209 protein-coding genes, 1 tRNA gene, 2 pseudogenes and 1 riboswitch are annotated in these 217,282 nt (G+C 71.9%); of the genes and pseudogenes, 93 read left to right on the top strand and 119 right to left on the bottom strand.

Going from position 1 to position 217,282, the window contains the following annotated elements; all coding sequences use genetic code 11:
* Positions 1 to 2,277, top strand: a 2,277-nt coding sequence (locus AB0N90_RS26895; RefSeq protein WP_365200873.1) for a tetratricopeptide repeat protein, incomplete at its 5' end; no start/stop codon positions are given.
* A gap of 231 nt (positions 2,278 to 2,508) precedes the next feature.
* Positions 2,509 to 2,784, top strand: coding sequence for a hypothetical protein (locus tag AB0N90_RS26900; RefSeq protein WP_365200874.1), 276 nt, complete (start codon positions 2,509 to 2,511; stop codon positions 2,782 to 2,784).
* Between the two features lie 120 nt (positions 2,785 to 2,904).
* Here the strand turns inward: AB0N90_RS26900 and AB0N90_RS26905 are convergent, their stop codons facing one another.
* Positions 2,905 to 3,120: a hypothetical protein gene (locus AB0N90_RS26905; protein WP_365200876.1), complete on the bottom strand. Its 216-nt coding sequence runs from the start codon at positions 3,118 to 3,120 to the stop codon at positions 2,905 to 2,907.
* Between the two features lie 76 nt (positions 3,121 to 3,196).
* Entirely contained in the window at positions 3,197 to 4,807 is a 1,611-nt protein-coding gene (locus AB0N90_RS26910; protein ID WP_365200879.1) for a FadD3 family acyl-CoA ligase, read from the bottom strand.
* A gap of 128 nt (positions 4,808 to 4,935) precedes the next feature.
* Between AB0N90_RS26910 and AB0N90_RS26915 the strand changes: the two genes are divergently transcribed.
* The 3 genes from AB0N90_RS26915 to AB0N90_RS26925 are packed head-to-tail and all read left to right on the top strand — an operon-like array spanning position 4,936 to position 7,274.
* Positions 4,936 to 6,090: a lipid-transfer protein gene (locus AB0N90_RS26915; RefSeq protein WP_365200881.1), complete on the top strand. Its 1,155-nt coding sequence runs from the start codon at positions 4,936 to 4,938 to the stop codon at positions 6,088 to 6,090.
* A gap of 6 nt (positions 6,091 to 6,096) precedes the next feature.
* Positions 6,097 to 6,504: an OB-fold domain-containing protein gene (locus AB0N90_RS26920; protein WP_365201229.1), complete on the top strand. Its 408-nt coding sequence runs from the start codon at positions 6,097 to 6,099 to the stop codon at positions 6,502 to 6,504.
* On the top strand, positions 6,501 to 7,274 hold the full coding sequence (locus AB0N90_RS26925) for an enoyl-CoA hydratase/isomerase family protein (RefSeq protein ID WP_365200884.1): 774 nt from the start codon (positions 6,501 to 6,503) through the stop codon (positions 7,272 to 7,274). The genes AB0N90_RS26920 and AB0N90_RS26925 overlap by 4 nt, the downstream gene beginning before the upstream one ends.
* A gap of 194 nt (positions 7,275 to 7,468) precedes the next feature.
* Here the strand turns inward: AB0N90_RS26925 and AB0N90_RS26930 are convergent, their stop codons facing one another.
* Together AB0N90_RS26930 and AB0N90_RS26935 are read right to left on the bottom strand one after the other, a co-directional pair.
* Positions 7,469 to 9,844 carry a serine/threonine-protein kinase gene (locus AB0N90_RS26930; protein ID WP_365200886.1) on the bottom strand — a complete coding sequence of 792 codons (2,376 nt, stop codon included), beginning with the start codon at positions 9,842 to 9,844 and terminating at the stop codon, positions 7,469 to 7,471.
* A gap of 148 nt (positions 9,845 to 9,992) precedes the next feature.
* Complete coding sequence (locus AB0N90_RS26935; RefSeq protein ID WP_365200888.1) at positions 9,993 to 10,787, bottom strand: VOC family protein; 795 nt, start codon at positions 10,785 to 10,787, stop codon at positions 9,993 to 9,995.
* Positions 10,788 to 10,921: 134 nt separating this feature from the next.
* Here AB0N90_RS26935 and AB0N90_RS26940 point away from each other — a divergent pair, with 134 nt between their 5' ends.
* A complete protein-coding gene (locus AB0N90_RS26940; protein ID WP_346164827.1) occupies positions 10,922 to 11,557 on the top strand; it encodes a TetR family transcriptional regulator in 636 nt (211 codons plus the stop codon).
* Between the two features lie 126 nt (positions 11,558 to 11,683).
* Here the strand turns inward: AB0N90_RS26940 and AB0N90_RS26945 are convergent, their stop codons facing one another.
* Entirely contained in the window at positions 11,684 to 12,136 is a 453-nt protein-coding gene (locus tag AB0N90_RS26945) for an Lrp/AsnC family transcriptional regulator (protein ID WP_037657809.1), read from the bottom strand.
* A gap of 82 nt (positions 12,137 to 12,218) precedes the next feature.
* Here AB0N90_RS26945 and AB0N90_RS26950 point away from each other — a divergent pair, with 82 nt between their 5' ends.
* Positions 12,219 to 12,836, top strand: coding sequence for a LysE family translocator (locus AB0N90_RS26950; protein ID WP_365200891.1), 618 nt, complete (start codon positions 12,219 to 12,221; stop codon positions 12,834 to 12,836).
* Between the two features lie 23 nt (positions 12,837 to 12,859).
* Here AB0N90_RS26950 and AB0N90_RS26955 read toward each other — a convergent pair whose 3' ends face one another.
* Both AB0N90_RS26955 and AB0N90_RS26960 read right to left on the bottom strand, forming a co-directional pair.
* The gene (locus AB0N90_RS26955; RefSeq protein ID WP_365201231.1) at positions 12,860 to 13,423 is read right to left on the bottom strand and encodes a nitroreductase/quinone reductase family protein; all 564 of its coding nucleotides are present in this window, start codon (positions 13,421 to 13,423) and stop codon (positions 12,860 to 12,862) included.
* 65 nt (positions 13,424 to 13,488) lie between these two features.
* The gene (locus tag AB0N90_RS26960; protein WP_365200894.1) at positions 13,489 to 14,691 is read right to left on the bottom strand and encodes an acyl-CoA dehydrogenase family protein; all 1,203 of its coding nucleotides are present in this window, start codon (positions 14,689 to 14,691) and stop codon (positions 13,489 to 13,491) included.
* Between the two features lie 95 nt (positions 14,692 to 14,786).
* Between AB0N90_RS26960 and AB0N90_RS26965 the strand changes: the two genes are divergently transcribed.
* Positions 14,787 to 15,956 carry an acetyl-CoA acetyltransferase gene (locus AB0N90_RS26965; RefSeq protein ID WP_365200897.1) on the top strand — a complete coding sequence of 390 codons (1,170 nt, stop codon included), beginning with the start codon at positions 14,787 to 14,789 and terminating at the stop codon, positions 15,954 to 15,956.
* 15 nt (positions 15,957 to 15,971) lie between these two features.
* On the opposite strand, the gene AB0N90_RS26970 is transcribed toward AB0N90_RS26965, so the two are convergent.
* Positions 15,972 to 16,961, bottom strand: coding sequence for a CorA family divalent cation transporter (locus AB0N90_RS26970; RefSeq protein ID WP_365200900.1), 990 nt, complete (start codon positions 16,959 to 16,961; stop codon positions 15,972 to 15,974).
* Between the two features lie 161 nt (positions 16,962 to 17,122).
* Here AB0N90_RS26970 and AB0N90_RS26975 point away from each other — a divergent pair, with 161 nt between their 5' ends.
* A complete protein-coding gene (locus AB0N90_RS26975; protein WP_365200903.1) occupies positions 17,123 to 17,791 on the top strand; it encodes a pyridoxal 5'-phosphate synthase in 669 nt (222 codons plus the stop codon).
* A gap of 6 nt (positions 17,792 to 17,797) precedes the next feature.
* Here the strand turns inward: AB0N90_RS26975 and AB0N90_RS26980 are convergent, their stop codons facing one another.
* Positions 17,798 to 18,661, bottom strand: coding sequence for a GNAT family N-acetyltransferase (locus AB0N90_RS26980; RefSeq protein ID WP_365200904.1), 864 nt, complete (start codon positions 18,659 to 18,661; stop codon positions 17,798 to 17,800).
* A gap of 15 nt (positions 18,662 to 18,676) precedes the next feature.
* On the bottom strand, positions 18,677 to 19,084 hold the full coding sequence (locus AB0N90_RS26985; RefSeq protein WP_365200907.1) for a Zn-ribbon domain-containing OB-fold protein: 408 nt from the start codon (positions 19,082 to 19,084) through the stop codon (positions 18,677 to 18,679).
* 146 nt (positions 19,085 to 19,230) lie between these two features.
* Here AB0N90_RS26985 and AB0N90_RS26990 point away from each other — a divergent pair, with 146 nt between their 5' ends.
* The 5 genes from AB0N90_RS26990 (at position 19,231) to AB0N90_RS27010 (ending at position 24,984) form a co-directional block, all read left to right on the top strand.
* Positions 19,231 to 20,430 (top strand): NAD(P)/FAD-dependent oxidoreductase, encoded by a 1,200-nt coding sequence (locus AB0N90_RS26990; RefSeq protein ID WP_365200910.1) that lies wholly within the window; start codon positions 19,231 to 19,233, stop codon positions 20,428 to 20,430.
* 106 nt (positions 20,431 to 20,536) lie between these two features.
* Positions 20,537 to 22,756 carry an acetate--CoA ligase family protein gene (locus AB0N90_RS26995; RefSeq protein ID WP_365200913.1) on the top strand — a complete coding sequence of 740 codons (2,220 nt, stop codon included), beginning with the start codon at positions 20,537 to 20,539 and terminating at the stop codon, positions 22,754 to 22,756.
* On the top strand, positions 22,753 to 23,559 hold the full coding sequence (locus tag AB0N90_RS27000; RefSeq protein WP_365200915.1) for an enoyl-CoA hydratase-related protein: 807 nt from the start codon (positions 22,753 to 22,755) through the stop codon (positions 23,557 to 23,559). Before AB0N90_RS26995 ends, AB0N90_RS27000 begins: the two co-directional genes overlap by 4 nt.
* A gap of 45 nt (positions 23,560 to 23,604) precedes the next feature.
* Positions 23,605 to 24,336, top strand: coding sequence for a DUF6348 family protein (locus AB0N90_RS27005; protein ID WP_365200918.1), 732 nt, complete (start codon positions 23,605 to 23,607; stop codon positions 24,334 to 24,336).
* Positions 24,337 to 24,387: 51 nt separating this feature from the next.
* Positions 24,388 to 24,984, top strand: coding sequence for a flavin reductase family protein (locus AB0N90_RS27010; protein ID WP_365200920.1), 597 nt, complete (start codon positions 24,388 to 24,390; stop codon positions 24,982 to 24,984).
* 2 nt (positions 24,985 to 24,986) lie between these two features.
* Here the strand turns inward: AB0N90_RS27010 and AB0N90_RS27015 are convergent, their stop codons facing one another.
* On the bottom strand, positions 24,987 to 26,306 hold the full coding sequence (locus AB0N90_RS27015) for an MFS transporter (protein ID WP_365200923.1): 1,320 nt from the start codon (positions 26,304 to 26,306) through the stop codon (positions 24,987 to 24,989).
* A 71-nt stretch (positions 26,307 to 26,377) separates the two neighbouring features.
* Here AB0N90_RS27015 and AB0N90_RS27020 point away from each other — a divergent pair, with 71 nt between their 5' ends.
* Positions 26,378 to 27,427 carry a helix-turn-helix domain-containing protein gene (locus tag AB0N90_RS27020; RefSeq protein WP_365200926.1) on the top strand — a complete coding sequence of 350 codons (1,050 nt, stop codon included), beginning with the start codon at positions 26,378 to 26,380 and terminating at the stop codon, positions 27,425 to 27,427.
* Between the two features lie 10 nt (positions 27,428 to 27,437).
* Here AB0N90_RS27020 and AB0N90_RS27025 read toward each other — a convergent pair whose 3' ends face one another.
* The 6 genes from AB0N90_RS27025 to AB0N90_RS27050 form a co-directional block, all read right to left on the bottom strand.
* A complete protein-coding gene (locus tag AB0N90_RS27025; protein ID WP_365200929.1) occupies positions 27,438 to 29,648 on the bottom strand; it encodes a glycosyltransferase family 39 protein in 2,211 nt (736 codons plus the stop codon).
* Positions 29,649 to 29,862: 214 nt separating this feature from the next.
* Positions 29,863 to 31,707 (bottom strand): ABC transporter ATP-binding protein, encoded by a 1,845-nt coding sequence (locus AB0N90_RS27030; RefSeq protein ID WP_365200931.1) that lies wholly within the window; start codon positions 31,705 to 31,707, stop codon positions 29,863 to 29,865.
* 103 nt (positions 31,708 to 31,810) lie between these two features.
* The gene (locus AB0N90_RS27035; protein WP_365200933.1) at positions 31,811 to 31,942 is read right to left on the bottom strand and encodes a hypothetical protein; all 132 of its coding nucleotides are present in this window, start codon (positions 31,940 to 31,942) and stop codon (positions 31,811 to 31,813) included.
* A gap of 244 nt (positions 31,943 to 32,186) precedes the next feature.
* Positions 32,187 to 33,239 (bottom strand): Zn-dependent alcohol dehydrogenase, encoded by a 1,053-nt coding sequence (locus AB0N90_RS27040; protein ID WP_365200935.1) that lies wholly within the window; start codon positions 33,237 to 33,239, stop codon positions 32,187 to 32,189.
* Positions 33,239 to 34,381, bottom strand: a complete 1,143-nt coding sequence (locus tag AB0N90_RS27045) for an acyl-CoA dehydrogenase family protein (RefSeq protein ID WP_365200937.1) — start codon at positions 34,379 to 34,381, stop codon at positions 33,239 to 33,241. Before AB0N90_RS27045 ends, AB0N90_RS27040 begins: the two co-directional genes overlap by 1 nt.
* 113 nt (positions 34,382 to 34,494) lie before the next feature.
* Complete coding sequence (locus tag AB0N90_RS27050; protein WP_365200939.1) at positions 34,495 to 35,409, bottom strand: SDR family NAD(P)-dependent oxidoreductase; 915 nt, start codon at positions 35,407 to 35,409, stop codon at positions 34,495 to 34,497.
* Between the two features lie 86 nt (positions 35,410 to 35,495).
* Between AB0N90_RS27050 and AB0N90_RS27055 the strand changes: the two genes are divergently transcribed.
* Positions 35,496 to 36,422 (top strand): cyclase family protein, encoded by a 927-nt coding sequence (locus tag AB0N90_RS27055; protein ID WP_365200941.1) that lies wholly within the window; start codon positions 35,496 to 35,498, stop codon positions 36,420 to 36,422.
* 282 nt (positions 36,423 to 36,704) lie between these two features.
* Here the strand turns inward: AB0N90_RS27055 and AB0N90_RS27060 are convergent, their stop codons facing one another.
* From AB0N90_RS27060 to AB0N90_RS27080, 5 genes are all read right to left on the bottom strand, one after another.
* Positions 36,705 to 37,178, bottom strand: coding sequence for an ATP-binding protein (locus AB0N90_RS27060; RefSeq protein ID WP_361674489.1), 474 nt, complete (start codon positions 37,176 to 37,178; stop codon positions 36,705 to 36,707).
* An 18-nt stretch (positions 37,179 to 37,196) separates the two neighbouring features.
* Complete coding sequence (locus tag AB0N90_RS27065) at positions 37,197 to 37,331, bottom strand: hypothetical protein (RefSeq protein WP_256640481.1); 135 nt, start codon at positions 37,329 to 37,331, stop codon at positions 37,197 to 37,199.
* A 388-nt stretch (positions 37,332 to 37,719) separates the two neighbouring features.
* Entirely contained in the window at positions 37,720 to 38,616 is an 897-nt protein-coding gene (locus tag AB0N90_RS27070) for an acyl-CoA dehydrogenase family protein (RefSeq protein WP_365200943.1), read from the bottom strand.
* A 2-nt stretch (positions 38,617 to 38,618) separates the two neighbouring features.
* On the bottom strand, positions 38,619 to 39,752 hold the full coding sequence (locus AB0N90_RS27075; RefSeq protein ID WP_365200946.1) for an acyl-CoA dehydrogenase family protein: 1,134 nt from the start codon (positions 39,750 to 39,752) through the stop codon (positions 38,619 to 38,621).
* Positions 39,752 to 40,948 (bottom strand): amidohydrolase family protein, encoded by a 1,197-nt coding sequence (locus AB0N90_RS27080; protein ID WP_365200949.1) that lies wholly within the window; start codon positions 40,946 to 40,948, stop codon positions 39,752 to 39,754. Before AB0N90_RS27080 ends, AB0N90_RS27075 begins: the two co-directional genes overlap by 1 nt.
* Positions 40,949 to 41,060: 112 nt before the next feature.
* On the opposite strand from AB0N90_RS27080, the gene AB0N90_RS27085 reads away from it, so the two are divergent.
* On the top strand, positions 41,061 to 42,581 hold the full coding sequence (locus AB0N90_RS27085; RefSeq protein WP_365200951.1) for an AMP-binding protein: 1,521 nt from the start codon (positions 41,061 to 41,063) through the stop codon (positions 42,579 to 42,581).
* A gap of 72 nt (positions 42,582 to 42,653) precedes the next feature.
* Here the strand turns inward: AB0N90_RS27085 and AB0N90_RS27090 are convergent, their stop codons facing one another.
* Positions 42,654 to 43,019, bottom strand: a complete 366-nt coding sequence (locus AB0N90_RS27090; RefSeq protein ID WP_365200953.1) for a hypothetical protein — start codon at positions 43,017 to 43,019, stop codon at positions 42,654 to 42,656.
* Positions 43,020 to 43,033: 14 nt separating this feature from the next.
* The gene (locus tag AB0N90_RS27095; protein WP_365200954.1) at positions 43,034 to 44,284 is read right to left on the bottom strand and encodes a helix-turn-helix transcriptional regulator; all 1,251 of its coding nucleotides are present in this window, start codon (positions 44,282 to 44,284) and stop codon (positions 43,034 to 43,036) included.
* Between the two features lie 798 nt (positions 44,285 to 45,082).
* Between AB0N90_RS27095 and AB0N90_RS27100 the strand changes: the two genes are divergently transcribed.
* Positions 45,083 to 45,616, top strand: coding sequence for a DUF6879 family protein (locus tag AB0N90_RS27100; RefSeq protein WP_365200956.1), 534 nt, complete (start codon positions 45,083 to 45,085; stop codon positions 45,614 to 45,616).
* Between the two features lie 29 nt (positions 45,617 to 45,645).
* Here the strand turns inward: AB0N90_RS27100 and AB0N90_RS27105 are convergent, their stop codons facing one another.
* Positions 45,646 to 46,896, bottom strand: a complete 1,251-nt coding sequence (locus AB0N90_RS27105) for an MDMPI N domain containing protein (protein ID WP_365200958.1) — start codon at positions 46,894 to 46,896, stop codon at positions 45,646 to 45,648.
* The gene (locus AB0N90_RS27110) at positions 46,893 to 47,492 is read right to left on the bottom strand and encodes a sigma-70 family RNA polymerase sigma factor (protein ID WP_365200959.1); all 600 of its coding nucleotides are present in this window, start codon (positions 47,490 to 47,492) and stop codon (positions 46,893 to 46,895) included. Before AB0N90_RS27110 ends, AB0N90_RS27105 begins: the two co-directional genes overlap by 4 nt.
* A 350-nt stretch (positions 47,493 to 47,842) precedes the next feature.
* On the opposite strand from AB0N90_RS27110, the gene AB0N90_RS27115 reads away from it, so the two are divergent.
* Positions 47,843 to 48,217 carry an STAS domain-containing protein gene (locus AB0N90_RS27115; RefSeq protein WP_085565274.1) on the top strand — a complete coding sequence of 125 codons (375 nt, stop codon included), beginning with the start codon at positions 47,843 to 47,845 and terminating at the stop codon, positions 48,215 to 48,217.
* A 177-nt stretch (positions 48,218 to 48,394) separates the two neighbouring features.
* Entirely contained in the window at positions 48,395 to 48,910 is a 516-nt protein-coding gene (locus tag AB0N90_RS27120; RefSeq protein ID WP_365200962.1) for an EF-hand domain-containing protein, read from the top strand.
* 72 nt (positions 48,911 to 48,982) lie between these two features.
* On the opposite strand, the gene purU is transcribed toward AB0N90_RS27120, so the two are convergent.
* Both purU and AB0N90_RS27130 read right to left on the bottom strand, forming a co-directional pair.
* Positions 48,983 to 49,864: a formyltetrahydrofolate deformylase gene (gene purU, locus AB0N90_RS27125; protein ID WP_361674260.1), complete on the bottom strand. Its 882-nt coding sequence runs from the start codon at positions 49,862 to 49,864 to the stop codon at positions 48,983 to 48,985.
* A gap of 145 nt (positions 49,865 to 50,009) precedes the next feature.
* Positions 50,010 to 50,510, bottom strand: coding sequence for a hypothetical protein (locus tag AB0N90_RS27130; RefSeq protein WP_078967678.1), 501 nt, complete (start codon positions 50,508 to 50,510; stop codon positions 50,010 to 50,012).
* Between the two features lie 117 nt (positions 50,511 to 50,627).
* Between AB0N90_RS27130 and AB0N90_RS27135 the strand changes: the two genes are divergently transcribed.
* Positions 50,628 to 51,992, top strand: a complete 1,365-nt coding sequence (locus tag AB0N90_RS27135) for an ABC transporter substrate-binding protein (protein ID WP_365200965.1) — start codon at positions 50,628 to 50,630, stop codon at positions 51,990 to 51,992.
* 60 nt (positions 51,993 to 52,052) lie between these two features.
* On the opposite strand, the gene AB0N90_RS27140 is transcribed toward AB0N90_RS27135, so the two are convergent.
* Together AB0N90_RS27140 and AB0N90_RS27145 are read right to left on the bottom strand one after the other, a co-directional pair.
* Positions 52,053 to 53,594 (bottom strand): hypothetical protein, encoded by a 1,542-nt coding sequence (locus AB0N90_RS27140; RefSeq protein ID WP_365200967.1) that lies wholly within the window; start codon positions 53,592 to 53,594, stop codon positions 52,053 to 52,055.
* 201 nt (positions 53,595 to 53,795) lie between these two features.
* Positions 53,796 to 55,181 carry a transcriptional regulator gene (locus tag AB0N90_RS27145; RefSeq protein WP_365200970.1) on the bottom strand — a complete coding sequence of 462 codons (1,386 nt, stop codon included), beginning with the start codon at positions 55,179 to 55,181 and terminating at the stop codon, positions 53,796 to 53,798.
* Positions 55,182 to 55,438: 257 nt separating this feature from the next.
* On the opposite strand from AB0N90_RS27145, the gene AB0N90_RS27150 reads away from it, so the two are divergent.
* From AB0N90_RS27150 to AB0N90_RS27160, 3 genes are read left to right on the top strand one after another with little or no spacing between them, the layout of a single operon-like run.
* A complete protein-coding gene (locus AB0N90_RS27150) occupies positions 55,439 to 56,104 on the top strand; it encodes a bifunctional DNA primase/polymerase (RefSeq protein ID WP_361674269.1) in 666 nt (221 codons plus the stop codon).
* A 56-nt stretch (positions 56,105 to 56,160) separates the two neighbouring features.
* Positions 56,161 to 56,937: an ABC transporter ATP-binding protein gene (locus AB0N90_RS27155; RefSeq protein ID WP_365200973.1), complete on the top strand. Its 777-nt coding sequence runs from the start codon at positions 56,161 to 56,163 to the stop codon at positions 56,935 to 56,937.
* Positions 56,934 to 58,523 (top strand): transporter, encoded by a 1,590-nt coding sequence (locus AB0N90_RS27160; protein ID WP_365200976.1) that lies wholly within the window; start codon positions 56,934 to 56,936, stop codon positions 58,521 to 58,523. The genes AB0N90_RS27155 and AB0N90_RS27160 overlap by 4 nt, the downstream gene beginning before the upstream one ends.
* Before the next feature lie 89 nt (positions 58,524 to 58,612).
* Here the strand turns inward: AB0N90_RS27160 and sigJ are convergent, their stop codons facing one another.
* Entirely contained in the window at positions 58,613 to 59,518 is a 906-nt protein-coding gene (sigJ, locus tag AB0N90_RS27165; RefSeq protein WP_365200979.1) for an RNA polymerase sigma factor SigJ, read from the bottom strand.
* Positions 59,519 to 59,626: 108 nt separating this feature from the next.
* Between sigJ and AB0N90_RS27170 the strand changes: the two genes are divergently transcribed.
* Complete coding sequence (locus AB0N90_RS27170; protein WP_365200981.1) at positions 59,627 to 60,034, top strand: hypothetical protein; 408 nt, start codon at positions 59,627 to 59,629, stop codon at positions 60,032 to 60,034.
* 62 nt (positions 60,035 to 60,096) lie between these two features.
* Positions 60,097 to 61,650 (top strand): glycosyltransferase family 39 protein, encoded by a 1,554-nt coding sequence (locus AB0N90_RS27175; protein ID WP_365200984.1) that lies wholly within the window; start codon positions 60,097 to 60,099, stop codon positions 61,648 to 61,650.
* 281 nt (positions 61,651 to 61,931) lie between these two features.
* Here AB0N90_RS27175 and AB0N90_RS27180 read toward each other — a convergent pair whose 3' ends face one another.
* Positions 61,932 to 62,624 carry a metal-dependent transcriptional regulator gene (locus tag AB0N90_RS27180; protein ID WP_037662230.1) on the bottom strand — a complete coding sequence of 231 codons (693 nt, stop codon included), beginning with the start codon at positions 62,622 to 62,624 and terminating at the stop codon, positions 61,932 to 61,934.
* Between the two features lie 217 nt (positions 62,625 to 62,841).
* Here AB0N90_RS27180 and AB0N90_RS27185 point away from each other — a divergent pair, with 217 nt between their 5' ends.
* On the top strand, positions 62,842 to 63,597 hold the full coding sequence (locus AB0N90_RS27185) for an SIS domain-containing protein (protein ID WP_365200987.1): 756 nt from the start codon (positions 62,842 to 62,844) through the stop codon (positions 63,595 to 63,597).
* 27 nt (positions 63,598 to 63,624) lie between these two features.
* Here AB0N90_RS27185 and AB0N90_RS27190 read toward each other — a convergent pair whose 3' ends face one another.
* From AB0N90_RS27190 to pdxH, 3 genes are all read right to left on the bottom strand, one after another.
* Entirely contained in the window at positions 63,625 to 65,031 is a 1,407-nt protein-coding gene (locus AB0N90_RS27190) for a PAS domain-containing protein (RefSeq protein ID WP_361674281.1), read from the bottom strand.
* A gap of 112 nt (positions 65,032 to 65,143) precedes the next feature.
* Entirely contained in the window at positions 65,144 to 65,611 is a 468-nt protein-coding gene (locus AB0N90_RS27195) for a GNAT family N-acetyltransferase (protein ID WP_365200991.1), read from the bottom strand.
* A 338-nt stretch (positions 65,612 to 65,949) separates the two neighbouring features.
* On the bottom strand, positions 65,950 to 66,636 hold the full coding sequence (pdxH, locus tag AB0N90_RS27200) for a pyridoxamine 5'-phosphate oxidase (protein ID WP_365200993.1): 687 nt from the start codon (positions 66,634 to 66,636) through the stop codon (positions 65,950 to 65,952).
* Positions 66,637 to 66,773: 137 nt separating this feature from the next.
* On the opposite strand from pdxH, the gene AB0N90_RS27205 reads away from it, so the two are divergent.
* Positions 66,774 to 67,874: a citrate synthase 2 gene (locus tag AB0N90_RS27205; protein WP_361674287.1), complete on the top strand. Its 1,101-nt coding sequence runs from the start codon at positions 66,774 to 66,776 to the stop codon at positions 67,872 to 67,874.
* A gap of 59 nt (positions 67,875 to 67,933) precedes the next feature.
* On the opposite strand, the gene AB0N90_RS27210 is transcribed toward AB0N90_RS27205, so the two are convergent.
* From AB0N90_RS27210 to AB0N90_RS27255, 10 genes are all read right to left on the bottom strand, one after another.
* A complete protein-coding gene (locus AB0N90_RS27210) occupies positions 67,934 to 68,965 on the bottom strand; it encodes a 2-oxoglutarate and iron-dependent oxygenase domain-containing protein (RefSeq protein ID WP_365200996.1) in 1,032 nt (343 codons plus the stop codon).
* Positions 68,966 to 69,240: 275 nt separating this feature from the next.
* The gene (locus AB0N90_RS27215) at positions 69,241 to 69,867 is read right to left on the bottom strand and encodes a TetR/AcrR family transcriptional regulator (RefSeq protein WP_365200999.1); all 627 of its coding nucleotides are present in this window, start codon (positions 69,865 to 69,867) and stop codon (positions 69,241 to 69,243) included.
* A gap of 4 nt (positions 69,868 to 69,871) precedes the next feature.
* Entirely contained in the window at positions 69,872 to 70,609 is a 738-nt protein-coding gene (locus AB0N90_RS27220) for an enoyl-CoA hydratase family protein (RefSeq protein ID WP_365201001.1), read from the bottom strand.
* Positions 70,606 to 72,174 carry a 4-coumarate--CoA ligase family protein gene (locus tag AB0N90_RS27225; RefSeq protein ID WP_365201004.1) on the bottom strand — a complete coding sequence of 523 codons (1,569 nt, stop codon included), beginning with the start codon at positions 72,172 to 72,174 and terminating at the stop codon, positions 70,606 to 70,608. The genes AB0N90_RS27220 and AB0N90_RS27225 overlap by 4 nt, the downstream gene beginning before the upstream one ends.
* Before the next feature lie 22 nt (positions 72,175 to 72,196).
* Entirely contained in the window at positions 72,197 to 73,357 is a 1,161-nt protein-coding gene (locus tag AB0N90_RS27230) for an acyl-CoA dehydrogenase family protein (RefSeq protein ID WP_365201006.1), read from the bottom strand.
* A gap of 30 nt (positions 73,358 to 73,387) precedes the next feature.
* On the bottom strand, positions 73,388 to 75,259 hold the full coding sequence (locus AB0N90_RS27235; RefSeq protein ID WP_365201009.1) for a biotin carboxylase N-terminal domain-containing protein: 1,872 nt from the start codon (positions 75,257 to 75,259) through the stop codon (positions 73,388 to 73,390).
* Between the two features lie 5 nt (positions 75,260 to 75,264).
* Positions 75,265 to 76,863 (bottom strand): carboxyl transferase domain-containing protein, encoded by a 1,599-nt coding sequence (locus tag AB0N90_RS27240; RefSeq protein WP_365201012.1) that lies wholly within the window; start codon positions 76,861 to 76,863, stop codon positions 75,265 to 75,267.
* Positions 76,860 to 78,536, bottom strand: a complete 1,677-nt coding sequence (locus AB0N90_RS27245) for an acyclic terpene utilization AtuA family protein (protein WP_365201014.1) — start codon at positions 78,534 to 78,536, stop codon at positions 76,860 to 76,862. The genes AB0N90_RS27240 and AB0N90_RS27245 overlap by 4 nt, the downstream gene beginning before the upstream one ends.
* Complete coding sequence (locus tag AB0N90_RS27250) at positions 78,533 to 79,417, bottom strand: TIGR03084 family metal-binding protein (RefSeq protein WP_365201016.1); 885 nt, start codon at positions 79,415 to 79,417, stop codon at positions 78,533 to 78,535. The genes AB0N90_RS27245 and AB0N90_RS27250 overlap by 4 nt, the downstream gene beginning before the upstream one ends.
* A 129-nt stretch (positions 79,418 to 79,546) precedes the next feature.
* Positions 79,547 to 80,758, bottom strand: a complete 1,212-nt coding sequence (locus AB0N90_RS27255; RefSeq protein WP_365201019.1) for a polysaccharide pyruvyl transferase family protein — start codon at positions 80,756 to 80,758, stop codon at positions 79,547 to 79,549.
* A 171-nt stretch (positions 80,759 to 80,929) separates the two neighbouring features.
* Here AB0N90_RS27255 and AB0N90_RS27260 point away from each other — a divergent pair, with 171 nt between their 5' ends.
* Positions 80,930 to 81,064, top strand: a complete 135-nt coding sequence (locus AB0N90_RS27260) for a class I SAM-dependent methyltransferase (protein ID WP_365201022.1) — start codon at positions 80,930 to 80,932, stop codon at positions 81,062 to 81,064.
* A 391-nt stretch (positions 81,065 to 81,455) separates the two neighbouring features.
* On the opposite strand, the gene AB0N90_RS27265 is transcribed toward AB0N90_RS27260, so the two are convergent.
* The 3 genes from AB0N90_RS27265 to AB0N90_RS27275 all read right to left on the bottom strand — a co-directional run bounded on the left by AB0N90_RS27265 (position 81,456) and on the right by AB0N90_RS27275 (position 86,719).
* Positions 81,456 to 82,394 carry an EamA family transporter gene (locus AB0N90_RS27265; RefSeq protein ID WP_365201024.1) on the bottom strand — a complete coding sequence of 313 codons (939 nt, stop codon included), beginning with the start codon at positions 82,392 to 82,394 and terminating at the stop codon, positions 81,456 to 81,458.
* Between the two features lie 154 nt (positions 82,395 to 82,548).
* On the bottom strand, positions 82,549 to 83,670 hold the full coding sequence (locus AB0N90_RS27270) for a peptidoglycan bridge formation glycyltransferase FemA/FemB family protein (protein WP_365201027.1): 1,122 nt from the start codon (positions 83,668 to 83,670) through the stop codon (positions 82,549 to 82,551).
* Positions 83,671 to 83,737: 67 nt separating this feature from the next.
* Positions 83,738 to 86,719, bottom strand: coding sequence for an FAD-binding and (Fe-S)-binding domain-containing protein (locus AB0N90_RS27275; protein WP_365201029.1), 2,982 nt, complete (start codon positions 86,717 to 86,719; stop codon positions 83,738 to 83,740).
* Between the two features lie 179 nt (positions 86,720 to 86,898).
* Between AB0N90_RS27275 and serC the strand changes: the two genes are divergently transcribed.
* Entirely contained in the window at positions 86,899 to 88,017 is a 1,119-nt protein-coding gene (gene serC / locus AB0N90_RS27280) for a phosphoserine transaminase (RefSeq protein ID WP_361674317.1), read from the top strand.
* A 150-nt stretch (positions 88,018 to 88,167) separates the two neighbouring features.
* On the opposite strand, the gene AB0N90_RS27285 is transcribed toward serC, so the two are convergent.
* The 5 genes from AB0N90_RS27285 to AB0N90_RS27305 all read right to left on the bottom strand — a co-directional run bounded on the left by AB0N90_RS27285 (position 88,168) and on the right by AB0N90_RS27305 (position 92,654).
* On the bottom strand, positions 88,168 to 88,662 hold the full coding sequence (locus AB0N90_RS27285) for an anthrone oxygenase family protein (protein WP_361674319.1): 495 nt from the start codon (positions 88,660 to 88,662) through the stop codon (positions 88,168 to 88,170).
* A gap of 207 nt (positions 88,663 to 88,869) precedes the next feature.
* Positions 88,870 to 90,342, bottom strand: a complete 1,473-nt coding sequence (locus AB0N90_RS27290) for a caspase family protein (RefSeq protein ID WP_365201032.1) — start codon at positions 90,340 to 90,342, stop codon at positions 88,870 to 88,872.
* 2 nt (positions 90,343 to 90,344) lie between these two features.
* Complete coding sequence (locus AB0N90_RS27295) at positions 90,345 to 90,740, bottom strand: hypothetical protein (RefSeq protein WP_361674323.1); 396 nt, start codon at positions 90,738 to 90,740, stop codon at positions 90,345 to 90,347.
* A 279-nt stretch (positions 90,741 to 91,019) separates the two neighbouring features.
* A complete protein-coding gene (locus AB0N90_RS27300) occupies positions 91,020 to 91,868 on the bottom strand; it encodes a helix-turn-helix transcriptional regulator (protein WP_365201035.1) in 849 nt (282 codons plus the stop codon).
* A gap of 18 nt (positions 91,869 to 91,886) precedes the next feature.
* A complete protein-coding gene (locus AB0N90_RS27305) occupies positions 91,887 to 92,654 on the bottom strand; it encodes a DUF6879 family protein (RefSeq protein ID WP_365201038.1) in 768 nt (255 codons plus the stop codon).
* A gap of 193 nt (positions 92,655 to 92,847) precedes the next feature.
* On the opposite strand from AB0N90_RS27305, the gene AB0N90_RS27310 reads away from it, so the two are divergent.
* Both AB0N90_RS27310 and AB0N90_RS27315 read left to right on the top strand, forming a co-directional pair.
* The gene (locus AB0N90_RS27310) at positions 92,848 to 93,072 is read left to right on the top strand and encodes a DUF397 domain-containing protein (RefSeq protein ID WP_365201040.1); all 225 of its coding nucleotides are present in this window, start codon (positions 92,848 to 92,850) and stop codon (positions 93,070 to 93,072) included.
* Positions 93,073 to 93,151: 79 nt separating this feature from the next.
* Positions 93,152 to 93,616, top strand: a pseudogene (locus AB0N90_RS27315) (hypothetical protein); the annotation flags it as partial.
* Between the two features lie 9 nt (positions 93,617 to 93,625).
* Here the strand turns inward: AB0N90_RS27315 and AB0N90_RS27320 are convergent.
* Positions 93,626 to 94,612, bottom strand: coding sequence for a WD40 repeat domain-containing protein (locus AB0N90_RS27320; RefSeq protein ID WP_365201042.1), 987 nt, complete (start codon positions 94,610 to 94,612; stop codon positions 93,626 to 93,628).
* A gap of 112 nt (positions 94,613 to 94,724) precedes the next feature.
* On the opposite strand from AB0N90_RS27320, the gene AB0N90_RS27325 reads away from it, so the two are divergent.
* The 3 genes from AB0N90_RS27325 to AB0N90_RS27335 all read left to right on the top strand — a co-directional run bounded on the left by AB0N90_RS27325 (position 94,725) and on the right by AB0N90_RS27335 (position 97,138).
* The gene (locus AB0N90_RS27325) at positions 94,725 to 95,414 is read left to right on the top strand and encodes a GDSL-type esterase/lipase family protein (protein WP_365201045.1); all 690 of its coding nucleotides are present in this window, start codon (positions 94,725 to 94,727) and stop codon (positions 95,412 to 95,414) included.
* Between the two features lie 96 nt (positions 95,415 to 95,510).
* Positions 95,511 to 96,101 (top strand): Uma2 family endonuclease, encoded by a 591-nt coding sequence (locus tag AB0N90_RS27330; protein ID WP_365201047.1) that lies wholly within the window; start codon positions 95,511 to 95,513, stop codon positions 96,099 to 96,101.
* A 44-nt stretch (positions 96,102 to 96,145) separates the two neighbouring features.
* Positions 96,146 to 97,138: an aldo/keto reductase gene (locus AB0N90_RS27335; RefSeq protein WP_085565308.1), complete on the top strand. Its 993-nt coding sequence runs from the start codon at positions 96,146 to 96,148 to the stop codon at positions 97,136 to 97,138.
* Between the two features lie 153 nt (positions 97,139 to 97,291).
* Here the strand turns inward: AB0N90_RS27335 and thpR are convergent, their stop codons facing one another.
* Entirely contained in the window at positions 97,292 to 97,864 is a 573-nt protein-coding gene (gene thpR, locus AB0N90_RS27340) for an RNA 2',3'-cyclic phosphodiesterase (RefSeq protein ID WP_365201049.1), read from the bottom strand.
* Positions 97,865 to 97,903: 39 nt separating this feature from the next.
* Between thpR and AB0N90_RS27345 the strand changes: the two genes are divergently transcribed.
* The gene (locus AB0N90_RS27345) at positions 97,904 to 98,419 is read left to right on the top strand and encodes a GNAT family N-acetyltransferase (RefSeq protein ID WP_365201052.1); all 516 of its coding nucleotides are present in this window, start codon (positions 97,904 to 97,906) and stop codon (positions 98,417 to 98,419) included.
* 49 nt (positions 98,420 to 98,468) lie between these two features.
* Here AB0N90_RS27345 and AB0N90_RS27350 read toward each other — a convergent pair whose 3' ends face one another.
* A complete protein-coding gene (locus AB0N90_RS27350; protein ID WP_361674342.1) occupies positions 98,469 to 99,812 on the bottom strand; it encodes an MFS transporter in 1,344 nt (447 codons plus the stop codon).
* Between the two features lie 27 nt (positions 99,813 to 99,839).
* A complete protein-coding gene (locus AB0N90_RS27355) occupies positions 99,840 to 100,277 on the bottom strand; it encodes a MarR family transcriptional regulator (RefSeq protein ID WP_037653316.1) in 438 nt (145 codons plus the stop codon).
* Between the two features lie 162 nt (positions 100,278 to 100,439).
* Between AB0N90_RS27355 and AB0N90_RS27360 the strand changes: the two genes are divergently transcribed.
* Positions 100,440 to 100,622 carry a ribbon-helix-helix protein, CopG family gene (locus AB0N90_RS27360; RefSeq protein WP_037653317.1) on the top strand — a complete coding sequence of 61 codons (183 nt, stop codon included), beginning with the start codon at positions 100,440 to 100,442 and terminating at the stop codon, positions 100,620 to 100,622.
* Between the two features lie 22 nt (positions 100,623 to 100,644).
* Here AB0N90_RS27360 and AB0N90_RS27365 read toward each other — a convergent pair whose 3' ends face one another.
* Entirely contained in the window at positions 100,645 to 102,096 is a 1,452-nt protein-coding gene (locus tag AB0N90_RS27365; protein ID WP_361674345.1) for an NCS2 family permease, read from the bottom strand.
* A 204-nt stretch (positions 102,097 to 102,300) separates the two neighbouring features.
* Between AB0N90_RS27365 and AB0N90_RS27370 the strand changes: the two genes are divergently transcribed.
* Together AB0N90_RS27370 and AB0N90_RS27375 are read left to right on the top strand one after the other, a co-directional pair.
* Positions 102,301 to 102,573 carry a DUF2530 domain-containing protein gene (locus AB0N90_RS27370; protein ID WP_086807699.1) on the top strand — a complete coding sequence of 91 codons (273 nt, stop codon included), beginning with the start codon at positions 102,301 to 102,303 and terminating at the stop codon, positions 102,571 to 102,573.
* A 78-nt stretch (positions 102,574 to 102,651) separates the two neighbouring features.
* On the top strand, positions 102,652 to 105,048 hold the full coding sequence (locus AB0N90_RS27375) for an HAD-IC family P-type ATPase (protein ID WP_365201055.1): 2,397 nt from the start codon (positions 102,652 to 102,654) through the stop codon (positions 105,046 to 105,048).
* Between the two features lie 25 nt (positions 105,049 to 105,073).
* On the opposite strand, the gene AB0N90_RS27380 is transcribed toward AB0N90_RS27375, so the two are convergent.
* The 4 genes from AB0N90_RS27380 to AB0N90_RS27395 form a co-directional block, all read right to left on the bottom strand.
* Positions 105,074 to 105,991: a hypothetical protein gene (locus AB0N90_RS27380; RefSeq protein ID WP_365201056.1), complete on the bottom strand. Its 918-nt coding sequence runs from the start codon at positions 105,989 to 105,991 to the stop codon at positions 105,074 to 105,076.
* A 160-nt stretch (positions 105,992 to 106,151) separates the two neighbouring features.
* Positions 106,152 to 109,337: a molecular chaperone Hsp90 gene (locus AB0N90_RS27385; RefSeq protein WP_365201058.1), complete on the bottom strand. Its 3,186-nt coding sequence runs from the start codon at positions 109,335 to 109,337 to the stop codon at positions 106,152 to 106,154.
* 104 nt (positions 109,338 to 109,441) lie between these two features.
* On the bottom strand, positions 109,442 to 109,909 hold the full coding sequence (locus tag AB0N90_RS27390; RefSeq protein ID WP_365201060.1) for a GNAT family N-acetyltransferase: 468 nt from the start codon (positions 109,907 to 109,909) through the stop codon (positions 109,442 to 109,444).
* On the bottom strand, positions 109,906 to 110,832 hold the full coding sequence (locus AB0N90_RS27395) for a DUF3027 domain-containing protein (protein WP_361674354.1): 927 nt from the start codon (positions 110,830 to 110,832) through the stop codon (positions 109,906 to 109,908). The genes AB0N90_RS27390 and AB0N90_RS27395 overlap by 4 nt, the downstream gene beginning before the upstream one ends.
* A 288-nt stretch (positions 110,833 to 111,120) precedes the next feature.
* Between AB0N90_RS27395 and AB0N90_RS27400 the strand changes: the two genes are divergently transcribed.
* The 4 genes from AB0N90_RS27400 (at position 111,121) to AB0N90_RS27415 (ending at position 114,780) form a co-directional block, all read left to right on the top strand.
* Positions 111,121 to 112,512 (top strand): MFS transporter, encoded by a 1,392-nt coding sequence (locus tag AB0N90_RS27400; protein WP_365201063.1) that lies wholly within the window; start codon positions 111,121 to 111,123, stop codon positions 112,510 to 112,512.
* A gap of 158 nt (positions 112,513 to 112,670) precedes the next feature.
* Positions 112,671 to 113,168: a DUF2771 domain-containing protein gene (locus AB0N90_RS27405; RefSeq protein WP_361674358.1), complete on the top strand. Its 498-nt coding sequence runs from the start codon at positions 112,671 to 112,673 to the stop codon at positions 113,166 to 113,168.
* On the top strand, positions 113,141 to 113,935 hold the full coding sequence (locus AB0N90_RS27410) for a futalosine hydrolase (RefSeq protein ID WP_365201064.1): 795 nt from the start codon (positions 113,141 to 113,143) through the stop codon (positions 113,933 to 113,935). Before AB0N90_RS27405 ends, AB0N90_RS27410 begins: the two co-directional genes overlap by 28 nt.
* A complete protein-coding gene (locus AB0N90_RS27415; protein WP_365201067.1) occupies positions 113,932 to 114,780 on the top strand; it encodes a 1,4-dihydroxy-6-naphthoate synthase in 849 nt (282 codons plus the stop codon). The genes AB0N90_RS27410 and AB0N90_RS27415 overlap by 4 nt, the downstream gene beginning before the upstream one ends.
* Before the next feature lie 22 nt (positions 114,781 to 114,802).
* Here AB0N90_RS27415 and AB0N90_RS27420 read toward each other — a convergent pair whose 3' ends face one another.
* Positions 114,803 to 115,186 (bottom strand): cold-shock protein, encoded by a 384-nt coding sequence (locus tag AB0N90_RS27420; protein WP_037653330.1) that lies wholly within the window; start codon positions 115,184 to 115,186, stop codon positions 114,803 to 114,805.
* 162 nt (positions 115,187 to 115,348) lie between these two features.
* On the opposite strand from AB0N90_RS27420, the gene AB0N90_RS27425 reads away from it, so the two are divergent.
* Positions 115,349 to 115,606, top strand: coding sequence for a hypothetical protein (locus AB0N90_RS27425; RefSeq protein ID WP_361674362.1), 258 nt, complete (start codon positions 115,349 to 115,351; stop codon positions 115,604 to 115,606).
* 46 nt (positions 115,607 to 115,652) lie between these two features.
* Here the strand turns inward: AB0N90_RS27425 and AB0N90_RS27430 are convergent, their stop codons facing one another.
* On the bottom strand, positions 115,653 to 116,270 hold the full coding sequence (locus tag AB0N90_RS27430; RefSeq protein ID WP_128790599.1) for an HAD family hydrolase: 618 nt from the start codon (positions 116,268 to 116,270) through the stop codon (positions 115,653 to 115,655).
* Between the two features lie 363 nt (positions 116,271 to 116,633).
* On the bottom strand, positions 116,634 to 117,758 hold the full coding sequence (locus tag AB0N90_RS27435) for a hypothetical protein (protein WP_365201069.1): 1,125 nt from the start codon (positions 117,756 to 117,758) through the stop codon (positions 116,634 to 116,636).
* 110 nt (positions 117,759 to 117,868) lie between these two features.
* Here AB0N90_RS27435 and AB0N90_RS27440 point away from each other — a divergent pair, with 110 nt between their 5' ends.
* Together AB0N90_RS27440 and AB0N90_RS27445 are read left to right on the top strand one after the other, a co-directional pair.
* Positions 117,869 to 120,604, top strand: coding sequence for a helicase C-terminal domain-containing protein (locus AB0N90_RS27440; protein WP_365201072.1), 2,736 nt, complete (start codon positions 117,869 to 117,871; stop codon positions 120,602 to 120,604).
* 105 nt (positions 120,605 to 120,709) lie between these two features.
* Entirely contained in the window at positions 120,710 to 122,377 is a 1,668-nt protein-coding gene (locus tag AB0N90_RS27445; RefSeq protein WP_361674368.1) for a DNA repair helicase XPB, read from the top strand.
* 57 nt (positions 122,378 to 122,434) lie between these two features.
* Here the strand turns inward: AB0N90_RS27445 and AB0N90_RS27450 are convergent, their stop codons facing one another.
* Positions 122,435 to 122,617 (bottom strand): hypothetical protein, encoded by a 183-nt coding sequence (locus tag AB0N90_RS27450; protein ID WP_361674370.1) that lies wholly within the window; start codon positions 122,615 to 122,617, stop codon positions 122,435 to 122,437.
* A gap of 266 nt (positions 122,618 to 122,883) precedes the next feature.
* Here AB0N90_RS27450 and AB0N90_RS27455 point away from each other — a divergent pair, with 266 nt between their 5' ends.
* The 4 genes from AB0N90_RS27455 (at position 122,884) to AB0N90_RS27470 (ending at position 128,568) form a co-directional block, all read left to right on the top strand.
* Positions 122,884 to 124,728, top strand: coding sequence for a choice-of-anchor A family protein (locus AB0N90_RS27455; protein WP_365201075.1), 1,845 nt, complete (start codon positions 122,884 to 122,886; stop codon positions 124,726 to 124,728).
* Positions 124,729 to 125,055: 327 nt separating this feature from the next.
* Positions 125,056 to 127,038, top strand: coding sequence for a UvrD-helicase domain-containing protein (locus tag AB0N90_RS27460; RefSeq protein WP_365201234.1), 1,983 nt, complete (start codon positions 125,056 to 125,058; stop codon positions 127,036 to 127,038).
* Between the two features lie 77 nt (positions 127,039 to 127,115).
* Positions 127,116 to 127,367 (top strand): hypothetical protein, encoded by a 252-nt coding sequence (locus AB0N90_RS27465; RefSeq protein ID WP_085565325.1) that lies wholly within the window; start codon positions 127,116 to 127,118, stop codon positions 127,365 to 127,367.
* A 13-nt stretch (positions 127,368 to 127,380) separates the two neighbouring features.
* Positions 127,381 to 128,568, top strand: coding sequence for a flotillin family protein (locus tag AB0N90_RS27470; RefSeq protein ID WP_136100727.1), 1,188 nt, complete (start codon positions 127,381 to 127,383; stop codon positions 128,566 to 128,568).
* 123 nt (positions 128,569 to 128,691) lie between these two features.
* On the opposite strand, the gene AB0N90_RS27475 is transcribed toward AB0N90_RS27470, so the two are convergent.
* Complete coding sequence (locus AB0N90_RS27475) at positions 128,692 to 129,321, bottom strand: TetR/AcrR family transcriptional regulator (RefSeq protein WP_365201078.1); 630 nt, start codon at positions 129,319 to 129,321, stop codon at positions 128,692 to 128,694.
* 129 nt (positions 129,322 to 129,450) lie between these two features.
* Between AB0N90_RS27475 and AB0N90_RS27480 the strand changes: the two genes are divergently transcribed.
* Entirely contained in the window at positions 129,451 to 130,647 is a 1,197-nt protein-coding gene (locus tag AB0N90_RS27480) for an FAD-dependent monooxygenase (protein WP_365201081.1), read from the top strand.
* Positions 130,648 to 130,688: 41 nt separating this feature from the next.
* Here the strand turns inward: AB0N90_RS27480 and AB0N90_RS27485 are convergent, their stop codons facing one another.
* Positions 130,689 to 131,393, bottom strand: a complete 705-nt coding sequence (locus AB0N90_RS27485; protein WP_365201083.1) for a copper homeostasis protein CutC — start codon at positions 131,391 to 131,393, stop codon at positions 130,689 to 130,691.
* A 116-nt stretch (positions 131,394 to 131,509) separates the two neighbouring features.
* On the opposite strand from AB0N90_RS27485, the gene AB0N90_RS27490 reads away from it, so the two are divergent.
* Both AB0N90_RS27490 and AB0N90_RS27495 read left to right on the top strand, forming a co-directional pair.
* The gene (locus tag AB0N90_RS27490) at positions 131,510 to 132,154 is read left to right on the top strand and encodes a hypothetical protein (RefSeq protein ID WP_365201086.1); all 645 of its coding nucleotides are present in this window, start codon (positions 131,510 to 131,512) and stop codon (positions 132,152 to 132,154) included.
* Positions 132,155 to 132,181: 27 nt separating this feature from the next.
* Positions 132,182 to 133,252, top strand: a complete 1,071-nt coding sequence (locus AB0N90_RS27495; RefSeq protein WP_365201087.1) for a GNAT family N-acetyltransferase — start codon at positions 132,182 to 132,184, stop codon at positions 133,250 to 133,252.
* A gap of 25 nt (positions 133,253 to 133,277) precedes the next feature.
* Here AB0N90_RS27495 and AB0N90_RS27500 read toward each other — a convergent pair whose 3' ends face one another.
* Together AB0N90_RS27500 and AB0N90_RS27505 are read right to left on the bottom strand one after the other, a co-directional pair.
* Positions 133,278 to 133,556, bottom strand: coding sequence for a DUF4031 domain-containing protein (locus tag AB0N90_RS27500; protein ID WP_365201089.1), 279 nt, complete (start codon positions 133,554 to 133,556; stop codon positions 133,278 to 133,280).
* Positions 133,557 to 133,563: 7 nt separating this feature from the next.
* Entirely contained in the window at positions 133,564 to 133,947 is a 384-nt protein-coding gene (locus AB0N90_RS27505) for a hypothetical protein (protein WP_365201091.1), read from the bottom strand.
* A gap of 56 nt (positions 133,948 to 134,003) precedes the next feature.
* Here AB0N90_RS27505 and AB0N90_RS27510 point away from each other — a divergent pair, with 56 nt between their 5' ends.
* The 3 genes from AB0N90_RS27510 to AB0N90_RS27520 all read left to right on the top strand — a co-directional run bounded on the left by AB0N90_RS27510 (position 134,004) and on the right by AB0N90_RS27520 (position 137,377).
* The gene (locus AB0N90_RS27510; RefSeq protein WP_365201094.1) at positions 134,004 to 134,909 is read left to right on the top strand and encodes a MurR/RpiR family transcriptional regulator; all 906 of its coding nucleotides are present in this window, start codon (positions 134,004 to 134,006) and stop codon (positions 134,907 to 134,909) included.
* 77 nt (positions 134,910 to 134,986) lie between these two features.
* Positions 134,987 to 135,910, top strand: coding sequence for an N-acetylmuramic acid 6-phosphate etherase (murQ, locus tag AB0N90_RS27515; protein ID WP_365201096.1), 924 nt, complete (start codon positions 134,987 to 134,989; stop codon positions 135,908 to 135,910).
* A 15-nt stretch (positions 135,911 to 135,925) separates the two neighbouring features.
* On the top strand, positions 135,926 to 137,377 hold the full coding sequence (locus AB0N90_RS27520; protein ID WP_365201099.1) for a PTS transporter subunit EIIC: 1,452 nt from the start codon (positions 135,926 to 135,928) through the stop codon (positions 137,375 to 137,377).
* 147 nt (positions 137,378 to 137,524) lie between these two features.
* Here the strand turns inward: AB0N90_RS27520 and AB0N90_RS27525 are convergent.
* Positions 137,525 to 137,929: pseudogene (locus tag AB0N90_RS27525) on the bottom strand (class I SAM-dependent methyltransferase); the annotation flags it as partial.
* A gap of 122 nt (positions 137,930 to 138,051) precedes the next feature.
* Here AB0N90_RS27525 and AB0N90_RS27530 point away from each other — a divergent pair.
* Positions 138,052 to 138,633, top strand: a complete 582-nt coding sequence (locus AB0N90_RS27530) for a hypothetical protein (protein WP_159702558.1) — start codon at positions 138,052 to 138,054, stop codon at positions 138,631 to 138,633.
* A 17-nt stretch (positions 138,634 to 138,650) separates the two neighbouring features.
* Here the strand turns inward: AB0N90_RS27530 and AB0N90_RS27535 are convergent, their stop codons facing one another.
* The 5 genes from AB0N90_RS27535 to thrC all read right to left on the bottom strand — a co-directional run bounded on the left by AB0N90_RS27535 (position 138,651) and on the right by thrC (position 144,169).
* Positions 138,651 to 139,778 carry an NADH:flavin oxidoreductase gene (locus tag AB0N90_RS27535; protein ID WP_365201102.1) on the bottom strand — a complete coding sequence of 376 codons (1,128 nt, stop codon included), beginning with the start codon at positions 139,776 to 139,778 and terminating at the stop codon, positions 138,651 to 138,653.
* A gap of 242 nt (positions 139,779 to 140,020) precedes the next feature.
* On the bottom strand, positions 140,021 to 141,643 hold the full coding sequence (gene groL / locus AB0N90_RS27540; protein ID WP_037653355.1) for a chaperonin GroEL: 1,623 nt from the start codon (positions 141,641 to 141,643) through the stop codon (positions 140,021 to 140,023).
* Between the two features lie 319 nt (positions 141,644 to 141,962).
* A complete protein-coding gene (locus AB0N90_RS27545) occupies positions 141,963 to 142,166 on the bottom strand; it encodes a cold-shock protein (protein ID WP_037653356.1) in 204 nt (67 codons plus the stop codon).
* A 444-nt stretch (positions 142,167 to 142,610) separates the two neighbouring features.
* A complete protein-coding gene (locus tag AB0N90_RS27550; RefSeq protein ID WP_085565339.1) occupies positions 142,611 to 142,889 on the bottom strand; it encodes a MoaD/ThiS family protein in 279 nt (92 codons plus the stop codon).
* Positions 142,886 to 144,169: a threonine synthase gene (gene thrC / locus AB0N90_RS27555; protein ID WP_365201104.1), complete on the bottom strand. Its 1,284-nt coding sequence runs from the start codon at positions 144,167 to 144,169 to the stop codon at positions 142,886 to 142,888. The genes AB0N90_RS27550 and thrC overlap by 4 nt, the downstream gene beginning before the upstream one ends.
* An 18-nt stretch (positions 144,170 to 144,187) precedes the next feature.
* Positions 144,188 to 144,333: riboswitch (SAM riboswitch) on the bottom strand.
* 161 nt (positions 144,334 to 144,494) lie between these two features.
* On the opposite strand from thrC, the gene AB0N90_RS27560 reads away from it, so the two are divergent.
* Entirely contained in the window at positions 144,495 to 145,439 is a 945-nt protein-coding gene (locus AB0N90_RS27560) for a glucosyl-3-phosphoglycerate synthase (protein WP_037653360.1), read from the top strand.
* An 83-nt stretch (positions 145,440 to 145,522) separates the two neighbouring features.
* The gene (locus AB0N90_RS27565; RefSeq protein WP_365201107.1) at positions 145,523 to 146,950 is read left to right on the top strand and encodes a trehalose-6-phosphate synthase; all 1,428 of its coding nucleotides are present in this window, start codon (positions 145,523 to 145,525) and stop codon (positions 146,948 to 146,950) included.
* Here the strand turns inward: AB0N90_RS27565 and otsB are convergent.
* Genes otsB through AB0N90_RS27580 form a run of 3 tightly spaced genes read right to left on the bottom strand, consistent with a single transcriptional unit; the run spans position 146,938 to position 149,317 of the window.
* Complete coding sequence (otsB, locus tag AB0N90_RS27570) at positions 146,938 to 147,771, bottom strand: trehalose-phosphatase (protein WP_361674403.1); 834 nt, start codon at positions 147,769 to 147,771, stop codon at positions 146,938 to 146,940. The genes AB0N90_RS27565 and otsB overlap by 13 nt on opposite strands.
* A gap of 48 nt (positions 147,772 to 147,819) precedes the next feature.
* Entirely contained in the window at positions 147,820 to 148,044 is a 225-nt protein-coding gene (locus tag AB0N90_RS27575) for a DUF3263 domain-containing protein (RefSeq protein WP_361674405.1), read from the bottom strand.
* 16 nt (positions 148,045 to 148,060) lie between these two features.
* Positions 148,061 to 149,317 (bottom strand): extracellular solute-binding protein, encoded by a 1,257-nt coding sequence (locus AB0N90_RS27580; protein ID WP_365201110.1) that lies wholly within the window; start codon positions 149,315 to 149,317, stop codon positions 148,061 to 148,063.
* A gap of 152 nt (positions 149,318 to 149,469) precedes the next feature.
* Here AB0N90_RS27580 and AB0N90_RS27585 point away from each other — a divergent pair, with 152 nt between their 5' ends.
* The 4 genes from AB0N90_RS27585 (at position 149,470) to AB0N90_RS27600 (ending at position 153,073) form a co-directional block, all read left to right on the top strand.
* Positions 149,470 to 150,408: an ROK family protein gene (locus AB0N90_RS27585; protein WP_365201111.1), complete on the top strand. Its 939-nt coding sequence runs from the start codon at positions 149,470 to 149,472 to the stop codon at positions 150,406 to 150,408.
* Positions 150,408 to 151,562 carry an N-acetylglucosamine-6-phosphate deacetylase gene (gene nagA / locus AB0N90_RS27590; protein ID WP_365201113.1) on the top strand — a complete coding sequence of 385 codons (1,155 nt, stop codon included), beginning with the start codon at positions 150,408 to 150,410 and terminating at the stop codon, positions 151,560 to 151,562. The genes AB0N90_RS27585 and nagA overlap by 1 nt, the downstream gene beginning before the upstream one ends.
* A gap of 117 nt (positions 151,563 to 151,679) precedes the next feature.
* The gene (locus tag AB0N90_RS27595) at positions 151,680 to 152,597 is read left to right on the top strand and encodes a 1-phosphofructokinase family hexose kinase (protein ID WP_365201116.1); all 918 of its coding nucleotides are present in this window, start codon (positions 151,680 to 151,682) and stop codon (positions 152,595 to 152,597) included.
* 119 nt (positions 152,598 to 152,716) lie between these two features.
* The gene (locus AB0N90_RS27600; protein ID WP_365201118.1) at positions 152,717 to 153,073 is read left to right on the top strand and encodes a peptidase inhibitor family I36 protein; all 357 of its coding nucleotides are present in this window, start codon (positions 152,717 to 152,719) and stop codon (positions 153,071 to 153,073) included.
* A gap of 57 nt (positions 153,074 to 153,130) precedes the next feature.
* On the opposite strand, the gene AB0N90_RS27605 is transcribed toward AB0N90_RS27600, so the two are convergent.
* Together AB0N90_RS27605 and cdgB are read right to left on the bottom strand one after the other, a co-directional pair.
* Positions 153,131 to 154,027 carry a carbohydrate-binding protein gene (locus AB0N90_RS27605; RefSeq protein ID WP_365201121.1) on the bottom strand — a complete coding sequence of 299 codons (897 nt, stop codon included), beginning with the start codon at positions 154,025 to 154,027 and terminating at the stop codon, positions 153,131 to 153,133.
* A gap of 117 nt (positions 154,028 to 154,144) precedes the next feature.
* Positions 154,145 to 155,797 carry a diguanylate cyclase CdgB gene (gene cdgB / locus AB0N90_RS27610; RefSeq protein ID WP_365201123.1) on the bottom strand — a complete coding sequence of 551 codons (1,653 nt, stop codon included), beginning with the start codon at positions 155,795 to 155,797 and terminating at the stop codon, positions 154,145 to 154,147.
* A gap of 304 nt (positions 155,798 to 156,101) precedes the next feature.
* On the opposite strand from cdgB, the gene AB0N90_RS27615 reads away from it, so the two are divergent.
* Together AB0N90_RS27615 and AB0N90_RS27620 are read left to right on the top strand one after the other, a co-directional pair.
* A complete protein-coding gene (locus AB0N90_RS27615; protein ID WP_361674419.1) occupies positions 156,102 to 156,674 on the top strand; it encodes a flavin reductase family protein in 573 nt (190 codons plus the stop codon).
* 54 nt (positions 156,675 to 156,728) lie between these two features.
* The gene (locus AB0N90_RS27620; RefSeq protein WP_365201125.1) at positions 156,729 to 157,196 is read left to right on the top strand and encodes a GNAT family N-acetyltransferase; all 468 of its coding nucleotides are present in this window, start codon (positions 156,729 to 156,731) and stop codon (positions 157,194 to 157,196) included.
* 35 nt (positions 157,197 to 157,231) lie between these two features.
* On the opposite strand, the gene arfB is transcribed toward AB0N90_RS27620, so the two are convergent.
* Positions 157,232 to 157,660, bottom strand: coding sequence for an alternative ribosome rescue aminoacyl-tRNA hydrolase ArfB (gene arfB / locus AB0N90_RS27625; RefSeq protein ID WP_085568601.1), 429 nt, complete (start codon positions 157,658 to 157,660; stop codon positions 157,232 to 157,234).
* A gap of 175 nt (positions 157,661 to 157,835) precedes the next feature.
* Here arfB and AB0N90_RS27630 point away from each other — a divergent pair, with 175 nt between their 5' ends.
* Positions 157,836 to 158,411, top strand: a complete 576-nt coding sequence (locus AB0N90_RS27630; protein WP_085565353.1) for a TerD family protein — start codon at positions 157,836 to 157,838, stop codon at positions 158,409 to 158,411.
* Between the two features lie 70 nt (positions 158,412 to 158,481).
* Here AB0N90_RS27630 and AB0N90_RS27635 read toward each other — a convergent pair whose 3' ends face one another.
* Positions 158,482 to 159,873: a M1 family metallopeptidase gene (locus tag AB0N90_RS27635; RefSeq protein WP_365201129.1), complete on the bottom strand. Its 1,392-nt coding sequence runs from the start codon at positions 159,871 to 159,873 to the stop codon at positions 158,482 to 158,484.
* Positions 159,874 to 160,056: 183 nt separating this feature from the next.
* Here AB0N90_RS27635 and AB0N90_RS27640 point away from each other — a divergent pair, with 183 nt between their 5' ends.
* Entirely contained in the window at positions 160,057 to 160,557 is a 501-nt protein-coding gene (locus tag AB0N90_RS27640; protein ID WP_256640413.1) for a hypothetical protein, read from the top strand.
* Between the two features lie 9 nt (positions 160,558 to 160,566).
* On the opposite strand, the gene AB0N90_RS27645 is transcribed toward AB0N90_RS27640, so the two are convergent.
* Positions 160,567 to 161,244, bottom strand: coding sequence for a pentapeptide repeat-containing protein (locus AB0N90_RS27645; RefSeq protein WP_365201131.1), 678 nt, complete (start codon positions 161,242 to 161,244; stop codon positions 160,567 to 160,569).
* A 210-nt stretch (positions 161,245 to 161,454) separates the two neighbouring features.
* Between AB0N90_RS27645 and AB0N90_RS27650 the strand changes: the two genes are divergently transcribed.
* Positions 161,455 to 162,948 carry an MFS transporter gene (locus AB0N90_RS27650; RefSeq protein ID WP_365201133.1) on the top strand — a complete coding sequence of 498 codons (1,494 nt, stop codon included), beginning with the start codon at positions 161,455 to 161,457 and terminating at the stop codon, positions 162,946 to 162,948.
* A gap of 67 nt (positions 162,949 to 163,015) precedes the next feature.
* Here AB0N90_RS27650 and AB0N90_RS27655 read toward each other — a convergent pair whose 3' ends face one another.
* The 3 genes from AB0N90_RS27655 to AB0N90_RS27665 all read right to left on the bottom strand — a co-directional run bounded on the left by AB0N90_RS27655 (position 163,016) and on the right by AB0N90_RS27665 (position 165,923).
* On the bottom strand, positions 163,016 to 163,666 hold the full coding sequence (locus AB0N90_RS27655) for a hypothetical protein (RefSeq protein WP_365201136.1): 651 nt from the start codon (positions 163,664 to 163,666) through the stop codon (positions 163,016 to 163,018).
* A 174-nt stretch (positions 163,667 to 163,840) separates the two neighbouring features.
* Positions 163,841 to 165,247, bottom strand: a complete 1,407-nt coding sequence (locus AB0N90_RS27660) for an FAD-dependent oxidoreductase (RefSeq protein WP_365201138.1) — start codon at positions 165,245 to 165,247, stop codon at positions 163,841 to 163,843.
* A gap of 10 nt (positions 165,248 to 165,257) precedes the next feature.
* On the bottom strand, positions 165,258 to 165,923 hold the full coding sequence (locus AB0N90_RS27665) for a rhomboid-like protein (RefSeq protein WP_365201140.1): 666 nt from the start codon (positions 165,921 to 165,923) through the stop codon (positions 165,258 to 165,260).
* A gap of 87 nt (positions 165,924 to 166,010) precedes the next feature.
* Here AB0N90_RS27665 and AB0N90_RS27670 point away from each other — a divergent pair, with 87 nt between their 5' ends.
* Both AB0N90_RS27670 and AB0N90_RS27675 read left to right on the top strand, forming a co-directional pair.
* The gene (locus tag AB0N90_RS27670) at positions 166,011 to 167,111 is read left to right on the top strand and encodes a right-handed parallel beta-helix repeat-containing protein (protein ID WP_365201143.1); all 1,101 of its coding nucleotides are present in this window, start codon (positions 166,011 to 166,013) and stop codon (positions 167,109 to 167,111) included.
* A gap of 142 nt (positions 167,112 to 167,253) precedes the next feature.
* Positions 167,254 to 168,249 carry a methyltransferase gene (locus AB0N90_RS27675; protein ID WP_365201237.1) on the top strand — a complete coding sequence of 332 codons (996 nt, stop codon included), beginning with the start codon at positions 167,254 to 167,256 and terminating at the stop codon, positions 168,247 to 168,249.
* Between the two features lie 87 nt (positions 168,250 to 168,336).
* Here the strand turns inward: AB0N90_RS27675 and AB0N90_RS27680 are convergent, their stop codons facing one another.
* The 7 genes from AB0N90_RS27680 to AB0N90_RS27710 all read right to left on the bottom strand — a co-directional run bounded on the left by AB0N90_RS27680 (position 168,337) and on the right by AB0N90_RS27710 (position 173,563).
* Positions 168,337 to 168,660 (bottom strand): TcmI family type II polyketide cyclase, encoded by a 324-nt coding sequence (locus AB0N90_RS27680; RefSeq protein ID WP_086805941.1) that lies wholly within the window; start codon positions 168,658 to 168,660, stop codon positions 168,337 to 168,339.
* Between the two features lie 30 nt (positions 168,661 to 168,690).
* Positions 168,691 to 169,170 carry an SRPBCC family protein gene (locus AB0N90_RS27685; protein WP_086805942.1) on the bottom strand — a complete coding sequence of 160 codons (480 nt, stop codon included), beginning with the start codon at positions 169,168 to 169,170 and terminating at the stop codon, positions 168,691 to 168,693.
* 1 nt (position 169,171) lies between these two features.
* On the bottom strand, positions 169,172 to 169,426 hold the full coding sequence (locus tag AB0N90_RS27690; RefSeq protein WP_046422178.1) for an acyl carrier protein: 255 nt from the start codon (positions 169,424 to 169,426) through the stop codon (positions 169,172 to 169,174).
* Between the two features lie 19 nt (positions 169,427 to 169,445).
* Positions 169,446 to 170,690 carry a ketosynthase chain-length factor gene (locus tag AB0N90_RS27695; RefSeq protein ID WP_361674438.1) on the bottom strand — a complete coding sequence of 415 codons (1,245 nt, stop codon included), beginning with the start codon at positions 170,688 to 170,690 and terminating at the stop codon, positions 169,446 to 169,448.
* A 7-nt stretch (positions 170,691 to 170,697) separates the two neighbouring features.
* Positions 170,698 to 171,957 (bottom strand): beta-ketoacyl-[acyl-carrier-protein] synthase family protein, encoded by a 1,260-nt coding sequence (locus AB0N90_RS27700; protein WP_128790635.1) that lies wholly within the window; start codon positions 171,955 to 171,957, stop codon positions 170,698 to 170,700.
* Positions 171,954 to 172,412 carry a cupin domain-containing protein gene (locus AB0N90_RS27705; RefSeq protein ID WP_037653388.1) on the bottom strand — a complete coding sequence of 153 codons (459 nt, stop codon included), beginning with the start codon at positions 172,410 to 172,412 and terminating at the stop codon, positions 171,954 to 171,956. The genes AB0N90_RS27700 and AB0N90_RS27705 overlap by 4 nt, the downstream gene beginning before the upstream one ends.
* 62 nt (positions 172,413 to 172,474) lie before the next feature.
* On the bottom strand, positions 172,475 to 173,563 hold the full coding sequence (locus AB0N90_RS27710; protein WP_361674441.1) for a SchA/CurD-like domain-containing protein: 1,089 nt from the start codon (positions 173,561 to 173,563) through the stop codon (positions 172,475 to 172,477).
* Positions 173,564 to 173,773: 210 nt separating this feature from the next.
* On the opposite strand from AB0N90_RS27710, the gene AB0N90_RS27715 reads away from it, so the two are divergent.
* Complete coding sequence (locus AB0N90_RS27715; protein ID WP_365201149.1) at positions 173,774 to 175,414, top strand: FAD-dependent monooxygenase; 1,641 nt, start codon at positions 173,774 to 173,776, stop codon at positions 175,412 to 175,414.
* 87 nt (positions 175,415 to 175,501) lie between these two features.
* On the opposite strand, the gene AB0N90_RS27720 is transcribed toward AB0N90_RS27715, so the two are convergent.
* On the bottom strand, positions 175,502 to 176,749 hold the full coding sequence (locus AB0N90_RS27720; protein WP_365201152.1) for an FAD-dependent monooxygenase: 1,248 nt from the start codon (positions 176,747 to 176,749) through the stop codon (positions 175,502 to 175,504).
* A 68-nt stretch (positions 176,750 to 176,817) separates the two neighbouring features.
* Here AB0N90_RS27720 and AB0N90_RS27725 point away from each other — a divergent pair, with 68 nt between their 5' ends.
* Complete coding sequence (locus AB0N90_RS27725) at positions 176,818 to 177,750, top strand: LysR family transcriptional regulator (protein WP_365201154.1); 933 nt, start codon at positions 176,818 to 176,820, stop codon at positions 177,748 to 177,750.
* 32 nt (positions 177,751 to 177,782) lie between these two features.
* Here the strand turns inward: AB0N90_RS27725 and AB0N90_RS27730 are convergent.
* Positions 177,783 to 177,859: transfer RNA gene (locus tag AB0N90_RS27730), tRNA-Thr, on the bottom strand.
* A 219-nt stretch (positions 177,860 to 178,078) separates the two neighbouring features.
* Between AB0N90_RS27730 and ugpC the strand changes: the two genes are divergently transcribed.
* The 3 genes from ugpC to AB0N90_RS27745 all read left to right on the top strand — a co-directional run bounded on the left by ugpC (position 178,079) and on the right by AB0N90_RS27745 (position 180,611).
* Positions 178,079 to 179,215, top strand: coding sequence for a sn-glycerol-3-phosphate ABC transporter ATP-binding protein UgpC (ugpC, locus tag AB0N90_RS27735; protein WP_037653392.1), 1,137 nt, complete (start codon positions 178,079 to 178,081; stop codon positions 179,213 to 179,215).
* A 172-nt stretch (positions 179,216 to 179,387) separates the two neighbouring features.
* Positions 179,388 to 179,846, top strand: coding sequence for a hypothetical protein (locus AB0N90_RS27740; protein ID WP_361682482.1), 459 nt, complete (start codon positions 179,388 to 179,390; stop codon positions 179,844 to 179,846).
* A gap of 33 nt (positions 179,847 to 179,879) precedes the next feature.
* On the top strand, positions 179,880 to 180,611 hold the full coding sequence (locus AB0N90_RS27745; protein WP_365201161.1) for a nucleotidyltransferase family protein: 732 nt from the start codon (positions 179,880 to 179,882) through the stop codon (positions 180,609 to 180,611).
* Positions 180,612 to 180,673: 62 nt separating this feature from the next.
* On the opposite strand, the gene AB0N90_RS27750 is transcribed toward AB0N90_RS27745, so the two are convergent.
* The 7 genes from AB0N90_RS27750 to AB0N90_RS27780 all read right to left on the bottom strand — a co-directional run bounded on the left by AB0N90_RS27750 (position 180,674) and on the right by AB0N90_RS27780 (position 187,727).
* Positions 180,674 to 182,380, bottom strand: coding sequence for a DoxX family membrane protein (locus tag AB0N90_RS27750; RefSeq protein ID WP_365201163.1), 1,707 nt, complete (start codon positions 182,378 to 182,380; stop codon positions 180,674 to 180,676).
* 158 nt (positions 182,381 to 182,538) lie between these two features.
* Entirely contained in the window at positions 182,539 to 183,483 is a 945-nt protein-coding gene (gene rlmB / locus AB0N90_RS27755; RefSeq protein WP_361682488.1) for a 23S rRNA (guanosine(2251)-2'-O)-methyltransferase RlmB, read from the bottom strand.
* A 100-nt stretch (positions 183,484 to 183,583) separates the two neighbouring features.
* The gene (gene cysS, locus AB0N90_RS27760) at positions 183,584 to 184,984 is read right to left on the bottom strand and encodes a cysteine--tRNA ligase (protein WP_365201167.1); all 1,401 of its coding nucleotides are present in this window, start codon (positions 184,982 to 184,984) and stop codon (positions 183,584 to 183,586) included.
* A gap of 112 nt (positions 184,985 to 185,096) precedes the next feature.
* A complete protein-coding gene (locus AB0N90_RS27765; RefSeq protein ID WP_365201169.1) occupies positions 185,097 to 185,501 on the bottom strand; it encodes a PPOX class F420-dependent oxidoreductase in 405 nt (134 codons plus the stop codon).
* Positions 185,502 to 185,585: 84 nt separating this feature from the next.
* On the bottom strand, positions 185,586 to 186,086 hold the full coding sequence (ispF, locus tag AB0N90_RS27770; protein WP_361682502.1) for a 2-C-methyl-D-erythritol 2,4-cyclodiphosphate synthase: 501 nt from the start codon (positions 186,084 to 186,086) through the stop codon (positions 185,586 to 185,588).
* Positions 186,076 to 186,849, bottom strand: coding sequence for a 2-C-methyl-D-erythritol 4-phosphate cytidylyltransferase (gene ispD / locus AB0N90_RS27775; RefSeq protein WP_361682504.1), 774 nt, complete (start codon positions 186,847 to 186,849; stop codon positions 186,076 to 186,078). The genes ispF and ispD overlap by 11 nt, the downstream gene beginning before the upstream one ends.
* Positions 186,850 to 187,244: 395 nt before the next feature.
* Complete coding sequence (locus AB0N90_RS27780; RefSeq protein WP_003953493.1) at positions 187,245 to 187,727, bottom strand: CarD family transcriptional regulator; 483 nt, start codon at positions 187,725 to 187,727, stop codon at positions 187,245 to 187,247.
* A 614-nt stretch (positions 187,728 to 188,341) separates the two neighbouring features.
* Between AB0N90_RS27780 and AB0N90_RS27785 the strand changes: the two genes are divergently transcribed.
* On the top strand, positions 188,342 to 189,058 hold the full coding sequence (locus AB0N90_RS27785; RefSeq protein ID WP_361682506.1) for a DUF461 domain-containing protein: 717 nt from the start codon (positions 188,342 to 188,344) through the stop codon (positions 189,056 to 189,058).
* A gap of 127 nt (positions 189,059 to 189,185) precedes the next feature.
* Here the strand turns inward: AB0N90_RS27785 and AB0N90_RS27790 are convergent, their stop codons facing one another.
* Entirely contained in the window at positions 189,186 to 189,866 is a 681-nt protein-coding gene (locus tag AB0N90_RS27790) for a response regulator transcription factor (protein ID WP_037653407.1), read from the bottom strand.
* The gene (locus AB0N90_RS27795; protein ID WP_365201173.1) at positions 189,863 to 191,119 is read right to left on the bottom strand and encodes an ATP-binding protein; all 1,257 of its coding nucleotides are present in this window, start codon (positions 191,117 to 191,119) and stop codon (positions 189,863 to 189,865) included. The genes AB0N90_RS27790 and AB0N90_RS27795 overlap by 4 nt, the downstream gene beginning before the upstream one ends.
* Positions 191,120 to 191,343: 224 nt before the next feature.
* On the opposite strand from AB0N90_RS27795, the gene phoU reads away from it, so the two are divergent.
* Together phoU and AB0N90_RS27805 are read left to right on the top strand one after the other, a co-directional pair.
* Positions 191,344 to 192,033, top strand: coding sequence for a phosphate signaling complex protein PhoU (phoU, locus tag AB0N90_RS27800; RefSeq protein WP_145485837.1), 690 nt, complete (start codon positions 191,344 to 191,346; stop codon positions 192,031 to 192,033).
* A 307-nt stretch (positions 192,034 to 192,340) separates the two neighbouring features.
* Positions 192,341 to 192,496 carry a hypothetical protein gene (locus AB0N90_RS27805; protein WP_361682511.1) on the top strand — a complete coding sequence of 52 codons (156 nt, stop codon included), beginning with the start codon at positions 192,341 to 192,343 and terminating at the stop codon, positions 192,494 to 192,496.
* An 80-nt stretch (positions 192,497 to 192,576) separates the two neighbouring features.
* Here the strand turns inward: AB0N90_RS27805 and AB0N90_RS27810 are convergent, their stop codons facing one another.
* Positions 192,577 to 193,071, bottom strand: a complete 495-nt coding sequence (locus AB0N90_RS27810) for an ArsI/CadI family heavy metal resistance metalloenzyme (RefSeq protein ID WP_365201177.1) — start codon at positions 193,069 to 193,071, stop codon at positions 192,577 to 192,579.
* A gap of 145 nt (positions 193,072 to 193,216) precedes the next feature.
* Between AB0N90_RS27810 and AB0N90_RS27815 the strand changes: the two genes are divergently transcribed.
* The 3 genes from AB0N90_RS27815 to AB0N90_RS27825 are packed head-to-tail and all read left to right on the top strand — an operon-like array spanning position 193,217 to position 195,145.
* Positions 193,217 to 193,636 carry a metalloregulator ArsR/SmtB family transcription factor gene (locus AB0N90_RS27815; protein WP_365201179.1) on the top strand — a complete coding sequence of 140 codons (420 nt, stop codon included), beginning with the start codon at positions 193,217 to 193,219 and terminating at the stop codon, positions 193,634 to 193,636.
* Positions 193,637 to 193,644: 8 nt separating this feature from the next.
* Positions 193,645 to 194,727, top strand: a complete 1,083-nt coding sequence (gene arsB / locus AB0N90_RS27820) for an ACR3 family arsenite efflux transporter (RefSeq protein ID WP_365201239.1) — start codon at positions 193,645 to 193,647, stop codon at positions 194,725 to 194,727.
* Positions 194,720 to 195,145 carry an arsenate reductase ArsC gene (locus AB0N90_RS27825; RefSeq protein WP_365201182.1) on the top strand — a complete coding sequence of 142 codons (426 nt, stop codon included), beginning with the start codon at positions 194,720 to 194,722 and terminating at the stop codon, positions 195,143 to 195,145. The genes arsB and AB0N90_RS27825 overlap by 8 nt, the downstream gene beginning before the upstream one ends.
* Here the strand turns inward: AB0N90_RS27825 and AB0N90_RS27830 are convergent.
* The 4 genes from AB0N90_RS27830 to AB0N90_RS27845 form a co-directional block, all read right to left on the bottom strand.
* A complete protein-coding gene (locus AB0N90_RS27830; RefSeq protein ID WP_365201185.1) occupies positions 195,129 to 195,518 on the bottom strand; it encodes an antibiotic biosynthesis monooxygenase in 390 nt (129 codons plus the stop codon). The two genes, AB0N90_RS27825 and AB0N90_RS27830, sit on opposite strands and share 17 nt — an antisense overlap.
* Before the next feature lie 189 nt (positions 195,519 to 195,707).
* Positions 195,708 to 196,193 (bottom strand): DUF4265 domain-containing protein, encoded by a 486-nt coding sequence (locus tag AB0N90_RS27835; protein WP_365201187.1) that lies wholly within the window; start codon positions 196,191 to 196,193, stop codon positions 195,708 to 195,710.
* A 45-nt stretch (positions 196,194 to 196,238) separates the two neighbouring features.
* Positions 196,239 to 196,580, bottom strand: a complete 342-nt coding sequence (locus tag AB0N90_RS27840; protein WP_365201189.1) for a hypothetical protein — start codon at positions 196,578 to 196,580, stop codon at positions 196,239 to 196,241.
* Positions 196,577 to 197,014: an ATP-binding protein gene (locus tag AB0N90_RS27845; RefSeq protein ID WP_365201192.1), complete on the bottom strand. Its 438-nt coding sequence runs from the start codon at positions 197,012 to 197,014 to the stop codon at positions 196,577 to 196,579. Before AB0N90_RS27845 ends, AB0N90_RS27840 begins: the two co-directional genes overlap by 4 nt.
* A gap of 213 nt (positions 197,015 to 197,227) precedes the next feature.
* Between AB0N90_RS27845 and AB0N90_RS27850 the strand changes: the two genes are divergently transcribed.
* A complete protein-coding gene (locus AB0N90_RS27850) occupies positions 197,228 to 197,539 on the top strand; it encodes an antibiotic biosynthesis monooxygenase (RefSeq protein ID WP_365201194.1) in 312 nt (103 codons plus the stop codon).
* The gene (locus AB0N90_RS27855) at positions 197,532 to 198,773 is read left to right on the top strand and encodes a helix-turn-helix transcriptional regulator (protein ID WP_365201196.1); all 1,242 of its coding nucleotides are present in this window, start codon (positions 197,532 to 197,534) and stop codon (positions 198,771 to 198,773) included. The genes AB0N90_RS27850 and AB0N90_RS27855 overlap by 8 nt, the downstream gene beginning before the upstream one ends.
* Before the next feature lie 84 nt (positions 198,774 to 198,857).
* Here the strand turns inward: AB0N90_RS27855 and AB0N90_RS27860 are convergent, their stop codons facing one another.
* Positions 198,858 to 199,619: a phosphoglyceromutase gene (locus AB0N90_RS27860; protein ID WP_365201198.1), complete on the bottom strand. Its 762-nt coding sequence runs from the start codon at positions 199,617 to 199,619 to the stop codon at positions 198,858 to 198,860.
* Between the two features lie 190 nt (positions 199,620 to 199,809).
* Here AB0N90_RS27860 and AB0N90_RS27865 point away from each other — a divergent pair, with 190 nt between their 5' ends.
* A complete protein-coding gene (locus AB0N90_RS27865) occupies positions 199,810 to 201,096 on the top strand; it encodes an MFS transporter (protein WP_365201201.1) in 1,287 nt (428 codons plus the stop codon).
* Between the two features lie 98 nt (positions 201,097 to 201,194).
* Positions 201,195 to 201,668: a carboxymuconolactone decarboxylase family protein gene (locus tag AB0N90_RS27870; protein ID WP_037653417.1), complete on the top strand. Its 474-nt coding sequence runs from the start codon at positions 201,195 to 201,197 to the stop codon at positions 201,666 to 201,668.
* Positions 201,669 to 201,755: 87 nt separating this feature from the next.
* Here AB0N90_RS27870 and AB0N90_RS27875 read toward each other — a convergent pair whose 3' ends face one another.
* Positions 201,756 to 202,274, bottom strand: coding sequence for a DUF2000 domain-containing protein (locus tag AB0N90_RS27875; RefSeq protein WP_365201204.1), 519 nt, complete (start codon positions 202,272 to 202,274; stop codon positions 201,756 to 201,758).
* On the opposite strand from AB0N90_RS27875, the gene AB0N90_RS27880 reads away from it, so the two are divergent.
* Positions 202,273 to 203,139, top strand: a complete 867-nt coding sequence (locus tag AB0N90_RS27880; protein ID WP_365201206.1) for an AraC family transcriptional regulator — start codon at positions 202,273 to 202,275, stop codon at positions 203,137 to 203,139. The genes AB0N90_RS27875 and AB0N90_RS27880 overlap by 2 nt on opposite strands.
* A 10-nt stretch (positions 203,140 to 203,149) precedes the next feature.
* Here the strand turns inward: AB0N90_RS27880 and AB0N90_RS27885 are convergent, their stop codons facing one another.
* Positions 203,150 to 203,650, bottom strand: coding sequence for a YbjN domain-containing protein (locus AB0N90_RS27885; protein WP_086808632.1), 501 nt, complete (start codon positions 203,648 to 203,650; stop codon positions 203,150 to 203,152).
* Entirely contained in the window at positions 203,643 to 204,980 is a 1,338-nt protein-coding gene (gene mshA, locus AB0N90_RS27890) for a D-inositol-3-phosphate glycosyltransferase (RefSeq protein WP_365201208.1), read from the bottom strand. Before mshA ends, AB0N90_RS27885 begins: the two co-directional genes overlap by 8 nt.
* A 223-nt stretch (positions 204,981 to 205,203) precedes the next feature.
* On the opposite strand from mshA, the gene AB0N90_RS27895 reads away from it, so the two are divergent.
* The 3 genes from AB0N90_RS27895 to AB0N90_RS27905 all read left to right on the top strand — a co-directional run bounded on the left by AB0N90_RS27895 (position 205,204) and on the right by AB0N90_RS27905 (position 209,146).
* Positions 205,204 to 206,019, top strand: coding sequence for a class I SAM-dependent methyltransferase (locus tag AB0N90_RS27895; RefSeq protein ID WP_365201209.1), 816 nt, complete (start codon positions 205,204 to 205,206; stop codon positions 206,017 to 206,019).
* A gap of 215 nt (positions 206,020 to 206,234) precedes the next feature.
* A complete protein-coding gene (locus AB0N90_RS27900; RefSeq protein WP_365201212.1) occupies positions 206,235 to 207,320 on the top strand; it encodes an NlpC/P60 family protein in 1,086 nt (361 codons plus the stop codon).
* A gap of 530 nt (positions 207,321 to 207,850) precedes the next feature.
* Positions 207,851 to 209,146, top strand: coding sequence for a SpoIIE family protein phosphatase (locus AB0N90_RS27905; protein WP_365201214.1), 1,296 nt, complete (start codon positions 207,851 to 207,853; stop codon positions 209,144 to 209,146).
* 39 nt (positions 209,147 to 209,185) lie between these two features.
* On the opposite strand, the gene AB0N90_RS27910 is transcribed toward AB0N90_RS27905, so the two are convergent.
* The 3 genes from AB0N90_RS27910 to AB0N90_RS27920 form a co-directional block, all read right to left on the bottom strand.
* Positions 209,186 to 209,530, bottom strand: coding sequence for a DUF2516 family protein (locus AB0N90_RS27910; protein ID WP_232988628.1), 345 nt, complete (start codon positions 209,528 to 209,530; stop codon positions 209,186 to 209,188).
* Positions 209,531 to 209,640: 110 nt separating this feature from the next.
* Positions 209,641 to 210,243 (bottom strand): hypothetical protein, encoded by a 603-nt coding sequence (locus AB0N90_RS27915; protein WP_361682541.1) that lies wholly within the window; start codon positions 210,241 to 210,243, stop codon positions 209,641 to 209,643.
* A gap of 79 nt (positions 210,244 to 210,322) precedes the next feature.
* Positions 210,323 to 210,754, bottom strand: a complete 432-nt coding sequence (locus tag AB0N90_RS27920) for a helix-turn-helix domain-containing protein (protein WP_365201216.1) — start codon at positions 210,752 to 210,754, stop codon at positions 210,323 to 210,325.
* 220 nt (positions 210,755 to 210,974) lie between these two features.
* On the opposite strand from AB0N90_RS27920, the gene AB0N90_RS27925 reads away from it, so the two are divergent.
* Entirely contained in the window at positions 210,975 to 211,115 is a 141-nt protein-coding gene (locus tag AB0N90_RS27925) for a hypothetical protein (protein ID WP_365201219.1), read from the top strand.
* Positions 211,116 to 211,300: 185 nt separating this feature from the next.
* On the top strand, positions 211,301 to 213,808 hold the full coding sequence (locus AB0N90_RS27930) for an NB-ARC domain-containing protein (protein ID WP_365201221.1): 2,508 nt from the start codon (positions 211,301 to 211,303) through the stop codon (positions 213,806 to 213,808).
* A gap of 344 nt (positions 213,809 to 214,152) precedes the next feature.
* Here AB0N90_RS27930 and AB0N90_RS27935 read toward each other — a convergent pair whose 3' ends face one another.
* Positions 214,153 to 214,881, bottom strand: a complete 729-nt coding sequence (locus AB0N90_RS27935) for a hypothetical protein (RefSeq protein WP_365201223.1) — start codon at positions 214,879 to 214,881, stop codon at positions 214,153 to 214,155.
* A 275-nt stretch (positions 214,882 to 215,156) separates the two neighbouring features.
* Between AB0N90_RS27935 and AB0N90_RS27940 the strand changes: the two genes are divergently transcribed.
* Complete coding sequence (locus AB0N90_RS27940; RefSeq protein ID WP_365201242.1) at positions 215,157 to 215,726, top strand: NUDIX domain-containing protein; 570 nt, start codon at positions 215,157 to 215,159, stop codon at positions 215,724 to 215,726.
* A gap of 26 nt (positions 215,727 to 215,752) precedes the next feature.
* Entirely contained in the window at positions 215,753 to 215,917 is a 165-nt protein-coding gene (locus tag AB0N90_RS27945) for a CGNR zinc finger domain-containing protein (RefSeq protein ID WP_365201225.1), read from the top strand.
* Between the two features lie 6 nt (positions 215,918 to 215,923).
* Here the strand turns inward: AB0N90_RS27945 and AB0N90_RS27950 are convergent, their stop codons facing one another.
* Positions 215,924 to 217,177 (bottom strand): MFS transporter, encoded by a 1,254-nt coding sequence (locus tag AB0N90_RS27950; RefSeq protein ID WP_365201228.1) that lies wholly within the window; start codon positions 217,175 to 217,177, stop codon positions 215,924 to 215,926.
* Positions 217,178 to 217,282: the final 105 nt, after the last annotated feature.

Raw genomic sequence — 217,282 nt, forward strand, 5'->3', positions numbered from 1 at the left:
GCGCTGGCCGTGTACGCCGACACCCGCCGGCTGCTCGCCGAGGAGCTGGGCGTCGACCCGCGCTCCGGGCTGCGCGAGCTCCAGCAGCGCATCCTCCAGGCCGACCCGGCCCTCGCGGAGCCCTCCGCGCCGGTCGCGGAGCCGCCTGCGGCGCCGGTGCGTCCGGCCCAGCTGCCCGCGTCCGTACCGGACTTCACGGGCCGTTCCGCCTTCGTGGACGAGCTCAGCGCGGTGCTGGCGTCGGCCGTGGAGACGGAGGGCAGCGTGATGGCGGTCTCCGCGATGGCGGGGATCGGGGGCGTCGGCAAGACGACGCTCGCGGTGCATGTGGCGCACCGGGCCCGGGCCTCCTTCCCGGACGGCCAGCTCTACGTCGACCTCCAGGGCGCGGGGCCCCGCCCCGCCGAACCGGAGACGGTCCTCGGCTCCTTCCTGCGCGCCCTCGGCACCGCGGACTCGGCGATCCCGGACTCCCTGGAGGAGCGGGCGGCGCTGTACCGCTCCGTCCTCGACGGCCGCCGGGTCCTGGTGCTGCTGGACAACGCGAAGGACGCGGCGCAGGTACGGCCGCTGCTGCCGGGCACGGAGGGATGTGCGGCGCTGGTCACGTCCCGGGTGCGGATGGTGGGGCTGGCCGGGGCGCATCTGGTGGACCTCGATGTCATGTCCCCCGACGAGGCGCTGGCGCTGTTCACCCGGATCGTCGGCGCGGAGCGGGTGACCCCGGAGCGGGACGCCGCGCTCGATGTCGTCGCCGCGTGCGGATTCCTGCCCCTGGCCATCCGCATCGCCGCGTCCCGGCTCGCGGCGCGGCGCACCTGGACGGTCTCGGTGCTCGCCGCGAAGCTGGCCGACGAGCGGCGCCGCCTGGACGAACTCCAGGCCGGGGACCTCGCGGTGAAGGCGACCTTCGAGCTCGGCTACGGCCAGCTCGACCGCGTCCAGGCCCGCGCCTTCCGCCTCCTGGGCCTCGCCGACGGCCCGGACATCTCCCTGGCCGCCGCGGCCGCGGTCCTCGACCTGCCCCTGGAGTCCACGGAAGACCTCCTCGAATCCCTCGTCGACACCTCCCTCCTGGAGTCCGCCGCCCCCGGCCGCTACCGCTTCCACGACCTGGTCCGCCTCTACGCCCGCGCCTGCGCGGAACGCGACGAACAGCCGCCGAGCGAGCGGGGGGCGGCGATGTCGCGGTTGCTGGACTTCTATCTGGCGACGGCGGCACAGGTGTACGCGATGGAGCGGCCCGGGGACCGGGTGGTCGACCATCTGCGGCCGACCGTCTACCCGGGGCTGCGTTTCGAGGACCGGCACCAGGCGCAGGACTGGCTGTACGCCGAGGCGGTCTCCCTGCTGGCCTGCGTGCGCCAGTTCGCGGGTGCGGGCACGCTGCCGCGCGCCATCGACCTGCTGTGGACCGCCGTCGACCTGACCGAGTCCGGCGCCAACTCCCGGGAGTACGACGCCGCGGCACTCGCCCTGCTCGACGCGGCGCGGTCCAGCGGGGACGGCCCGGCGCAGGTGCGGGCGTCGGTCGTGCTGGCCAACGCCCATCAGCTGTCGGGCCGGTTCGCGGAGGCCGACGAGTCCGCGCAGGAGTCGCTGCGGCTCGGGGCCTCGTGCAGCGATCCGCTGGCCCGCTGCTGGGCGGCCAACATCCGGGGCGCCATGGCCTTCTACCAGCGCCGGTACGACGATGCCGAGCAGCATCTCAAGCAGGCGCTCTCGGACTTCCGGGACTGCGCGGACCGCGCCGGCGAGGCGAGCGTGCTCTGCAACCTCTCCCGCATCCATGTGGTGACCGGCCGGCCTCACAGTGCGGTGGAACTGGCCCAGCAGGGTGTCGACATGTACGAGACCCTGGGGCACGCGGTGAAGAACGCCAACGGCCGCTACGCGCTCGGTATGGCCCTGACCCAGAACGGCCGCCATCTGGAGGCCGCCGAGCGGCTGCGGGAGGCGCTACGGGTCTTCCAGGAGAGCCGGCAGCGGCTGTGGGAGGGCATGACGCTGTTCCGGCTCGCCGAGCTCGATCTCACGGCCGAGCGGCCCGCCCAGGCATCGGCGAACGCCGAGGCCGCGCTCACGGTGCTGCGCGGGATCGGCGGCGAGTGGCGGCGCGGCAATGTGCTCACCGTGCTCGGCCGGGCGCTCGACGGCATAGGGCAGTCGGGGCGTGCGCGGGTGTGCTGGCAGGAGGCGCTGTCCATCTACGAGTCGCTCGGTTCGCCGGAGGCCGACTCGGTCCGCACGCTGCTGGAGGGGACGACGGTGGCCTGAGGCGGGGCACCAGCGGGCCGCGCGGCTCGGGGCGTTCATCGTTCGTTTATCGCGGCACGGCACTCTTTTGTTTGTCGATCCGTCGCGTCGGGGGGCAGACGGACCGCCGGTGAGGTCGCCCGGACCACCGATCTAAGGTGGGGCGATCAGTGAGCTCGTCCGGCCGTTCATCGGGGGAATGGCCGGGCGGGCCTCACAAATCGAGTCCAGCACCACTGGGGAGGAAGCACCATGAGCGACGCCAAGAAGGACGCGAAGACGGTCGACCCGGCCAACGTCCACGCGGAGGTGGCCCCGGCCAACAGCCACGCGGAAGTGGCTCCGGCCAACGTCCACATCACGGACGCCAAGGACACCGGGACGATGACGCCGGCCGGCAACGTCCACATCACGGACACGAAGGACGCCGCCAAGATGACCCCGGCGGGCAACGTCCACATCACCGACGCCGAGGACAACGGCACCTTCAGCCCGGACAACACGCACATCACTTCCGAGACCGCCTGACCGCCTTACGACGGGGACCGGCCAGGACGGCGACACACGGGGGATCGGCCGCGGCGGCGCGGAGGGGGAGCCGTCGCGGCCGACGTGTGTCCGGGGGCGGGGCGCCGCGCGGGGCGGGGTTCAGGCCACCGTGTACTGCATGTCCATCGAGTCGGCGATCTCCCGCTGGGTGAGCTCCTGCTCCCGCCGGATCTCGGCAAGCCGATGGGCCCGCACCTCGGCGAGGAGGCGTTCCTTGGCCGCCTGCCTCTCCTCGGGACTCCGCACGGGAAGCCCCGCAGCCCTGCGCTGCTCGTCCGCTTGACGCTTCACTTCGTCCCAGCTGACGGTGCTCATTCGTACTCCCTCGTGTCCAGCTCGGCGATGTGGTCAACGAGCGCTCGGCCGGGCGCGGAGGGCGATGGCTGGTGTGTCACCCGAACGAGTCGGCCCTCCCCCGCCCCCGCAGCGCCCCCTTCACCACCTTCCCGCTCGCGTTCCTCGGTAGTTCCGGGAGGAACTCGATCTCTCTGGGGACCTTGTAGTTCGCCATGGTGTGGCGGGACCAGGTGATCAGGGCGGTGGCGGTGAGGCGGGAGGTGGGGTGGCGGACGATGTAGGCCTTGGGGACCTCGCCGAGGCGGGGGTGGGGGATGCCGATCACGGCGGCGTCGGCGACCTCGGGGTGGGTGGAGAGCAGGCGTTCTATCTCGGCGGGGTAGGCGTTGAAGCCGCCGACGGTGAACATGTCCTTCAGGCGGTCCGTCACCCGCAGATTGCCCGCCGCGTCCAGCACCCCGATGTCGCCCGTGCGCAGCCAGCCCTCCGGCGTGATCGCCGCCGCCGTGGCCGGTGCGTCCGCGTCGTAGCCGCGCATCACGTTGAAGCCCCGCACCCAGATCTCGCCCGGCGATCCGGCGGGGACCGGCGTACCGGCCGGTGACACCACCCGCACCTCCACCCCGGGGATCGCCCGCCCCGATGTCGCCGCGATCAGCGAGGGCTCGTCGCCGCGCCGGCACATCGTGACCATCCCGGTCGCCTCCGAGAGGCCGTACGCGGTGAGGACCGTGCCGACGCCCAGTTCCGTGCGCAGGCGTTCCACCAGGCGCGGCGGGATCATCGCCGCGCCGGTCACCACCAGCCGCAGCGCGGACAGGTCGTGCGCGGCGCGGGCGGGGTGGTCGAGGAGGGACTGGTGCAGGGTCGGAGGGCCGGGGAGGACGGAGACGCGTTCCGCCGTCATATGGGCCAGCGTCGTGTCCACGTCGAACACCGGCTGCGGGATCATCGCCGCCCCGCGCATCAGACACGCGAGCACCCCGGCCTTGTAACCGAACGTGTGGAAGAAGGGGTTGATGATCAGGTAGCGGTCCGCCGACCGCAGCCCCGCCAGATCCGCCCAGGTCCCGTACGCCCGCAGCGTCTGGCCGTGCGTGATCACCGCGCCCTTGGGACGGCCCGTCGTACCCGAGGTGAAGACGATGTCCGACACCGAGTCGCCGGACAACGAGGCGGAACGAGAAGCGACTTCGGCCGAGCCGATGGCCTCCCCCGCCGTCAGGAACTGCCGCCAGGTGCGGAACTCCGGCGGCGCCTCCCCCGACAGCACCACCACCTCCCGCAGCGACGGCACCCCCGGCAACGGTCCTGGTCCGGTGCCGGAACCCGCCGCGCGGCGCAGCGCCGCCACGTACGACGTGCCGAGGAACGGCCCCGTCACGAACAGCAGCCGCGCCCCGCTCCCGCGCAGCACCTCCACCGCCTCGCCGCCCTTGAAGCGGGTGTTCAGCGGCACCAGGATCCCGCCCGCCGACACCGCGCCCAGCGCCGCGACGATCCAGTCGAGGGAGTTGGGGGCCCACACGGCCACCCGGTCGCCCGGCGCCACCCCGCTCGCCAGACAGGCGGCCGCCGCGCGTTCGATCCGGGCGCCCAGCTCGGCGTAGGTGATCCGGGTACGGCCCTCCACCACCGCCTCCCGGTCCGCGTACCGCGCGGCCGACCACCGCACCAGGGCCGGGATGGTGTGCCACTCGCCCATGATCGGCCTCCCCGACCGCGCGATCCCGTAGCTGCCGAGTCCCCGTAGCTGCCGAACCCCACAGCTGACTCGTCGTCAGATTAGCGGTAATCTGACGGGCTGTCAGCTACGGGAAGGGGGCCCACGCCATGGCGGGGACGGGACTCAAGGACGCCACGGCCATCGTCGGGATCGGGCAGACCGCGTTCGCCAAGAACCTTCCGGAGGACGAGAGAACGCTCGCCTGCCGGGCCGTGCTCGCCGCGCTGGACGACGCCGGGATCGCGCCCGGCGAGGTCGACGCCCTGGCCTCGTACACGATGGAGGAGACGGACGAGGTGGAGCTGGCGAAGGCGGTGGGGTTCGGGGATCTCGCCTACTTCGGCAAGGTGGGCTACGGAGGCGGCGGCTCCTGCGCCACCGTCGCCCATCTCGCCACCGCCATCGCCGCCGGCCAGGCCACCGTGGGCGTCGCCTGGCGCGCCCGCAAGCGCGGCAGCGGACCCCGGCCGTGGACCGGCACCACCGGCCAACTGCCCACCCCCGCCCAGTGGACCCGGCCCTTCGGGCTGCTGCGGCCCGCGGACGAGACGGCCATGCTGGCACGCCGCTACATGCACGAGTACGGCGCCACCCGCGACCACCTCTTCAATGTCGCCCTCGCCTGCCGCAACCGGGCCAACCAGAACCCGGCCGCCGTGATGTACGACCGCCCGCTCACCCGCGAGATGTACATGACCTCCCGCTGGATCAGCGAGCCCCTCTGCCTCTTCGACAACTGCCTGGAGACGGACGGGGCGTTGGCGTGTGTCGTCGTCGGGCGGGAGCGCGCCCGGGACTGCCGCCGCAGGCCCGTGTACGTCCACGCCGCTGCCCAGGGCCTGCCCGCCCAGCACCACGGCATGGTCAACTACTGGAACGACGACCCGCTCACCGGCCCCTCCTGGACCACCGCCCGCCAGCTGTGGAAGCACGCCGATCTCACCCCGGACGACGTGGACGTGGCCCAGATCTACGACGGGTTCAGCATCCTCGTCCCGCTCTCCCTGGAGGGCTACGGCTTCTGCGGACGAGGAGAGGGCGGCCCCTTCACCGAGCAGGGCGCCCTGGAGATCGGCGGACGGCTGCCCCTCAACACCGGGGGCGGCGGGCTCTCCGAGGGCTATGTGCATGGCTTCAACCTCATCACCGAAGGGGTGAAGCAACTGCGCGGCACCAGCACCGCGCAGGTCCCCGGCGCCGCCACCTGCCTGGTCACCGCGGGCGAGAGCGTCCCCACCTCCGCGCTGCTGCTGAGGAGTTGAGCCATGATGCTGAAGCCGGTCACCGACGCCGACGGCGCGCCCTTCTGGGCGTACGCGGCCCGCGGCGAACTGCGCGTACAGAGCTGCGGGGAGTGCGGCGAGCCCCGCTTCCCGCCCCGCCCCTGCTGCCCTCACTGCCGGTCGTTCGCGAGCGAGTGGCGGCTCATGTCGGGGCGCGGGCGCGTGTGGTCGTACGTCGTCCCGCACCCGCCGCTGCTGCCCGCGTACGCGGAACAGGCGCCGTACAACGTGGTCGTGGTGGAGCTGGCGGAGGTTCCGCGGATCCGGCTGGTCGGCAATCTGGTCACCGGGGCCGGTGCGCCGCTCAACTCCCTTGATCCGGGGCGCATCCGGATCGGTGCCCGGGTGCGGGCGGTCTTTCACGAGGGGCTGCCGCAGTGGGTGCTCGTGTGAACGCCGTGCGCCTGGCGGCCGACGAGGACACCAAGGTCGCCGTCGTCACCCTGGACCGGCCCGAGCGGCTCAACGCCATCGATCTGGAGATGGTCCGGCAACTCCGCGAGACATGGGGGCGGTTGAGGTTCGACGACTCCGTGCGGGCCGTCGTGCTCACCGGGGCCGGGGAGCGGGCGTTCTGTACGGGGATCGACCGGGACACCGTCGTACCGCAGCCGTCGTCGCCGTACGCGCAGGACGATCCGCTGCTGGGCGTCGGGCCGAAGGCGAACGGGCTGTGGAAGCCGGTCGTCGCGGCGGTGCGCGGGATGGTGTGCGGCGGGGCCTTCTATCTGCTGGGCGAGTGCGAGTTCGTGGTCGCGGACCGCACGGCGGAGTTCTTCGATCCGCACACGACGTACGGCATGGTCAGCGCGTACGAGTCCATGCTCATGGCCGAGCGGATGCCGTACGGGGAAGCGGCCCGGATGATGCTCATGGGGACGGCCGAGCGGATCTCCGCCGAGCGGGCCCATGCGATCGGGCTGGTGTCCGAACTCGCGCCGGATGGCGACCCGTTGGCGGCCGCCGTGCGCTGTGCCGAGGTGCTCGCCGGGTATCCGCCTGCGGGGGTGCAGGGGACCGTGCGGGCCCTGTGGGCGGCGCGCGAGGCCGCCCGCGCGCAGGCGTTCGCGCAGGCCCCGCACCTCATCGCCCTCGGCAATCTCCCGTCCGACCGGCAGGCGGAGCTGTTCGCGGCGCGGCGGCGGGGGTTCCGGGTGCGGTGAGGGGATCAGCGTGGCGTACCGCGGCGGCCCGGCGCTCGGGAGGCACCCGGGAGGCATGGGCATGACGGCCACCCCGTCCAGCGGCGTCCACCATCTGGCGGGGTTCCGGCACGCCGGGTAGCGTCGGGCCCGGGACGGCCGCCGTCCGGAGCCCTTTCCGTGAACCGGTACGACGGCCGTCACGCACGCGCGCGTCAGGCCGTACGCGCCGTCCCCGTGCCCTTCTCCGCGTCCAGCGCGTACACACAGCGGTCCTTGCTGCACGCGTACACTACACCGTCCCTGACCACCGGGGAGCCGGTGATCTCGCCGCCGGTGGCCAGCTTCCAGCGGAGCCGGCCGTCGTCGGCCTTGAGGGTGTAGAGCAGATGGTCGGTGGAGCCGAAGTGGATCCGGCCCTCCGCGACCGCCGGGGCGCCCACCACGTCCCCGCCCGCCTGGAAGCGCCACTTGGGGGTGCCGGTGACCGCGTCCAGGGTGTACAGGCCCTTGCCGCTGCCGACATGGACGTGTCCGGCGGCCACCAGGACCGGCTCGACGGAGGTACGGGCCTCGGTGGCGATGCGCCAGCGGTCGCGGCCGTCGGTGGCGTCGAGGGCGTAGACCGTGCCGAGGTAGTCGGCGAGGTAGACACCGCCGCCGGTGACCGCGGGGCCGGGCGCGAAGGCGGGCGGGCTCAGGAAGACCGCGGGCGCCTCGAAGTGCCAGCGCACCATGCCGCTGACCGCCTCGACGGCGAGCACCCGGCTGCCTGCGGAGATGTACACATAGCCGTCGGGCGCCGGGGTGATCCGGACCGGGACGCCGCCGCAGGAGGCCGCGTCGCCGATCGGGTACGCCCAGCGCTCCTCGCCGGTGCGGGCGTCCAGCGCGCGCAGCCGGGCGTCCTGCCAGACATAGACCGTGCCGTCATGGACGTGCGGGCCCGCCTCGGGGGTCTCGAAGTCGGTCTGGCAGCCGCTGATCTCCCACAGCCGCTGCCCGTTCGACGCCTCCCAGGCCTGGACGCCGCCGCCCCGGGTGCCGGTGACGACGGTGCCGTGGTCGGCCTTGAGGGAGTACACCCAGGCGTCCGTGGACAGCCGCCACAGATCGGTGCCCTCGCGGGCGTCCAGGGCGAACAGGGTGGGGCCGTCGGAGGCGTGCACCCGGCCGTCGGCGACCGCCATGGACCAGGCCACGTCCCGCGTCTTGAAGCGGCGCCGGCCGGTGCCCACATCGAGGGCGTGCACCTCGAAGGAGGTGACGTAGACGAGGTCGCCGTCGACGGAGGGGGTGCCCCAGACGTCGTTCGACATGCGGAAACGCCAGGGGCGCCAGCCGCTCGTCTGCTCCGGGGGGCCGGGCGGGGCGGCGGGTACGGCGGGGTCGGCGCCGGCCACTCCGGGGCGCGGGCGGGACCAGTTGGCGACCAGTCCGGCCTCCGGCGGGGGCGCCTTGACGGCGGCGGCGCGGGCGTCGGCCACCCGCGGTCCCGGGCCGATCGGGACCGGGGCACCGGCGAGCCGTACCGGGCCGGTGTCGGGGGCGGCGGCCGGGGCCGCGAAGGAGGCCGACGGGACCGGCGGGTCGTACGCGGGCGGCGGCGGGACGACCGGACCCGCGGTGGGGCGCGGCCCGGGTCCGGTGGGACGCGGTCCGTGGGCGGTCGTCGCCGGGGCGGGCTTGGGGGCCGGGCGGCCGCCGCGGCGGGACTCGATCAGGGCCACCGCGTGATCGGGCAGCCAGGCGGAGGCGGTGCCGCTGTCGTCCGAGCCGGAGCCGAAGAGATGCGGCGCGAGCTGGGCCTGGAGATCGGCGGGCGACGGACGGCCGGGGGCCTCCATCTGCATGCAGACCTCGATGAGCGGGCGCAGTTCGTCCGGCAGACCGGTGAGGTCGGGGCCCTCGCGCAGCAGCATGAACACGGTCTCAACCGGGTTCGCGCCGTGGAAGGGCGGATGCCCGGTGGCCGCGAAGACCAGCATGGAGCCGAGCGAGAAGACATCGCTGGCGCCGGTGACGCTGCGGGAGTCCTTGGCCTGCTCCGGGGACATGTAGGCGGGGGTGCCGACGGCGACGTTCGTCATCGTCAGACGGGTGTTCGAGACGCCGGACGCGATGCCGAAGTCGATCACCCGGGGGCCGTCCTCGACCACGAGCACGTTGGACGGCTTGAGGTCGCGGTGGACCAGGCCGGCGCCGTGGATGGACTGGAGGGCCTCGGCGACGCCCGCGGCGAGCCAGCGCACGGCCTGCGCCGGCAGCGGCCCGCACTCGTTCACTATCTCCTCAAGGGAGGGCGCGGGCACATAGGCGGTGGCCAGCCACGGCACGGCGGCGCGCGGGTCGGCGTCGACCACGGCGGCCGTGTAGAAGCCCGAGACCGCGCGGGCCGCCTCCACCTCGCGGGTGAAGCGGACGCGGAAGAGCTGGTCCTCGGCGAGTTCCGTGCGCACCGTCTTGATCGCGACACGTCGGCCGGACGCCGAGCGCGCGAGATAGACCAGCCCCATGCCGCCGGCGCCCAGCCGGCCCAGCACCTCGAACGGCCCGATCCGCCGCGGATCGTGCTGCGTCAGCTGATCCACTTGCCTGCCACCTCCCCGTACCGGCCGCGCCGGCCCTTTTTACGCGACCAAAGTGCAGCGTCTCACCACCGCACCGCCATGGCGGCACGGACCCCGATTCTTCCTGGCCGGGCGGCCGGTTGCGAACCCGGGGACAAATCGGGATGTCCTACCGCTCCAGTAGGGCGAACGACGCCCCTTGATTGTCGGTGACGACGGCCACCCGTCCGTACGACGCCTCGAACGGGGGCACCTGCACCCGCCCGCCGAGCCGCCGGACGGTGCCGAGCGCCTCGTCCAGGCCGGTGACGCGGAAGTGGGTGAGGATGTGCGGGGGCATCTCGGCGGGGAAGACATCGGTCACGTCGGCGCGGCCGAAGTCGGGGTCGGCGCCGGGGGCGAACAGGGCGTGGTGGAACAGACCGCCGTAGAAGGTGTTCGCGCCGGTGGTGTCGCGGGTGTACAGCTCGGCCCAGACGAAGGTGCCGGGTGCGTGGCGCAGCCCGAATCCGGGGTGGCTGCGCGCCTGCCACAGCCCGAAGACCGCGCCCTCGGGGTCGGCGGCGAGGGCGGCCCGGCCGAGTTCGGCGACCGGGTACGGGGCCACGACCAGCTGTCCGCCGGCCGCGGTGATCCGCCGGCTGAGCGTCTGGATGTCAGGCGTCGCGAAGTACACCGTCCAGACGGTGGGCATCCGCCCGTCCGCCTTCCGCCCCAGCTGTGCCACCGGCCGCCCGTCCTGCCTGGCCCACACGGAGCCGCCCTCCCCCTCCTGGAAGGTCCAGCCGAAGAGGTCCCCGTAGAACCGCTTGCCGCCCTCGACGTCGGACAGCTGCGCGTCGAGCCAGCAGGGGGTGCCTTCGGGGTAGGGGCCCGGGTCCTCGGAGGGGGCCGGGGGCGGGGCCGAGGCCGGTTTGCCACCCTCGTGTGGCTCTTCGTTCGTGGATGCCCTGTTTTCGGCCATGTCGTCAAAGTAACCGGGTGTCGCGCAGCGCGCAGACCAGGCACACCAGGCTCGATGGGCCCGCGCACCCCATTTGCAGTCGGCCGAATCGCGCTCCCATCACCCCTCGGTAAGCTGACGGCATGACAGGACAAGTGCGTACCGTCGACGGCCGCGTGGCCGGTAGGCGTGGGCAGGCGACCCGGCAGAAGCTGCTCGACTGCCTCAGCGAGATGCTCAGCTCCTCCCCGTACCGGGACGTCAAGGTCATCGATGTCGCCCGGAAGGCGGGCACTTCGCCCGCGACCTTCTACCAGTACTTCCCGGACGTCGAAGGTGCCGTCCTGGAGATCGCCGACCAAATGGCCGCCGAGGGCGCCGGTTTGACCGAGTTGCTGGAGGGGCGCTCCTGGGCCGGCAAGTCCGGCTGGGTGACCTCCCAGGAACTCGTGGACGGCTTCCTGGACTTCTGGAAGAAGCACGACGCGATCCTGCGCGTGGTCGATCTCGGTGCCGCCGAAGGGGACAAACGGTTCTACAAGATCCGTATGAAGATCCTTAACTCGGTGAACAACTCGCTCGCCGACGCGATCGCGGAACTCCAGTCCAAGGGCCGCGTGGACAAGGACGTGAACCCCGCCGCGGTGGCCGGTTCCCTGGTCGCCATGCTCGCCGCGGTCGCCGCCCACCAGAAGGGCTTCTCCTCCTGGGGCGTCAAGCAGGCCGAACTCAAGCCCAATCTGGCCCTGTTGATCCATCTGGGCGTCACGGGGCGCAAGCCGTCGAAATAGCACCGATAGGGATCAGTACGTCCCGTTAACAGCCAAGTCCTGTCTTGCAGGCGGTGGTTCACCGACGTGAGCCGCCGCCTGCCGTGCTGTCGGGGGCGGTAGGGGACGGCAGGGGCGGCCATCGGCTCACGCCGGGAGCGGCCGGTCCCGTACGACGTGCTTCATCACCAGCGTCGAGGTCAGCCGCTGCACCCCCGGCAGCGTGGCGAGCCGCTCGTCGTACAGCCGCTGGAACGCCGCGAGGTCGGCCGTGGCCACCCGCAGCAGATAGTCCGGCTCCCCGAACAGCCGTTGCGCGTCCAGCACATGATCGAGCTCGCCGACCGCCCGCTCGAACTCGGCGACCGTGTCCCGGTCCTCCTGCCGCATGGACACGAAGACCAGCGCCTCGAAGTTCAGCCCGAGCGCCGTCGCGTCCACCACCGCGCGGTAGCCCTGGATCGCGCCGGAACGCTCCAGCTCACGCAGTCGGCGGTGGCACGGCGAGACGCTGAGCCGCACCCGCGCGGCCAGCTCGGTCACGGTCAGCCGCCCGTCCTGCTGGAGCTCGGCAAGGATTTTCCGGTCCACGTCGTCCATGGAGTAGATATTTGCGCAGAAGCACGGATCATGGGCAAACTTCGGGAACACTTTCGGGGCGATCGCGCCTAATGTCCCCTTCATGGACTCGGGACTGCTCTTCTCCTTCCTCGTCGTGGACCTGCTGCTGGTGTGCGTGCCGGGCGCCGACTGGGCGTACGTCATCGCGACCGCCCTGCGCGGCGCCCGGGTCCCGCACGCGGTGGCGGGCCTGGTCTGCGGATACGCCCTGCACACGGCCCTGGCGACGGCCGGTCTCGCGGTCCTGGTCGCGGGCTCGCCCCGGCTGCTGACGGCGCTGACCGTGGTGGGCGCCGGGTATCTGCTGTGGCTGGGCTGGGGCGTCCTGCGCCGCCCGGCCACCCCGGCGGCGGGCACGACCGAGGCCGCGGAGGGGCGTCCCTTCCTGCGCGGGGCCACGATCAGCGGTCTGAATCCCAAGGGCCTGCTGCTCTACCTCTCCGTGCTCCCCCAGTTCCTCACCCTGCGCGGCGCGCATCTGCCGGTCCCCGCGCAGACCGCGGCCCTCGGCCTGCTCCACATGGCGTGCTGCGCGGCCGTCTACCTCACGGTCGGCGTCCTCGCCCGCGCCCTGCTCTGCGCCCGCCCCGCCGCCGCCCGCGCGGTCACCCGCACCTCGGGCGCGGCCATGCTCGGCATCGGCGCGTTCCTGCTGGTGGAGCGGCTGGCGACGCTCTAGCACCCAGGGGCGCCGAGGGACGCTCAGGGGCGCTCAGAGGCGCCAGCGGCCGGACAGTCGCTCGGTCGCTCGGTCAGCCGGAAGAGCCTGATCTCCCGGCTGATCCGCTTCTGATAGGCGGCGTACGGCGGCCAGAACGCCAGGGCCGCCGCCCACACCGCCGCCCGTTCCTCCCCCTCCAGGAGTACGGCGGTGACGGTCACGTCGGTGCCCCGCCAGCTGATCGACACCCGTGGCTGGGCGAGCAGATTGTGGGTCCAGGCGGGATGTCCGGGCCGCCCGAAGTTGGACCCGACGAGGATCCAGCTGCGCCCGGCACCGGCCCCTCCCCCGGCCCCGCCCTCCGGCATGCACGCCAGCGGTGTCCTGCGCGGCAGCCCGCTCCGGGCGCCCGTGGAGGTGAGGACCACCCCGGGCAGCATCGCCGTGCTGAGCAGCCTGCGCCCCCGGGTGAGCCGGTGCACGCCCCGGTCGAGCGCCGGGATCACGTAGGGGGCGACCCGGGCGAACCCCCGGCTGGCCGACACCCTCCGCACCACCCGCACCCCGACCCCGGCCCGCGCCCCTGCCTCGGCCCCCGCCGCCACCCCGGAACCGGCGCCGCGCCCCACACCCCGCGCGCCCCTCCCACCCCGCGCGCCCCTCTCGCTCTTCACGCCCCCACCTTCCCGGCCGCGCCGAACAACCCCGCCCGCTCCGCCGCCCGCCCCCGCAGCCGGTGTCCCGGTCCGAACAGCAGCTCGTCCCCGGCCGCCCGCTTGAAGTACAGGTGCGCGTCGTGCTCCCAGGTGAACCCGATCCCGCCGTGCAGCTGGATCCCCTCGGCCGCCGCCGTCCGCAGCGCCTCCAGCGCCTGCGCGAGCGCCGGTCCCCCGAACCCCTCGCCCGCTCCCCCCGCCGTCACCCAGGCGGCGTAGTACGCGGCCGACCGTGCCGCCTGCACCCCCACATAGACCTCCGCCAGCCGGTGCTTGACCGCCTGGAAGGACCCCACGGGCCGGCCGAACTGCTCGCGCTGCCCGACGTACTCCACCGTCCGCTCCAGCACCCGGTCCGCCGCCCCCACGGCCTCGGCGGCGAGGACAGCGGCGACCTGATCCCCGAGCCCCGCGAACGCCACCCGTACGTCTACGGCCTCCTCCTCTTCCGGCCCCAGCAACTCCGCCCGCACCTGGCGCAGTTGCACCCGCCCCTGCGGCCGTGTCGCGTCCAGTGCCGTCCGCCGGGCCCGTACGACCCCCGCGGCCTCCCCCTCGACCAGGAACAGCCGGGTCCGCGCGCGGGCGTACCCCCCGGTGTGCGCGGCGACCAGCAGCAGCCCGGCGCTGTGCCCGTCGAGGACCTGGTCCGCCTGCCCGTACAGCCGCCAGCCGTCGGGGCCGCGCCCGGCCTGCACCCCGCCCGCCCGGCCGCCCCCCGCGCTGTACCCGCCGTTCTCGCCGGTCAGGGCCAGCGCGCGGGCGAGATCGGGGCCCGGTACGGCGAGCGCCGCGGTGAGGGTGCCCGCGGCGATCCGGGGCAGCAGCCGCGCGCACTGGGCCTCGGTGCCGAGGGCGAGGATCAGCGGGGCGGCGAGGACGCAGGTGGCGAACAGCGGGGAGGGCGCGAGGGCGCGGCCCGTCTCCTCGCAGGCGAGGGCCAGTTCGGTGACCGAGCAGCCGACCCCGCCGTACCGCTCGGGCAGCGCGAGGCCCGGCAGCCCGAGCCGTTCGGCCAGCTCGGTCCACAGCAGCGGGTCGTACCCGGCCGGGGTGCCGACGGCGGCCCGCACCTCGGGCGACCCGCACCGGACGTGCAGCAGTTCGCGCAGGGACCGGCGGATCTCGTCCTGCTCGGCGGTGAGACGGGTGTCCATGGGCAACCCTTCCGGGTCCGGCTCTTCCCTCGGGATCTGACGGACCGTCATATTAGGAGGGCCGAAGCGATATGCCCAGGGGCAGGAGGCCTCCCATGACCCGTGTGCGCCGGAACGTCGCCGTGGCCGGTGTGGCGCTCTCCGACTGCGGCCGGGTCCCGGACGCGACGCCGTACACCCTGCACGCCCAGGCGGCCCGGCGGGCGCTCGCGGACGCCGGCCTGGACCGGTCCCTGGTGGACGGCTTCGCCTCCGCGGGCCTCGGCACCCTGGCCCCGGTGGAGGTCGCCGAGTACCTGGGGCTGCGCCCCACCTGGGTGGACTCCACCTCGGTGGGCGGCTCCACCTGGGAGGTGATGGCGGCGCACGCGGCGGACGCGATCGCCGCGGGACATGCGAGGGCGGTGCTGCTGGTCTACGGCTCGACCGCGCGGTCGGACATCAAGGCGGGCCGCCGCACCGGGGAGTTGTCCTTCGGCACACGCGGCCCGCTCCAGTTCGAGGCGCCGTACGGGCACACGCTGATCGCCAAGTACGCGATGGCGGCCCGCCGGCACATGATCGAGTACGGCACGACGATCGAGCAGCTGGCCGAGGTCGCGGTGCAGGCGCGGGCGAACGCGGCCCTGAACCCGGAGGCGATGTTCCGGGCGCCGGTCACCGTCGACGAGGTGCTGGCGGGCCCGCTGATCGCCGACCCCTTCACCAAGCTGCACTGCTGTCTGCGCTCGGACGGCGGCGCGGCGGTGCTGCTGGCCGCCGAGGAGCTCGTACGGGACTGCCGTACGACACCCGTCTGGGTGCTCGGCACCGGTGAGCACGTCTCGCACGCGGCGATGTCCGAGTGGCCCGACTTCACCGTTTCCCCGGCGGCGGTCAGCGGCCGGCTCGCCTTCGAGCGGGCCGGGGTGCGGCCCGCCGAGATCGAACTCGCGGAGATCTACGACGCCTTCACCTATATGACCCTGGTGACGCTGGAGGACCTGGGCTTCTGCGCCAAGGGCGAGGGCGGGGCGTTCGTGGAGAAGGGCCGGCTGCTGGTGCGTGGCGGCGAGCTGCCGGTGAACACGGACGGCGGCGGCCTGTCCGCCCAACACCCCGGCATGCGCGGCCTGTTCCTGCTGGTGGAGGCGGTACGGCAGCTGCGTGGCGAGGCCGGGGCGCGCCAAGTGCGCCGCGCCGACGGACAGTTGCCCGCCCTCGCGGTGGCGTCCGGCACCGGCGGCTGGTTCTGCTCCTCCGGCACGGTGGTGCTCGGCCGGTGAGCCCGCCGCGCCCGCTCAGTCCTCGTCCCGCAGCCGCCGCCAGATACGGGTGCGGTGCAGGACGTAGAACGCGCCGCCGAGCACGCAGATCTGGAGGCCGATCGCGAGCAGCCAGAAGACCGCGCGGCTCTCCAGCTCGTCCGTCAGGAAGGCGAAGTTCATGCCGAAGAAGCCGGTCAGGAAGGACAGCGGCAGGAAGATCACGGACACGATGGCCAGCCGGTTGATCACGTTGTTCTGCTCGCCCGCGACGAGCGAGGAGTAGCTGCCGAAGGCCCGGCGGGTCGCCTCCTGGAGGGTCTCGATGTCGGTGAGGACCATGCGGGCCACATGCTGGAACTCGCGGGCGAGCCGCTGCCGTTCGAGCGGGAAGTCGGGGCTCATCATCCGGCGGGTGATGACCTCGTCCACCACCTGGAGGTAGGGCAGCAGCGAGTGGTGCAGCAGGGCGGAGCGTCGGCGCAGCCGGGACAGCCGGTAGACCTGTTCGGGGCGCCGCTGCTGGAACATGTCGTCCTCCAGCTCCTCCACCTCCAGCAGCGCGGCCACCGCGGCCCGCCGGAAGGTGGCAAGCGCGGACTGGAGCACCAGGAAGAGCAGGGCCACGGCGTCCCGGGGCCGTTCCCGCCGTACGTGCGCGGTGATCTCCGGGGCGAGGAAGGCGGGGCCCCGGTGCGCGGTGACCAGATAGCGGTCCCCGGCCACGGCGTGGGCGTAGATCACGCGCTCGTCCTGGACGACGGGGACCACCAGGCCGACGGTGTCGCCGAGGAAGTCGGCGCGGGCGGGTTCGCCGGGGCGCCCGAACCAGTCCAGGTCCGTGTCGCCGAGCCCGAGCCGCCGGGCCAGCTGCTCGCCCTCCTCCCCCGCGTCCGCCCCCGTCCCCGTCCCCGGCAGCTCCACGTCCACCAGGAGATAGCGGGTGGCGGCGAGCCTGCGCCGGGCCTCCGCCAGGTCGGTGCGCACGATGGTGCCCTGCGGCATCGCCACCACCGTTACGATCATCGCCCTCACTCTCGGTCCCGTCGGCCCCGCTCCCAGCCTGGGCGGACCCCGGCGCCCGCGCACCCGGATGCCCTCCTGTGCGCCGCCAGCCGGACCGAACGGGTGAGCGCGGGCGGCGGCCGGGGGCGGGCATGTTCCGGCGGGCTTGGATACTCGGCCCCATGGCACAGAACGATCTCCACGCCCTGCTCCTGACCCAGCGCGTCTGGTCGCCCGAGGTGACCCGGCTGCCGCCGTTCGATCCGGAGACGGCCCCGCCGACCCCGCTGCCGCTGTTCACGAGCTGGTTCGCCGAGGTGGTGGACGCCGGGCAGCCGGAGCCGCACACGATGACGCTGGCCACGGTGGACGAGGAGGGGCGGCCGGACGCCCGGATCGTGATGCTGCACGGCGCCGACCCCGACGGCTGGTCCTTCGCCACCCACACCACGAGCCGCAAGGGCCGCGCCCTCGACGCCCGCCCGTACGCCGCCCTGACCTTCTACTGGCCGGTGCTGGGCCGCCAGGTGCGGGTGCGCGGGCCGGTCGCGGCGGCGCCGCAGGAGGAGAGCCAGGCGGATCTGCACGCCCGCTCCACGGGCGCCCTCGCGGCGGCGCTGACCGGGCACCAGAGCGAGGAGCTGGCCTGTGCGGACGAGCTGCGCCGGGCCTCGGCGGCCGCCTGGGACCGGGCCCGGGAGAACCCCGCGCTGACCGCCCCCACCTGGACGCTCTACCGGCTGCGCCCGGACACGGTCGAGTTCTTCCAGGGCGCGGCGGACCGGGCGCATGTCCGACTGGAGTACCGCAGCACGGAGTTCGGGTGGAGCAGGGGGCTGCTGTGGCCCTGAGGGGGCTCAGTCCCCGAACTCCCAGACCGTGAAGTCCGCGACCTCCCGGTAGCCGAGCCGCCGGTAGAGGGCGTTGCTGGTGGGGTTGGCCAGGTCGGTGAAGAGGAGGACCTCGGCGGCTCCGGCGGCGCGCGCGGCCCGGCTCACCTCGGCGGTGACCGCGCCCGCGTATCCCCGGCCGCGCAGCGCGGCCGGGGTGTACACGGGGGCGACGCGCACCTGTCCCGCGATCTCCCTGGTCGCCCCGGCCATGGCCAGCGGGGTGCCGTCGGCGGCCTCCCACAGGGTGATGCCGCCGTAGGAGAGACGGGCGTCCGCCCATGGTCCCGCGTCCCGTCCGGGGCCTTCGCCCATGGCCTGCGCGAACTCCCCGAACCAGCGCAGCAGCAGCTCCCGGTCGGCCGGTCCCGCGACTCTCGGACGGCCTTCGGGGGCCGGCTCCGGCGGGGTCAACTCGCCGAGGCGGTAGAGGCGCTGGCGGCGGTGCACGGTCGCCGCCCGGCCGGTCCGCCGCCGCCAGGCCGCCGCGAAGGCCGCCGCCGCGTCCCGCTCGGCGCTCACCTCAGGAAGCCGGTGGCCGAGTCCGGCCAGCCGCTCGGCCAGTGCCTCGGCCTGCTCCGGGGTGACGGGGGTGAGGCAGAGGCCGTGCGGAGGCGTACGGGTCAGCGCCGCGAGCACCGTGCCGTCCGCCGCCGCGAGGGTGCCGAACAGGGGCGTACCACTGCCGTAGTAGTGGAGTCCGTGCCTGCGGAGCGTGTCGGTCACCGTCAGCGGCACGGTGTGCGGTGCCGGGCGGGAGCGCAGGAAGCCGCCCGCGCGGGCGAGGAAGTCGTCGAGGTCGTCGGTCAGCTGCCAGGACTCGGGATGCATGGGCTCATGATCGGGTCAACTCCCCGGCCGGAAAACCGGTTTACCGTCCGCGAACGCCACCCGCAGCCCCATCCCCACCGACAGCTCCGCCTCCTCGGCGTCCACCACCTGCGTCATCATCCTGGGCCCCTCGGCGAGGTCGACCACGGCGGCGATGTACGGGGTGCGGGCGGAGAAGGGGGGCAGGTCATTGCGGTGGACCGTGGACCAGGTGTAGAGGGTGGCGCGGCCGGTGGCCTGCTCCCAGGCGACGTCCTCGCTCCAGCAGTGCGGGCAGAACTCGCGCGGATAGTGGTGGGCCCGGCCGCAGGCGGCACAACGGCGGATCAGGAGGCGGCCGTCGGCGGCGGCCGCCCAGTAGGGACGGGTGAAGGCGTCGGCCTCGGGGAGGTCGTGGCGCGGACCATCGCTGCTCGGATCCATATATCTGACGCTACGTCAGAAAGCCCGTGCTGCCGACCCCTTGGCCCACCATCCGTGTACACACTCCGCACATCCGTGATCAATCCGGAACCAATTCCGGTCTTGACCGAGACCCATCAAGCTGGTGGATGATTACGCTCCCGCTCATGGCCGTCTCCCGCCCCACCCCCACGCACCCCTCATCGACCCCCACCGAACACCCGGTGTACGTCATCGGCGCAGGTCCAGGCGGTCTCGCCGCCGCGTACGCGCTGCGGGCGCGCGGCATACGGGCGGTGGTGCTGGAGAAGTCCGACGCGGTCGGCGCGTCCTGGCGGCGCCACTACGACCGGCTCCATCTGCACACCACCCGCCGGCTGTCCGCGCTGCCGGGCCTGAAGATCCCGCGCCGCTTCGGCCGCTGGGTGTCGCGCGACGACCTGGTGCGCTACCTGGAGAAGTACGCCGAGCACCATGAGCTGGAGATCGTCACCGGCGTCGAGGTGCATCGCGTCGAGCGGGCCGAGGACGGCACCGGCTGGCTGCTGCACGCCTCCGGCGGCCGGGAGCTGACCGGCAGCGCGGTGGTCGTCGCCACCGGCTACAACCACACCCCGCGCATCCCCGACTGGCCGGGCCGGGAGTCGTACGACGGAGAGCTGCTGCACGCCGGCGCCTACCGCAACGCGGAACCGTACGCCGGGCGGGACGTGCTGGTGGTCGGGGTCGGCAACACCGGCGCCGAGATAGCCGTGGACCTGGTGGAGGGCGGGGCCGCGCGGGTGCGGCTCGCGGTGCGCACGGTCCCGCACATCGTGCGCCGCTCCACCCTCGGCTGGCCCGCGCAGTACACGGGCGTGCTGGTACGGCGGCTGCCGGTGCGCCTGGTGGACCGGCTGTCCCGGCAGCAGGCCAGGCTGGCCCTGCCCGACCTGTCCGCACAGGGGCTGCCCCGTCCGGACACCGGCCTGTACAGCAGGGTGAGGCAGGGCGCGATACCGGTGCAGGACGTGGGCCTGCTGGACGCGGTGCGGCGCGGCAAGGTGGAGGTCGTCGCGGCCGTGGAGTCCTTCGAGGCCGGGAAGGTGGTCCTGGCGGACGGCTCCCGGATAGAGCCGGAGGCGGTGATCGCGGCGACGGGGTACGCGCGCGGCCTCGACGGCCTGGTCGGCCACCTGGAGGTGCTCGGCGCGGACGGGAAACCGGTGGCGCGGGGCGGCAGGACACCGAAGTCGGCGCCCGGTCTGTACTTCACCGGATACACCAACCCGATCAGCGGGATGCTGCGGGAACTGGCGCGGGACGCGGGCCGGATCGCGAAGGGGGTCGCGCGTCTCGGCGCGCGCCCTCGCCCCACCCGCCGGTAACTTTCCCTCCCCGCCCCATTCCTGACATCCGCCCGGTTCGTTAATCTGACACAGCGTCAGTTCACACGTGCTGTCTCATGCTGTCTCACAGGAGCGGGGCGGACCGATGCTTGGATCAACCCACGGGACACTCACCACCGACTCCCGCCGCGCCCGGGTCATCGCCTGCGGGGAGCGGCGCCCCGGGCCCGCCGTGCACGGCCGGGTGGACGACCTGGACGTCGGCGGGCGCCCGCTGCACGCGGACGTACCGGACCTGAGCCGCTTCTTCCGCCCGCAGTCCGTCGCCGTGATCGGCGCCTCCGACGCGGCGGGCCGCCCCAGCACCGGCATGACCCGGCAACTGCTGGACTGGGCCGAGCGCGTCGGCGCCCGGGTGCACCCCGTGCACCCGACCCGCCCGGCCGTCTTCGGCATCCCCTGCGCCCCGTCCGTCGCCGCGCTGCCCGAACAGGTCGACCTGGCCGTCCTGCTGATCGCCGACCCGCTCCCGGTGATCGGCGAACTCGCCGAGGCCAAGGTGAAGTTCGCCGTCGCCTTCGCGTCCGGCTTCGCGGAGACCGGCGAGGCAGGCGCCGCGGCCCAGCGGCGGCTCACGGAGGCCGTACGCCGCTCCGGGCTGCGGCTGCTCGGCCCGAACACCAATCTGAACGCCTTCGAGCGCTTCCGGGACGACCTCACCGGACCGGCGATCGCGCTGATCACCCAGTCCGGCCACCAGGGCCGCCCCCTCTTCGCCCTCCAGGAACTGGGCATCCGCCTGACCCACTGGGCCCCGACCGGCAATGAGGCCGATCTGGAGAGCGCCGACTTCATCTCCTGGTTCGCCGAGCAGCCCGAGGTCGGCGCCATCGCCGCGTACCTGGAGGGCCTCAAGGACGGCCGCGCCTTCCTGCTGGCCGCCGACCGCGCCGCCCGCCGGGGCGTGCCGGTGGTCGCCGTGAAGGTGGGCCGCACCGAGACCGGCGCCCGTACGGCCGCCTCGCACACCGGCAAGCTCACCGGTGCCGATGACGTCGTGGACGCGGCCATGCGCCAGTTCGGCGTGATCCGCGTCGACGCCCTGGACGAACTCCAGGACACCGCCGCCCTGTTGGCGCGGGCCAGGCCCCCGGTCGCCGAGGGCGTCGCCGTCTACTCCATCTCCGGCGGCACCGGCGCCCATGTGGCCGACCTCGCCACGGCGGCCGGGCTGCCCCTGCCGGCCCTCAGTGCGGCGAAGCAGGCCGAGCTGCACCAGTGGATACCGGAGTACCTCGGCGTCGCCAACCCCGTGGACAACGGCGGCCATCCGGTGGGCGACGCGCGCGGCCGGAAGATCATCGACGCGCTGCTCGCCGACCCCTCGATCGGCACCCTGATCTGCCCGGTGACCGGCCCCTTCCCACCGCTCAGCGACAGGCTGGTGCGCGATCTGGTGGACGCGGCGGAGCAGACGGACAAGCTGGTCTGCGTGGTCTGGGGGTCGCCGGTCGGCACCGAGCCGGCGTACCGGGACGTCCTGCTTGGCTCCTCCCGGGTCGCCACCTTCCGCACCGTCGGCAACTGTCTGCGGGCGGTGCGCGCCTGGCTCGACCACCACCGCTTCACCGCCTCCTACCGCTCCCCCTTCGACGAGGCCCCGCGCACCCCCTCCCCCTCCTTCCGCAAGGCGGCCGCCCTGATGAGCCCCGGGCGGCAGCTCAGCGAGCACGCGGCCAAGCAGCTGCTGCGCGCCTACGGCATCCGGGTGCCCCGCGAACAGCTGGTGACCAGCGCCGCGGCGGCCGTCCGCGCGGCGGCCCAGATCGGCTACCCGGTGGTGATGAAGGCCTCCGGCGACCGGCTCGCCCACAAGACCGAGCTGGGCCTGGTGCGGATCGGCCTCACCTCCGCCAGCCAAGTGCGCGACGCCTACCGCGAGTTCAACGACATCGCGCGCTACGAGGGGGTCCCGCTGGACGGCATCCTGGTGTGCCAGATGGTCGAGCCGGGCGTGGAGATGGTCGTCGGGGTCACCCATGACGAGCTGTTCGGGCCGACCGTGACCGCCGGGCTCGGGGGCGTCCTGGTCGAGGTGCTGCGCGACACCGCCGTACGCGTGCCCCCGTTCGGCGAGGACCAGGCCCATGCCCTGCTCGGGGATCTGCGCGGCCGGGCCCTCCTGGACGGAGTGCGGGGGCGGCCGCCCGCCGATGTGGACGCTCTGGTGGAGGTGATCCTGCGCGTCCAGCGCATGGCCCTCGAACTGGGCGATCACATCGCCGAGTTGGACATCAACCCGCTGATGGTGCTGCCCCGGGGCCAGGGCGCGGTGGCGCTGGACGCGCTGGTGGTGTGCCGATGACCGGGGTCGAGCACGAGATGCGCGACCACGTCTCGTACCTCACCCTGAACCGCCCGGAGACCCTGAACGCCCTGACCCCCGCGCTGCGCGACCGCCTCGTCGACCTGCTGGGCCAGGCGTCCGCCGACCCGTCCGTGCGCGCGGTGCTCCTCACCGGCACCGGCCGGGGCTTCTGCGCGGGCGCCGACCTGCGCTCGGGGACGGACTCCCGCTCGGGGGCGGACTCCCCCTCCCCCCGGATCCCCGGCGACGTCGCCCGCACCCTGCGCACCGGCGCCCAGCGCCTGATCGCCGCCGTCCTCGACTGCGAGAAGCCGGTGATCGCGGCGGTGAACGGCACGGCGGCGGGCCTCGGCGCGCATCTCGCGCTCGCCTGCGATCTGGTCCTGGCCGCCGAGTCGGCCCGTTTCATCGAGGTGTTCGTACGACGGGGACTCGTACCGGACGCGGGCGGGGCCTACCTTCTGCCCCGGCTGACCGGTCTCCAGCGGGCGAAGGAGCTGATGTTCTTCGGCGACGCGCTGTCCGCACCGGAGGCGGAGCGGCTCGGCCTCGTCAACCGAGTTCTCCCGGAAGGGGAGTTGGCGAAGACGGCCCGCGACTGGGCCACCCGTCTCGCCACCGGCCCGACCCGGGCCCTCGCCCTCACCAAGCACCTCCTCAACTCCTCCCTCGACAGCGACCGCCCGACCGCCTTCGCGGCGGAGGCGTGGGCGCAGGAGATCAACCTGACGACACAGGACGCCGGGGAGGGGCTGCGCGCGTTCGCGGAGCGAAGAGGGCCCGAGTTCCTGGGGCGTTGAGGCCGCCCGACGACCGCACAGTCCCCTGCCCTATGGTGTCGCGCCATGGGATGGGGACCTTGGCGCAAGAAGGACGGGCCGGTCGCGAACGAGCCGATCGGCCCGAAGGAGTCGCCTGCGCTGAGGCTGGTGGCGGAGCGGCTCGGCGCGCTCGGCGGGGCGGACTGGGAGGTCGCCGGGGACCAGGTGCGGGGGCCGGGCCGGGTGGCCGTCGTACTCGGGCACGACCACGAGGGATCCGAGGGGCATGTGGACCTCACCTTCGTGCTGGACACCGACCGCCCGGAGCGGACCTCGCTGCCGGACTGCGTCTCCGGATTCGGGCCCACGCCCGAGGCGAAACTCGAACGGGCCGTGCAGATGTGGGCGGCGACCACCGGCGCGGCCGTACTGGAGACGCTGGAGCAACGCGGGCGGCACGGCGCGCACTTCCCGGCGCGGGATCCGGACGGCTTTCCCGGCCGGCACGCGATCCAGGGCGGCATCACCGGCTGGGGAGCCGGGCCCGAGCACAGCTCGGTCCAGCGGTGGGCCGCCGACCGGGCACTCCTGCCGCTGATCGCCCCGGCCCTGACCGCGGCCGGCCTGCCCCGCCAGGAGCTGGTCGGTATCAAGCTCTTCTTCGGCACCTTCCACGGCAAGGACACGGCCGAGGTCCGGGTCAACGGCCTGACCAGCGAAGCGGCTTCGGCGGCCCTGCTGACCGCGGACTGGCCGCGCCCGCCTTCCGGCGGCTCGTACGCGCGCACCTACGCGATCCTCGTCCACCCGTCCTGACCCTTCGCGCCCCTTCCCGCCTGACGCCTCGTCAGCTTCAATGGAGGGGTGATGGGACACGCAGGAGCCGCAGCCGCAGCCGTCCGCTATCTGGGCCTGAACCCGGTGGATCCGCTGCCGCGCCCGGAGCTGCGCTGTGTGCGGGCGGACGAGCGGGCGCCGGTGGACCAGGGCGAGTTCCGCCGCGTCCTCGGCACCTTCGCGAGCGGGGTCACGGTCATCACGGCACCGGCCGCCGAGGGCGAGAGCGGCCCGGCCGGTTTCGCCTGCCAGTCCTTCTCCTCGCTCTCCCTCGACCCGCCCCTGGTCTGCTTCATGGTGGCCCGTACGTCCACCACCTGGCCCCGCATCGCCCGCGCCGGCGTCTTCTGCGTCAACATCCTCGGCGCCGGCCAGGCCGAGCTGTGCCGGGCCTTCGCGGTGCGCGGCGCCGACAAGTTCGCGGGCGTCCCGCACACCCCCGCGCCCCGCACGGGCTCCCCCAGGCTCCTGGGCGCCACCGCCTGGATCGACTGCGCCGTCCACGCGGTCCACCCCGGCGGCGACCATCTGATCGTGACCGGCCGGGTCCACGCCCTCGGCACCACCGAGGACCCCCCGGCCCCGCTCCTCTTCCACCGGGGCCGGTTCGGGCGTCTCGCCCCCTAGGCTCAGCCGGCGGCGAGGGCCGGCTCGGGCGGGCGGACCCTGCGGATCACCAGGGACATCAGCGCCGCCGCCGCGCACAGCGTGCCCGAGGCGTACCAGACGAGGTCGTAGGAGCCGAAGACATCACGGGCGAGGCCGCCGAGGTAGGCCACGAGCGCGGCGCCGATCTGGTGGGAGGCCAGCACCCAGCCGAAGACGATCGCGCTGTCCTCGCCGAACTGCTCACGGCACAGGGCGAGGGTGGGCGGGACGGTGGCCACCCAGTCGAGGCCGTAGAAGACGATGAAGAACAGCATCGGCGGATGGACCGAGGGGGCCAGCAGCATCGGCAGGAAGACCAGGGACAGGCCGCGCAGGGCGTAGTAGACGGCCAGCAGGCGGCGCGGTTCGAAGCGGTCGGTGAACCAGCCGGAGGCGATGGTGCCGACGACGTCGAACACCCCGATCACCGCGAGCAGCGAGGCCGCGGTCGTCACCGGCATGCCGTGGTCGTGCTCGGCGGGCACGAAGTGGGTCTGGATCAGGCCGTTGGTGGAGGCGCCGCAGATCGCGAAGGTACCGGCGAGGAGCCAGAAGGTGCCGGTGCGCACGGAGGCCGACAGGACCTTGAGGGTGCGCCGGGCCGCGCCCGTCGCCGGGGGCGGCTTCGGCAGGAACTCCGCGGACCCGTAGGGGTTCTGCCCGACATCCGCCGGGTGGTCGTGCAGCAGCAGCCAGACGAAGGGCACCACGGCAAGCGCGGCGAGGGCGACGGTCACGGCGGCGGGCCGCCAGCCGTGGTGCTCGACCATCCAGGACAGCAGCGGCAGGAAGACCAGCTGGCCGGAGGCGGACGCGGCGGTCAGGATGCCGGTGACCAGGCCCCGGCGCGCGGTGAACCAGCGGTTGGTGACCGTCGCCGCGAAGGCCAGCGCCATCGAGCCGGTGCCGAGCCCGACGAGCAGCCCCCAGCACAGCCACAGCTGCCAGGCCGCCGTCATCCACACGGTCAGCCCGGAGCCGATCGCGATCACGGTCAGCGCCACCGCGACCACCCGCCGGATGCCGAAGCGGTCCATCAGCGCGGCGGCGAACGGCGCGGTCACGCCGTAGAGCGCGAGATTGAGGGAGACGGCCGCGCCGATCGTGCCGTGCGACCAGCCGAACTCCTGGTGCAGCGGGTCGATCAGCAGACTGGGCAGGGAGCGGAAGGCGGCCGCGCCGGTGATCGTGACGAAGGTGACGGCCGCGACGAACCAGGCGCGGTGCAGGCGGGTGCGCGCCGGGCGCGGATCGGGGGGTGCGGCCTGGGCGGGGACGGCGGCGGGGTTTGTCTGAATCACGTCATACAGCGTCCGCATTTCCTTCCCGCGCATCGAGTGGCCCGAAGGACAGCATTCGCTAGGATCGGGCCATGAGCGTCGATCGCGCCGTGCCTGCCGATCCGGCCACGCACACCACCGAGGGCTTCCGGCCGCACCGGGTCGCCGTCCTCGCCCTGGACGGGCTGCTCCCCTTCGAACTGGGCATCCCGCACCGCATCTTCGGGCGCCCCCGGGACGCCCTGGGGCGGTCGCTGTACGAGGTGTTCACCTGCTCGGTACGGCCCCCGGGCCCGGTGGAGACGGACGCCGACTTCGCCGTCCAGGTGCCGCACGGCCCCGAGGCGCTGGCCCGCGCCGACACGGTGATCGTCCCGGCGTCGTACGAGCTGGGCCCGGTCTTCGAGGAGGGCCGGCTGACCGAGGAGCTGGCCGCCGCGCTCGCCCGGATCCGGCCCGGCACCCGGCTCGCCTCCATCTGCACCGGGGTGTACGTCCTCGCCGCCGCCGGATATCTCGACGGCCGCCCGGCGACCACCCACTGGGCCGAGGCGGACCACTTCCAGCAGCTGTTCCCGAGGATCGAGGTGGACGCGGACGTGCTGTTCATCGACGACGGGGACGTGCTGACCTCGGCCGGGGTGGCCGCCGGGATCGATCTGTGCCTGCACATGGTCCGCCGCGACTTCGGCACGGCCGTCGCCAACGACGTGGCCCGGCGGATGGTCGTCCCGCCGCATCGCGACGGCGGCCAGGCCCAGTACATAGAGCGCCCGGTGCCCGACCCCCAGCTCGCCACCACCACCGGCGCCCGCGCCTGGGCACTGGCCCGGCTGCACGAACCGATCCAGCTGCGCGACCTGGCCGAGCAGGAGGCCATGTCGGTACGCACCTTCACCCGCCGCTTCCGCGAGGAGGTCGGCGTCAGCCCCGGCCAGTGGCTCAGCCGCCAACGGGTCGAGCGGGCCCGCCAGTTGCTGGAGTCCACCGACCTCTCCATGGACCAGGTGGCCCGGACGTCAGGCTTCGGCACGGCACAGTCGATGCGCCAGCACATGCAGCAGGCACTGGGCGTGACCCCGACGGCGTATCGGCGGACGTTCAGGGCGCTCGCCGACGTGCATTGCGATGTCGTGCCATGAGGCGGCCGGCTCAGCCGACGTCCGAGGGGTCCAGCCGGTAGACGGTGGACTGGTTCTGCTGTGACGTGGACGTGGACCCGGACTTGGCCGCGGACGAGGACTTCTTGCTGTACTCGTCGGCGTTCACCTTCGTACCGTGCTTCTGCACCCACGTGGTGATCTGCCCGCTGAGGCCGCTGCCGCCGCCCATCGCGCCCATGCCGCCCATGCCGCCGACCTGGACGTAGTGCAGCTCGCCCTTCCGCACCAGCTCCTTGAGCCTGCTCAGCGTCATCGCCTTGTCGGTGCCCATGAAGCCGAACATCGAGATGACCGGCTTGTGGGAGCTGAGGATCATCTGCCCGGCGCTCTGCGAGTTGGAGACGGCGATCAGCCACCGGGCGCCGTCCTGGTGCTTCTCCAGGTACGAGACCAGTCCGCTGTCGGCTCCACCGCCGAAGCCACCGCCCATCCCACCGGCCGGCAGCTCGCCGCCCTTCGGCAGGCCCTCGCCGGGCGCCTTCCCGGTGCCGGGCATCCCTCCACCGGGCATCCCTCCACCGCCAGGCATACCTCCGCCGCTCGGCATCCCACCACTCGGCATCCCGCCGGGCGCCTCACCGCCGCCCGGGAAGTTGCCGTCCGCCTTGCCGGACCCGGCGCCGCCCTGGGCCGCGCCGCCGCCCGGGCCACCGCGCATGCCGCCCCGGCCGCCGAAGCCGAAGCCACCCGAGGACGGGCCGGCCGTCGGGTTGACACCGTCCATGGCGCCGCCCGAGGAACTGAGCGCGGGCGAGACCGCGTAGGCGGTGGGACCCACCAGACCGGCCACGAGCGCCGCCGCCACCGACGCGCCCAGCAACCGCGCCCGGCCGCCGGATCGGAAGACGTACAGGCCGGCGATCGCGAGCACCGCCACCACGCCGATGACCGGCCACAGCCAGCTGTTCCAGCCGTCGGCCCGGCGCAGCAGCACGATCGCCCAGGCCGCGGTGACCGCGATCCCGGCGGGCAGCACCCACGACCAGCGGGCGCCACCACTGCGGTGCGCCCGCCACAGCAGCACACCACCGGCGCCGGTCAGCGCGGCGAGCCCCGGTGCGAGCGCCGTCGTGTAGTACGGGTGCATCGTGCCCTTGGCGGTGGCGAACGTGACGTAGTGCAGCACCGACCAGCCGCCCCACAGGATCAGACCGGCCCGGGTGAGATCGGTACGCGGCGCCCGGCCGCGGAGGACCAGCGCGGCGACGAGGGAGATCGCGGCGAACGGGATCAGCCAGGAGATCTGGCCGCCGAGCACGTCGTTGAACAGCCGGCCCAGCCCCGGGGTACCGGCGAAGCCACCGCCCATGCCGCCGCCCGCACCGCCGCCGCCACCGTTGCCGTCGCCGCCGAAGATCCGGCCGAGGCCGTTGTAGCCCATGATCAGGTTCCAGGCGCTGCCGTCGGTCGAGCCGCCGATATAGGGACGCTCGTCGGCGGGAACCAGGGATACGGCGACGGCCCACCAGAAGCTGGAGACGGCCAGCACCACAGCGGCCAGGGCCAGGTGCCCGGCCTTCGTCCACCGGCTGCGCCGGGACGCGATCAAGTAGACGGCGAAGACGGCGGGCAGGGCGATCCAGCCCTGGAGCATCTTGGTGTTGAAGGCGAGCCCGAAGCACACCGCCGAGCCGAGCAGCGGCAGCAGCCTGCCGTCCCGGGTGGCGCGCAGCCCGAGGGCCGCGCCGCCGACCATCAGCAGCGCCAGGAGCGTGTCGGGGTTGTTGTCCCGGTTGATGGCGACCGTGATCGGGGTGAGGGCCAGGACGAGCGCGGCGATGGTGGCCGCCGCGTGACCGAAGGTGCGCTTCACCGATGTGTGCAGGATCCAGATGGTGCCGAGCGCGGCGAGGACCTGCGGCACCATCATCTGCCACGTGCCGAATCCGAGGACCCGGCAGAACAGGCCCATGACCATCAGGGCGAAGGGCGGCTTGTCGACGGTGATGAAGTTGCCCGCGTCCAGGGAGCCGAAGAACCAGGCCTTCCAGCTCTGCGTGCCGGAGTAGACGGCGGCGCTGTAGAAGCTGTTCAGGCTGGAGCCGGAGAGGTTCCAGGTGTACAGGGCCGCCGCTACGACGAGGATCGCGACCAGCGCGGGAAGCGCCCACCGCGGAGCCGCCTCCTGGGGCGCGTCGTGCGGGGGAGCAGGAGTCCGGCCGGGCGACAGGGGTGTGGGGGAATCGGTGGCAGATGTCACCACCGCATCCTGTGCCACAGAGGTGGGCGGAGGCTGTGCCCGATCTGGGCACAGCCTGTGGAGTCGGGAATCGGGAGCCGGGGCCGGGAGCCTGGGTGTACGGCTGACCGCCCGATCACACGGATTGCCGTACGACCGCTCGCGGAGCCGATCACACGCCGAAGGGGGCACCCACGGAGGGCGCGTGGAAACCGCGGCCGGGCGGCGCCGGGGCCTACACCTGCACCTGGGTCTGGACCTGGACCTGGGCCTGCGGGGGTGTCCACGGCCCGCCGGTGTCCGTCCCCGCGTTGTTCTGCGAGCGGTGCAGCCGTGCGTAGGCCCCGTCCCGGGCGAGCAGTTCCTCATGGCGGCCGGTCTCCGCGATCCGGCCTTGGTCGACGACGAGGATACGGTCCGCGTCGGGCGCGAGGTTGAGGTCGTGGGTGATCATGATGGTGGTGCGACCGGCCATCAGGCGCCGCAGGGGTTCGACGAATCTGCGGGCGGCCAGCGCGTCCAGGCCGGTGGTCGGCTCGTCCAGGACGAGGACGGGAGCGTCGCGCAGGATGGCACGGGCGAGGGCCAGACGCTGGAGCTGACCGCCGGACAGATGGGCCGAGTTCGGGTCGATCCTCGTGTCGTAGCCCTCGGGGAGCCGCAGGACGAAGTCATGGGCGTCTGCCGCCCGCGCGGCCTCTTCGAGCGCCTGATCGCTGGCGCCGGGGCGGCCGCAGGCGATGTTGGCTCGGACCGTGTCGTGCAGGACGAAGGTCTCCTGCGGGAGCAGGGTGATGTACTCGCGCAGCCGGGCGAGCGGGAAGTCACGCAACGGCACGCCGTCCAGGAGCAGTTGCCCGGCGTCGGGGTCGTAGAAGCGGAGCAGGAGCTTGGTGAGCGTGGACTTGCCCGCGCCGCTCGCACCGGTGATGATCACCAGCTCGCCGGGGGTGACGGTGAAGGAGACCTTCTCAAGGGCGGTCACGCCGGTGCCCGGGTAGCGGAAGGTGATGTCGCGGGCCTCGATCGTGCCGTCCGGGCGGCCGGTGCGGATGTCCTGGGGCGGGTCGGACACGGCGGGACGGGCGTCGAGGATCTCGATGAGCCGCTCGGCGCCCGCGGTGGCGGAGGTGACCGTGAGCCCGAGCTGGGCCAGGCCGCGCACCGGCGGGTACAGATAGCCGAGGAACGCGGCGAAGGCGAGGAGCTGGCCGAGGGTCATCCGGCCGGTGGAGATCTCCCAGGCGCCGATGCCGATCACCGCGAGCACGCACACCGTCTCGATGACCTGCACGAGCTGCTCGTACGCCTCGTTCAGGCGGGTGGAACGCAGGGAGGCACGGAACCAGGCGGTCGCCTCACGGTGCAGCTGGCGGCGCTCGGCGTCGCGCCGGTCGTACGCCTGGGTGAGCACGATGGTACCGAGGGACTCCTCGACCACGGAGGTGATCGCGCCGTCGGCGACCCGGCCGGCGCGGGAGACGTCCTTGATGGAACCGGCGAAGCGGCGGGCGGCCAGCCAGAACAGGGGCGCGAGAAGGAAGGTGGCGGCGGCCAGGTCCCAGCGCAGCCAGAACGCGGCGGCGGCGTAGAAGAGTGCGGAGAACGCGGCCGACGCGGCGCCCACCAGGCCGGAGATCACCATCGTCTCGATGGCCTCGACATCGCTGGTCAGCCGGGAGAGCAGATCCCCTTGGCGGTGGCGGGCGAAGAAATGCGGGGGCAGCTGCTGGACATGGTCGAAGACGTGGGCACGCAGCCGCATCACGAACCGCTCGGTGACCCAGGCGGCCAGCGAGTTGCCCGCGTACGCCACGAGCGCACCGGCGACCGCGATCGCCAGCCACTTACCGGCCGGGCTCCAGAACGCGGCGAGCGAGCCCTTCTGGAGGGCATGGTCGGTCAGGTCGCCGAACAACAGGATGGCCTCGGTCTCGGCGAGCGCGGCGAGCACCGCGCACCCCCAGACGATGAGCAGCCATTTCCTGAGCCCTTTTGTCAGCGGCCAGAAACGCCGGAAAGCCGTCCGGGCGGAAATGGCAGGCGTCTCGTACTCGAATTCATCGCCGTCGTCAGACACCAAAATCACCGGCCATCACCAGAATCACCTTCCGATCGCCGCGGAAAGACAGAAAGAGGGGTCCGGCGGTGCACCGCCGAACCCCTCTCGGATCAGCTTCTGATCACCGGTTGTGGCCGGGCAGCGGCTTGGGAAGCGGCTTCGGCGCGTGCTTCCTGGGCTTCGGCTGCGGCAGCGGCGGGAAGTGCTTCGCCTTGTGCTTGCTGGGCAGCGGGGCAATCTTCTTGAAGCTCATTTCCGGCTCCTTGCGTTGCGCTTTTGCTGTGCTGTCGTATTCCGCGTCCGGACCCGACACCAAAGAAACTACACGCTCCCCGGAGCTCGGAACGGCAAAAACGGCAAAGACGGACTGTGGACTCCCTGAGAGAAACTGTGCGCTTGTCTGTGACCCTGAGAATAACCTCAGCGACGACCCTTAATGGCGATAGTGCGTTCGATCAGGGAATTCTGGTTCGCTCAAGTAGCGGTCCTCAGAGGGTTCAGAACGTGAGCACCGCCCGCGCCACCCGTCCCGCCTCCGCGTCCGCGCGGGCCTTCTCGAAGTCCTCCACCGGATAGACCGCCGAGACCAACTCGTCGAGCAGCAGGCGGCCTTGGCGGTAGAGGCCGGCGTACAGGGCGATGTCGTGCTGGGGGCGGGCGGAGCCGTAGCGGCAGCCCAGGATCGACTTGTCCAGGTAGAGGGTGGAGACGCGGAAGGACGCCTCGGCGGCGGCCGGGGGCACTCCGAGGAGGATCGCCTGGCCGTGCCGGTCGAGCAGTTCGACGGCCTGCCGGATCAGCTCCACCCGGCCGACGCACTCGAAGACATGGTCGGCCCCCGTCGGCAGCAGTTCCCGTACCGCGTCCGTCGAGGTCAGGAAGTCGGTGGCGCCGAACTCCCGGGCGATCGCCGCCTTCGCCGGGTTGGCGTCCACGGCCACGATCCGGGAGGCGCCCGCGAGCCGCGCCCCCTGGAGCACGTTCAGGCCGATGCCGCCGGTGCCGATGACGACGACGCGCTCCCCGCATCGCACCCGGGCCCGGTTCAGTACGGCGCCCACCCCGGTGAGCACCCCGCAGCCGATCAGCGCGGCGGACTCCAGGGGGATGTCGCGGGGTATGCGGACCGCCTGGACGGCCCGGACGACGGTGCGTTCCGCGAAGGCGGAGCTGGCGGCGAACTGGTGGACGGGCTCCGCCCCCGCCAGGGTGAAGGGCCGCTCAGGACGCCCGATCGCCTGCCGGCACATCGTCGGGCGGCCCCGGTCGCACTCCGGGCAGGTGCCGCAGCTGGCGAGCGTGGACAGGGCCACATGGTCGCCGGGCGCGACATGGGTGACCCCGGCGCCGACCGCCTCCACCACCCCGGCGCCCTCGTGCCCGAGCACCACCGGGACCGGGAACGGGATGGTGCCGTCCACCACCGACAGATCGCTGTGGCACAGCCCCGCCGCCGCGATCGCGACCAGTACCTCGCCAGGACCCGGCGCCCGTACCGCCAGATCGTCCACGACCCGCACCTGCCGGCCGTCGAACACCACACCCCGCATCACCGGACCCCCTTCGGCTCCCTGGGCAGGCCGAGCACGCGCTCGGCGATGATCGTGCGCTGGATCTGGTCCGAGCCGCCGTAGATGGTGTCGGCCCGGGAGAAGAGGAACAGATGCTGGTCCGCGTCGATCCGGTACGGCTCCTCCGCCGACCACTCCCCCGGCCCCGCCGCCGCCCGCGCGCCCCGCACCTGTACGGCCAACTCGCCCAGCCTCTGGTGCCAGTTGGCCCACAGCAGCTTGGCGACGCTGGGCGCGGCGGGCTCGTCCGCCCCGCCCAGGGTGCGCAGGGCGTGCCAGCGCATGGTGCGCAGCTCGGCCCACTGCCGCACGAGCCGGTCCCGGATCAGGGGGTCGCGCACGGCACCTTCGCGTACGGCCGTCGCCACGACCCTTCGCAACTCCTCCGCGAACCCGATCTGTTGGGCCAGCGTGGACACCCCCCGCTCGAAGCCGAGCAGGCTCATCGCCACGCGCCACCCGTCGCCCTCCGCGCCGACGACGTGCTCCGCCCTGGCGCCGTCGAAGAACACCTCGTTGAAGTCACTGGTCCCGGTCAGCTGCCGGATCGGCCGCACCTCGATGCGGCCCGGCTGGTCCATCGGCACGAGCAGGAAGCTCAGCCCGTGATGCCGCCGCGACCCCTCCTCGGTGCGCGCCAGCACGAAGCACCAGTCGGCCTCCCGGGCGAGGGAGGTCCAGATCTTCTGCCCGGTGACCCGGTGGTGGTCCCCTTCGCGTACGGCCTTCGTCCGCACCGCCGCGAGATCGGACCCGGCACCGGGCTCGCTGTACCCCTGACACCAGAGCTCTTCCCCGGCCGCGACGGGCGGCAGGAAGCGCCGCTTCTGCTCCTCGGTCCCGTATCCGATCAGCGTGGGCGCGAACAGGTTCTCCCCGATGTGCCCCGCCCTGGCCGGCGCACCGGAACGGGCGTACTCCTCGGCCCAGACGACCTGTTCGGTGAGCGACCCGGTCCGGTTCCCGTACCCGCCTTCCGCCCAACCGAGCCCGATCCAGCCGTCTTTACCGAGGGTCCGCTCCCAATCCCTTCGGTCGACATCCTGATTGACGTGAGTCGCAAGCCACGCCCTCACCTCACCTCGAAAGGCCTCATCCTCGTCACTGAACCCGAAATCCATACTCCCCGCCTCCATCCAGCCCGTGGTATCGGCAGCGCCCCTCCAGGGGCGCGGGGAACCGCGCGACAAGCCACAACGCACCCGCACTCGCCGGCGCTCCGCCACTCCCCGAGCTACTGGGCGTTCGGCCGAGTCCCACTCCGCGCCGCCTCCTCCATCGCCGAGAGCTGGGACAGCATCGGCATCGGATCCACCCCCACCGCCCCCGGCAAGAACTCCGCGATCGTCTCCGGCGTCCAGCCGCCGGAGGCATAAGCCGAGCGCAGCTCGCACGGCTGGGCCCACACCGCGATCTTCGCCCCCGCCACCGAGTACACCTGCCCGGTGATCCCCTCCTCCGCCGCCCGGTCCGAGAGCAGGTACACCACCAGCGCCGCCACATCCTCCGCCGACCCCATCCCGGCCAGCTCCATGGGCACGTTGGCCGACATCCGCGTCCGCGCCACCGGTGCCACCGCGTTCGCCGTCACCCCGTACTTGTGCAGCCCCAGCGCCGCGCTGCGGACCAGCGAGATGATCCCGCCCTTGGCCGCGCTGTAGTTGGCCTGGGACACGGAGCCCTGGTGGTTCCCGCTGGTGAATCCGATCAGCGTCCCGGACCGCTGGCGCCGCATCACCGCGGCGGCCGCCCGGAAGACGGTGAACGTGCCCTTGAGATGGGTCGCGATGACCGGGTCCCACTCCTCCTCGGTCATGTTGAACAGCATCCGCTCGCGCAGGATCCCGGCGACGCACACCACCCCGTCGAGCCGTCCGAACGCGCCCACCGCCGTGTCCACGACCCGTTGTCCGCCCGCCATCGTGGAGATGTCGTCGGCGACCGCGACCGCCTCCCCGCCCGCCGCCTCGATCTCCTTCACGACGGCCTCGGCGACCTCGCTGCCGGGCGCGGTGCCGTCCGTGGCGACGCCGTAGTCGTTGACGACGACCCGCGCCCCCTCTCTCGCCGCCGCGAGTGCGACCGCCCGTCCGATCCCCCGCCCCGCGCCCGTGACGGCGATGACCTTGCCTGCCAAGAAGTTCCCCACGCCCGGCCCCTTCCCGCGGTTTCTGACGGTCCGTTAGATTCTATGGCGCGGCTCACGCGCGGACACAAGCCCCGGGGAGGCACCGGATGACACTGCCGCAGGAGTTCCACGAGATCGCCGAGCGCGTGAACAACTGGGGTCGCTGGGGCGCCGCGGACGAGATCGGCACGCTCAACCTGATCACCGACGAGGTGGTGCGCGCCGCCGTCGCCGAGGTGCGCACGGGCCGTCGTATCCCGCTCGCACTGCCCCTCACCCACGACGGCGTGCAGACGGGCGTGATCCCGGGCCGGGTGGACCCGCTGCACGCGATGACGCAGCTCAACCAGGAGCTGTTCGGGCCCGGCACGGTGGCGTGCAGCGACGATGTGGTGACCCTGGGCCTCCAGGCGGGCACGCACTGGGACGCGCTGCCCCATGTCTCGCACGGCGGGCGGCTCTACAACGGCCGCCCCGCGGCCACCGTGACCGCGCACGGCGGCGCCGAGTTCTCGGGGATCGACAAGGTGCGGCCGGTCGTCTCGCGCGGGGTGCTGCTGGATGTGGCGGGCGCGCTGGGCATGCCGCGGCTGGCCGGGGGGCACGCGGTCACGCCCGAGGAGCTGGCTCGGGCAGAGGAGTTCGGCGGGGTGCGGGTGCGCGCCGGCGACATCGTGCTGGTGCGCACCGGCCAGCTGCGGGTGTATCTCGGCGGCGACCGGCACGGGTACGGCTATCCGTCCCCCGGTCTTTCGATCCGTACGCCGGAGTGGTTCCACGCCCGCGATGTCGCCGCCGTCGCCAACGACACGCTCACATTTGAGATCTTTCCGCCCGAGATCGACAATCTATGGCTGCCGGTGCACGCGCTGCACCTGGTGGAGATGGGGATGCTCCAGGGCCAGAACTGGAACCTGGAAGAGTTGTCCACAGCCTGTGGAGAAAGCGGGCGGTACGCGTTCCTGCTGTCGGCGACGCCGGAACCGTTCGTCGGCGCGACGGGATCGCCGGTGGCACCGGTGGCGCTCCTCTGAGGATCGGCGCGTGCCGAGCAACGCGCGGTGCCGGTGGGTCGGTTGGCGGCGCGGTCGCCCCCCCTGCGCCGCACGCCCGCGCCGCCCTCCGGTGCGACCCGCTCTCGGCGAGGACCCCTGGCCGCCGCCCGGCCCTCGCCGTCCCCTCACGGCGAATCGACGCACACCAGCGTGTTCAGCCGAGCACGGATCGTCAATGCCGGGGCGGCAATTCAGGACATGCGGCCGGTTCACGACGCCCGCGCACGGAGGCATCCCCCGGCGCACCGCGACGCCCCGGGGCTACACCGCCTCGAAGGCGAAATCCTCGTACGCGGACGGGCCGCCGCCGTACGCCACCGCCGCGCTCCCCTCGTGGCGCGCGCCGCCGTCCACCTCGCACCAGATGCTCTTGCCGCCGCCCTCGCGGCTCCAGCCCCAGCGGTCGGCGAGGCAGTCCACGAGCGCGAGGCCCCGGCCGCCGGTGGCGTCACCGCCGACGCAGCGCGGCACCGGGGCCCGGGAGCAGGTGTCGGTGACCTCCACGCGCACCGTGGGTGAGGGCGCGGTGGGGGCCTGGGTGCCCGGCAGGGAGAGTCTCAGGACCGCCGGACGGCCGGTGTGCACCACGGCATTGGTCACCAGCTCGGAGACGAGCAGGACCAGCGTCTCGGCCACCGGCTCGTCGGCCGCTATGCCCAGCCCGTCGAGCCGCGAGCGGGCCCACTTCCTGGCACGCCCCACCTCCGCGGGGTCGGGCCGGATCTCCAGCTGCACTTGAAGCACCTGCACCGCTCACACCATCCGAACCGGCGAGACCGCGACCCCGCGCCACCGAACCGCCCCGGCGCGAGCCGTGACGACGATCACGAGGGCCACGATCGTAGCCATTTCCTGCATGGCCTGGACAACAGCCAGAGCAAGGGTCACGGAACGTGATCTCCTTGCCTCACAGCATGGTTGACGTACAGTCACCCCAACAAGCGCTTCGGGCATATTCCCTCGCGAAGGAGTACGCGTAGGGCATACTGTGCGACGCTTGCGCCGGGGAGTCGAACAGCCGGGGGCCTCGCCCCGGTCCGCCCGGCGAGCAGCGGCGCGCACCGCGTGTCCCGGCGCCGCCCCAGGGGCACCGCCGGCATCGCCCGCGTTCGCAGCCACTCGCATCCCACACAAGGTACCGGAGCACCCCTCGACTCCGGGCCGTGACGAGCCCCCGCGAAGGACACAACCAGGTATCAACGCTCTGTGATTCCAGTACGCCACGATCAGCGACATCTTGGGCCATGGCTTTGCCCCCGGCGCAGGGCAGCAGCGCTCAGTCGACCAACCCCGCGGCGAGCAATTCCTCACTCTCCGTAATTCCACCCTTGCGCTGCGCACGCACCCACGCCCGTTTCAGATGCAGATGCACGTCCGCCTCCCAGGTGAAGCCCATGCCGCCGTGCACCTGGAGGCAGTCGCGGGCACCGCGCACGGCGGCCTCGTCGGCGAGCAGCCGGGCGGCCGCGATGTCGCCCGGATCGCCGGTGACGGCGGCCGCGTAGACGGCGGCCCGCGCGGTCTCGGCGCGCACCAGGAGGTCCGCGCACAGATGCTGGACGGCCTGGAACGCCCCGATCGGCCGCCCGAACTGCTCCCGGGTCCGGGCGTGTTGCGCCGCCAGTTCGCTCAGCCGTACGGCACTGCCCAGTTGTTCGGCCGCGGTGAGGAGAACGGCGAGGGGATCGGCGACGAGGGGACCGGCGGCGAACGGATCGGCGGCGGCCGCGCGCGGGACCCGGTGCAGGGGGGTCAGCGGATCGACCGACCGCAGCGGTACGGCTCCGGTGGCGTCCCCCTGTACGACATCGGCCGCGTCCAGCCACTCCACCAGTTCCCCGTCGACGGCGGCCACGACCGTCCGCCCGTCCGCCGCGCCCGCCACGGCACCGGCCGCGAGGTGCGTGGCCACCAGCGGGCCCGGCAGCAGCGCCCGCCCGGCCTCCTCGAAGGCGAGCACGGCCTCGGGGCGCCCGAGCCCCACCCCGCCCGCCGCCTCCGGCAGCGTGAGCGCGAAGAACCCGGCCGCCCCGAGCGCCCGCCACAGCTCCCGGTCGAGCCGCCCGGGGGCGTCGACGGCCGCGCGCAGCGCCTCCCGGGGAAACCGCCGCTCCAGCAGCCCCCGTACCCCCTTCTTCAACTCCCCCTGATCCTCGCTCAGTTGGAACCGCACCCTCATCTCCCCCTCGGCAGCCCCAGCATCCGCTCGGCCACGATGTTGCGCTGGATCTGCGAGGTGCCGGCCGCGATCGTGTACGACAGCGAGGACAGCCGGTCGAGCACCCACGGCCGGTCCAGGTCGAGGGCGTCCGGGCCGAGGACGTCGGCGGCGGTGTCGTACAGCTCCTGACGAGCCCCCGAGTACCGCAGCTTGAAGACGGACCCGCCGACCCCCGGCACTCCCCCACCGGCCGCCGCCTCGCTGACGTTCCACTGGGTCAGCCGCCACAGCGCGCGGAACTCGGCGTCGAGGCGGCCGAGTCGGCGACGCAGCGCGGGGTCGTCCCAACGCCCGTTCTCCTTTGCCGTACCGGCCAGTTGGCGCAGGACCCGGCGGCAGGCGACGACCTCCCCCACGAAGGCGGTGCCGCGCTCGAAGGAGAGGGTGACCATGGTGACGCGCCAGCCGTCGTTCTCGGCGCCGACCCGGTTGGCGGCCGGTACCCGTACCTCGTCCAGGAACACCTCGGCGAACTCGGTGGACCCGGCGAGTGTGCGCAGCGGCCGTACGGTGACCCCCTCGGCGTCCATCGGCAGCGCGAGCCAGGTGATGCCCCGGTGGCGGGGCGCGTCCGGGTCGGTGCGGACGAGGAGTTCGCACCAGTCGGCGACCTCCGCGTGCGAGGTCCAGATCTTGCTGCCGGTGACCACGTAGTCGTCGCCGTCCCGGTGGGCGCGGGTGCGCAGCGCCGCGAGGTCGGAGCCGGCGTCCGGCTCGCTGAACCCCTGGCACCACACCTCCTCGCCGCGCAGGATCGGCGGCAGCCAGCGGGCCCGCTGGGCGTCGGTGCCCTCGGCGGCGATGGTCGGACCGGCGTGCAGCAGCCCGACGAAGTTCGCCCCGACATAGGGCGCGCCCGCCTTCTCGGACTCCTCCAGATAGATCATCCGCAGCGCCGGGGAGGCGTCCCAGTGGACATCGGCGTACCCGGCGTCGTACAGCCTCCGCTGCCAGCCGAGGTCGTAGGCCCGTCGCCCCGGCCAGTCGGCGGGGTCCGGCTTGGGTGGCAGCCCGGGCAGTACCGCGTGGAGCCACTCCCGCAGCCGCGCCCGGAACTCCGCCTCCTTTGGGGTGTCGCAGAGGTCCATCACCGGTCCAGGTCGAGGCCGAGCATGCGGATGGCGTTGCCGCGCATCAGCTTGTACACGGTCTCCTCGTCCAGGCCCCGCACATGGTCGAGGGCGACCTCCTCGGTGTGCGGGAAGGTCGAGTCGACGTGCGGATAGTCGGTCTCGAAGGTGGCGTTGTCACGGCCGACGACATCGAGCGAGGCGACGCCGTGCTTGTCGCGGAAGAAGCAGCAGTAGATCTGGCGGTAGTAGTACGTCGACGGGGGCTCGGGCACCAGATCGCGCACCCCGCCCCAGGCCCGGTGCTCGGCCCACACGTCGTCCGCACGCTCCAGGGCGTACGGCACCCACCCCATCTGCCCTTCAGAGTAGGCGAGTTTGAGCTTCGGGAAGCGCACCAGGACCCCGCTGAAGAGGTAGTCCATCATCGAGGCCATCGCGTTGTTGAAGCTGAGGGAGGCCTGCACGGCGGGCGGGGCGTCCGGGGAGGCGGCGGGCATCTGGGAGCTGCTGCCGATGTGCATGTTGACGACCGTGCCGGTGTCCTGGCAGACGGCGAAGAACGGGTCCCAGTAGCCGGTGTGGATGGACGGCAGCCCGAGGTACGTCGGGATCTCGGAGAAGGTGACGGCCCGCACCCCGCGCGCGGCATTCCGCCGTACCTCCGCCACCGCCAACTCCACATCCCACAAGGGGATCAGGCACAGCGGGATGAGCCGCCCCCCGCTGTCCCCGCACCACTCCTCCACCATCCAGTCGTTGTAGGCGCGCACACAGGCGAGGGCGACCTCCTTGTCGTGCGCCTCGGCGAAGGTCTGCCCGCAGAAGCGGGGGAAGGTGGGGAAGCACAGGCTCCCCTCCACATGGTTGAGATCCATGTCCTCAAGGCGTGCCTTGGGATCCCAGCATCCCCGCCGCATCTGCTCCCGGGTGATCCCCTCCAGGGTCATCTCGTCGCGGTCGAAGCCGACGGCGGCGATGTTGCGCTTGTACGGGAACTTCAGATCCTCATAGATCCACCAGTCCGTCGCGGGCCCCTCGGGATCCATGGAGATCTGGTACTTCCCGCCCACATAGGCGAGTTCACCGATCCCGGCGGTGAGCGGCTGCGGCCCCCGCTCCCGGTACCTCGCCGGCAGCCAGGTCTCGAAGAGATGGGCGGGCTCGATCACGTGGTCGTCGACGCTGATGATGCGGGGCAGTTCGCTCGCCATGGTTCCCCTCCGCCGGACCGGGTCATATCTGATGGCGCGTCAGTTAGCATGCCACAGACCTGACGATCCGTCAGTAATGTCTCTACGAGGCGGCAAAAGGCAGGTGGCGAACATGAACCCGTCCCCCTTGGCACCCGCGAACGAGACCGCACAGTCGCTGGGTTGTGCCCGCACCCTGTGGGAACTGGCCGCCCGCCGAGCCGCCCTCACCCCCGACCGCCCGGTCTTCCTCCAGTCGTCCCGCTCGCTGACCTTCGGCGAACTGTGCGCGCGGGCGGAGCGGGTGGCGGCGGGCCTGTACGACATGGGGGTGCGCCCCGGCACGGTGGTGGCCTGGCAGCTGCCGACCCGCATCGAAACAGCCGTACTGTCCCTGGCACTGGCCCGCCTCGGCGCCGTCCAGTCCCCCCTGATCCCCTTCTACCGGGACCGTGAAGTGGCCTTCGCACTCCGCGAGTCGGCGGCTTCTTTCTTCGCGATCCCGGGGGTGTGGCGCGGCCACGACCACCCGGCGCTGGCCCGACGCGTCGGCGCCCGGGGCGTCTTCGAGGCCTACGACACCCTCCCCACCGGCGACCCTTCCACCCTCCCCTCCCCACCCCCCTCCGGCACTCCGGTCCGCTGGATCTACTGGACCTCGGGCACCACCTCCACCCCCAAGGGCGTCCTGCACTCCGACCGCTCCCTGATCGCCGCGGGCTCCTGCCTGGCCCACGCGCTGCGGCTGCGCCCGGACGACGTCGGCTCGATCGCCTTCCCCTACGCACACGTGGGCGGCGCGGACTACCTGGTGATGCTGCTGCTGTACGGCGTCCCGGCGCTGCTCCTGGAACACTTCGCGCTCCCGGACTCCCTGCCGGAGTACCGCCGCCACGGCGTGACGGTGGCCGGCGGCTCAACGGCCTTCTACTCCCTCTTCCTCACGGAACAACGCAAGCGGCCCGGCACCCGGCTGATCCCCACCCTGCGCCTCCTGGCGGGCGGCGGCGCCCCCAAGCCTCCCGAGCTGTACCACCAGGTGGTCCGCGAACTGAGCGTCCAGCTCACCCACGGCTACGGCATGACCGAGGCCCCGATGATCACCATGGGCGACCCGACGGACACCCCCGCCAACCTCGCCATGACGGAGGGCCGCCCACCCGCGGGCATGGACATCCGCATCGTGAACGGCGAGATCCACCTGCGCGGCGAGGCCGTCTGCCACGGCTACCTCGGCGCCTCCGCCCCACCCTTCACCCCCGACGGCTACCTCCCCACCGGCGACCTCGGCCACCTCACCCCCACCGGCCACCTCATCCTCACCGGCCGCGCCAAGGACGTGATCATCCGCAAGGGCGAGAACATCTCCGCGCAGGAGATCGAGGACCTGCTGCACGGGCATCCGGGAGTGGGGGATGTGGCGGTGATAGGTCTGCCGGACGCGGAGCGGGGGGAGTTGGTGTGCGCGGTGGTGGAGCGGCGTTCGGGCTCGGCGGAGTTGACCTTGCCGGAGGTCGTGTCGTTCCTCCGCACGCGCGGCTTGGCCACGCACAAGCTTCCCGAACGGCTGGAGGTGGTGGCGGAGTTGCCACGTAACGAGACGTTGCGGAAGGTACTCAAGTACAAGCTGCGCGAACGGTTCGGACCGTCGTAAGTCAGGGTGCCGATCTGCGGCAGCTCCGGGTCAAGGCCACCAGGGGGTCTTCGACCGAAGAGCGCTCGGCGGTCACATCACCGACTTCTCGATGGCTTCAAACACATCCGCGTCGGTCTCCTGCTGCCAGCCGGGCAGCTCGGGCCAGTCGGCGACATACCCCGGCTTCGGGTCCTCGAAGTGCTTGAACATCTGGGCCGTCCAGCACGTCGCCACGAACCGGCTCTTCTGCTCGCGCGACAGCCGGCCCGTGCTCCCACCGCTGACCTCGACAAAGTGCCGGACCTGCGCGTAGACCGCCCCCGCGGCCTCCCGCTCCCACTGCGGGGTGTCCTCCCACGGCGTGACGTACCCGGCCTTCGGCTCCCCGGGAAAGTGCCGTCGAACTCCAGCGATCCAGGCTTCCCGGAACAGTCGTGCACCCTCGCTATTCGACATGCCTACCCCTTTCGTCACGGCGCGCACAGAGCGGCGATCTCGGCTTCCAGCTCTGCCACGCGGTGGTCGCGGCTCAAGGTACCGAACTCGTCGCACAGGGCTTGGAGTCTACGGGCGGTGTACCCGGACCCGGAGGATCGGGCCAGTTCGATGGCCTCTCTCGCGTGCTCCACGACCTGGTCGATGTCACGCCGCCGAACTCCGACGACAGCCAGGTCGGTGAGCACCGCTCCACGTCGCCGGTACGACTGTCCGGACGCCAGCGCTGTCTGCCCCAACGCATCCTTCAGGGCCTTCTCCGCCAGGTCGAGGCGGCCGAGCCGTACATAGCGTGACCCCCTCTCCTCGGCCAGCCGCGCGCCGTCGAACCGGAGCCATCCGCAGTCGACGCTGTCCGAGGTGAGATCGCGAACGGCTTCCGCCCGGTCCATGGCGCGCTCGCACGCCTCCAGGTCACCGAGGCCGGCGTATGCCTCGGCCTGGACGGAAGCGACCCAGTACCGAGTCGAGAGGCAGCTGTCTCCTCGGCCGGCCAACCGCTCGGCCGCACCGAGCATCTGCGCGGCGTGACGATAGCGCTGCTCGGACATATCTACGTAGGCGTGCCGGACGAGCGCGCAGGCCCAGAGGTCGTATGCCCCGGCGTCCTTGCTGACCGACGCGGCGAGCGAGTACGAGGCAGCCGCAGCGGCATACCGATTGCCGTCGAACGCCACCTCGCCGGCCAGCTGAAAGAGATCGGCCGCCGCGCTCAGGAGAGGCCGTGGGCTGCCACGGTTGCTCGCCAGTGCGTCGTTCAGAGTGGTCAGCTGGTCCCGGACGACGGGATAGACAGCACTCTTGGAACGTGCCAGTCGGTAGACCTGCCAGAGGTGCCCGTTCATGCGCGCGAAATCGGCGGGCACGCCCGGGCTCATGCCCTCTGCGAGCCCTTCGGCGTCCTCGGCCGACAGGGCGGTGAAGGCCCCGCTGACCGTCAGTATGCGGAGAAATTCACGGCGGATCATCTCGTCGTCTCCCGCGCTGAGGGGGTCACTGGACTGATGCCCGGCGGTCTCCTCGACCACTGCTCGTGGCGGCGTCAGAAGGAGGTCCAGCTCTTGAAGGCTGATTTCGAGGGCGGTTGCCAGACCGCGTCGCTGGGGCGGTTGGGGAGCGACTTTGCCGCATTCCCAGCGTCCGACCGTTGTACGGTCCACACCAAGTAACTGGGCCAATTTCTCCTGACTGTAGCCCAGGACTCTGCGTCGCTCTGCCAGTCCCATGGCGCCTACCTTCCCGCGGATCCGGCCCCCAGGGCACCCGTGCACGGTTCTGCGTCCAGACTGCCGCAACGATGCCGTGGTGACCGCCGACTCTCGGCGATTTCCTTGAGTTGCCCCGGACGGGCAATGGGATCCACGAGGGAGTTCAGTCATGTCCACGAGAGGCAAGGCTTCGGCGCACGAGCGGAACGGCGAGGCGCGGACGGAGGACCCGGATGCCGAGCAGCGCGTCCGCATGACGCTCAGGGTCTCTCGTGACTCGGGGCGGACCTGGGGCCGGTTGATGGAGGTCCGGGAGGACGAGAACCTGGTGATCCTCGACAACCCCGGCGGCTTCCCACCGTGCAGGTGCCCGCGCTGCACGGTCCGCTCTAGGCGCATCGGCTCCTCTCCTCAAGTGGAGTCGTAGTGCGCTGCGGGCACTGGCGTCGGCTCCCCCTGGGTCTGTTGCGAGCGGCGCGGGAGCTGGCGCCCTCAGGATGCGTCGACGGCGCGGTGCAGTGTCAGCTCTCCGCACACGGCGACGACGAACACTTCGGTCTCCTGGACGACTTGACGCGCCTCACCGCACTCTGGGTCCGCTGGCGTGGAAGTACCGACGTAGAACTGGTGGAGTTGACTGACTGCCCGGTAGCCGGTCCGGCGCCCGATGCGGAGGCATGCTGCCTGTTCATCGGCCATTGCGCGTGGCACACCTGGGAAGGTTTCACCGCGCACAGATCGGCACTGCCTGAGGGCCCCTCTGCTCCGACAAGAAGCTTGTCCAGCCCACTTGGTGACGACACCGAAAGGCCCACGATGCCGCAGAACATGCCTAGCTTCGACGAACTGATGACGGCCGCCCAGCACTCCGCCGTCCACCTCGAAATGCGCGACCAGTACGCGGTCGGAGACGAGGCCGACGACTTCAACGCGTGGCTCGACACGGGCCACAGGGACCTTGACCCCGCCTCGGAGTACTGGGCGCCCTGGGTGGATCTGATCTCCGGTGCGATCGCCCGAGGGGTCGTCGTACGGCGTGCCCGTGTCGTCTCCGAGCCGGTCACCGACTACATCCGCTACGAGCACGCGGCTACGGCCGTCAACATCGCGGCCGGCGAGCAGGTGCGGTGGCTGCCCCGGAGCCGGGCCGTCGACCTGATGCTGCCGGGTGCGGATCTGTGGATCTTCGACGGGGTGAAGGTCCTCTTCAATCACTTCACCGGCATCGGCGAATGGGCGGACCCGGCCACGGAGTTGCGTACCGAGCCGGGCATCGTCAAGCAGTGTTCGGACGCCTTCGAGGCAGTCTGGGAACGCGCCGTCCCCCACGAGATCTATGAGATCCGCTGACCGACACCCGTATACGCCCTCGGCTCCGGTCACATCCTGCTCAACGACGCCGTCGCATACAGCACATCCCTGATCGCCTCCTTGTCCCCGAGTTGGCCCGCCGCCGCTTCCTCCGGGAGGAGGTGGCCCGCGGCCAGGTGGCAGAACTCGACGGAGTCCAGGGCGACGTGGGCGACCTCCCAGTCGGTGGAGGGGGTCGCGGACGGGGAGTCGAGGGGGATCAGCCAGTTGCCGCCGGCGGGGCCCTCGATCTCCAGGCGGAGGGTGCGGCCGGGGTGGCCGGCGGGGGCCAGGTGGCGGATGGTGCGGGGCGGGGTGGAGCGGCCGGAGCGGCGGCGGGCGGCCAGGGCGGTCGGGAGGAGGCGGACGGCCAGCTCGATCATCTTGTTCAGGTGGCGCGGGGCCGGCGGACGGTAGGGGTAGTCGACCGCGTCCGCGATGTCCTCCGCGTGCACCCAGCAGCCGAACGCGCGGTCCAGCATCGCGTCGTGCAGGGGGAGTTCGAAGCCGCCGTAGGGGACGGTGAAGCCGCCCGCGCTGCTTCCGGTGAAGGACACCGTCCGGACCAGGGCGTGGGTCTGCTCGCGCCAGGGGGCGTGCACCGCGCGGGTCGGCGGGAGGGACGTGGACCGCCAGTACGCCTCCGTGCGGGGCGACGGGCCCGACGCCCCGGGCGCGTGGCCGAGCGGGCCGTCCAGGCCGAGTGCCGTCGCGATCACCCCGTCGACCGCCAAGAGGTGCGCGATCACGCCCGCGACGGTCGTACGACGGGTCGTCTGGGCGTCGTCCTCGAACCACCGCAGCCGCACCGGCGCGTGCCATTCCGCGTCGCCGAAGTCCTGGAGCAGCGCGTCCAGGCGGGCGGTCTCCGCGTCGTACGGCGCGGCCCAGTCCGGTACCGGGATGCGCGGCGGCCGGCGGTCGAGGCAGGCGTCCAGGACGCGGGTGCGCAGCGCCGGGTCCAGGTCGAGGGTCTCGGGCTGGTGCAGCAGGCCGACCGCCTCGCGCAGCCGGCGGGCCTCGTCGGCGCAGCCGCCGCAGTCGCCCAGGTGGTGCTCGACCGCGTCCGTCTCCGCCGCCGAGCACGCGGCCAGCGCCCACGCGCCGAGCAGCGATTTGAGCACGTCGTGCGGCAGGACGAGCGGCACGGACGCGTCCTCGCCCCGGCCGACGGGATCGGGCAGCGGGCGGCCGCCGTCCTCCACGGAGGCGCGGGGCGTCGGTATCCGGCGCTCACGGGGCTCCCCGAACTCCACCCGGAACTCCTCCGCGCCGCTCATGCCGCACCGCCGTAACCCGGGGGTGCCCCCACGTCATGGGCGGTGGACAGCAGTTGCAGGCCGAGGCGGAGCCGGCGGCGCGCCTCGTCCTCGGTGACGCCCAGGTCGGCGGCCGTCTGGCGGTAGTCGCGGCGCTGGAAGTACGCCAGTTCGAGGGCGCGGCGCAGCGGGACCGGCATGGAGTGCACGATGTAGTCGGCGCGGGCGGCCACGGAGGCGCGGCGCACCTTGCTCTCCAGATCCTCCTCGCCGCTCTCCGGATCCTCCTCGCCGCACACCGGGTCCTCGATGCCGTCCCGCTCCTGCTCCTCCCGGTCCCGCAGGCGCTGCACGGCCACCCGGTGCGTCACCGCCGCGATCCAGGTGCGCAGCGGGCCCTGCTTCGGGTCGTACGTCTCGGGGTGTTCCCAGATATGGGCGAAGACCTCGCGGGTGACGGCGTCGGCGGCCTTCTCGTCGCCGAGGACACGGTGGGCCAGGCTGTGCACCAGGGAGGCGAACCGGTCGTACGCCTCGCCCAGGGCGGCCGCCTCACCGCGGGCGAGCCGCTGCTGCATCTTGCGGTCCCAGCGCGGTGGCGCGTCCTTCTTGGCCATGGGGTCCCCTCCCCTCGCCCGTCGTCCGGCCCGCCGGTGTCCATGCGTCCGTGTGTCCGTTGTCCCGAATGTAGTCGGCACCACCGACAAGGCACGTCTCTTTGTGTCAAAGCGCACCGCGGAAGCGCCGCAGGTGATAGTGCCCTCTTCACACTTTCCCCACAGACACTCCGTGTATATCTGATCGAAGCGGATCGCTAGTGACTGAAACAAGCCCCTAATCGATCGTGTGCTGTTTGCCGCATTGAGTTTCAGGGAAACGCGGCTGGGCAGCCGCGCGGAATGAAACGTAGGAACGGCTTCCGGTTCCGGGCGGTTCCGGGAGAACCCGCGAGCGGAGGGGCTGGGCCGTGGCATTCAATGTGACCGGCGTCGAAAGAGGCGAATGGGCCGTGCTCCAGGTGCGCGGCGAACTGGACCTCATGACCTCGCCGGTGCTGCGCCAACGCGTGCACGACGTCGTGGCCGAGGGCCACCACAGCCTGGTCGTGGACCTCTCCGACGTCTTCTTCTGCGACTCCAGCGGCGTCGGCGTGCTCATCGCCGCCCGCCGGCTGATCCGCTCCTGCCAGGGGCAGCTGCGGCTGATCCTGCCCGACCGGGGCGCGGACGAGGGCTCACACGTCAACCGGGTGCTCGGCGCGCTGGGCGTGCGCCGCCTCTTCGACTGCCACCCGGACCTCGACGCCGCCACGACCGACGAAGCGGGCCCCCTGTCGGCCTGAGCCGCCGTGCCCGGCGCGCCCGAACACGTCCTCGTCGTCCGTGTCGCGGAATTCCCCCAGTCTTGGCACAACCCTCTGTTTTCCGTCACTTTGCCGTCACCCACGCCGTACGCTCCGTGCGAGTAACGCGAGTAACGCGAGATCACCCCCCACGCACGTAAGGCGGCACGAACAGACATGGTCAGCACCGAGTACGAGCGCAGGATCGCCGCCCGGTTCGCCACCTTCGACCAGGACGGCAATGGATTCATCGCCCGCGAGGACTTCAACTCGGTGGCCAAGGCGCTGCTCACCGAGTTCGCCGTGACCGCGCGCTCCGACCGCGGGCAGGCGCTGTACGCCGGTGCCGAGGCGTTCTGGCAGGGCATGGCCGGGATCGCGGACCGCGACGGCGATCAGCGCATCACCCGCCAGGAGTTCGTCGGCGGCGCGGTCAAGCGGCTGCGCGACAACCCCGACCGGTTCGCCGAGATCGCCCGCCCCTTCCTGCACGCGGCGCTGGCCGTCGCGGACGCCGACGGCGACGGCCGGGTCAACGTCGAGGACACCGCGCGGCTGCTGCGGGTGTGCCAGGTGCCCCAGGAGATCGCCGGGCCGATCGCCGCGGCCCTGGACGCCGACGGCGATGGCGAGATCGACGAGCGGGACGTCGTACCGGCGTTCGCGCGCTACTTCACCATCGCCGAGCAGTGAGCCGCGCAGTGAGCCGAGCAGTGAGACGACGGACAGCGGCCCGGTAACCGGTCAAGGGCTCAGACAGACGGCTCAGGCGAAGACGACCGTACGGCGCCCGTTCAGCAGGATCCGGCGCTCCGCGTGCCACTTCACGGCGCGCGCGAGCGCCTGGCACTCCACGTCCCGGCCGATCGCCACCAGCTGGTCCGGGGTCACACCGTGCCCGACCCGCTCGACCTCCTGCTCGATGATCGGCCCCTCGTCGAGGTCGGCCGTCACATAGTGCGCGGTGGCGCCGATCAGCTTGACGCCCCGGGCGTGCGCCTGGTGATACGGCTTGGCGCCCTTGAAGCTCGGCAGGAAGGAGTGGTGGATGTTGATGATCCGGCCGCTGAGCTGCTTGCACAGGTCGTCCGAGAGCACCTGCATGTAGCGCGCGAGCACCACCAGCTCGACCCGCTCCTCGCGGACGAGGTCGAGCAGCCGGCCCTCGCCCTCCGCCTTGGTGTCCTTGGTGACCGCGATGTGGTGGAACGGAATGCCGTAGGAGCCGACCAGCTCCTCGAACTCCGTGTGGTTGGAGACCACGCCGACGATCTCCACCGGCAGCGCGCCGATCCGGGCCCGGAACAGCAGGTCGTTCAGGCAGTGCCCGAACTTGCTGACCATCAGCAGGATGCGCATCTTCTGGTCGGCCCGGTGGATCTGCCAGTCCATGCGGAAGGAGTCGCCGATCGCGGCGAAGCTCGCGCGCAGCTTGTCCACGGTGACCGGCTCCTCGGCCGTGAAGTGGACGCGCATGAAGAACAGGCCCGTGTCGTGGTCGCCGAACTGCTGGCTGTCCTCGATGTTGCAGCCGGTCATGAACAGATAGCTGGACACGGCGTGCACGATCCCCTTCTTGTCCGGGCAGGACAGGGTGAGGACGTACTGGTCGGCCGGGGCGGCGGCGGGCGCGGACTGCTCGTTCATGCGACTCAGGGTCCCACATACGGCCCCGGCGACGGGTCGGCGTCCGCTGAACGGACCGGGCCACGACCACGGGACCGAGCCACGACCACGCGGACCCGGCCACGATCACCGGGACCCGGCCGCGATCACGCGGACCGGGTCACGATCACGCGGACCGCGTCACGATCCGCAGCACTTCCAGGCTCTTCGGCGGGGTGTCCGGCTCCTCGCCGTCGCTCGCCGCCATCCGCACATGCGCGTCCCGGGCCGCGCGCACGGCCTCCGGCCAGCCCGGATGGTCGACGTAGGCGGAGACCGGCGCGTCCGGGCCGACCTGGTGCATGATCCGCAGCACCCGCAGCACGGCGGTGTCGACGAGCGCCGCCTCCTGCGAGTCGCGGAAGATCGTGCCCACGTATTTCTCCGCCGACCAGTTGTCCAGCCAGGTGTCCTCCACCAGCCGGTACACGGCGTCGGTGACGTCGCCGTAACCGTCGACACCGGCCAGCCAGACGTCCCGCTGGAAGACGGGGTCGGAGAGCATGTGCAGCGCCGATCGCACATGTGTGCGCCAGCGCCACCACGGCATGTCGTTCAGAGGCATGCCGCCCATGGTGGAGGAGCGACGGCCGCGACGGGAAGAGTTCTCCGAACCTTGCACGGTCACCGATCGTACGTTCATCGGCCCGCGCGCCGCATCGACCCCCGCAATTCACCCGGGAGTCACCTTCCGTTGACCGTGGATCACTCGCGGGTTAGCGGTGTGAGGGAATCGTGCGGGTTCATGACCGGCAGGCCCCGCACCACCCGCACGTCCCCCCTTCCCTCCGCCTCCCCCATGGCTCCCTCCGCCTCCCCCACGGCCCCTTCCGGACGCCCCGGCAGGGCGGCGTCCGCCCTGTCCCTGGGCGCGCTGGCCGTGTGCGCCGCGCTCACCGCGGGCTGCGGGGTCCTCCCGTCCGTCACCGGCGCAGCGGACACCGTCAAGGTCATGACCTGGGCGCCGCAGGACACCGACGCCACCAACAAACCGGGCATGCCGGCGATGGCCCTCGCCTACGCCAAGTGGATCAACTCCCAGGGCGGTATCGGCGGCCGCAAGATCCAGGTCCTGACCTGCAACGACCACAACAACAGCGTGGACGCCGCCAAGTGCGCCCGGCGCGCGGCCGACGAGGACGTGGTCGCCGTCGTCGGCTCCTACAGCCAGTTCGGCGACTCCTTCCTCGCCCCGCTGGAGAGCGCCGGCATCCCCTACATCGGGGGCTACGGCGTCACCACCGACGAGTTCACCGGGATGATGTCGTACCCGGTCAACGGCGGTCAGCCCGCGCTGCTCGCCGGGCTCGGCCGGGCGCTGTCGGGCAGCTGCGGCCCGGTCTCGCTGGTCCGCCCGGACAGCATCGCGGGCGACGAGCTGCCCGCCCTGCTCGACTCCGGCCTGAAGGCGGGCGGGCACCCCCAGGCGCAGGACCAGCTCGTGGCGGAGGACCTCACCGCGTACGGCGCCCCGTCCGACAAGGCGCTGCGGTACGCGGCCGGCGACACGCTGAAGAAGGGCTGTGTGGTGCCCGCGCTCGGCGACCGCACGGACACCTTCATGGACTCCTTCCGGCGCGAGCGCGCGGACTACCCGGCGGTGCGGCTCGGCACGGTGCTGGGCAGCGTCGACCAGACGATGATCAACGCGACCGGCGGTTCCTCGGGGCCGTACGAGGGGGCGTACGTCACCGGCTGGTACCCGCCCGCGAACGACGCCCGCTGGAAGCAGATGAAGCAGGTGATCAACAAGGAGGCGTTCGGCGACAACCGCATCGACCCCGCGGACGCCGGGGTGCAGACCACCTGGATCGCCTACTCCGTGCTGAAGGCCGTACTGGAGAAGATCGGCGACGGCGAGGTGAGCGCCGACTCGGTGCGCAAGACGCTGGACGGCGGTCTGGCGGTCTCCACCGGGGGCCTCACGCCCACCCTGCGCTGGCCCTACGAGGGCAAGCTGGCCTCGGTCGGCTTCCCGCGGATGGTGAACGCCGACGTCACCCTCCAGGTGGTGCGGGACGGCGAGCTGGTCGCGGCCCGCAAGGGCGTCGGCGGGATCGACGGCACCACCGACATGACCGGCACGCTGGAGAACGCGGACGTGGAGTAGGCCCCACGTCCGCCTTCCCCTGAGCCCGGCCCGCGTCCGCGTTCCCCGGAGCCGGGGCGGTCAGAGCTGGGTGGGCTGGCGCTGGGTCAGTCCGTACTTCACGGCGATGGCGTTCCACAGCGCCGCCGCCTTCGTCTTCTGCTGGCTCGCGGTGCCGCTCTCGCGGTTGCCGGCCTGCGCCTGGTCGGTGGTCTTCGCGTGGCCCTTGTGGCAGGTCTTCTTGCCGCCGCCCTTGACCTGGTCGGCCCAGGCCGCGTAGTGGTTGTCGGCCGCGGCCGAGGCCTGCCACGCCTTGGTCAGGGCGGCCGTCAGGGCGGCGTTGTCCGGCAGCTTGTCCACGCTGAGCTTGCCGAGCCGGGTGACCAGCTGGCTGCGCTGACCGGCCGCGCTGCGCAGATTGGTGGCGGCGCCGTCCAGGCTCGCGCACTGCTTGACGTCGGCCACCGACTTGATCACCGTGGCCCGGCTGCTGCCGCTGTCGGCGAGCAGCTTGTCCAGCTCGACCGCCTGGGCGCGGGCCGGATCGGCGGCGGGCGCGGAGCTCTGCGGGGCCGCGGAGGTGGCGGCCACCGTCTTGTTGTCGTCGGTGTCGGCCGAGGAGCCGCCGCCCTTGCTGAGCAGCGCGCCCGCGCCCACACCGACCACGACGATGCCGACACCGACGGCCGCGATCATGGGCACCTTCGACGGGCGGCGCCGGGGCCGCTCGTCCTGCCCGTCGTCATGGCGGGTGTACGGCGACGGGGGGCCGTCGTACGAGGGCTGGTAGGCGTCCGGCTGATAGGCGTCCGGCTGGTCGACGCGCGGGAGCTGCTGGGTGGAGCCGGCCGGGGCGTCACCGGCCGGGCCGCCGCGGAAGAGGTTGTCGAACTCGGCGGGCGGCTGGCGGTCCCCGCCCTGCCCCTGCGCCGGGCCCTGCCCCTGGGCCTGGGCCTGGTACGGCGGGATGTACTGGGTGGCATCGGCGTCGGAGGACGCGGGCGGGGTCTGCTGGTTGCCCCCGAGGTAGCGGGTCTGCTCACCGGGCGACTCGGGCGGCAGCGCCCCGGCGGTCACCGGCGGTATGTACTGCGTGGCGCCCTCGTCGGCGGGGGCCCCGGAGACCGGCGGCAGATAGTGGGTGGCGTTGTCCGCGGCCGGGGGCAGCGGGGCCGCGTGGCCGGGGGCCGGGTACGGCGGCTGCTGGTGCTGCGGCTGGTGCGCCTGGTGCTGAGGCTGCTGGTGGCCCTGCTGCTGGTACGGGTCCTGCGCCCCGTAGCCCGGCTGCTGACCGCCGTGACCGCCGTACGACGCCTGCTGCTGTCCGCCGTACGACGGCGCCGGTGCGCCCTCCGGGGGCAGCGGGCCCGCGCCGGACGGGGGCTGAGCGCCCTGGCCGCCGTGGTCGCCCCACTGCTGGGCGGGCGCCGGGGGCCAGCCCTGGCCCTGCGCTCCGGGCGGGGGCGTCTGCTGCTCGGGCCCCCAGGATCCGCCCCAGGCCTGCCCGCCGGCGGGCGTGGCGTTCATGCCCGGCAGCAGGGGCTCTCCTCCGTCGGAGGGCAGCACGATGCCTTCGTGCGCGGGCTGCGCCGAGAGCTCCTCGCCCTGTCCACTCTGCGTCACCGGGACTCCTACCAATGGGGGACCTTGTGAATCGTCGGGCCACGCTACCGGGTCCCCGGAGCCCCTTGCCACGCACCTCGGTCCGCGATCCGCCCACCCGCGACGGCAGTAACGGAACGGCCCCGCGCGACGCTGTATATGGCACCCGGTGTGCGCCGGGGTGGTGTTCGCCACATGTTCACGTCTGCGCGGGGCCGGTGTTCACGCGGCCTGCTGGAGATCCAGCCGGGCCCCGAATTCCCTTACGACCGCCTCGTCCCGGAAGGGTTCGAGGCGCTGCTGGAGGTCGTCCAGATACTCCGCGCCCCGGTTCGAGCGCAGTGTCTCCAGCAGTTCCACCGCCTTCATGCCGGTGGCGCAGGCCTGTTCGACCTCGCGCTGCTGTGCCTGGGCGGTGGCGAGCAGCACATAGCCGATCGCACGCCTGCGGGCCCGGGACTCGGGGTGTCCGGCCAGGGACTGCTCGGCGTAGCGCGCGGACTGCTCGGGCTGGCCGAGATCCCGGTGGCAGTGCGCCAACTCGTCGGCCAGATAGGCCCCGTCGAAGTGCCGGATCCACACCGGGTCGTCCCCGGAGTCCTCGTCGCACTGCTCCATCGCGGAGACCGCCCGCGCGGTCGCGGCGCCCGCCGCGCGCCCGTCCCCGAGCAGCGCGTGGCCGCGCGCCTCGGCCGCGTGGAACATCGCCTCCACCCGGGGGGTCGCATGCCCGCGTGCGCCCTCCTGCGCGGCGCGCGCCAACTGGGCGATCTCGCGCGGGTTTCCGAGCTGGGCGGCGAGATGGCTCATGGACGCGGCCAGCACATATCCGCCGTAGCCGCGGTCCCCGGCGGCCTGGGCGAGGCGCAGCGACTGGATGTAGTACCGCTGGGCCAGGCCGGGTTGGCCGGTGTCCACGGCCATGTAACCGGCGAGTTCGGTCAACCGAGCGACGGCGGCGAAGAGTTCGCGCCCGGTCGACTCGCGGTACGAGCCGGCGAGCAGTCCGGAGACGACGCTGTTCAGGTAGTGCACCAGGACCGGGCGCACATGTCCGCTGCCGAACTGGTGGTCCAGGTCGGTGAGGGCCTGGGTCATGGACCGGACGGCCGCCACGTCGGACTGGCCCACGCGCGGGCCCGCCTGCCGGGCCACCTGGGCGTCCGGCGCGGAGATCAGCCAGTCGCGGCTGGGCTCGACCAGCGCGGACGCGGCGACCGAGGAGCCGGAGAGGAAGTCCCGGCGCCCCACATCGCTGCGCCACAGCTCGCAGACCTGCTCGATGGCGCCCAGCACCGTCGGCGAGAACTGGAGGCCGACCCCGGAGGCGAGGTTCTTGCCGTTGGCCATGCCGATCTCGTCGATCGTGACCGCGCGCCCCAGCTTGCGGCCGAGGGCCTCCGCGATGATCGCGGGCGCCCGGCCCCGGGGCTGCTGGCCGCGCAGCCAGCGGGCCACGGACGTCTTGTCGTAGCGCAGATCGAGGCCGTGCTCGGCGCCGCACATGTTGACCCGCCGGGCAAGTCCGGCGTTGGAGCACCCCGCTTCCTGGATGAGTGCCTGCAGCCTTTCGTTCGGCTGCCTCGCGACGAGAGGCCTTGCGGCCATGTGCTACCCCCTGCGAACCCCTGGAGCGTGACCTTTCGGAAAGATCACTGCCCAGCTGACATACCGTCAATGCGTGACATGTGCGGTTTGCCGGGTACCGGCTGATGCCAACCCCACTCCTGGCTACCCAACTCACGCCCCGCCTCCTACCGCGCGCCCCCACCGGTGCACCCATGCGCCCCGGACGGGGAGGCGATGCTCCTCCCCCGGCGGGGCAAGGGCCGTAACTCCAGGTGGGTGCGGGAGTTGAGTGGGGCGTGGAAGAGACGATCGCGGCCGCCGAAGACAGTCAGATTGCCGGGCAGATTCCGCAGCAGCGCGGGGATTCGCCGCAGGAAACCGCCGTGCGCTACGCCGAGGAACGGCACTGGGACGTGTTCCCGGGGACCTGGCTGGAAGCCGTCCGCGGTGTGCCGCGCTGCTCCTGCGGCGAGGCGTCCTGCTCTGCGCCGGGTGCGCACCCCGCGCGCCCCGACTGGGCGACCCAGGCGACGGGGAGCGCCACGGTGGTACGGCGGCTGTGGCAGAAGCAGCCGACGGCGGCGGTGCTGTTGCCGACGGGGCGCACGTTCGACGCGCTGTCCGTCCCGGAGACCGCGGGGTTCCTGGCGCTGGCCCGCCTGGAGCGGATGGCGCTGACGCTCGGTCCGGTCGCGCTCTCTCCCGACCGGCGGATGCAGTTCTTCGTGCTGCCGGGCGGTTCGGCGAAGGTGCCGGAGCTGGTGCGGAAGTTGGGGTGGGTGCCCGACTCGCTCGATCTGGTGGCGCTCGGCGAGGGCGCGTATGTGGCGGCGCCGCCGACGCGGTTCGGGGGGCGGGGGGCGGTGCAGTGGGCGCGGCGGCCGACACCGGCGAACCGGTGGCTGCCGGATGTGGAGGAGCTGATCTCGGCGTTGGCGTACGCCTGCGGCCGGGACCGCTGACGACGCGGCTCTCCGTGCCCCTTTCCGCTCGTCACACCCCCCGTAACCTTCATGGCATGACCAACACCGCAGTGTGCATACGGGGGCTCTGGAAGCGGTTCGGGGAGCAGGTGGCCGTCGGGGGGATCGATCTGGAGCTGCCTGCGGGGAAGTTCATCGGGCTGGTGGGGCCGAACGGAGCCGGGAAGACGACCACGTTGTCCATGGTGACCGGGTTGCTCAGGCCGGACGAGGGCACCGTGGAGGTCGTCGGGCACGACGTCTGGCGGGACCCGGTGGCCGTGAAGGCGCGGATCGGGGTGCTGCCCGAGGGGCTGCGGCTGTTCGAGCGGCTGTCGGGGCGCGAACTCCTCGGCTACACAGGGCGGTTGCGCGGGCTGCCGGGGGCCGAGGTGGACAAGCGGGCCACCCAGCTGCTGGACGTGCTCGATCTGGCCGGCTCCCAGCACAAGCTGGTCGTCGACTACTCGACCGGCATGCGCAAGAAGATCGGCCTCGCCGCGGCGCTGCTGCACAACCCGGAAGTGCTGTTCCTGGACGAGCCGTTCGAGGGCGTGGACCCGGTGTCCGCGCAGACCATCCGGGGCGTCCTGGAGCGGTACACGGCCTCCGGTGCCACGGTCGTCTTCTCCTCCCATGTCATGGAGCTGGTCGAGTCGCTGTGCGACTGGGTCGCGGTGCTGGCGGTCGGCCGGATCCGCGCCGCCGGGCCGCTCGCCGAGGTGCGCGGCGCACACCCCACGCTCCAGGACGCGTTCCTGGAACTGGTCGGGGCGAACGGCAGGCAGGCCGGGTCCGATCTGGACTGGCTGGGCGGCGGGGCGCCCCGATGACGAACCTCACCGGCACCGTCGTACGTCTGAAGCTGTCGCTGCTGCGGGGCGGGCTGCGGCAGTCGCGGGGGCGGCGGGACGCGTTCATCGTCTCCAGCTCCTTCGCGCTGCTGTTCGCGCTCGCGCAGCTGCCGGGCATGATCCTGCTCAGCCGGGAGCCGGACGGCGAGGTGGTCTCGGTGACCGCCACGGCCGTACTGGCCCTGGGCTGGGCCTTCCTGCCGCTGTTCTTCCCGACCGGTGACGAGACGCTGGACCCGACCCGGCTGGTGATGCTGCCGCTGCGGCCGCTGCCGCTGATGCGCGCGCTGCTGGTGTCCTCCCTGGTCGGTGTCGGCCCGCTGGTCACCCTGCTGTTGCTGCTCGGCTGTGTGCTGGTGCCTGCGCGGGGCGCGGTGGGCTGGGTCACCGCGGTCGTCGCGCTGGTGCTCGCGCTGCTGGTGTGCGTGGCGCTGGCGCGGGCCGTGGCCGCCGCCAACGTACGGCTGCTCACCAGCCGCAGGGGCCGCGATCTGGCCGTGCTCAGCGGGCTGGTGATCGCCATCGGCAGCCAGCTGGTCAACTTCGCGGCGAGGCGCCTGGGTTCGGGTGGTCTCGGGCAGCTGCGCCCGGTCGCGGACGTGCTGTCCTGGGTGCCGCCCGCGTCGGCGGTGGCCGCGGTGCGTTCGGCGAGCGAGGGGTCGTACGGCATCGCGCTCGCCCAACTGGTCATCACCGCAGCCGCCTTGGCGGCCCTGGTCGTTGGCTGGGCGCGGAGCATGACCAAGCTGATGACCACGCCCGACGGGTCCACGCTCCAGGCCGCCGACGGCGGGCGCGCGGAGAGCAGGCGCACGGGCGGGCTCACGCGGCTGCTGCCCGCCGGGCGCACCGGCGCGGTCATGGAGCGCACCCTGCGCTATGTGTGGCGGGATCCGAAGACCAAGGCCGCCTGGGTGACCTCGCTGGCGATCGGGCTGCTCATCCCGGTGTTCTACGCGCTCCAGCACACCGGTTCGGTCTACTTCGCGTGCTTCGCCGCCGGGATGCTCGGCCTCCAGATGTACAACCAGTTCGGGCAGGACACCTCCGCCTTCTGGATGGTGGCTCTGACCATCTCCTCGCCCCGGGAGGCGTACGAGGAGCTGCGCGGCCGGGCCCTCGCGCTGCTGCTGGTCACGCTCCCCTACGCCGCGCTCGTCACGGTGCTGAACGTCGCCCTGCTGGACGCCTGGCCCATGCTGCCGCGGGTGCTGGGGATGTCCCTGGCGCTGCTCGGGGCGATGCTGGCGGCCGGGGCGTGGGCGTCGGCGCGGTATCCGTACTCCATCCCGCAGGAGGGCCTCAAGAGCGTCGTCCCCGGGCAGGCGGGCCTCGCCTGGATCAGCATCTTCGGCGGGATGCTCACCGCCGCCGTGCTGTGCGCCCCCTACATCGCCCTCACCGTCTGGCTGGCCCACGGCGCGGACGGCGTCGGACGCACCTGGCTGCTGCTGCCCGTCGGGGCGGTCTACGGCGCCGGGATCGCGCTGCTGGGGCTGCGTCTTGCGGCCCCGCGGGCGGCGGGGCGGCTGCCGGAGATCCTGGCGGCGGTCAGCAAGGGGTAGGTGCCCGGGGCTTCTCGCGGCGGCCGGTCAGGGGTGAGCGACCCGGAGATCCTGGCGGGGCCGGTCAGGGGCGAGCGCCACCGCTTGAGCTACGGCCGCTCGTCCCGCGCCCACGGCCCCAGCTTCTCCGGGTTGCGGACGACCCAGATCCGGGACACCCGGCCGCCGTCGAGCTCGAACGAGGCGACGGTCAGCACCACCCCGGCGCGCCGTGCCACCAGGCCCGGGGTGCCGTTGACCGAACACTCCAGGAGTTCGAGGCCGGGGGCCCGGTCGGCGATCGCGACCATGTACCGGGCGATGTGCGCGCCGCCCTCGACGGGGCGCAGCGCGGCTCCGGCCAGGCCGCCGCCGTCGGCGGTCAGCACGGCGGCCGGGTCGAGGAGGCCGACGAGGGCCGAGACGTTCTTGGCCTCCCACGCCTCCTTGACGTGCCGTACCGCCTCGGCGAGCCCGGCCGTCGGCTCCGGGGGCCGGGCGGCGTCCACCCGGCGCCGGGCGGAGGCCGCCAGCTGCTTGCAGGCGCCGGGGGTGCGGCCGAGGACCTCGGCGATCCGGGCGAAGGGGTACCGGAAGACGTCGTGCAGGACGAACGCGACGCGCTCGGCGGGCGTCATCGACTCCAGGATGACGAGGAAGGCCATCGTCACCGACTCGTCCAGGACGATCTGGTCGGCGGGGTCGGCGCCGCCCGGCGGGCCGCTCCCCTCCCGGCCCGGCAGGGGGTCGGGCAGCCACGCGCCGACATAGCGTTCGCGGCGGGCCCGCGCCGAGCCGAGCACGTCCAGGCAGACGCGGCCGGTCACCGTCGTCAGCCAGGCGCCCGGGTTCACGATCTCGGCGCGCCGGCCGCCCGGCAGCGCGTACCAGCGCGCGTACGCCTCCTGTACGGCGTCCTCGGCCTCGGCCAGTGAGCCGAGCAACCGGTAGGCCACATTGAGCAGTTGGCGCCGCTCACCGGCCACCTCGTCGGTGTCCGCCCCCGTCGCACTCATCCCCCGACCGCCTCCTCGCCTTACCTTTCGCGGGCCCGCGTCGTCGGGCTGATCGGACCTTACCGATCCACCGATCCACTGCCCACGGGCGGACAAGGGGAGCGTGACATGGCCAACCAGCCGACGGCACAGCGGACTTACTCGTTTCTGAGGTTCGCGATCGCCCTGCAGACCCTGACCATCTTCTGCCAGGCGGTCTCCGCCGGGCTGCTGCTGACGGTGTCGTACGGGCATGCGGTGCACGGCATCGGCGCCCGGGTGATGTACGGCGCGGCGATGCTGTACGTGCTCGCGGCGGTGCTGGCGTGGAAGCCGGGTGGCGGCTCGCCCCGGCCCATCTGGCACGCGACCGGCTTCCTCGTCCTCGCCTCGGTCCAGGTCGTGCTCGGCATCGCGCATGTCCCGTCGGTCCATGTCCCGCTGGGTGTCCTGATGTTCGGGCTGAGCGTGCTGGCGCTGGCCCGGCAGTGGGGCCCGGCGCGCTCCGGCCTCGCCCCGCACGGCCGGGGTGCGTAAGGTACGTGCGGCCCGGAGCCGCGCGGACGGCATGGCCGGGATCCGAGACGGGGGTGTCGGGGATGACGGACGCGACGGTCACCAGATCCGCGGACGACGAGAGCGACGAGGGCGAGACCGGCGACGGGCGGCCCGCGCCGCTGGACCGGCGGGTGTACGCCGTCGCGGCGGCGGTGTTCGCGCTGCTGATGGCGTTCTCCGCGCGCTACGGCTTCCACCGCGACGAGCTGTACTTCCTCGACTGCGCCCGGCACCTCCAGGCGAGCTATGTGGACCAGCCGGTGCTGGCACCCCTGCTGGCCCGGGTCTCGCTGGAGCTGTTCGGGGTCTCGGCGACGGGCCTGCGGCTGTTCCCCGCGCTGGCCGCGGCGGGCACGGTGGTGGTGGGCGCCCTGACCGCGCGGGAGTTCGGCGGCGCCCGGCGCCCGCAGCTGCTCGCGGCGGTCGCGACGGCCACCATGCCGGTGCTGCTGGGCAGCGCGCACATCGCCAACACCACGTCGTACGAGACGCTGGCGTGGGCGGCGATCGCGCTGGTGGTGGTGCGGATCGGCCGCACCGGCGACACCCGGTGGTGGCTCGCCGCGGGGGCGCTGGTCGGGGTCGGCGCGGAGTTCAACCACCTCGCGGCGATCTTCGGGGCCGTGCTGCTGGCGGCGGTGCTGCTCGGGCCGGCCCGGCGGACCGCGGCCGACCGGCGGCTGCTCGCGGGCGCGCTGATCGCCGCTCTGCCGGTGCTGCCCGATCTGTGGTGGCAGTCGCGGCACGGCTGGGCCATGTTCGCGATGACGCGGGCGCTGAACGCGGAGCACGGCGGGCCGGGGAACATCGTCACCTGGATCGTGGGCCAGCTGGGCATGTCCTGTCTGGCGATGATCATGGTGTGGGTGGCCGGGCTGCGGTTCCTGTGGCGGTCCCGGCGGCCGCTGTGGCGGAGCCTGGCGCTCGCGTACGGCGTGCTGTTCGTGCTGTTCGCGGTGACGACCGGGGCGCAGGTGTACTACCTGGCCGGGCTGTATGTGTGCCTGCTCGCGGCGGGCGCGGTGGTGCTCGACGGGACGCTGTACACGGGCCGGGAGCGGCTGCGCGGCCTGGTGCTCGGCACCGCCGTCGCGACCGCGGTGTCCGCCGTGATCGTGCTGCCGGTGCTGCCGCCGTCCGACGTGGCCTGGACGTACGGCATCAGCCCGATCTCCGGGGAGACACAGGGCTGGCCCCGGCTGGTGGGGACCGTGCGGCAGGTGTGGACCGGGCTGCCTGCCGGGCGGCGCGCGCATGCGGTGATCTTCGCGGCGGACTACGGCGAGGCGGGCGCCGTCAATGAACTGGGGCGCGGCACCGGGCTGCCGACGGCCGTGGGCGCGCAGAACACCGACTGGTGGTGGGGCCCCGGCGACGCGGGCGCCACGACGGTGGTGGCGATCGCGCCCAACCCCCGGTATCTGCCGGGGTACGAGGCCAGGCTGCGCCGGTACTTCCGGGACGTACGGGAGGCGGCGACGCTGTCCGACCCCGGAGGCGCGCCGAACATCGAGCGGGGCGGGCATGTGTATGTGTGCGAGGGGCCGCGGCGGGCGTGGGGGGAGATCTGGCCGGAGCTGCGGCTGTACGCGTGAGCACACACCGCGTCCCGACGCACCGTTTTTGCGAATGGGTGTTCGAAAATACTGCCCCTGCGGACAACACCGCTCATTCGAGTGACACCGCGTCAGGAATGATCGCCGTCGCGGAGGGGATCTTTCTGGCGGGAGGCGGACCGCTCGGGGAAATCGGTCCGAGGGGGACTGACCCTGGGAGCTCGGGGCTCCGGGTCAGCGCAGGGGAGGACAGGCCCCGGCGCCGAAAGGCGCCGGGGCACTCTGTCGTCCGGGGGACCCGGTGCGGCTCGGTGCTCGGCTCAGCGCTTGGCGACGAACACATGGGAGGCGATGTCGGCCTCCAGCTCGGCCGCCTCGCCGCCGCTGCCGACCAGCACCCCGCCCGCCGACTCGGTCACGCTCACCACGGAACCGGGCTGCACTCCGGCCCGGCGCAGGGTGTACATCAGCTGCGCGTCCATCTGGATGGGCTCGCCGATCCGGCGGACGACGACGGTCTTGCCGTCCGTGCCCGCGTCCAGGTCGGCGAGCGAGACCATGCCCTCGTCCAGGAACGGATCGGCGCCGTCCTTCTCGCCCAGTTCCTCAAGGCCCGGGATCGGGTTGCCGTACGGCGACTCGGTCGGATGGCGCAGCAGCTCCATGACGCGGCGCTCGACGGCCTCGCTCATCACGTGCTCCCAGCGGCAGGCCTCCGCGTGCACCTGCTCCCACTCCAGGCCGATCACATCGACCAGCAGGCACTCGGCGAGGCGGTGCTTGCGCATCACCCGGGTGGCGAGCCTGCGGCCCTCGCCGGTCAGCTCCAGATGGCGGTCGCTGGCGACGGCGACCAGGCCGTCCCGCTCCATCCGCGCCACCGTCTGGCTCACCGTCGGCCCGCTCTGGTCGAGCCGCTCCGCGATCCGGGCGCGCATGGGGACGACGCCTTCCTCCTCCAGTTCGAGGATGGTGCGGAGATACATCTCCGTGGTGTCGATCAGTCCGGACATACGTGCCCCTCGATTACCTCTGCCGGCACCTGGCGCGTGCGCTGGCCTCAACCCAATTCTGCCGGATCCCACTGACAAGCGGGTGGCACCGGGGGAACGGGGCGGATTCGGGGCGCGGGAGCGGGTCCCGGCACCGGAATGGGCAACGCCGTATTGACACCGTACTGGTCCAGACCGCACCGTGATCCGCGACACAGACGCTGCGAAGGGGCACCGCATGAGCGACGGCACGCCTGCCGACCTGTTCTTCGACGCCGCCATCAACCTCCTGCGACGGCTCAGGGAGGAAGAGGCGGAGGCGATCGAGTCCGCCGGGACCCTGCTCGCCGACACCGTCGAAAGCGGCGGCCGCCTGTTCGCCTTCGGTGCCGGGCACTCCTCGCTCGCCGCGCAGGACGTCGTCTACCGCGCGGGCGGACTCGCCCTGATGAACCTGCTCACCGTCCCCGGTGTGGTGGGCGTGGACGTCACCCCGGCCACCCTCGGCTCCGCGCTCGAACGCGTCGACGGGCTCGCGAGCGCCGTGCTCGACACCTCGCCGCTGCGCTCCGGCGACGCCCTCATGATCATCTCCCTGTCGGGGCGCAACGCGCTGCCCGTCGAGATGGCCCAGCGGGCCCGTGCCCTCGGCATCAAGGTGATCGGCGTGACCTCCGTGGCGTACGCGGCGCAGACGACGTCCCGGCACTCCTCCGGCACGTTCCTGAAGGACCACTGCGATCTCGTCCTCGACTCGAAGATCGCGGTCGGCGACGCGGAGCTGACCCTGGACACCATCCCGGCCCCCTTCGCGCCCGCCTCCACCGTGGTCACCACGGCGCTGATGCAGGCCGTCCTCGCCACCACCGCCGCCACCCTCGCCGACCGCGGCATCGAACCCCCGCTGCTGCGCTCGGGGAACGTGGACGGCGGCCACGACTGGAACAACCGGGTGATGGACGAGTACGGCGACCGGATCTTCTACCGCCGCTGACCGCCCGGCCACGAGGGGCGCGGGACGCTAGCGCTCCCGCGTCGCCCCCGCGAGGTCCAGTGCCGCCGCTATCCGCAGCGCCACGTCCTCGGCGTACGACGCGTCCGAGCGCTCGAAGGGGGTGCGCGCGGCGCCGCGCAGGAAGGTCACGACGCCGAGCGTGCGGCCCCGGCTGCGCAGCACCGCGCACAGGGCGTGCACCGCGTCGCCGGGCCACTGCCGGCGCAGCGCCCACTCCCGGGCCAGTTCGGGCGGCACCGAGCCGGCCTCCGCGCGCACGCACCCGGTGCGCTCCACGCAGCTCAGCGCCGGATGCCCCGGCTCGTAGCGCACGGGCAGCCCGGCGGCCCCGGTGAGCACGCTCGGGCCCGGCGCCCCGGCGGGCGTGGCGGCCAGCCGTACGAGTCGTACCGTGCCCGCGCCACCCGCGTCCGGTGCCCGCGGCGCGTCGGCGAGCCGGTCGATCAGGGCGTGGTCGGCGAACCCGGCGAGGGCGTAGTCGAGGTGGACGGTGGCCGCCTCCAGCGGGTCCTCGCACTCGGCGGCGGCGCGGGCCGCGCGGTGCAGCTGCTTGGTGCGGAAGCGCAGCAGCGCGGCCTCCTGCTCGCCCCGCTTGGCCTCGGTGACGTCCGTGAAGAGCCAGCCGACCCCGAGCGGCACGGGCTCCTCGGCGAGCGGGGAGGCGAGCGGCAGGAAGGCGTTGCGCCAGCACCGGCGCTGTTCGCCCTCGGCGGGGCTGCGCAGGGTGACCCACACCTCGGCGGGCGCGGGCGGCGCGCCCTCGGCGAGGACATGGGTCAGCGCGGCCTCCAGTTCCTCCACGCCCTGCGCGAGCAGTTCGCCGAGCGGCCGGCCCAGCGCGGAGGCGCGCCCGATGCCGAGGGCGCGGGAGGCGTGCGCGTTGACGACGGCGGGGCGCAGATCGGCGTCGACCAGGACGACACCCCATTCGGCGTCCTCGAACAGGGCCTCGCTCAGGGCGATGGACCGCTCCAGGTCGATCTGCGCGTGCACCTCGCTGAAGGCGCAGTAGACGCCCGCGGGCTCGCCGTCGGCGTCCCGTACGGCGGCGGACTGGGTGCGCACGAGGACCCGGCCGCCGTCCTTGGTCAGCAGCGCGAACTCGTGCACCTGCCGTCCGGGCGCCCGCATCGCGGCGAGCAGCCGGGCCTGGACCTCCTCGGCGTCGGCGGTGCGCACCGCCCAGCCGGCGAAGCCGTGCCGCCCGACCGCGTCCTTGGCGCTCCAGCCGAGGATCCGCTCGGCCTCGCGGTTCCAGTGGGTGACGACGCCCTCCGCGTCGAAGGCGCACAGGGCCGCGTCCATGCCGTCGAGCAGCGCGGCCAGCAGATCGGACCCGCCGGGTTCCCCCGACGCGCCGGGCTCGTCGGGCCCCAGCTCATCGGTGGCCCCACTTCGCCGGGAAGCACTCACCTGGACCCCCTGCACGCTGCGTCGGCGCACGTAAGGCGCCCGTTCCGCTCACTGCCCTCATTCAACTCGAACGTGACGCAGCCCACATCCTGTTCCCTCAAGATGGAGGGAATCAATCCCCGGCTCCCGGCACCAGAAGTCGCAGGTCGACCCATTCGTCCCGCTCGCCGTCCAGCACGTAGCGCTCGACCTCCTCGAATCCCCGCCGCAGGGCGAACCGCAGTCCGTCGCCGTTCGCCGCCAGCACGCATGTCTCCACGACGCCCGCGCCCAGCGCGCGGGCCCGGTCCAGCGCGTTCCCGTAGATCACCGTCCCGAACCCCCGGCACCGGAATTCGGGCAGCACCCGGGCGATCACGGTCGCCACCCGCTCCTCCCCCAGCGGGGGCCGCACGGTGGAGCAGCCGACGAGGACGTCACCGGCGTACGCGTTCGCCAGCAGGTACCGCTCCCTGCGCACCCGGGCCTGCGCCGGTGACATCGCGGCGGGCGGCACCACCGCGTTGTGCACGAGCCGCCACTGCTCCAGCATGCCGTCGCCCTCGACCGGGGCCGTCCGAAGATCGGGAAGATCAGTCACAGTCGGCAGTCCTACCACCGATGACGCTCCGCCGTTCGGGCGATCCGGGGGCGTCGGCGGGTGTCCTGGAAAAAACAGTTGAGCCCGCCGCGGTCGGTTCCTAGGCTGGGGGCACACAGAAGGGAGGTGGTTCGGCAGATGTATGCATACCGGACGCGTGAGGTGGCTGCGGGCTAGCGGCTCGTCACCACGCTCAGTGCGGTGCCGGACCGGCACGTGAGGGATACGTGCAGCCGGCCCAATCCCAAGCAGTCACCCGACCCGCGAGCTGCCGGTACGTCCGGCCGGCTCCTCCCCGGAGGAACCCAGCTCGCGGGTCGTCTGCGTTCCCTGGCCCCTCAGGGGCTGAGGCGCTCGACCTTCCAGGTGCCGTCCGGGCGGGCGGTGTAGCGCAGCCGGTCGTGCAGCCGGTTCTCACGGCCCTGCCAGAACTCGACGGTCTCCGGTACGACGCGGAAGCCGCCCCAGTGCGGGGGCACCGGCACCCGCTCGTCCTCGGGGTAGCGGTCCGCCAACTCGGCGTACGCGGCGTCCAGTTCGGCACGCGAGCCGATCACCGTGGACTGCGCGCTGGCCCAGGCGCCCAGCTGGGAGCCGTGCGGCCGGGTGCGGAAGTAGGCGGCCGTCTCGTCCCGCCCGGTACGGCGGACCCCGCCCGTGACGATGACCTGCCGGGCCAGCGGATGCCAGGGGAAGAGCAGCGAGACGTACGGGTTCGCCGTGAGGTCCCGGCCCTTGCGGGAGTCGTAGTTCGTGTAGAAGACGAAGCCCTCGGTGTCGAACTGCTTCATCAGCACGGTGCGTGAGCTGGGCCGCCCCTCGGCATCCGCCGTGGCGACGACCATGGCGTTCGGCTCGTAGAGCGTGCCGTGGAGGGCCGCCCGGGCCGCATCCTCGAACCAGCGTGCGAACTGGTCCATGGGGTGCGTGGCGAGGTCCTGTTCGGCGAGTCCGTCGGCCCGGTACTGCTTGCGCATCGCGGCGGGGTCGAGGACGGGATCCAGGAGTGGTTCGCGGTCGGTCACGCGGTCATCTTGCCGTATCTAATGGGCCTGCTGGCACCCAGTGTCGTCAAGTCTCTCCAAGTGAGACATACGGGGTTATCGTGCTGATTCCAGGCCCGTTCAGAGCCGCGCCGCCCGCCCAGACGAGGAGCCGCCTGATGTCCGACTTCGTACCCGGGCTCGAAGGAGTCGTAGCGTTCGAGACGGAGATCGCCGAACCGGACAAGGAGGGCGGTGCCCTGCGCTACCGGGGCGTCGACATCGAGGACCTGGTCGGCCATGTCTCCTTCGGCAATGTGTGGGGCCTGCTGGTCGACGGCTCCTTCAACCCGGGGCTGCCGCCCGCCGAGCCCTTCCCCATCCCGGTCCACTCCGGTGACATCCGCGTGGACGTCCAGTCCGCGCTCGCCATGCTGGCCCCGGTCTGGGGCCTCAAGCCCCTCCTCGACATCGACGAGCGCCAGGCCCGCGCCGACCTGGCGCGGGCCGCCGTCATGGCCCTGTCGTACGTCGCCCAGTCCGCGCGCGGGCAGGGCCTGGCGATGGTGCCGCAGCGGGAGATCGACAAGGCCAGGTCGGTGGTGGAGCGGTTCATGATCCGCTGGCGCGGGGAGCCGGACCCCCGGCATGTCGCGGCGGTCGACGCGTACTGGACGTCGGCCGCGGAGCACGGCATGAACGCGTCCACGTTCACCGCGCGGGTCATCGCCTCCACCGGCGCGGACGTCGCCGCCGCGCTCTCGGGCGCGGTCGGCGCGATGTCCGGCCCGCTGCACGGCGGCGCGCCCTCCCGGGTGCTCGGGATGATCGAGGAGATCGAGCGCACCGGGGACGCGCAGGGCTATGTGAAACGGGCCCTGGACCGGGGCGAGCGGCTCATGGGCTTCGGGCACCGGGTGTACCGGGCCGAGGACCCGCGGGCGCGGGTGCTGCGGCGCACGGCGCGGGAGTTGGGGGCGCCGCGGTTCGAGGTCGCGGAGGCGCTGGAGAAGGCGGCGCTGGAGGAGCTGCACAGCCGCAGGCCGGACCGGGTGCTGGCCACGAACGTGGAGTTCTGGGCGGCGATCATGCTGGACTTCGCGGAGGTCCCGGCGCACATGTTCACGTCGATGTTCACGTGTGCGCGCACGGCGGGGTGGTCGGCGCACATCCTCGAACAGCGGCGGACGGGCCGGCTGGTGCGGCCGACGGCCAGATATGTGGGGCCGGGGCCGCGGCGGCCGCAGGACATCGAGGGGTATGCGGACATCGCCCGGTAGAGCGCCCACGCGGCGGAGCCGCAGATCGACTCCGCCCCGTGCCCCTCAAGGGGCGTCGCTCACGCCGGTGTCAGCAGGTTTCCGTGATGCCGCTCCGCCACCAGCGGATGCGCCCGCAGCTTGCCCTTGAGTTCGTTGTAGCCGTACTCGGCGAACAGGGGGTTCGTCGGGTCGGTGGTGACGCCCGGGGCCTGGGTGGCGCCCGGGAAGGGAAGCGGGGCGACCTTGCCGTCCAGGCGGGGGTTGTAGAAGAACGGGATCGAGAAGCGTTCCGTCGCGCCGGCCGGGCTGACCACGCGGTGGTTGGTGGCGAGGAGGTAGCCGTCGGTGGCGACCTCCAGGAGTTCGCCGAGGTTGACGACGAAGGCGTCCTCCAGCGGCGGCACATCGTGGAAGCGGCCGTCCTCGCGCTGGACCTGGAGACCGCCGACGGTGTCCTGGAGGAGCAGGGTGAGGAAGCCGTAGTCCTTGTGCGCGCCGACGCCCTGGTCCGCGCCGTCGCCCGCGCTGCCGGGGTAGCGGACCAGCTTGAGGTGCGGGTGGGCCCGGTCGCCGAAGAGCGGGTCGTAGAAGTCGGCGGGGGCGCCGATGGCGGTCAGCAGCTCGTGCAGCAGGCGCTGGGCGACCGCGCTGAGCCGCTCGATCCAGGCGAGGGCGGCGGTGCGCAGCTCGGGCAGGGCGGCCGGCCACTGGTTGGGGCCCTGGAGCCACCAGTACGGCGGCTCACCGGGGCCGGGCACCCGGGCGGGCCGCTCGGCGCCGATGTCGAGCTGGTCGCGCCAGTCGCGGGCGCCGCCGGTGCGCTCGTCGCCGGTGCGCGTATAGCCGCGGAAATGCGGGGAGTTGACGTTGTCCAGCGCCAGCCGGTCGGCCTCCGGGAGCTCGAAGAAGGCACGCATGGCGGTGATCAGCGCGTCCGTCTCGGCCCTGGTCACGCCGTGCCCGACCAGCTGGAAGAAGCCGACGTCGTGCGCGGCGCCGTGCAGCTGGGCGTGCAGCAGCTCCCGGCTCCGGGAGCCGCGGTCGGCGGCGGAGAGATCGATGACGGGCAGCTGGTCGTACGACGCGGTCGTCGCGATGTGCGAGGTCATGGTGTGTCCGCAGGGTGTACGGGGCACGGGCGGCCGCAGGGGTACGCGGCCCCCGGGTGCCGGAAAAGGAAGAGTGCAGAACGCAGAGCGAAGCTGGGGGCTGGATCAGGCGGCGTGGCGCCGACAGCCCATGCTCGTGACGCGCACGTAGTCCACGTGGCGGCGTCGGACGAGCATCGGAAGCATGCGCCCAGAGTACTGCGCGCACCGCGATAGGGATGTGGCCCGGCTCACTCCGCCGGAACCCAGCGGCGACCCGGCGCCGACCCGGCGGCTCAGCCGAGCGACGCCTCCACCAGGGCCGCCCACTGGGCGACGACCCGCTCGCGGCGGGCCGTGTCGTCGGTGAGGACGTTGGCGAGGCCGAGGCCGCGGGCCATGTCGAGGAGGCCCTGGACGGTCTCGCGGACGCCGGGACGGGACTCGTCGGCGCGCAGCAGGTCGACGGCGATGCGATGGGTCTCGCGGCCGACACGGGCCTCCAGTTCGGTGACCCGGCCGCGCAGTTGCTCCTCGTTGGAGGCGGCCACCCACAGCTGCAGGGCGGCCCGGAACAGGGGGCCGGTGTAGAGGTCGACCAGGGCGCTGACGACGGCCCGGCGATCGCCCCGCACGCCGTCCGGGAACAGATCGCGCAGCGCGCTGGAGCGCTCCTCGGCGACATACTCGACGGCCGCGGTGAACAGGTCCTCGCGGGTCGGGAAGTGGTGCTGGGCCGCGCCCCGGGAGACCCCGGCGCGCTCGGCGACGACGGCGACCGTGGAGCCCGCCCAGCCGTGTTCGGCGAGACAGGCGACGGCGGCCTCCAGGAGCCGCTGCCGGGTGGCCCGGCTGCGGTCCTGTTTGGGCTGCCGGTCACGGTCCGCCCGTGGTCCGCGGGCGCGGTCCGCCGTCGTACTCATCCGCTCACACCACCCATGCCGGATCCCGCTTCTCCAGGAAGGCCGTCATCCCCTCCCGGGCCTGGTCGGAGGCGAACAGGCGGGCCGAGAGCGCGGTCAGGGCGGCCGCGTCCCGGTCGAATGTTTCCAGCACCCTAGCCGTGAGCAGCCGTTTCGTCTCCGCCAGGGCCTCGGGCGCGGAGCGGCGCAGCCCGTCCAGGGCGGGTGCGAGGGCCTCGTCCACGTCCGCGGCGGCGGCCGTGAGCAGCCCGGTGCGCACGGCCTCCTCGGGTCCGAAGCGCTCCCCGGTGAGGTAATAGCGGGCCAGGGCGCGCGGATCGGTGCGCGGCAGCAGCGGCAGCGAGATCACCGCGGGGGCCACCCCGATGCGCACCTCGGTGAAGGCGAAGGTGGCCGCAGAACCGGCGAAGGCCAGGTCGCAGGCGGCGAGCAGGCCGAGGCCGCCCGCGCGGACATGCCCGGTGACCCGGGCGAGGACCGGCTTGGGCAGCTCGACGAGCCGGCGCAGCAGGGCGACCAGCGCGTCGGGATGCGGCGGTTCACGCAGGTCCGCGCCGGCGGAGAAGGTGGTGCCGGTGTGGGTGAGGACGACGGCCCGTACGTCCGGGTCCTCGCCGCACTCGGCCAGCGCGTCCGCGAGGGCGGCGACGAGGCGCGCGGACAGCGCGTTGCGGGTGCCGGTGGCGTCCAGGCTGAGGGTCTCGACGCCACGGGTGCGCGAGCGTCCGATGATCGTGGTCATATCCGCTCCCTGAGCTCGCGCCGCAGGATCTTCCCGGAGGCGGCGCGCGGCACGCTGTCGGTGAAGGTGACCTTGCGGACGCGCTTGTACGGTGCGACGCGCTCCGCGACATGGAGCAGCACGTCGTTCTCGGTGGGTTCGCCGCCCCCAAAGCGGCGGACGACGAAGGCGTGCGGCACCTCGTTGCCGTCCTCGTCGTACTCGCCGACGACGGCCGCGTCGGCGATGCCGGGGTGGGTGAGCAGCAGGGCCTCCAGTTCGGCGGGTGCCACCTGGAAGCCCTTGTACTTGATGAGTTCCTTCACCCGGTCCACCACGAACAGCCAGCCGTCGCCGTCCACTTGGCCGACGTCCCCGGTGTGCAGCCAGCCGTCCGCGTCGATCAGCGCGGCGGTGGCCTCGGCCCGGCCGAGGTAGCCCTTCATCACCTGGGGCCCCCGGATCAGGATCTCCCCCCGCTCCCCCGGACCGAGGTCACGAGCGGGGTCGGCCAGGTCCACGATCCGCATCTCGGTGCCCGCGATCAGCTTGCCGACGGTCCCGGCGGGCGCTTCGTGCAGCCGGTCGAGCGGGACGACATGGCTGCCCGGGGACAGTTCGGTCATGCCGTAGGCCTGGCCGATCGGGGGCAGCCCGAGGCGGTCTGCGCAGGCGCGGGCCAGAGCGGCGTCCAGCGGGGCGGCGGCGCACAGGACGTACTGGAGGCTGGAGAGGTCGTAGCGGGTGACCGCGGGGTGCTTGGCGAGGGCGAGGACGATCGGCGGGGCGACGTAGAGGCCGGTGATGCGGTGCTTCTCGATCGCGGCGAGGAAGGTCTCCAGGTCGAAGCGGGGCAGCACGACGACCGTGCTGCCGAGGCGCAGGGGCGCGTTCATGAGCGCGGTCAGGCCGTAGATGTGGAAGAACGGCAGGACGGCGAGGATGCGCTCACCGGGCCCGGTGGGTGCGGCCGACTGCAACTGGGCGAGGTTCGTGCCGATCTGGCGGTGGGTGAGCATCACCCCCTTGGGCACGCCGGTGGTGCCGGAGGAGTACGGCAGCACCGCGACGTCCTCCGCCACGTCGAACGCCGGCTCCGGTTCGGGGGCCGCCGTGCCGAGCAGGTCGATCAGCGAGCGGTGCCCGGGTGCGCTGTCGCACACGAAGATCTCCCGTACGCCGCCCGCGAGTTCGGCGGCGCGGCGGGCGGTGGCCAGCAGCGGGGAGACGGTGACGAGCCAGCGGGCCCCGCTGTCCCGCAGCTGCTTGGCCAACTCCTCGGCCGTGGCGAGCGGATGGGCGGTGGTGACGGTGGCGCCCGCGCGGGTGGCGGCGTAGAAGGCGGTCGGGAAGGCGATGGTGTTGGGGCTGTGCAGGGCGAGGACATCGCCCTTGCGCACGCCCGCCTCGGCGAAGGCGGCGGCGAGCCGCCGGTGGAACCGGTCCACCTGCTCGTACGTGAGCGTGGTCCCGTCCGTGCCGTCGACCAGCGCGGGCCGCTCGCCGAATTCGGCCGCGTGGCCCAGCACGGCGTCATGGACGGGGAGTTCGACGGGCGGGACACTTGCGTACTCGCTGCGGAACACGGTTCCTCCAAGCGGCTGCGGCTCAGTACGACTTGGGCAGGCCCAGGCTCTGGTGGGAGACGTAGTTGAGAATCATCTCCCGGCTCACCGGCGCGATACGAGCCACCCGCGCAGCCGTGATGAGCGAGGCGAGCCCGTACTCGCGGGTGAGGCCGTTGCCGCCGAGGGTGTGCACGGCCTGGTCGACGGCCTTCACGCATGCTTCTCCGGCCGCGTACTTGGCCATGTTGGCGGCCTCGCCCGCGCCGATGTCGTCGCCCGCGTCGTAGAGACGGGCCGCCTTCTGCATCATCAGCCGGGCCAGTTCCAGGTCGATGTGCGCCTGCGCCAGGGGGTGCGCGATCGCCTGGTGGGCGCCGATGGGCGTCTTCCAGACGGTGCGGTCGCGGGCGTACTCGATGGCCCGGCCGAGCGCGTACCGGCCCATCCCGATGGCGAACGCGGCGGTCATGACGCGCTCCGGGTTGAGCCCCGCGAACAGCTGGAGCAGCCCCGCGTCCTCGTCGCCGACGAGCGCGTCCGCGGGCAGCCGTACATCGTCCAGGACCAGCTCGAACTGCTTCTCCGCGGCCTTGAGTTCCATGTCGATCGGGCGCTTCTGGAAGCCGGGCGCGTCGGTCGGCACGATGAACAGGCAGGGCTTGAGGCGGCCGGTGCGGGCGTCCTCGGTGCGGCCGACGATCAGTACCGCGTCGGCCATGTCCACCCCGGAGATGAACACCTTGCGGCCGGTGAGCAGCCAGTCGGCGCCGTCGCGGCGGGCGGTGGTGGTGATGCGGTGGCTGTTGGAACCGGCGTCGGGTTCGGTGATGCCGAACGCCATCAGCCTGGTGCCGTCGGCGAGACCGGGGAGCCAGTCGCGTTTCTGCGCTTCGGTGCCGAAGCGGGCGATCACGGTGCCGCAGATGGCGGGGGACACGACGAGCATGAGGAGGGGGGACCCGGCGGTGCCCAACTCTTCGAGGACGATGGACAGTTCGGTGATCCCGCCGCCGCCACCGCCGTATGCCTCCGGCAGGTTGACGCCGAGATAGCCCAGCTTCCCGGCCTCCGACCAGAGTTCGGTGAGGGGTTTGCCCTCGGCGAGGGTGCGGGTGAGGTAGTCGCGGCCGTAGCGGTTGCCGAGGGCGGACACGGCGGAGCGGAGTGCCTTGTGCTCTTCGGATTCGATGAGGGTGGTCATGCGATTCCTCCGGGTGCGGGTTGTATGTGGTTACTCGCGCGGTTCCCCGCGCCCCTGGGGTCGGTCGGTCTCGACCACCGCCAGGAGCGCGCCCATCTCCACTTGCTGTCCCGGGGCCACCGGGAGGGCGGTCAGCGTGCCGGCGGCCGGGGCGGTGATGCGGTGCTGCATCTTCATCGCTTCCAGCCACACGATCGGATCCCCGGCCTGTACGACGTCCCCGGCCCGTAGCCCGTCGGCGACCTTGACGACCGTGCCCGGCATGGGCGCGACCAAGGAGCCCGGCGCCAACTGGGCGTCCGGAGCCGGGAATCGCGGCAGCGCGACCAGCCGCCCGGCGTTCACGTACACCTCGTCGCCGTACCGCGTCACCTCGAACGTCCGCCGTACGCCGTCCACTTCGAGTACGACCGTGCCCGGATCCGCGCGTACGACCCGTACCCCGTCCGCCGCCAGGCCCGCGCGGGTGTGCCGGTAGCGGACCTCGGTCTCCTCCCCCGCCGCCTCGTACCGCTTGACCTGGTCCTGGGACGGCACATTGCGCCAGCCGCCGAAGCGGGAGCGGCCGTGGGCGTCGGCGAGGGCCGCGGCGAGAGGCGCGAGGGGGTCGGGGGCGGGGGCCGTGAGGGCGGCCAGGTGGCGGTCGTAGAAGCCGGTGTCCATCCGGCCGGAGGTGAACTCCGCGTGGCGCAGGGAGCGGACGAGCAGCTCGCGGTTGGTGGCGGGGCCGTGGATCACCGCCGCTTCCAGGGCGCCCGCGAGCCGCCGGACCGCCTCCGCGCGGGTCGGGGCATGGGCGACGGCCTTGGCGAGCATCGGGTCGTAGTGGACGCCGATGGGGTCGCCGTCGCCGTAGCCGGTGTCCAGGCGGACGCCGGGCGGGACGGCGAGCCGGTGCAGGGTGCCGGTCTGCGGGGCCCAGTCGCGGGCGGGGTCCTCGGCGTACAGGCGGGCCTCGATCGCGTGGCCGCGCGGCCGCGGCGGGTCCTTCTCCAGGGCGTGGCCCTCGGCGACCCGGATCTGCTCGGCGACGAGGTCCAGCCCGAACACCGCCTCGGTCACCGGGTGTTCGACCTGGAGGCGGGTGTTCATCTCCAGGAAGTGCGCGCGGCCCTCGGCGACCAGGAACTCGACGGTGCCCGCGCCGACGTAGGAGACGGCGCGCGCGGCCCGTTCCGCCAGCGTCCGCAGCTCCCGCACGAGCCGCTCGGGCAGGCCGGGTGCCGGGGCCTCCTCGATCACCTTCTGGTGGCGGCGCTGGAGGGAGCAGTCGCGGGTGCCGAGCGGCCAGACGGTGCCGTGGGTGTCGGCGAGGATCTGCACCTCGATATGGCGGCCGTTCTCGATGTACGGCTCCATGAACACCTCGCCGTCCCCGAAGGCGCTCGCGGCCTCGGCGCGCGCCCCTTCCAGGGCGTCCCGGAGCTCGTCCAGACGGCGCACGATCCGCATCCCGCGCCCCCCGCCGCCCGCCGCCGCCTTCACCAGCACCGGCAGGTCCCCCTGGGTGACCTCCCCCAGGGGCTCCAGGCCCATCAGCCGCTTGGCGCGCGTCTTGGAGGCCATGGCCTCGATGGCCTCGGGGGGCGGCCCGATCCAGGTCAGACCGGCGTCCAGGACCGCGCGGGCGAAGTCCGGGTTCTCGGAGAGGAAGCCGTAACCGGGGTGCACGGCATCCGCGCCGGCCGCGAGGGCGGCCTTCACGATCAGGTCGCCGCGCAGATAGGTGTCGGCGGGCGCCGCGCCCGGCAGCCGTACCGCCGCATCCGCCCGGCGGGTGTGCAGGGCGTGCTCATCGGCGTCCGAGTACACGGCGACCGTGCGGATGCCCAGGTCGGAGCAGGTGCGGAAGATACGGCAGGCGATCTCACCGCGATTGGCGACCAGCAGTGTCTGGATCATGGACCTCACATCCGGAAGACGCCGAAGCCGCCGCGCGCGCCCTCGTAGGGGGCGGTGTGGATCGCGGAGAGGCACAGGCCGAGGACGGTACGGGTGTCGCGCGGGTCGATGACGCCGTCGTCGTAGAGCCGCCCGGACAGGAACATCGGCAGCGACTCGGACTCGATCTGCTGCTCCACCATGGCGCGCAGGGCGGCGTCCGCGTCCTCGTCGTACGGCTGCCCCTTCGCCGCCGCCGACTGCCGCGCGACGATCGACAGCACACCGGCGAGCTGCTGCGGGCCCATGACGGCGGACTTGGCGCTGGGCCAGGCGAACAGGAAGCGGGGGTCGTAGGCGCGGCCGCACATCCCGTAGTGGCCGGCCCCGTAGGAGGCGCCCATGAGGACGGAGAGGTGCGGTACCCGGGAGTTGGACACCGCGTTGATCATCATCGCGCCGTGCTTGATGATCCCGCCCTGCTCGTACTCCCGACCGACCATGTAGCCGGTGGTGTTGTGCAGGAAGAGCAGCGGGATGTCGCGCTGGTTGGCGAGCTGGATGAACTGGGCCGCCTTCTGCGACTCCGCGCTGAACAGCACCCCCTGGGCGTTGGCGAGGATGCCGACGGGGTAGCCGTGCAGCGCGGCCCAGCCGGTCACCAGGCTGGTGCCGTACAGCGGCTTGAACTCGTCGAAGTCGGAGCCGTCCACGATCCGGGCGACGACCTCGCGCGGATCGAAGGGGATCTTGAGGTCGCCGGGGACGATGCCCAGCAGTTCCTCCGGGTCGTACTTGGGGGGCTCGGCCGGGCCCGGATCGGCATGCGCCTTGCGGTGGTTGAGGCGCGCGACGACCCGGCGTGCCTGCCGCAGGGCGTCCCGCTCGTCCACGGCGAAGTAGTCGGCGAGCCCGGAGACGCGGGCGTGCATCTCGGCGCCGCCCAGGGACTCGTCGTCGCTCTCCTCACCGGTGGCCATCTTCACCAGCGGCGGCCCGCCGAGGAACACCTTGGCCCGATCCTTGACCATGATCACGTGGTCGGACATGCCGGGGATGTAGGCGCCGCCCGCCGTGGAGTTGCCGAAGACGACGGCCACGGTCGGTATCCCGGCGGCCGAAAGCCGGGTGAGGTCACGGAAGATGGCGCCGCCGGGGATGAAGATCTCTTTCTGCGAGGGCAGATCGGCGCCGCCCGACTCCACCAGGCTGACGCAGGGCAGCCGGTTGGCAAGCGCGATGTCATTGGCGCGCAGGGCCTTCTTCAGGCTCCAGGGGTTGCTGGCGCCGCCGCGCACGGTCGGGTCGTTGGCGGTGATCAGGCACTCCACGCCCTCGATCACGCCGATCCCGGTGACGAGGGAGGCGCCGACGGTGTACTCGCTGCCCCAGGCGGCGAGCGGGGACAGCTCCAGGAACGGGGTGTCCGCATCGAGCAGCAGCTCGATGCGTTCCCGGGCGAGCAACTTGCCGCGCTCGCGGTGCCGTTGGACGTATTTCTCGCCGCCGCCCGCGAGCGCCTTGGCGTGTTCGTCCGCCAGCTCGGCGAGTTTGCCGAGCATGGCCTCGCGATGGGCCGTGTGGTCGGGGTGGTGGGTGTCAAGGGCCGTGTCGAGGACGGTCACAGCAGGGCCTCCGGGATGTCCAGGTGGCGGGAGCGCAGCCATTCGCCGAGGGCCTTGGCCTGCGGGTCGAAGCGGTGCCGGGAGGCGACACCGGCGCCGAGGATGCCGGTGACGACGAAGTTCAGGGCGCGCAGCCCGGGGAGGAGGTGGCGGGTGACGGGCAGGTCGCGGCTCTCGGGGATCAGCTCCCGGAACCGGTCCACCGTCAGCTCGTGCGCGAGCCACCGCCATGCCTCGTCGGTGCGGGCCCACACCCCCACATTGGCGTTCCCGCCCTTGTCCCCGCTGCGGGCACCGGCGACGAGGCCGAGGGGGGCACGGCGGGTGGCGGCGTGCTCCAGGGGCGCGGGGAGTCCGACGGGGGGCGCCGCCGCGAGGGGGCGGGTCTCGGGGGGCGGGGGGACCCTTACGGGCCGCCCGTCGGGGAGGACGGCCGTGTGGGGCACCTCCCCCTGGGGCACGTACGTGTCCTCGAAGATCCCGTAGGGGTCGCCCCTTCCGGGTGGGGCGAGCACATGGAATCCGGGGTAGCTGGCGAGCGCCAGCTCGATGGCGGCCCCGCTGAGCGCCCGCCCGACGACCTTCTGGTCCGGATCCCGTACGACGAGACGCAGCAGGGCGCTCGCGGTCTCCTCGGTGCCGGCGTCGGGCCGGTCGGTGCGCACGAGTTCCCAACGGACCTCGGCGGGCGGGGACTTGGTCATCTCCGCCGTCAGCTGGTCCTTGACGAGGTCCGCCTTGGCCTCGATGCCGAGCCCGGTGAGCACGAAGACGACCTCGTTGCGAAAGCCCCCGAGCCGGTTGCGCCCGACCTTGAGGGTCGGCGGCGGCGCTTCCCCCCGCACCCCGTCGATCCGCACCCGGTCCGGGCCGTCCTGACGCAGCCGGACACTGTCCAGGCGGGCGGTGACATCGGGTCCGGCGTACCGGGCGCCCCCCGTCTCGTACAGCAGCTGAGCGGTGACCGTGCCGACGTCCACGAAGCCGCCGGTGCCGGGGTGCTTGGTGATGACGCTGCTGCCGTCGGCGTGGATCTCGGCGAGCGGAAAGCCGGGCCGTCGTACGTCGCCCTCCTGGAAGAACGCGTAGTTCCCGCCGGTGGCCTGGGTCCCGCACTCCAGCACGTGCCCGGCGACGACGGCCCCGGCCAGCTTGTCGAACTCCCCGGGCTCCCAGCCGAAATGGGCGGCGGCGGGTCCGGTGACGAGGGCCGCGTCGGTCACCCGCCCGGTGACGACGATGTCCGCGCCCGCCCGCAGGCACGCGGCGATGCCGAAGCCGCCGAGGTAGGCGTGGGCGGCGAGGGCGCCGGGGTGGGCGGAAGTCAGGTCGTCGCCCTCGACATGGGCGACACACAGGGGGATGCCGAGCCGGTCCGCCAACTCGCGTATGTGCGTGGCGAGTCCGGCGGGGTTGAGACCGCCCGCGTTGGTGACGATCCGCACCCCGCGCTCCCGGACCAGCCCGAGGGCGTCCTCCAGTTGGCGCAGGAAGGTGCGGGCGTATCCGGCGCCGGGGTCCTTCAGCCGGTCGCGGGCGAGGATCAGCATGGTGAGTTCGGCGAGGTAGTCGCCGGTCAGGACGTCGAGTTCACCGCCGGTGAGCATCTCGCGCAGGGCGTCGAAGCGGTCGCCGTAGAAGCCGGAGAAGTTGCCTATCCGCAGGGGGTTCACCGGCCGGACCCCGCCGCCGGTCCGGCCGTCTCCGTCGCCGCCTCGGCCGCCGCCTCCTCCGCCGTCGACTCCGCCGCCTTCTCCGCCGTCTCCTCCGCCGTCTTCGGCTGCCGGCCGCTTCCCGGGGGGCCCGCGAAGACCTGGGCGATGTCCAGCCAGTGGTCCGCGTCCGGACCCACGGCGGTCAGGGCGAGGTCGTCGCGGTGGGCGCGCTGGGTGACGAGGAGGCAGAAGTCCAGCGCCGGGCCGGTGACGCGCTGCGGGGCGTCGTCGGGGCCGTAGCCCCATACGGCACCGCTCGGCGCCGTGAGCCGGACACGGAACTCCTCGGCGGGCGGGGTGAGTCCGTGCACCGAGTACGCGAAGTCCCTTGTCCGCACGCCGAGTCGGACGATGTGCGCGAGACGGTCGGTGGAGGCGCGGGTGGCGCCGAGCGCGTCGGCGATGTCCAGGCTGTGCGCCCAGGTCTCCATGAGGCGGGCGGTGGCCATCGAGGCGACGGCCATGGGCGGCCCGAACCAGGGGAAACGGGCGCCGGGTCCGGCCGCGCGCAGGGCCAGGTCGAGGGCGTCGCGCCCGGACCGCCACTGCGCGAGGAGTTCCGCGGGCGGCAGCCCGGCGCTCTCCTCCGCGCCCTCGTCCACGAAGGAGTCGTAGCGGGCGAGGGCCTTCTCGACCAGCGCGCCGAACGCGTCCGCGTCGGTGACGGCGGCCAGCGCCGCGCGGTCGGTCCAGGCGAGGTGGGCGATCTGGTGGGCGACGGACCAGCCGGGCGCGGGAGTGGCGAGCGCCCACTGCTCGGACGTCAACCGGGCGACGAGCCGGTCCAGTTCTTCGCTCTCGGCACGCAGGTCGTCGATGACGGGCGTCGGGTCGGCCATGAGGGGAGCATGGCAGCGGGCATGGAAACAATCAAGCGTGCTTGCATGATTTATTCAGCCGAACTCGGCCGCCGTCGCCCGGGTCGGCGGCGGGCCTTTTCGGGGGCGAAACCTGGGGCGAACCCGGGTTCACCCCAGGAGTGCGGCGAGCGTCTTGGTGAAGGAGTTCGCCGAGTACTCGGCGTGCGCGCGGATCCGCTCGGCCACGGCGGCCGCTCCCCCGCCCTCCACCAGCCGGACGATCCGCTCGGCCCGCCGCTCGTGCCCCTCGGGGCTGTCGGCGACGGTGGGGAGGTAGAAGTCGGCCGCGTCGTACGCCATGTGCAGGACGTGCTTCTTCACATCGCTGAGCGTCAGATAGTCGCGGTCGGTCGTCGGCACCGGCTCGGGCGCGCCGACGCAGACCACCGGGGTACCTGCGCCCCAGGCGTTGACGCACAGGTGGTAGGTATCGGTGATGACGAGACGGTAGCGGGGCAGGACACCGAGCAGGTCGCCGACCGTGGGGTCGCCGGGGCGGGTGGGGAGGTTCCCGACCTTTGGCGGGACGGCACCGTCGAACCAGGGGATCCACTCCAGGGGCGCGTCCAGCCGCTCCGCGAGCCCCTGACAGAACCCGGGGAGCCAGTCGGGGATCTTCGTGCGGGCGCCCAGGAACACCCCGATCGCACCGCCGTCCGGGAAGTCCTGGGACCAGGGCGTGACCGGGAGGCCCTCCAGGTCGCCGGGGCGGTTCAGCAGGGCCGCGTCGGAGCCGAAGTGGTCGGTCGGGCGGTCCCCGCGCAGATGCCCGAGCTTGGCCGCCGACAGCGGATCACGCACCCAGACCCGGTGGCTCCGCGTCATCAGCCGCGTGAACAGGGGGCCGTACTCCTTGTCCTCGTAGTCCGACTGCGTGTTGTGCAGGATCGTGCCGCCGTAGCTGAGGGTGCGGTCGAGCAGTTCGTCCGGCTGGTCGGCGAGCAGCAGCGTCCGGTTGAGCAGGGAGCGGGCGGCGCCCCGGTTCTTCACCAGCCCGTAGTCGAGGAGCCGGTTGGCGGCGTCCTGGGCGAGGTAGTGCCGGGCGTGCAGGAAGTCGCCCCAGAAGACGACCGCGTCATGCTCGCGCAGGGTGTCGACCTCGTCGATCAACGACCGGAACCGGAAGGGCAGTTCCGCGCCTCGCACGCCCTCCCGCAGCCCCCGCAACGGCACGGTCTGCGGCAGATGCAGCGTGTACCAGCTCGCCTCGACCCCGTCCCCCATCCGCCGCCGCATCGCCTCGAAGGCCAGGTCGACGGTCAGCATCCCGGTATTGCGGTAGCCGATGTTGGGCGCGGTGATGACGGCGACACGTGCCATGCGTTCCTGTTCCCCTGCCTGTTGCCGACGCCCCCGAGGACGCCGTGGACCCCTCCCCGCCAACGTACACATCACCACCGCCACCGGACCGGTCCACCCCCGCCCATCCGGCCAACCCGCCACCGGGAAATCCGGGCGCAGGACGGGGGGGGCCGCGCGCTGGAGCTGGGGGTGGGGGTGGGGGCCGGGCGGATCGCGCTGCCCCTGGCCGGGCGCGGGGTGCGGGTGCACGGGGTCGATCTGTCGCGGGCCATGGTGCGGCGGCCGCCCGCCAAGCCGGGCGGGGCGGGGCGGCGGTCCCGGTGACCATCGGGGACTTCGCCGCGACCAGGGTGCCGGGCGCCTTCGACCTCGCCTGTCCGGTCTTCGACACGATCATGAACCTCACCTCGCAGCACGCCCAGGTCGACTGCTTCCGCACCGCCGCCGCCCATCTGGAACCGGGCGGCTGCTTCGTCGTGGAGGTCGGTCAGCTCGCACCGTGTGGAGGTCGCGGACGGGCACCTGTCGCGCGATCCCCTTCCGCTGCGCCTGGCCGGCCGAACCGGACCTCATGGCCCGGCTCGCCGGAATGCGGCTGCGGAAGCGGTGGAGCGACGGGGAACGGTCGGCGGTCACCGGCGAGAGCCGACAGCATGCGCCGGTGGGGGAGAAGACCGGCGCGTGGTGAGCACCGGGCGCATGGCCCTCGGTGGCCCTACGCGTCCAGGACCGGTGCCTTGGACCGGCCCACCTGGGTGCGCACCGCGCCGATGCTCGCGGCGATGACCAGGGCGATCGCGGCGATCTCCGGGGCGGAGAGGGCCTGGCCGAGGATGAGGAAGCCGGCGGTGGCGGCGAGGGCCGGGTCCAGGCTCATCAGGATGGCGAAGGTGGCGGCGGGCAGATTGCGCAGGGCCAGCAGTTCGAGGGTGTAGGGCAGCACCGAGGAGAGCACGGCCACCGCCGCGCCGAGGCCGAGCGTGGTCGGGTTGAGCAGGCGGTCGCCGGAGGAGGCGATGCCGAGTGGCAGGACCAGCAGCGCCGCGACCGTCATGGCCAGCGCCAGCCCGTCCGCCTGCGGGAAGCGCCGCCCGGTGCGCGCGCTGAAGACTATGTACGCCGCCCACATCACGCCCGCGCCCAGCGCGAAGCCCACCCCCACGGGGTCCACCCCGCTGAAGCCCCCGCCGCCGAGCAGGAACACACCGCCCAGGGCGAGCGCCGCCCACACGACATTGACCAGGCGGCGGGAGGACACGACCGAGAGCGCGAGCGGGCCGAGCACTTCGAGGGTGACGGCGGGGCCGAGCGGGATACGGGCCACGGCCTCGTAGAACAGGCTGTTCATACCGCCCAGCGCGATGCCGAAGGCGATCACCGTGCCCCAGTCGGCGCGCGAGTGGCCGCGCAGCCGGGGCCGGCAGAACAGCAGCAGGACCACGGCCGCCGCGACGAGCCTGAGCGTCACCACGCCCAGCGCGCCCGCCCTCGGCATCAGCGTCACCGCGAGCGCCCCGCCGAACTGCACCGACACCCCGCCGGCCAGCACCAGCCCCACCGGCCCGAACGAGCCGAGACGGCCCGGAGTGCCCGGGGAACCGGGTGTCGTCGCGGACGTCCCGGAAGTGGCGCTGGGGGTGTTGACGGTGCTCACGGCGGTCCCGGTGCTCGACTCAGATCATGTACAGCTCCCTGTACTACCCGGTCCAGGGTAGTAGACCTCGTCAGGAGTGTGAACCTCTTATGACACTGTCCTGGATGCTGAGATCCCCCCTCCCGCATAACGGCCGCCCGGCCGCCGCCGCCCCTCAGCGGCGCGCCATATAGACGTCGAACGCCTTGTGCAGCAGGCGGTTCAGCGGGAAGTCCCACTCGCCCACGTACTCCACCGCCCCGCCGCCCGCGCCCACCTTGAAGCGGAGCAGGCCGAGGAGGTGGTTGGACTCCTCCAGGGTGTCGGTGATGCCCCGGAAGTCGTAGACATGGGCGCCCAGCTCATGGGCGTCGCACATCATCCGCCACTGCATCGCGTTGTTGGGCTGCACCTCCCGCCTGCGGCTGGTGGAGGCGCCGTACGAGTACCAGACATGGCCGCCGACGATCAGCATGGTGGCCGCGGCGAGCACCTCGCCGTCGTGCTGCGCGAGGTAGAGCCGCATCCGGTCGGGGTGCTCGGCGGTGAGCGCCGTCCACATCCGCTGGAAGTACGACAGCGGGCGCGGGATGAAACGGTCCCGCTCCGCCGTCTCCGCGTACAGCTCGTAGAAGGCCGGCAGATCCTCATGGTCCCCCCGTACGACCTTCACCCCCGCCTTGTCGGCCTTCTTGATGTTGCGCCGCCACTGCTGGTTGAGCCCGCGCTGGATGTCCTCCAGGGACCGCCCGGCATACGGCACCTGGCAGACGTACCGGGGCTGCCCTGCGGCGAAGCCGTCCTCGCCGCCGGGCTCGGTCTGCCGCCAGCCCATCCGGCGCAGCCGGTCGACGAGGGCGAGCGCCCCCGGCTCCTCGGAGGTGGGCGGCGCGTCCCGCAGCCGGTGCGCGTCCGGGTCGGCGATGGCGGCCTTGACCGCGTCCGGGCTCCACCGCCGCACCACCACGGGCGGGCCCATCTTCACCGAGAAGGCGCCCAGCCCCTTGAGGTGGGCGAGCATCGGGTCCAGCCAGCGCTCCAGGTCGGGCGCCGCCCAGTCGATGACCGGGCCCTCCGGCAGATACGCCAGATACCGCTTCACCTTGGGCAGCGGCCGCAGCAGCACCAGCCCCACTCCGACGAGCCGTCCGTCCGCCTCGAACCACCCCAGGCTCTCCGCCCGCCAGTCCGGCTTCACATCCCCCCAGGACGGCAACTGGAGATGGCTGGCCGAGGAGCGGTCCGCCACGAAGGCGAGGTGTTCGGCCCGGGTGACCGGACGGACGGTGAGGCTCATACGCGTTTCTCCTTCATGACTCGCTGATCACCTCACCCTAGGGAAGCCGCCGTCCACCGGCGGGCCGTCATCTCCCCTCCCCCGCGGTCGTGTCCCGCTCCACCGCGGTCGCGTCCCGCTCCGGCGCGCCAGTGTCCCGCTCCAGCGCCTCGGCCAGCACCTCCGCCAGATGCCGGCCCTTCACCCCGGCCAGTTGCTCCAGCTGGGTGCGGCAGGAGTAGCCGTCGGCCAGGACCACGCTGTCCGGGGCCGCCTCCCGTATCGAGGGCAGCAGCTGGTCCTCCGCGCAGGCCCGGGAGACCTCGAAGTGGCCCTTCTCGAAGCCGAAGTCACCGGCCAGGCCGCAGCAGCCGCCGGAGAGTTCCCCGGTGAGGCCGGCCGACTCGCGCAGCCGGCGGTCCGGGGCGTCGCCGAGCACCGCGTGCTGATGGCAGTGGGTCTGACCGGCGACCGGGCGGTCCACGACGGGCGGGACCCACTGCGGGGCGTGCCGCTCCAGGGCCTCGGCGAAGGTCAGGACGGCGGCGGCGAGCCGGGCCGCGCGCGGGTCGTCGTGCAAAAGCTCCGGCAGGTCGGTGCGCAGGGCGGCCGCGCAGCTCGGTTCCAGCACGACGACCGGGGCGCCCGCGCGCAGCACCGGCTCCAGCAGATCGAGGGTGCGGCGCAGCACCGCCCGGGCGCGGTCCAGCTGGCCGGTGGAGACGTAGGTCAGCCCGCAGCAGACACGGGCGTGGCGGGACGGGAGGAGGGCGGGGGCCGGGCTCTTTGCGCCGGACCGCGCGAGGAGGCTCCGGCGGGGCAGCCGGGTCGGTGGGAGGGTCACGCGCAGCCCGGCGGCCTCCAGGACGCGGACCGCCGCGCGGCCGGCCGACGGGGACAGATGCTCGGTGAAGGTGTCCGGCCAGAGGACGACCAGGTCCCCGGCGCCCACTCCCGGGGTCGGCGCGGGCTTTCGGCGCCGCCACCAGCCGGTGAAGGTTCGCGGGGCGAGCCGGGGAAGCCGCCGCTCGGGCGCGATCCCGGCGAGGCGCTTCGCGGCGGCTGCCAGGGGCGGGACGGCGGCGAGCGCGTTGAGGAGAGGAGCCGTACGGGTGCGGGCGATCAGGCGCAGCCATTCGGGGAGGCGGCCCATGCTGTGGTGGGCGGCGGGGCGGCACCGGTCCTTGTAGTGGTGGTGCAGGAACTCGGCCTTGTAGGTGGCCATGTCGACGCCGACCGGGCAGTCCGTGCGACAGCCCTTGCAGGCGAGGCAGAGATCGAGGGCGTCGCGGACCTCGGTGGAGCGCCAGCCGTCGGTGATCAGCTCCCCCGCCAGCATCTCGTGCAGCAGCCGGGCCCGGCCCCGGGTGGAGTGCTCCTCCTCGCCGGTCGCCCGGAACGACGGGCACATCACGGCGGGCCCCGCGCCCGTGGTCGTACGGCACTTGGCGACGCCGACGCAGCGGCGGACGGCCGCGCGGAAGTCGCCGCCGTCGGCCGGGTAGCCGAAGGCCACGTCCACGGGCTTCGCCGGGAGCACGGAGAAGCGGAGGTTGCCGTCCAGCGGGGCGGGGCGGACCAGCATGCCGGGGTTGAGCAGGTCGTCCGGGTCCCAGAGGGACTTGGCGCGCTCGAACAGCCGGACCGTCTCGGCGCCGTACATCCGTGGCAGCAGTTCGGCGCGGGCCTGGCCGTCGCCGTGTTCGCCGGACAGCGAGCCGCCGTGGGCCACCACCAGGTCGGCCAGTTCCTCCGAGAAGCTCCGGAAGCGGCCGATACCGGGCTCGGTGAGCAGGTCGAAGTCGATGCGGACATGGATGCAGCCGTCGCCGAAATGGCCGTACGGAGTGCCGCGCAGGGCGTGCGAGGAGAGCAGGGCGCGGAAGTCGCGCAGGTAGGCGCCGAGCCGGGCGGGGGGCACCGCGCAGTCCTCCCAGCCGGGCCAGGCCTCGGAGCCGTCCGGCATCCGGGTCGCCGTGCCGCTCGCGTCCTCGCGGATGCGCCACAGGGTCCGCTGGGCGGCGGGCTCGGTCACCACGAGGGCGTCCACGACATCGGCGGCCCGGACGATCTCCTCCGCACGGGCGCGGGCCGCCGCCTCCGACGCCCCGCCCGTCTCCACGAACAGCCAGGCGCCGCCCCTGGGCAGCCCGGCCCCCGGGGGCACCAGGTCGGCGGCCATGCCCTCCACCGTCAGCGGGCGGTGCGGCAGAAGGCCGGCGGCGGCCTCGGCGGCGGCGCTCTCATCGCCGTACCCCAGCACCGCGAGGGCGCGGGCGGGCGGGGCCTCGACCAGGCGCACGACCGCCTCGGTGAGGATGCCGAGGGTGCCCTCGGAGCCGCAGAAGGAGCGGGCCACGTCGGCGCCCTTCTCCGGCAGCAGCGCGTCCAGCGCGTACCCGGAGATGCGGCGGGGCAGGTCAGGGAAGCCGGTGCGCAGCCGGGCCGACTCGCCCTCCGCCAGCTCCCGCAGCCCCTCGGGTGCGCCGGCCCACCCCGGCCCGAGCCGCAGCCGCCGGCCGCGCGCGGTGAGCACCTCCAGCTCCGCGATGTTGTCGGCGGTCGTGCCCCAGGCCACCGAGTGGGAGCCGCAGGAGTTGTTGCCGATCATTCCGCCGAGGGTGCAGCGGCTGTGCGTGGACGGATCGGGGCCGAAGCGCAGGCCGTGCGGGGCGGCGGCGCGCTGGAGGCCGTCGAGGACCAGGCCGGGCTGTACGACGGCCGTGCGGGTGCCGGGGTCCAGCTCCACCAGGCGGTCCATGTGGCGGGTGAAGTCCAGTACGACCCCTGTGCCGGTGGCCTGCCCGGCGATCGACGTACCCCCGCCGCGGGCGACCACCGGCACCCCGCGCGTCCGGCACACCTCCAGGGCCGCCGCCACGTCCTCGGCGTCCCGTGGGGCGACCACCGCCGCGGGGACGCGCCGGTAGTTGGAGGCGTCCATGGTCATGAGCGCACGGGCGGTGGCGTCGAAGCGGACCTCGCCGCGGAGGCGGGCGCGCAGCTCCGCTTCGAGAACCGAGAGGCCCGAGAGGGTCGACAGAGCCGACAGAGCCGAGGAATCCGTCATGCGTTCAGGATGCATCCGATCACCGACCGTCATCGAAAGTTATCCACAGCCCCGCCTCGATCGTCGTACAAACCCACTCGTGATCGTCGTACGACATGACAAGTCTGGGTCCTGACGTTCTTGTCTCATCCGACGGACACGGTTCCGTCCCGTTTCGCCCACCCGATACCCTCCGAGTCGTGGCCGACATCCAGATTCCCACTGACATCAAGCCCGCCGACGGACGTTTCGGCGCGGGCCCCTCCAAGGTGCGGACCGAGGCGCTCGACGCGCTCGCCGCCACCGGAAGCTCCCTGCTCGGTACCTCCCACCGCCAGGCGCCCGTCAAGAACCTGGTCGGTAAGGTCCGCGAGGGGATCTCCGAGCTGTTCTCCCTCCCCGAGGGCTACGAGGTCGTTCTCGGCAACGGCGGCTCCACCGCGTTCTGGGACATCGCCACCCACGGTTTGATCGAGAACAAGTCCCAGCACCTCAACTTCGGTGAGTTCTCCTCCAAGTTCGCCAAGGCCGCCAAGCTCGCGCCGTGGCTGGCCGAGCCGACGGTGATCGCGACCGACCCGGGCACCCATCCCCAGGCGCGGGCCGAGGCGGGCGTCGACGTGTACGCCTTCACCCACAACGAGACGTCCACGGGTGTCGCCATGCCCATCCAGCGGGTGGCCGGCGCCGACGAGGGTTCCCTCGTCGTGGTGGACGCGACCTCCGGCGCGGGCGGCCTGCCGGTCGACATCGCCGAGACCGACGTCTACTACTTCGCCCCGCAGAAGTCCTTCGCCTCCGACGGCGGCCTGTGGATCGGCGTCTTCTCCCCCGCCGCGATCGAGCGCGCGGAGCGGATCCACGCGTCCGGCCGGCACATCCCGGAGTTCTTCTCGCTGCCCACGGCGATCGACAACTCCCGCAAGAACCAGACGTACAACACCCCCGCGCTCGCCACGCTCTTCCTGCTCAACCAGCAGCTGGAGTGGCTCAACGGCCAGGGCGGCCTGGACTTCGCGGTCCGCCGCACCGCCACCTCGGCGCGCACGCTGTACAACTGGGCCGAGGACGTCAAGTTCGCCAGCCCCTTCGTCACCGACCCGGCGAAGCGCTCCGCGGTCATCGGCACCATCGACTTCTCCGACGACATCGACGCCGCCGCCATCGCCAAGGTCCTGCGCGCCAACGGCATCGTCGACACCGAGCCCTACCGCAAGCTCGGCCGCAACCAGCTGCGTGTCGCCATGTTCCCGGCGATCGACCCGGCCGATGTCGAGGCGCTGACCAAGTGCATCGACTACGTCATCGAGAAGCTCTGACGTCTCGGTACGACAGTGAGGGGCGCCCGGCGACCGTGCCGGGCGCCCTTCGTCGTCGTACGTTCCGGTGAGGTGTCGCAGGTTCCGGTGAGGTGTCGTACGTTCCGGTGAGGTGGGTGAAGACCCGCGGAGCCTCCCGCAGGGCCGGGCTCAGGCGGCGGCCGTGCGTTCGAACGGCCGGTCGATGATCGCGGCGCCGAGGCAGCCGAGCGCGATCACGCAGAAGGCGGTACGGACGGCGTGGGCGATCTGCCAGCGGTCCCGGACACCCGCCCAGTCGGCCGGGGGCGCCTGCGCGTTCCAGTCGAACTGGTCCAGGTTGATGGGCGCGTTGACCACGAACGTGACCACCAGGGACAGCACCAGAAGTACGAGCGCCGCGGCGGCGGGCCGCAGCGCCGGGCTGTCGGCCCTGCGCGCGAGGAACACCAGCACCACCACGGCGATGAACGTGGGCACGAAGACGACGCCGATGAACCACGGGAAGTAGTCGTGCTCCGCCTGCCGCACCTGGATGTAGGCCGACGCGCCCAGCCGGCGCAGGGCCAGTTCGAGCACGAACGTGGTCAGCGCGCCCCCGGTGAGCACACCGCCGCCCAGCATGCAGACATAGCGCGTGATCTTGACAAGTAAGGCGTTCGTCACCGCGCACGCTCCCGTCGGGCTCCGGACATCACGTCCCCGGGATACCCCGCCGCGGGCCGAGCCGGGCAAGGTGGTGATCGTTTCGCCTCGTTCTTAGCCTCATTGGCGGTGCGCACCCTGCCGACCGGTTCCGGTTCCGGTTCCGGTTCCGGTTCCGGTGCCGGTGCCGGTGCCGGCCGGTTCCGGTGCCGCCCTCGTCGTCGTACGTCAATCGCACTGGATCCCCGTGGTGTCCAACAGCAGGCCCCTGCGCGAGTCCTGGGCCTGGGCGAGGATCGCCTCGCCGCGCCGTTCCACGGCCAGATACCAGACCCCCGGCGCCAGCTCCGCGACGATCCGCCCGCTGCCGTCCTCGCTCCACAGCGGACGCGGCACCGGGACGGCGAACCAGAACGGCTGGGACGGCCGCTCGGGTCCGGGCGCGACCCCCAGCTCGTCCAGAGCGCTCCAGGTCCCCGACGCGCCCTCCCGACCGGCGCCCACCGCCCCCATCGGGGTTTCGCCCAAGGCCCTCGGCGGACCCGGCGCGCCCTCCGTCGGATGCACGCCGATCTCCAGGTCACCCGTGTCGAGCAGCAGTCCCTGGGAACCGTCGCCGCACACCACCAGCAGGGCATCGCCACGCCACGCGACCCCCAAGTACCAGACCCCCGGCATCAGATGGGAAAACGGATCCGGCCGGCCGTCCTCGCCGAACAGCGGCCGCCGCACCGGGACGGCGAACCAGAACGGCGGGGAGCCGCTGTCGGGAACTGCCGCTATCGCCCTGGTGAGGCGCCCCAGGGTTTCGAGCCGCTCGAACCGTTCCTCGACCGCACGGCGCAGTTCCTCCGACTCCTGACGCAGCCGCGCCTCCCGCACCTCCATCGCCGCGAGCCGCTCGGTGGCCTCCTGAAGCCGACGGGCCGCCGCGTCCGAGCCCTCCGCGCCTTCCGGGCTCCGGGCGAACCGGTTCCGGGCGATCGCGATCAGACCCCCGGTGTTGCGGCTGCGCTGCTGGGGCAGCGGGCGGGACCTGGCCGCGAGGCGTTGATACACATGGCGATACAACGTGCCCATGTCGACCGGGTCGGGCCCCTCCGCGATGCCCTCCCGCAACACCCCGATCAGCTCGCCCGTGAACGCGGTGTACGTCTCCCCCGGCGGCGAGAGCGCGGGGCGGGTCTCGGCCGAGGCGGTGAGCAGACAGGTGCCCTCGACCACCGCCTGATCGGCGATGTGCGTGCTGGCACTCATCCGGCCGAGCAGGGCACGCCCGCTGTAGCAGCAGTCGAGGATCACGACCGTGCGCCGGGCACGCGCGCCGAGATCCACGACCGCACGGCGCAGATATTCGTACCGCAGCGCGGTGTACTCGCGCTCGGGATCGGAACCCGTCAGCGCGAGGTACAGCTCATCGGTGTGCGGGTCGGTCAGCCCGTGCCCGGCGTAGTACACGAGCAGGGTGTCCTCGGCGAGCCGGCCCTTCTCCCGTACGACATCGAGGACCTGGTCGGCTCTCGACGGCTGCTCGATCACCGTGCAGGAGTCCCCGGCCAGCCCCCAGATGGTGGGCTCGGTCAGCGCCTCGCGCAGCCCGCGCAGATTGGCGGCGACCGCCGGCAGGCCCTCCAGTACGGCGTATTCGTGCACGCCGACCAGCACGGCTTGCGAACGGGCCGGATCGGACAGGGCGACCACGGCTAGACGTCGTCCGCGTCCGTGCCGGGCTCCAGGGGGTCGGGGGTGTCGTTGTCGTGGAAGAGGGCGAGAACCCGCGCGACCTCCTCCGGCGACGCGTCCTGGACCGTGACGACGACGCCGTTCCGTTCCAGGGTGAGCCGCGGCGGCCGCGGCCGGGAGGAGCGCCAGCCCGCCAGGGCGACGAGCAGCGAGCCGAGGGCGATGGAGTTGCTCACCACCACATTGACGATGTCCAGGCCCCCGCTCCCCATGCCGCCGGGTGTGGCTGCCCCGGAGGGCGGGGCGATGAGGACCTCGCCCCGTAGCTCCGGATCGGACGCGAGCCAGCGCCGGAGGGACGCCTCCAGCATGGCGGAGGACGCCGACTCCTCCCCTATGGCGATGCCGAACTCCATGCGCGCCCCAGCCCCCTCTGCCCTTGGCCGCCCGGTGCGGGTCCACCGTCGGTTCATCCTAGAAGCCGAAGCTGACAGTGCCGCCACCGTTCCGGACGACATCAGCAGAACGGAAGGACGCCCGGCGCAGTACCTGCCGTGGGAGCGCGTCGGCGGGGAGGTGCCGATGTCAATGGGGCCCGGTCGCGCCCCGCGGTCTTGAGCAGCGCCGGGACGAGGGCGGGAAAGCAGATACGCAGCAACTCTTCCGTGGCGTCATCCGGCTCCTTCGGCAGATCCTCAGTCGCGGATGCTCCGGCGGACGCGGGCGATCACCTGCTGGGCCTCGGCACCGTAGACGGCCGATTCCGCGAAGGTGTCCCAGACGCGGCGATAGAGGGCAATCGTTTCGGCGTCGTCCAGCCAGAGTTCGGCGTGCCAGTCCTCGACCACGACGAGGCGTTCGTCCAGCATCGTGAAGGAATTGCCCAGGGACAGGCGCAGCGGAGCGTCCAACGGCAGGATGCCCATGCACACCGTGTCCATACCGACCACACCGAGCAAACGATCCAGTTGGGCCACCAGTACCTCCGGTGGGCAGATCCGGGCCGACAGCACGCTCTCGTGCATGAGCAGGTTCAACTTCTTGCCCGGCCGGTAAAGCCACTCCTGCCGCTTCATGCGGGCTCGCACCGCGTCTTCGGTATCCCGGGGGGCGTTCTGGAGTGCGGCGTGCCGCTCGAAGACGTACCGGGCATAGTCGGCAGTCTGGAGCATGCCGCTGATGGCGGCGTTACTGATGGCGTGCATGGTGCGGGAGTTGGAGACGAGAATGTTCCAAGTGTCCTGGACCGGACCATGGCCAGCCGCGAGCTGGCGCCGCCAGGAACGGATGTGGCTCTCGAACCCCTTGAGACGAGCGCGTAGTTCGGCAAAGGCAGCCGGCTGACCGGTCGCACGCGCCCAGGCCGACAGGTCCTCGTCCGTGGGTGTCTGGCGGCCGTTCTCCAGCTTGCTGACCTTCGATTGCTGCCAACCGAGCCGTTGTGCGAGCTGGACACCGGTGAGCCGACCGTCAGGGCACTCGACGCGTAGCTCGCGGAGCCTGCGGCCGAGCTCCTCGCGTGCCCTCTGATAATCCGTGCCCACCGGTACCCGTTCGTGTCCTTACGCGTCTTCGCGCATCTCCGTCGTGAACTTCTGCCACGGTACGGCGTGATGCCACGCGGCGTCGCGCACCATGCAGCAGCGCACCACTTCGGCGGGCTCGGTGATCAGGTCCACGTGTGTGAGCTGGTCGGCGTCATCGAACCGCAGGAGCGCAATGAGGCGGCTGTCGAACAGCCAGAAGTCCTCGGCGGGAAGGCGGAGTCGGTCGGCGTCGATGCGCCAGAGGTTGCGGATGTCCTCACCTGTGGCGATGTTCCAGCGCGCACCGTCGAGGAGGTAGCGCTGCCCGACGGTCGGAGGCTGGTCCACGATGCGCACCCGCTCGACACGCTTCCCCTGCTCGGTCTGGGCGCGGACCATGTCGCGGAACCCCTTGGCCGGCGAACCGTCTGGCCAGTCCTCGACGACACTCCCGGTCTCGATGAAGTCGTCCCAGCGGTCGCTGGCCTCGTCGCTCGCGTACCGCCGACGCGTCTCCAACCGCCAAGCGGTGTGCTCGAACTTCGCGAACAGACCATTGAACTCGCCCAGTCCGATGGTCCGCACCTGCCGCGTGCGTTCCTTGGGCGCCCAGTCCATCAGCAGCTCACGCGGGACCGCCACTGCGACCTCACCCTCGGAAAGGTGCTGAAGCTGCGCGATGTCTTCGGAGTCGGTGAGCGGAGGGCCGTGCACGATCACCTCCCCGCTGTCCAAGTCCTCGTGCACGGACGGACATCCGGTTACGTCACTTCCGGTCCCGTTGAACCGCAACCTGCGTGCCATATACGACCCGCCCCTTGCCCGTTGACGATGTTGGCGACCACAGCATCTCGACTCCGCTACGTGAATGTCCATGCATCCAGAGTCACCACACGGGAATAATCGAGAATATTCACCCCGCGCCCCGCTCCCCCTTCCCTACGGTCGTCCCGGACCAACCACCAGCCCCGACCGGGCCGAACGGGAAGGCACATTCATGCTGAACGGAAGCGACCTCTACGCGCTCGACATCACCTCCGCCTCCTTCGTCCAGGCCTGCGGCGGCCCCTGCAGCGAGGGGTGCGTCGCCCTTGCCCGCATCGGCGCGGACGCCTGGGCGCTCGGGGACAGCAAGCGGCCCGATCTGACCCCGCTGCGGTTCACCACGGAGGAGCTGAGCATCGCCGGGATCGACCCGGCGCGGTTCGGGCTCGCCAACTGACCGTCCCGGCAGTCACCTTCGGCCCTGGCGGCATGTCGCACCCCGCCAGGGCCACCGAGCCCCACGAACAGGACCCTCCGTGCACCACCACGGCTACCTGTGGACCGGCCCCAAAGCACGCTTCGATCAGGAGGCGTTACGGCGTCCTCCGCATCCCGAGCCGCCCCCGCCCGGCAGTCGGCCCGAGCTGATCGCGCGGTACCGCGAGGTGACCGCCGAGTTCCCGGCCTCGGATCTGCCCCCGCTGGAGACCGCATACTGGCTGCTCAAGCCGGGCTCACTGGTACGCGGCACCTGGCACTCCGCGCAGGAGGCGGCAGCCTGGACGCGGCAACGACTGGACGAGTTCGCGGGGCGGTTCGCCGGTGAAACGTGGAGCGGCCGGAGGGCGCCGGACGCGCTCGTCGCCTCCGCGGCCGAGCGGCTCGGCACAGGTGGCGATGTGTCGCTCGGCTTCTATCTCGAACGACCCGCCTTCCTGTCCGTCGCCCTCGTCACCTGCTCACCGAACCGAGCGCGACCCGAACTCCCCTGTCCGCTCAGCGAGTCGGCGTCAGCCCTTGCGGCGCCGCAGTCGCCCCAACCCGAACAACCCCACCACCACAGCCACCAGCGCCACCGCCCCCCAGGTGACGTGCGACCCGCCGGTCATCGAGTTGTCCGATGAGCCGTTTCCGGGGGTCGGGGAGGGTTTCGGGCTGTCGGGGGCGTCCTTGGCGACGACCTCGCTGCCGGCGCCCTCGCTGCTGTAGAGGAGTTTCGTGCCGTCGGCCGAGTAGGTGATGCCCTCGCCCTGGCCTTGGAGGGGGACGTCGAGCATCTCGGTGCGTTTGGGGTGGCCGTCGTTCCAGGAGTAGTAGATGCCGCCGAGGTAGCCGCGGACGGCGAGGTGCTCGCCGTCGGGGGAGAAGGTGGCGTCCGTGGCCCAGAGGTCGATGGGGGCGATCGGCTTGAAGATGTTGGCGCCGCTGGTGGAGAGGGTCGCGGGGCCCTCGTAGAGGTGGCCGCCGTCTTCCTTCTTGTCGATGATGTACACCCGGCCGGTCTTGGGATGGACCAGCAGCGACTCCGCGTTGCGGGGGCCGTTCGTGTACTTCACCACGTACTGGGTGGCCGTGATCGTCTGGTCCTTCAGGACCTTCGGCTCCGGGAGGCGGTAGATCCACACATAGGGCCAGCGGCCGTCGTAGTTGTCGCCGATGTCGCCGACATAGATCTCGTTGTGCGGCCCGATCGAGATCGCCTCGACGTCGCGCGGGGCGCCGATGCCCCGCAGCGTCACCCGGGCCACCGTCTTCCCGGTCGCGCCGTCCACGGCGTAGATGTACGGGCCGTCGCCGCTGTCGTTGTGCGTCCAGTAGATGCCGGGGTGGAGATGGGACGCGGCCAGGCCACTGGACTCGGTGATCCGGGGATCACTGATCGTGAAGCCCTTGTCCCCGGCGCTCACGGTGCTTCCAGTGCCCTCCGCGGCGGAGGCGGGCAGGGTGCAGGCGCCGGCGAGCAGGACGGCGGCAAGGACGGCGAACGGTCGGCGCATCCCCCAAGCCTGCCATTCCCGCCGGGGGTTCACCCCCCTGGCCACCGCGCCGGCACCTCCACGTGGCGGGCCTCACACCCCACCCGCCGCGGTGATCGTCCATGATGATCGGATGCTCAGGTTCATGCCCGTGGGCGACTCCATGACGATCGGGAGCGCGGGCGAACACACATGGCGTCACCGGCTGTGGCAGCTCCTTCGCGGTACGTACGACCCCGCCGTCACCCTCGTCGGCCCGCGCGAGGCGCTGTACGACCAGCAGGCCGGCGCCCCGACATCCCTGGCCTACGCCGACCCCGACCCCGACTTCCCCCGCGCGCATCTCGCGGGCTGGGGCGAGGGCTGGCTGCACATGGCCCCGCTGATCGGTGACGCGATACGCGACTGCCGGCCGGACGTCCTGCTCGTCTCCCTCGGCCTGATCGACCTGGGCTTCTACACCAACGCCGAGCAGACCGCCGAGAACGTCCGCGCCTTCATCGCCGCGGCGCGCGCCGCCGACCCGTGCGTCCGCATGGTGCTGCTGCCGGTGATCCCGAACGTCCGCGCCGAGTCCGACGCCCCCTTCGCCGACCAGGTCGCACTCTTCAACGTCCTCCTCGCCAAGGCGGTCGCCGACCTGGACGAGCCCCGGTCGCCGATCCTGCTGGCATCGCCGCCGCAGCCGTACGACATCCACGTCGACACGTACGACGGCACCCACCCCAACGCGAGCGGCGAGCACCGGATCGCGGAGGCGTTCGCGGGGGCGATGCGGGAGGCATGGGGAATCGGACGGGCGTGCGCGGCTAGAACAGTCTGAGCAGGTTGGCTGGATTCCGACGTCACTTCGTCACCGTACGTATCGTTGTACCGCGCGGCTGCATCTTTTACTTGGCAGCCGGGGAGGAGCGCCACGATGACCGTCCTTGAAGACAGGATCGAGATGGCCGACGCCGACGCAAAAGCCATGAACCTGGACGAGTGGTTCGAGCGCCTCGAGCGGATGCCCGTCCCCGAAGGATTCAGGGTCGAGATCGTCGGGGGCAACGTCTACATGACGCCGCAGCGGGACACTCACTGGGGAATCATCCGCCGTATCGTGCGGGCACTGGAGGACAGGTTCGGGATGGACGTGCCGGTGTTCTCGGACGTCCGTATCGACTTCCCCGGCGAAGCCAACGGCTTCTGCCCGGACGTCGCCATGCTCGACGAGGCGGCGAAGAAGGACGCCACGGGCCATTGGCGCCACCAGGACGTCCGGTTCGTCGCCGAGGTCATTTTGAAGGGCACGGCGACGAACGACTACGGCCCGAAAAAGACGGCGTACGCCACCGCCGGAGTGCCGGTCTACCTCGTCGCCGACCCCTACCAGGGCAAGTGCCATCTCTACTCCGAGCCCAAAGACGGTGAGTACCTCAGCGAGCTGACGGTCGCCTTCGGAACGGACATCGATCTGACCACCCCCCTCGGCCTCACCCTCAAGACCGACACGTTCCCGCGCGACTGACCCGCCCTTGCCTTGAGCCCACTCCAAGTCGTTGGCTTACGACCATGAAGTACACGCAGCTTGGACGCACGGGACTCAAGGTCAGCCGGCTGGTTCTCGGGACGATGAACTTCGGGCCGCAGACGGACGAAGCCGACAGCCACGCGATCATGGACGCGGCGCTGGACGCGGGCATCAACTTCTTCGACACCGCCAATGTGTACGGGTGGGGGGAGAACAAGGGCCGGACCGAGAGCATCATCGGGAACTGGTTCGCCAAGGGCGGTGACCGCCGGGACAAGGTCGTGCTCGCCACCAAGGTCTACGCCAACATGGCCGCCGAGGGCGACGCCTGGCCGAACCACGACAAGCTCTCCGCGCTGAACATCCGGCGCGCTGTGGACGCCAGCCTGAAGCGGCTCCAGACCGATCACATCGACCTCTACCAGTTCCACCACATCGACCGGAGCACCCCCTTCGAGGAGATCTGGCAGGCGATCGACACCCTCGTCCAGCAGGGCAAGATCCTCTACGTCGGCTCCTCCAACTTCCCCGGCTACAAGATCGCCCAGGCCAACGAGGCCGCCGCCCGCCGCGGGGGCACCATCGGCCTCGTCAGCGAGCAGTGCCTGTACAACCTCGCCGAGCGCCGCGCCGAGATGGAGGTCATCCCGGCCGCGCGGGAGTACGGCCTCGGGGTCATCCCCTGGTCCCCGCTGCACGGCGGGCTGCTCGGCGGTGTGCTCAAGAAGGAGGTGCAGGGCGGACGCCGTGCCTCCGGGCGCGCCGCGGACACCCTCGCCGACCCGGCCGCCCGCGCGCGGATCCAGTCGTACGAGGATCTGCTCGACAAGCACGGCCTGGAGCCCGGCGAGACCGCCCTGGCCTGGCTGCTCACCCGTCCCGGCGTCACCGGTCCGATCGTCGGCCCGCGTACGGCGGAGCAGCTCCGGTCGGCGCTGCGGGCCGTGGAGCTGGAGCTGAGCGAGGAGCTGCTGACCGGCCTGGACGAGATCTTCCCCGGTCCGGGGCCGTCCCCGGAGGCCTTCGCCTGGTAGGAGACGTGCGGGGGGCGGGGGCTCTTGGTCCCGCCCCCTCGGGCGCACAGCCAACCGCTACCTGACGGCCGCCGCCACCGCGACGACCACCAACATGAGAACAAGCGCACCGGCCATGATCCGGTTCCGGGTTTTCGGGTCCACGCATCGAGCCTAACCGGACGCCCCGCACACCCAGCGCCCGACCGCCTCGTACCGCGGCTGCTCCCCCCGCACCCCCGACCTCGGCAGGTTGCTCCGCACCAGCGCCAGATCGGTCACCCGCCAGCTCCGGCCGGCGAACTCGCGCAGCAGCTCCACGTACGGCCCCACGTCCACCGCCTCCCGGCCGCGCGCCAGCGTGAGGTGGGCCTGGTAGCGGCGGTGCTCCTCCATCCGCAGCCCCGCCTTGCGGCCCGCCGCCTCCGCACGGCCCGCCAGCAGGCGCAGCGCGTCCACGTCGCCCGCCGCACCGGCCCACAGCGCGCGGCCGTGCCCGAACTGGCCGCCGCCGCTGAGGGCCAGTTCGAAGGGGTCGGTGTGCCGGGCCGCGCGGGCCAGGCGGGCCGACAGATCGGGTACGACGTCCTCGGCGACCTCGCCGTAGAAGGCGAGGGTGAAGTGCCAGCCGGGGCGGCCCGTCCAGCGCAGCCCGTCGGCGCCCGGCAGCCTCCTCAACCGGTCGACCTCCAGGGCCAGTTCGGCGGTGATGTCCTGCGGCGGCAGCACGGCGGCGAAGAGTCTCATGCCTTCACGATCCCAGAGACGCCCGGCATGATGGCCGCCATGACGATCACGATCCGCGCGGGCGGCCCCGACGACACCCCCCTGATCCTGGCCATGCTGGACAGCTGCGTGGAGTGGCTGGTGGCCCAGGGACGCCCCCGCCAGTGGGGCACCGAGCCGTGGTCGGCGAATCCCAGGGCGGTGGAGACGGTGCGGCGGTACGCCACCACGGGCACGCCGTACTTCGCCGAGATAGACGGTGTACCGGCCGCCACCCTCACCCTCACCGACGCCCCCGGCGCCTATCTGGAGGCCGCCGACGAGCCCGAGCGGTACATCCATCTGCTGGCCTCGGACCGCCGGTTCAAGGGGCTGGGCGCCGGTGCCGCGCTGCTCGCGCACGCGGCCGAGGTGACCCGGCGGGCCGGGGTCTCGCTGCTGCGGGTGGACTGCTACGCGGGCGACGACGGCAAGCTGGTCGCCTTCTACGAAGGGAACGGCTTCGTCCGGACCGAGACCTTCAGCCACGGTCCGGACGAGTGGCCGGGACAGGTGCTGGCCCGAAGGGTGCGATAGTCACACCGGCCGGCGTCCCCAAGCACCGGCACCCTCCGAAGCGGCAGCGTCACGCCGCCGCGGCCAGCTCCTCCCGCTGCCGCGGCACGAACCGCAGCCGCGGTGTGCCCCGCTCCCAGCCCACCGACAGGCGCAGACCGCCGACGCGGGCGAGGACCAGGCCGATGACGGCGGCCGCGACCGCGGAGACGACGCCGCCGAGGGCGAAGCCGACGCGGGCGCCGTAGGTGTCGGTGATCCAGCCGATGACCGGGGCGCCGAGCGGGGTGCCGCCCATGAAGACCATCATGAACAGGGACATCACCCGGCCGCGCATGGCCGGGTCGGTGGCCATCTGCACGGTGGTGTTCGCGGTCACGTTGACCGTGAGGCCGCAGATCCCGATCGGCACCATCAGCACCGCGAACAGCCAGTACGAGGGCGCCAGCGAGGCCACGATCTCCAGCGCGCCGAAGGTGAGCGCGGCGAGGATCAGCAGCCGCATCCGGGCCGAGCCGCGGCGGGCGGCCAGCAGGGCGCCGCCGAGGGAGCCCGCGGCCATCAGGGTGTTGAGGAGGCTGTAGCCACCGGCGCCGACATGGAAGACGTTGTCGGCGAAGGCGGACAGCCACACCGGGAAGTTGAAGCCGAAGGTCCCGATGAAGCCGACGAGGACGACGGACCAGATCAGTTCCGGGCGCCCGGCGACGTACTGGAGGCCCTCCCGCAGCTGGCCCTTGCCGCGCGGGGTCCGCTTGACCGGGTACAGCTCACGGGCGCGCATCAGCAGCAGGCTGGCAATCGGCGCGGCGAAGGACAGGCCGTTGGCGAGGAACGCCCAGCCGGTGCCCACTCCGGTGATCATGAGGCCGGCGACGGCGGGGCCGACGAGGCGCGCGGACTGGAAGTTCGCGGAGTTCAGGCTGACCGCGTTGTGCAGCTGGTCGGGGCCGACCATCTCGGAGACGAAGGACTGCCGGGCGGGGTTGTCGACCACCGTGGCGAGTCCGACGAAGAACGCGGCGAGATAGACGTGCCAGACCTGGACCTGGCCGGTGAGGGTCAGCGCGGCGAGCGCGAGACCGCTGAGGGCCATCGCGGACTGGGTGACCAGGAGCGCGGGGCGCTTGGGCAGCCGGTCGACGAGGACACCGCCGTAGAGACCGAACAGGAGCATCGGCAGGAACTGCAGGGCCGTCGTGATGCCGACGGCCGCGGAGGATCCGGTGAGGCTCAGGACGAGCCAGTCCTGGGCGATGCGCTGCATCCAGGTGCCCGTGTTGGAGACGACCTGGCCCATGAAGAAGAGGCGGTAGTTCCTGATCTTCAGCGAGCTGAACATCGAGGACTTGCGGGCGGGGGTAGTAGGGGCGGTCGGTGCGGGGGCGGAAGGTGTTCCGGATCCCGTACTCAAACGGATTCGCCTCCTCAGGCTGCTGCTTTACAGGTGTGCGAGTTTTTCCAGCACGGGGGCGGCGGCGCGCAGCTTCGCCCACTCGTCCTCGTCGAGGCCGTCGGCGAGGTTCGCCAGGAACGCGTTGCGCTTGCGGCGGCTCTCTTCGAGCATCGCCTCGGCCTGCTCGGTCTGGGTGACGACCTTCTGGCGCCGGTCCTCCGGGTGCGGTTCGAGACGGACCAGTCCCTTGGCTTCGAGCAGCGCGACGATGCGGGTCATCGAGGGCGGCTGGACATGCTCCTTGCGGGCCAGCTCGCCCGGCGTGGCCGAGCCGCAGCGGGACAGGGTGCCGAGCACCGACATCTCGGTGGGGCTCAGCGACTCGTCCACCCGCTGGTGCTTGAGCCGACGGGAGAGCCGCATCACGGCGGAGCGAAGAGAGTTCACGGCGGCAGCATCGTCGCCATGGTTGAGGTCCGGCATGTCCTTAGCATAACTCATTACTCTAACTAAAGACCAACGCGGCGCGCGTCCGTGCCCGTGATGCCCGCCACTGAGGCTCCCCAAAGCTTCCATCACCCGTATGAGTGAGTCGCTGCCGGAAAGTGACGCATCCGGTGGGCGGCAGTGGCGACCCTCTTACCCATGGGGACCACTGTGCTCAGCCTGCGGATAGACGGGGAGCTGCTCGAACGGCTCCGGCAGCACGCGGCGAAAAGAGGAATGAGCGTGCAGGACTATGTGGTCCGCACGCTCATTCGTGACGACTTCGACCAGCGGTTCCAGACCGCCGTCGAGGAGACGGAGAGGTTCTACGGCGTCAGGTGAGGACGCCGTGGAACGGATCGGCTCAGGTCAGGCCCAGGGCCGGCATCAGGTAGTAGAAGGCGAAGACCGCCGAGACGACGTACATCGCCACCGGGATCTCGCGGTACCGGCCCGCGGCCAGGCGCAGCACGGTGAAGGTGATGAAGCCCATGCCGATGCCGTTGGTGATCGAGTAGGTGAACGGCATCATCAGCATGGTCACGAACGCCGGGATCGCGATCGTGTAGTCGGCCCAGTCGATCTCCTTGATGGAGTGCGACAGGATCAGGAAGCCGACCGCGATCAGCGCCGGGGTGGCCGCCTGGGACGGCACCATCGTGGCGATCGGGGTGAGGAGCAGCGAGAGGGCGAACAGACCGCCCGTGACGATGTTGGCGAAACCGGTGCGGGCGCCCTCGCCGACACCGGCGGTGGACTCCACGAAGGCGGTGGTGGCCGAGGCGGAGCCGGCGCCGCCGGCCGCGACCGAGAGGCCGTCCACGAACAGCACCCGGTTGATGCCGGGCATATAGCCCTCGGCGTCGGTCAGCTTGGCCTCGTCGCTGATGCCCATGATCGTGCCCATCGCGTCGAAGAAGCACGACAGCAGGACCGTGAAGACGAAGAGGATGCCGGTCAGCACGCCGACCTTGGAGAAGCCGCCGAACAGGCTGACCTGGCCGACCAGGCCGAAGTCCGGGGTGGAGACCGGGTTGCCGGGCCACTTCGGGACCGTCAGGCCCCAGGAGGGGATCGTGGCGACGGCGTTGATGATCATCGCCAGGACGGTCATGCCCACGATGGAGATCAGGATGGCGCCCGGCACCTTGCGCACGATCAGGGCGAAGGTGAGCAGCGCGCCCAGGATGAAGATCAGCACCGGCCAGCCGGTGAGGTGACCGCCGGTGCCCAGCTGGAGCGGGACGGTGGTGTCGGCCTTGTCCGGGATACGGCTGACGAAGCCGGAGTCCACCAGGCCGATCAGCATGATGAACAGGCCGATACCGATCGCGATCGCCTTGCGCAGTCCGAACGGCACCGCGTTCATCACGCGCTCCCGCAGACCCGTGGCGACCAGCAGCATGACCACGAAACCGGCGAGGACGACCATGCCCATCGCGTCCGGCCAGGTCATCCGGGGCGCCAGCTGGAGGGCGACGACCGAGTTCACGCCGAGGCCCGCGGCCATGGCGATCGGCACATTGCCGATGACACCCATCAGCAGGGTGCTGAAGGCGGCCGTCAGCGCGGTCGCCGTCACCAGCTGGGCGTTGTCCAGATGGTGCCCGTACATGTCCTTCGCGCTGCCCAGAATGATCGGGTTCAGCACGATGATGTACGCCATCGCGAAGAAGGTGGCGAGACCGCCCCGGACCTCCCGCCCGACGGTGCTGCCGCGCTCGGAGATCTTGAAGTAGCGGTCGAGGGGGCCGCCGGCGAACGCGCCGCCCGGCTTCTCGGGGGTGGGGACCTTGGCAGGCGCCGAGGTGGACATGCGGGACCTCATCACCAAAGGGTTCCCCCGAGCCCTCTTGGAGTTTTCTACGATTAGAAGCGGTCAAAGACAAACGGTTTCAGTATGAACGTATGACTACTAGATCGCTATCTCCGCGCGTAGAACGTATGCAGTCCTGGTGCGGATCCGGTCGCCCTGCGGTCGGCCTCCGATCGTCTTCGATCGCCTCGTAAGCTGTCCGGCATGGCCAAGTGGATCCCCCAGCACGAGGCGCCCGAGCCCCTTGAGGGGCCCGTGGTCGCCACCATCACCGGCGGCACGATCGTCTGGTTCGTCCTGTTCCTCGTCCAGCTCCCCTTCTACGGCTGGTTCCACGAGCACGGCCATCTGTGGTGGCTGTGGACCTGCCTGGCCGGGGGCGGGCTCGGGCTGATCGGCATCTGGTACGTGCGGGGGCGGGACGCGGCGCTCAAGCGGGCGGCGCGGGAGCGGCCGGAATCCACCCCCGTGGAGTAGCCCCGGGTCCGAACGGCCCCTCGTCGCCGACGGAAGGCCGGGTGGGCGACGGCGCAAAGGCCACGTACCGTCGGATACATGAGCCATATAGACGCCGGCGCCGAACTCGATCCGGTGCACCCGGTGGCCCTGCCCACGACCCGGGCGACGGGGCTGACCGGCGCGGAGGTCGCGGAGCGCCGGGCGCGTGGCCAGGTCAACGACGTCCCCGTGCGCAGCAGCCGTTCGCTCGGGGAGATCGTCCGGGCGAATGTGTTCACCCGGTTCAACGCGATCATCGGCGTGCTCTGGGTGATCACCCTGTTCGTCGCGCCGATCCAGGACAGCCTGTTCGGGTTCGTGATCCTCGCCAACACCGGCATCGGCATCGTGCAGGAGTGGCGGGCCAAGCAGACCCTGGACTCGCTCGCGGTGATCGGGGAGGCCCGGCCGACCGTGCGCCGGGACGGCGAGGCCGTGGAGATCGGCACCGCCGAGATCGTCCTGGACGACCTGATCGAGATCGGGCCCGGCGACAAGGTCGTCGTGGACGGGGTGTGCGCGGAGGCCGACGGGCTGGAGATCGACGAGTCGCTGCTCACCGGTGAGGCCGACCCGGTGGTCAAGCGGCCGGGCGATCCGGTGATGTCCGGCAGCTTCGTGGTCGCGGGCGGCGGCGCCTTCGCCGCGACCAAGGTGGGCCGGGAGGCCTATGCCGTCAAGCTCGCCGAGGAGGCGTCGCGCTTCACGCTCGTCCACTCCGAGCTGCGCACCGGCATCTCCACGATCCTCAAGTACGTCACCTGGATGATGGTCCCGGCCGCGATCGGCCTGGTGGTCACCCAGCTCGTGGTCAAGAACGACGATCTCAAGGGCGCGGTCGCCCGCACCATCGGCGGCATCGTGCCGATGGTCCCGGAGGGCCTGGTGCTGCTCACCTCGGTGGCCTTCGCGATCGGTGTCATCCGGCTCGGCCGCAAGCAGTGCCTGGTGCAGGAGCTGCCCGCGATCGAGGGCCTCGCCCGCGTGGACACCGTCTGCCTGGACAAGACCGGCACGCTCACCGAGGGCGGCATGGACGTCACCGAGCTGCGCACACTGAACGGCGCGGAGGAGCCGTACGTGCGCAAGGTGCTCGGCGCGCTCGGCGAGTCCGATCCCCGGCCCAATGCCTCGCTTCAGGCGATCATCGACGCCTACCCCGACAACGACGACTGGCGCTGCGTCGAGTCGCTCCCCTTCTCCTCGGCCCGCAAGTACAGCGGGGCCGCGTTCAGCGAGGGCGACGGGGAGACCAGCACCTGGCTGCTGGGCGCCCCGGACGTGCTGCTCGGCGCCGACGACCCGGCGCTCGCCGAGACCGAGCGGCTCAACGAGCAGGGGCTGCGGGTGCTGCTGCTGGCGCGGGCCCGCCGGGATCTGGACGACGCGGCGCCGGCCAAGGGCGCCCGCCCCACCGCCCTGGTCGTCCTCGAACAGCGGCTGCGCCCGGACGCGGCCGACACCCTGCGCTACTTCGCCGAGCAGCGGGTGGCGGCCAAGGTCATCTCCGGGGACAACGCGGTCTCGGTCGGCGCGGTCGCGGCCAAGCTGGGCCTCGACGGGACCGCGACGGACGCGCGGCGGCTGCCCGAGGACAAGGCGGAGATGGCCCGGGTGCTGGACGCGGGCACCGTCTTCGGGCGGGTCTCCCCGCAGCAGAAGCGGGACATGGTGGGCGCGCTCCAGTCGCGCGGGCACACGGTGGCGATGACCGGCGACGGCGTGAACGACGTGCTCGCCCTCAAGGACGCCGACATCGGTGTGGCCATGGGCTCGGGCTCGGAGGCGACCCGGGCGGTGGCCCAGATCGTGCTGCTGGACAACAGCTTCTCCAGCCTGCCGTCGGTGGTCGGCGAGGGCCGCCGGGTGATCGGCAACATCACGCGGGTGGCGACGCTGTTCCTGGTGAAGACGGTCTACTCGGTGCTGCTCGCGGTGCTGGTGGTCTGCTGGCAGGTGGAGTACCCGTTCCTGCCCCGCCATCTGACCCTGCTGTCCACGCTCACCATCGGCGTCCCGGCCTTCTTCCTGGCGCTGGCGCCCAACAACGAGCGGGCCAGACCGCACTTCGTGCACCAGGTGATGCGGTACTCGATCCCGGGCGGCGTGGTGGCGGGGGTGGCGACCTTCGTGACGTACCTGATCGCCCGGCACTACTACACGGGTCCCGGCCAGCTGGCGGCGGAGACCAGTGCGGCCACGCTGACCCTGTTCCTGATCTCCATGTGGGTGCTGGCGATCATCGCCCGCCCCTACACCTGGTGGCGGGTGATCCTGGTGGCCTCGATGGCGGTGGCGTTCCTGCTGGTGCTCGTCGTCCCCGCGCTCCAGGACTTCTTCGCGGTACGACTGGTGGGGCTCGCCATGCCGTGGACGGCGGTGGCGGTCTCGGTGGTGGCGGCGGCCGCCCTGGAGTTCCTGTGGAAGTGGGTCGACCGCCGCTTCCCCGGCTAGCGGGGCTCACATCACCTGGTCACTTCTACTTCACGTCGACGTAGTCACCCGTGGCGGTGGTCGCCGGGGTGGTCGTGGTGCCCGCGAAGGCGTAGCGGAAGTAGCCGTCGACCGTGGCGGTGGTCGTGGTCTTCAGGTTGCCCGTGGAGTTCGTCTTCACGGTCTTCAGCGTGGTGTAGGTGCTGGAGCCGCTCTTGCGGAACTGGAGCTTGACCGGCTGGTTGGCGTAGCCGTGGTACTTGCCGTCCTCCCAGTCGGCGCGGGCCAGCTTGCCGGAGACCGTGACGGTCTTGCCCTTCTTCACCGGCTCCGGGGCGGCGTCGGTGTTCAGCGTCGCCCAGCGCTGGAGGTTGTAGGAGTTGGTCGGGTCCTTGACGGCCACGCCCACCTTGGTCATGTCGGCCGGCTTGGTGGGGTTCTGGCCGTTGAAGGCGACGGCGTAGGCGGCGGCCTTCCAGGCGCCCGCGTCCTCGCTGAGCAGCTCGGCCGGGTCGATGGCCACGGTGGACTTGCAGGAGGCCACCGTCTTGGAGGTGTCCGTGCAGGTCGAGACCGCGCTGTCGAAGTAGAAGATCGAGTCGTCGAAGGAGGCGCCGCGGTACAGCTCGACGGCCGCGACGAAGTCCTTGGCGTGGATGTTGACCTCGGTGCCGTGCGTCAGCGTGAAGGAGACGGGCACCTTGACGAGGTTGGTGGTACCGGCGGCGATGTTCTTGCCGTTGTTCACCTTCACCGCGGAGAAGGTGGCGTTCAGCTTGTAGGGCGTGCCCGAGGCGGCGACGGCGAAGGTCGCGCGGCCCGGGTGCTGGGCGGCGTGGGCGACCTTGCTCGCGGAGTTCCCCGCGGGCACCCGCTCCTGCCCGGCGGCGTGCGCCGCGGGCAGGGCGAGGGCGGAGAGGGCCAGGGCGCCGGAGACGGCGGCCACGGTGGCACGAATACGCATGTGCGGTTCCCCTGCGTACGAAGTGGACGGGAGCCGGACGACTCCGGAAGATCAGACGACGCCCGCAGGGGAACGGTTGTACGGAACTTGTGGGTTTCGTGAGAGATGCCTGGAGATCAGGAACGTCTGGTGGGCAGGGAGGCCAGGGGGCGCCGGGAGGTCAGTCGAACCAGCGGTCGCGGGCCAGTTCCGCCGTCCGGGACGGGTCCTCCAGCAGGGCGGCGACCTCGAAGCGGCGCGGCCACTGCCGGGCCGCCCAGGCGAGTCCGGCGGCGACGCCCTCCAGGGTGGCCGCGTGCAGCACCCCGTCGTCGGTGAGCCGCCAGTCGATCTCCACGCCGTCCACGACCAGTTCGTCGTGCTCGACGTACGTCTCGGGCGTGCGCGGACCGAGCAGCACCCGCACCGAGTCCGGTACATCGTGCTCGGCACCCTCGGAGTGCACCTCGCCGGTGACGGACTCACTGAGCCGCCGCACCTGGAGCAGTTCGGCCAACTCGGCGGCGCGGGAGGGCCGTACGGGCAGCAGGGGCACTCCGGAGGTGAAGGGCAGCAGGTCCGGGGAGTCGACGACCACGGCGTCGGCGGCGTCCACCACCGTCACCCTGCCGTCGGTCACGGCCCGCAACTCGTCCGGCAGGGTGACCTGTTCCGGGTCGATGTCGGCCAACGCGCCGTACAGGCCGTGCAGTTGGGCGCCGGTGACCGGGCGGTCCGGGTCGGCGAGCCGGTCCAGGAGCTCGGCGGCGCCGCCGGGTTCGTCCAGCAGGGCGCCGACCGAGGTCCGCACGCCGAGGGCGCGCAGCACCTGTTCGTCTTCAAAGCCGGTGGCGTCGGCCTCGTCGTACAGGCCGCGCAGCAGCGGGTCGCCGCCGGCGGCGAGGAGGCCCGCGGGGCGCCGGCCGTCCAGCACCGGGTGCCCGCGCAGCCACCAGGCGGTGTACGGCCGTACCACCTCGTGGGTGCCGTCGGGCAGCAGGACGCGCACCGGCTGGGTGAGGGCGTCGCGCAGCGGCGGGGCGGCGAGCAGGGTGAGGGCCTCGGGCCAGTGCTCGTCGTCCACCAGGTCGAGGTCGCGGACGGCGACGAGTTCGGTGGCCACCGGAGGAACCGGGCTGTCCGGGAAGCGGTCGAGGATGTCCTCGCACCACACATCCACGGCGTCCAGCAGTCCGGCGTCGTCCGGCTCGGCGAAGTCGCTCTCGCGGGGCTCCAGTTCGTCCGGGTCGAGGACGACATCGGTGGCGCGGACCAGGGCGAAGGTGGCGAGCACCCCGCAGGCGGTCAGCGGCTGTTCGCCCCACTTGTCCGCCAACTCCTGCTCGACGGCCGCCAGTTCGTCCTCGCGGATCACCCGGGCGAAGGGGCTCCCGGGGAACACCAGCTCGCCCGCGGGGGCGAGTTCGCCGTCCTCGTCGGGCAGCGCGAGGGCGCCGAGCCAGGGCTCGTCACCGGGCTCCAGACCCGCGTCCCGCACCAGGGCGAGGACGGTGTCGGCGAGTTCCTCCGCGTCGGGTGCGTCCTCCTCCCAGCCGAGGGCGCCCCCGTCGTCCAGGGAGGCGGCGACGGCGGCCCGCACCTGGGGGGTGGTGAGCACCGCGCGCGGGGTGGCGGGCAGCGCGCCCAGCTTCTCCAGCAGCGGGTGGGCGGCGTCCTCGTGGGCGACCTTCAGGCCGAGCCGGGCGAGCACGTCCGCGTCGATCCGGGCGCCGTCGGGGGTGGGCAGCAGCACCTGGCGGGGGCCGATGGTGGTACGCCTGTCCGCGAGCGGTACCGGAAGTCCGGAGAGCCGCTCGACGTCCACGCCCGCGAGGCTGTCGTAGAGCCGCCACCACCAGCCGGGGTCCTTCTCCAGACCCGCGAGCCGGTCCACGGCGTCGGCGAGCGGGAGCCGGGCGACCCCCAGGGTGCGCAGCTCGGCGCGGCGCTCCAGACCGGCGGGCAGCAGGGTGGGCAGCACCTCGGCGAGCACCCGCACGGTCTCGGCACCGGCGCCCTCCACGATCTCCGCGTCCCGGGGCCGCAGCGCCTCCGGCAGCTCGTCCTCGCCGCCGTCGCCGGGCAGCGCGGGCGGCAGGAACGCGGTGCGCGGCAGCCGCTCAAGGAGGGCCTGGCGCAGCGCGCCGTCCAGCTCGCCCTTGCCCAGCGGCCCGGGTACGAGGTCGACGGCGGCCTCGGTCACCGGGCGCCAGCCGGCGAGGAGTTCGGTGTACACGTCGGCCGCGCGCCGCACCAGGAAGTCGGTGAGCGGGCCGGGCGCGGTGTGCCGGCGGGTGGTGTCGAGCGGGAAGGAGGCGATGAGGAGGGCGGGCACGCCGAGGGGTTCGTCGCTGGGGGTGGGGGCGTGCACGACGGGGGACGTGCGGGGCCGCACCGGGCGCCCCTGCTCATCGGTCGGCACGGCCCAGGTCACCGACCAGTGGGGCCGCAGCCGCTCCTCCACCGGGCGGTCGGCGAGCAGTTCGGGGTCCAGCGGCCCGTGCGCGGAGGCGGTACGCCAGCGGGTGGTGCCCTCCCGTGAGTCCTCTACGACGGTGACGGCGCCCTCGGTCCGCCGGCGCAGGGTGCGGGGCGCGGCGTCGCCGGCCTCGATGACGACCTCGTCGAGACCCGGGAGGGTGAGGAGGAGCGCGTCGTCCACGGCGTCCAGCAGGCGCTCGGCGAGGTCGGCGGCGGCCGCGTCGCGCAGCGGCAGGATGACGGCGGTGTCGTACGGGTCGGGGGCGGTGCCCTCGGCGGCGAAGGGCAGCCGGAGCAGCGGGACATGGCCCGCGCGGCGCCGGACCTCGTCGCCGAGTCCGGGGCTGTGCCGGGCGGTGTCGGCGGCCAGCTCGCGCGCCTCGGCGAGGGACCAGCGGACGCCGCCGTGCCGGCCGACGAGGGCGGGCTCGTCGGTGACCGAGAGGACGGCGGCGAAACCGACGCCGAAGCGGCCGACGGAGCCGTGCGTGGAGTCGGCGTCGCGCTTGGCGGAGGCGCGCAGCGTGGACAGCGACTCGACGCCGGTCGCGTCCAGGGGGGCACCGGTGTTGGCCGCGATCAGCACGCCGTCGCGGAGGGTGAGGCGCAGGCGGCCCGGCACCCGGGCGCGGGCGGCGGCGTCGGCGGCGTTCTGCGCCAGCTCGATCACCAGGCGGTCCCGGTAGCCGCCCAGGACGAGGTCCTCCTCGGCGTTGGCGTCCTCGCGGAAGCGGGCGGGGCTGGTGGCCCAGGCGTCGATGACACCGCGACGCAGCCGGGCCGTCCCGAAGGGATCCGCACCCTCGGCCGCCGGCCGCACGTACTTGCTGCTCACGTTCACACTCCTCGTCGACGTGAGGAAGAAGGTACAGCGCGTCGCCGACATCCCGATTTCCCGCCCGCCCACCCGACCCGGCGGCCCACCCGACACGGCGGCACAGCGGCCCGGCGGCACCGCAGCCCAGCGGCCGGACACGGTACGAGGGACCGTCAGGCCAGCACCCGGCGGTACACCTGGCGCGAACCGCCCTCCGGCCCGGGGTCCGTCGGTTCGGCCGGGGTGAAGTCCAGTCGCTCGTAGAAGGCGCGGGCGCCGCTCGTCGCCGCGCCGGGGTGGTCCGGGCCGAAGGTGACGACCTCGATGGTGGCCGGGGGGCGGACGAAGCGAGCGAGCGCGTCGGCCAGCAGCGCGCGGCCCACGCCCCCGCCCCGGGCCCGCTCGGTGACGACCAGCCAGTGCACCTTGTGCACCGGGGGGTTGCCGCCGAAGAGGAGGGCGCCCAGAAGATCCCCGGACGCGCCCTGCGCCACCAGCGCCGTACCGCTGCCGATGCTCCGCCGCACGGCCTCGGTGAAACCGGGGTCGTCCACCATCGGGCCGAACCAGTGCTCCACCTCGGCCGCCAGGGCGAGGAACCCGGGGAGATCCGCGTCTCGCGCGAGGCGGACCGGGGTCACGAGTGGCCCAGTTCCGCCGTCTCCTCGTCCGTCGTCTCCGGGACCGAGCCGGAGTCGCGGGCGGGATGCAGCGGGAAGGGCTCGACCCGGGTCTCGTCGATGACCGGCGCGGCCGGCTGCGGGGGCTTGGGCATGACCGCCGCCTCGGAGTGGCCGCCGCAGCCGTAGGCGAGGGAGACCACCCGGCCGTCCGCCGGGGCGAACTCATTGGCGCACACACCGAACGCCTGGCCCAGCGAGCCACCGATGGGCGCGAGGAAGCCACAGGTCAGACAGGTGGCCGGGGCCGCCTGGGCCATCGGCGTCTGCGGGCCGAAGGACTCCTCCCAGCGGTCGGCCGCGCTGTGCAGGCCGTAACGGGACAGAACACGCGCCCTGCGCATGCCCAGTTCCTCGGCCACCGAGGCGATGGAGCCGCGCGTGGGCACCGTCGGCTGGACGGCCGGCGCACCCGGGCTCACGTCCGCGTCCTCGGCCTCCGCCAGCTCCGCCATCTCCTCGGACACCGCGGAGTCGGCCGGCGGCTGGTCCTCACCGGTGTAGCCCGGCTCGAGACGCAGGTCGTCCTGGTCGGTGGGGAGCAGATCGCCGGGCCCGAGGTCGCCCGGACGCAGCCGCTCGCTCCACGGCACCCACTCCGGCGCGAGCAGCGCGTCGGGGCCGGGGAGCAGCACCACCTCGTCCAGCGTGACGACCTTGGCGCGGGAGGCGCGGGCCACGGTCACGGCCCAGCGCCAGCCCCGGTAGCCCAGTTCCTTGCACTCGAAGAAGTGCGTGACAACACGGTCGCCCTCGGAGACGAGGCCGGAGTGCTCGCCGACCACACCGGGCGCGGCTGCCTCCTCGGCTGCGGCACGGGCGAGGTCGACCGCCTCGGCGCACAGGCGGTCGGGGGTGCGGCTTCGCGTTGTCGCTGCGCTCACAGGTATCGCTTCTCTCCTACGCCGTCTCGTCAAGGCGGCTGCCTTAGGCGGGTTGGCCGACGGAGCGGACCTCAGGACCGCATCGACGTCTGCATCATCCGCGCGCTCGGGCGCACCTCTGCCATCCATTCTGCGTTATGGCTGAGATACGCACGCTACACCGAACAGGATTCATTGCCGCTCGGCGGCATTCTCCCCCACTTCACCCGCTCCTCCAGCCCCCTCGGCGGGCGCGGTTCGCCGCCATACGTGCCGTATCCGCACTATCCGGCGGCATCTCGGGGCACTATGAACCTCGTGGCAACCGCGGACAGGCGTGGGGTTCGGGGTGGCGGTGCGCGCCGGGTGGGCGGTGCCGCCCGGTCCGTCGGGCGTGCCCTGCACTTCCCCGTCACCGGCGCCGCGCGCGGCATCCGCCGGGCGACACACGCGCACGGCGCGGGCGAGTCGGGCCTCGGCAAGCTGATCGAGCTGCACGCGGTGAACGGCGCCGGGGACGTCATGATCACCGTGGCCCTCGCCTCCACCGTGTTCTTCTCCGTGCCGACCGACGAGGCGCGCGGGCGGGTCGCACTGTATCTGGCGATCACCATGGCGCCGTTCACCGTCCTCGCCCCGGTCATCGGCCCGCTCCTCGACCGGCTCCCGCACGGCCGCCGGGCCGCGATGGCGGCGGCCATGCTGGCACGGGCGCTGCTCGCCCTGCTGATCTCGGGCGCGGTGGCGACCGGGAGCCTTGAGCTGTATCCCGCCGCGCTGGGCGTGCTGGTGGCGTCCAAGGCGTACGGCGTGGTGCGCAGCGCCGTCGTACCGCGGCTGCTGCCGCCGCTGTTCTCGCTGGTGAAGGCCAACTCCCGGGTGACCCTGGCCGGGCTGCTGGCCACCGGGGTGGCCGCGCCGATCGCGGCGGGGCTGCACCGGCTCGGCGATCCCTGGCCGCTCTACGGCGCCTTCGTGATCTTCGTGGGTGGCACGGCGCTGTCCTTCTCGCTGCCGCCCAAGGTGGACTCGGCCCGCGGCGAGGCGGTGGCACTGCTCGCCGCCGACGAGAGGCGGCTGCCGAGGACCAAGGTGAAGCGGCCCGGCCTGCGCACGGTCGGGCCCGCCGTGACCCACGCCCTCGGCGCCAACGCGGCCCTGCGCTGCCTGTCCGGCTTCCTGATCTTCTTCCTCGCCTTCCTGCTGCGCGAGCATCCGCTCAGCGGCCAGAGCGCGGTGGTCTCGCTGGGCCTGGTGGGCGTCACGGCCGGCACCGGCAACGCGCTGGGCACGGCGGTGGGGGCGTGGCTGAGATCACGGGCGCCGGAGATCATCATCGTGGCCGTCGTCGCGGCGGCGCTGGGCATGGCGCTCGTGGCCGCAGTGTTCTTCGGGGCCGTCCTGGTGACCTGTCTGGCGGCGGTCGCCGGGTTCGCGCAGGCGCTGGCCAAGCTGGCGCTGGACGCGCTGATCCAGCGGGACGTGCCGGAGCTGGTGCGCAGCTCGGCCTTCGCCCGCTCCGAGACGCTGCTCCAGATGGCGTGGGTGTTCGGCGGCGCGGTCGGCATCGTGATGCCGCTCAACGGCACGGTGGGGCTGCTGGCGGGCGCCGCGTTCGTGGCGGTGGGCTGGCTGAGCACCCTGCGCGGTCTGATCGCCTCCGCGCGGTACGGCGGCCGGCCCCGCGCCCGGGTGGCGTGACCGGTCGCCCCGATGTGACGGGGCGATGTCGTAAAGGGGCAGGTGGCGTGACGAAACCGGACACGCTTCGGTTGTCGCGGACACGACTGGCGTAACGAACCGGGCACGCCGCACCCCGCGTGGGCGGACGGCTCCGGGCGACCGATAATCTTTCGACCATGACCACGCTGCCCCGCGGCGAAGCCGCTGAAGTACACCGCGCCGCGCGGCGCCGCCGCGCCGTCGCCGCCGCCGGCGCCGTTGCCGCCGGACTGCTCGTCCTGTCCGCCTGCGACAAGCCGACGCCCACCGCGACGATCACCGTCGGCAAGGACTCGGTGCACTCCGAGGCGGTCTGCTACAACGACGGCAAGGCGCTCGACGCCAAGGCCCTGACCGAGTGCGCCAAGAAGACCGGCGACGCGAAGTCGATCTCGGTCGGCGAGGACTCGACGGTCCGGATCGGCGTCGACCCGAAGATCGCGGACGCTGGCTGGGCGGTGCTGGTCAACGGCCGTCCCTTCACCAGCCTGAGCAAGGAGACGTACCGCACCCTGCCGGGCAACGCGTTCTTCAACGAGCAGTACGGCACCGGCGGCAACTCCAACACGCTGGTGATCCAGATGGGCTCCAACCCGACCAAGGGCGTGTGGTCCTTCAAGCTGAAGAAGGCCTGATCACGACCTCCGCACGTGTCCTTGTGGCCACCGCGGTCCCGGCCGAACGGGACGCGGTGGCACGGGCGTTCCCCGAGCCCGGGGAAGAGGTACGGCTGCCGGGCGCGGTGCTGTTCCGTACGACGGCCGGTGCCGGCCCGTCCGGTACGACCGCGGGTGCCGGTCCCCGTCGTAGCGCCGCCGTGATCGATCTGCTGGCCGCCGGGGTCGGGCCCGCGCGGGCCGCGGCCGCCACCGGTGCCGCGCTCACCGCGGCCGCGCTCGCCGGGACCCCCTACGACCTGGTCGTCTCGGCCGGGATCGGCGGCGGCTTCGCGCCCGGGGCGCCGCTCGGCTCGCTCGTCGTCGCCGACGCGATCACCGTGGCCGACCTGGGTGCCGAGACCGCCGACGGCTTTCTCCCGGTCACCGAACTGGGGTTCGGAACCATCACCCATCGCCCGCCGGAATCACTCGTACGGGCCGTGGCCGAGGCCACCGGAGCCCGCACCGGCACGGTCCTGACCGTGTCCACCGTGACCGGCACCGCCGCCCGCGCCGCCGCGCTGCGCGCCCGGCACCCCCGCGCGCTCGCCGAGGGCATGGAGGGCTTCGGGGTCGCCGAGGCCGCCGACGCCCAGGGTGCCCCGGTGCTGGAGGTCCGCGCGATCTCCAACCCGGTCGGCCCGCGCGACCGCGCCGCCTGGCGCATCGGCGACGCCCTCGCCGCCCTCACCGCGGCCTTCGGGAAGTTCGCGCCCGCATTGGAGAGTTGGAGATCCGTATGACCAGTGAGCCCTTGCAGATCGCGTACTCGCCCTGCCCCAACGACACCTTCGTCTTCGACGCCCTCGCCCACGGCCGGATCCCCGGCGCCCCCGCGCTGGACGTGACCTTCGCCGACATCGACATCACCAACGGCATGGCCGAGCGCGGCGAGTTCGATGTGCTGAAGGTGTCGTACGCCGTGCTGCCGTACGTCCTCGACGAGTACGCGCTGCTGCCCTGCGGCGGCGCGCTGGGCCGGGGCTGCGGGCCGCTGGTGCTCACGCGGGAGGCCGGTGTCGATCTGACGGGCCGTACGGTCGCCGTGCCCAGCGAGAAGTCGACGGCGTATCTGCTGTTCCGGCTGTGGGCCGCCGACACGGTGCCCGGCGGGGTCGGCGAGATCGTGGTCATGCCGTTCCACGAGATCATGCCGGCCGTGCGGGACGGCAAGGTGGACGCGGGTCTGGTGATCCACGAGGCCCGGTTCACCTACCAGAACTACGGGCTGCACAAGCTCGCCGACATGGGCGAGCACTGGGAGCGGACGACCGGGCTGCCGATCCCGCTGGGCGCGATCCTGGCCAAGCGGTCGCTGGGCGCCGAGACGCTGAAGCAGCTCGCGGAGGCCGTGCGCGCCTCCGTGCGGGCCGCGTGGGACGCGCCCGAGGTGTCCAGGCCGTATGTCATGGCGCACGCCCAGGAGATGGACCCGGCGGTGGCCGACCAGCACATCGGGCTGTACGTCAACGAGTTCACCGCCGACCTCGGCGAGGACGGCTACGCGGCGATCCGCGGGCTGCTCACCCGGGCCGCGGCCGAGGGACTGGTGCCGCCCCTCGGCCCGGACGCGCTCGCGTTCCCCTGAGGGGGCCTGACGTCGAGGCGGCTCAGACGTCCAGCTGGTCGGCGACCGCGCGGAGCAGCCCGGCGATCTTCTTGCCGGAGGCCTTCTCGGGGTAGCGGCCCTTCTCCAGCATCGGGGTGATGTTCTCCAGGAGGGTCGTCAGGTCCTGCACGATGGAGGCCAGCTCGTCGGGCTTCTTGCGCTGGGCGGCGGCCACGGAGGGCGTCGGGTCGAGCACGACCACCGAGAGCGCCTGGTCGCCGCGCTGGCCGGCGACCACGCCGAACTCCACGCGCTGTCCCGGCTTGAGCACATCGACTCCGGCGGGGAGAACCGAGGAATGGACGAAGACGTCACCGCCGTCGTCGCGGGAGAGAAAGCCGAAGCCCTTCTCGCTGTTGAACCACTTGACCTTGCCGGTAGGCACGTCTGTCCTCGTCCTCGTACTCGTCGGGAAAACTGCTCGGAAACGGCTCTTGATAGCACTGCAGCGGGTCGCCGTGACCCGCTGTCATCAAGGCTAATGGTCTTGGACCCGGTGACAAGACGTCCCCCGGTCGTTCTCTCGCGCAGGAACTACCCTGGTCCGGTGCGTGACAAAACCCAAGCGAATTCCGCCGGGCCCGGCGACGGACTGATCCGTGCCGGCGCCATCGTGTTCTTCGTCGGAGCCCTGGCCACCCTGGTCACGATGGTCCCGTTGTTCCTCGGAACCAAACCGTTTCCGACCTACATGTACGGACTGTGCATGCTCATGGGCGTCGGCTTCCTCCTCGCCGGTGCCGGAGTGCTGCGGTCGATCGCGGCCGGCCGGCGGCAGGCGAGGAGCGCCGCGGCGTCCCGGTAGCGACCGGGTCCGCGGCCGGTCCAAAGGGCCGTCGGACCCGGCTCCGTCAGGGGCGGTAATCGGCCAGCCAGGCCGGGAAGGCGGACAGGTCGTCCAGGACGACGTCCGCCCCGGCCGCGCGCAGTTCGTCCGCGGGGCAGGGCCCGGTCGCCACCGCGACCGACAGCGCGCCCGCCGTGCGCGCCCCGCGCACATCACCGGTGTGGTCGCCGACATATACGCCCGCGCCGTACTCGCGCAGCGCCTGCGCCTTCTGCTCGGCCCACAGGTCGCCCACGACCACATCGGGCTCGATGCCCAGATGGGACAGGTGCAGCTTCGCGTTCGGCTCGTACTTGGCGGTGACCACCATGGTCCGGCCGCCGGCCGCGCGCACCGCCGCCATGGCCTCGCGGGCGCCCGCCATGGCGGGGGTCGCGGCGATGGCTATGGACGGGTACATCTCCCGGTACAGGTCGGCGATCGCGGGCACCCGCTCGGCCGGGAACCAGTTCACCAGCTCGTCCGCGAGCGGCGGGCCGAGCCGGGTGATCGCGAGGTCGGCGTCGATGTACGTCCCCGTACGCTCCGCCAGCGCCACGTAGCACGCGCGGATGCCCGGCCGGGAGTCGATGAGGGTCATGTCGAGGTCGAAGCCGACGGTGAGGGAGGCCATGGGGGACATGGTGCCAGGCGGGTACGACAGCGCACCGACCCCCGTTCGGCCTTTGTGCCACGGACGTCGGCCTCTGCGTTGCGGGGTACAGCCTCCGCGTCACGGGGGGGGGCGGCCTCCGCATCATGAGGGGCGGCCCTTGCGTCATGAGGGGCGGCCCTTTCGTCGCGGCGATCAGCGTCCGCGTCACGCAGGGGCGCCCTTGGCTGCGCGGGGTCGGCCTTTGCCGCGCCGCGGGGGGCGTCGGCCTCCGCGCCGCGGGGGAGCGGCCCTTGCGTCACGGGGGCCCTTGCGTCGCGGCGGTCGGCCTCTGCGTCACGCAGGGTCGGCCCTAGCTGCGCGGGGTCGGCCTCTGCTGTGCCGCCGCGGGCGTCAGCCTCTGCGCTGCGAGCGCCACACCACGTAGAGCGCCGAGGCGACGGCCGCGCCCCGCACCACCCAGGGCCAGGTCTGGGCGACGGCGTCGTTCATCTGCCCCTGGGCGATCGGGTCGCCCCAGCGGCCGTTCTGCCGTCCCCACAGCCACACCAGGCCCGCGGCGACCGCGGTACCGGGCAGCACCAGCACCGCCCACTTGCTCTCGGACGGGCTCAGCCGCCGGGAGGCATAGGCCATCGCCCAGCCCGCGAGCAGCGCGAACCAGTTGCCGAGCACCGCCCCGGCGATCAGCGCGGCGGCGGCCAGCAGCAGGAACGGGTTGGACCAGCCGGCCGCGGGACCGGGCAGGAGACGGCGGGTGGGGGCGGCGGCCTCGGCGTCCGGCGCGAGATCGGGAGCCTTGTCCGGGGCCCCGGCGGCCGCCGGGGTACGGCGCGGGAACAGACCGAAGCGCCGGGCGGGCGCGGGAAGCGGGGCCTGTGCCGCCTTCTCCTTCTCCTCCCGCTCCTCCCGCTCGCGCCTCTCCCGCTCGATCTCGTGCGGTGGGCGGCGCAGCAGGTCCGGGATCTCCACCCCGCCGACGAAGCCCGGCACCGGGTCGGTGTCCAGGAAGGGGCTGTTCCCTCCGCCGCCGAAGGGACCCTCCGCGGTGCGCCACCAGTCGGGGTCGGGCGCCGGCGCGGCTTCCCACAGTTCGTGCGAGGCGGCGGGCGGCGCGTCCCTGGGCACGGACGGCTCGGGCCGCGGCTCGGTGGGCCGCGGCCGCGGTACGACCCGTCGCAGACCCCGCGGCCGCTCGTCGCCCGGCGAGGCGCGCTCCGGCTCCCGCTCACGGGGCACGGGCTGTGCCGGTACGGCGGCGGACGGACGGCCCGCGCCGTCGGGGGCGCCGGTGCCGCCCGCGGCCTCGACCACCTCGTCGGGAGTGCCCAGGCGGTCCAGGATGCGGCGGACCGCGGCGGGACTGTCCACCGTCGCCCTGGCCCGGTCGCGGTCGATCTCGTTGCGCAGCTCCGAGACCAGCCGCATGCGCGCGGACGACGGCAGCTGCCGCTGCGACGCGATGTCCCCGACGCGGCTCAGGTACTCGTAGACGACCTTGTCGCTTTCGATGCCCACGGAATCCCTCCGGGGTGACGCCGACTGAAACCCCGTGAGGACGGTAGCGCAGAGCGGGGCCCCGCCCGGCACGGCTGAACCGCCCGGGGTAACCCGCTACCGTTGGCCGGATGAGCCAAGAGGCCAACCCAGCCCCTCGGTCCCTCGCGGAGGCGCTCCGCGCCAGGGACGACGCCTCCCTGGCCGCGCTGTTGCGCAGCCGCCCGGACCTCATCACGCCCGTCCCCACCGATCTGACCCAGCTGGCCACCCGGGCCGGCACCCGGGCCTCGGTGCTGCGGGCCCTGGAACGGCTGGACCGCTTCGCGCTGCAGACCGCCGAGGCGCTGGCCGTGGCCCCGGACCCGGCCGCACGCACCGCCCTGCTCGGGCTGATGGCCGGGGACGCCGGGGACGAGACGGTCGCCGCCGCGCTCCCCCGCGCCCTCGCCACCCTGCGCGAACAGGCGCTGGTGTGGGGCGACGACGAGCGGCTGCGCCTGGTGCGCACCGCCCGCGAGCTGCTCGCGCCGTCCCCGGGGCACCCCTCGCCGACCGGACTGGGACCCACCGTGCACGAGGCCACCTCGGGCATGTCCCCGGGGCGGATCCAGGAGATCGTGACCACGGCCGGGCTGGCCTCGACCCATGACTCGGTGTCGGCGGTGACCGCGCTGACCACGCTGTTCACCCACCGCAAGAAGATGGCCAAGCTGCTCGCCGGGGCGCCGGAGGGCTCCCTGGAGGTGCTGTCCCGGCTGGTGTGGGGGCCGCCGTACGGGCAGGTCACAGCGGAACCGGCCGCCCATCTGCGCTGGCTGCTGGACCGGGGCCTGCTGCTGCCGACGGCGCCCGGCACCGTCGTACTGCCCCGCGAGGTGGCCCTGCATCTGCGCGCGGGCCGCGCCCACCGGGAGCCCGAGCCGCTGCCGCCCGCGGTGGAACCGGCCGCGACCCACCGTCCACAGGGTGTGGACGCGGCGGCGGCCGGCCAGGCGCACACCGCGCTCGCCACCGTCGAGGAGCTGCTGAAGGACTGGGACGAGGGCGGGCCCGCGGTGCTGCGGGCCGGCGGGCTCAGCGTGCGCGATCTCAAGCGGACCGCCGTCGCCCTGGACGCGCCCGAGCCGGTCGCCGCGTTCTGGGTCGAACTGGCCTATGCGGCGGGCCTGTTGGCCTCCGACGGCGAGGCCGACGAGCGGTACGCGGCCACCCCCTTCTACGACGAGTGGCGGGAGCGTCCCCCGGCCGAGCGCTGGGCGCTGCTCGCCGGGGCCTGGCTGACGGCGACCCGGGCACCGGGCCTGGTCGGCGGGCGGGACGCGAAGGACCGTACCCTCTCCGCGCTCGGCCCCGGCCTGGACCGCTCGGCCGCGCCCGAGGTGCGGCACCGGGTCCTGACCCTGCTGGCCGGCCTCCCGGCGGGCGCCGCCCCCGCCCCGGAGTCGGTCCTGACCCGCCTCCACTGGGAACGCCCCCTGCGGGGCACCACGGGCACCTCCCGCCCCGGCCGGGACACCCCCGCCGAGGACCTCCGCACCCGCCTCGCCCGCTGGACCCTCATGGAGGCGGAACTCCTGGGCGTGACGGGACGCGGCGCGCTGTCCACACAGGGCAGGGCGCTGCTGGGGGTACCGGGCGAGGGGGCCGGGGGCGAACCGACTGCGGCGGCCGGGGCGGCGGGGGCAACCGGCCCGGCCGGCGTCGTCGGCGCGGGTGGCGCCCTGCCTGGTGCGGGCGGTCCGGCCGGTGCGGGCGACCCCGGCGGTCCCGGGGACAAGCTCCCCGTCCATCACCACCGCGCATCCGCCGCCCCGGCAACGGCGCCGACCGCCACCACGCCGACCATCACTCCCGCCTACCTCACCTCCACCTCCCTCACCCCCGCCTCTCTCACCCCCGCTCCCCTCTCCCCCGCCGAGCAGGCCGTCGCCACCGCCACCGCCGCGCGGCTCCTCGCGCCGCTGCTCCCCGAGCCCCTCGATCACGTCCTCCTCCAGGCCGATCTGACGGCGGTCGCGCCGGGGCCCCTGGAGCGGCCGCTCGCGGAGACGCTCGGGGTGCTCGCGGACGTGGAGTCGAAGGGCGGCGCGACGGTGTACCGGTTCACTCCGGGGTCGGTGCGCCGGGCCCTGGACGCCGGGCGGAGCGCCGCCGATCTGCACGACTTCCTCGCCCGGCACTCGCGCACCCCGATCCCGCAGCCGCTCGCCTACCTGATCGACGACGTGGCCCGTAAGCACGGCCATCTGCGGATCGGCGCCGCCTCGGCGTACGTCCGCTGCGACGACGACGCCCTGCTGACCGAGATCCTCGCCGACAGGCGCGCCGCCGCCCTGCGTCTGCGCCGCCTCGCCCCGACCGTGCTGGCCGCCCAGTCCGACCCGGCCGCCCTGCTGGAGGGTCTGCGCGCGATGGGCTTCGCGCCCGCCGCCGAGTCCGCCGAGGGCGATGTGCTGATCACCCGCGCGCACGCCCACCGCACCCCGCCCCGGACCGCGCCCGAGCCGGTGCCCGACGGTCCGCCGCCGCCCGACGGCACGCTCCTGTCCGCCGCGATCCGCGCGATCCGGGCCGGTGACCTGGCCGCCACGGCACCCCGCAAGCCCACCGGCGCCGACCCGGCGGCCGGTGAGCTGCCCCGCACCTCCGCCGCCGAGACCCTGGCGACCGTGCAGGCGGCCGTGCTCACCGGCGACTCCCTGTGGATCGGCTACGTCAACGCCGAGGGCGCCGCCAGCCAGCGCGTCATCGCCCCGATCCGCGTGGAGGGCGGCTTCGTGACGGCCTACGACCACACGGCGGACGAGGTCCGCACCTATCCGCTGCACCGCATCACCGGGGTCGCCGAGCTGGCCGAGGAGTGAGCGGGCACGGTCACGGTCGCCCACGACCCGCCGCGACCGTCCCCGGATGGGGCACACTGGACGTTTGGTCCCGGTGAAGGCCGTAGTGGAAAGGGTGTGCCGCGCGTGAACGGTCCACTGATCGTCCAGTCCGACAAGACCCTGCTCCTGGAGGTCGACCACGAGCGGGCCGACGACTGCCGGCGGGCCATCGCGCCGTTCGCCGAGCTGGAGCGGGCGCCCGAGCACATCCACACCTACCGGGTCACGCCGCTCGGGCTGTGGAACGCGCGGGCCGCGGGACACGACGCGGAGCAGGTCGTGGACGCGCTGGTGGAGTACAGCCGGTACCCGGTGCCGCACGCGCTGCTCGTGGACATCGCCGAGACGATGGACCGCTACGGCCGCCTCACCCTCTCCAAGCACCCCGCGCACGGACTGGTCCTGACGACCACCGACCGGCCGGTTCTTGAGGAGGTCCTGAAGTCCAAGCGGATCAGCCCGCTGGTCGGCGCGCGGATCGACCCGGACACCGTGGTGGTGCACCCCTCCGAGCGCGGGCAGATCAAGCAGACGCTGCTCAAGCTCGGCTGGCCGGCCGAGGACCTCGCGGGCTACGTGGACGGCGAGGCGCACCCCATCGACCTGCGCGAGGACGGCTGGACCCTGCGGCCGTACCAGAAGCAGGCCGTGGAGAACTTCTGGCACGGCGGCAGCGGTGTCGTGGTGCTGCCCTGCGGTGCGGGCAAGACGCTGGTGGGCGCCGCGTCCATGGCGGAGGCGAAGTCGACCACGCTGATCCTGGTGACCAACACCGTCTCCGCCCGGCAGTGGAAGCACGAGCTGGTGAAGCGGACCTCGCTGACCGAGGACGAGATCGGCGAGTACAGCGGGACCCGCAAGGAGATCCGCCCGGTCACCATCGCCACCTACCAGGTGCTGACGACCAGGCGGAAGGGCGTCTATCCGCACCTGGAGCTGTTCGACTCCCGGGACTGGGGACTGATCGTCTACGACGAGGTGCATCTGCTGCCGGCTCCCGTCTTCAAGTTCACCGCCGATCTCCAGGCACGGCGGCGGCTGGGGCTGACCGCCACGCTGGTGCGCGAGGACGGCCGTGAGTCGGATGTGTTCTCCCTGATCGGGCCCAAGCGGTTCGACGCGCCGTGGAAGGAGATCGAGGCGCAGGGCTATATCGCGCCCGCCGACTGCGTCGAGGTCCGGGTGAATCTGACGGAGTCCGAGCGGCTGGCGTACGCGACGGCCGAGACGGAGGAGAAGTACCGCTTCTGTGCCACCACGGACACCAAGCGGAAGGTCACGGAGGCGATCGTCCGCAGGTTCGCGGGCCAGCAGATCCTGGTGATCGGGCAGTACATCGACCAGCTCGACGAGCTGGGCGAGCACTTGAACGCCCCGGTGATCAAGGGCGAGACCTCCAACGCCCAGCGCGAGAAGCTCTTCGACGCCTTCCGTGAGGGCGAGATCAATGTGCTGGTGGTGTCCAAGGTCGCGAACTTCTCCATCGACCTGCCCGAGGCCACGGTCGCCATCCAGGTGTCCGGCACCTTCGGCTCCCGCCAGGAGGAGGCCCAGCGGCTCGGCCGGGTGCTGCGGCCCAAGGCCGACGGCCACCAGGCGCACTTCTACTCGGTCGTGGCCCGCGACACCATCGACCAGGACTTCGCCGCCCACCGCCAGCGCTTCCTGGCCGAGCAGGGCTACGCCTACCGGATCATGGACGCGGACGAGATCCTCGCGGAGGCGGAGGGCCGGTCCGAGTCGGAGGGCTGACAGGGCGGGCCGAGTCGGAGGGCTGACGGGGCGGGCCGGGGGTGGCGGGCGGTGCCGTCACACCCGGCGTATGCCCGCTTCCTCGCCGTACTCGCCGAGGACGACGACGCCGAACGCCGCCTCCGCGAACACCTTCAGCGCGCGCAGGGCGCTGCCCAGGAGGTGGCGCGGGGCGCCGTCCACGGCCGTGGCACCGGTCGGGGGGCGGGGAGTGGAGGGGGAGACGGTTGCTGCGCTCATGACTCCATGGTGGAACTCCGAGGCCCTTCGCGGTATCGGTCCACGGGTCCAATTCCGGCGGCCCCCTTCTGCACCCGTGGGTGGACCCGACCCCGGCCCGCCCCCTACACCCGGCCCGCCCTCATCCCCTAGGGGCCGTGCGGAGTACAGGCACGGGGGCCGAGCGGAGTAGAGGGTCACCCCGTTCGTATGACCTTGCCGCGATGATCGCCGCAGCCATGTGTCATCGCCGCCGCTGAGGGCCCGCCCCGGCGAACATGCCGGGCATGAGCATCCTCACCAAGCGCCTGCGGACGCTGTGTTCACGTGTGGGCGGCACCGGTGCCTCCTGGGCCGTCGTGGCCACGACCGTGCCCGCGCTCGCCCTCGGCCTCGGTGCCGTACCCGCCGCCGCGGCGACCCTGCCCGGCGGCCTCGGCCCGTGTGTCCCCGGCAGCTGCCCCGACCCGTTCCCCGGCATCAACAACGGCCCGATCGCCGGCCGGGACGCCGCGATCAACATCTTCGTCGGCCATGACTTCCTGGTGCGCGGCCGGGCCGCCGAGGCCGAGGGCCGGGTGGTCGTCCTGAACGACTTCGACCAGCAGAAACAGGCAGGTGTCAGCGGCCAGTACAACCTCGGCATCGTCGGCGTCGGCTCGCGCGTGCCCCCGCCGAACGGCTCGGACTTCCTGACCACCGGCGGCGATGTGACCATCGCGAGCGGCCAGCGCCTGGACACCACCGGCGGGATCATCGGCGAGCAGGGCACCGTGCGCTACGCGGGCACCGAGAGCGGCCAGGTCACCGGGCGGCTGGTGCACGACCCGGCGGCGGCGCAGCCGTACACCGGCCTGCGGGACGAGCTGACCGCGGCCAGCCAGTGCTACGCCCGCGTCGACGGGGCGCACCGGCAGCCCACCGGCACGGCGGTCAACCAGGGCTCGCAGACGGTGTTCACCGGCGACGGCACCTCCGCGCTCCAGGTCTTCGACGTGGACTTCGACCTGGCGGGCCCGAACGGCGCCCAGCAGGGCATCGTCTTCCGCAACGTCCCGGCCGGGGCCACCGTCCTGGTCAACGTCTACGGCGCGCACCGCACCATCAACACCTACAGCGGCGGCATCGACGACAGCACCGACCCGCTCAACGCCTACCGCGAGCGCCTGCTGTGGAACTTCCCCGACGCCACGACCGTCGGTCTCGCCGGCACCGGGCAGATGCAGGGCAGCTTCCTGATGGGCGACCAGGCGTCCATGACCACGGTCACCCTGCCCGGCATCAACGGCCGGTTCTTCACGACCGGTTCGCTCACCCACACCAGTGCCGCGAGCGGGGGCGGCGGCCAGGAGTTCCACGCGTACCCCTTCAACGGCGATCTGCCCGACTGCGCGCCGACCCCGCCGGTGACCGGTGAGGTCCGCGTCCACAAGATCGACGAGGAGACGGGCGCGGCCCTGGCGGGCGCCGTGTTCCAGCTGTGGCGGGAGACCAATGGCGTTCCCGGGCTCCAGACCGGCGGCGCCGCCCCGGACACGCATGTCACCGACTGCACCACCGGCGCCGACGGCCGGTGCGGCGCCACCACCGAGGCGGGCACCTACTACTGGCGCGAGACCGGGGCACCCGACGGTTACGAGCTGCCCGATCCGGACGTCTTCGGCCCGCTCACGCTGAGCGCGGAGAACGCGTCGGCGGGCGTCGAGGCCACCGTGCGCGACACCCGTACGCCGGTGCCGCCGGTGCCCGGAGCCATCGAGCTGACCAAGACGGACGCGGCGAACGGCGCTCCGCTGGCCGGGGCCGTCTTCGAGGCCTGGCGGGAGACCAACGGCGTCGACGGCCTCCAGACCACCGGCCCCAACCCGGACACCCGCACGGGCGCCGCCTGCACCACCGACGCCGCGGGCCACTGCGCCTTCGGCGATCTCCCCCTCGGCCTCTACTACCTGCGCGAGACGGCCGTCCCGGACGGCTACGTCCTGCCCGCCAACCAGGTCTTCGGTCCCGTCGAGGTGACCGAGGAGAGCGGCACCACCCCGGTGCCGATCGCCGTCGCCAACACCCGCCGCGAAGAGGGCGGCGAGTACGGCTACGACGACGGCCCGCAGGACAAGAAGTCCAAGCACTGACCCCGTAAGAGCCATCGCCACCGGTCCGGCCGCCCAGCTGTGGGCGGCCGGACCGCTGTGTGCCGGCCCCCCGTCGAATATCCCCCCGTCGAATATCCATTGGCGTTCCCTCCACCCCCTCACTAAAATCCTCTCTCTTGCCCGCCTCCCTCCCGGAGAGCTGCCGCCCGGACGGAAACCGGGTGGCGCCGTCGTACCGCCCGCAGCAGGCCCACCGGAGGCACCCCCTTGTCCACGTCCGCGCAGGAACAGGCCATCGACCCCGTAGGGGACCCGCTCTCCCGGGAGCGTTCGCACCTCGCCGACTCGCGGGCCGCGCTGCGTGCCATGCGGGAGGACGTGGAGGCGCTGGACATCCGGGACGTCACCGCGAACTGGGTCAACGCGGCGGTGCTCAGCCGCCAGATCGACGACCGCATCAAGGCGCTGGCCGACCTCAGCGACACCCCGCTGTTCTTCGGCCGGCTCGACTATCTGCACGCGCCCGGCGAGGACCGGGCCGAGGGCGCGTCCGGCGAGCAGTTCTACATCGGGCGCCGGCATGTGCACGATGCCGACGGCGACCCCATGGTCATCGACTGGCGCGCGCCGGTCTCCCAGCCGTTCTACCGGGCGTCCAAGAAGGACCCGATGGACATCGGGCTGCGCCGCCGCTTCGGCTACACCGGCGGGGAGCTGACCGCGTACGAGGACGAGCGGCTGTCCGACCCGGCCGAGGAGGCCACCACCAGCAAGCTGCTGCAGCAGGAGATCGAGCGGCCGCGCGTCGGCCCGATGCGGGACATCGTCGCCACCATCCAGCCGGAGCAGGACGAGATCGTCCGCAGCGGGCTGGGCGGCACCGTCTGCGTCCAGGGCGGCCCCGGCACCGGGAAGACCGCCGTCGGCCTGCACCGGGTGGCGTATCTGCTGTACGCGCACCGCGAGCGGCTGGCCCGCACCGGCACCCTGGTGATCGGCCCGAACAAGTCCTTCCTGCACTACATCGAGCAGGTGCTGCCCGCGCTGGGCGAGCTGTCCGTGCAGCAGGCCACCGTGGACGACCTGGTGGCACAGGTCGAGGTGCGCGGCACGGACGAGGCGCCCGCCGCGGTGATCAAGGGCGACGCCCGGATGGCCGAGGTGCTGCGCCGGGCCCTGTACTCGTATGTGACCCTGCCGACCGAGCCGGTCGTGGTCGTGCGCGGCTCCCGGCGCTGGCGGGTTCCGGCGTACGAACTGGAGGAGCTGGTACGGCAGTTGCTGGACCGGGAGATCCGGTACGGCGCCGCCCGCGAGGCCCTGCCGCAGCGGATCGCGCACGCGGTGCTGGTGCAGATGGAGCGGGCCGGGGAGGCGCCGGACGACCGGGTGCAGGACGCGGTCGCGCGCAACAGCGCGGTGAAGGCGGCCGTGAAGGCGATCTGGCCCGCCGTCGACCCGGCGAAACTGGTGCTGCGGCTGCTCACCGAGCCGGAGTTCCTGGACGCGCACGCGGCCGGGATCCTGGACGAGGACGAGCGCAGGACGATCCTGTGGGCCAAGCCGGTCCGCAGTGTGAAGTCGGCCAAGTGGTCCGCCGCGGACGCGGTGTTGATCGACGAGGCCGCCGATCTGATCCAGCGCACGCACTCGCTCGGCCATGTGGTCCTGGACGAGGCGCAGGACCTCTCCCCCATGCAGTACCGGGCGGTGGGCCGCCGCTGCACCACGGGCAGCGCGACCGTCCTCGGCGACCTGGCGCAGGGCACCACGCCCTGGGCGACGCGGAGTTGGGACGAGGCGCTGGGCCATCTGGGCAAACAGGAGGGTGTGATCGAGGAGTTGACGGCCGGTTTCCGGGTGCCGACCGATGTCATCACGTACGCCTCCCGGCTGCTGCCGCACATCGCGCCGGGCCTGACCCCGGTCGCCTCCGTCCGGGAGAACCCGGGCTTCTTCGAGGTCCGCGCGATCGAGGGCGCGGACCAGGTCGTCGCCGCCTGCGAGGAGTTGCTGGCCCACGAGGGCTCGACCGGTCTGATCGCCGCCGACGCCCGGATCCCCGCGCTGGCCGAGGCGCTGACCGCGGCCGGGATCGGATACCTCGCGCCGGGCGAGGAGACGACCCGCGAGACCCGGCTGACCCTGGTCCCGGCCTCGCTCGCCAAGGGCCTGGAGTACGACTACGTGGTGCTGGACGAGCCGCGGGCGGTGGTCGACGGCGAACCGGACGAGCGGACCGGCCTGCGGCGGCTGTACGTGGCCCTGACCCGTGCGGTCTCCGGCCTCGTGGTGGCCCACACGGCGCCCCTGCCGGAGCAGCTGACCCGGTCCGTGCACGTGCTGTGACCTCCTGCCCGTTGGTGGACGGCCCGCGGGGGGCTATCGTCGGAATCCTGAGGCCAGCGCGAGGAGGACGGCCGGTGATGACGCAGGACGAGGCCGTGATCGGCTGCACGGGGAAGGTCCTCATCGGAACACGTGGATCCGCGGGACCCGGCGAGGTACTGGTCCGGGTCCGGGGTGGCTCCGAGACGTTTCTCGCCTGGTCGGAGGATCCCCTGCCGCCGGGTTCGACGGTCCTCGTGATCGAATCACGGGGATGCCGCGAGGTCGGCGTCATCGAGTGGGCCGATCCATTGGACGCGCTCGGCGGCGACGCCGTCGACGCCTGCTGAGGAGTACAAGAAAATGTTCGGATACCGCGTACCCGCGCCGGACGAGGCGATGTTGATCTCGGGCGGACGACGGGGACTGGGGGGCGCGCCGTTCCGAGTGGTGACGGGCCACGGCAAGTTCGTGGTCCCGTTCTTCCGCAAGACCCGCTTCCTCTCGCTCGCGATGTGCGAGTCGGAGGTCACCGAGACCTGTGTGACCAAGCAGGGCATCGCCCTGCATGTGCGCGCCGTCATCGCCTTCAAGGTCGGCAATGACGCCGAGAGCATCATCAACGCCGGTCAGCGCTTCCTGTCCGACCAGGACCAGATGTCGGTGCTGACCGGCCGGATCTTCGCCGGTCATCTGCGCGCCATCATCGGCTCGATGACGGTCGAGGAGATCGTCACCGAGCGGCAGAAGCTGGCCGCCGAGGTGCTGGACACCTCCAAGACGGAGATGGCCAAGATCGGTCTGATCGTGGACTCGCTCCAGATCCAGTCGATCGACGACGGCGACACCGGTTACATCGACGCGATGTCCGCCCCGCACAAGGCGGCCATCCAGCGCCAGGCGCAGATCGCGCAGGCGCAGGCCACGCAGGCCGCGGTGGAGGCGGAGCAGGAGGCGGCACGCCGGCAGGCGGAGTTCGCCCGGCAGACCGCCGTCGTCAAGGCCGAGTACTCGGCCGAGGTGGACCGGGCGGAGGCCCAGGCGGCGCAGGCCGGTCCGCTGGCACAGGCGCACGCGCAGCAGGAAGTGCTGGACGCGCAGACGGAGTTGGCCCAGCGGCAGGCCCTGCTGCGGCAGAAGCAGCTGGTGTCCGAGGTCGTCAAGCCCGCGGAGGCGGAGGCCGAGCGGGTCAGGATCCTCGCGGCGGCCGAGGCCCAGCGGATGAAGATCCAGGCGGAGGCGGCGGCGTCGTACGACCGGGTCGCGCTGGACCGGATGCTGATCGACCAGCTGCCGCAGATCGTGAAGGAGGCGGCCGGTGGTCTCGCGGGCGCCAATGTCAACGTCCTGAACGGCGCGGACGGCCTCGGCGAGATCGCGGCCGGCCTGGTCTCCCAGGGTCTGACCATCCTGGACTCGGTCCGCCAGAACCTCGGCGGCCAGGACTCCGAGGGCAACCGCGACGAGCAGCAGCCCCGCGACAACGGCCTGCTCCAGCTCAGCGCCCGCCGCGAGAAGAAGTCGGACGACGGCCCGGTGGACGTCGACTAGCCACCACCCGGCACCCGCAGCACCTGCCCGCCCCGCCCCCGCACCGAGAGATCGGCCGGGGGCGGGGCGGTTCGCGTTGCCCGCGCGCCACGGCGGCTCGGGCGGTCCGTGGCGTACGACGGCTCAGGCGCCGCCCTCCGGGGCTCCGGTGTCGTCCCCCGCCGCTCCGGCGCGCGCCCGGCGCTGGGCGAGGACGGCGAGGAGGTTGTCGACCAGGCGTTCCGCGTCCGCGTCGGTGCGCAGCGGGTGGGCCAGCAGGGCGTGGGTGTAGGCGGGGGCGAGGATCAGTTCCAGCACGTCCTGGACGTCCAGTTCGCCGGTGCCGGCGGCGGTGAGCATCGCCTCGATCTGGCGGGCGCGGGGTTCGACGAACTGGTTCAGCCCGTCGGCGTCGAGCGTCCCCGAGCGGGTCGCGGCGGCGAACGCCCTGGCCAGCGCCAGGCTCTTGTCCTCGCGCAGGCCCGCGAGCAGCCGCTGGGTGTAGACCAGGGCGTCGGCCCGCAGATCCCCGGTGACGGGCAGCGGCGAGCGCCGGCTCAGCTCCTCGAAGAGGGTGTCGAGGACGAGCCCCTCGGGGGTGCGCCAGCGCCGGTAGATGGTCGCCGGGTGCACCCCGGAGCGCTCGGCCACCTCCGCCACCGTGACCGTGCCGTCCGGGGAGGCGTCGAGCAGCGCCCGGACCGCCGTGTGCACCGCGTCCCGCGTCTTGGCGGATCTGCCTCCTGGACGGATCGTCCCTGCTGCTTGCGTCATGCACCCATACTACCGCGACTCACTCGCGTTAGTGGCTGGATATCGACTACTAACGCGAGTGACTCGCATTAGTAGCCCTCTTTGCCGTACTCTCAAACGCAAGACATTCGCGTTAGGAAGGTGGGGCTCATGCCTCGGGTACTTGTGGTGGGTGCGGGGATCGCGGGCGACACCGTCGCGCTCATGCTGGGACGGGCCGGCTGGGAGGTCACCGTCGCGGAGATCGCCCCGGAGCTGCGCGGCGGCGGTCAGTCCGTCGATCTGCGCGGCGACTGCCGTGCGGTGCTCGACCGGCTCGGACTGCTCGACGAGGTCCTCGCCCGGCTGGTGGACCAGCGCGGCGCGGCCTGGGTGGACGGCGACGGACGGCGGCTCGCGGAGATGCCCGTCGAGGCGTTCGGCGGCAACGGCTACGTCTCCAAGGAGGAGCTGCTCCGCTCGGACCTCGCCCGCGTCCTGCACGACGCGGCCGGCGCACAGGTCACGCATCTCTTCGGAGAGACCGTGGAGGCGCTGGAGGACGCCCCGAACGGGGTGTCGGTACGGTTCCGCCACGCGCCGCCCGCCGAGTTCGACCTGGTGATCGGCGCGGACGGGGCGCACTCACGGGTGCGTCGGCTGCGCTTCGGGCCCGAGGAGGTGTTCCGCCGCCAACTGGGCCTCGCGCACGCCTGGTTCACCATGGACGAGACCCCGGCGACGCCCCCGGTCGACGGCTGGTTCGTCACTCACAACGCGCCGGGCAGCCGCTCCGTCGAGGCACGTCCGGGGCATCCGGGCCAGCAGGAGATCGGGTTCACCTTCGCGGCGACGACACTGCCGCCGCGGCGCGACCGGGAGGCCCAGTTCGCCCTGCTCGACCAGGTGTTCGCGGATGTGGGCTGGCGCACCCGGGAGCTTCTCGCCGCCGCGCGGCAGGCGCCCGACTTCGCCCTCGACACCCTCGACCAGATCCGGCTGCCGAAGTGGTCCGACGGCCGGGTGGTGCTGCTCGGGGACAGCGCCTGGTGCGCGAGCCCCCTCAGCGGACTCGGCACCGCCCTGGCGCTGCGCGGCGCGGCGGCGCTGGCCGACGCCGTCGAGGCGGCCGACGCCCTGCGACTGCCGCACCGCCTCTCGGACGCGCTCACCGCGTACGAGACCGCGATGCGACCGCGCGTCCAGGACGCCCAGCGGCTGTTCCCCGGGCGGGTGCGGCAGGCGGCGCCCCGCACCGAGTTCGGCATCCACACCGTGGCCTGGCTGATCCGCCAGATCCAGAAGCCCCCGCTGGCGAAGACCTTCACCCGTCTGGCGGCCGAGCGCGGACAGGGGCAGCCGGCCTGAGGGACCGGCCCGCCCCTCAGGAAACCCCTGGTCAGGCCCGTTCAGCCCTGGTCGGTCGCGCCGTCCAGCACCCGTCGCCACTCCTTGACGGCGCCCTCCGAGACCGGTCCGTGCCAGCCCTGCGGGCGTGCCGCGCCGCCGATGTGGAAGGCGTCGAGGCCCGCGGCGAGCAGCGGCGGGACATGGTCGAGGCGGAGGCCGCCGCCGACCAGGACGGTCTGGCCGTAGCCCGGCTCACCGCGGCGGCCGTACTCGGCCAGCAGGGTCGGCAGCCCCTCGTCGACGCCGGTGGCGGCGCCCGCGGTGAGATAGGTGTCGAGGCCGGGCAGGTCGGCGAGCTGCTTGCGCAGGGCGTCGCGGTCGGCGGCGCGGTCGATCGCGCGGTGGAAGGTCCACCGGCAGCCCTCCAGCGCACCGGCCACCCGCTCCACGGCGGCCAGGTCCACTCCCCCGTCCGCGTCGAGGAACCCCAGCACGAACTGGTCGGCGCCGGCCGCCCGCATCTCCTCCACCACCCGCAGCAGCCGGGCCATGTCACCGGCCGCGAACCCGTCCGCCAGGCGGAGCATCACGCGCAGGTCGATGTCGACGGCGGCACGGATGCCGGCGACGGTGGCGGCGGACGGGGTGAGCCCGTCGGCGGCCATCTCGGTGACCAGCTCCAGGCGATCCGCGCCTCCGGCCTGGGCGGCGACCGCGTCCTCGATGTCGAGGGCGATCACCTCCAGGACTGCACGCTTGCTCATGGCACCCCATTCGTCATGGCCAAAGATCCAGTAGAGGTCTAGTCCAATTTAAGAGTACGCGGCCGGGCGCGCCAGTACGCCACGGACGAGCCCCCCGGCCGTAAGAGAATGAGCCCATGGCCGACCTCGACGCCCTCCGTCTCCGTTTCGTTCGTGCCCTGGATGCCGCCCGTGGCGGCGAGGGCGGTCCGGATCCCGTGCCCTATGCGGACAATCTGCTCGCCCGCTGGCAGGAACCCCAGCGGCGCTACCACACACTGACCCACCTCACGGCGGTCCTGGACCATGTCGACGTGCTGGAGACGCACGCGGCCGACCCCGATCTCGTACGCCTGGCCGCCTGGTTCCATGACGCCGTCTATCTGCCGGACCGTTCCGAGAACGAGGAGCGTTCGGCGCACCTGGCCGAGCGCGCGCTGCCCGAGGCCGGGGTGGGGCCCGCGAAGGTCGCGGAGGTGGCCCGGCTCGTCCGGCTGACCGTCACGCACGACCCGGCCGCGGACGACCGCGACGGACAGGTGCTGTGCGACGCCGATCTGGCGATCCTGGCCGCGCCCCCGTCGGCGTACGCCGCCTACGCCGCCGAGGTCCGCGAGGAGTACCACTTCGTCCCCGACGACGCCTTCCGGCAGGGGCGTTCCGACGTACTGCGCCAACTCCTCGCGCTGCCAGCGCTGTTCCACACCCCCTACGGCCGGGAGCACTGGACGGCCACCGCCCGCTACAACCTCGCCGCCGAACTGGAAATGCTGTCGCCGTGACGCGGCCCCCCGCCTAGGGTGCCGCCCATGCGAGCGATGAGCGGGGAGCATGTGACCGAGGCCGTGGCCGGGTGCCTGGCCGTCCTGCGCGCGGCGGCCGACCGGGACTGGCGGACCGTCCGTGCCGGGCGGGTCGAGTGGGACTGCCACACCACCGCCGTGCATGTCGCGGACGATCTCATGGCGTACGCCGCCAATCTGGCCGGGCGCGCCCGGGACGCCTACATACCCTTCGAGCTGAAGCTGGAGGAGGGCACCGACAACGCGGGACTGATCCAGGTCCTGGAGGCCACCGGCGCGCTGCTCGCCGCCGCCGTGGTCACCGCGCCGCCGGACGTCCGCGCCTTCCACCCCTACCCGTTCCGCGACGCCGACCGCTCGGGCTTCGCCGCGATGGGCATCACCGAGGTCCTGCTGCACACCCATGACATGGCCGAGGGCCTCGGCCTCCCCTACGAGCCGTCCGCCGAGCTCGCCGAGTCCGTCCTCGCCACGATCTTCCCGCACATCCAGCCCGGCCCCCGGCCCTGGCCGACCCTGCTGTGGGCGACCGGCCGCGGCGAGCTGCCCGGCCGGGCCCCGGTCACCGAGTGGCGCTGGTACAACAACCTCGTCCTGAGGTCCGAGCGCCTCACCCTCACCGGCGTCCGCCCGGCCGCCGCCCGCGATCTCGCCCTCGGCGGCGACGGCGGCTTCGACTGGATCGGCGACGGGCCCGAGGAGGGCACCCGGGACGCCGCCAGGATGCTGCTGAAGGCGTACGAAGCGGGCGTCCACCGGCCCGAGTTCACCTCCTTCACCCTCGTGCGCACCGAGGACGGCCGCGCGGTCGGCGCCCTCGGCTTCCACGGCGCCCCGGACGAGGACGGCCGGGTGGAGATCGGCTACAACCTGGTCGAGGAGGTCCGCGGCCAGGGGTACGCCACGGAGGCGCTGCGGACGCTGGCCCGGTGGGCGCTGGCCCGCGAGGACGTACGGACGCTGTACGCACGGGCGCAGAAGACCAACACCGCCTCCCAGGGGGTCCTCGTCCGCGCCGGGTTCGAACCGGTGGGCGCGATCGACGACCGGCTCCTGGCCTACGAGCTGCACGCGTGAACGCGCACCGGTCAGGACGCGGCGGCTAGGAAAGCCCCCGCCGCACCAGCCCCTTGGGCCGCCGCAGCCCCGACTCCCGCAGCCGCCGCACCAGTTCACGGCTGCCGACCTCCACCGCACCGGCCGCCACCGCGTCCGCGTACCGATGCGCGGGAAGGTCGTAGTGATCGCGCTCGAAGCCCCGCCGGGGCACCCCCAACCCGTCGGCGAACCGCTGGAGTTCGCCGTACGACACATCGCTGACCAGGTGCGACCACAGGCGCCCGTGCCCCGGCCAGGTGGGCGGGTCGATGTACACCGTCACGGGTGCCTCACGCGGACGGGGCCGGGCCGAGGGCGGGGCCCAGCAGGCCGACGGCCGCGACCTTGACGCCCGCCTGGTGGCACACCCAGTGCGGGTCGGGGCCCAGCTCCGGCTCCACCTCCAGCGCGTGCGGGTCGCCCGAGACGCACACCGGGCACAGCGGCCAGCGGCCGTACCGGTCCAGCAGCGCGTCCTGCACGTCCTGGGCGATCAGCCCGGCCACGAAGTGCACGCCGTCCGGCCACTGCTCGACCCACCAGCGCCGCTGCGCGACCGAGTCCTCGACCAGCGAGACCACGTCCGCCTCCGCGACCCGGCCGGCCACGAGATCGGCGAGGACCAGGGCACGGGCGGCGTGCAAGGCCTGTTCAAGGGGACTGATGGGCTCCATGCAACCCATTGTGCGCACTCTTGACCCGGACACCGAACCGAAAATATCTTTCAGAGGTGACCCAGGACGTGAAGGAAAGTTTCGGCAGTCCGGTGGGCTCGCTCGCCGCCAAGGTGCGCACCCTCGCGCCGTCGATGACCCGGTCCATGCAGCGCGTCGCCGAGGCCGTCGCGGGCGACCCGGCAGGCTGCGCCGCCCTCACGGTCACCGGCCTCGCCGAACTGACCGGCACCAGCGAGGCCACCGTCGTCCGGACCGCGCGGCTGCTCGGCTACCCCGGCTACCGGGATCTGCGGCTCGCCCTCGCGGGGCTGGCCGCCCAGCAGCAGTCCGGGCGGGCGCCCGCCATCACCACCGACATCGCCGTGGACGACCCGATCGCCGACGTCGTCACCAAACTGGCGTACGAGGAGCAGCAGACCCTCGCCGACACCGCCGCCGGACTCGACACCGGCCAGCTCGGCGCGGCCGTCACCGCGCTCGCCGGGGCCCGCCGCACCGATGTGTACGGCATAGGGGCGTCCGGGCTCGTCGCCCAGGACCTCACCCAGAAGCTGCTGCGCATCGGGCTCATAGCCCACGCGCACAGCGATCCGCATCTCGCCGTGACCAACGCCGTCCAGCTCCGCTCGGGCGACGTGGCGATCGCGATCACCCACTCCGGCTCGACGGGGGACGTCATCGAGCCGCTGCGGGCCGCCTTCGAGCGCGGGGCGACCACCGTGGCCATCACCGGCCGCCCCGACTCACCGGTCACCCAGTACGCCGACCACGTGCTGACCACGTCCACCTCACGGGAGACCGAGCTGCGCCCGGCCGCGATGTCCTCGCGGACGAGCCAACTGCTCGTGGTGGACTGCCTGTTCGTGGGAGTGGCCCAGCGCACGTACGAGACGGCGGCACCCTCGCTCGCCGCGTCGTACGAGGCGCTGGCGCACCGGCATCGCAGCAACACCAGGTGAGCACCTGCGCCGACACCAGGTGAGCACCGGCACCGGGGGAACACCAACCGGCATTCGAGACCGAGAGAGCCGCTCCCATGACCGCCCATGACCTGCGCAGCCAGCTGGCCTCGCTGACCACCGAGGCCTTCCGACCCGAACTCGCCGACATCGACCGCCTGCCCACCCTCGACATCGCCCGGCTGATGAACGCCGAGGACGCGGGCGTGCCCGCCGCCGTCGCCGGTCAGCTCCCCCGTATCTCCGCCGCCATCGACGCGGTGGCCGCGCGGATGACCCGGGGCGGGCGCCTGATCTACGCCGGCGCGGGGACCGCGGGACGCCTCGGTGTCCTGGACGCCTCCGAGTGCCCGCCCACCTTCAACACCGATCCCGCCCAGGTCGTCGGATTGATCGCGGGCGGTCCGGAGGCGATGGTCTCCTCCGTGGAGGGCGCCGAGGACTCGGGCGAGCTGGCCCGCGCCGACCTCGACGCGCTCAAGCTCACCGCCGAGGACAGCGTGGTCGGGATCTCCGCCTCGGGCCGTACCCCGTACGCCGTCGGCGCGGTCGAGCACGCCCGCGCCCAGGGCGCCCTGACCATCGGACTGGCCTGCAACGAGCACAGCGCGCTGGCGGCCGCCGCCGAGCACGGCATCGAGATCGTCGTGGGACCCGAGCTGATCACCGGATCCACCCGGCTCAAGGCGGGCACCGCGCAGAAGCTCGTCCTGAACATGCTGTCGACCATCACGATGATCCGGCTCGGCAAGACGTACGGGAACCTGATGGTCGATGTGCGCGCCTCCAACGCCAAGCTGCGGGCGCGCTCACGCCGGATCGTCGCGCTGGCCACGGGCGCGGGGGACCCGGAGATCGAGCGGGCGCTGACCGAGTCCGGGGGTGAGGTGAAGACCGCGATCCTCGTGCTGCTGGCCGATGTCGACGGCCCGGCGGCCGCCCGCCTTCTGGAGGACTCCGGGGGCCATCTGCGCGCCGCGCTGGCCCGCGCGAGCGGCTGACCGCACGCTCAAGGGGTGCACACGGACCCCGCCTCCACCGCGACCGCCGTCCTCACCCGCCTCGGCGGCCCCGCCAACGTCACCTCCGTGACCCACTGCATGACCCGGCTGCGGCTCACCCTCGCGGACCCGGACGCGGCGGACGGCACCGGGCTGCGGGCGGTGCCGGGGGTGCTGGGAGTGGTGGCGGAGGGGGCCGCGTGGCAGATCGTGCTGGGGCCGGGCGTGGTGGAGACGGTGACCGAGCAGGTGCGGACGCGGGTGGAGGCAGGCATTCGGACAGGGCGGCCATCCATCGGGGCAGAGCTGAAGGAGGATCTGCGCCGCCGTAACGCCACCCCCTTCAAGACCGCCCTGCGCCGCGTCGCGAACGTCTTCGTGCCCCTCATCCCCGCCCTGATCGGCTGCGGCATCCTCGCCGGTCTGGGCGGCGTGCTCCAGAACACCGGTTGGCTGCCCGGCCTCACCCCCGCGCTCGCCACGGTGGCATCGGCCTTCATGGCGCTGCTCGCCGTGTTCGTCGGCTACAACACCGCCCAGGAGTTCGGCGGCACCCCCGTGCTGGGCGCGGCGGTGGCGGCGGTGGTCGTGTACCCGGGCGTGGCCAAGGTGACGGCGTTCGGGACACAGCTCGCCCCCGGCCAGGGCGGGGTCCTCGGCGCGCTGGCGGCGGCCTTCCTCGCCACCCGGGTGGAACGCTTCTGCCGGGGCCGCGTCCCCGAGACCCTGGACGTCCTGCTCACCCCGGCGGTGACCGTCCTCGTCCCCGGTCTGATCACGCTCTACGGCCTGATGTACGCGGCCGGTACGGTCGCCACCGCGATCGGCACCGCCGCGAACTGGCTCCTGGCCACCACGGGCGCCGCGGCCGGACTGCTGCTGGGCGGCCTCTTCCTCCCGCTGGTCATGCTGGGCCTGCACCAGGCCCTGATCCCCATCCACGCCACCCTCATCCAGCAGCAGGGCTACACCGTCCTGCTCCCCCTGCTGTCCATGGCGGGCGCGGGCCAGGTGGGCGCGGCCCTCGCGGTGTACGTCCGGCTGCGCCACGACCGCTCACTGCGGACGACGATCCGCTCGGCCCTGCCCGCCGGGCTGCTCGGCGTCGGCGAGCCGCTGATCTACGGCGTCTCCCTCCCCCTCGGCCGCCCCTTCCTGACCGCCTGCGCGGGCGGCGCGGCGGGCGGCGCGTTCATCGGCGCCTTCGCGATGCTCGGCACGAAGGTCGGCGCGACGGCGATCGGCCCCTCCGGCTGGGCCCTCTTCCCCCTGCTGTCCGGCAACCGGAGCCTCGCGGCCACCGCGGCGATCTACGCGGGCGGCCTCCTCACCGGCTACACGGTCGGCTTCCTGGCCACCTGGCTCACCCTCCCGAGGAGCGCGCCACACCAGGGTGTACCGCCAGAAGAACCCCCGCCGCAGCCGGACCCCGGGCAGCAGCCGACGGGCCTGTCCGGCAATCTCTGAGAAGTCCATCTCCGGCCCCTTGACCGGCGCGGTCATGCCCACGGGCCGTTCCGCGGTGGCCCGCCCCCGGTTCTTCACCCAGCCGAACAGCGCGTTGAGCGGCACGGAGAGCACCCCGCGCACATCCTCGTCCCGGGCGCACCCCACGACGACCAGCGTCCCGCCGGGCGCCAGCTCGGCCCGGAACCGGGTGAGGGTCTCGGCGAAGGGGAGGTGGTGCAGTACGGCGACACAGGTGATGACGTCGTAGGGGCCGGGCGGCAGCCCGTCGGGGGCGGCGGCCAGGGTGTACCGGACGTTCGCGGCGGCCCCGGCGTGCTCCCGCGCCCGCGCCAGGATCCCCGGGTCGGAGTCGACCGCCTCCACCCGTTCCACCCGCCCGGCCAGCAGCCGCGCGAGTTCCCCGGCACCGCACCCCACGTCCAGCGCCCGGCCGGACCGCCGGGGCAACTGCCGTAACAGCCAGGGGTGGTAGTGGGCGTTGTGGTCCCAGGGGTGAGCGTCGTTGAACCGCCGCAGCCCCTCGATCAACCGCTCCGTCGAAGTCCCCATGGCCCCACCCCACCCTCCCTTTGGGGAGCACCGGTGAAGCCGCACCGGCCACGCGGCGGCATCCTGGACACTGGGGGCGGGGAACGCGCCCGAAATTCGCCTACCGACCGGAATCCACCACCATGAATCACGCCCAGCTGACCGCCCTCGGCCGAGCGCTCCGGCTGCTCGGGGAGCACGGGGAGGCGTTGGCCGCCGACACTCCGGACGGGCGGCTCCAGGAGATCAGGACGGATCTGCGCAGGGCGCTGGACCTGCTGGAGGAGAGCGTCGGGGCGAACGCGCCGGCCACCCGGTGCGCCGAGCATCCGCACGGACCGGTGGACGAGAGCGCCCCCGACCTGTGTCTGCTGTGCGAGACCCGGCGCCGGGCAGCGCGCCGCTCGGAGTACGGGGGCCGGGCGAACCCGGCCGAGCCGGTGGCCACCGCGCCCTCGCGGTACGGCGTCCGGGCCGACCGCCCGCAGCCCCAGCAACGCTGGCTGCCGGAGCTGTGGAACGGCCAGGAGTGGCAGCTGTGCGGCACCCCCCGGCGGGACCGCCGGGAGGCCGAGGCGTACCTCGCCGCCCAGCGGCGCGGGGCCCGGCCCGCGATGGCGTACCGGCTGGTGCACGAGTTCACCGACTACGAGGTGCTCCGCGTGTGGGGCACCCCGGTACGCGTCGACATCGAGCCGCTGAACGGCAATATCGGCGGGATCTGAGCCCCGGCCGAGCGTCCTCAGCTGAGCGTCTTGATCGACGCCGCGTCGTACCGCGCCAGCTCCGACGTCCGGCCCGCGAGCACCTTCGCGGCCCACTCGGGGTCCTGGAGCAGCGCGCGACCGACCGCGATCATGTCGAACTCGTCGGCCTCCAGGCGGTCGAGCAGGTCGTCGATGCCCTGCACCGGGGAGCCCTCGCCGGTGAACGCGCCGGTGAAGTCGCCGTCCAGGCCGACCGAGCCGACGGTGATGGTCTGCTTGCCGGTGAGCTTCTTGGTCCAGCCGGCGAGGTTGAGGTCGGAGCCGTCGAACTCGGGCTGCCAGTAGCGGCGGGTGGAGGCGTGGAAGACATCGACGCCGGCCGCGGCGAGCGGGGCCAGGATCGCCTCCAGCTCCTGCGGGGTCTCGGCGAGCCGGGCGGTGTAGTCCTGCTGCTTCCACTGCGAGTAGCGGAAGATCACGGGGAAGGCGGCCGAGACCCGCTCGCGGACCGCGGCGACGATCTCCGCGGCGAACCTGGTGCGGGCCACCGGGTCGCCGCCGTAGGCGTCGGTACGGCGGTTGGTGCCCTCCCACAGGAACTGGTCGAGGAGGTAGCCGTGGGCGCCGTGCAGTTCCACACCGTCGAAGCCGATGCGCTCGGCGTCCGCGGCGGCCTGGGCGAACGCGGCGATCACGTCGTCCAGGTCCTGCTGGGTCATGGCCCTGCCGGTGGGCTCGGCGCCCGCGGTGACCAGACCGGAGGGGCCCATCGCGGGGGCGGCCGGGAAGGGGGCCTCGCCGTCCTTGCGGACCATGCCGATGTGCCACAGCTGCGGGACGATGGTGCCGCCCGCCGCGTGCACGTCCTCGGCGACCTTCGCCCAGCCCGCCAGCTGCTCCTCGCCGTGGAACCGCGGCACCCGGTCGCTCTGGCCGGCCGAGTCATGGCCGACGTAGGTGCCCTCGGTGACGATCAGGCCGACGCCCGCGGCGGCGCGGCGGGAGTAGTACGAGCGCACGTTCTCGCCGGGGACGCCGCCCGGGGAGAACATCCGGGTCATCGGCGCCATCGCGATCCGGTTGGGGACCGTGAGGCCGTTGAGCGTGATGGGGCGGGAGAGTACCTGGGCCGCGCGGGAGGCGGGCGTCGTGTCGACGGTCACGTGGGGGCTCCTCAGAAGGCTGCTAACCGAGCGGTATGTGAATGCGCATTGTTGTAGCTGCTTAAGTAAGCCGCTGTACAGAGGTCAGCATTCCCGGACCCGGAAGCGGTCGTCTGTGACGCCGGACACGCCCGGGTGGCGAAGAAGCCCGGGGAAAGCCCGGGAAAAGCCCGAGGGCGGCACCCCCTGTCCCTGACAGGAAGTACCGCCCTCGGTAAGGACGTTGATCAACCAGAGGTCGATCAGAAGTCCATGTCACCGCCCGGCATGCCGCCCGGAGCGGCCGCGGCGGCCTTCTCCGGCTTGTCGGCGATGACGGCCTCGGTGGTGAGGAACAGCGCGGCGATGGAGGCGGCGTTCTGCAGCGCGGAACGGGTCACCTTCGCCGGGTCGATGATGCCCTCGGCGACCAGGTCGACGTACTCGCCGGTCGCGGCGTTCAGGCCGTGGCCCGGGGTCAGGTTGCGCACCTTCTCCACCACGACACCGCCCTCAAGGCCGGCGTTGACGGCGATCTGCTTCAGCGGGGCCTCCAGGGCGATGCGCACGGCGTTGGCGCCGGTCGCCTCGTCACCCTCGAGCTCCAGCTTCTCGAAGACCTGGGAGGCCTGCAGCAGGGCCACGCCACCACCGGCGACGATGCCCTCCTCGACGGCCGCCTTGGCGTTGCGCACGGCGTCCTCGATGCGGTGCTTGCGCTCCTTGAGCTCCACCTCGGTGGCGGCACCGGCCTTGATGACCGCGACGCCGCCCGCGAGCTTGGCCAGGCGCTCCTGGAGCTTCTCGCGGTCGTAGTCCGAGTCGCTGTTCTCGATCTCGGCGCGGATCTGGTTCACCCGGCCGTTGACCTGCTCCGAGGAGCCGGCACCGTCGACGATGGTGGTCTCGTCCTTGGTGATGACGACCTTGCGGGCGCGGCCCAGGAGGTCCAGGGTCGCGTTCTCCAGCTTGAGGCCGACCTCCTCGGAGATGACCTCGCCGCCCGTGAGGATGGCGATGTCGCCGAGCATGGCCTTGCGGCGGTCGCCGAAGCCCGGGGCCTTGACGGCGACGGACTTGAAGGTGCCGCGGATCTTGTTGACGACCAGGGTCGACAGGGCCTCGCCCTCGACGTCCTCGGCGATGATCAGCAGCGGCTTGCCCGACTGCATGACCTTCTCCAGGAGCGGGAGCAGGTCCTTGACGGAGCCGATCTTGGAGTTCGCGATGAGGATGTACGGGTCCTCCAGCGACGCCTCCATGCGCTCCATGTCGGTGGCGAAGTAGGCGGAGATGTAGCCCTTGTCGAAGCGCATGCCCTCGGTGAGCTCAAGCTCCAGACCGAAGGTGTTGCTCTCCTCGACGGTGATGACGCCTTCCTTGCCGACCTTGTCCATCGCCTCGGCGATCAGCTCGCCGATCTGGGTGTCGGCGGCGGAGATGGACGCGGTGGAGGCGATCTGCTCCTTGGTCTCGACGTCCTTCGCCTGCTCCAGCAGGGCGGCGGAGACGGCCTCGACGGCCTTCTCGATACCGCGCTTCAGGGCCATCGGGTTGGCACCGGCGGCGACGTTGCGCAGGCCTTCCTTGACCAGGGCCTGGGCGAGCACGGTCGCGGTGGTCGTACCGTCACCGGCGACGTCGTCCGTCTTCTTGGCGACTTCCTTGACCAGCTCGGCGCCGATCTTCTCGTACGGGTCCTCGAGCTCGATCTCCTTGGCGATGGAGACACCATCGTTGGTGATCGTGGGGGCGCCCCACTTCTTCTCGAGGACGACGTTGCGACCCTTGGGGCCGAGCGTCACCTTGACGGCGTCCGCGAGCTGGTTCATGCCGCGCTCGAGGCCGCGCCGCGCCTCCTCGTCGAACGCGATGATCTTGGCCATGTGAAGTGGTCCCTCCAGGACTGGGGGTGATTCCTTCGGACCGCGCCCGCGCCCGCGACGGACGGTTCGCCGACCTGTGGTTCCTTGCCCCACATGGCCTGCGGACCTCACCGACCCGGTCCTTCGTTGTCACTCTCACCTTCAGAGTGCTAACGCCAATGATTAGCACTCGGCATGGTCGAGTGCAAGCGCCTTGGCCCCTCTCGGGCCTTCTGGACGGCCGGGTCAGCCGGAGGCGAACACGCGGGGGCGCCCGGCCCCGGGCACGCCGAAGGGCCCGCACCCTGTGCGAGGTGCGGGCCCTTCGGTGGAGAAACGTTCAGACGGCGACGCGAACCATGTCGGCCTGCGGACCCTTCTGGCCCTGCGAGATCTCGAACTCGACTCGCTGGCCCTCCTCCAGGGTGCGGTAGCCGTCCATCTGAATGGCGCTGTAATGGACGAAGACGTCCGCACCACCGTCGACCGCGATGAAGCCGTACCCCTTCTCCGCGTTGAACCACTTGACGGTGCCCTGAGCCATGCCTAACTCCCCTATTACTGGCCCTTGCACAGATCCACACTTCGCGGACCCGGGTCAGACCTCACCCCCCAATGCGTCGGGGGCGTGCGCCGGAACGCGTCGACCGCGGCTGAATGTATCTGTCCAACTGCCGTCTGCAACAGGTCAATTGGACGAGAATTCTGGACGCGAACGATCCGGAATGTGGGGAGAATTCACCCGAATTCAGGGCAAGTCGGGCCCCGTAAAAGACACAAAAGCCGCGGAAAGTCCGTGCATTTTGGCTACTTCTTATCGGGCCCGCGGAAGAGAATCGAGGGCTTACCCTCGATCACCGGAGGGCGCGTTCCCCAACTGTACCGCGCTCAATCACGCAGAATTGCCCCCTCCGCTTCTCTCACGGAGAGGGCAATCCGATGTACTTTCGGTGACCGTCATTACCTAAGGTAATGATCGATCATTCGGTCAGCAGCCGCCGGCCACCGCCGGGATGATGGAGACCCCCGCGCCGTCCGGGGTGGAGGTCGCAAGGCCCTGCTCGAAGCGGACGTCGTCGTCGTTGACGTAGACGTTCACGAACCGGCGCAGCTTGCCCTGGTCGTCCAGGACGCGGGCGGCGATGCCGGTGTGGTTCTTCTCCAGGTCCTCGATGACCTCGCCGAGGGTGGTGCCCTCGGCGGCGACCTCGGCCTGTCCGCCGGTGTAGGTGCGCAGGATGGTGGGGATGCGAACGGTCACGCTCATGCGAGGCCAGCCTCTCGGAAGGAGTCCAGGTTCGGGCGGATGGTGGCGGTCAGGCCAGTGCCGGCCACCGCGTCGAGGGTCTTGAGACCGTCGCCGGTGTTGAGGACGACGGTGCTCTTCGCCGGGTCGAGCGCCCCGCTCTCGATCAGCTTCCGGGTGACGCCGACGGTCACCCCGCCGGCCGTCTCGGCGAAGATGCCCTCGGTGCGGGCCAGCAGCTTGATCGCGTCCACCACCTGCTCGTCCGTCACGTCCTCCACCGCGCCGCCGGTGCGCCGGGCGATGTCCAGGACATAGGGGCCGTCGGCCGGGTTGCCGATGGCGAGGGACTTGGCGATGGTGTTGGGCTTCTGGGGCCGTACGACGTCGTGGCCCGCCTTGTAGGCCGTCGACACCGGCGAGCAGCCCTCGGCCTGGGCGCCGAAGATCTTGTACGGCCGGTCCTCGACCAGCCCCAGCTCGATCAGCTCCCGGAGACCCTTGTCGATCTTGGTGAGCTGGGAGCCGGAGGCGATCGGGACCACGATCTGGTCCGGCAGCCGCCAGCCGAGCTGCTCGCAGATCTCGTACGCCAGGGTCTTGGAGCCCTCGGCGTAGTACGGCCGCAGATTCACGTTGACGAAGCCCCAGCCCTCGCCGGCCGGGTCGCCGATCAGCTCGGAGCAGAAGCGGTTCACATCGTCGTAGTTGCCCTCGATGCCGACCAGCTCGCCGCCGTAGACCGCGGCCATGACGACCTTGCCCTGCTCCAGGTCGTGCGGGATGAACACGCAGGAGCGCAGCCCGGCGCGGGCGGCGGCGGCGCCGACGGCGCCGGCCAGGTTGCCGGTGGAGGAGCAGGACAGCGTGGTGAAGCCGAAGGCGCGGGCCGCCTCCAGGGCTTGGGCGACGACCCGGTCCTTGAAGGAGTGGGTCGGGTTGCCGGAGTCGTCCTTGACGTACAGACCGCCGGTGACGCCCAGCTCGCGGGCCAGGTTGTCGGCCTTGACCAGCTTGGTCCAGCCCGGGTTGATGTTCGGCTTGTCCGCGACATCGGCCGGGACCGGCAGCAGCGGGGCGTAGCGCCAGATGTTGGCGGGGCCGTCCTCGATCCGCTTGCGCAGCTCTTCGGTGTCGTAGGCGGAGAAGTCGTAGGCGATCTCCAGCGGGCCGAAGCATTCCTCGCAGGCGAAGACCGGGCCGAGCGGGACGCGGTGGCCGCATTCGCGACAGCTGAGGGCGGCGGCGGGGCCGAGATCGACGGTGGAGGTACCGGAGGTGGCAACTGTCTGCACAGCCATGAGAGGCGAGGCCCTTTCTCCTCATCTTCCTCACGACGCACTTCGCCGTGAGACGGATTTGGCACCTTCCCTAGCCGGGAGCCTCGCTGTGATGAGAACGAGAACCGACTGGAGGGTTGCCGGGGCTTCATCGGGCCGTGTCCCTCTGCCCCTCTGGATGAGCGGTATTCGATTGTGTCCGCAGTGCTGCGGTGTGTCCGCGCGCGACCCCCGACATGCGATGGTCATCGGCGTTGCTCAAGACTGTAACCGAAGGCCTGGAGAGTTGAGATAGTCGTCCGTACCGCGAGACGAGCCGCGAGACGAGCGTGAGGAGCCGGGGACCGTGCTGGAAGAAGTCGAGCGCTGGATGGGCAACCGCTCCTGGTCCGTGCGCGATCGGCCGGCGCACCAGGTCCTGGCGGCGAAGGGGCGCACCGGCCAGACCATCAGCGTGGTGCTGCCCGCGCTCGACGAGGAGGAGACCGTCGGCGAGATCGTCGCGGTGATCCGGCGCGATCTGATGGAGCGGGTGCCGCTCGTCGACGAGGTCCTGGTGATCGACTCCGGCTCCACCGACCGCACCTCCGAGGTCGCCGCCGCGGCGGGCGCGCGGGTGGTGCACCGGGACGCGATCCTGCCCCGGATACCCGCGGTGCGGGGCAAGGGCGAGGTGCTGTGGCGCTCGCTGCTGGTCGCCACCGGGGACATCATCTGCTTCATCGACGCGGACCTGCGGGAGTTCTCCTCCGACTTCGTCCTCGGCATCGTCGGCCCGCTGCTCACCGAGCCGGACGTCCAGCTGGTGAAGGCGATGTACGACCGTCCGCTCGCCGGTACGGCGGGGCAGGGCGGCCGGGTCACCGAGCTGATGGCGCGCCCGCTGCTGAACATGCACTGGCCGCAGCTGGCGGGCTTCGTGCAGCCGCTGGGCGGGGAGTACGCGGCCCGGCGCTCGCTGCTCGAACAGCTGCCGTTCCCGGTCGGGTACGGGGTGGAGCTGGGCATGCTGGTGGACGCGCTGCACCTGGTGGGCCTGGACGCGCTGGCCCAGGTGGACGTCGGGGTGCGCAAGCACCGGCACCAGGACGGGCAGGCGCTCGGCCGGATGGCGGCGGCCATCTACCGCACGGCCCAGCTGCGGCTGGCCCGCGGCCATCTGGTGCGCCCCGCGCTCACCCAGTTCGAGCGGGGGGTCTCCGGCTTCGAGCCGCGTACCTACGCGGTGGACACCGAGGAGCGGCCGCCGATGACCGAGATCGCGGAGTACGCCCGCCGCCGGGTGGCGTGAAAGCGCAGGTACGGCCCGCTGCGGCGGCGTTCCGGGCGGGTCCGTTGGTTTGAGGGTTTCCGGGCCGGGCTAGGTTCTGGACCATGGCTTCCACGCACGGTGCTGAGGTGCTGGTCGCGTCCAATCGCGGCCCGGTTTCGTACGAGACGGGCGAGGACGGTTCGCTGCGCGCCAAGCGGGGCGGCGGCGGGCTGGTCTCGGGCCTGTCGGCGATCGGCCCGGAGACGAACGCGGTCTGGGTGTGCGCCGCGCTGGGCGACGGCGACCGGGCGGCCGTGCGCCGCGCCGAGGGCGGGCTGCTGCCGGAGGCGGACACCGGCGGGCAGCGGGTGCGGATGCTGGACATCGACCCGGAGGTCTTCGCCGCCGCGTACAACGGGATCGCCAACTCGGTGCTCTGGTTCGTGCACCACATGCTCTACCAGACCCCGCTGGAGCCCGTCTTCGACGCGGAGTTCCGGCGGCAGTGGGCGGCGTACGAGGCGTACAACCGGGCGTTCGCGAACGCGCTGGCCGAGGAGGCGGGCGAGGGCGCGGCGGTGCTGATCCAGGACTACCACCTGGCGCTCGCCCCGCGGATGCTCCGCAGGCTCCGGCCCGATCTGCGCATCGGCCACTTCTCGCACACGCCGTGGGCACCGGCGGAGTACTTCCGGCTGCTGCCGGACGACATCGCGGCGGAGCTGCTCACCGGGATCCTCGGCGCGGACCGGGCGGCGTTCCTGACCCGGCGCTGGGCGGACGCGTTCACCGAGTGCTGCCACGCGGTGCTGGGGCCCGGGATCCCCGCCGGTACCCGGATCGGGGTGCACGGCCTGGGCGCGGACGCCGACTTCCTGCGCGAGCGGTCCCACCGGCCGGACGTGGCCGAGCGGATGGCGGCGCTGCGGGCGGAGATCGGCGAGGGCCGCCGGACGATCGTGCGGGTCGACCGCACCGAGCTGTCCAAGAACATCGTGCGCGGGCTGCTGGCGTACCGGCAGCTGCTGGACGAGCACCCCGAGTGGCGGGAGAAGGTCGTACACGTCGCGTTCGCGTACCCCTCCCGGCAGGACCTCGCCGTGTACCGGGAGTACACGGCGGAGGTGCAGCGGGTCGCGGAGGAGATCAACTCGGCCTACGGGACGCCGGGTTGGATCCCGGTGGTGCTGCATGTGAAGGACGACTTCGCCCGCTCCCTGGCCGCGTACCGGCTGGCCGACGTGGCGCTGGTCAACCCGATCCGGGACGGCATGAACCTGGTCGCCAAGGAGGTCCCGGTCGTCTCCGACGAGGGCTGTGTGCTGGTGCTCTCGCGGGAGGCGGGGGCGCACGAGGAGATGGGCGAGGACGCGCTCACGGTCAACCCGTACGACATCACGGGCACCGCCGAGACCCTGCACACGGCGCTGACCATGCCGGCCGAGGAGCGGGCCGAGCGCTCGAAGCGGCTGGCCGCGGCGGGCACGGCGCTGCCGCCGGCCCGGTGGTTCCTGGACCAGCTGCGCGCCCTGGACGATCAGTCCAGCTGAGCCGCCAGCGCGGTGAGGAGCCCGACGACGCCCTCGGGGCCGTCGACCACCAGGTCCGCCCGCTCGGCCAGTTCGGTGACCTCCGTGCTGCCGCTGCACACGAGGAGTCCCGGGGTGCCCTCGGAGCGGAGCTTGTCGACGGCGGCGTAGGCGGGGAGGTCGCCGAGATCGTCGCCGGCGTAGAGGACGGAGCCGGCACCGGTCTCGCGGAGGTACTCGCCGAGGGCGACGCCCTTGTCCATGCCGGGCGGGCGCAGTTCGAGGACCATCCGGCCGGGTTCGACGATCAGCCCGTGGCGGGTGGCGAGTTCGGCGAGGGGGGCGCGCAGGGCCTCGTACGCGGCCTGCGGGTCCTGCGCGCGGCGCGTGTGCACGGCGAGGGCGCGGCCCTTCTCCTCGATCCAGGTGCCCTGCCAGGCGCCGACCCGGTCCAGCAGGCCCGGCAGCTCGGCGCGGACGGCGGCGACGCCGGGGTGCGGGGCGGGGGCGGTGACGGTGCCGGTGGTGGCGTCCCAGCGTTCGGCGCCGTAGTGGCCGAGGACGGTGAGGTGGTCGAGGCCGGGGACACCGGCGAAGCCGCCGTAGCGGACCGCGACACCGGCGGGCCGGCCGGTGATCACGGCGACATGGGCGACCTTGGGGGCGAGGGCGGTGAGCGCGGCGACGGCGGCGGGGTGGGCGCGGGCCTGCTCGGGGTCGGCGACGATGGGGGCGAGGGTGCCGTCGAAGTCCAGGCCGATCACCGCGGCGGTGGGGTTGGCGAGCAGCGCGGCGAGTCCGTCCCGGCCGGCCTGGGTGGCGGGGCTCGGCAGAGGATCCATGTACCGACACTATCCAGCGGGGGCGGTTGTCACGCCTGGCGCTCCTCCTCAGCGCTCCGCGCGTCTCGTCTCCCTGATCCTGCGCAGGCGGTTCACCGTGACCGGGTCGTGGGAGAGGGCGCGTTCGTCGTCGAGGAGGGCGTTGAGGAGCTGGTAGTAGCGGACCGGCGAGAGGTGGAGGTCCTCGCGGATGGCGCGTTCCTTCGCGCCGGGTCCGGCGAAGGACCGGCGTTCCAGTGCGAGGATCTCCTTCTCGCGCTCACCCAGTTCCATGGGGAAACCGTAGCGCTCAGTTGGTGCTGGCCGCGCTGTCCGCCGCCGTGGCCGTGGCCTGGAGGCGGGTGAGGACGCCCGCGGGGTTGCCGCCGGGCGCGACGGCCTGGCCGATGTTCTGCTTCACGGCCGCGCTGACCGATGCCCAGGAGGTCTTGCCCACCGGGTACATCTCGCTCGTGGCCAGCTGGTCCAGGAAGGGGTGCAGGGCCTTGTCGGGCGCCGCGTCCGACGCGCTCATGGCGTTGGACGCGGAGGTGGTGACCGGCAGGAGCCCGTAGGTGCGGGAGAAGTCGAGGACGTTCTTCTCGCTGTACACGTAGTTCAGGAAGTCGCCGACCTGGTCGGCGTGGCCGTTCTGCTTGAACGCCATCATCCAGTCGGACACCCCCATCGAGGCCCGCGCCCGCCCGGTCCGGCTCGGCGTCGGCACCATGCCGAAGCGCACGCCCTTCGCCTCGGCCTGCTGGATCAGCGTGGGATGCCCGTCGACCATGGCGGCCTGCCCGTCGGCGAACGCCGCGAACGCCTGCGCCCGGTTCAGCTTGCCCGGCGCCACCGGACCGGTCAGCCCCTTGGCGACCAGGTCGTCCTTGAGCCAGGAGAAGGTCCGCACGTTCTGCTCGGAGTCGATGGTGTAGGTGCCGATGTCATCGGTGTAGCCGGTGCCGCCGGTACCGCCGTCGCCGCCGCTGAGCAGCCACTGCATCGTCTCGGCCTGCGCCTCCTCGGGCCCCAGCGGCAGCGCGAAGGGGTACTTCACGCCCTTCGCCTTGAGCGCCTTGGCGTCCGCGGCCAGCTCGTCCCAGCTGGTCGGCGGGGTGGTGATGCCGGCGCTCGCGAAGAGCGTCTTGTTGTAGAAGAGCACCCGGGTGGAGGCGGCGAAGGGGATGCCGTACTGCGTATGGCTCCACTGGCCGGCGTCGGACAGCTGGGAGAGGAAGTCCGCCTGGGTGCGGATGGAGAGCAGATCGGAGGCCGCGTAGAGCTTCCCGGCCGCCGCGTAGTCGGCGTACGCGCCGATCTGCGCCAGGTCCGGCGCGTGCCCGGCGTCGACCATCTCCTTGACCTTGCGGTCGACGTCGTTCCAGGAGTACACGCTGACCTGGACCTTCACGCCCGGGTGCGTCTTCTCGTACTCCTTGACCAGCGAGTCCCAGTATTTCTGCGAGCTGTTCCCCGCCGAGTCGCCGTAGTCCGCGGCCACGAGTCTGAGGGTCACATCGGAGGAGCCGGTGCTCCCGCAGCCGCCGAGGAAGGCGGTCATGCCCATGGCGGACACCGTCGCGATCATTCCTGCCGTACGCCGACGCACCGTCAAAACCCCAACCCCGCTGTCCGAACAAATAAATCAGATGAACGCCTAAGGTCTACACCACGCGAGTGGACTAGACCTCTCGTGGGTCAGCGGGCCACACTGTCCCCGTGAGACATGTCATCGCCCTGGACGTGGGCGGTACCGGGATGAAGGCCGCCCTCGTCGGGGACGACGGCGCCCTGCTGCACCGCGCCCGCCGCGCCACCGGCCGTGAACGCGGCCCCGACGCGGTGGTCGCGGGCATCCTCGACTTCGCCGCCGAGCTGTACGCGTACGGCACCGAGCGCCACGGCCCGCCGGCCGCCGCCGGCATAGCGGTGCCCGGCATCGTCGACGAGGAGCACGGCACCGCCGTCTACGCCGCCAACCTCGGCTGGAAGGACGTACCGCTGCGCGATCTGCTCGCAAAGCGGCTCGGGGTGCCCGTCGCGCTCGGCCACGACGTGCGCACCGGCGGGCTCGCCGAGGGCCGGATCGGCGCGGGCCGGGGCGCCGACCGCTTTCTGTTCGTACCGCTCGGCACCGGCATCGCGGGCGCGATCGGCATCGACGGCCGGGTGGAGTCCGGGGCGCACGGCTTCGCGGGCGAGATCGGCCATGTCGTCGTACGGCCCGGGGGCACGCTCTGCCCCTGCGGCCAGCGCGGCTGCCTGGAGCGGTACGCCTCCGCGGCCGCCGTCAGCGAGGCCTGGGCGGCGGCCGGCGGGAACCCGGACGCGGACGCGGCAGACTGCGCGCGGGCCGTCGCGGCGGGCGACCCCGGTGCCCGGCTGGTCTGGCAGGAGGCGGTGGACGCGCTCGCCGACGGTCTGGTCACCGCGCTCACCCTGCTGGACCCGCGCACGCTGATCATCGGTGGCGGTCTCGCCGAGGCGGGGGAAGTGTTGTTCCAGCCCCTGCGGGACGCCGTCCGGCGCCGGGTCACCTTCCAGAAACTGCCGTCCATCGTCCCCGCCGCCCTCGGCGACACCGCCGGCTGCCTCGGCGCGGGCCTGCTCGCGCGGGATCTGCTGACGACCACTTCTACTCCGGAGGTAGACACCTGATGGCCAGTCCACGAGGAGCCGCGACGGAGCCGCGGGTGCTCACCGGCGCGAACGTGGTGCTTCCCACCGGCACGGTGAAGAACGGCACCGTGGCCATCGACGGCACGCGCATCACCGGCGCGCCCCCGGCCGACGCCGCCGTGCTCGACGTGTCCGGCCACTGGCTGGTCCCCGGCTTCGTCGACCTCCACAACCACGGCGGCGGCGGCGCCTCCTTCTCCGGCACCGCCGAGCAGATCCTCACCGCGATCCGCACCCATCGCGCGCACGGCACCACCACCCTGGTCGCCTCCACCGTCACCGACGAGATGGACCTGCTGGTCCGCCAGGCCGGGCTGCTCAGCGAGCTGGCCGAGCAGGGCGACATCGCGGGCATCCACTTCGAGGGGCCGTTCATCTCGCCGTGCCGCAAGGGCGCCCACTCCGAGGCGCTGCTGCGCCACCCGGAGCCGGCCGAGGTGCGCAAGCTGATCGACGCGGCGCGCGGGCAGGCCCGGATGCTCACCCTCGCCGCCGAACTGCCGGGCGGCATCGACTCGGTACGGCTGCTCGCCGAGCACGGGGTGATCGCGGCGATCGGGCACACGGACGCGACGTACGAGCAGACGGTGGACGCCATCGAGGCGGGTGCCACGGTCGCCACGCACCTCTTCAACGCGATGCCCGCCCTCGGCCACCGCACCCCGGGTCCGGTCGCGGCCCTGCTGGAGGACGAGCGGGTGACGGTCGAGCTGATCAACGACGGCACGCATCTGCATCCGGCCGCCCTGGAGCTGGCGTTCCATCACGCGGGCGCGGACCGGGTGGCGTTCATCACCGACGCGATGGACGCGGCCGGGATCGGCGACGGCCGCTACATGCTGGGCCCGCTGGAGGTGGAGGTCAGCGAGGGGGTGGCCCGGCTGGTGGAGGGCGGTTCGATCGCCGGCTCCACACTGACGCTGGACCGGGCGTTCAAACGCGCGGTGACCGTGGACCGGCTGCCGGTCGAGGCCGCGGTGAAGGCCCTGTCCGCCAACCCGGCCCGGCTACTGGGCCTTTCGGACCGGGTCGGTTCCCTGGAGCCCGGCAAGGACGCGGACCTGGTGCTGCTGGACGCGGACTTCGACGTACGGGGCGTGATGCGGCACGGCGAGTGGGTGGTCGCTCCCTAACTGGGCTGATACGCCCGGCTTTTCCCTGCGATCGGGGCCGACCCGCATCTGGGTCGGCCGCCGTCTCTTTGGCATGATCAGGGCCCCGGAACGACGGCTTCGAGGGAGGCAGCCCGGGTGATCCTCACGGTCACGCTGAACACCGCTCTCGACCTCACCTATCGGGTGCGGTCACTGCGTCCGCACGCCTCGCACCGGGTCTCGGAGGTCATCGAGCGGCCGGGCGGCAAAGGGGTGAACGTGGGCCGGGTGCTCGCGGCGCTCGGGCACGAGGTGACGGTCACCGGGTTCGCGGGCGGCGGCACGGGCGCCGCGGTGCGGGAGGGGCTCGCCAAGGCCGCGGGGCTGGCGGACGCGCTGGTGCCGGTGGCGGGGGCGACGCGGCGCACGATCGCGGTCGTGGACGAACACTCCGGCGACACGACGCAGTTGAACGAGCCGGGACCGCAGATCGCGCCCGCGGAGTGGGCCGCGTTCCTGGACCGCTATGCGGAGCTGCTCTCCGGCGCATCGGCGGTGGCCCTGTGCGGCAGCCTGCCGCCGGGGGTTCCGGTGGGGGCGTACGCGGGCCTGATCCGCACGGCGCGTTCCCTGGGCGTACCGGTCCTGCTGGACACCAGCGGCGAGCCGCTGCGCCGCGGGGTGGCGGCCCGCCCCGACATCATCAAGCCCAACGCCGACGAACTGGCCGAACTCACCGGCTCCCACGACCCCTTGCGCGCCACCGAATCCGCCCGCCGCCGCGGCGCCCACACGGTCATCGCGTCCCTGGGCCCGAACGGCCTGCTGGCATCCACCCCGGAGGGCCGCTGGCGCGTAATCCCGCCCGCCCATGAGCACGGCAACCCCACCGGCGCCGGCGACTCAGCCGCCGCCGGCCTCCTGTCGGGTCTGCTGGACCAGCTCCCCTGGCCGGACCGCCTCACCCGCGCGGTCGCCCTGTCGGTGGCCACTGTGCGGTCCCCGACGGCGGGTGACTTCGACCGCGCGGTCTACGAGAGGCTCCTGGCGCGATTGTCGGTGACGACGGCGTGAGGGCTTTGTGTCACCGGCGGGTTGACCGAGAAACGCCCTTTCCTTCATCTCAGCCAGGTGGTCAAATAGCGATCTGTCCGCTATACGACCAATAGCGGGAGATGTAGGGGGAATCTCGCATGAGCATGTTCAAGAAGAGCCTGGCGATGATGGCTGTGACCGGTGCTTTGCTCGGCGGCGCCTTTGCCACACCGGCTTCGGCGGCCACTCCCAATACCTGCCCGAAGGGCAAGGTGTGCGGATGGTCGAAGACCAACAGGACCGGAACCAGGACCGTCCTCTCCGTGACGCCCGGCTGCTATCCCTTCACTGCGGCCCGGTCCGTCTCGAACCAGACGTCCTACCGCCTGGTGTTCTGGCACATCACCCCCGGCACCGGCTGTGATGTCGGTACCAAGCTGTTCACCCTGAAGCCGGGCACCTACTCGGACAACACCCGTTCCACCGTCACGGGCATCGAGGTCTGGGCGAAGTAGCAGCAGGAGCCTGACGACGGTCCCCGGTACGCCGGGGACCGTTCCGCTGTCCGAGAGCTACTGGACCCACAACTGGTCGATGAGGGCGTTGCACTGGTTGCCCTGTCCGCAGGCGATCGTCACCGTGTTGGAGCCCTGGTTCAACGTGACGGGAGCCCAGGTGGTCTGCCAGCCCTTTTCGAAGTCGCCCTTCGGCGAGCCGATGAAGTTCTTCATACCCAGCGGCTGCTGGTTGGACTTGCCGTTGACCGTCACCGTCGCATTGGCGTCCTCACCGGGAATCGCATAGCGCACGTACAGGCGGTACGAGCCGGCCTTCTGAACATCGGCGACGGTCCAGGTGACGGAGGCGCCCACCTGGTTGAGGCCGGCCACGTACTTGCCTCCAGCCCCCTTCGCACCCTTGACGTCCGTAGCCACCGAGGTGCCGCCCGCCAGCTGCACGGAACCGTCCGCCGCGTCGACCTTCGGCAGTGCCCCGTCCGCCGAGCTGCTGCTCGTCGGGGTCGGGTCCGTGCTCTGGGACTGGGTCGGGGTGGTGCCGGCCTGGTTGTCGGACTTGTCGTCGGAGTTGCCGTTGAGCATGGCCACGCTGATGCCGATGACCACCGCGGCAACCACCGCGATCGCGCCGATCAGCAGGCCCTTGGTGTTGGGGCCGCGGCGGCCGGGGCCGGGCGCCGGGGCGTGGCCCGCGGGCGGGGCGCCGCCGGGGAGCGTCTCCGGGGCCTGGTAGTGCGCGTTCGGCTGGCCGTAGGCACCCTGCTGCGGGACATGGGGCGGCTGCTGCTGGCCGTACTGACGCTCGCCGACCGCGCGCACCCTGCTGACCGAGTTCGGGTAGCCGTAACCACCGGACGGCGGCTGGGCTCCTCTGGCCTGGCCGTCTGCGTACAGATAGCCGAACGGGTCGTCTTCCTCGGGCGTGCTCGCGCCGTTGTCGCCGGGCGTCATCCCTTGGTACTCCTCAACAGGTGCGAACGGATACGGTCATGGCTGGAAAGGCGAGCCTACCCGTTCCGCTTAGCCCAAACAGGTGACGCAGACCGCATCAACTCGCTGACCTGGGGCTCATCCCGCGCGGCGATGTTGTTTGGGACGAGATCGTTTCTCTACGTACATCCGCTCGTCGGCGGACTTCAACACTTCGTCGGCGGTCATCCCGCAGTGTGCCCACCCGATGCCGAAGCTCGCCCCCACCCGGACCGCCCGGCCCTCGGCGCGGATCGGCTGGATGATCTCGTTGCGCAGCCGTACCGCCAGGTCCTCGGCGTCCGCGCGGCCGAGCCCGTCGGCGAGGATCACGAACTCGTCGCCGCCGAGCCGGGCCACCGTGTCGCCGTCGCGCACCCCCTGGGACAGCCGCCGCGCGACCTCGATCAGGACGGCGTCGCCCGCGTTGTGCCCGAACCGGTCGTTGATCGACTTGAAGCCGTCCAGATCGCAGAAGAGCACCGCGAGCCCCTTGGTGCCGTCGTCCTGCTCGCCCTCGGGCGCGACCGTGTGCACATGGTGGTCGTAGCCGTCGTACGACTCCGCGCCCGGCGCGAAGTCGAAGCCGTGCCCGCTGGGGCCGTCGAAGGCGGGGTGGTGGCCGTAGGCCGCGTCCAGGGACTCCAGGGCGTGCGCCGGGCGGCGGCACAGCCGGGCGGCGAGCCGCGAACGCAGCTCGGCGGAGTTCGGCAGGCCGGTCAGCGAGTCGTGCGAGGCGCGGTGGGCGAGCTGCAGCTCGCGGCGCTTGCGCTCCTCTATGTCCTCGACGTGGGTGAGCAGGAAGCGGGGCCCGTCGGCGGCGTCCGCGACCACGCTGTTGCGCAGCGACACCCACACATAGCTGCCGTCACGGCGGCCGAGCCGCAGCTCGGCGCGCCCGCCCTCCGCCGAGGTGCGCAGCAGGGTGCCGATGTCCTCGGGGTGCACCAGGTCGGAGAAGGAGTAGCGGCGCATCGCGGAGGCCGGGCGGCCGAGCAGCCGGCACAGGGCGTCGTTGGTGCGCAGGATGCGGCCGTGCTGTTCGCCGCCCATCTCGGCGATCGCCATACCGGACGGCGCGTACTCGAACGCCTGTCGGAAACTCTCCTCGCTCGCCCGCAGCGCCTGCTGCTCGCGCTCCAGGCGGACCAGGGCGCGCTGCATATTGGAGCGCAGCCGGGCGTTGCTGATCGCGATGGCGGCCTGGAAGGCGTACATCTGGAGGGCCTCGCGGCCCCAGGCGCCGGGCAGCCGGCCGTTGCGCGGGCGATCCACGGATATGACGCCGAGCAGTTCACCGCAGGCGCCGCCCTGGGCGCCCGGCGTGTACATGGGGGCGAAGAGACGGTCGGAGGGGTGCCACTCGCCCTCGAAGCGGGGCGCGGGCCCGTCCGTGAACCACTGGGGCACATCGTCGTCGTCCAGCACCCAGCCCTCGGTGTGCGGTATGAAGACGAGATCGCCCCAGCGCTCACCCATGCCCAGGCGCCGGTCCCAGGCATCGCGGGAACCGACCCGGCCGGTGATCAGGGCCTCGGCGGCGGAGTTGCCGGAGAACGCGGCGACGACGAGATCACCGTCGGGTCGTACGAGGTTCACGCCCGCCATCTCGTACCCGAGGGCGTTGACCACGCCGTCGGCAACGGTCTGCAACGTGTCCGCCAGGCTGCGCGCCGTGTTCATGTCCGCCATGACCTGGTGCAGCTGCCGCAGGGACGCAAGACGGACATACGGCTCCGACTCGGTCTCCATGCTCGCCCTCCCCCCGAGACCTCGCAGCGAATCAAGGGTCGTCGTCTTCGGCGCCTCGTGGTTGCTCCAGCAGTTTCACCGCCACTGAATCACAGCGCGCTGCTCACCCGGTACACAGGGTCAACAATTCCTGCCCCTTGTGACTCAAGTCACAGCAAAACATGAACAATTGGGCGGAGTTTCGGCGTTTTCCATGCGTTCACCGAATGCCTGCTTTCCGGTTCCACTCCGCCGCTGGTCCTAGGTCCCGGCTCGGCCGGAGGCCCGATGCGACGGGCGTAGAGCGCAGACTAGCGTTTCCGGCGTGCTGAAGACGCCTTCTCCCACCGCCCTCGCCGCTTCCGGGCATGCTGAGGGGGTGAGCAACGACGAGTTCCGGGCCGCGATGTCCCGGCTGGCCGCGGGCGTGGTCCTGGTCACCGCGCAGGAACCGCCGCTCGACCCCGACGACCCGGACGCCCCGGGCGTGGAGGACGTCGGCATGACCGCCACGGCCTTCCTCTCGGTCTCCCTGGATCCGCCGCTGGTGCTGGTCAGCCTGCGGGAGGGCTCGCGCATGGACGACCTGCTCGCCGAACAGCCGCTGTGGGCGGTGTCGGTGCTCACCGAGAGCCAGCGGCACATCGCGGGCCGCTTCGCCATGAAGGGCCGGATCAGCGACCGGCTCCTGTTCGAGGACATCGCGTACACCCGCGGCGAGGTCACGCACGCCCCGCTGGTCGGCGGCGCGCTGGCGACGCTGGAGTGCCGCACCGAGCAGCGGGTGGCGGCCGGCGATCACACCCTGGTCGTCGGCCGGGTGCTGACCGCCCGGGTGCCGAGCGCGGAGGGCGGCCCGCTGACGTATTTCCGGGGCCGTTACCGCCAGTTGGGCTGAGCCTTCCCTTTATTTCCGTGGTGGCGCGGTGAATTCGCCGCCTAGGGTGCGCGGATGGCACCGCATCTGGAAGAGATCACGCCCCGCAATTTCGAGACGGCGATCGGCATTCGCGTCCGGCCCGGCCAGGAACACGCGGTCGAGCCGGTGGAACGCTCCCTCGCCGAGGCCTGCGTCCACCCTCCGGGGGTGGCCTGGCCGCGGCTGATCCTCGACGGCACCCGGCCGGTCGGGTTCCTGATGGCCTTCCTCGACATCGACTGGTACGGCGACGGAAGCGTCCGCAGGTCGGGGCTGTGGCGGCTGAACATCGCGGCGGGCGAGCAGGGGCGGGGGTACGGCCGCTTCGCGGTCGCCTCGGTGGGCGCGGAGATCCGGCGCCGGGGCGGCTCCGAGCTGTACGTCACCTGGCATCCCGGGGCGGACGGCCCCGAGGAGTTCTATCTCCGGCTGGGCTTCGGGAAGAACGGGGAGACGAGCGGGGGGCAGACGGTGGGGGTGCTGGGTCTGGGGGACGCGTAGCCGGAGACCGGAGAGAGGGCGGCGCGGGGGCCCGCTCACCCCCAGTCGCGCCCCGAACGCCCGCGCTTGGTGTCGGCGCGCTGCTTCTTCTCCCGCAGCCGGCGCTCGTTGATGCCCCGGGGTATCCGGGTGGGCCTGCGGGGCTTGGGCGGGGGCGCGGTGGCCTCCGCGAGAAGGGCCGCGAGGCGTACGGCGGCGCTCTCGCGGTTGCGCCACTGGGAGCGGTGCTCGGACGCGCGCACGGTCACCACCCCGTCGACGAGACGGGTGGCCAGCCGCTCCAGGGCCCGCTCCTTCCACACCGGCGGCAGCGACTCGGTGGCCGCGAGGTCGAAGCGCAGCTCCACCTGGGAGTCGCTGGTGTTGACATGCTGCCCGCCCGGACCGGACGACCTGGAGAAACGCCACATCAGCTCGGCCTCGGGGAGCGAGACGGAGCCGCGGATGAGGTGAGGACCGGACATGCCCTCCATGTTCCCGGGCCGGGCCCCGCCACGTCACCTGGATTTCCGGATCCGTGGAGAAGTGCGGGTAAAAAAGGTAAAGGGGTGCGGAACCATGGGCACCCCCCTCGACGTTCTCCCGGGTGACGGTAGCTTCGTCGGCACGTACAGGGATATCTAGGAAGGGACTCCCAACATGGCTGTAAGCCTGTCCAAGGGTGGCAACGTCTCGCTCTCCAAGGAGGCTCCGGGCCTGACGGCCGTCACCGTGGGCCTCGGCTGGGACGTCCGCACCACCACGGGCACGGACTTCGACCTGGACGCCTCCGCCATCGCGGTCAACACGCAGGGCAAGGTCTACTCGGACGCCCACTTCGTCTTCTTCAACAACAAGCAGACCCCGGACAGCACCATCGTGCACACCGGTGACAACCGCACGGGCGAGGGCGCGGGCGACGACGAGGCGATCAACGTCAACCTGGCCGGTCTCCCGGCCGACATCGACAAGATCGTCTTCCCGGTCTCCATCTACGACGCGGAGAACCGCGGCCAGAACTTCGGCCAGGTGCGCAACGCGTACATCCGCATCGTCAACCAGGCCGGCGGCGCGGAGATCGCCCGCTACGACCTGTCCGAGGACGCCGCCACCGAGACCGCCATGGTCTTCGGCGAGCTGTACCGCAACGGCGCGGAGTGGAAGTTCCGCGCGGTGGGCCAGGGTTACGCCTCCGGCCTGGTCGGCATCGCCCAGGACTTCGGTGTGAACGTCTGACGGACCGCCGTCTCCGCCCTTCCCCGGCCGAGGGTCCGGGGAGGGGCGGAAACCCCGGCGCGCGCCCCGGTCACGGATGCGCCGGTTTGCCCTCCCCGTACAGCCAGTCCTTCCAGATCTCGCCGAAGTCCTGGTCCGGGAAGCGGTGTTCGACGTACGCCGTGAAGTCGGCGGTGCTCGCGTTGCCGTACCGGTGCGCGGCCGGCCAGGCGCGCAGGAAGGCGAAGAAGGCCTTGTCGCCGACCTTCTGGCGGATCTTGTGGAGCACCATCGCGCCGCGCTCGTAGACCGGCGACGCGGAGATGTGCGCCGCGCCGGAGGGGATCGCGGGCGGGAAGGCCCACAGGGCGCTGTCGTGCTCGTCGTAGTAGTAGCGGAAGGTCTTCTCGGCCGAGTCACCGCCGTGGTCCTCGTCCCACAGCCACTGCGCGTACGTGGCGAACCCCTCGTTGAGCCACATGTCCCGCCAGGACTTGGGGGTGACGCAGTCGCCGTACCACTGGTGGGCGAGTTCATGGACGAGGGTGCCCAGCTCGGGGGCGCCGGGGAAGACCGGCCGGTTCTGCGTCTCCAGCGCATATCCCGCGTCGTCCGGCCGGTCGACGATGGCGCCGACGGAGGAGAAGGGGTACGGCCCGAATGTGTCCTCCTCCCACTTGACGACCTCGGGCAGCCTCGCGAGGACCGCCGCGCTCGCCTTGGCCTGCGTGGGGTCGACCGCGGTGAGCACGGGCAGCCCGCCGGGCCCCTTGGACCGGGTGATGTCGAAGTGCCCGATCGCGACGGTCGCGAGATAGCTGGCCATGGGCTGGGCGGTGTGCCAGTGATAGGTCGTACGGCCGGCCCGGCTGGACTGGTCCGCCAACTCGCCGTTGGACACCGCCTGGAGGCCCTCCGGCACGGTGACGGTGATGTCGTACGTGGCCTTGTCGGAGGGGTGGTCGTTGCCGGGGAACCACGCCATGGACCCGACCGGCTCGCCGAGCCCGAGCGCGCCGTCGGCCGTGGGCAGCCAGCCCTCCGCGGAGCCGTCGGGATCGGTGAGGGTGCCGGGGACGCCGGAGTAGCGGACGGTCGTACGGAAGGTGCCGCCCTTGCGCAGATCGTCGTGCGGCCGGACGGTGAGTTCCTGTCCGGCCCGGTTGTAGCGGGCGTCCCGGCCGTCGACGCCGACCGAGTCCACATGCAGCCCGGCGAGATCCAGGTCGAACGCGGACAGGTCCTTGGTGGCGCGCGCCGTGATGACCGCCGTACCGGTGAGGCGGTGGGTGGCCGGGGTGTAGTCCAGGGTGAGGGCGTAGTGGTCGACGTCGTACCCGCCGTTGCCCGCCTTCGGGAAATACGGGTCCCGCAGCCCCGGACCCCCCGGTGTACCGCGCACCCCGCCCGCGCACCCGGTGCCGGCGAGAACGAGCGCCAACGCGACCGCGGCGGCCGGTACCAGGCGTACGGATCTGGACATGTCAGCGATCTTAGGCGGAAGCGGATCACCGGCGGGAGACATCTCCGGGGGTGGATCGATCACCGGCCCAAAAGCTCTCCGCCTGCGGAAACAGCGTCCGGACACAGCCGGCTCACAGGGAGGGCGGGGCCGGGGACCGGCACCGCCCCCGGGGTTCCCGGGCCGCCGTGACACCATCGAGCCGTGCTCGATATCGGCTACGCCCTCTCCAACCGGTTTCCGGATCCTCCGCAGACCGACTACCGCCGCGCGGATGTGCGCGCGCTGCGGCACGATCTGTTCTGCGGGGATGTGTATCTCGCGGACACCACGTCGGACCGGGAGCTGTCCACAGCCTGGGGATGGGTGCCGGTGCTGGACTTCGCGTGGGCGCTGTGCGACATCGTGGAGCGGCTGGACCGGGATCCGATGGGCTCCCGGGCCGCCCGGCCGCAGCGGGCGGAGCTGGACTTCACCGAGTCCAGTGACCGGCTGCTGTTCGAACGCCGCTTCGGCTGGGTCGACATCATGGCCGACTGGCAGCCGCTGGACGAGGCCCCGCTCTCCTTCGCGCACGCCGAACTGCGCCGCGAGGCACGGGACTTCCTCCAGGACCTGGTCGCCGACCTCGTCGACCTGCATGAGGACCTGGGTGAGAACCCGGCGATCTGGACCCTCCAGGCCCGCTTCCCCCGCGTCGCGTAACGGGATCGCTCACTCCACGCGTATCCCGAGCGCCGCCGCCAGCACCGGGGCCAGGTCGAGCAGCTGGCCGGTGCCGATCACCGCGCCGGACAGCCGGTCGAGGCCCCGGGCGATCTCCAGCGGGGCGGCGCCGCGCAGATCGACGTCCTTCAGCGTGGCCCCGGTGAAGTCCGCGCCCTTCAGCGCGCAGTCCACGAACTCCACCCGCTCCAGGCGCGCGCCGCCGAAGTCCGGTTCGACCAGGACGCAGGACTCGAAGACCACGTCCCGCAGCCGGGCCATGCGCAGATTCAGATAGTCGATCTTGCCGCCGCGCACCACGACCCGCTCCAGCACCGCGCCGTGCAGCTGGGTGCCGCCGAGGCGCGGATCGGTCAGTTCGACATCGCGCAGGGTGGCCTCGGACAGATCCGTGCCGACCCCGCGGGGACCGGTGAGCGCGGTGTCCAGCACCCGGGCGTGCCGCAGCTTCGTCCCGTCGATCGCGCAGCCGCGCAGCGCGCAGTCCATGAACCGGGCGCCCGCCGCGTCCTGGCCCGTGAGGTCCGCGTCCGCGAACTCAAGGCCGTCGTAGTCCCCGTCGGGCTCAAGGCCGTCGCCGGCCCATGGCTCCAGCGGCGGCAGTCGCAGCTCCGGCCGTCGTGCGCCCCGTCCCACCCGGCTCCCGCCGGTCGTTCCCCTCGCCATGGGTCCATGCTGCACCCCACCACTGACAATCGCCGCCACCCGCCCCCCACCTGCGCCGACGCCCCTTGACCTCAAGCGCGCTCCAGGTCGCGGTTACGGCACCGTCGGAAAGGTCGTACCGGAACCCTGAGAGAACCCCTGAGAAAAGCCTGAGAATCAGGGCGAAGTCACCCAGATGCGGCACCCACCGATCCATGGTGTTCTGGCCAGATGAGCATCGGCCGAACGGGTGAGTCCCGGGCCGCCGCGGAGGGTACGGATCCGCACCGCTGGTGGGGGCTGGTCGTCATCGCCCTGGCCCAGCTGATGGTGGTCCTGGACGCCACGATCGTGAACATCGCGCTCCCCTCCGCGCAGCGCGCCCTGCACATGTCCGACGGCAACCGGCAATGGGTGATCACCGCGTACACCCTTGCCTTCGGCGGGCTGCTCCTGCTGGGCGGCCGGATCGCCGATCTCGTGGGGCGAAAACGCACCTTCGTGATCGGTCTGGCCGGCTTCGCGCTGGCCTCGGCGCTCGGCGGGGCCGCGACCGGCTCCGGGATGCTCTACGGCGCCCGCGCGCTGCAAGGGGTCTTCGCCGCCGTGCTCGCGCCCTCCGCGCTGTCCCTGCTGACCACGATGTTCACCGACCCCCGCGAGCGCGGCAAGGCGTTCGGGGTCTACAGCGCGCTGGCGGGCAGCGGTTCGGCGATCGGGCTGATCGTCGGCGGGGTGCTCACCGAGTACCTGACCTGGCGCTGGTGCCTGTACGTCAATGTGCCCATCGCGGCGCTCGCGGTCTTCGGCGCGTGCACGCTGCTGCACGACCGTCCCGGGCACCGGGAGGTCCGGCTCGATGTGCCCGGAGTGCTGCTGGGCTGCGGGGGCCTGGTCGCGATCGTCTACGGCTTCGGCGAGGCCCAGCCGCGCGGCTGGTCGGACCCGCTGGTGCTCGCGCTGCTGGCGGCCGGGGTGCTGCTGCTCGTGGCGTTCGTGTGGTGGCAGGCGCGGGCGCCGAGCCCGCTGCTGCCGCTGCGCATCCTGCGCAGCCGGGACCGGGCGGGCTGCCTGCTGACGATGACGTTCGCGGTGATCGGCATGTTCGGGCTGTTCCTGTTCATGACCTACTACCTCCAGGTCGTCCTCGGCTACTCGCCGGTCCGCACGGGCCTGGCGTTCCTGCCGATGACCGCCGCGATCGTCGCCGGGTCCACCCAGATCTCGGCGCGGCTGCTGCCCCATGTGCCGCCGCGGCGGCTGCTGGTGCCGGGGATGCTGCTGGCGACGGCCGGGCTGCTGCTGCTCACCCGGCTGACCCCGCACTCCTCCTACGCCGGGGAGATCCTGCCCTCCCTGGTGCTGCTGGGGCTCGGCCTGGGGCTGACCTTCATGCCGGTGTTCGCCACGGCGACGGCGGGGGTCGCACCGAGGGACGCCGGGGTCACCTCCGCGACCGTCAACACGGCCCAGCAGGTCGGCGGTTCGATCGGTACGGCGCTGCTGAACACGATCGCCACCACCAGCGCGGCGGCCTATGTCGCCGCCCGTCCGCACCGGCCCGCCGCGGTCCCGGCCGGCGTGGTGCACGGCTATACCGTGGCCATCGCCTGGGCCGCCGTGATCATGCTCGGCGCCGCCCTGACCGCGGGCCTGATGGTGACCGCGCCGGCCCCGAAGCACGCCACCGCGGCCGGCAGTGCGGTGCGGGAGCCGGTGGGCTGAGGCAGGGACGCGCCCCGCCGACGACGGCCGGGGCCTCGCCGACGGGGCGCATCCCGTTCCGCAGGTGTCAGTCGAGCGGGACGTCGAAGTTCTTCGCGGTGATGTTCGTGCCGTCGGAGGCCTTGGCCGCCAGGCGCTTGTAGCGCAGGACGAGCTTGTCCGCGTCCTTGGTGGGCGTGAAGACGACCCAGCCGGTCGAGGTCTTGCCGGTCTCGGCGTCCTTCAGCGGCGGGTAGCCGGCGGCCTTGATCTCGTCGTCCAGGATGGTGGTGCTCGCCTGGTCGATGCCGTTGGGCATGCCGGTGAGGTAGAAGGACGTGGCGCCGAAGCTGTCGTAGTACTTCGAGCTCGCGGTGACCGTGACGTCGACCAGGACGACCTTCTCGTCCGCCAGCGCCGAGAATTTGGCCTTCGACGCCGCCGACGGCTGGAAGTCCTTGATGTACTTGATGACGGTGGCCTTCTCGCCCATCACGTCGTCGTTGATCGTCTTGTTCACCGGCACGGCGGTACCGGCGGCCGCGCCCCCGTTGCCGGCGGCCGACTGCGAGGGCGACGCCGCCGGGGAGGAGCTGTCGGCCGCGGCGGACGCGGTCGGCGCGGGCGAGGACGCGGAGTCGGCGCCCGAGCCGGAATCGTCGTTGCACCCGGTGAGCAGCAGGGCGCACGCGGCCATCGCGGCGACGGCAGGAACGCTGGTGGCGACCCGTATACGCATGAAAAGAGAACCTCTCCCCGTAGAAGAAATGCGGGCCCACCGCACGGTTGCCGTGGCAAAGCGGACTCGATCATTCATCTGGCTTGTTTGCAGCGGGGATCATACTTGCCGCCCCAGGTCGCGTTTTTGTCATGGTCCCGTTCCGCTTTGGTCAGGGGACCAACGCCCGGCGCCTCAGTGGCGTCCCGCGATCCGGTCCGCCGCCTTGGCCAGCCGGGAGGACTCCGTCGCCGGGTGGAGGCGTTCGCGCTGGTCGGCCGTGTGGTAGGTGGCGTACATGCCGTGGACGCCGAGCCAGCGGAGGGGCTCGGGCTCCCACTTGCGCACCTTGTGGCCGACCCAGGGCAGTTCGGTCAGCTCGGTGCGGCCCGCCTGTCCGGAGTCCTGCTGGACGAGGTCGCGCAGGGTGCGGGCGGCGAGGTTGGTGGTGGCGACGCCGGAGCCGACGTAACCGCCCGCCCAGCCGAGCCCGGTGGCGCGGTCGAGGGTGACGGTGGCGCACCAGTCGCGCGGCACCCCGAGGACGCCGGACCAGGCGTGGGTGACGGCGACCTGGGCCAGGGACGGGAAGAAGCGCACCAGGATGTCCCGCAGCGCCTCGACGGTCGCACGCTGGGTGCGGCCGTCGTTGTCCGTGCGGGAGCCGAAGCGGTACGGCACCCCGCGCCCGCCCAGCGCGATCCGGCCGTCGGCGGTGCGCTGCGCGTACATATAGGCGTGCGCCATGTCGCCCAGCGTCTCCCGGCCCGCCCAGCCGATCGCCGCCCACTGCGCCTCGGTCAGCGGCTCGGTGGCGATCATCGAGGAGTTCATCGGCAGCCAGGTCCGCTTCTGGCCCTTGAGGGAGGCGGTGAAGCCCTCGGTGCAGCGCAGCACATAGGGGGCGCGGACGGTGCCGTAGGGGGTGACGGCGTGCTTGGGACGGATCTCGGTCACCGGGGTCAGCTCATGGATCACCACGCCCAGCGCCTCGACCGTCGCCGCCAGGCCCTTCACCAGCTTCACCGGGTTCAGCCGGGCGCCGTGCGGGGTCCAGGCGGAGCCGACGGCGTCCGCGACCCGGATCCGCTCGGCCGTCTCCCGGGCGCCGTACAGCTCCCGGTCCTTCTCGCCGTACGACAGCTCGTGCTCGTGGAAGGCCCGCAGCCGGGCCAGCTGCGCGGGGGTCGTGGCCACCTCCAGGACGCCGCCCTTGTGCAGGTCGGCGTCGATGCCCTCCGCCCCGGCGACCGCGATCACCTCGTCCACGGTGTCGTTCATCGCCTGCTGGAGGCGTACCGCAGCCTCCTTGCCGTGCAGCTTCGCGTAGCGGTCGCGGCCCGCGATGCCGTTGTACAGCCAGCCGCCGTTGCGGCCGGAGGCGCCGTATCCGCAGAACTTCTGCTCCAGGACGGTGATCCGCAGGAAGGGCGCGGCCTTCTTCAGGTAGTACGCGGTCCACAGGCCGGTGTACCCGCCGCCGACGATCACCACGTCCGCCGTGGCGTCCCCGGGCAGCGGTTCCCGTACCGCCGGGAGGCCGTCGTCCACGTACCAGAAGGAGATGCCACCGTTCACGACACTGCTCGCCGAGCTGCTCATGGCCGGGAACCTAACCCTTGAACGCGGTCAGTGTCTCCTTCGGATTCCATGCTTTTCCGCGGCCTCTGGTCAGCGGACAGCAGGCCAGACCGATCAGCAGCGCGAGGAAATGTCCGACGTCGGTGAAGGTGGGCGCCTCGGTCAGGGGCAGCGCGAAGACGAGGGTGGCGACGGCGAGGTAGGCGTAGCGCCAGGGAGCCGCGATGCGGTAGGTGAGCACGCCGACGACCCCGGCCAGGGCGTAACTGACGCCGATGTCCAGGGTGTTGGCCGCCGAGTGCGGTGCGATGCCGTCCCGGATCGCCTTCAGCAGCAGGCCCTCGCTGACCAGGGACGCGAGCACATGGGCCGCCACGCACACCAGCAGCCAGCGGGCGGTGCCGAGCCAGCGTTCGGCCGGGGCGTGGAAGACGGTGTACAGGAACGCGTACGGCAGCCAGCGCCCGCCGTCGATCCACATCGCGCTGGTGACCAGCACCCGCAGCGGGGTGCGGGACAGCTCGTGGATGTTGGTGGACCTGCGGCGCAGGAAGTGCTGCTCGAACCCGGGCGACATGTGGTGCACCGCGACGGTGGTGACGAACAGGACCGCCAGCCAGACGTAGGTGCCCGGGGCGCTGCGGACGTAGCCCGCGACCGCCCCGAGTCCACGGCGGAGGGGGTTGACCCGGGTCACGTCGCCAGTATGCGTCCCCGCGCGCGGACACGCCGCCGATTGGCCTATCCACACATCTACGGATTATTCGGTCATAACGTACCCAGTATGAAGAGATGTCACCTCGCTTATGCCGCGAGCGCCGTCGCGGCACTCGTCGGTTCGGGAATCGGTCTGGGCGCCTCCCCCGCGGCCGCCCTCCATCAGACCCTCGTGGTCCACCAGGGTGAATCGATCCAGAAGGCCGTGAACAGCGCGCGGCCGGGCGACACCGTGCTCGTGCTCCCCGGCGTCTACAAGGAGAGCGTCACCATCGGCACGCCCCGCATCACCCTGCGCGGGACCGGCGCGAACACGGTGATCGAGCCCGCCACGAAGACGACAGGTGCGGCCCCCAGCAAGAACACCAAGGCCACCAAGAGCTGCGCCGAGGGCGGCAACGGCATCTGTGTGATCGGCACCAAGACGACGAACGTCGAGGGCGTCACCGTCGCCGATCTGAAGGTGACCGGCTTCAGCCGCGCCGGGGTGTTCGGCATGGCGACCGACACGATGACCGTACGGGGTGTCCAGGCCGTGAAGAACGCCGTGTGGGGCATCGCCCAGGAGCGTTCCGTGCACGGGCACATCATGGACAACTACGCGCAGGGCAACGGCGACGCGGGCGTCTTCCTCGCCAACACCATCACCGAGGAGGCCGGCGCCCTCGACACCCGGCGGACGGTGATCGACCACAACCGGCTGGAGGGCAACCGCATCGGCGTCACCGTGCGGCGGCTGCGCAACCTCTCGGTGGCCGAGAACTACATCGCGGGCAACTGCGCCGGTGTGTTCGTCGTCGGCGACGAGAACAAGCCCAAGGCCGGTGACCTGGAGGTCGCCTTCAACGACGTCACCGAGAACAACAAGTCCTGCCCCAAGACCGACCGGCTGCCCGCCATCCAGGGCTCCGGCATCGTGCTGACCGGCGCCGAGAAGACCGTGGTGGACGGCAACCGGGTCACCAACAACTCGGGCGACTCCCCGCTGTCCGGCGGCATCGTGCTGTTCAAGAGCTTCGTGGGCGTCACCAACGACCAGAACCGCATCAGCGGCAACGCGCTGGCCGGCAACGGGCCCGCGGACCTGGTGAACACCGAGACCAAGGGCATCGGCAACACCTTCGACCACAACGCCTGCCGGGTCTCCAAGCCCGCCGGCCTGTGCTGAGCGCCCGACCGCCGATCCGCCCCACCACCGATCCGCTGGACCGACGCACGCCGAGAACGAAGGAAGGCGGCAGATGACCACCGCTGAGACGGCACCGCCGAACCGGGCCACCGACCAGGCCCCGACCGCCCCGCCCCCGCCGATGCGGCTGCGCGAACTCGTCTTCGGGGCGGCCCTGTCCGCCGCCGTACGGGCCGCCGCCCGCCTCGGCGTGCCGGACGCCCTCGGGGACACCCCGCAGAGCGCCGAGGCCCTCGCGGCGAAGGTGCACACCGAACCGAAGCCGCTGCGCCGCATGCTGCGGGCCCTGGCCTGCTACGGCGTCTTCACCGAGCGGCCCGACGGCACCTTCGCGCACACCGACATGTCCCGGCTGCTGCGCGAGGACGACCCGAACAGCCTGCGCGCCATCGCGCTGTGGTGCACCGAGCCCTGGACCTGGGCCGCCTGGCCCAAGCTGGACGAGGCGGTGCGCAGCGGCCGCAACGTGGTGGAGGGCCTGTTCGGCAAGGAGTTCTTCACCTATCTGAACGAGGACGCGCCGGAGTCCGCGGACGTCTTCAACCGGGCGATGACCCGCTCCAGCGAGCAGTCGGCGCGGGAGGTCGCGGCCCTGCTCGACCTGTCGGGCTCCGCCTCCGTCGCCGACCTCGGCGGCGGCCAGGGCCATGTGGTGGCCTGCCTGCTGGACAAGTACCCGCAGATGCACGGCAGTCTGCTGGACCTGCCCCGGGTGGTGGAGAACGCGCTGCCGAGGCTGCGCGAGGGCGGCGACCTGGCCGGCCGCGCGCAGATCGTGCCGGGCGACGTCCGCGAGGCGATCCCGGTCAAGGCCGACGTCTACGTCATCAAGAACATCCTGGAGTGGGACGACGAGAGCACGGCCCGGCTGCTGCACAACGTCGTCCAGGCGGGCGGGCCCGGCACCCGGGTGATCGTCATCGAGAACCTGGTCGACGACACCCCGTCGATGCGCTTCAGCACCGCGATGGACCTGCTGCTGCTCCTCAACGTCGGCGGCGCCAAGCACACCACCGACAGCATGGTGAGCCGGCTCACCGCGGCGGGGCTCGCCGTGGACACCGTCCGGCCGGTGAACCCGTACCTGCACGCGTTCGAGTGCCGGGTGGGCGCCTGACCGGCGACGCCGTACCGGAACGCCGGTCGCCGGGCCCGCTGCACCGCGGGCCCGGCGACCGGCTTTCCTGTGCCGCGAACGCGCGTATCAGGAGCGCTCCCAGAGGTAGAAGCGACGCGCCATCGCGTCCTTGGGGGAGCGCCAGGTCTCCGGGTCGTACGCGCTGACGTATGCCGTCAGCCGTTCGCTGACGCCCCGGAACTCGGGGTGTTCGGTGACCTTGGCGATGGCCGGGCCCGGTTCGCGCTCGGACTCGATGAGGTGCATGTACACATCGCCGAACTGGAAGAGGCTGCGCCGGGTGACGCCCACGAGGTGGGGCAGCTCCCCCCGGTCGGACTCCTCGAAGATCTTCGCGATGTCGGGGGCCGAGCCCGGGGCCATCCGGGCGACGATCAGGGCCTGGTGCACGGTGGTGCCTCCCTTCCGGTGCGGTGGCGCTCAGTCGGCGAGCGCCGGGGCGGGCCGGTGGCCGGCGGCGGCCTTCTCGATCTTGTCGCGGATCAGGGCCATCTGGACCTTGGAGTTCTTGTTGATGTTGTCGGTCATCCAGTCGTCGTCGACCGGGGCCTCCGGCTTCATCGCGAAGTCCTGCGTCCACACCATGCGGGTGCCGGCCGGGACCTCCTCGTAGGCCCAGTGGATGTCCATGTGGGCGAACGGACCGGTCTCCACCCGGCGCGCCCTGACGGTGCGGGTGGCGCGGTCGGGCTCGCGCTCGGAGACCCAGCTCCAGACGGTGCCGTTCTCGTCCGGGTGCATGGTGAGCCGGAAGGTGGTCTTCTCGCCCTCGCGCTTGAGCACCTCGACGGCCGCGTACTCGCTGAAGAGCTGGGGCCAGCGCTCCAGGTCGTTGGTCATGTCCCAGACCAGGTCGAGCGGGGCCGCGACGGTGATCTCGTTCTGGGTGTGTCCTGCCATGTCAGGCTCCTGCCATCAGCGTGTTGTTGACGAGGTTGAGGAACTGCTGCGGGGTCTTGCAGCGCTCGGCGTCCACCGGCATCGGGGTGCCGTGCTCGTTCTCCAGCTCGCCGACGATGCCGAGCAGGCCGAGCGAGTCGACGCCGAGGACGTCGAAGCCGGTGTCCGGCTTGTCGTTGAGCTGCTGGGGGCTGACGGTGACCCCGGCCGCCTTCTTCATGAGGGCTGCGAGTTCTTCGACGGTGATCTTGGACATTGCTCTCCTCCTTTGCTGTTCACCGCGCGCTGGGGTGCCGCAGCACCAGCGCCGAGTTCGACCCCATGAGGCCCCGGCTGAGGACCAGCGCGGTGCGCGGTTCGGCGACCCGGGCGCGGCCGGTGACGAGGTCGAGGTCGTGGCAGACGTCGTGGACGTTGGGGGTCGGCGGGATCAGTCCGTGCTCCATCGCGAGCACGGCCGCCGCGGTGTCCAGCACGGGGGCCGCGCAGTAGCCGCGGCCCGTGCCGGTCTTGGGCGCGGTGACCGGCACCCGGGTGCCATGGGCACCGAGGGCGTCGGCGATGGCCAGCGCCTCGGCCCGGTCGGCCGCCGGCACCCCGAGGGCGTCGGCGAAGACGACGTCGACCTCCTCGGGCGCGCACTCGGCCTCGGCCAGCGCCTGCCGGATGGCCTGGGCGAGGCCCGCGCGGGACTCCGCCCAGCGGGAGGCGCCGGTGAAGGTGGCCGCGTGCCCGGCGACGAAGGCCCGGATGTCGGCGCCGCGCGCACGGGCGGCGCCGGCGGCCTCCACCACGAGCATCGCGCCGCCCTCGGCGGGCACGAACCCGCACGCGTCCTTCGTGAACGGCCGGTAGGCGCGCCCCGGTTCGCTCTCCCGGCTCAGCTCCTCGTAGCCGAGCTGGCAGACCACCGAGTACGGCGCGAGCGGCGCCTCGGTGGAGCCGGCCACGATCGCGTCGGTGCCGCGCCGCACCGCGCGGGCCGCGTGCGCGAGGGCGTCCAGACCGCCGGCCTCGTCGGAGGCGACGACCGAGCAGGGACCCTTGAAGCCGCGCCGGATGGAGACCTGGCCGGTGCTCGCGGCGTAGAACCAGGCGATGGACTGGTACGGCCCCACGAACCGGCTGCCCTTGCCCCACAGCCGCTGGAGCTCGCGCTGGCCGAACTCGCCGCCGCCGGAGCCCGCGGCGGTGACCACGCCGATGGAGTACGGCGACTGGTCGGTGTCGGCCTGGCCGAGCCGGGCGTCGGTGAGGGCGAAGTCGGCCGCGGCCATGGCGTAGTGGGTGAAGCGGTCGGTCTGGACGAGGAAGCGCTCCTCGATGGTGTCCGCCGCGTCGAAGGCGCGGACCTCGCCGGCCACCTTCAGCGGCAGGCGCTCACACCCCTCGCGGGTCACCCGGTCCAGGACGCTGAGTCCCTCGTGGGTGGCCTTCCAGTAGGTGTCGGTGCTGATGCCGTTGGGCGCGACCACGCCGATGCCGGTGACGGCCGCGCGCCGGTCCTGGGGTTCGCTCATCTCGTCCTCACTCCCTCGGCCGGGTCAGGATCACCGCGGACTGGAAGCCGCCGAACCCGCTGCCCACGGAGAGCACGCTGGTCAGCTTCCGCTCGCGGGCGGTACGCGGCACGTAGTCCAGGTCGCACTCGGGGTCGGGGGTCTCGTAGTTCGCGGTCGGCGGTACGGCCTGCTCGGCCAGGGCCAGCACGCAGGCGACCAGTTCGATGGCGCCGATCGCCCCGAGGGAGTGGCCCACCATGGATTTGATGGAGCTCATCGGGGTGTCGTAGGCGTGCTGCCCGAGCGCCCGCTTGACGGCCGCCGTCTCATGGCGGTCGTTCTGCCGGGTGCCTGAGCCGTGCGCGTTGACGTAGTCGATCGCCGTGGGGTCGAGCCTGGCCTGGTCGAGGGCGGTCGAGATGGCCCGCGCCATCTCCAGGCCCTCCTTGGTCAGACCGGTCATGTGGTAGGCGTTGCCGAAGGTCGCGTAGCCGCCGAACTCGCAGTAGACGTGCGCGCCGCGGGCCCGTGCGTGCTCCAGCTCCTCCAGGACGAGCACCGCGCCGCCCTCGCCCATGACGAAGCCGTCACGGTTGTTGTCGAAGGGCTTGGAGGCGTGCGCGGGGTCGTCGTTGTTCGGTGACGTGGCCTTGATCGCGTCGAAGCACGCCATGGTGATGGGGGATATGGGCGAGTCCGACGCACCGGCTATGCAGATGTCGGCCCGGCCCTCCTGGACGGTGTGGAAGGCGTATCCGACGGCGTCCAGGCCCGAGGTGCAGCCGGTGGAGACGGTCTGCACCGGACCCTGGGCGCCGAATCGTTCCGCCACGGCGGAGGCGGCGGTGCTCGGGGAGAACGCCCGGTGCAGCTGGGGCCGCGCCCGCTCGTGGTCCACGTCCCAGCGCTCGCCGCCATGGCTGACCAGCACGTAGTCGTTCTCCAGGCGGGTGGTGCCGCCGACCGCGGTGCCCACCGACACCGCGATCCGCCAGGGGTCCTCCCGCGCCAGGTCGAGGCCGGAGTCGCGGACCGCCTCGTCGCCCGCGACCAGCGCGAACTGGATGTAGCGGTCCGCCCGTTCCACCTGCTCGGCGTCCAGGCCGTGCGCCGCCGGGTCGAAGTCGCACTCGGCGGCGATCCGCGAGCGCAGCTGGGAGGGGTCGAAGAAGGTGATGCCCCGCGTCGCGGTCCGGCCGTGCGCGAGCAGATCCCAGAACGCGGGGGTGCCGATGCCGCCCGGGGCGACGATGCCTATGCCGGTGACCGCCACGCGCCGGGTCATGACCTGACCCCTCCGCCGTCGGCGCCCGCCCCGGCCGGCTCGGTCAGCACCGCGGCCGCGCCGATCACCGACGTCTCCTCGGTGTCGACGTGCCCGAGCTGCGGGCGGGGCGCCAGCGGGCCGAGGTGGAAGACCATCCGGGCCTCCACCTTGCCGACGTTGCGGAACCGGTGGCGCATGTCGATGGGGATCATCAGGCCCTGCTCCGGGCGCAGCACATGCGGCTCGCCGTCCAGGTCGACCTCCAGCTCACCGCAGACGACGTAGACGAACTCCTCGGAGTAGGGGTGGTAGTGCTCACCGATGCGGTCGCCGGGCTGCACGATGGCCACACCCATGAAGCCGCTGGTGGAACCGACCGTGGCCGGGGTGAGCATGGCGCGCAGATCGCCGCCGCGCCGCGTGTTGGGCTCGGTCTCGCTGAGATCCACGATTCTCGGACGGGGTTTGATCACGACGTTCCTCCGGTGGATGTGATCGGGCTTCTGGGTGTGGCTCCCGGGAGCGGACGGGCCGCTCAGACCTCCGGCGAGCGGCGGTCGGTGACCAGCTCCATGCGGGCGGTCTCACCGGCCAGCAGCTCACGCAGCTCGGCGGCCTGCGCGGGGTCCCGGGGCAGCGGGTCCACGTCCGCGCCCTCGGCGGCGAGGTCCACCAGCCGCACCACGACGTCCTCGCGCTCGAAGACCGTGCTGCGCAGCACCTGGCTCGACGGGTCGTCGGTGGCCGCCGAGTCCGCCTTGGCGAGCAGCTCCGCGAGCTTCATCCCGCGGCCCGCCTTGGCCGGGTAGTACAGGGCCCGCCGGGTGCCCTCGGGCCGGTCGTCCGCCATCACGTGGTGCACGGCGGGCAGCGCCGCCCGGGTGAAGAACAGCCGGGCCGACTCCTGGTCCTCCAGGTCCCGGTCCTGCTCCAGGTAGGGGTTGATGGCCTCCTCCACGGCCCGCACCTCGGGCGAGCGCGAGACATGGCGCAGGGCGGCCAGCAGATCGCCGCGCACCTCGATGGCGCGCACCACCCGGTTGCCGTGCATGAACAGCGAGGTGCGCAGAAGCCGCGTGGAGTCGTCCACCCGCGGCTCGGGCGCCGCGTAGTCGGCGAGCAGCTTGGCGACCTTGTCCTCGGTGCCCGGCTTCACGGTGAAGGTCAGCGCGTGCCGGAGCACTCCGTCACCGATGCGCACCTCCGTCTGGAGCCGGCCCCGGGCGGGCGCGTCGGTCTCATAGGCGCGGCCCGTCTCGCGGACGATGTGGAAGCGCAGCGAACGGGTGTTGCGCACGCAGGAGTGCAGCGGCTCCACCATCCGCACGTGCTCCTCGCTGTTCACCCAGGTGAGGAACGGCGGGGCGCTCTCCCACTCGCTGGTGATGAGCCATTGGGATGGATTCTCGATGGACTGGCAGAGTTGGTCGCTGACATGGCCGGGAACCGACGCAACCTGGTTGCAGAGCTGCTCGTACGCCTCCAGGAACTGCTGCTGCGCGCCGTCGAAGACGTCGACCAGCAGAACGACCCGGAGCCGCGAGCCGTCGAACACGGACTGGGAGACACGCTTCGACGCGTCGCGCGCCGGTGCTTCTGACAGACGTTCAGAGGTGGTGGTCATGGTGCGGACATCTCCTTGGCGGGGGATCTCGGGTGCGCCGGTCACCGCCGTGACGCGACGTCAGCGCTTCTTGATCCTGTGCCGCTGGCCGTAAGCCCGCGACTCGTAGGAACCACGTGGGTGATCCCGCGCGCAAATGGCCCCAACAACGGTGATACCGGGCATGAGACTCACAGGCGCCTTGTACGCACCCCTGCATCTGGAGGCTCGATGCATCACACAGCCGACCACCGGGTTCCCGTCCTCATCGTGGGCGGCTCACTGGTGGGCCTGTCCACGTCCCTGTTCCTCGGCCGCCTCGGCGTGCGCCACATGCTGGTGGAGCGGCACTCCGGGACCTCGCACCACCCGCGCGGACGCGGCAACAACGTCCGCACGATGGAACTCTTCCGGGTGGCCGGCATCGAGCCGGACATCAAGGCGGCGGCCTCCCTGCTCGCCGACAACCACGGCATCCTGCAGACCCCGACCCTGGTCGGCGAGGCCGGCGAGTGGCTGTTCAAGGAGATCGACCCCGGCGGCGGCCTGCGGAAGTTCAGCCCCACCGCCTGGAATCTGTGCAGCCAGAACGACCTCGAACCCGTCCTCGTGGACGGCGCCCGCGAACTCGGCGGCGATCTGCGCTACCACCATGAGATGGAGTCCTTCGAACAGGACGCCGACGGGGTGACCGCGATCGTCCGCGACCGCTCCACCGACGAGCGCTACACCGTCCGGGCCGACTACCTCGTCGCCGCCGACGGCCCCCGCAGCCCCGTCCGCCACGCCCTCGGCATCGGCCAGAGCGGCCCCGGCGAGCTGTTCGCCAACGTCAGCGTCACCTTCCGCTCCACCCGCCTGGCCGACGTCGTCGGCGACCGCCGCTTCATCTGCTGCTACCTCACCCACCCCGACGCCGACGGCGCCCTGCTCCCCGTCGACAACAAGGAGCGCTGGGTCTTCCACGCCCCCTGGCACCCCGAACTCGGCGAATCCCTCGACGAGTTCACCGAGGAGCGGCTCCAGCGGCACATCGCCGCCGCGGTCGGCGTGCCCGGCCTCGATGTGAAGATCACCGGAATGGCGTCCTGGCGCGCCGCCGAACGGGTCGCCGACTCCTACGCGCAGGGCCGGGTCTTCCTCGCCGGCGACTCCGCCCACGAGATGTCCCCCACCGGCGCGTTCGGCTCCAACACCGGCATCCAGGACGCCCACAACCTCGCCTGGAAGCTCGCCGCCGTCCTCGACGGCTGGGCCGGTCCCGCGCTCCTCGACAGCTACGGCGCCGAGCGCCGCCCGGTCGCCGTCGCCACCAGCGCCCGCGCCTCCGCCCGCTCCGTCGAGCACAGCCACCCCGGCTTCGCCCCGGCCCCCGGCGTCGGCGGCGCCAAGCGCGGCGGCATCCTCAACGTCGTCCTCGGCTACCACTACCCCGAGGGCGCCGCCGTCGGCACCGACCCCGAGGCGCCGATCATCCCCGACGCGCTCTCCCTCACCGGCCGCCCCGGCACCCGCGCCCCGCACCTGTGGCTGCGCCAGGCCGCCCGCCGGCTGTCCACCCTCGACCTCTACGAGCGCTCCATGGTGCTGCTCACCGACGCCCCGGACGACGCGGGCTGGTACGACGCCGCCCGGCGCGTCGCCGCCCTGGACGGGGTACGGCTCGACGCCTACCGGATCGGCCCCGGCGGCGACGCCGACCTGATGTACGACACCGAGGGCGACGACTGGGCCGAGCTGCACGGCGTCGGCGCCGACGGCGCGGTCCTGGTCCGCCCCGACGGCTTCGTCGCCTGGCGCGCCCAGGGCGCCTCCCCCGACCCCCGGTCCGCCCTGCGGGACGCGCTGAAGGCCGTACTGCGCAAGGACTGACCCGCACGGACAACGGCACAGGGCCGCCCGCCGGGCGGCCCTGTGCCGTGCGCCCCGGCCTGCCGCCGGATCCCGCATGTCCGCCCCTCACGGGATCGGCGACGGGGTCTTCTCGTCGTCGGGGAAGGTGATGCCCATGCAGATGCGCTCCTTGCCGCCGGCGGCCAGACCGCTCATGACGCGTCGGAGCAGGGGCAGGTTGGAGAGCCTGATCTGCTGCATCTGCAGCCAGAAGCGGGGGCGGGTGACGTAGAGGTTCCCGCCGCGGCGCGCGCGTTCCTGGCAGTCCGCGACGAAGGGCCGCAGCCGCCGGTCGTAGCGCGCGAACGCGAGATGGTGATCGCCGTGGGCGGCGGCCAGTTCACCGGCCAGGACGTAGGCGCCGACGATGGCCAGGGTCGTTCCCAGACCGGAGGCGGGTGAGGCGCAGTACCCGGCGTCTCCGACGAGCGCGACCCGTCCGAGGTGCCACGAGTCCATGTGGACCTGGCGCAGATCGTCGAAGTAGAAATCGGGGGTGCCCGTGACCTCGTCGAGCAGACGGCCGGTCTGCCAGCCGTCATCGGCGAAGTGAGAGCGCAGCAGCGCCCGTAAGCCCTCGTCGTCGTACTGCTCGACATCGAGGTCCGGATCGGTCTTGGTGAACATCACGCGAGTGGCACCCGCGCCGGCGAAGTAGCAGACCCGACGATCGGATCCCGCGGCGTAGAAGGTCTCCCAGCGGTCGTAGCCCAGGAAGTTCGGGACTTCCCCGATGGCGATGTAGCGCCCGAGCCGGTGCAGGCGGTAGCTGTCCGCCGGGAACGCGATCGACCGGGTGGCGGAGCGGATGCCGTCGGCACCCACCACCAGGTCGAACTCCCGGACCGAGCCGCTCGCGAACCCGACGGTGACCGCTGTGCCGGTCTGTTCGATCTCCACCGGATGATCGCCGTAGACGTACTCGGTGGTGGCACGGGTGCTGTCCAGTAACAACGCTGCCAGGTCGGTGCGCATCAACTCGATGCCGGAGCCGCCCGCGACCCCGCCTGTGAGGCTGAACGCGGTGGTCCGGGCCAGGGTCCGGCCGCGCGCGTTGACGAAGTCCATGCCCCGGACACCGGTCCGGGCGGCGCGCGCGGCGTCGACCAGCCCCATTTTCGTCAGCACGTCGACGGCCCTGCCGTGCACGTCGATCGCCTGACCGCCCCCGCGTACCTGCCGCGACCGCTCGACCACCGTCGGGGTGAAGCCGTGGCGGGCGAGCCAGAACGCCAGGGTCGGTCCCGCGATCCCGGCGCCGACGATCAGGACCCGGCTGTTGCGCACGCGGACTTTCGGTTCGATTTCTCCCATGCCACCGAGCCTCATCCGCCGAGCCGTTCGCGTCCAACGATGAATGACGCTGATTACAATCAACGATCGTGATCGGTCTGGAGCTTCGGCAGCTGGAGTACTTCGTCGCTGTGGTGGAGGAACGGAACTTCACCCGGGCAGCGGCACGGTTGCACGTGGTGCAATCCGCGGTCTCGGCCGGACTCAAGACCTTGGAGCGGCAGCTGCAGGCCGAACTCGTCCACCGCACCTCCCGCGAGGTGTCCCTGACCGAGGCCGGTCGCGCCCTGCTTCCGCGGGCCCGCGACACACTCGCGGCGGCCCGGGCCGCCGTCGATGCCGTCGACGAGGTCCGGGGCGGGATCCAGGGCGAGGTCCGTGTCGGGGTGATGGCCTCGCTGCCCGACATCGATCTTCCCGCCGCCCTGGGCCGGATGCACGCGACTCACCCACGGGTGCGCGTGCGGCTCAGCCACCGGCCGGGCGGTTCCCGCGAGCTCGCCGACGACCTGGCCGCCGGCCGTCTCGATCTGGCCCTGCTGTCCGAACCCGGTCCCGCCGGTCACCGCCTGCGGCTGACCCCCCTCGTGTCCGTCGGCATGCACCTCGTCATGGCCCCGACACATCCCCTGGCGGGCCGCGGAGCGGCGACCCTGGCCGAGCTGGCCGACGACGTCTTCGTCGACTTCCCGATCGGCTACGGCATCCGGTCGATCGTCGACCGCGCGTTCACCGCGGCCGGGCGGTCCCGGTACGTCTCCATCGAGGTGACCAACGCCGAGACGGCCATGGCGTATGTGCGCCATGGGTTGGGGGTGGCGATCCTGCCCGACGCCTACGTCCACCCGGGCCCCACGCTGCGCATCACCGGCCCGGGAAGTGACGACCTGACCTGGTCGCTGTCGCTCGCGACCGCCAAGAACCGGCATCCCGGCGCTGCGACGGACGCGCTGGTGGCGATGATCGAGGAAACCGCACGGCAGCGCGCCCGGCGCGCCGGGCGCAAAGGGGCGATGGAGTGATCCGTCCACCGGTTGTCCACCGGTGGCGATCATGGAGCCCCCTGTCGGATTCGAACCGACGACCTTCGCTTTACAAGAGCGGCGCTCTGACCAGCTGAGCTAAGGAGGCCTGCCGCGCGTGTCGCGCGGACGTGCCTGTGCAGTGTACCCATGTCACCTTGCGGGCCCGGTGAGAATTTCCGCGAAGTTCACCGTCGTCCATGTACTGACAGATCGCGTGAACGCCGGGTACCGTCTCGAAACGGTTCACTCGCGTGGACTACACCAACCACCTTCCTACAACGGATCGTCCGGCACGTTCCTGCCGGTAGAAGGGGGCCCATTCACCATGGCCACTGTCACGTTCGACAAGGCGACCCGGATCTACCCGGGTTCCACCAAGCCCGCCGTCGACGCGCTCGACATCGCGATCGAGGACGGCGAGTTCCTCGTCCTGGTCGGTCCGTCGGGCTGCGGCAAGTCCACCTCGCTGCGGATGCTCGCGGGTCTGGAGGACGTCAACGGCGGCGCCATCCGGATCGGCGACCGCGACGTCACCCACCTGCCGCCCAAGGACCGGGACATCGCCATGGTGTTCCAGAACTACGCGCTCTACCCGCACATGTCGGTCGCCGACAACATGGGCTTCGCGCTCAAGATCGCCGGCGTCAACAAGGCGGAGATCCGGCAGAAGGTCGAGGAGGCCGCGAAGATCCTCGACCTCACCGAGTACCTCGACCGCAAGCCGAAGGCCCTGTCCGGCGGTCAGCGCCAGCGTGTCGCGATGGGCCGCGCGATCGTGCGCGAGCCCCAGGTCTTCCTCATGGACGAGCCGCTGTCCAACCTGGACGCCAAGCTCCGCGTCTCCACCCGCACCCAGATCGCCTCGCTCCAGCGCCGGCTCGGCATCACCACCGTCTACGTCACCCACGACCAGGTCGAGGCCATGACGATGGGCGACCGGGTGGCGGTCCTCAAGGACGGTCTGCTCCAGCAGATCGACACCCCGCGCAACATGTACGACAAGCCCGCCAACCTCTTCGTCGCCGGCTTCATCGGCTCCCCGGCCATGAACCTGGTCGAGGTCCCGATCACCGACGGCGGCGTGAAGTTCGGCAACAGCGTGGTGCCCGTCAACCGCGAGGCCCTCAAGGCCGCCACCGACAAGGGTGACCGCACGGTGACCGTGGGCGTGCGCCCCGAGCACTTCGATGTCGTGGAGCACGGCGGCGCCGCCGCGGCCTCCCTCACCAAGGACGCCGCGGACGCCCCGGCCGGCCTCGCCGTCTCGGTGAACGTCGTCGAGGAGCTGGGCGCCGACGGCTATGTCTACGGCAGCGCCGACATCGACGGCGACCTGAAGGACCTGGTCGTGCGCGTGAACGGCCGCCAGGTGCCGGAGAAGGGCGCCACCCTGCACGTCGTGCCGCGTCCCGGCGAGACCCATGTGTTCTCCACGTCCACCGGCGAGCGCCTGTCCGACTGAGCACCGCCCGGACACCGTCCCGGCAGAGGGCCCCGCGATACACCGCGGGGCCCTCTTCGCATGATCGTTCCGGGGTGAGCGTCAACCCCCTACCCCGAAAACCGCACTTTCTCATCCCCCGTAAGAGTGACGGAATGTCCTCGCGCCATTACCGGCCGCTACCCTCACACGCGTGAAGCACTCCATCACCACTCAGACGCGACGCAGCCACCGGGGCCCTGCCCGCCGGGTCGGCCGCTCCCTCGCCCTCGTCCTGCCCGTCGTCCTGGTGCTCTCGGGAACCCTCGCGGTCACCCGGGTCAACTGGACCGGAAGCCCCGCCGGCTCGGTGCTCACCGCCTCCGACATCACCGCGGTGCAGTCCGCGCCCAAGACGGTCGCCCACGCCCCCGAGGACGTGCTGCGCGACCGCCTGATGAGCGAACTGCGCGAGAAGAACCCGGGCGTGGTCCTCACCCACCTCCAGGAGGCCGTCAACGGCCACCCCTCGCTCGCCCGGCACTGCACCTCCATCGCCCGCTCCCTCGGCCGGGCCGCCGTACGCATCTACGGCGCCTCGCGCGCCCAGTCGTACGCGCGCCCGGTGTGCGACACCTCCTTCGCTACCGGAGTGCTGGCCGCACGCGGCTGAACCCGGCCCGGGGCGCCACGTACAGTGCGGGTCATGACCCATCCGAACGCCGCGTCGCGCCCCACTCAAGCCGTGATCCTGGCCGGCGGCCAGGGCTCCCGGCTGCGTCCGTACACCGACGACCGGCCCAAGCCGATGGTCGAGATCCCCGGCACGGGCACTCCGATCATCGGCCACCAGCTCGCCTGGCTCGCCGAGGAGGGTGTGACGGACGTGGTGGTCTCCTGCGGCCACCTCGCCGAGGTCCTCCAGGACTGGCTGGACTCGGCCCAACTGCCGGTCTCCGTGCGCACCGTCGTGGAGACCGAGCCCCTCGGCCGCGGCGGCGGCCTCAAGTTCGCCGCCGCGCATCTCCCCCACCCGGAGCGGCCCTGGTACGCCACCAACGGCGACATCTGGACCCGCTTCTCGCTGCGGGACATGGCCGACTTCCACACCGAGCGGGACGCCGTGGCGACGCTGGCGCTGGCCCGGCCGCGGATCCCCTGGGGCGCGGTGCAGACCGACGGGTTCGGGCACATCACCGACTTCATCGAGGCGCCGCCGTCCACGTTCGAGATCAACGCCGGTGTGTACGTCTTCTCGCCGGAGTTCACCACCCTGCTGCCCGAGCGCGGCGACCATGAGCGCACCACGTTCCCCGGGCTCGCCCGCGAACGCAAGCTCGCGGGCTTCCCGCTGCCGCAGGGCGCGTACTGGCGGGCCATCGACACGGCGAAGGATCTGACGGAAGCTGCGAAGGAGCTGGCGGCCCTGGGCCGGTAGGAGAGCGTGAAAGAGGGGCCCGGTACCTTTCGCGGTACCGGGCCCCTTCACTGTCGCCCCGCTCAGCCCAACAGGCCGCCCAGCACGCCCGGTTGGCCCGTGGAGGCGCCGCCGCTCGATGTGGAGGTGCCGCCGCCCGGGGAGGAGCCGCCAGAGGTGGTGGAGGTACCGCCGGTGCCGGTCGGGCCCGCCGTGGTGCTGGGGGCGCCGCCCGTGGGGGCGGACTGCCGGGACGGGAGCCGACCCGTGGTGCCCTGGGTCGCGCTCGGGGCGGTGGTCGTACCGCCCGCCGTGCGGCTCGCGCCCGGGGTGGTGGCCGAGCCGGAGGGGCTCGCGCCGGCCGTGGCGCCGCCCGAGGGGGAGGTGGGCGCGGACGGGGTGCTCTTGTGCCGGGTGCCGGGCTCGCCGGGGAGCGGGGAACCGGGGACGTTGTTGCGGGGGGCCTCGCCGGGGCCGGGGACGACCACCCGGCTGGAGTCGCGGACCGCGCCGCCGAGCAGCGAGCCCACCAGCAGGGTGACGCCGACGGTCAGCGCGGTGATCAGGGCGCCGCGGCGCAGTACGTAGCGGCGCAGCTCCCAGATGTCGGAGCGGGGGCCGAGCCGCCGCCAGGCGCTGCCCGCGAGACGGCCGTCCACCGAGTAGACGGGGGCGCCGGCGATGATCAGCGGGGACCAGGCGGCCAGGTAGATGATGTCCGGGGCGTCGTACGCCGGGACCGTCTTCCAGCTGACCGTGACGATCAGCGCGGCCGACAGCAGCACGCCGACCACCGCGGCCACCCGCTGCCAGCAGCCGAGGACCGTCAGCACGCCCACCACGACCTGGAGGAAGGCGATCACCAGGCCCGAGCCGACCGGGTGGTGCAGCGCGAACTGGCGCAGCGGCTCGGCGACCTCCCACGGGTGCAGAGTGTTGAGCCACGTGACCATGGAGCCGCGCTTGCCGCCGTCGAAGTAGACGGGGTCGCACAGCTTGCCCATGCCTGCGTAGATCGAGATGAAGCCCAGGAAGATGCGCAGCGGGAGCAGCACCACGCCGAGGTTCATCCGGCGGCCGGGGTAGTAGGCGTGCCGGCCCAGGTCGTCGGTGCCGCGCCGGGCGGGGCGCGGGGCGTCGAGGTCGTCCTCGTCGTCGGCGGCGTACGGCGGGAACGACTCGGTGGGCTCGTCGCCGTACTCGTCGTACCCGTCCTGCCCGTCCTGGCGGCCGAAGTCAGGTCGTGGGTACGGCGGTTGGTCGTACGAGCCGCTGCGCATGTGCGGCAGGAGGCGGGTGCCGCCGTCGTCGGCCGAGGTGCGCTGATGGCCGACGACGGGGGTCTCGACGGTCTGGTCCAGCGCGTCGTACGTCTCGTCGTAGCCGGTGGTGCCGACGCGCGGGATGACGCGGGTGGCGCCGGTGTCGGGCTCCTCGGCATGGCGGACGATGCTGCCCCGCACGGCCTGGAGGAGCCGGTGGGCGCCGGTGTCGTCGGGCGCGGAGCGGCCGCTCCACACGACGGGCCGGCGGCGGCCGGCGCCGGCCCGGGCCGCCTGGCCCGCGACGGGCATCCGGGCGGCGTCCTGGGCGGCGCTGAGATGGCGGGCGATCCGGGCGGACCGGGTGCGCCCGGCCGTCCCGCCCAGCTGCACGCGGAAGCTGGCGTGGTTGACGATGATCTGCGCCGGGTCGCTCGGCACCTTCACCATGCTCAGCGCGGGAGCGTCGTCGAATCCCGACGAGCGGTCCCCCGTGGGTGTGCGGGGTGTTCTGGTGTCCACACTCATCTAACCGAGTGACGTGGGGATAGGACACTGCTTTGACCGGCCGGATGTGTCCGGGCCCCGTCAAAGCAGTGTCGAACGCCATATGGACGCCGGAATTCCCGCGTAAGGGTGAAGTTCCGGACGGGTGTTCAGCCCCGTCGGCGCGTCGTCGCGACGGCTCAGCTCCGCCTGCGGGCGGCCTCGTAGAGCACGATGCCCGCGGCCACACCGGCGTTGAGGGACTCGGTGCCGCCCGGCATCGGGATGCGGACGCGGTAGTCGCAGGTCTCGCCGACGAGCCGGGACAGGCCCTTGCCCTCGCTGCCGACCACGATCACGACCGGGCCCGACAGGGCCGCCAGCTCGCCGATCTCGGCCTCGCCGTCCGCGGCCAGGCCGACGACCGCGACGCCCGCCTTCTTGTACTGCTCCAGGACGCGGGTGAGGTTGGTGGCGCGGGCCACCGGGGTGCGGGCGGCCGCACCGGCGGAGGTCTTCCAGGCACCGGCGGTCATACCGGCCGAGCGGCGCTCGGGCACGACCACGCCATGGCCGCCGAACGCGGAGACCGAGCGGACGACCGCGCCGAGGTTGCGCGGGTCGGTGACCCCGTCGAGCGCCACGACCAGCGGGTCCGCGCCCTCGTCGGCGGCGGCGTCGAGCAGGTCCTCGGGGTGCGCGTACTCGTACGGCGGGACCTGGAGGACCAGACCCTGGTGGTTCAGGCCGTTGGTCATGCGGTCCAGCTCGGGGCGCGGCGCCTCCATGAGGTTGATGCCGCCGCGCTCGGCGGCGAGCTGGAGGGCCTCGCGGACGCGCTCGTCGTTGTCGATGAACTGCTGCACGTAGAGGGTCGACGCGGGGACGCCCTCACGCAGCGCCTCGACCACCGGGTTACGGCCGACGACCAGCTCGGACGTCGACTTGCCGCCGCCCCGGCGCGGCTGCGGGCGGCCGCCCTGCGCGCGGCGGACCTTCGCGGCGGCGGCGCGCTGCTTGACGTGCCCCTTGCGCATCTCGGCGGGCGGGGTCGGGCCCTTGCCCTCCAGGCCCCGGCGCCGCTGGCCGCCACTGCCGACCTGCGCGCCCTTCTTGCCGGACATGCGGCGGTTGTTCGCGGCCATGAGTCACCTGTTCCGTGAGCTTTGTTCGTACGTACGTCTTATGCAGTGTGCCGCCCGGGGGGCCGGGCGGCACAATCGATCAAGGGGCGCCCGCGGTGGGCTACCGCGCGCCCAGGGTCCAGCGCGGGCCCTGCGAGCTGTCCTCGATGGCCAGGCCGGCCTGGGCGAGCTGGTCGCGGATGGCGTCGGCGGTGGCCCAGTCCTTGCGGGCCCGGGCGGACTCGCGCTGGTCGAGGACGAGCCGTACGAGACTGTCGACGACCCCGTGCAGGTCCTCGCTCTCCTCGGACGCGCCGGCCCACTGCTCGTCCAGCGGGTCCAGGCCCAGGACGCCGAGCATGGCGCGGACCTCGGCGGAGCGGGCGACCGCGGCGTCCTTGTCGTCGGCGGCGAGCGCGCTGTTGCCCTGGCGGACGGTGGTGTGCACCACGGCGAGGGCGCCGGGGACGCCCAGGTCGTCGTCCATCGCCTCGGCGAAGGCGGGCGGGACCTCGGCGGCGGGCTCGACGGTCTTGCCGGCCAGCTCGGTCACGCGCTGCAGGAAGCCCTCGATCCGGCCGAAGGCGGCCTCGGCCTCGCGCAGGGCCTCCTCGCTGTACTCGATGGTCGAGCGGTAGTGCGGGGTGCCCAGGTAGTAGCGGAGCACGATGGGGCGCCAGTTCTTGACCATCTCGGAGACCAGCACGCTGTTGCCGAGCGACTTGGACATCTTCTCGCCGCTCATGGTGACCCAGGCGTTGTGCACCCAGTACCGGGCGAACTCGTCGCCGAAGGCCTTGGCCTGCGCGATCTCGTTCTCGTGGTGCGGGAAGATCAGGTCCAGGCCGCCGCCGTGCACGTCGAAGGCGGAGCCCAGGTACTTGTGGGCCATCGCCGAGCACTCCAGGTGCCAGCCGGGGCGGCCGCGGCCCCAGGGGGTCTCCCAGTCGGGCTCGCCCGGCTTGGTGGCCTTCCACATGGCGAAGTCGCGGGGGTCGCGCTTGCCGGTGATGCCCTCCTCGGCGGGCTGGCGCATCTCGTCCAGGTCCTGCTTGGACAGCTCCAGGTAGTCGGGCCAGGAGCGGACGTCGAAGTAGACGCTGCCGTCGGCCTCGTAGGCGTGTCCGCGCTCGATGAGGGTGCGCATCATCTCGACCATCTCGGTGACATGGCCGGTGGCGCGGGGCTCGTAGGTCGGGGGGAGGCAGCCGAGGGCGGTGTAGCCGTCGTTGAACGCCCGCTCGTTCTCGTAGCCGATGGACCACCACGGGCGGCCCTGTTCCCGGGCCTTGGTGATGATCTTGTCGTCGATGTCTGTGACATTCCGGACGAACGTCACCTCGTAGCCGCGGTACTCGAACCAGCGGCGCATGATGTCGAAGTTGAGGCCCGAGCGGATGTGCCCGATGTGCGGGGCCGCCTGCACGGTGGCACCACACAGGTAGATCGAGACACAGCCCGGCTTGACCGGGTCGAAGTCACGGATCTGCCGGGCGCTGGTGTCGTACAGGCGAATAGTCACCACTCCAGAGTAGTGGGCGCGGCCCAGTGCCTCACGCCCCTTCCCCTGTTTGTCACGCCCTCCCCCGGCGGCATACCCGGGTTCGCCCCCTCCGCCCCCGTTTCACCGCTCCTCAGAGCCGCCCGACCACCTTGCGCGGAGTGATCCGGACGACGACCCGTTCCGCGTCCCCCGAGGACTCCGGGTTGAACTCGGCGTACTTCTTGCCCGTGTACTTCAGGCTCAGTTCGTCGATGAGGGACTGGCCGCCGGTGGTGGTCAGTTCGGCGGTGCCGCGGATCTCGGCGTACTCGTAGGGCTGGTCCGGGTTCATGACGACGACGGTGACGCGGGGGTCGCGGTCGAGGTTCAGCTTCTTGCGGCGGTCGACCGTGGTGGAGAAGAGGAGGTGCTCGCCGTCGCGCTTCACCCAGACCGGGGACATCTGCGGGCTGCCGTCGGGCTGGACGGTGCCGACGACGATGAACACCTTGCCGTCGAGCAGGGACTTGAGCCGGTCGGACAGGGCGGCGGACATGGGTACCTCCGAAAGGCCGCGGACGGTGACTCTCCGGGTACCCTCGCACGCCCTCGGCTCACCCGCACCAGGAGGCCGCGGGGTTCAGGCCGCCCGCGCCACCAGCGCCGTCGCCACCGCCATCAGCCCCTCGTCGCGCCCCGGGAAGCCGAGGCCGTCCGTCGTCGCGCCGGAGACCGACACCGGCGCGCCGGCCGCCTCGGAGAGGATCTTCTGGGCCTCGTCGCGCCGCTTGCCGATCTTCGGGCGGGGGCCGATCACCTGCACGGCGACATTGCCGATCACAAAGCCCGCCGCGCGCACGATCCGCGCGGCCTCGGTGAGCAGCGTGACCCCCGACGCCCCGGACCACTCGGGCCGCCCGGTGCCGAAGTGCTGCCCGAGGTCACCGAGCCCGGCCGCGGAGAACAGCGCGTTGCAGGCGGCGTGCGCGACCACGTCCGCGTCGGAGTGCCCGGCCAGGCCCGGCCCCTCACCCTCCCACTTCAGGCCGGCGCACCACAGCTCGCGGCCCTCCTCGAACGCGTGGATGTCGGTGCCGATGCCGACCTGGGGCAGCATCGGCACAGCAGCCTCAGTAGCCATCGTTGAGCCTCCTGCGGGCCAGGACCGCCTCGGCGAGGACCAGGTCCAGCGGGCGGGTCACCTTGAACGCCTCCTCGTGGCCGGGAACCGTCACCACGGGCAGGCCGAGCTGCTCCACCATGCTCGCGTCGTCCGTGACGTCCTCGGTCACGGTCTCGTGCGCGCGCACCAGCGTCGCCCGGTCGAACCCCTGCGGTGTCTGCACGGCCCGCAGCCGGGCCCGCTCCGGCGTGGCCACGACCGGCTCGGGCGCGCCGGGCTCGGTGGCCGGCTCGACCTCCTTGACGGTGTCGGCCAGCGGCAGCGCGGGCACGACCGCAGGGGCGCCGTCGCGCACGGCCTCGATCACCGCGTCGACGGTGTCGACCGGGACCAGCGGGCGGGCCGCGTCATGGACGAGGACGACGCCGTACTCGGGCGGTACGGCCGCGAGGCCGAGCGCCACCGACTCCTGGCGGCTCTCGCCGCCGGGCACCACCACGAAGTCGGTGCGCTCGGGCAGTGCATGCGCGTCGAGCAGCGACTTCACCTCGGCGGGGCCGTCCGCCGGGGCGACCACGACGACGAGGGAGACATGGCGGGACGCGGCCAGCGAGTGGACCGCGTGGATGAGCATCGGGGTGCCGCTGAGCGCCCGCAGCGCCTTGGGCGCGCCCGGTCCGAGCCGTACGCCGCGGCCGGCGGCGGGAATGACGGCGGCGACGGGGGCCTGCGCGGGCGCGGAGGGCGGCCCGGCGGGCGAGGGACGCGATTCGTCAGACATCGGTTCCTGTCAGGTTTGTGTGCTCGACCTAGTTGGGTATGGCCTTCAGGAGTGCCGGGCGCGACGCCCTGACCGGGACCCTTTCCGTGACCCTGGTCGAGCCGTCCACCCCGGCCCGGCACATCGAGTATCGGGGGCCCGCTTCCGTTTTCAGGGGCTTTCCGGGGGGTACGCCACAGACGGCGCCGCGGGGACGAACATGCCGCAGCGCCCGGCGACAGAATCGAGTGTCATCGGGCACCGCGGCATTTTCGCTGTGCTGAGAATGCTGTGCTGAGAATGTGGCTGAGATTGTGCGAGAGCACTGTGTGAGCGTGCGGGGAGTGGGGGCGAGGGGCAGGACCGATCAGAACATCAGCCGTTGACCGGGGTTCGCCGCCCACGGCACGGGCACGTCAGGAGGCGAGCACCTCGTCGAGCAGGGCCTCGGCCTTGTCCTCGTTCGTGTTCTCCGCGAGAGCCAGCTCGCTCACCAGGATCTGGCGGGCCTTGGCGAGCATGCGCTTCTCACCGGCGGACAGTCCGCGCTCACGCTCGCGACGCCACAGGTCGCGCACGACTTCCGCGACCTTGATGACATCGCCGGAGGCGAGCTTCTCCAGGTTTGCCTTGTAGCGACGGGACCAGTTCGTGGGCTCCTCGGCGTACGGCGCGCGCAGCACCTCGAAGACCCGGTCCAGTCCGTCCTGACCGACCACGTCACGCACACCGACGAACTCCGCATTGTCCGCTGGCACACGCACCGTGAGGTCACCCTGGGCGACCTTCAACACCAAGTAGGTCTTGTCCACGCCTTTGATCTGGCGAGTTTCGATGGCCTCGATCAGCGCGGCCCCGTGATGGGGATAGACCACGGTGTCGCCAACCTTGAACGTCATGTGACAGGTACCCCTTCCGTGGCTATCCAGGGTAACACGGATACGGCGTCTTCTGAATGGCGTTTTCGCAGGTCAGAGCATATCTCGGGGCTTGACAACAACAACCGGAACGTGCTGCGAGGGCCCTCCGGAAGCGGGTATTCGCAGGTGGGAGGGGCTGTCCGGACGGGGCGAAACATGTACGTCACATACCTCGCGCGCGCACTCCAAGTGGATGAACGTCCCGATTTGTCCGGTTCCTAGCGTACGACTTCCGCTACTCCGTTCGGAGGCCGCGGGCCCATGTGGGCCGTTTCCAAAATTGATCAGTGACGGCCGGACGGGTGATCCGTTGATCAATTTCGGGGCGGCCGTACATTCCTTCACGGAAATTTTGCGCGCGGTTATGCGAATGGCGTACCGCGACCTCGGCAAAGTGGCCGAAGAGACCGTTGTGACTGCTGAGACGCGTGAGGCGTTGTCATGGGCCGCGTACCCCCACTGGCGGGAAGCCCGGCGCCAGGGGGAGGGTCGGGTGCGATCACGCCGGAACGGCTCGGTAACCTGAAGCCGCTGACAGACACTTAGGGTGGCTTTACAAGGAAGCCGCCCCTGCGTTAGGAGTTGCCGCCGCCGTGAGCAGCAGCCTTCGACGCGGCGCCCTCGCCGCTTCTGCCATTGCCTTCTCGATCGCCTCGCTCGCCGCCTGCGGCGCCGGCAACGACTCCCAGACCCTTGAGGTCAAGCCGGACAACGCGGCGACCAGCGTCGGCGACATCAAGGTCCAGAACGCCCTGGTCATCACCCAGCCGGACCCGAAGGCGACCGGCCCGGCCGTGGTCTCCGCGACGCTGTTCAACGCGGGCAACGGCGACGAGACCCTGCAGTCGATCAGCATCCCGGGCACCAGCGACACCGTGAAGCTGACCCCGGCCAAGGGCGGCAGCCTGACCGTCCCGGCGCACGGCTCCCTGATCCTCGGCGGTCCGAACAACGCCTCCGCGGAGATCCCCGGCGGCCACCAGAGCGTGCAGGACGGCAACGCCCAGCCGGTGACCTTCACCTTCAGCAAGGCCGGTGCGGTGAGCCTGCGCGCCTTCGTGGTCCCGGCCACCAGCTACTTCGACAAGTGGGGCCCCTCCAAGGTCCCGGCCGCCCCCACCGGCTCCCCGGCCGCCGGCGCCACCGCCTCCGGCAGCGCCAAGCCGGGCAAGCACGACGGGGCGAACCCCTCGTCGAGCGCGAGCGCGGACACCACCACCGGCGCGGGCACCACGGGTACCACCGGCACCACGGGCACCGACGCGACCCCGAGCGACTCGGCCTCGCAGTCGGCCGGCGCGGGTCACTGAGCGATCGTACGACCGGCCGCTGAGCCGTCGTAGAGCGCACGGACGACAGCGCGAAGGGCGGCACCCTCTCGGGGGTGCCGCCCTTCGCGCTGTCGTCCGTGGCCCTCGGTCCACGACGGCCTTCGGTCTACGGCTCGAACTTGTAGCCCAGGCCGCGCACCGTCACCAGGTAGCGCGGGGCGCCCGGGTCCGGCTCGATCTTGGCGCGCAGCCGCTTGACGTGGACGTCCAGGGTCTTGGTGTCGCCCACGTAGTCGGCGCCCCAGACCCGGTCGATCAGCTGCATCCGGGTCAGCACCCGGCCGGCGTTGCGCAGCAGCATCTCCAGCAGGTCGAACTCCTTGAGCGGGAGGTCGACCTTGGCGCCGCCGACCGTCACCACGTGCCGGTCGACGTCCATACGGACCGGACCGGCCTCCAGCGCGGCCGGGGTGACCTCCTCCGGCTCGCCGCGGCGGCGCAGCACCGCGCGGATGCGGGCGACCAGCTCGCGGGAGGAGAAGGGCTTGGTGACGTAGTCGTCGGCTCCTATCTCCAGCCCGACGACCTTGTCGATCTCGCTGTCCTTCGCGGTCACCATGATCACGGGGACGTTCGAGCGGCCGCGCAGCTGGCGGCACACCTCGGTGCCGGGCAGGCCCGGCAGCATCAGGTCGAGCAGCACGAGGTCGGCGCCGTTGCGCTCGAACTCGTCGAGGCCGTCGGGGCCGGTGGCCGCCACGGCGACCTCGAAGCCCTCCTTGCGCAGCATGTAGGACAGAGCGTCGGAGAAGGACTCCTCGTCCTCGACGACGAGCACTCGGGTCACGGAAGGACCTCCGGGGAGGGAAGCGGTTCGTACGGGGATGGCTCGGTGTGACCGACCTCGTCGTCGAGGCCGGGGTCCGGGTGCTGGAGAGCGCGGTCGCGGGCGGCGGCCGCCTCCGGCAGCCTGAGGGTGAAAGTGGAGCCCTGGCCTTCGGCACTCCAGACCGTGACCTCCCCGCCGTGCGAGGCGACCACGTGCTTGACGATGGCGAGACCCAGGCCGGTGCCGCCGGTGGCCCGGGAGCGGGCCGGGTCGACGCGGTAGAAGCGCTCGAAGATGCGCTCCTTGTCCTTGTCCGAGATGCCGATGCCCTGGTCGGTCACGGCCAGCTCGATCATGTCACCCCCGGGGGCGCTCACCCGACGGGCGGCGATGCCCACCCGGGTGCGGGCCGGGGAGTAGTTCACCGCGTTCTCGACCAGGTTGCCGAGGGCGGCGGCCAGCTGGCCCCGGTTTCCCCAGACATGCAGATCAGCGGTACCGCCGGCGGCCATGGTGATCTGCTTGGTGCCCGCCTGGTGGCGGCAGCGGTCCACGGCCTCGGCGACCAGCTCGTCCACCTGGACGGACTCGGCGTCCTCCAGGGGGTCGTCGTTCTGCACCCGGGACAGGTCGATGAGCTCCTGCACCAGGTTGGTCAGCCGGGTCGCCTCGATCTGCATACGGCCCGCGAAGCGCTCCACGGCCTCGGGGTCGTCGGAGGCGTCCATGACGGCCTCGGACAGCAGGGAGAGGGCGCCGACCGGAGTCTTCAGCTCATGGCTCACATTCGCCACGAAGTCGCGTCGTACGGCCTCGATCCTGCGGGCCTCGGTCAGATCCTCGACCAGCAGCAGGACCAGGCGGGAGCCGAGCGGCGCGACCCGCGCGGAGACGGCGAGGGCCTCGCCGCGTCCGCTGCCGCGCCGGGGCAGATCCAGCTCGACCTGGCGTATCTCACCGTCACGCCGGGTGTCGCGGGCCATCTGCAGCATGGGCTCGATGGAGAGTTTGCCTCCGCGGACCAGCCCGAGGGCGTAGGCGGCGGAGCTGGCCTTGACGACGGCGTCGGCCTCGTCGAGGACCACTGCGGAGGAGCGGAGCACCGAGAGAACGGTGTCCACGCCGGGCGGGAGTACGGGATCGGTGTGCAAGGAAGTCCTGGTCGGTCGCTTCTGGTCGCGTTCGCTCCAGCGGAACGCCAGCATGGCGATGACACCGGTGAGCACCCCGGCGATCGCTGCCGCTGCGGCGACCGCCGCGTTCACGTCCATGCCTCCAGGTTAGGCATGGTGGCCGACCTGCCCACAGCCGATCGGGTGCGACCTCGAACACTCGTCGCCCAGAGTTCACCTAGGGGCCAGTACCGGTTCATTTGGGAAGCCGGAAACGGACGCGTACGGGGCACAACGTGGGAGCGTGGGGTTCGCACCGCCGGTTCTGCCGCCGGGCCCCCGGACAACGACCCCCGGAAGCACGTATACGAGAGGGAACCCTGATGCGGGACGCGTACCACGAGGAACTGGACTCGATCGGCGACGGTCTGGTGGAGATGGCCCGGCTGGTCGGCTCGGCGATCGGACGCGCCACGACCGCCATGCTGGACGCCGATCTCAAGCTCGCCGAGAGCGTGATCGAGGCGGACCAGAAGGTCGACGAGCTCCAGCACGACCTGGAGGCCCGGGCGATAGCCCTGCTGGCGCGGCAGCAGCCGGTGGCGACCGACCTGCGCATCGTCGTCACGTCGCTGCGCATGTCGGCCGACCTGGAGCGCTCCGGCGACCTCGCCCAGCATGTGGCGAAGCTGACCCGGCTGCGCTTCCCGCAGCGTGCCGTACCGCAGGACCTGCACGCGACCATCCTGGAGATGGGCCAGCTCGCGCAGCGCCTGATGGCGAAGGCCGCCGAGGTCATCGTGACCAAGGACGTCGACCTCGCGCTCCAGCTGGAGCAGGACGACGACGAGATGGACCTGCTGCACCGCACCCTCTTCCAGCACCTCATCGACGACCGCTGGAAGCACGGCATCGAGACGGCCGTCGACGTCACCCTGCTCGGCCGCTACTACGAGCGCTACGCCGACCACGCGGTCGCCGTCGCCAAGCGGGTGGTGTACCTGGTGACCGGTGAGCACGCGGACGAGATCCAGTCGGACATCCAGCCGGTGACGGGGGTGGAGGGCGCGTAGCCCTGGCCGGGCGGGCTCGGGGACCGGGCGGGCTCGGGGACCGGGTGGGCTGGGGCGGGGGGCCTGCTCCACCTTGGTACCGGGTGGGGGCCTGCTCCGTCTTGGTACCGGGTGGGGGCCGGTTGCCGGGCGGGCCCGCGGGCTCGTAGGCCGGACCCCGACGACCGGACCCCGACGGCCGAGCGCCAAGTACGGCGCCTCCGTGCGCCGTTGATGCGCCCGGTCGGTTGGGCATGAAATGGGTGAGGGCATGCCTGCCCCGGCAACCAGGCCCCGGCGTCCAGGCCTCGGCGTCCAGGAGGGACCCATGACCGACTCCCCCAGCACCACCCCCGACCCCACACAGGAGCGCGAGTCCGAGCAGCCCGCGGAGATCAGGGGGCTGCCGCTGATCGCCGCGTGCGGCTGTGGTTCCGGCTGCGGCTGCGGCTGCCAGTCGGGCGCGCCCTGCCAGTGCGGCTGACGGCAGAGCCGTCGTAGGGCCGGTGCGAACTCCCTTCGCACCGGCCCTTTCCGCGTGCCGTCACGGTCGTACGACCGGATTCAGCCGCAGCAGGTCGAGGGCGAGACGGGTGCGGTGGTCCGCGTGGCGCAGCAGCCGTCGGCCTCGGGGTCGGGGTCGGGGTCGGCCTGGGGGTGGGCCTCGGGGTCGGCGCTCCTGCCGAGGGTGTCGGCGTCGGCCTTCACGACGTACACCTCCCACGGCTCCTTGCCGGGGCCGTGCACCCACACCTTGTCCTGGAGGGCGTAGCAGCAGGAGGTGTCGTTCTCCTCGAAGGTGGCCAGGCCGGCGTCCTTGAGGCGGGTGGTGGCGGCGCTCACCTGACCGGTGGACTCGACCTCGATGCCCAGGTGGTCCAGCCGGGTCTCCTCGCTGGGGCCGCCCTCGATCAGGACGAGCTTGAGCGGGGGCTCGGTGATGGCGAAGTTGGCGTATCCCTCCCGCCGCTTGGCCGGTTCGGTGCCGAACAGCTTCGAGTAGAAGGCGATCGACGCCTCCAGGTCGGGGACGCGCAGGGCGAGTTGAGCACGAGACATGGCGGGGCTCCCATCCGGTTTCGTTCGACGCCTACGACATCCACGAGACATCCACGACGACATCCATGACGACATCCACGACGCCTGAATCGATAACTGTCGATGCAAGATTGTGCGCTGTATCGAAACCTGTCAACATAGACGCATGTCGAATCAAGACCTGGTGCTGCTCGACCAGACCGACGGAACCGCCGGTACCGCGGGAACCTCCGGAACCGCCGACTGCTGCCCCGGACTGCTCACCGCTCCCCTGGACGAGGACCAGGCCGCGGAGCTGGCGAAGGTGTTCAAGGCGCTCGGCGACCCCGTCCGGCTGCGCCTGCTGTCGATGATCGCCTCGCGGGCGGGCGGCGAGGTCTGCGTTTGCGACCTGACCCCGGCCTTCGACCTCTCCCAGCCGACGATCTCGCACCATCTGAAGCTGCTGCGCCAGGCCGGTCTGATTGACTGCGAGCGGCGCGGCACCTGGGTCTACTACTGGCTGGTCCCGGAGATGACCGACCGCCTCGCGGGCATCCTGACGCGTCCCGCCGGTGCGCCTTTCCTCGACGGCACCACCTCGTGACCGCGCCCGTGACCGCCCTCCCGACCGAGGGGAACGTGGCGGGGCGGCTCTCCTTCGTCGACCGCTACCTGGCGCTGTGGATCCTCGCCGCGATGGCCGCCGGACTGGGCCTCGGCCGTCTGGTCCCGGGCCTGGGCGACGCGCTGGCCGAGGTGACCGTGACCGGGGTGTCCCTGCCGATCGCCCTGGGCCTGCTCGTGATGATGTACCCGGTCCTGGCCAAGGTCCGCTACGACCGCCTCGGCACCGTCACCCGCGACCGCCGCCTGCTGCTGCCGTCCCTGCTGCTCAACTGGGTCGTCGGCCCGGCGCTGATGTTCGCCCTCGCGTGGCTGTTCCTGCCGGACCTGCCCGCCTACCGCACCGGTCTGATCATCGTGGGCCTGGCGCGCTGCATCGCCATGGTGATCATCTGGAACGACCTGGCCTGCGGCCACCGCGAGGCCGCCGCCGTCCTGGTCGCCCTGAACTCCGTCTTCCAGGTCATCGCGTTCGCGGCGCTCGGCTGGTTCTACCTGTCCGTGCTCCCCGGCTGGCTGGGCCTGCCCCGGACCGGCCTCGACGTGTCGACATGGCAGATCGCCCGCAGCGTCCTCATCTTCCTCGGCATCCCCCTGGCCGCCGGCTACCTCACCCGCCGGATCGGAGAGCGGACCAAGGGCCGTACCTGGTACGAGTCCCGACTCATCCCCCGCATCGGCCCGTTCGGCCTCTACGGCCTCCTCTTCACGATCGTCCTCCTCTTCGCCCTGCAGGGCGACGCCATCACCGCACGCCCCCTGGACGCCGCCCGCATCGCGTTGCCGCTGCTGGTCTACTTCGCCGTCATGTGGGCGGGCTCGATGTCCTTGGCCCGCGCCATCGGCCTGGACTACCCCCGCGCCACGACGCTGGCCTTCACCGCCGCGGGCAACAACTTCGAGCTGGCCATCGCCGTCGCGATCGCCACCTTCGGCGCCTCCTCCGGACAGGCCCTCGCCGGTGTCGTCGGCCCGCTGATCGAGGTACCGGCCCTGATCGCCCTCGTCCACGTCGCGCTACGCACCCGCCGCTACTTCACCGCCCCCCAGGAAGCCCCCACCCATGCCTGACCTGCCCTTCACCCCCTCCGCCCCTTCCGTCCTGTTCGTCTGCGTGCACAACGCCGGCCGCTCCCAGATGGCCGCCGCCTTCCTCACCCACCTCGCGGGCGACCGCGTCCAGGTCCGCTCGGCCGGCTCCGCCCCCGCCGCCACGGTCAACCCGGCCGTCGTAGCGGCGATGGCGGAGTCGGGCATCGACATCTCGGCCGAGATCCCCAAGGTGCTCACGGTCGACGCCGTCCGCTCCTCCGACGTCGTCATCACCATGGGCTGCGGCGACACGTGCCCGGTCTTCCCGGGCAAGCGCTACCTCGACTGGCAACTCCCGGACCCGGCGGGCCGGGGCGTCGAGGCGGTGCGCCCGATCCGCGACGAGATCGAGCGCCGGGTACGGGACCTGCTCGCCGAGATCACGCAGACGTCGTAACGGCGCTTCCGGGACCTACGCCCGCCCGCTTGAACCCGTGACTCCGCTCCACCTTCGCCACATGCAGCGTGTAGCTCCGGTACCACTCGGCTCGCCCACGCTCCTGCGCCGCACGGTGCTCGGCATTGCTCCGCCACTGGCTGAGGGCGTCCGCGTCCCGGAAGTACCCGACGGTGATGGACAACCCACCAGGAGTCTGCGCGTGGTCCGCCCCCAGATACCCGGGGACCTCCTTCACCAGGTCCTCCATGCGTGCGTTGGTCTCGCCGTAGCCGCTGCGGTCCTCGGTCGGGATCGCGGTGAACACGGCTACGTAGTACGGCGGTTCGAATGCCTCGACAGGCGCGACAGCCGCCTCTGATTGATCACTCATGACGTCACTGTGCGTCAGCCCTGGCCCAACGATCCAGGGTCTTTCCCGAACGGGATCCATAGGGGATCCGACTCTTGACCAAAGAGACGGGCATCCTCTCGGAAGCTGAGCGATGCAGCCCGCGTAGATCGCCATAGCCCACTGTCGAGCCGCCCTCGAACGACCCAGCCACGGCTCACGTGAACGACGTCAGCTACCGGATGCGGCCCGCCACCGCTCGGTGATGCACCCTTCTTCCATTTGCCACCACTCCTTGGCCACGCCGTGCCTGAGCAGCCTTTGAACCTTGGCGAGATCGGCGACAGGCGGGACGTCCAGGGCGACCATGCCGAACCTCTCGATGCCCTCTCCATCGACACCGAGCTCCTTGAACGCGTTGACCACGCTCTGTCGCGCGGCTCCCGAGCCGCCGTCCCGGAGCACGATGAGGCGGATGGTGCAGTTATCGGACCGCCGCACCACCTCGCCGGCCCATCGCACGCCCTCCTCATCGGGCTCGGTGACCACCACGTCCCCACAGGCAATGCCACGTACAAACCATGGGATGTTGTCGAGCCGTGCGGTGCCGTCACCTTGATCGACCGCCCACAGACTCTCCACGGACGCCGGGGGCCAGTCGTCCTCGATCTCAAGCCGGAAGTGCACCTTCACGTACGGGCCCTCGGGGTTCGTCATGGCGCCCACGATGCACGGTCCTGCCGCACCGACCTCAGGGGGCCTCTATTCGGGGGCTTGGCGGGACGCGAGAGGGAGGAAGAGCACCGGGTGGATCGTCCACGTGATGCGGGTCTGAGCGTGGGTGATGGTCACCGTGCAGGGTTCGCGGCGCAGTAGTGATCGGCGGGTTTCCAGGCGGCCGGCGTGCAGCCATGTCCATGCCTCGTCGGAAGCGGCCGCGTCGAGGGCCGGAGAGATCGTCCGCAGGGCGACCGCGACCCACCGGTCGGCCTGCGATGCCGAGTACGCGTCGATCGCGGCGAGGAGTGCTGGTCCTCCTCGCGGCCAGCGAAGAGAATCGGTCGAGCACACGCACCAGTAACCGCGGCGCAGCGTGCTGGTCACGGCAAAAGGCCCTGAGCACGCGCGGGTTGGGGCGTCGGCTCCTGGCAGTGGAGAGGCGCGTCGAGTTCGGCGGTGACGGTGCGGCCGGGATCGCCGCCTTGGATCCTGATCCGGTCGGCGAGCGCGGCGACCATGCCGAGACCTCGGCCGTGGGTCGATTCGAGGGTCGGACGCTGGACCCGGGGGCTGGTCTCTGATGTGCCGGAGTCGGTCACCTCGATGACGACGGCCAGCGGAGAGACGGTGAGCGCCACATGGAACGTGCCGCCGGAGTTGCCGCTGGCGGTGTGCACGACGGCGTTGGTGCCGAGTTCGGTCACGACCAGCACGGCGTCCTCGGATCGAGGGTGGCCGTCCAACATCGCGCGCGTCCACCTACGGGCGGCATAAAGCTCCTTGGGGTCCCCGGGGAAGCTGCGTCGATGAGTAGGCATGGCGTCCTCCATGGGCGATGACCTGCTGTTCTCCCGGGCAGAGCGGCCCGTCGGCAAGAGTGGAGCAGGTGAGCCGTAGAATCAGTACCGGCACCGTACTAAAAGTACGGGTGACAGGAGTGTGAATCCGCACTTTTCGTACGGGTGCCGAGATGCATAACGTCGCCCTGAAGCTGGTGGCCGGCGTGGACGCCGACGGAGGAAGGACCTCGTATGTTCGGACTGATGGTGCGCTTCACCTGCAAGGACGATGCGGCCGCGGCCGCGTTCGACGAGCTGGTGGAGCGGACGGGGGAGCACATTCGTGCGCACGAGCCCGGAACGGTGATCTACGCCGTGCACCGTGTTGACGGCCGCCCCTTGGAGCGCGTGTTCTACGAGCTCTACCGGGACGAGGACGCCTTCCAGGAGCACGAGTCGAAGGACTACGTCCGTCTCTTCCTCGCCGAGCGGGAGCAATACCTCTCCGACACGGAGGTCGACCGCCTGGACTTCGTCTCCGGCAAGGGCGTGCGCGTTGAGTAGTGACTACGAGCAGGCTCTCGGCCGCAGGATCGCCGCCGGGCGCAAGCGGCGCGGGCTCTCGCAGAAGGAGTTCGCCGCGCTGTTGGGGCGTTCCGAGGCCTGGCTGTCGCAGGTGGAGCGTGGCGTGCGGCGCATCGACCGGATGACCGTACTGGGGAAGGTCGCCGACGTCCTGGGCGTGCCGGTGGCGGAACTGGCGGCCGAGGCGCCCCTCATGGCCACGGTGGCCGAAGGCGCATCGAGCGGGGCGGACCGCCTGCGGCTGTTGCTCAGTGCCCCGCATGCCCTCAAGGCGCTCGTCGGCCTGGAGCAGGATGGTGATGGTGCGAGCGCGGATGTGACAGCACTTCGTACGCAGGTCGAGCAGGCCTGGGCGCTTGCCCACCAAGGTGCCTATGCCGACCTGACCGAACTACTGGAGGCACTGGTGCCCCGGCTGGAGTCCGCCGCCCGAGTCACCACCGGGGCGGAGCAGGCTGACATCTTCCGACTGCTCGCCGGCACTTACCAGGCGTTCGGTGCCGCGCTCGCGAACATGGCGGAGCCGGAGGCCGCCTGGGTCGCGATCGACCGTGCCGTGGCCGCCGCCGAGCGAGCCGGTGATCCCCTGCTGATGGCCGCCGGTGCGTTCCGCCTGTCGATCGTCTTCCTCGGTGCGCGTCACTTCGAGCAGGCGGCCAGGGTCTCCGGGAGCGCTGCCGAGGCACTGGTGCCCCTGGAGGAAGCCGAGCAGATCGAGGCGGTGGCGCTGCGCGGTGCCCTGACACTGCAACGGGCCCTCGCCGCCGCCAGGTTGAACCTGGCCGAGGATGCCTACGCGTACCTCCGCACCGCCCATGACCTGGCCGAACAGGTCGGCGAGGGACGCAACGACTACAACACCGAGTTCGGTCCGGCCAACGTGTCGGTGCACGAGGTGTCCGTCGCGGTCGGCCTCGGAGACGCCGGAATGGCTCTTCGCGCCGCGCGGAAGGCCGATGTGTCGGTGCTGTCCGAGGAACGGCAGGCGCGATTCCACATCGACGTCGCCCGAGCCCACGCCCAGCGTCGGCAAGTGGACGACGCCGTATCAGCTCTGTCGGAAGCCAAGCACTTGTCACCCCAGTTGGTGAACACCCTGCCGTCCGTGAAGCAACTCGTGGCCGATCTGCTGCTCATGAGCCAACCGCCCTCCGAAGGGCTGCGGCGGCTGGCTGCGGAGTTCGGCGTAGATGCTGCCGGAAGCGGGGCCTGAGCGGGGCGCTTGCAAAGTCGACCGAGACGTGGAAAACGCCCCTCACATGCGTGAACGCACAGGTGAGGGGCGTCATCGGGAGAGCTACTTCTTCTTGCCCTGGTTCTTGACCGCCTCGATCGCGGCCGCGGCCGCCTCCGGGTCGAGGTACTTGCCGCCCGGGGTGAGGGGCTTGAAGTCGGAGTCGAGGTCGTAGGCGAGGGGGATGCCCGTGGGGATGTTCAGGCCCGCGATGTCGGCGTCGGAGATGCCGTCCAGGTGCTTGACCAGGGCGCGCAGGGAGTTGCCGTGGGCGGCGACGAGGACCGTGCGGCCGGTCAGGAGGTCGGGGACGATCGCGTCGTACCAGTAGGGGAGCATCCGCAGGACGACGTCCTTCAGGCACTCGGTCCGCGGGCGCAGCTCCGGCGGGAGGGTCGCGTAGCGCGCGTCGTCGAACTGGGAGAACTCCGAGTCGTCCGGCAGCGGCGGCGGCGGGGTGTCGTACGAGCGGCGCCAGAGCATGAACTGCTCCTCGCCGAACTCGGCCAGCGTGGCGGCCTTGTCCTTGCCCTGGAGGGCGCCGTAGTGGCGCTCGTTCAGGCGCCAGCTGCGGTGGACCGGGACCCAGTGGCGGTCCGCGGCCTCCAGGGCCAGCTGGGCGGTGCGGATCGCGCGCTTCTGGAGGGACGTGTGGACCACGTCGGGCAGCAGGTCGGCGTCCTTCAGGAGTTCGCCACCGCGGACTGCCTCCTTCTCGCCCTTCTCGTTCAGGTTGACGTCCACCCAGCCGGTGAACAGGTTCTTCGCGTTCCACTCGCTCTCGCCGTGGCGGAGGAGGATCAGCTTGTACGGTGCGTCGGCCATGCCTCAGAGCGTAATCGACGGCCCCCGGGCGCCGACGCGGGCGACCGGTGGGCGGGACGGGGAGGGGGGCGCCCCATCAGTCGTCGGTTAATCCGTTGGGCGATGTCAGACCCCGTGAGTAAGTTGTGCGAGCAGCAACAGGCACTTACCGATCCGGCATCGGTCACTTACCGCTCCAGGGGGTCCCCTCATGCCCGCCGCCCGTCTCGGACGCGCCGCCCGGGAAGCCGTGTCCGGGCTCCCCCGTGAGTTCTGGTGGCTGTGGACCAGCACCCTCGTCAACCGGCTCGGCGCCTTCGTGGCCACCTTCATGGCCCTCTACCTCACCCTCGACCGCGGCTACTCCGCCTCGTACGCCGGGCTCGTCGCCTCCCTGCACGGGCTGGGCGGGGTCGTGGCCTCGCTCGGGGGCGGGGTGATGGCCGACCGCATCGGGCGGCGGCCCACCCTGCTCGTCGCCCAGTCGGCCACCGCCGTCTTCGTCGCGCTGCTCGGGTTCATGACCGGCCCGGTCGCCATCGCCGGCGTCGCCTTCCTCGTCGGCGTGGCATCCAACGCCTCCCGGCCGGCCGTGCAGGCGATGATGGCCGACATCGTGCGGCCCGAGGACCGGGTGCGGGCCTTCTCGCTCAACTACTGGGCCATCAACCTCGGCTTCGCCGTCTCCGCCGCGGGCGCCGGATTCATCGCCGAGTTCAGCTATCTCGCCGGTTTTCTGATCGAGGCGGGGATGACGGCCGCCTGCGCCCTCGTCGTCTTCCTGAAGGTGCCCGAATCGCGGCCCGCCGCCCCGGTCCACAAGGACGAGCCCCAGGTCAGCCTGGGTACCGTGCTGCGCGACGGGCGCTACATGGCCGTCGTCGGACTGTCCTTCCTCGTCGCCCTGATCTTCATGCAGGGCGATGTCGCCCTGCCGGTGGCCATGGGCCGTGCCGGGTTCACGCCCGCCGACTACGGCCTCGCCATCGCCGTCAACGGCGTCATGATCGTCGCCCTCCAGATCCCCGTCACCCGGTTCATCGAGCACCGCGACCCGCGCACCCTGCTCGTCGTCTCCTCGCTCCTCGCCGGGTACGGCTTCGGGCTCACCGCCTTCGCCGGGTCCGTCGGTGTCTTCATGGCCACCGTCTGTGTGTGGACCCTCGCCGAGATCGTCAACGCGCCGACCCAGACCGGTCTCGTCGTCCGCCTCTCCCCCGTCCACGGCCGCGGCCGCTACCAGGGCGTGTACTCCCTGTCCTGGTCCGTCGCCGCCCTGGTCGCGCCGCTGATGTCCGGGCAGGTCATCGACCGGTTCGGGGCGAAGTGGCTGTGGGGCACCTGCGCCGTCCTCGGGATGGTCGCCGGGCTCGGGTACGCGCTGCTGATGCGCGGGCTCAGCGATCGGGGTCGTGAGACGGAAGGCCGTACGGCGGACGGGCCGGTGGTCGCCTCCGCCGCCGGTGACACCGCCCCAGAGCCCACCCCGGCCGTGTGACGGGGGTCACAATCAACCTTGTCACATTCCCCGCGTCCGTTCCGTCCATGAGGTGTAGCTAGCAACGAGCAGTACGACCCACACAGGAGCGCATCACCATGGACGCCCGTCTGAATCTGATGACCAACCCTGTCGCCGGCAAGTTCCTCAAGTACGTCAACTCGGCCGGGAAGGTGCTGTCGGACTCCACCCTCCCGGCCGCGACGCAGGAGCTGGTCAAGCTCCGGGCCAGCCAGATCAACGGCTGCGGGTTCTGCACCGACATGCACAGCAAGGACGCCGAGGCCGCCGGGGAGAGCACGCAGCGGCTGCACCTGGTCGCGGCCTGGCGCGAGGCCACGGTGTTCACGGAGGCCGAGCGCGCCGCGCTGGAGCTCACCGAGCAGGGCACCCGGATCGCGGACGCGGCCGGCGGGGTCACCGACGAGGCCTGGGCGGAGGCCGCCCGGCACTACGACGAGGAGCAGCTCACCGCGCTCGTGGGCCTGATCGCCGTCATCAACCTGTACAACCGCGTGAACGTCATCGTCCGGCAGCCCGCGGGCGACTATCAGCCCGGCATGTTCGACTGACCGCGGCGGACCGGGGCGGAGGGGGGCGCGGCCGGTACGGGGGTCCGGCCGCGCCTCCCCTGGCCGCACCCGCTGAAGGGGCGGGCGTCAGGGATGCATGCGCGCCCCCTTCAGCACCTTGTCCACCCCGCCCCGCGGGCCGTACACCGCGAGTCCGACCAGATCCAGATCGGCCGTCGGTACGGCGCGCACCGCCGCGCGGTTGTCGCGGTCGTTGCCGGTGGCGAACAGGTCCGCGGTGAACACCGCGCAGGGCAGGGCCCGGCCGAGCGCCCGCCCGTGGGCCGCGCGCAGGGTCTCCTTCTCGCCCTCGAAGACCAGCACCGGCTGCCGGAACATGGGCAGATACCGGGTGCCGTCCGCGTCCTCGTACGGCTCGCCGACCACCTCGGACAGCGTCGCGCCCAGGCCGCTGACCAGGAACGCGGTGACGTTCAGCCGCTGCCAGGGGGCCAGGTCCGCGCGCAGCAGTACGGCGATCTTGGTGTCGAACCGGATGGGCTCGGCGGGCTCGGCGGGCTCGAAGGGGACCGGGGCGGGGGTCGAGGTGCTCATGGGACGAGACTGCCGGTGCCCGTCCGGCGGCGTCTTGTACGTTGTTTGCATGGCCACGAGCAGGGCCGTGAGCAGTGCCGAGAACGGGGCCGGGAACAGGGCCGCGCGCGGCGCCCCGGGCGAGGAAGTGAGCGCGTGGCGTCCCCGGGTGCCGGGCGTCACCGAGGTCTTCCACGCCCATTTCACCGAGTACGCCTACCCCATGCATGTCCATGACGCCTGGACGCTGCTCATCGTGGACGACGGCGCGGTCCGCTACGACCTCGACCGGCACGAGCACGGCACCCCGCTCGACACGGTCAGCCTGCTGCCCCCGCATGTGCCGCACAACGGCTCCCCCGCGACCCCCGGCGGCTTCCGCAAGCGGGTCGTCTATCTCGACAGCAGCCGGCTCGGCGAGGAGCTGATCGGGGCGGCCGTCGACGGGCCCGATCTGCGCGACCCCGTGCTGCGGCTGCGGGTCGGACAGCTGCACGCGGCCCTCGCCCGGCCCGGCGACGAGCTGGAGGCGGAGAGCAGGCTGACCCTCGTCGGGGAGCGGCTGCGGGGGCATCTGCGGCGGTGCGTCGAGTCGTCGAGTCCGCGCCGGGATCCGCGACTCGCCCGCCAGCTGCGGGAGTTGCTGGACTCGCGGCTCGGCGACGGCGTCTCGCTCGCGGAGGCGTCCGGGCTGCTGCATGCCCATCCCGCCCATCTCGTACGGGCGTTCAGCGGTGCGTACGGCATCGCCCCGCACCAGTATCTGATGTCACGCCGGGTCGGGCGGGCCCGCCGGCTGCTGCTGGACGGGCTGCCGCCGGGCGAGGTGGCGGCCCTGACCGGGTTCTACGACCAGGCCCATCTCACCCGTCACTTCAGGAAGTTGGTCGGGGTGCCGCCGGGCCGCTATCGGAGCGGGGTGCGCCGAACCTCGTAGCCCCTGGACTTCATTCGGCCGGGCGCTCGATCAGATGCTTGAAGGCGTCCAGGTTGCGGGTGGACTCGCCGCGGGAGACGCGCCAGGCGTGCTCCTTGCGGATGGAGGTCGCGAAGCCCAGCTCCAGCAGGGAGTTGAAGGCGCCGTCGGCGGCCTCCAGGACCTGGCCGAGGAGGCGGTCGATCTCGTCGGGGGTGACGGAGGCGAGCGGGAGGCGCGCGGTGACGTAGACGTCGCCGAGGCGGTCGACGGCGTAACTCACGCCGTACAGCTTGAGGTTGCGCTCCAGGAGCCAGCGGTGGACGCCCGGCTCGTTCTCGTCGGGGTGGCGCACGACGAAGGCGTTGAGGGAGAGGGAGTGCCGGCCGACCAGGAAGGAGACGGTCGTGGACAGCTTGTGGGTGCCGGGCAGCTTGACCACGTAGGTCCCCCTCTCGGGGTTCTCCCACTCCAGTTCGGCGTCCTGGAAGACGGCCGCCAGGACCTGCCCTGCCTTCTCGACATCACCCATGGTGGGAGCGTACGCGACGGCGGTACGACTGGGTCGCGGCCGTGTAGACGTCGGCGGTCGCCGCGGCCGCGGCGTCCCAGCCGAAGGACCGGGCGTGCCGGGCGGCGGCGTCGCCCATGCGCGCGGTGAGGGCCTGCTCGTCGGCGAACCGGGCGAGGACCCGCGCGTAGTCGGCCGGTTCGTGCCCCTCGACCAGGAAGCCGGTCTCGCCGTCGCGCACCGCCACCGGGAGCCCGCCGACCGAGGCGGCGAGCACCGGGGTGCCGGCCGCCTGCGCCTCGATGGCGACCAGCCCGAAGGACTCGCTGTAGGACGGCATGACCAGCACGGACGCGGCCCGGAACCAGTCCGCGAGCTGCTCCTGGCCGACGGGCGGGCGGAACCGTACGACATCCGCGATGCCGAGCCGGGCGGCCAGCTTCTGCAGGCCCTCGGGCTTGGCGAGGCCGCTGCCGCTGGGGCCGCCGACGACGGGCACGAGGATCTTGGAGCGCAGCTCGGGGCGTTCGTCGAGAAGGACGGCCACCGCGCGCAGCAGCACGTCCGGGGCCTTCAGGGGCTGTATGCGGCCCGCGAAGAGGGGGATCAGGGCGTCCTTGGGCAGGCCGAGGCGGGCGCGGGCGGCGGCCCGGCCGTCGGCGGGGCGGAAGCGCTCCAGATTGACGCCGGGGTGGACGACGGCGACCGAGCCGGGGTCGGCGTCGTAGTGCCGGACCAGTTCGCCGGCCTCGTCGTCGGTGTTGGCGATCAGCCGGTCCGCGGCGGCGACGATCTGGGTCTCGCCGATGACCCGGGCGGCGGGCTCGGGGCGGTCGCCCGCGGCCAGATTGGCGTTCTTGACCTTGGCCATGGTGTGCATGGCGTGCACCAGGGGGACGCCCCAGCGCTGGGCGGCGAGCCAGCCGACATGGCCGGAGAGCCAGTAGTGGGAGTGGACCAGGTCGTAGTAGCCGGGGCGGTGGCCGGCCCAGGCCTGCATCACGCCGTGTGTGAAGGCGCACAGCTGGGCGGGCAGCTCCTCCTTGGCGAGGCCCTCGTAGGGGCCCGCGTCGACGTGCCGGACCAGGACGCCGGGGGCGAGCTGGACGGTGGGCGGCAGATCGCCCGCGGTGGCCCGGGTGAAGACCTCCACCTCGATGCCTTGCGCGGCGAGCCGCTGGGCCAGCTCCACGATGTAGACGTTCATGCCGCCCGCGTCGCCGGTGCCGGGCTGGTGCAGGGGAGAGGTGTGCACGGAGAGCATCGCGACCCTGCGGGGCCTGCGGAGCAGCCGTAGCCGGGGCGCGGCGGACGGGGAGCGGCGCCCGAGCCTGCTGGCGTACTGGCTCACGTGGCGGTCCTCCTTGCTGCGGGCATGCCGGACGGAGGACTCGCCTGCGCCCTCCAAGGGGGTGCAACAGCGGGCGGGGTGCCGGCCATTTCCGGAACAAGCCGCTTTACCGAATCATTACCTTTGTTGGCTCAACCTGGCCACCGGCCTGTCCCCTTCCTGGCTCCCGGGCCTCCCGGGCCTCCGGCCGGTCTCCTTCCCGGCCCCCTTTACCCTCGTACTCATGGCAAGCCGCGCATCCGCCCTCCGTCCCGTCGGGACCGTGACACGCGGCACCACCAACCCCAACCGGCTGCGCCGCATGGACCGCTGGATCGCGGCCGTCCACGGCGCCGAGCTGCGCCGCGCCGCCGAGCCGGTCGCCGTGGACCTCGGGTACGGCGCCGCCCCCTGGACCGCCGTGGAACTGCTCGGCAGGCTGCGCACCGCCGCCCCCCGCACCCGGGTCGTCGGCATCGAGATCGAGCCGGAGCGGGTCGCGGCGGCGCGGCCGTACGAGCGCGCGGGGCTGGTCTTCCGGCACGGCGGCTTCGAGGTCCCGGTGCCCGGTCGGCCGCTGCTGATCCGCGCGGCGAATGTGCTGCGCCAGTACGACGAGGACCAGGTCGCCGCCGTCTGGGAGCGGCTGTGCGCACGGCTGGCCCCGGCGGGCGACGGCTCGCGCGGGGGGCTGCTGGTCGAGGGGACGTGCGACGAGATCGGGCGGCGGCACGTCTGGGTGGCGCTCGGGCCCGAGGGGCCGCGGACCGTCACCTTCGCCACCCGGCTCGGCTCCCTTGACCGCCCCTCCGACCTCGCCGAACGGCTGCCGAAGGCGCTGATCCACCGCAATGTCCCGGGCGAGCCGGTGCACGCCTTCCTGCGCGACTTCGACCGCGCCTGGGCGGCGGCCGCGCCGTACGCCGCGTACGGGGCCCGGCAGCGCTGGCTGCGCACGGTGCGCGCCCTCACCGCGGACTGGCCGGTGACGGACGCGCCGGGGCGCTGGCGGCAGGGCGAAGTGACGGTGGCGTGGGGGGCGTTGGCGCCGCAGGGCTGATTGCGGGCCGGAACCGTTGAAACCACCCCTTCGGGTGGGCGGGCAACGGAACGAACCCGGCGCGTCGTTCGTCAGACGGGCGAGGTGATCGTCGTCCTGGCCGGTCACGGGGGAAATCCGACTTTCCTCATGGCCTCTGTCGCTTTGCGCGCGGTCGTGGCACGATCCCTCAGGCGTTCGTAAGTTACTGACGGTAAATCAGCTGGGGGGTAGGTATGGGTACGGGCAAGCGCGGTCTGCTCGCGGCCGCCCTGACCGTGGTCTGCGCGGTGGCCGTACTCGCGGCCCCCGGGACGGCGCTCGCCGCGCCGGCACCCCCGCAGGACACCGGTCCGGCGGCCGGCACAAGCCCGAAACCCGTGCCGGACAAGGACCTTGAGCAGGTCCGCGAGAAGCTGGACAAGCTCTACCACGACGCGGCCGTGGCCACCGACGCGTACAACGCGGCGGAGGAGAAGACGAAGAAGCAGTCCGCCGAGATCGTCTCGCTGGCCAAGAAGATCGTGGCCGGGCAGCAGAAGCTCGCCCAGCTCAAGGACCAGGCGGGCGCGGCGGCCCGGGAGCAGTACCGCACCGGAGGGGTGCCGCCCACCGCCCAGTTCCTGCTCAGCGACGACCCGGACCAGTTCCTGGACGGCGCGGGGCTGGTCCTGCAGAGCCAGCAGGCGGCCAACCATCTGATCGGCGAACGCACCGACACCCAGCAGCAGTTGCAGGACTACGCCTCCGACGCGGCCGCCCAGTGGAAGAAGCTGGACGCCGACCGCAAGGCCAAGGCGAGCGCCAAGAAGAAGATCCAGCAGCAGATCGACGCCGCGAAGAAGCTGGAGTCGTCGCTGGAGGAGAAGCAGCGGGAGCGGCTCGCGCAGCTGGAGCAGAAGGCCGCGCTGAAGTCGCAGACCGCCTGGCTGGACACCGGCATCCTCGACCGGATCCACGGCAAGGCGTCCGCGGCGGGCGAGAAGGCCGTGGCGTTCGCCACCGCCCAGCTCGGCAAGCCGTATGTATGGGGCGCCGCGGGCCCGGACTCCTTCGACTGCTCGGGGCTGACCTCCCAGGCGTGGGCCGCGGCCGGCCGCCCCATCCCGCGCACCTCCCAGGAGCAGTGGAAGCAGCTCAAGCACATCGACGTCAAGGACATGCGGCCCGGCGACCTCGTCATCTACTTCGACGACGCCAGCCATGTCGCCCTGTACATAGGGGACGGCGCGATCATCCAGGCGCCGCGTCCGGGGCGTTCGGTGACGGTCGCGGGCGCGGGCTCGATGCCGATCCTGGGGGTCGTACGACCCGACGCGTGAGGCCGTCGGCCCGCTCGGGGTGACGCTGTCGGACCTCCCGGGGTGACGCTGTCGGCCCGCCTGGGGATGGGGTGTCGGCCCGCCCGGGACGGGGACGTGGGCGCGCTCGGGACGGGGACGTCGGACCGTCCGCGGCGGAGGCGTCGGACCGTCCGCGGCGGAGGCGTCGGACCGTCCGCGGCGGAGGCGTCGGACCGTCCGCGGCGGGGGTGTCGGCCTGTCCGCGGCGAGCGTGAGGCGCGTCGCGTGACCCGCGTTATACGGCTTTTGCCCCGGTGACGCGGGTCATGTGACCCACTCCACCGCCAACCCCCGTGCAAACCGGGGCAGGACGTGAGCTTCGTCATCCCCCGGGGCCCGGTGCGCTGTCCAACTGCGGTACGGAAAGCGGCATATGACAGTGGCCTGCGCCAGAGCGACGCGGCTCACACCATTCCATCGGGGTGGCCCCACCCGCTAGGGTCACCCGTCGGTGGGTCGAGACCCCTCGACACCGCCGTGCCCTCGGGGGGAGGGAAGGAACCCAGACGATGCCCGTACCCGTACCGCGGCAGAGAGCGATCCCGGCCGTGGAGAGTGGTCAGGCGCAGGCCGCCGGCGCCGTCGGCGGCCCCCTCAAGGAAGAGGCCCACCGCGACGCCGCGCCCACGAGCGGCGCCACTCTCACCCTGCTGCTGATCGAGGACGACCCGGTCCGCTCGCCGATCGTGCCCGAACTGCTGGACTCGGCCGGCAAGCCGGTCCGGGTGCGCACCGCCCGCAACCTCACCGAGGCCGAGCGGCTGCTCACCGACGACGTCCACTGCATCCTGCTGGACCTGGCGCTGCCCGCGCCGGGCGGCAGCGACACCGACGACGAGCTGGCCGTGCTGCACCACGTCCTCCAGCTCGCGCCCCGGCATGCCGTGCTGGCCCTGACCGGCTCCGGCGACGCCGAGCGCGGCGCGGAGGCGGTGCGCGTCGGCGCGCAGGACTATCTCGTCCGGGACGAGCTGGACAGCCGGCTGCTCAGCCGCGCCGTCCGGTACGCGGTGGAGCGGAAACGATCCGACACCGCGGAGCGCCGGCTCACCGAGAGCCGGCTGCGGGCGCAGGAGAACCGGCGCCTGGAGCGGGGGCTGCTGCCCACGCCGCTGCTCGACGGCTCCTCGCTGCGGTTCGCGGCGCGGTACCGTCCGGGCCGCTCGCGCGCGCTGCTCGGCGGCGACTTCTACGACGCCGTGCGCACCCCCGACGGCACGGTGCACGCCATGATCGGCGACGTCTGCGGGCACGGCCCGGACGAGGCGGCGCTCGGCGTGGAGCTGCGGATCGCCTGGCGGGCGCTCACCCTCGCGGGGCTGTGCGGTGACGAGCTGCTGGGCACCCTCCAGGAGGTGCTGGAGCACGAGCGCCCGGACGAGGAGATCTTCGCGACGCTGTGCACGGTGGACATCGCGCCCGACGGCCGCCACGCGGGCCTGTGCCTGGCCGGCCATCCGGCCCCGCTGCTGGTGCGCCCCGGCGTACCGGCGCGGCTGCTGCCGTACGACAACAACGGTCCCGCCCTCGGCATGCTGCCCGGGTCGCGCTGGTCGCGGATGCAGGTGGAGCTGGGCGCCGAGTGGAGCCTGATGCTCTACACCGACGGGCTGATCGAGGGGCGCGTCGGGGCCGGCGGGGAGCGGCTCGGCCAGGACGGCATGGTGGAGATGATCCGCCGCCAGCTCGCCGAGGGGCTGCGGGGCGAGGAGCTGCTGCGGGCCGCGGTGCAGGAGGTGCGCCGGCTCAACGAGGGCGAGCTGGCGGACGACGTGGCGGTCGTACTGCTGGACCGGACGGCGTAGGCCGGCCCCGAGGGGACCGGCCCGCCGACCGCGGTGGTGCTAGCGGCCGCCGTTGTACGGCCCGTACGGACCGTCGCTGCTGCTGCCGCCGCGGCGGCCGTAGCCTCCGCCGCCCGTGACGTGCCTGAGCGCGGGGCGTACGTCCACGATGTAGACGATGCTGGCCACGGCGCCGGCGATCGGCAGGATGGCCAGGACCGAGAAGATCACGCTGGCGACCAGGGCGAGGCCCAGGATGATCAGCCAGAAGACCTTGTTCTGCTTGTCGGCCGCGCGGAAGGCGTCCTCGCGCCGCACCGCGGCGTCGACGAGCGCGAACGCGGCCAGGGCCATGAGGACGATCTTCAGGATCCCCATGAATCCCGCGAAGCCCAACATCAGCATGCTTGCCACCGCCCCTGTTCCGCAGCTCGGTCCCTACGCCGCAACCGTACCCATAGAACGGGCGGAACGGGCCGGACACCCCAAAGATGCCCGGCCCGCCGCCCGCGCGGTCACTTGGCCGGCGGGGTGGGCTTCTTCGTGGTGGCCGTCCTGCGCGCGGTCGCGGCCTTCCGGGCGGCGGCGGCCTTCTTCTCCGCGGCGGCCTCGGGCGTGGCGACCTTGGGCCGGCCGGCCTCGTCCTTGACCTCGACGGGCTCCGGCTTGCCCTCGACGGCGATGGCCAGGTCCTCGATGTCCTCGGCGGCCTCGCCGCGCCAGGTCTTCACGGCCGCCTCGCCGTGCTCGGCGACCTTCTCGTAGGTCTCGCGGGCCTTGACGGCGTACTCGGCGGCGACGCCCACGCCGCGCAGGGCGAGGTCCTGGGCCTGCTCGCCGAGCTTCTTCAGGTCGACGTCGAAGCCGCCGATCAGCTCGGTGACCTTGGTCTGGAAGGTCTCCTGGGCCTCCTTGGCCCGGGCGGTGGCCTTCTCCTGGACGGCCTTGGGGTCGGTGCCGCGCACCTTCTCGATCCGGGCCGGAGCCTCGGCGCGCAGCTGCTCGACCAGTGCGGGCACCTTCTTGGCCTGCTGGAGGGCGAGGTCGGCGGTGCCGGCGGCGAAGTAGAGCGGAGTCGGGTCGCTGAGGGTCTTGCGCAGGTCGTCGGTGATGGCCATGGTGATCAGGTCCTCCCGGATCTCGCGTTCGGCTGAGGTGGTGTGGTTCGCGGTGGGCGCCCGGTGCCCTGGTCCGGCGTCAGCCGGCCGTCCGCCGCGAGCCGGCATCGTCGTCGTCCGTTCCCTGCTCCGTGCCGTCCGCACCCGCGGGTTCGCCGGTCCCGAATCCGTTCTCCTTGCGGAAGGACTCGTAGATCTGGAGCAGCACCTGCTTCTGCCGCTCGTTGAGCGAGGGATCGGCGAGGATGACGGCGCGCGTCTCCACCTCGTCCCGGTCCCGCTCGGCGTCGAGGATGCCGGCGCGGACGTACAGCGTCTCGGCGGAGATCCGCAGGGCCTTGGCGACCTGCTGCAACACCTCCGCGCTCGGCTTGCGCAGCCCGCGCTCGATCTGGCTCAGATACGGATTGGACACCCCGGCCGCCTCGGCGAGCTGCCGCAGCGACAGCTGGGCGTTCCGCCGCTGTTCACGCAGGTACTCACCGAGATTGCCGACGTTCAGCGATGCCATGCCTCCACCATGCCCCACCCCCGCTAACAATTGCAAGCAGACGCTTGCAATAGTGTGCCGGGAGCCGCCGAGGGGCGGCTGAGCCTGAGCACGACTGGTGTCGCATTTGCACGACAACTTCGTCACCCGGGCCCGGCCTCCTGGTGCAGGTGTTCTCAGGACGACCTCCACGGGTCACCAGGAAGCCGCGTTGTCAGGGGGCTACGCCAGGGTGCTCGTCGTGGACGAACTGATGGAGCCTGTCGACGATCAAGATCGCGAGCTGGGGATGGCGGTCAGCTGCACCCGCCCCCACTGGCTCGACGTGCACGAAGCCGTGGTCCCGGATGCTCATCCGTTCTTCCACCTGGCTCATCCTTAGACACCCAAGCCTCGCAGCACAGTCCGGCCCAGAGAGGACGCATTTGAAGGAATAGGCCGAAGGTGATGCACATCACCTCAAGGTCACCTATCATCGTCTCTCATCGCGTAAAGAGACAGACAGGTTCTGGGGGATACATGAGTTCAAGCGCCACTCGACTCACTTGCTTTGCACTCCTCTCTGCCATGGAAGAGGATCTGCGAAATGCAATTCTGGGGGCACACGAAGAAGGCGAGGATCCCCGAGTCGCCCTGGGCGCAGATAAGTACGATCGAGCGGCGATCCGCATTACACGAGAAATGGGAGCCAAAGCACAACTCTCAATAGCCAGCCTGGTTCCCTATCTGGATTTTGCTGAATCGTATGAAGTTCTTTCCAAGAAAAAGAAAGAGCTCCCTGAGCAGGCTCAAGAGTCTCTGCGTATTTTTGCACCCCATCTAGGGCAGTTGACGCAGGTTCGAAATAGGGTTGCACACACGCGGCCTATGGAAATCGACGACCTAGCAGTCGTGCATGACGTAGCCAGAAATGCCTTTTCCGTGGCGTCGAGCTTCTGGGTTCACCTTAGCGGTACGCTTTCCAAGCTCCAGACGGACCCTGCATACGTCCTGGGTCTGACCATTAGCCTAGTAACAGATCCAGACACTGCCCCTCAACACAACCTTCCGGCGCCGGATTTTGATGAAACTGGATTCTTCGGTCGCCGAGCGGAACTCGATCGAATCAAAAAAGCAATTAAGGGCGCCTACCCGGTGGTTTCCATCCTAGGGGATGGCGGAATTGGCAAAACATCGATCGCATTGAAGGCTGCATACGAGCTGCTGGATGATCCCAAGAATCCGTTCGAAGCTCTCGTTTGGGTAACCGCGAAAGCAACCATGCTTACGGTGAACGAGATCCAGCGAATCAGTGGAGCCATCGAAAATTCTTTGGGCCTCTTCGCCTCTGCGGCCGAACAGCTAGGAGGGACTGAAGCCAAGCGGGCAGTCGACCCAGCTGCCGAGGTTCTGTCGTACCTGGAGCATTTTAAGGTGCTCCTAATCCTGGACAACATGGAGACCGTTCTAGATCAGAGACTCCGTGATTTCTTGCTCGATCTCCCCATGGGGAGCAAGGTAATTATTACCAGTCGGATCGGATTGGGCATCGAGAACCCGGTCTCCTTGAAACCGCTGTCGAATGATGATTCGACTCGACTTCTGATGAAACTTGCCCGCGTTCGTAATGTTGATGCTCTGCAGGGGCTCCGCCCTCACTCCTTGAACGGCATGGTGCAAGCCATGAAGGGACACCCGGCTTACATTAGATGGTTCGTGGCCGGCGTGCAGTCGGGTCTGCGCCCTGAAGATCTACTGCGCGACAATGATCTTCTACTCGACTTCTGCATGTCGAACGTATATGGACATTTGAGCGAGAGCGCTCGTTCCGTCCTGCGGTCGATGCAAGTGCTCCCCGGGAGACGAAGCCAAGCTGAGCTTGCGTTCCTCAACGAATACTCTGCGGGTGAAATCCAAACAAGCTTGCTGGAGTTGATGTCCACAAACTTTATTCAAATGCAAGGCACGTCAACGGATCAAGCCACAGAATCAACTTATCAACTTGCAGATTTTGGTAAACAGTACCTAGATAAAAGGCACTCGGTCGGATCGCTACAGCGAGTTATGTACGAGGGGCGGAGCCGAGAGCTTTCGGACCTCGGCATGAGACTTCAGGCGGAAAGTACGGCATCCCCTTACGATCCTCGAACTCTTGATATTCAAGGCCCGGGCCATTTCAGCACTGCCCGGCTCCTCCGTGACGCCTTGAGGAGTTACGATCGAGGTGAGGCGGATGAGGCGTTGCTAATCTGCCACGAAGCTCAGATGCTATCACCGGGGTACCATGAGTCATGGCGCATTGAAGCCTACATTCAGACTGGCCTACGCGACGTAAGCTCAGCTCGTGCTGCATACGAGCGGGCGAATGAGATCGCCCCTGAATCAGCCACATTGTGCTATCTATATGGGTCCTTCCTTGTAAACGAGGGAGTGGATCCTGGCTTGGGGCTTAAACTTCTGCAGAGCGCCGCTAAACTTGCGCAAGTCCCACCAACGGTGGCGAATGAGATTGCATGGGCCCATATTCAGTTGGGCGATTTCGACGCGGCACTCACCAGTGCATCACACGCCATTACGTTGAAGCCGGACTCATATGAAGGTTCAGTCGCGATGGCTATTGGTATGCGGGCTGGCGTCTATGAAGCAGAAAAAAGAGTCGCTAATGCTCAATATGAATCTGCAGTGGAGATGATTGAGGCAGCTGCGAATCTCGCAGATTCGGGCCGGAGCGAGATGCTAGTCGGCGAACCAGCTGACCGAGCGGTGCAGTTGATCGATTTGAGTGAGCGTTTGCTTCGGAGGATGGATGATGACTTTCTAATTGAGAGTCTCGAGAACTTTTCAGCTCGGCTCAAAGATCGGCTGCGAGCAACTGATCCGGCGCTCGTAGAGCGGCGCGTGGGGACGGTTACGCGAGTCCTCCAAGAGAAGATGTACGGGTTCACGCGGTCGTGGGGGAGAGACTACTTCTTTCATGTGAAGGAGTTGCTAGACGAGGGGGAGTGGTCCTATCTCGATTCCGGCTCATCCATTGCCTTCTATCCCGACGAAGGGCAGAAGGGACTTCGAGCTACAGCCGTGCGCTGGCTAGGCTGAATCGAGGTCGCGGATGTGTCCTGGCCAACGGCCGGCTCGCCAACTCTCATTTGATGAAATTGGGGTCAGCTGAACGGCCAGGGAAGAATCACTGGAGTCACATGGGCGGGCCACCTGGCCAAATAGAACAGCGCACTGGCTGGCGCAAGTCGCAAAGCCGGAGTTTGCCCAGGCAGGGAGTTCTTTCCTCCCGAAACGATCGAACCGGAGTCGCCTCTGGCACCTGCTCCCATTGAGAGGACGGCTCCGCCGAGCGGCTGCAGTTCTAGAGTGCTGCAGCCGTCTATGCCCGGACAGTTCGGACAGCGGCCAATCGAGCTGTCCGGACTTTTAGTTAAAGACCTCTAGCTATCCGATTGACTTTCGATGCGAGTGACCTGACCAGGGCCGGGATGATCCACGCCGGGCACCATGGGGTTCTCGTAGTCGAACTCCACCTTGCCGAAGGAGTCGCTGGTGATGGGCGGGGGGTCATTGTCGGCGATGATCAGTTGCAAGCGTTTGCCATATGCGTCAGCCAGCGTCCTGAAGCGACTGTAGATCTCGGCCGCGCGTTGCCGGTCGGAGGCGTTGTTGCCAAATTCCTTGCGCGGTGAATCAATCACGAGGAGCGATGGAACGAGGACGTCGGAGTGGTCGAGTCCGAAGGCAAGGAGCGTGAGGCTGTAAGCAAGGTTGACGGAGGTGGCGATGCCCCCGCCGAAAGCCTGCAGGGTCTCGAATTGCCGTCCGTTGACCATCGGCAGATAGGTGTCGCGGTCGATGACGGCCGTGTCGACCCAGGGCAGGTTCCAGCTGGTGAGCAGTCGGCTGAACTCAATGCTGAGATCACCGAGCAGAGTCTGGTTGGCCTTGAGCTGCTCGGACTTCTCTTTGATATCTTTGTTCACCTGCCGGCGGTCGGCCTTGAGTGAGCGGATGTCCGCGTCGATGGTGCGCACCCGTGCCCAAGATTCGCGCAGTTGGGTGATGGCATCAATGCTGGCCTTGAGCGAGGCGACGCGGGAGCTGGCCTCGGCGATGGCGTCGAAGCGCGGGGCGACCGCATCACGGGTCTGGGCGGCGCGATCCACCGATCCATCCAGCCATCGGACAGGTCCAGGTCGTCCCGCCCCGCGTCCAGCGAGACAGGAACGAGCAGATCTGTCCACGTACAGCTGTGGGACCACAAGGAGCCCCGGATATCGCTCATAGTCCCAGGTAAGCCGTACGCATCCCACCGGAGGGGAGACCTTCGAAGTTGGCGACAACTTGCCTGCAAAGAGGACGGAACACGTCAACAACGATGCGAATTCGGCGACAACTATCGTGCTCAGGCTCAGCGGCGTTGTCAGTGAGCTCTGCCAGGGTGTGCGGCGTGGATGAACTGCTGGAGCGGGTCGACGGCCGGGATCGTGTGCTGGGGGTGGTCAGCCGTCGGGAGGCCGTCCGGGAGGGGTGGCTGCATCGGGTCGCCGTGACGGTGTGCCGTGATGATCGCGGCCGGATCCTCGTCCACCGGCGGTCGGAGCGGGTATCGCGCTTCCCCGGGCGCTATGAGGTCGTGGTCGGGGGCGCGGTGCATGTCGGCGAGTCCTACGAGCAGGCCGCCGCCCGGGAGCTGGCCGAAGAGCTGGGCGTTCGCGCGCTGCCGCGCCCGCTGTTCACGTTCGTCAACCGCAGCGGCCTGAGCCCGCACTGGCTCGGCGTGCACGAAGCCGTGGTGCCGGACGCCGTGGTCCCCGATCCGGACGAGGTCGCCTGGCACGGCCGGCTGACCGAGCCGGAGCTGCGATCGGCCCTGCTGGAGTGGCACTTCACCCCCGACAGCCACGAAGCCTTCGGCCGGTATCTCGCGTTCCGCACCGCGCGGCTCTCGCCGCCGAGCGCGAGGCACCCCCTGGCGCCCGGGACTCAGACCGGCGAGACGAGTCAGTGATGCCGGGCGGAACCAGGGGAGGCCGAATGGCGGAGCGACTTTCGGGCGGGGAGCAGGAGCGGTTGCGGGAGGTGTACGACCTGCCGGCGCACCCCCGCCGCCGCTGGTGCTCCCCCGCCCGCTGCGGCAACCGGGCCCGGGTCGCCCGCTACTACCAGCGGCACAGCGCGGCGCGGGAGCCCCGGCCCTGAGGTGGGTCAACTTCCCTGCGGGCTCCGCATGTTCCGCACCTGCGGGGAGAGCAGCGTCGCCGCCGTCGCCAGCGTGATCAGCGCCGCGCAGCCCGCCAGCGCCCGTCCCGTGCCCACCGCCGTCGCCGTGGGGCCCGCCACCAGGAGGCCCAGCGGGGCGAAGGAGAGGGAGCCGAACCAGTCGTAGGAGCTGACCCGGGACAGGGCGTGCTCGGGGACCTCGCGGTGGATGGTGGTGGCCCACAGGACGCCGAAGACGTCGCTCGCGAGGCCCGAGGCGAACATCGCGAGGACGATCGCCCAGAGCGGGGCCGCCAGCGCGAGCAGGGTGATCGGAACGGCGGCCGGGAAGGTGCACAGGACGGCCACGAGGAGGGGGCGGGAGACCCGGACCCGGGCGGCCAGGCCCGCGCCCGCGACGGTGCCGATCGCCTGGGCGGCCACGATCACCGACCAGGACCGCGCGCCGCCCAGGTGCTGCGTGGCCATCAGCGGCCCCAGGACGCCCGCGTTGGCGTTGAGCGCGGCGACCACGAGGGCGTACTGCGCGACCACCACCCACAGCCACTGCCGGGAGGTGAACTCCCGCCAGCCCTCCTTCAGTTCGGTCCAGCCGGAGGAGCTGCCGCGCGGGCGCCTCGGCACCCGCAGCCGGGCCGTCAGAGCCGCGCTGACCACGAAGGAGACGGCGTTCAGCGCGAGCGCCCAGCCCGCGCCCACCGCCGCCACCGTCACCCCGGACAGGGACAGGCCCAGCAGCAGGGAGGTGTTGGTGCCCATCCGCAGCAGGCCGTTGGCGCGCTGGAGGCGGTCCTTGGGGACGAGGAGCGGGACGAGGCCCTCGGAGGCGGGCGCGAACAGGGCCGTCGCGGTGCCGGCCAGGACGGCGAGGACGCACAGCGCGGGCAGCGGGGCCACGCCCGTCAGCACCATCGCGGCCAGCGCACCGTACGCCCCCGCCCCGAGCACATCCGCCAGGGCCATCAGCGCCGAGCGGGACATCCGGTCCGCGATCACCCCGCCCACCAGCACGAACAACAGCTGCGGCAGCGCCTGACAGGCCAGGACCAGCGACAGCCTGGCGGGGCTCGCGCCGGGCAGCGCGAGCACGGCGAAGGCGAGGGCCACCCGGGCGAAGCCGTTGCCCAGCACGGAGACGACCCGGGCGCCGAGGAGGAGGGTGAAGCGGGGGTCCCGCCGCAGCGGCAGGGCGGTCTCGTCCGGAAGGGGTTTGCTCGAAGACCTCGAAGACAGCGTCACGGGCGCGCAGCCTAGGCCGTGTCTCTTTGGTGGGCTCATCAGTTGATCGGATGTGTCTGTCCGATTAGTGATCACTGATGTGATGTGGGACCGGATCGCGCCGCT

Origin of the sequence: Streptomyces sp. NPDC093018 (assembly GCF_040684035.1) — a bacterium.
In the GTDB taxonomy this organism is placed as follows: Bacteria; Actinomycetota; Actinomycetes; order Streptomycetales; family Streptomycetaceae; genus Streptomyces; species Streptomyces murinus.

What these genes read in the sequence shown, in the direction of transcription:
- AB0N90_RS27875 (WP_365201204.1), bottom strand. Translation starts at nt 202,274, where the DNA reads ATGCAAACAACGTACAAGACGCCGCCGGACGGGCACCGGCAGTCTCGT.
- AB0N90_RS27670 (WP_365201143.1), top strand. Translation starts at nt 166,011, where the DNA reads ATGAAGAGATGTCACCTCGCTTATGCCGCGAGCGCCGTCGCGGCACTC.
- ugpC (WP_037653392.1), top strand. Translation starts at nt 178,079, where the DNA reads ATGGCCACTGTCACGTTCGACAAGGCGACCCGGATCTACCCGGGTTCC.
- AB0N90_RS27605 (WP_365201121.1), bottom strand. Translation starts at nt 154,027, where the DNA reads ATGACGCCCGGCGACAACGGCGCGAGCACGCCCGAGGAAGACGACCCG.
- rlmB (WP_361682488.1), bottom strand. Translation starts at nt 183,483, where the DNA reads ATGGCCGCGAACAACCGCCGCATGTCCGGCAAGAAGGGCGCGCAGGTC.
- AB0N90_RS27690 (WP_046422178.1), bottom strand. Translation starts at nt 169,426, where the DNA reads ATGTCCAAGATCACCGTCGAAGAACTCGCAGCCCTCATGAAGAAGGCG.
- AB0N90_RS27835 (WP_365201187.1), bottom strand. Translation starts at nt 196,193, where the DNA reads ATGACGAACCCCGAGGGCCCGTACGTGAAGGTGCACTTCCGGCTTGAG.
- AB0N90_RS27825 (WP_365201182.1), top strand. Translation starts at nt 194,720, where the DNA reads ATGCCTGACCTGCCCTTCACCCCCTCCGCCCCTTCCGTCCTGTTCGTC.
- AB0N90_RS27505 (WP_365201091.1), bottom strand. Translation starts at nt 133,947, where the DNA reads ATGGAGCCCATCAGTCCCCTTGAACAGGCCTTGCACGCCGCCCGTGCC.
- AB0N90_RS27580 (WP_365201110.1), bottom strand. Translation starts at nt 149,317, where the DNA reads ATGGGCATGACCGCCTTCCTCGGCGGCTGCGGGAGCACCGGCTCCTCC.
- AB0N90_RS27900 (WP_365201212.1), top strand. Translation starts at nt 206,235, where the DNA reads ATGGGTACGGGCAAGCGCGGTCTGCTCGCGGCCGCCCTGACCGTGGTC.
- AB0N90_RS27365 (WP_361674345.1), bottom strand. Translation starts at nt 102,096, where the DNA reads ATGTCCACCTCGGCGCCTGCCAAGGTCCCCACCCCCGAGAAGCCGGGC.
- AB0N90_RS26960 (WP_365200894.1), bottom strand. Translation starts at nt 14,691, where the DNA reads ATGGACACCCGTCTCACCGCCGAGCAGGACGAGATCCGCCGGTCCCTG.
- AB0N90_RS27250 (WP_365201016.1), bottom strand. Translation starts at nt 79,417, where the DNA reads ATGGCCGACCCGACGCCCGTCATCGACGACCTGCGTGCCGAGAGCGAA.
- AB0N90_RS26915 (WP_365200881.1), top strand. Translation starts at nt 4,936, where the DNA reads ATGGCGGGGACGGGACTCAAGGACGCCACGGCCATCGTCGGGATCGGG.
- AB0N90_RS26990 (WP_365200910.1), top strand. Translation starts at nt 19,231, where the DNA reads ATGGCCGTCTCCCGCCCCACCCCCACGCACCCCTCATCGACCCCCACC.
- AB0N90_RS27080 (WP_365200949.1), bottom strand. Translation starts at nt 40,948, where the DNA reads ATGGCGAGCGAACTGCCCCGCATCATCAGCGTCGACGACCACGTGATC.
- AB0N90_RS27805 (WP_361682511.1), top strand. Translation starts at nt 192,341, where the DNA reads ATGACCGACTCCCCCAGCACCACCCCCGACCCCACACAGGAGCGCGAG.
- AB0N90_RS27075 (WP_365200946.1), bottom strand. Translation starts at nt 39,752, where the DNA reads ATGGACCTCTGCGACACCCCAAAGGAGGCGGAGTTCCGGGCGCGGCTG.
- AB0N90_RS27160 (WP_365200976.1), top strand. Translation starts at nt 56,934, where the DNA reads ATGACGAACCTCACCGGCACCGTCGTACGTCTGAAGCTGTCGCTGCTG.
- AB0N90_RS27920 (WP_365201216.1), bottom strand. Translation starts at nt 210,754, where the DNA reads ATGGCATCGCTGAACGTCGGCAATCTCGGTGAGTACCTGCGTGAACAG.
- AB0N90_RS27405 (WP_361674358.1), top strand. Translation starts at nt 112,671, where the DNA reads ATGACCACGCTGCCCCGCGGCGAAGCCGCTGAAGTACACCGCGCCGCG.
- AB0N90_RS27095 (WP_365200954.1), bottom strand. Translation starts at nt 44,284, where the DNA reads ATGGGACTGGCAGAGCGACGCAGAGTCCTGGGCTACAGTCAGGAGAAA.
- AB0N90_RS27550 (WP_085565339.1), bottom strand. Translation starts at nt 142,889, where the DNA reads ATGAGCGTGACCGTTCGCATCCCCACCATCCTGCGCACCTACACCGGC.
- ispD (WP_361682504.1), bottom strand. Translation starts at nt 186,849, where the DNA reads ATGTCTGACGAATCGCGTCCCTCGCCCGCCGGGCCGCCCTCCGCGCCC.
- AB0N90_RS27145 (WP_365200970.1), bottom strand. Translation starts at nt 55,181, where the DNA reads ATGGCCGCAAGGCCTCTCGTCGCGAGGCAGCCGAACGAAAGGCTGCAG.
- AB0N90_RS27850 (WP_365201194.1), top strand. Translation starts at nt 197,228, where the DNA reads ATGTTCGGACTGATGGTGCGCTTCACCTGCAAGGACGATGCGGCCGCG.
- AB0N90_RS27375 (WP_365201055.1), top strand. Translation starts at nt 102,652, where the DNA reads ATGAGCCATATAGACGCCGGCGCCGAACTCGATCCGGTGCACCCGGTG.
- AB0N90_RS27910 (WP_232988628.1), bottom strand. Translation starts at nt 209,530, where the DNA reads ATGCTGATGTTGGGCTTCGCGGGATTCATGGGGATCCTGAAGATCGTC.
- AB0N90_RS27090 (WP_365200953.1), bottom strand. Translation starts at nt 43,019, where the DNA reads ATGTCGAATAGCGAGGGTGCACGACTGTTCCGGGAAGCCTGGATCGCT.
- AB0N90_RS27750 (WP_365201163.1), bottom strand. Translation starts at nt 182,380, where the DNA reads ATGAGTGTGGACACCAGAACACCCCGCACACCCACGGGGGACCGCTCG.
- AB0N90_RS27720 (WP_365201152.1), bottom strand. Translation starts at nt 176,749, where the DNA reads ATGGGAGAAATCGAACCGAAAGTCCGCGTGCGCAACAGCCGGGTCCTG.
- AB0N90_RS27310 (WP_365201040.1), top strand. Translation starts at nt 92,848, where the DNA reads ATGCTGAACGGAAGCGACCTCTACGCGCTCGACATCACCTCCGCCTCC.
- AB0N90_RS27270 (WP_365201027.1), bottom strand. Translation starts at nt 83,670, where the DNA reads ATGAGCCTCACCGTCCGTCCGGTCACCCGGGCCGAACACCTCGCCTTC.
- AB0N90_RS27460 (WP_365201234.1), top strand. Translation starts at nt 125,056, where the DNA reads ATGCGGGAGGACGTGGAGGCGCTGGACATCCGGGACGTCACCGCGAAC.
- AB0N90_RS27905 (WP_365201214.1), top strand. Translation starts at nt 207,851, where the DNA reads ATGCCCGTACCCGTACCGCGGCAGAGAGCGATCCCGGCCGTGGAGAGT.
- AB0N90_RS27630 (WP_085565353.1), top strand. Translation starts at nt 157,836, where the DNA reads ATGGCTGTAAGCCTGTCCAAGGGTGGCAACGTCTCGCTCTCCAAGGAG.
- AB0N90_RS26965 (WP_365200897.1), top strand. Translation starts at nt 14,787, where the DNA reads ATGACCCGTGTGCGCCGGAACGTCGCCGTGGCCGGTGTGGCGCTCTCC.
- AB0N90_RS27040 (WP_365200935.1), bottom strand. Translation starts at nt 33,239, where the DNA reads ATGCGGGGTGTGGTGTTCGACGGCCGGCAGGTGCGGGTCGTGGACGAT.
- AB0N90_RS27475 (WP_365201078.1), bottom strand. Translation starts at nt 129,321, where the DNA reads ATGACGCAAGCAGCAGGGACGATCCGTCCAGGAGGCAGATCCGCCAAG.
- AB0N90_RS27845 (WP_365201192.1), bottom strand. Translation starts at nt 197,014, where the DNA reads ATGCCTACTCATCGACGCAGCTTCCCCGGGGACCCCAAGGAGCTTTAT.
- AB0N90_RS27660 (WP_365201138.1), bottom strand. Translation starts at nt 165,247, where the DNA reads ATGAGCAGCTCGGCGAGCAGTGTCGTGAACGGTGGCATCTCCTTCTGG.
- sigJ (WP_365200979.1), bottom strand. Translation starts at nt 59,518, where the DNA reads ATGAGTGCGACGGGGGCGGACACCGACGAGGTGGCCGGTGAGCGGCGC.
- AB0N90_RS27675 (WP_365201237.1), top strand. Translation starts at nt 167,254, where the DNA reads ATGCGGCTGCGCGAACTCGTCTTCGGGGCGGCCCTGTCCGCCGCCGTA.
- AB0N90_RS27210 (WP_365200996.1), bottom strand. Translation starts at nt 68,965, where the DNA reads ATGACCTCGCACATCGCGACGACCGCGTCGTACGACCAGCTGCCCGTC.
- murQ (WP_365201096.1), top strand. Translation starts at nt 134,987, where the DNA reads ATGACCGCCCATGACCTGCGCAGCCAGCTGGCCTCGCTGACCACCGAG.
- AB0N90_RS27485 (WP_365201083.1), bottom strand. Translation starts at nt 131,393, where the DNA reads ATGAGCAAGCGTGCAGTCCTGGAGGTGATCGCCCTCGACATCGAGGAC.
- AB0N90_RS27465 (WP_085565325.1), top strand. Translation starts at nt 127,116, where the DNA reads ATGACGCAGGACGAGGCCGTGATCGGCTGCACGGGGAAGGTCCTCATC.
- AB0N90_RS27830 (WP_365201185.1), bottom strand. Translation starts at nt 195,518, where the DNA reads ATGAGTGATCAATCAGAGGCGGCTGTCGCGCCTGTCGAGGCATTCGAA.
- groL (WP_037653355.1), bottom strand. Translation starts at nt 141,643, where the DNA reads ATGGCCAAGATCATCGCGTTCGACGAGGAGGCGCGGCGCGGCCTCGAG.
- AB0N90_RS27355 (WP_037653316.1), bottom strand. Translation starts at nt 100,277, where the DNA reads ATGCCGGACCTCAACCATGGCGACGATGCTGCCGCCGTGAACTCTCTT.
- AB0N90_RS27275 (WP_365201029.1), bottom strand. Translation starts at nt 86,719, where the DNA reads ATGACGGATTCCTCGGCTCTGTCGGCTCTGTCGACCCTCTCGGGCCTC.
- AB0N90_RS27480 (WP_365201081.1), top strand. Translation starts at nt 129,451, where the DNA reads ATGCCTCGGGTACTTGTGGTGGGTGCGGGGATCGCGGGCGACACCGTC.
- AB0N90_RS27655 (WP_365201136.1), bottom strand. Translation starts at nt 163,666, where the DNA reads ATGCGTATACGGGTCGCCACCAGCGTTCCTGCCGTCGCCGCGATGGCC.
- thpR (WP_365201049.1), bottom strand. Translation starts at nt 97,864, where the DNA reads ATGAGACTCTTCGCCGCCGTGCTGCCGCCGCAGGACATCACCGCCGAA.
- ispF (WP_361682502.1), bottom strand. Translation starts at nt 186,086, where the DNA reads ATGGCTACTGAGGCTGCTGTGCCGATGCTGCCCCAGGTCGGCATCGGC.
- AB0N90_RS27765 (WP_365201169.1), bottom strand. Translation starts at nt 185,501, where the DNA reads ATGTCCGCCGCCCTGTCCGACCGGCTCAAGTCCCTGCTCGACGGCAAG.
- AB0N90_RS27470 (WP_136100727.1), top strand. Translation starts at nt 127,381, where the DNA reads ATGTTCGGATACCGCGTACCCGCGCCGGACGAGGCGATGTTGATCTCG.
- AB0N90_RS27020 (WP_365200926.1), top strand. Translation starts at nt 26,378, where the DNA reads ATGAGCGTCGATCGCGCCGTGCCTGCCGATCCGGCCACGCACACCACC.
- AB0N90_RS27135 (WP_365200965.1), top strand. Translation starts at nt 50,628, where the DNA reads ATGACCGGCAGGCCCCGCACCACCCGCACGTCCCCCCTTCCCTCCGCC.
- AB0N90_RS27815 (WP_365201179.1), top strand. Translation starts at nt 193,217, where the DNA reads ATGTCGAATCAAGACCTGGTGCTGCTCGACCAGACCGACGGAACCGCC.
- AB0N90_RS27650 (WP_365201133.1), top strand. Translation starts at nt 161,455, where the DNA reads ATGAGCATCGGCCGAACGGGTGAGTCCCGGGCCGCCGCGGAGGGTACG.
- AB0N90_RS26970 (WP_365200900.1), bottom strand. Translation starts at nt 16,961, where the DNA reads ATGATCGTAACGGTGGTGGCGATGCCGCAGGGCACCATCGTGCGCACC.
- AB0N90_RS27930 (WP_365201221.1), top strand. Translation starts at nt 211,301, where the DNA reads ATGGAAGAGGATCTGCGAAATGCAATTCTGGGGGCACACGAAGAAGGC.
- AB0N90_RS27715 (WP_365201149.1), top strand. Translation starts at nt 173,774, where the DNA reads ATGCATCACACAGCCGACCACCGGGTTCCCGTCCTCATCGTGGGCGGC.
- AB0N90_RS26910 (WP_365200879.1), bottom strand. Translation starts at nt 4,807, where the DNA reads ATGGGCGAGTGGCACACCATCCCGGCCCTGGTGCGGTGGTCGGCCGCG.
- AB0N90_RS27255 (WP_365201019.1), bottom strand. Translation starts at nt 80,758, where the DNA reads ATGGCACGTGTCGCCGTCATCACCGCGCCCAACATCGGCTACCGCAAT.
- otsB (WP_361674403.1), bottom strand. Translation starts at nt 147,771, where the DNA reads ATGGATCCTCTGCCGAGCCCCGCCACCCAGGCCGGCCGGGACGGACTC.
- arfB (WP_085568601.1), bottom strand. Translation starts at nt 157,660, where the DNA reads ATGTCCGGTCCTCACCTCATCCGCGGCTCCGTCTCGCTCCCCGAGGCC.
- AB0N90_RS27360 (WP_037653317.1), top strand. Translation starts at nt 100,440, where the DNA reads ATGGGGACCACTGTGCTCAGCCTGCGGATAGACGGGGAGCTGCTCGAA.
- AB0N90_RS27870 (WP_037653417.1), top strand. Translation starts at nt 201,195, where the DNA reads ATGGACGCCCGTCTGAATCTGATGACCAACCCTGTCGCCGGCAAGTTC.
- AB0N90_RS27170 (WP_365200981.1), top strand. Translation starts at nt 59,627, where the DNA reads ATGGCCAACCAGCCGACGGCACAGCGGACTTACTCGTTTCTGAGGTTC.
- cdgB (WP_365201123.1), bottom strand. Translation starts at nt 155,797, where the DNA reads ATGGAGACCGAGTCGGAGCCGTATGTCCGTCTTGCGTCCCTGCGGCAG.
- AB0N90_RS27430 (WP_128790599.1), bottom strand. Translation starts at nt 116,270, where the DNA reads ATGTCCCCCATGGCCTCCCTCACCGTCGGCTTCGACCTCGACATGACC.
- AB0N90_RS27235 (WP_365201009.1), bottom strand. Translation starts at nt 75,259, where the DNA reads ATGATCCAGACACTGCTGGTCGCCAATCGCGGTGAGATCGCCTGCCGT.
- AB0N90_RS27100 (WP_365200956.1), top strand. Translation starts at nt 45,083, where the DNA reads ATGCCGCAGAACATGCCTAGCTTCGACGAACTGATGACGGCCGCCCAG.
- AB0N90_RS27440 (WP_365201072.1), top strand. Translation starts at nt 117,869, where the DNA reads ATGAGCCAAGAGGCCAACCCAGCCCCTCGGTCCCTCGCGGAGGCGCTC.
- AB0N90_RS27330 (WP_365201047.1), top strand. Translation starts at nt 95,511, where the DNA reads ATGACCGTCCTTGAAGACAGGATCGAGATGGCCGACGCCGACGCAAAA.
- AB0N90_RS27885 (WP_086808632.1), bottom strand. Translation starts at nt 203,650, where the DNA reads ATGGGTGATGTCGAGAAGGCAGGGCAGGTCCTGGCGGCCGTCTTCCAG.
- AB0N90_RS27320 (WP_365201042.1), bottom strand. Translation starts at nt 94,612, where the DNA reads ATGCGCCGACCGTTCGCCGTCCTTGCCGCCGTCCTGCTCGCCGGCGCC.
- AB0N90_RS27415 (WP_365201067.1), top strand. Translation starts at nt 113,932, where the DNA reads ATGACCAGTGAGCCCTTGCAGATCGCGTACTCGCCCTGCCCCAACGAC.
- AB0N90_RS27345 (WP_365201052.1), top strand. Translation starts at nt 97,904, where the DNA reads ATGACGATCACGATCCGCGCGGGCGGCCCCGACGACACCCCCCTGATC.
- AB0N90_RS27695 (WP_361674438.1), bottom strand. Translation starts at nt 170,690, where the DNA reads ATGAGCGAACCCCAGGACCGGCGCGCGGCCGTCACCGGCATCGGCGTG.
- AB0N90_RS26905 (WP_365200876.1), bottom strand. Translation starts at nt 3,120, where the DNA reads ATGAGCACCGTCAGCTGGGACGAAGTGAAGCGTCAAGCGGACGAGCAG.
- AB0N90_RS27085 (WP_365200951.1), top strand. Translation starts at nt 41,061, where the DNA reads ATGAACCCGTCCCCCTTGGCACCCGCGAACGAGACCGCACAGTCGCTG.
- AB0N90_RS27045 (WP_365200937.1), bottom strand. Translation starts at nt 34,381, where the DNA reads ATGGATTTCGGGTTCAGTGACGAGGATGAGGCCTTTCGAGGTGAGGTG.
- AB0N90_RS26995 (WP_365200913.1), top strand. Translation starts at nt 20,537, where the DNA reads ATGCTTGGATCAACCCACGGGACACTCACCACCGACTCCCGCCGCGCC.
- AB0N90_RS27945 (WP_365201225.1), top strand. Translation starts at nt 215,753, where the DNA reads ATGGCGGAGCGACTTTCGGGCGGGGAGCAGGAGCGGTTGCGGGAGGTG.
- AB0N90_RS27035 (WP_365200933.1), bottom strand. Translation starts at nt 31,942, where the DNA reads ATGAGCTTCAAGAAGATTGCCCCGCTGCCCAGCAAGCACAAGGCGAAG.
- AB0N90_RS27455 (WP_365201075.1), top strand. Translation starts at nt 122,884, where the DNA reads ATGAGCATCCTCACCAAGCGCCTGCGGACGCTGTGTTCACGTGTGGGC.
- AB0N90_RS27700 (WP_128790635.1), bottom strand. Translation starts at nt 171,957, where the DNA reads ATGACCCGGCGCGTGGCGGTCACCGGCATAGGCATCGTCGCCCCGGGC.
- AB0N90_RS27915 (WP_361682541.1), bottom strand. Translation starts at nt 210,243, where the DNA reads ATGGCCATCACCGACGACCTGCGCAAGACCCTCAGCGACCCGACTCCG.
- AB0N90_RS27215 (WP_365200999.1), bottom strand. Translation starts at nt 69,867, where the DNA reads ATGAGTACGACGGCGGACCGCGCCCGCGGACCACGGGCGGACCGTGAC.
- AB0N90_RS27220 (WP_365201001.1), bottom strand. Translation starts at nt 70,609, where the DNA reads ATGACCACGATCATCGGACGCTCGCGCACCCGTGGCGTCGAGACCCTC.
- AB0N90_RS27565 (WP_365201107.1), top strand. Translation starts at nt 145,523, where the DNA reads ATGGCTTCCACGCACGGTGCTGAGGTGCTGGTCGCGTCCAATCGCGGC.
- AB0N90_RS27530 (WP_159702558.1), top strand. Translation starts at nt 138,052, where the DNA reads ATGAATCACGCCCAGCTGACCGCCCTCGGCCGAGCGCTCCGGCTGCTC.
- AB0N90_RS27110 (WP_365200959.1), bottom strand. Translation starts at nt 47,492, where the DNA reads ATGGCCAAGAAGGACGCGCCACCGCGCTGGGACCGCAAGATGCAGCAG.
- AB0N90_RS26950 (WP_365200891.1), top strand. Translation starts at nt 12,219, where the DNA reads ATGGACTCGGGACTGCTCTTCTCCTTCCTCGTCGTGGACCTGCTGCTG.
- AB0N90_RS27685 (WP_086805942.1), bottom strand. Translation starts at nt 169,170, where the DNA reads ATGGCAGGACACACCCAGAACGAGATCACCGTCGCGGCCCCGCTCGAC.
- thrC (WP_365201104.1), bottom strand. Translation starts at nt 144,169, where the DNA reads ATGGCTGTGCAGACAGTTGCCACCTCCGGTACCTCCACCGTCGATCTC.
- AB0N90_RS27745 (WP_365201161.1), top strand. Translation starts at nt 179,880, where the DNA reads ATGACCCATCCGAACGCCGCGTCGCGCCCCACTCAAGCCGTGATCCTG.
- AB0N90_RS27545 (WP_037653356.1), bottom strand. Translation starts at nt 142,166, where the DNA reads ATGGCTCAGGGCACCGTCAAGTGGTTCAACGCGGAGAAGGGGTACGGC.
- AB0N90_RS27780 (WP_003953493.1), bottom strand. Translation starts at nt 187,727, where the DNA reads ATGACGTTCAAGGTTGGCGACACCGTGGTCTATCCCCATCACGGGGCC.
- AB0N90_RS27795 (WP_365201173.1), bottom strand. Translation starts at nt 191,119, where the DNA reads ATGGACGTGAACGCGGCGGTCGCCGCAGCGGCAGCGATCGCCGGGGTG.
- AB0N90_RS27865 (WP_365201201.1), top strand. Translation starts at nt 199,810, where the DNA reads ATGCCCGCCGCCCGTCTCGGACGCGCCGCCCGGGAAGCCGTGTCCGGG.
- AB0N90_RS27600 (WP_365201118.1), top strand. Translation starts at nt 152,717, where the DNA reads ATGAGCATGTTCAAGAAGAGCCTGGCGATGATGGCTGTGACCGGTGCT.
- AB0N90_RS27645 (WP_365201131.1), bottom strand. Translation starts at nt 161,244, where the DNA reads ATGGCGAGGGGAACGACCGGCGGGAGCCGGGTGGGACGGGGCGCACGA.
- AB0N90_RS27185 (WP_365200987.1), top strand. Translation starts at nt 62,842, where the DNA reads ATGAGCGACGGCACGCCTGCCGACCTGTTCTTCGACGCCGCCATCAAC.
- AB0N90_RS27105 (WP_365200958.1), bottom strand. Translation starts at nt 46,896, where the DNA reads ATGAGCGGCGCGGAGGAGTTCCGGGTGGAGTTCGGGGAGCCCCGTGAG.
- AB0N90_RS27860 (WP_365201198.1), bottom strand. Translation starts at nt 199,619, where the DNA reads ATGGCCGACGCACCGTACAAGCTGATCCTCCTCCGCCACGGCGAGAGC.
- AB0N90_RS27810 (WP_365201177.1), bottom strand. Translation starts at nt 193,071, where the DNA reads ATGTCTCGTGCTCAACTCGCCCTGCGCGTCCCCGACCTGGAGGCGTCG.
- AB0N90_RS27230 (WP_365201006.1), bottom strand. Translation starts at nt 73,357, where the DNA reads ATGACCACCCTCATCGAATCCGAAGAGCACAAGGCACTCCGCTCCGCC.
- AB0N90_RS27710 (WP_361674441.1), bottom strand. Translation starts at nt 173,563, where the DNA reads ATGACCACCACCTCTGAACGTCTGTCAGAAGCACCGGCGCGCGACGCG.
- AB0N90_RS27205 (WP_361674287.1), top strand. Translation starts at nt 66,774, where the DNA reads ATGTCCGACTTCGTACCCGGGCTCGAAGGAGTCGTAGCGTTCGAGACG.
- AB0N90_RS27895 (WP_365201209.1), top strand. Translation starts at nt 205,204, where the DNA reads ATGGCAAGCCGCGCATCCGCCCTCCGTCCCGTCGGGACCGTGACACGC.
- AB0N90_RS27880 (WP_365201206.1), top strand. Translation starts at nt 202,273, where the DNA reads ATGGCCACGAGCAGGGCCGTGAGCAGTGCCGAGAACGGGGCCGGGAAC.
- AB0N90_RS26935 (WP_365200888.1), bottom strand. Translation starts at nt 10,787, where the DNA reads ATGGCCGAAAACAGGGCATCCACGAACGAAGAGCCACACGAGGGTGGC.
- AB0N90_RS26985 (WP_365200907.1), bottom strand. Translation starts at nt 19,084, where the DNA reads ATGGATCCGAGCAGCGATGGTCCGCGCCACGACCTCCCCGAGGCCGAC.
- AB0N90_RS27010 (WP_365200920.1), top strand. Translation starts at nt 24,388, where the DNA reads ATGGGACACGCAGGAGCCGCAGCCGCAGCCGTCCGCTATCTGGGCCTG.
- AB0N90_RS27370 (WP_086807699.1), top strand. Translation starts at nt 102,301, where the DNA reads ATGGCCAAGTGGATCCCCCAGCACGAGGCGCCCGAGCCCCTTGAGGGG.
- AB0N90_RS26945 (WP_037657809.1), bottom strand. Translation starts at nt 12,136, where the DNA reads ATGGACGACGTGGACCGGAAAATCCTTGCCGAGCTCCAGCAGGACGGG.
- AB0N90_RS26900 (WP_365200874.1), top strand. Translation starts at nt 2,509, where the DNA reads ATGAGCGACGCCAAGAAGGACGCGAAGACGGTCGACCCGGCCAACGTC.
- AB0N90_RS26980 (WP_365200904.1), bottom strand. Translation starts at nt 18,661, where the DNA reads ATGCATCCCGAGTCCTGGCAGCTGACCGACGACCTCGACGACTTCCTC.
- AB0N90_RS27155 (WP_365200973.1), top strand. Translation starts at nt 56,161, where the DNA reads ATGACCAACACCGCAGTGTGCATACGGGGGCTCTGGAAGCGGTTCGGG.
- AB0N90_RS27175 (WP_365200984.1), top strand. Translation starts at nt 60,097, where the DNA reads ATGACGGACGCGACGGTCACCAGATCCGCGGACGACGAGAGCGACGAG.
- purU (WP_361674260.1), bottom strand. Translation starts at nt 49,864, where the DNA reads ATGAACGAGCAGTCCGCGCCCGCCGCCGCCCCGGCCGACCAGTACGTC.
- AB0N90_RS27295 (WP_361674323.1), bottom strand. Translation starts at nt 90,740, where the DNA reads ATGGAGTTCGGCATCGCCATAGGGGAGGAGTCGGCGTCCTCCGCCATG.
- AB0N90_RS27450 (WP_361674370.1), bottom strand. Translation starts at nt 122,617, where the DNA reads ATGAGCGCAGCAACCGTCTCCCCCTCCACTCCCCGCCCCCCGACCGGT.
- AB0N90_RS26920 (WP_365201229.1), top strand. Translation starts at nt 6,097, where the DNA reads ATGCTGAAGCCGGTCACCGACGCCGACGGCGCGCCCTTCTGGGCGTAC.
- AB0N90_RS27305 (WP_365201038.1), bottom strand. Translation starts at nt 92,654, where the DNA reads ATGGCACGCAGGTTGCGGTTCAACGGGACCGGAAGTGACGTAACCGGA.
- AB0N90_RS27635 (WP_365201129.1), bottom strand. Translation starts at nt 159,873, where the DNA reads ATGTCCAGATCCGTACGCCTGGTACCGGCCGCCGCGGTCGCGTTGGCG.
- AB0N90_RS27335 (WP_085565308.1), top strand. Translation starts at nt 96,146, where the DNA reads ATGAAGTACACGCAGCTTGGACGCACGGGACTCAAGGTCAGCCGGCTG.
- AB0N90_RS26975 (WP_365200903.1), top strand. Translation starts at nt 17,123, where the DNA reads ATGGCACAGAACGATCTCCACGCCCTGCTCCTGACCCAGCGCGTCTGG.
- nagA (WP_365201113.1), top strand. Translation starts at nt 150,408, where the DNA reads ATGGCCAGTCCACGAGGAGCCGCGACGGAGCCGCGGGTGCTCACCGGC.
- AB0N90_RS27180 (WP_037662230.1), bottom strand. Translation starts at nt 62,624, where the DNA reads ATGTCCGGACTGATCGACACCACGGAGATGTATCTCCGCACCATCCTC.
- AB0N90_RS27005 (WP_365200918.1), top strand. Translation starts at nt 23,605, where the DNA reads ATGGGATGGGGACCTTGGCGCAAGAAGGACGGGCCGGTCGCGAACGAG.
- AB0N90_RS27620 (WP_365201125.1), top strand. Translation starts at nt 156,729, where the DNA reads ATGGCACCGCATCTGGAAGAGATCACGCCCCGCAATTTCGAGACGGCG.
- AB0N90_RS27490 (WP_365201086.1), top strand. Translation starts at nt 131,510, where the DNA reads ATGGCCGACCTCGACGCCCTCCGTCTCCGTTTCGTTCGTGCCCTGGAT.
- phoU (WP_145485837.1), top strand. Translation starts at nt 191,344, where the DNA reads ATGCGGGACGCGTACCACGAGGAACTGGACTCGATCGGCGACGGTCTG.
- AB0N90_RS27120 (WP_365200962.1), top strand. Translation starts at nt 48,395, where the DNA reads ATGGTCAGCACCGAGTACGAGCGCAGGATCGCCGCCCGGTTCGCCACC.
- AB0N90_RS27000 (WP_365200915.1), top strand. Translation starts at nt 22,753, where the DNA reads ATGACCGGGGTCGAGCACGAGATGCGCGACCACGTCTCGTACCTCACC.
- AB0N90_RS27385 (WP_365201058.1), bottom strand. Translation starts at nt 109,337, where the DNA reads ATGTCGGCGACGCGCTGTACCTTCTTCCTCACGTCGACGAGGAGTGTG.
- AB0N90_RS27380 (WP_365201056.1), bottom strand. Translation starts at nt 105,991, where the DNA reads ATGCGTATTCGTGCCACCGTGGCCGCCGTCTCCGGCGCCCTGGCCCTC.
- AB0N90_RS27325 (WP_365201045.1), top strand. Translation starts at nt 94,725, where the DNA reads ATGCTCAGGTTCATGCCCGTGGGCGACTCCATGACGATCGGGAGCGCG.
- AB0N90_RS27055 (WP_365200941.1), top strand. Translation starts at nt 35,496, where the DNA reads ATGACACTGCCGCAGGAGTTCCACGAGATCGCCGAGCGCGTGAACAAC.
- AB0N90_RS27495 (WP_365201087.1), top strand. Translation starts at nt 132,182, where the DNA reads ATGCGAGCGATGAGCGGGGAGCATGTGACCGAGGCCGTGGCCGGGTGC.
- AB0N90_RS27575 (WP_361674405.1), bottom strand. Translation starts at nt 148,044, where the DNA reads ATGGAACTGGGTGAGCGCGAGAAGGAGATCCTCGCACTGGAACGCCGG.
- AB0N90_RS27400 (WP_365201063.1), top strand. Translation starts at nt 111,121, where the DNA reads ATGAACCTCGTGGCAACCGCGGACAGGCGTGGGGTTCGGGGTGGCGGT.